The following is a 228,759-nucleotide window of genomic DNA, read 5'->3' as shown; positions in this document are numbered from 1 at the left end:
TTCCCGAATCCATTGTTCGTAGACCTTCCTCTCAGCCGTCGAGAGAGCGCCCAGTTTGGCTTCTGGTATGAAGTAATGCTGGAGCATGTACTTGGTGCTCCCTTTCATAAGCATCGCGCGCGCCGATGCAAGGTCACCGGATTTGGACAAGTCGACGCCGCCAATCGCGAACGCCCCTCTGAACTGCTCGATGTCGAAGGTTGCCTCGTTCTGGATGTCCTCCGGCATCAACCAAGCAGCCGCGTTGTTCTGCTTGAAGTTGAAGTCCTTCGAGAACATAAAAACCCGCTCGGCCTTGTCGTGTTGGGCCTTGCGGATCTGGTCTTTGATGTATTTTGCTTTCTTGATCGTGCCAAGCGACGGGTTTGACTTCATCCATGTCCGCTCGTCCTGCCAGACTTCGGCTTCACTATCTTGAGTGTACAGCCACATGAGAATCGTTTGGTCCTCGATCTCCTTCGCCAAAACAGCGCGACCGTACTTCAACTCCTGGTCGAGGTAGCCATCGTTGACGAATCCCTCGGTAGTGATGTTGATGAACCACGGCTCTTCTTTTGTCGACTGGGATTGGTCGATGGACTTCGCGATGACATTGTCTTTCATTTCGTGGGACTCGTCCAAGATCGCGCCGTCGATGTTTCGGCCTTCCTTGTTGCGCGTGCGCTCCGACAACTTGAAAATCTTGCTTTTGTTCCGGGTGTTATGGATGCCCTTGAGGTTCTTCCGGGTCCTTTTGTCGTCCGGGTCGAACTGCTCACGCATATTGGCAACCTCTTCAAAGATGATCGAGGCCTGCGCATCGTCGTTTGACGAACAGACGATGTCACTGCCGCCGTTGCCACACATCAGTTCTGTGAGGCAAAGAGCAGCGCACAAGGTTGATTTGCCGTTCTTGCGGGCAATCAGCATGATCGCTTTTTTGAAGCGTCGCAGATTGGATTTCATCGGCTCTTCGTCATAGTAGTTCCGGTAACCCTCGTCACTCCACTTGAACGAGTAAAAGGCTTCTATGAATGCTTTTTCCCAAAGCTCCAAAATAAACGGTTTGCCGTGGAACGGACTCTTGGTGTGTTTGCAGAAACGCTCGATGAACTGAATCCGAAAGTGAGCATCCCGCACGTCGTAGACGTAGAACGGGCTGTTCAGATCCTCGATCAGATTGTCGAGTTGCTGGATCAGCTCTCTGCCAGCGATGATCTCACCCTTCTTGATGAGGTCATGATACTCGACGAGGTAGCTATTCACCGTTACGTTGCTGCTTGACCCATTCGTCAAACTCATCTTCACCCTCGTTCATGTTCTTGTTCAGAATCCCGTTCAACGTCTTGATGACCACAGCATACGAGTTCAGGAGCTTTAGGTACTGCTTCGATACCTCTGGCGTCTTTTGGCGAGTCGGGTCCATCGGATTGATCTGCACGCTCCCGGTGGTTTTTATGATCTCGCGCAGATGTGACATCTCAGCGTACATAAACGCAGCGTCCTCAATCAGCCCCTCAACCAACTTGGCCTTTCCCGTATCGACACCTGTAAAGATCCCGGTCAATTTCGCATGCTCTTGCTGATACAGATCGATTTTCCCCACTTTTGAATTCACCTCCACCGAATTTCAAAATTTTGACCTTGCGTGAAAAAAGGGGTATCCGCACGGTTATCAAAGTCTCTACTGAAAACGGTGACCGGGGGGCTATACAGATGCTTCTTCGGTCACATCGATGAACATAACCGCATCTCGTCTTACCGTAGACTCCTTCGACTCGTTGACGAAGATCATGGTTGCCTTACCTTCCCCGTTCAACCAATGACGGATGTTCGCTACTCCATCTCCATCCACCTCATGAAGCGTTTTGACTACGCCGCCAACAAAGTAGATCTCCACCTTGAATCGCTTTTCCTTTTCCATGCCGTTTCCCCTCCTCTCTTTTACAGCCGCTTCTCCATCTCTCTATGCCGACGGATCTTCTCGTTCTCCCTCTTCATCCACTCGATCACCTGCTGCTTCTTCTTTACCATCTTGGATTCGAGTGTCACTCCCCGGCATCTCTCCCACCACCACAGATGCACATGCCAGATGTACAGCGGTGAGTTAGCCATGTATCTCTCACAGGATAGGACAGCGTGATGGTCATAGATCACGCTGACTTCAATCTCTTCTATTGCATACTCCATCGGGTTTGACCAAGTCTTCGGGATCGTCACACCTTTCTCACTTCACTCTTCAATGCCGTCTGCAGCATCTGCTCAAACACGAACGGGTTCGATGCGGTGCCCTCGACTTTGAGCTGCACATTTGTCACCGTCTCTTTCTTTCCCTTGTGCATCTTCCACAGCATGCAGATAAGCCCGATGTTGATCAGGCTCTGTGTTGCCCATAGCCATTCCATTTGTGTGTTCCCTCCTCTCTACCATTTCATTTCTTGAATATGTTCTTGCGCTCGCTTCTTCAACCTCTTTGCTTGAACACCAGTCATGATCGCCATGCCCACGCCGATGCCCGTCAATACTCCTGTGCCGTATGCAGCTACAACCCACCACGTCATATCCTCTTCCCTCCTCTCTATCCAGAGGTAACCATCCAGTCTATACTTACGGTATAAATAGAATTCAGAGGATGGTGTGTAATGGGTAAGGGTGTTAGATATCTGGCGCATCGTTTCGCACGAGACGTGACCCGTAACGTTGGAAAAGGTGGCTTGTCAAACCTGAAGATTCTTTGGAAGTTGCTTTTGTTCATCGGTGGATTTGCTCTTTTCGCATCGTTGCTACAGAGCCCAGAATTTATATTTTTCTTCAAGTTTTTCTTAATTTGCAACGTGCTCTTATTTGTGGCTTATTACAGTCTGGACTAACGAACTCTAAGGCTGATACTGCTCAAACCACTTGTCGATGTACCCCCGCCACTCGGCCCCTCGGTACCGCAACTGCTCACTGGTGGCGAGCCGTGCATAGCACTCCTCTTTGGTTGCCTCGCAGTAGACCAACTCAGCCCCGAGATCAGCGGCCAGCTTCTCTCTCTTGTACTTGTCAGCATACCCGCCGATGATCCATGCATTGCCCCACTTGCCAAGGCGTGTGCGGATGTGGTCGATCAGCAGGTTGTGTATGCCGATCACGTTGGTGTAGAGGTTGTCCGGCTTATTGAAGGCTGGCAGACAGGATACCGCTTCATACAAACGGTCCATGTCGACGACCAGGTCGCCGCGCTTCATTTGCTGGGCGACGTGCGTCTTCTTGCCGGCCATTGGTGGGCCGTAGATGATGTGGACGCTCTTTCGCAGGTCGTAGCCGAACCGTGCGTGCTCTTGGTTGTGGCAGTCGCTACAAATCAGCTCGACCTTATCAGGATTTAGGCTGATGCCGTGGTCGTGCACATTCTCCGGCGTCAGTTCGATCTTGTGGTGGCCGATGATCTCGACCGCCTTGGCAATGATGTTGTCGCACCTCTGGCAACGGTTGCCGCGCTCGGCGATCAGCGACTGCCGGAAGTTTCTCCACTTGCGCGATGCGTAAAAGGTCTGCAGGACGCTGTGCCGCGCTATCTTAACCGCCTCCTTTCGTGTTCTGGTAGAATCTCTGCTGCTCGATGATCTGCGCCATACGCGGATGCCCGGACACTTCCTGCATCGATTGCTCGAACGCTTCCGGGCTGTGCTTCTGGAAGATCGTCATGAACAAGCTCAGGTACTCGCCCATCAGCTCGAACTGATAGACGCGTTCCTTCAAGTCAACCATGAGCTTCATGTGCTCGCGTGTCTCTTTGGAGAGTGCCGTCATCTCGTAGACCTTGCGTTTCAGTTCCTGATGCATGTGGCCAGCCCACCGACCAAGATAATCAGGCAGGCTGTCCCCGCCCGATACGATCCGGTGCTCCAACTCCTGCATCCGCTCCTCGAACAAGTCGGGCAAGTTGTCGACCAGATCGAAGCGGGCCATGAGTCTGTTCGCCATCTTCAGGTTGGTCTGGATGACGTCGAAGTCCTGCTGGACCACGTTGACCAGGGCGCGCTCGTTGCTGACGATTACTTCCCTCTTGTTCTGGTTGAGCGTGTCGATGTAACGCTGCACGGCGGCATGCGAGATCTTTTCACCCGCCCAACCCGAGCATTCTTCCGCGATGTCGCGCACCGACTTCCCATTTCGTACTCCGGCGGCCACGATCTCTTGGCACCCATGTTGCTCGATCTTGGACTGTCTCGCCATGTAACGTTACACCTCCTTGCTGACAGACCCGAGACGTGACAAGGGATGGTCGTTTGTCGGGACATTAGATGTAGCTTTTATTCCGTTACACTGTAACGGTTCGGGTCGTTTTGTATCGTTACACCGTTCATCCAACCCACTTCCGGTGGTGATACTTCAACTTTTCCGCAAGAGCATTGCGATGTTGACGATTCTCTTCAAAAAAGCCAACTCGCTTGGCGATCGCCTCGTACCTCCCAAGCCTGCGGAGGTAAAGACCAGCCATAAAGCAGTGCCACCATTTCATGTCATTTCACCCACCTTATAGGAATTTGTATTTTCTCGTTGAATTCACCTAATATGGAAGGAGGTGAATTTATGAGAAACTATCAGCAGTTTATTGAATGGCTTGATGCAACGTACATCGGCAGACAATACTTATCGAGGCTTACCGCTGTTCTCCCGGATCCGAACTCCGTAACCTGTTTGGCAAATGATAGATACGGCGAAGATCTCGAGATCAAATTCGTCGCCTTTGATGCTTCAATGCTAGTAAAGGGATTCTTGAAATTCCCCAGGCCCACACCCGAGGAATGCATGATGCAACTCGAAGTCTTCTCTTTATCTCTTGTGAAGAGCAAGCTCTTGTCGTACGAAACTTATGATGCATACGGATCTCGAATGTTGGACGGTGAATTCAAGGAACTTGCCCTTACATTGACCTTCGACGGCAGAGAAATCACACTGCGTAAAACAGACTATCCGCATCAAACTAACCTCTTCGACCAAGCCGTGACAGCCCTGATGTCTAGTAGATAAACGTCGATTGCCGCCTTTTTGGCGGCATTTTTTTGAATACGACGATGTCTTCTACGCTGGCTGGACCGTCGAGCCCCGAGGCATATTCATGATCTCAGGTCCTTTGTCGCCGACGAGTTGAAGACCAGCAGTGGTGATCTTGCCGCCAGCGACATAACCTTCCGGTGATTCACCTGCCAGCTCGTAGAAGGCACGCTCCAACTCATTACGATTCGGGTGAGTCGTGATCGCGGTGGCCGTCAACTCTGCCAGTGCCTTGAATTTGTCAGTGCCAGTGATGTCGAGTTTCACTTTGATCTCTTGCATTGTTATCAACTCCTTCTTTGGGATATAAAAAGCCGCCTATCCAGTTGGATGGCGACTAATGTGCTTCGACGGTATGCACTGGGCCAAACTTCGCGAAGTCGGCACGGTGTTTTTCGATCAGACTCTTGATTTCAGCCAGGTTCTTCTTTACGAGGTCATCTGCCTTGTCTCGCAGCTTCTCCGCACGCTCCAGCGTTTTTTTATAGGCGGGACTGACGGGCGACGGAAACTTCATCTTGCCGATCTTGGAACGAATCTCGTTGATCTCCTTCGAACGGCGGGTGATGCTTTTGCTTAAGACAGCGATCGGATAAACAGTGCCGCATGCTTCGTGCGGGCACTTCTGGTAGCTGTAAGTCAGGTTCGCGATCTTCTGCTCATGCATGTTTTCGGTGAATGGTTCTTTGCACGCATCGCAGACGATGATTTTTTGGGTGTGCATGCCGCATCAACTCCTTTCCCTTATTCTAGCAGACAGCGTTCGGCTGTTGCACAATATAGAACTCATTCCAAGCCAGCCGATGATAGGTCACCACGTAGTAGAGATCTATCGGGTCCATCGGGTCGTTCTTGACGCGCACCACAGCTCGCCGACAACCGCTCCATGCTTTGGACTGCTTCCACTGACTGGACTTCACGCCAAGGGGTCGCTTTGCTTCATCGGCTCCATCCAGTAGCGCGACGATCTGACCACGCTTCGTGCTCCTCTGATGCCGCCACTCGACAATGTCACCGATCTTGATCGCATCCCAGTACATGTAGTAGTTCATGTTCGGTGCCGGCAACAGCAGTTGCGTTGTCATCGGGTCGGCCCGCGCCGGATCGCGTCTACCATGTCAGCCATCTCACCGCGCGGTTCGCGCTGCTGTGTCTTGTTGCTCATGTCCTTGCCCTCACTTTCTATCGTGATGTTGATCTATGGCACTGGTGACAGGACTCGAACCTGCGACCTACCGCTTAGGAGGCGGTTGCTCTTTCCTTCTGAGCTACACCAGTATGGGTAAAAGAAAAAGCACCGCGGCCGCGATGCTTACTTACCATTCATTTGCTTGTGCCGTGCATTTCTCTCCACTGGCTGATGATCAATTTGATAAACTCATGAAATGTCGTTGCCATTCTTTCAAGGTCATCAACACTAAAAGTAATGCAGTCTCCGTTTTTCTCGTCGACTTCCAGCCCTATGCTCTCTACTTTCTTTTTATCACTTTGGTTTCTAATGACGGTGCCGTTATGGACTAAACAATTCCTGAAGACGTTCCAGGCTTGTATCTCCTCCCACAAAGACCCAGTTAGATCCATTCCGATCACCTTTTGAAGGTATCTTACAGAGCGAAATACCGCCGAACCCTTCATATCGTCGAGTGTGATCTTCGTCTCCAGTGTGCCTTCGTACTCCAAGCAAACACTGTTCAGGCAGTTCTCGAACGAACTATAAAGAGATATTGCAACTCCAATGCTGAGTTGAGGGAGGTAATGGTAATGGGACATGTCAATACCTTGAATTATCTCACCGATATCACCATAGTCGTAGTTTTGATACACTTCATCAATGAAACGAACCATATTTTTGATTCCGTACATCTCCAACTCAGCGATATAGTGTGTCATCTCCACCGAACCGGAACCATTTAGTATTTCATGATAGCTGTTGAGTAACTCCTTCGGCAACATTTGATCATCACCCTCCTGAGATCGAAATTCGACATCAGGACTAATAACACCTACATGTGGAAGTGCACCAGATGCTCGTTCTTCCTTACCCTATCACTCGTTTCAGAAAATAAGCGATTACTTCCGCCCTCTTCTCTTCTGGAATCTGATTGGCCACCCACATGAGATCATCAAACTCCTTTGACTTGGGCGGGTATTCGATCCCTCTCCGCTGCGCGATCGTCTTAATGTCGTCTTCTGAGTAGTCGCGATAGCTATTGATACGCTTAAAGACGACTCCTTCGTCTTCCATCTTCGCTGTTTCATTCTTTACGTCGTTGGTCGTAATACCAAGCTTTTTTGCGACTTCACCGAGTTTCATCGAATCCACACCTCAATTAACGTTTATGAGATGATTATTCGGTGATTATCGCTGAACGCCTTTCGGTAAATTGCACCTGTGTTTCCATAATTATTAAGATTTGGAGCGGGCGGCGGGACTCGAACCCGACTTAGACGGCTTGGAAGGCCGTTGCCCTACCCTTGGGCCACGTCCGCATGTGAAAGGGCCGCCGAGGTGTCAGCGCGGCGGCCGGTGTATGTGCTTCTCTTTTACCTGTGTGGTGGATGTTGTTGGGGTCTTACGCTTATCTAGGTCCATGTCATCGTGTTGTCCTCCTTCTCTTGTGAAATAGAAAGACCGCCTGCAGCACTCCAGTGGCTGTAGACGGTCTATCCATCAGGTATGTGTCGAGTCCCCGAGCGGCTGTGTGCTGCTGTGGTTCTCTCGGGCGACTCGATCTCGACACTATCATAATAACTTGGAAATCTATCAAAAAACCGCCATCTTACCGTCAGAAAACCGTCACTCAACCGTCACCACCTCAATTCGCATTCGTGATGCCCATGAAGTGTGCGAGCATGCCGATGGCTTTCTTCTTGTAACGGTCGTGGGTCTTCTCCGAGATGTTCAGAGACTGCCGGGATGCTTCTACGCTTTCATCTTTCAGGTAGCGCATGCGGATCAGTCGTGCGTAGGGCTCGTTGTAGTAGGCCAGCGTCTCGATGGCCGCTTCGATCTCCTCCTGGTAGTGGCGAAGATTCTCCAGCTCTGCCTTTGCCTGCATCTGCCGGTGCGCACGTTCGATCGCCTTGTTTTCCGTGCCCATGATCACCTCAAAGCGGTCTCTGTGCATATCGACGTTTTCTGCCATGCCGATCGCATAGCCGTATCGCTCGTAGTTATTGCGGGAGGCCACAGCGGTGCCAATACGGCGGATCAATTCGTCGATCAACCGAAGATCCGCCGCCTCAAACTGGTCGTGGTTTTGGGCACGGAATTGCTTCAACGCCACGAGCTTGCTGCTGAGAGCGAGGATGTCCGTGTGGTCGGCCATGTAGGTACGCCAGATCTCGGCCAACTTCTGCTCATGCTCAGTGAGGTACTTTCGCTCTGACATGCGCTTCAGTTTGTCATGGACCAAGGAGAGCAGATCTTTGCCGCCGGCCATCGCGCTCTGCGTTGCATCGATGTGCATGCCGTGACCGATGCTGATCTTCTGCAGCACTTTGATGCGGCCTTCGTTCTGCTTGTAGAGTTCCAAGCGGCGCAAAACTTCCTGTTCGACCTGCTTGTAGCTGAGCTTAACTTCCATACCGCTGAATACCATTTGATCCGCTACTGCTGCCGTCTGTGCCATCTTCGATCTCCTCCTGGTTATGTGTTGGTGAAACGCTACTTGCCGGCCTTCTTGGCTGCGGCCGCTAAAATCTCTTCCGTCTCACATACTTGACAGATTTGCCTCTCATCCTCTGATCGTCCCATCGGGAACTCGCAGACCCAGCAGCGTGGTCTCTCTTCCATTTGCCCCCTCCTTGTGAAACGCCGAAAGAGAGCTCATAGGCTCTCGAAATTCGGCTTGTTGCTATGCGGTTTCCGGTCTGCACTCCCCGGCGCGGACGTACTTGACAGTGATCGCTTCTACGGACGACATATCAAGGTGCGCCAGCCCCGTGCGTCCGTCGATGTTCGCCCACGAGATCTTGCTTGCAATCGACGATCTGCTGAACTCAAAGTCTTTCAACGTGATCTCGATCTGGTTCCCGCTCTTCATGTACAAGGTGACATGTTGGTGATAGCGCGGTTCGGGTTCGCTCATCGTCTATTCCTCGCCTCCTGTTTGATGCTCTGCGCTTCCGGTACCACGATGCCAGTTGCCCATTCCGCAAAGTACGGAAGCGGCTCACCCTTCACCGTCTTCGTCATGCGCGGCGTCCGATACAACACGTAGATGCTCCGAAAGCCGATCACTGTGCGCTTATGACCTCGCTTGTTGTGGTACGTCACTCCGGCTACGATCTCATGTGCTTCCATCAACCTCTCCCCCTCTTCCGTCATTCTCCGTAGGACAGTTCGACGACTTCCGCTTCGCAGTCATCGTCCGTCATCGTGTCGAGCAGGGCTTCCTCATAGCCGATCTCTTGCAGCAGTTTGCGGTCCTTGTTCATTTAGTTCACTCCCCTCGGATTAGTAGCCGTTGAACTCGGGCATCGAGTTGTATTCCTCATCGGTCATCTCGCCGATCTCAATGGAGTAGTCCTCGTTGTCAGGGCAGTCAGCGGGCGGGTGCCACGTCTCGCCGGGCTTGTGTGCCTTGACCTGCTCCGTCCATTCGGCGACCAGTTCGTCTTTGCGGATGCCGCATTCGAAGTAGGCGGGGTGCAACTCGGCAAGATCTGCGACCAACTCGATTACCGCATCTGCCGGGTTTACAAAGGTCGGTCCAGTGCCGGCCGGGATCTCCGGTACGAACGTGGCGAATTTCTCGGTTTGGTTTGCGGATTGCGCGACCGGGAACGCGATTTCCGATTCCCACACAACGAACTTCCAATCGCGCTCGCAGCCCTCGGCGGTGGTGTTGAAGTAGTCGACTTTGCACCGGAACACCTGCCCGGCGTCGCCGTCCGGCAAGAAGTCGAATTTCAGTTCCCAGCAGTTGTTGCCATCCAAAAACTCGCCAGTGTCGTTCTCGCCTTCAACCAAAGTGCGAGGCTCATCAGGATCGGTTGACCGTGGTGGTCGTAGCCGATCAGGGCGTTGATAAAGGTCGCTGTCGGTGCGTCTTTGCTCGGTTGCTCAATCATGACGTTCAGCAGTTGTTCGGTCATCTTCATTTCCTCCAATGCCCTACAGGGCGAGTAATCTAGGCCAAGTATCTCTGATCGATCCGTAGCTCCCGATCCTTATACCGGGGGACGAACTTGCCTTCTTTTTGCAGTTGCCACGCTAACAGGATGTTCGGGTGATAAACGATGATGTATCCGTAGTCCTGACCGTGCATGTATTGGTCGTAGGAAGTGTCGCCATCTTCAATTTTCTTGTGGGCGATGTCTCCCTCTTCGTTCAGGAAGCAGAGAGTGCGAGGTGATGGTTTGTTCCCTCTTCGAACGGGCATTTTATATGCCGGCTCGTCATCATTATCAAAATCTTCGGCACCAACCTCGTCACTGATCTCCTCATCGATCTCTTCTTGCTGCTGTTCCGTTTCAAACAGTGAGATCTGAGCTGTCGTCCTCTTCCCCACCTTCTCCCTCCTCCTCAAACGGTCCGATGTCCTCACCGTAACTGCCCTTGTACATTTTCCGGTCATGGTTCCAGCAGTGCTCACACATTCGACCGCCATCTCGATCTCGATCAAACATGTGCGGCGGGCGCAGCTTCGGGCGTACCTCATCGCACCATGCACACTGACCGCCGTTCTGATACTCAGCCTCGATCTTCGCTAATGCCTCGTCAGTCAGCTCCACCGTGCCGATCACCGGCGCGGGTCCGAGGTCACAGATGTCGTACTTGTTCGGTACTCCGTCATAGCCGCGCACCGGCATGCCGATCAATTTCATATCCGGCTCGCTGTTCAGATCGATCACCAGTTTGCCGTCCACCAACTTCAACTCAAACTTGTTCATCGTCTCACCCCTTCAATCGAATCGTCGTAACTTCTTGCGTTCGGCAGGTGTACACCGTGATTCCCGTCGTCATCCGCACTGCCCGATCCAGGCTTTCATCATCCGAGTAGTAGAGCGGCAGTCGGTTCAGTCCCGCCTCCCCACCGCGCCGCCGCAGGGCTTTGCGGACGGCTACGGCGTTATGGCGGTCTTGTGTGATGGTCTCGTGCAGTTGTCTCGGGGTCATCTTCTTCTCCCTCCTCACAGTCTTCGCAGTGGTTCCGCTGACGGCGTTCTTCGTCGCCGTCGCGGAACTCGCCACAGGTTAGGCAGATGTATTTCATGAGGTCTCGTCTTTGCCTCCTTTGATGACCTGCAGGTTGAGTTGCGGCCTTGCTTCTTTCGTGATCTCGATGATCTCGTAGGTGATGTCGATCAGTACACCTTGCAGGCCTTTTTTATTTCTCCACCACTGGCACCCGTGATAAGTGAGCAGCTTTACCTTCACTTCCTCACCTGTCCTGGGGGTTTCCAACTCAAACTCTTCATTCGGAACGGGGAGTTCTGTGCCAAACGGCCACCGGATTTCATCCCGTCGAGTGTCCCTGTGTGCTTCTACCGAATACCGATCTCCTTCCCAGCGGATGAATAGATCGACGTCGCATGTTGCGCACTTCCCCCACATTTTCCAGTCTCGGACTTTTGACTCTTCCTGTGGATCACTATGGTTCTGCCCGCATGCCGGGCATACAACATTGTGTTTGGTAGGTGCGACGCTTGTGATATCAGGCGCAGAGGGAGGGCGGCGGCTGGGTTTGGGATTGGGCGAGCGTTTGGTATGTGCTTTGCAGCGGCACGTCTTGACCTCTTGGCCTGTCTGTCCGCACCGCTCCCGGCCCGCACCGTCGACGTATGTGGTCGACTTGCTCATGCGCCCACCTACACCGCAGCCGTCTCGGCCACCGCCAACTCCACGGCCTCGTTGAAGCGCTCTTGCAGCACATCAATCGCCTCTGCCATTGTCAGTCCACCCTCGACCAATCTGCCGATCAGACATTTGGTCAGGTCTACATAGACCTCCGTGAAGTCTCCTACTCCGTGCGCCACGCCTTCCAGTTGGTCGTCGACCGTCTCTTTGTTCACCGCGAACAGAGCGTGGTCACCACTTGCAACAATGTCCTCTTTACCTGGTTGGCTGACCGTGATCGTTACCTTATCCATCGTTGGTGCCTCCTCTCCACTCACTGTTTTCCACATATCGGGCGGCCGTTTGCGTCGAGCAGCGGCGTCAATCCGGTTCCCCCGGTCCCTGTCGGCATCAAATATTGGCATCCAGTATCTTGATCGGTGATGACCACGACTCTGTCCCATCCAGCAAAACGAGATGTTTGTTTTGCGCTAGTTTGCTCGGTGCATCCGACCACCGCTGTAATGGCGCCCAGACACATCAAGCAGATGATGGCGATGCGGTTCATGCGGACTCCTCCTCTACGCGCGGCCCCTTGTCGCGGCACTCGTCGCTGCAGTATGCCGGCTCGTCGTCGTCTTCGAACGGACCGAGCACGTAGACGTTCTCACAGTGCAGGCACTCTCTCGACGGGTCGAGGGCATCCAACTCGCCCTCCAGATCGAAGTTCTTCTGCTCGATATCCGTGCGGATCTCAGATCGGATAATCAGCGACTCACGCAGGCTGGCGATGACCGCGTCCTTCCGCTCGTTCTCCTCCTGCAGGCGAGTGATCTCGTCGGCCGCCATCTTCATCGCCGCGCCGAGCCCGCTGTGCTCGGTTCCTGAGAGGCAATCTGCCGTCCTCCGCAGGTGTTCGACGGCAAACGGTACGTAACTCATTCCTGTTCACCGCCGTTTTGTTCAAGGTGATCAGCGTAGATGCGAAGTAGCGATGCTTCGGCGATCGGTTCGAGGAAGTCGTACCGCTCTTGGTCGAGATCTTCCTTGGTCTCAATGGTGATGTAGTACTCACCGCCGTTCATCGGCGGGTACAAGGTGATCCGTCCGGACAGCAAGCCGAGGTCGAACCGCAGTTTTGTCGAGCTGTAAGAGTCGAGCCCTTTGGCCTTGACAAAGTCTATCCATGCCTTGTTGATCTTGGAGTTCTTCTTCGCGGTGTAATACCCAGTGCGATCCGGCTGCTTAGAGAATTGGTCGCGGTACTGCTCCGCCGGCTGTTTCATGTACAAGCGCTCGGTGTAGAGCGCGAGGTTCTTTTCCATCGGACAGCCGATCAGCGCCTCGATGGACTCTTTGTTGGCGATGTATGCGTCATCTTGGGTGTGGTAGCGGTGGAACTTCTCCCACGCCGGGGTTCCTTGCTTGATCCGAAAAGACTGTTTCATGTTTGGTTCTCCTCTCCTAATGGGTCAGTGCCGGCTCTTTGACCTCGATGTCTTGCGGGCGTACCCAGATCTCCTCCGCGCTCATCAGCCAGTCGTTTTGTTCCTGAGCCATCAACGTGAGCAGCATCGTCTCGGCGATTGCCTGAGCTGCTTGCGGCGGGACGGCATTGCCGATGCGTTCGCGCCAGCGAGCGTCGTTCTTTCCAACCAGTTGGAACGGGCGGCCGTCGACGAGCGTTTGCGGGAAGCCTTGCAACATCGCAAGTTCGAAAGTGGTCAGCGGGCGGTGCCATGCGCCGCCGTGCGGGGAGAGGATCACCCAAACCCCATTTTCCTTGTCACCCGGTACGTCGAAGGCATCAGCGGTCGTGCACTGTCCATCGCACTGATTGCGCGGGTCGGCGACCGCTGCGGCACCAGCGTGGATGTCGCCTGAGCCAATGATCGTCTTGCCCGGTTGGTTCCAGTCCTGGACACCGTATGTGCCGGCTCGCGGTGCGCATCCGATACGCGGGTCTTCAATTGCAGGTGCGCCGCTCCCGAACCGTGTGCCCGTTACGCACGGTCCCGGCTCGTTCCACTTCACCACTTGGTAGACGCCCGGGTGCTTGCCGCTGGTGGCGTTCAAGCGGGTGTCAGAGACGCAGATACGGCCGTTCGCTACGTGCGTGGCTCCGGTGACGGTGCCGCTCTGTCCTTCCCACTTCTCGACCCGGTAGTGCGAGATGTGGCGGTTTGCGCTGCAGTTGCCGCCGCGCGGGTCGGCTATTGCCTGTGCTCCGTTCGAGCGTCCCACGCCTTGGCTACCAGTGACGGCGTTTGCCGGGCGGTTCCAGTCCAGAACACCCCATGCGCCGTTGCGCGGGTGGTACGAGAGCTTGTACTGCGTGTGATCGATCTTCTCAAGGTCTCGCCAGTCGCCACCCGGTGGGATCATCGCCAGCCGCATCCAGACCTTCCATTGCAGGTTCGGGAGGCGGTGGAGCGGCCCGCAGGCTTCCGTGTCCCCCGGCATCGGGAGCGGCCCGAGCACTTCGCCGATAGTCTTGAGCGGGCGCTTCGGCGGCTTGTAGACAAAGTTGCTCAACTTCTTCTCGTTGCGGGCAATCAGCAGGAACCGCTTGCGGATCTGTGCCAGCCCGCCGATCTCGCCGCAATCATGCGATGCCTCGTGGAAAGCGTACCCATAGCGGCGAAGCAGCGTCTTGATCTGGTTCAGGAGCGATGCGCCCCGGGTTGCGATGCGGGGCACGTTCTCAAGGATGAACAGCGCGGGCAGATCGTCCTCGAAAGCGTCGAGGCAAAGTTTGATGCCCCGCACCGTGAGTTGATTCAGCGCTTGGTACTTGCTCGTCGATGCCGACGCTTCCGGCAGCAGGCCGCTGAATCCTTTGCAGGGCGGCGAGGTGAAAACGACGTCTGGGTACTCGCCGCCGCATGCGTCCCGCATATCTGCCCCGGTGACTTCTTGCCAGTCCTCCGGCGGCTCCTTGCCGTGGAAGGCGATGTATTGCTCTCGGCTGAACAGGTCCATGCACACGCCCGGTGCACCAGTGATGTTCTCAAAGTCTTCGCAAATCTCAGGCACTGCGTCGATGCCAGCGAGGGTGCGGAACTTGCCAACCACGCCCCGCCACTCTTGCGTCGCCCACTGAAAACCAAGTGCTCCGCCCCCAATGCCGCTGAACAGCGACAGGGTCTTGTACTCCGTTCTGATCTCTGTTGTGATCATGTTCAAGTTCACTCTCCTCTCCTAAAAAAGGCTGATCTGCCCAAATGCCTCTTCTTCGGTTTTGCTGGTCCGCCTGAGATGGCATATCCGCGCCAAGGCTTCTTGCAGCTTCGTCGACTTGACAGCAGTCCACTCGCCGTTTGCGCTCACTTCTGCATCGCACCAACGCCGATCGGAACCAGCGCCCTTATACAGCCACTTGACTCTGTACAGTTGACCGTCGAGATAGACGTGCATTGGCTCACTGAGAATTTCAATTGTGTAGCTCTTAGGTCGACCCGGTTGCGATTGGACCTCGTCTATGGTTCTCCTCTCCTTTCGGGTTGCCCTAAGCCGACTTTCGCGAACGGGCCGCCTTCTTCTTGCCGCGCGGTTTCAGCACCGCCGATGCAGCGCGTGGCTTTCTCCGCGTCGACTCCAGCACAATGGCCGCAGCACGGCGTTGTTCCATCGTCAAGTTCGTGTCTGCCACTTGGCGTCGCAGCTCGCGAGCTCCGAACAGCCACTGCCGTTGTTCCTCATCCTCTGCCCACTGCTTCCGAATCAGGTTCAGCTCCTTCAAGCTGATCAGCACGATTGGCTCCAGATCCTCTTGAGCACGTAATTCGTTGACTTCTTCTTGTGTCGCCAGCAGGCGATCCAGCATGTATTTTCGTGTCGGCAAGGACACACAGCCTTGGCCGTATCCCAACCGCTTTCTGTTCCGCATGAAGCCTGTGCGGTTTTGCGGGCTAACCTTGCTGTCCCAAAGTTTCTTCATCTCCGAGCGGAAGTTCGCCAGCGGCAGCATCCACGGATGGCTATCACTCATGTTATCCAGGCTCTTGTCTACCGTGATCGGTAAGCAGATCCAGCAACCGAACCGCGTTCCGCATGCGTGTCGGCCCTTGGTCGCTCCATATGGGTTGAGAATGCCGCACTCACCTGTTCCTTCACGGTAGATCATCCGTAGCTCTATGCTGCTTCCCCAGAGGAAGGGCGCTTGCAGGAACTCCCACAACTCGTCCGCATCCCAATCTCGAATCGGGGTGTAGAAGCGGATGCCTTTCTGATACGGCGAGTAGCCGAACCGACTGTCCCGTTCCTCTGCATACTTTTTGATGGTGCGCGCCCGGCGAGCGGACTCTTCATCGCGAGATCCAAGGAACAACAGCGATGGTTTCAGTTTTTGCAAGAATTTATTTTGCGGCTCAATTTTGAGCGAGTGGGTGCAGGTGCGGTCCTTCCCGTTCCCCGGCGGCGGATAGCCGCATCCAATGTGCTGGTACCAGAACGACCGTTTCGTCTCCCGGCTGACGATGTGCGATGTGAGCGGCGCGCCAATCGCGGCGGCCCACTCGTTCACCTTCTCGGATTGGCGGTGAGCGTAGATCGACATGATCGGGTTCTCGACCTTCGTGTCGCTCGTCACCACATGTACATGCCGCCACCAGTCGCCTTTATCGATCTCGGCCAGCGCCCAGGTCACGAGTGCCAGTACCGCGCTGCTGTCTTTCCCAAAACTGCAGGCTATGGACCAAGGCCCGGGGGTGGAGCGGTCGAGGTAGAGTTCTTTGATCTCATCGATGACCGCTCTCACTTTTTGTTCCAGCGGCACTCGCTCTTCGACGATCTGCAAAAGCGGTGCCGGCTCATCTTCGAAGAAGCTCAGTTGCTCAAACTGCATGGCGCTTGCTGCCATCTCTCACCCTCCTTTCCTGTACCGGATCACTTGACCTTCGGGGGTCTGTTCGATCTCGGGTTTGATCTCGTAGCCCTTGCTGATCAAGCGGCGTTTGTGACCTTTCACCAACGAGGCCGGCATGGCGACGCTGGCGATCCATCCACTGTCTACCGGCACCAACTCGGATATGTCGTGCTGGTTCTCATCAGACGGTCGCCAGATGATCTGTTCGGCGGTGCTGCTCATGGGCGCCCCACTTCCGGCATCTCGTTCCATTCCCGCCCATCGAGGAGGCGGCCCGCTGCCTTTTTACCGACGCGGTACATGAACGGTGCACCCTCTTCCAGACTACGACGGACCGTGCTGTACTTCGCCACGCCGTCGTGGTGATCGGCAGGCACCCATTCGCCCCACTGCTTGAAGAAGAACGGCACCCCCTTCGCATCGCACTGATCGCGCAGACTCCTTACCCACTCCGGATGTATCGGCCGCGCCCCTGATCCACTCTCGCCTCCAACGATGACCCAGTCGATCCCTCGACCCGTCGCCCATTGATCCGCCTCAGTGAATACGCACTGACCAAGTTGGTGGCGGATATCAACCGGTCCCAACAGCGGCTCGCAGCTCAGGAACCGCACCGCAGCCGGCGTCTGCAACAGCAGCGGGATTCGTTCGTCCGCGGCCTGCTGGTTCTCGACCGATACCCCGAGCCAGATGTTTTTAGGCGGTTGCCACGGTCCAAGGTCTTCGGTCAGTCCTGCATCCTCGTAGCTTTTGATCCACCACTTTACAAACTCCAGCATGCGCGCTGGCCGCTTGGTCAGGACTTGGAACTTGTGATCCCCGCATTGCCACATGATGTCAAACACTTGCCCGATAAACTCGAACGGCACCTGCTCGTGGAACAGATCGCTCATGCTGTTCACGAACACACGGCGCGGCTTCTTCCAGCTCAGCGGCTTCCCCAACCGTACGGGGTGCATCGTGACATTGTGCTCAGCGTTCACCGCCGTCCACGGCTTGTGACCGTTACCAAAACCGTCGAACCGCTTGTCGATCCCCTCGGCGTAGCAGTTCGCGCATCCAGCCGAGACCTTGCTGCATCCCGTTACCGGGTTCCAGGTCTCGTCTGTCCATTCGATTGCGGTGCTCATGCGCCCTCACCGTCCGTTTCCTTCGGCCCGTAGCCCTTTTTCTGCAACTGAATCGCGATGTAGGTCATCTGCTCTGCGGGTGTCAGGTCTTCGAATCCATCGGGCATTCTGATCAATGCCCGCGACAGGAGATGACAGGTCGCGAAACTTTCCGGCGGTGCTGGCCTTTCCTCCCGCACATCTATCACCCGATCGTCATAGTCAATTTCCAGATCGATCTTCATGCATACCGCCCTCCGTTCCGCTTGATGTTGAGCTTGCGTTTCCACAGCCGTAAGGTAGACCAGCCGATCAAAAGTTTCTCAGCCGCCACGAACTGGTTCGGCATAGCGTTCAGGGTCTTCACTAAGGCCGTGCGCAAATCCGTTTCACCAGCCTGCTCAAGGACGATTCGAACCGTCTGAGCATGTCGTGATTTACCGTGTGCGGTGCCGACCTCAATGGCTTTCTTCTTTCGCAGACAGCCGCAACTTTTTGTGTTGCCGTTCTTCATGCTCTTGCTTCGGACTTCTGCATATTCGCCGCAGTCACACTTTACTTGCCAGCGTTGATTGCCGAGGTATTTCAGGCACGTCAGTTTGCCGAACTTCTGACCGGTCAGATCGATCCACGCTGCCATCCGATCTCACCTCATCTTCCCGCCGAGGTCGTAGAGCCAGATGCCGACCGACCCGCCGATCCGAATACCTGCATCGTCCAGGAGGCGTTTCAAGGTGCGCTTGCTCATGCTGCGCCAGCCTCCTCCTGCTCGACTTGAGCAAACATGTCGCGGATGAACTCCATCGCCGTCTCATCCGTCCGAAAAACATCCGCACCGTTCATGACCGCCGAGAAGACCCATACCACCCAGCGCGACTTGTCGAGATAGAAAATCACTTGTGTCTCACCCTTGCGGATTTCGAGCGCCCAGTAACCCGGCATCGTGACCTCGTGATTTTGTCTCACCGTGTAGCCGCGCTCTGCCATCTCCCGGAACAACTCTTTCCACTCCTGCGAGAAGGTCGCCATCTGCGACTGAGTGAGGAAGACCCCACCGCGCCCCTTCGGCCAGTACAGGCAGCCGTGCTCATTCTCCAGCCATCGGATCGCTATGGCCCGGGCTTCGGCGTGAGTCTTTGCATAGTCCGCCTCACCCTTCCCAGACCAAACCAACCATCGGCCCATGCTCGGTGCCATGATGACCCGGGCTTCATCGTTTTCACGGATGATCACCGATCCGCCATCTACGTACACCCCGTACCCGCACTGTTCAAACGCATCCGCAAATTCAGACCATTCAGAGCCTAAGATCACCCGAAGTTCTTTCGTCAGTTTCATGATGCTGCTTCCTCCTCCCAGAAGATGCTGAGCTGTTTCGCCTTTATCAGGCGGTTCCGTTCCGTCAGCGCGTCGGCGATTGTCTGCGCGGCCCGCTCGTGCACCGCGATCAGATCCGCCAAACTCTTCGCGTCCGACCCGTTGACCATCTTGTTCAAAAGCTCCCTGCATGCCGCCGGCACGTTCGGGTGATATGCTCCGTGCTCGTCGTCGGCCCACGTTTCGCCGTCTCGACGCTGGATGACGATGTTGACCACTCCGTCTTTCGCCGTGTCGCTGATGATCCGCCAGTCGTCTCCGATCTGGATCATCACGACGCAGTCGCCTCCGAATCGATTCCGATATCCGTCAGCACTTTCCGCATCTCGTCGGCGGTCAGTCGAGACAGGAGCTTGTTCGTTCCGTCCGGGTTAAGGCCTACGGATTCTTTGATAACCGCTTGCCACTCTTTCGGGGTTTTCAACCCCATCGTCCGGAAAGCATGATTGAGTCGATGGAACAACGTGACTTGGGCAGGGTTCATTTGTCGCGCCATCTTGTCACGCCCCCTTCCGATCACGGCGGCGGTTGCGGCCACCGACTTCGTAAACCGAGACGAACGGCTCGATGCGCTCCATCAGACGCGCTGCCTTTTTCCAAGCGTCTCGGTCGTCCTTCGCGTTGGCGAAGTGACTTTCCAACTCCTGCGGACTGAGATTAGACGTGAAGATCGTCGGCAGCCGGTTCATGCGGTTTTGCAGGATCGAACCGATCACTTCGTCTCTCGTCCACTGCGTCAGCGGCTCGGCACCGATGTCGTCCAGGATGAGCACCGAGGCGTTGATCATGGCATCGATCTTCGCATCAACCTCGCCGGTTCGAATCGCGCTCTTGATCTCCTTCGTGAAGTCCGGCACGTATACCACGATGGTGTCGACGTTACGCACGGCCAGCTCATTCGCGATAGCGCCGACGATGCCGCTCTTCCCGACCCCAAAGTTTCCACGTAGGTAAATCCCCTGTGTCGTTTCCCCTCGCTTGAATCCGTCGCAGAACTCCATCGCGGCCGTGATCGCCTTCACTCGCAGAACATCGAACTCCAACTTGTCGAAGGTCATCGCCATCGCTTCGGGGTCCATGTTGTGACTCTTGATCAAACTCCGCACCGCCATGTGCTTGTCCGCTGCCGCCTGCTTCTGGCAAGGAGCGAAAGTAAAACCGTAGCGCGGATCTGTGTGCGGTTTCCGCCGATGCCCAGCCAATTGGTTGGGGCATGAAGCGAGGCCGGGGCAGTTGGAGCAGTTCTCGTACTCCTTCGAGAAGTCGGTCAATTCAATCACCGAAAAATTATGATCGGGGTACTTCTCCCGAAGTTCCCGGACACCGGGCATCGCGTTGTATTCGGCTTGCAGCTTCCAAGGGAACTTCTGCGCCAACAACTCCTTGAGCCCGCTAGACCCTCCGATTGCAGATCCGATGCTCTGCATGTGTTTGTCACCCTCTCTACGAGTTGTTCGTTCTCATCTTGCGCCTTAGTTCTTCGGCGGCTGCCAACTCTTCCGCGCTGAGCTCAGGGGCAACGTCTGGCGTGTTAGCCGGCCCGTCGATGCCTTTCATCTCCTGAGCGGCCCACTGTTGTTGCCGGCCCTGCTCGATCTGCTCCTGAGCCGCGTTGTACTGCACGAGCTGAGCGCTGAAGTAGCGAATCGTGTTGATCTTTTTGCCAACGTTCCGAGCGTGCTGATAGAGAATCTGCAAGCCATCGATGATCCGTTGCACCGGCATCCGGTCTTTGCCGAGCCAGTCGTTTATCGCTTGGATGTCGAAACTATCCAGAAACGGTTTTCCGAGCAGCATCTGCGCTGTCTCCGCTACTCGACCAAAATCGTCTGTGTCGAAGTCGTATACCCGCACGCGCTCATCATCATCAACATTCTCTGTAAGTAATCTCTGTGTATTCTCTGGTAACGCTCTGTTCAGATTGAGCAGGGGCTCTGTCCAAGTTGAGCAGGGAGCCTGTCCACTTTGATCACCCGCCTGTCGATTCTGACAGGCGGCCTGTTCATTTTGAGCAGGTGCTTTGACGAGCTTGTCGTAGTCAATCGTGTACCACTTCGTGTTGTCAGCCTTGCGCCGGTTGTACTTGTCTGTCGATATGACCAGCCCGGATTTCTCCAAGCCGTTGATCACTCTGCGTGTGGTCGAGACCGACCAGAACTTGAACTGATCTTGCCACCCCTCGTAGGTGTTGAACGCCCAGGGGCGGTTGTCGTATTCAGGTCCGTTGTGCTGACTCCGTCGCAACCAGTAGTGCAGTTGCTGGATAAAGATCGCTTCGTTCAAGCCGATCAGCGCAGCCAGTGAGGGTTGTATGACGAGCGGTACCTCGTCGAAGAGAAGTTTGTTCACTGTTGCTCCTCCCGTGGGGTGATGTATCCAAGTGCTCGAAGCCCGATTTCCAAAGCCTCGTTGACGATGATCTGCTGTTTGCCGCGCCCTTTGGGCAGGCTATCGATCACCTCCAAAATGTCTGACCGTATCTTTAATCCACGAGATTTGTATTGAGGTTCCGCTGACAGCTTCTGTTCTAGAGCGGTGCGGAGTGCACCGTTTGGTGCATCAATCGGTGCACTGTTTAATGCACTTTCTGGTGCACTAGTTGGTGCACTGTTTAATGCACTTTGTGAAGGGGCAACAGACGGGAGCATTCCCGCCCTCCCCAACTTTTCGAACCGGCTACCCTTCATACATCAAACGCCTCTTCAACTAGATCAAGATAAGCTCGAACCGAATGGTGTTTGGGGAACTCCAGAACGGCCGGTCTGCCTCGATCTGCTGCCTGACCGAACTTGATCGTCCGCTTGATCTTTGTATCGAAGACCTTCACGCCCATCTCGGTCAGCGACGATCTTGCGTCCTCCTCGATGTCACGGTGGAGGCTATTACGCTCTACCATCGTTAAAAAGATGCCTGCGATGTTCAGGTAGGGGTTTAGTACCCGAACCTTTGAAATCGTGTCTATGAGGCTTCCGAGGCCATCCACAGCATGCATCTCCGGTTGCAGAGGAATCATGACGTCTGTTGCGGCTACGAGCGCGTTCGCGGTCAAGGTCCCGAGGTTCGGCGGCGAGTCGATGATGATGTACTCGAAGAGGTCGCGCACCGGCTCAAGGGTCTTAGCCAATAGCAACCCGTAAGCCGGGTTGTCTTTCAGCAGCGCCTCCCCCTCAATGCCAGAGAGATCCCGCGAAGACGGCAACAGGTGGAAGCCGTGCTCCGTCTCCACGATCACGTTGTTCATCAACGCCTCGGCTGTCAGTTCATCTTCTCCGTACACCGTGTACAGATCGCCCTCCAGCTCTTTGCTGTAGCAAGCCGCTGTCGCGTTTGCCTGCGGATCACTGTCGACCAGCAGAACGCGCTTGCCTTTCAATGCCAGCGCGGCCGCGATGTTCACTGCGCTGGTGGTCTTGGCTACGCCGCCTTTCTCCATTGCCAAGGCTACGATCTTTGTCATTTACGCTCACTCGCTTTCCGTTCGATGTAGATGATCTGGCCGCGAACCACGCGACCAGCAGCAAGCATGCGCTTTTCGTTATTCATTTCCGACCGTCTCCATTCAAGGCCGGGCACGGACTAGGCCGTATCCGGCCATTCCGATTTGTCATACAACCGCTCCAGCTTAGCGATCAGCTCCTCTACAAGGTGCCGGTTCGTCTTCCGTCTGGAGTCGATTTTCCAGTGACACGTTCCTGTGTTCACGCTCGGGCCGCACAGATGTGCAATGTTCCAAGGGATGTCTCCTCGACCTAACTGACCAGCTTGGATCAAGTGCGCCAGCTCAAGCCTGTCGCGGAAGGTTCCGATCTGCGGCGCTAGACCGCACATCTCGCATACGCCACCAGCCCGCTCCGTGACTTCCACGATGACGCGCTTGGTAATCGTGGTGCGGTCACCGGCCTTTGCGCTACCGCGCTTGTGCTCGACTTTCTTGGCCGGATTCTTCGCCTTCTTCTGCTTCTTGCCACCGGATCGGAAAGAGGAGCGTTTCATCTCCTTGACCGCCTTCTCTGGCTTCGCAAAGGAGCGAACAGGCTGTTTGCTCAGGTCAGTGAGGATTTTTGCCATGGTGTACCTCCGAGCGGTCTAAAATGGGACAAGATGTGATATACTATCCGTAAGTAGTTTTTCTAAGGGCCTCTCTTAAACGAGTGCCACGAATGGGTCTGACGTTGCCGCGTCAGGCCCTTTTCCTGTTCATAACAATCTGTTCCGCCGTGATCAGTTGGTTGCGCTGAATCTCAGTCGGGCAGGTTACGCAACGGGTAAACTCTGCGAGGTAAGGGCATTGCTTGCATCGGCCATCCAACTCCGCGATCCGCGACAGATTGTTACGCGCTTGCATCTTCCGCGTACTCCTTTCGGATCATGTTCAAATCGGCCATCAAGTCGTCGCTGATCTGACCGAAGAATGCGGCGCGGTTCCGTTGCTCCAAGATGTCGCAGGCTTGCGGAATGCCGCACCGGTTCTGTGTGGCGATCATCTTGACGATCTCCAGACGACGCTTGAAGTGACGCTGCGCTTCCTTAGCCTGAATGCTGATACGAACTTCAGTACTGAGTTGCTTTTTCATGGTCTGTCCCTCCTTTTGGTTTGGGGCTTGTCCATAGCCGCAGGATCGCGGCAATGCTACTCTTGCGGTTCGGTGTCACGGTAGAAGTCGTAGTCATCGGTGTCCGGTACGAACACGCGATGAGCTTTCTCCGAGGTCCGCAACGCCTCTGTACTGGTCGAGCAAGGGGTACAGACAGTGTCGTTGTCGTTGACAATGTACTGGACCAACTCAAGTGGTTTGTAGTTTCGCAGACAGCACCCGCAATAGCTCTTGGTCGAATGCTTGACCTTCACCGGTTGAGTTGCGCCTTCGGTCAGATCGGCAATCGCGTCGCGCTCGATACGAATCTCATCTGCACGTTTATGAATCAGAGTACGCTTCTCCTGGCTAATCGGCGGGTGACTGCTTGCTTCGAGTGCGAGATGCATTTGCTCCGCCATCGCGTACATGTAACGGTGGTTCAGGGTCGTGGGCAAGAGATGCACTTTCGGCTGTTTCAGGCCGGGTTTTTGCATAGTCATTCCTCCTTGTTATTTGTTAGGTGTACGTTCTGTCTTACCGCTTGTCACCTTTCTTCCCGCTGCTGGCGGCGCTTTTCTGTTCGGTGTAAATCTGAATCTCCGAGATGTTCGGGTCGAGCACCATGTTCGCTACTCCTCCTTGTCCAATACCGGGAGGCTTACGCTCCCGTTGATGCTGCAGATTCGGATCTCGAACGCAGGATGTCCGCCACCGCGCGGTGGATCTCAAGATCGCGCCGGTCAATCTCCTCTTTGGTCAGCCCTTTCGGCGCGAAGATCTTGACCGTGGCGTTACCAAGTTGAAGGGTTTTATCCGGTTCCGTTCCGTACTGCACGTGTCCCACTGGTTCATCACCTCGTGGAATCATATGCGAGCTTCGCTGCGGGACAACCATTTGAACACCTCCCATTTACGGTACGAACACACTTTCGGTACAGTTTTCGAGCAAGAAATGCTAGAATAAAATGAACACAAATACTTATTTACAGTCGATACCAACTAAGCTGTGCATTGTTTATGTCCGTTCCGGACACAGTCCCGCATAAAATTACCCGCGTCTTCATCAAGCTCCTCGCAAATTTTACTAGCAAGGTCGAGTCGCGGGGTTCTTAAACCCATTTCGATTTTGTAGATGTGAGACCGAGTGGAGCCGACCATAACGGCTAACTGTTCACGGGAGAGTCCCTTCTTCTCACGAGCTGCAATCATCCAGTTTCTCATGTTATCAACTCCTTTCTTGGTTGTGTCCATTTTGAACACGACCTTTGAGTTGATTATATCGTGTCCAAAACGAACACGTCAACAATTTTGTGTTCATTTTGAACACAAAATTTTCAGGGAGGAGGAATCAGATTCGTGAACCAAGCTCATACGAATAGACTTCTGGAGATTCGTAACAATAGACAATGGACTGTACAAGAAGCTGCAGATTTTTACGGGCTATACAAAAGCACGTATGCGAACTACGAATACGGGCGCAGAAAAATTCCATCACACACATTGCTTGCTATGGCTGAAAAACTCAATGTTACTGCGGAGTACATCTTAGGCGAGGATGATGATCCCGCAACTAAAATACTGAAACTGCTAAAAGTTGCACAGATATCAATGGAGGATGAAGAAGAAATAGCAAAAATCCTTAATAAGTATAAAAAATAAAGCCCTTACCGCGTCTGAGCGGTAAGGGCTTTATTATGCCGGCTTTGTCCGGGTTTCTTCGGCACCATTTTGATACTTGCGAAGTATCGTCCGGATTCTTTCGGCATCTTCAGCAGAAAGATTCATTTCTTCAATCTCAACAAGAATTTGCGAGAAGATCTTATCATTACTCACAAAGAATGCCCCCGCATCTCGATAAGTTGTATTAAAACAATCTTATCGCATGATCAGAGGCATTTGAAGCATTTCAGACAACTGCGGTTTACACCGACAAGTTTCGACAAAATCGCGTTACATTCGGTTTACAATTGCTCGCCGCTGTAGTAGATGAGCGGATCTGGCGGATTTTGAGCTGCTATCTGGTTGGTATGATCGTGTTGACTTGCACCCACAACGACGATCCCCACCAGTACTGCAATTACTGCTAAAAACTTCTTCATCTTACCCCACCTCCACAGATCTATATGTTTTTGATGCACTTTTATAGTACTGTAACGCTTGCATGGTGTCACCCATTTTGTCGTACAACTCACCTAGGCTATGGTAAATATCCCCCTTCAATCTTAGCTCATCCGTGCCAAGCGCGTAATCTAGCGCGCATAGCAAATGATGTTCCTTCATAGCTTCATCATCGATGCAGTCACTTAATAAGAATCTTATTTTGGAGAGATTTACAGGGGATGCCTTCTGGCCAACCACAAGTACTGCCTCTTCCAAAAAGTGTAATGCTTCTTGGATATCGCCACCCATAGTGAGCGCCTTAGCCAAGTCGTACGACGTCTTACAAATCTCATCGTTGCTGAACAGTTCGAAAGATAATTTTCGGGCCTCTCGAAGATATTGTATAGCCGCGTCCAAGTCACCTAGTTTAGTCAAAATGTCACCGATGTTATGCAATGATTTTAGGACATATTTCCTCATGTCTAACTCTTCGTAGCACTTTAATAGATCCCGGTGTATGCGTAAGGCTTCTTGGAAATCGCCCTTTTCTGCATAGATGTTCGCCTGTAGTTGCATCACCTTTGGCCGTTGTGCCGGATCTTCACAAACGTCTAATGCTGACCAAGTCAATGACAACGCTTGACCGTAATCTTTCAAATTGAAATGTGAAATGGCAATGTTGAGAGTCGCCGTGAACTTAGAGTCGTTGTCCTTCGCCGAGATGGCCTCTGATAGCATATCCCACCATACGTTAATTGCAGATTTATACTTACCAAGTTTATGGTGCAGTCTGGCTTTCAGGTTATATGCCCACGCCTTACGGACACCTTGATGTGCCTGTTCAATCAATTTCTCAGCAAGCGCCAATGCCCCCTCCAAATCGTCGCCGTTTTCTAGGCTCCGCTCTATATTTTGTGTCATTTCATATTGGCTGGTGTCCTCAGAATATAGCGACTCATAGGGGATTTTTAACATTGCGCTTATCTCGCGCAAATTCGAAGGTGAAGTTGTGGATACACCTCGTTCAACCTTAGATAAGGTCATTGAACTAAAAGAGAGCTTCGACGCTAATTGTCTTTGGGAGAGACCGTTTGCCTCCCTCGCACGTTTTACATTGTCTCCAACAATCTTTCTTACTTTATCGAGATCATTATGGTGGTACAAGGGATATCACCTACTTCTTTGGCTTCTGCACTCATTCTACAACTAGTCCCAACAATCATCAATAAAGTGACAAACAAAAAACCCTTGATACACAAGGGTTTTCTAGAACAGATATAATATCGGAGCTATTTCATTGCCTTCCTTGTCCGTGCCGATGGGGTCGTGCAAAGACACATCCTTGCGCGTTTTTTTCAGCGACCGCAAATGCATCAAAATTTCATTTTCGATACAACGTGCCGCATAGGTCGCGAGCTTCGTCCCTTTGTCCACCGAAAAACTCTCAATCGCCTTGATCAGTCCGATCGTCCCGATTGAGATGAGGTCTTCACTGTCCTCGCCCGTGTTTTCGAACTTTTTCACGATGTGAGCGACCAAGCGAAGGTTGTGTTCCACCAACACATTGCGCGCATGTTCGTCCCCGTCTGCCAGCAAGCGCAGATACTTGATCTCGTCGCCTTCCGACAGCGGTTGCGGAAACGCATTGTTCTTGATGTAAGAGACGAACAGGGTGATCTCCTTGAGCAGCAACACCACCGCGGCCAGAAATCCAGGCATTCGTCGTTCACCTCCCACAGATTGAAACGATGTCCCGCCCGTTTTCCGGGCTAGCGTGTTTCAATATATGTGGGTAGGTTTGTCTCATGAGCCTGTACGCTGAAAATCACTACGGCAGCGCGTTCACGATCTGCAACGCCACCTGTTCGGTCGCCCGCGCTTTGCCGTCCGGCACGCTGTCGGCCATCACGACGATCACATATTTGGGCTTGTCAGCCGGGGCGTATCCCGCAAACCACTGATGGTGCAGAGTCGGGTCGCCCGTCTGCGCCGTGCCCGTTTTGCCGGCCACCGGCAGTTTGGCGCTGTGGAGCAGATGCGCCGTGCCTTTTTCGGCGGCGACCACTTGGCGCATCCACCCTTTCAGAGTACGCGTCGTCGCTTTTTCAAGCACCGTCCGTTTCTCCGCCGGCTCGATCTCCGAGTAGAGCAGTCCGTCCGGCGTGTGCAGTGATTGGACGAGGCGGGGTGCTCCGGCTTTGCCTTCATTGGCGATCGTCGCCATCAAGTGCGCCGCCTGCAACGGCGTCACCCGCACGTCCTCCTGTCCAATCCCCGTGTTGGCGAGGAAGCGGTCGGAACTGTATTCCTTCAAAAAGACGCTGCCGGTGTCCTCGCCGTAAAACGGGGAGCGATCCCCTTGCGACAGGCCGACCGTCTTTCCGAGCCCGAGCTTTTGCGAGTAGGTGTCGATCTGCTCGCGGCCCAGTTTCATCGCCATCTGGGCAAACGCCACGTTGCACGACTGCGCAAACGCCTCCTCCGCCGTCACCTTCCCGTGTGTCGTCCAACAGTTCAGCGTCCCGTCGCCGATCTCGATGTGTCCGGGGCATTCGTAGGTGTCGCTCGGGTTGACGACACCCGTCTCCAGCGCGGCCTCCGCGATCACCGATTTAAAGATCGAGCCGGGAAAATACGCTTTCAACGCTTTGTTGACCGGAAACGCTCCGCCGTCGATCACCGGCTGGTTCGGGTCAAAGTCCGGCCGTGACGCCATCGCCAGCACGTCCTCCGTCTCGGCGTCCATCACCACTACCGCGCCGGAGGAGACGTTGTAGCGGTTCAGCGCGCTTTCGACGGAGCGCTGGATGTCGGCGTTCAGCGTCGTCTTGACGTTGAGCGCGTGATTTTCCCCCGTCGACTCCCTGATACCAAGGCCGTTGAGCGGCTGCTTGTAGGCGTCGGTGTAGTACGCGATGGTGCGCGAGATGCCAAGGCCGCGCAGCACGTCTTGGTAGACATATTCCAGCCCCATCTTGCCGACCTTCTCATCGAGCGGATACTCGCCGCCCCATTGGTTCGCCACCAGATTCGGGTCCTCGCCGAGAAAGCCGATCACATGCCGCGCCACCGTCTGGTCGTCAAAACGCACCTTGACCTCTTTGGCATACAGCCCGTTCACCTGCAACGCTTCAACCTTTTTCAATTGCTCGTCTGTCAGTTCGACGACGCGCAGCTCGCCGCCCGCAGCCGGGAGACGCAGCAAAAACGGCTCTTTTTTCTCGCTCAACTGCCGGGTCAGCGTCTCCGTGTCGGTGCGCAGCATCAAGGCTAGATCGTTGAGCTTTTGATAGTCCGGGTTGACCTGCCAGACGGGCAACACGACCAGACCTTGCAGCTTGCTCCCGGTCAGCGAAGCGCCGGTGCGGTCGAGGATGTCGCCGCGGCCGGAGTCCAGTTCAAACTTTTCACGCCGCTGCTCGACCGCGGAGGCGACCAAATCGTGCCCTTGCATGTTGTGTGCCGAAAATTGGATATACGCCAGCCGCCCGAGCATCCCCACGATCCCGAGCGTGCACATCGTCAAGATCACCGCCGTGCGCCGTTGCACACGTCGTCTCGCTTGTCGTTCCTCATCAAACCTCATCACAGACCACACTCCCCGCCTGAAACAGTCGAATTTTCTTACCAGTGTGGTCTGAAAAAAAGCTCTCTAAACGAACAAAAAAAGGGCGGCACCCGCTGTGGAGGCACCAACCCTTTTTTCATTTAAAACAGCAAGAACCCAAGCGAGATGATCACCCCGCTGGCGATCAACGTCATGATGCAAAAGCCCATGATGTCCTTCGCCCGCAGGCCGGCAATCGCCAGCGCCGGAAGCGCCCAGAACGGCTGGATCAAGTTGGTCCAGGCATCGCCCCACGCCACTGCCATTGACATTTTCGCCGAGGAGACGCCCAGTTCCAGGCCTGCCGGGAGCATGACCGGTGCCTGCACCGCCCATTGGCCGCCGCCGGACGGGACGAAGATGTTGACGAGACCTGCGCTCCAGAAGGTGAAGAGCGGCAGCGTCGTCGCGTTCGAGATGGAGACAAACCACAACGACAGCTCTTTGGCGAGGCCGGAGGAGACCATCATGCCCATGATCCCCGCGTAGAACGGGAACTGCAACACGATACCGCCCGTGCCTTTGACCGCTTCTTCCATGCTATGCAGGAAGCGGCGAGGCGTTTTGTGCAGCAAGACACCGGCAAACAGGAAAGTGAAATTGACGATATCCAGATTGAGCTTAAAGCCGTTTTTCGCGAAATACGCGACGATAAACGAGAGCCCGAGCAGGCCGATCGCCATCGACACCCACATGCTGTTTTCCAAACGGTCGGCAGGCGTCATGTTCTCCTTCACTTCGACAGCGGCCGCCGATTCGTCCTGCAGCAGTTTCGGATCGACTTTAAACGTGCCGTCCGTGTAGTTCAGCATCAAACGATTGAGCAGCGGCAGCACGACGACGATCCCGATGACGATAAACAGGTTGAACGGAGCAAAGATCGTCTCCGTGGTCGGAATCACCCCGATCAGCTTTTCGGTAAAATGACCGGGCGTGGCGATGGTCAGCGGCACGGAGCCGGACAAACCGCCATGCCAGATGACAAAGCCGCTGTACGCACTGGCGATCAACAGCCGATAATCGACAGTCGGCACCACTTTGACCAACTGGCGGGCAAACACCGCGCCGATGACGAGGCCAAAGCCCCAGTTGATCCAGCTAGCCAGCGCGGAGATCAGCGTGACGAGGATGATCGCCTGTCCCGGCGTTTTCGCCAGTTTGGCGAGCGCGGTCAGCAGGCGGGTAAAGAGCGGCGTTTTGGCCAGCACAAACCCAGTGACGAGCACCAGCACCATCTGCATCGTAAAGCTGAGCAACTGCCAGAATCCGCCGCCCCAGTGTTGCACCATCTGGTACGGCGTCGTGTCGGTGACGGCGATGCCGGCCACAAAGACGACGAATGTCAGGACGATGGCGAACAGGTACGGGTCCGGCAAATAGCGCTGCACCAAGCGGTCAAAAAACAAGGTAAGCGTTTTCAAAGCGTGTGTCACATCCCTTCGAAATTGATGAAAAGTTCTCGTCTCTCTAAATGATGTACTATTTTGATTATTTATTCAAGATAAAAAAACAAAAAAGCAACCCTCGCACAGGGTTGCTCGCTTGTCTTTACACCAGTGACGAGACGATCTCGTTGACTTTTGCGACGAGGACGTCGATGGCCACTTGGTTTTTGCCGCCTTCCGGGATGATCAGATCGGCGTATTTTTTCGTCGGTTCGATGAACTGCATGTGCATCGGGCGGACGACGCCCATGTACTGCTCGACGACCGACTCGATGGAGCGACCGCGCTCTTTGATGTCGCGCAGGATGCGGCGGATGATCCGCACGTCCGCATCGGTGTCGACAAAGATCTTGATGTCCATCAGGTCGCGCAGTCGCTCGTCTTCCAGCACCATGATGCCTTCGAGGATGACGACTTGCTTCGGCTCGACGCGCTCCGTGTAGGTGGCGCGGGTGTGCTCTGCAAAGTTGTAAATCGGTTTTTCAATCGCCTGTCCGTCGAGCATCTGGTGCAGGTGCTCAAGCAACAGATCGTTATCAAACGCGTTCGGATGGTCATAGTTCGTGAGCACGCGCTGTGCCATCGTCAACTGCGACTGGTCTTTGTAATAGTTGTCTTGCTCGATCAACACGATGTTCTCCGGGTCGATGTTGCGAGTGATCTCGCGGGCCACCGACGTCTTCCCCGATCCGGTTCCTCCCGCGATCCCGATCAGCACCGGTCTACGCATGGCTGTCTTCCCCTTCCCTTTTGAAACTCACGCTTTCTTGACAGAGATCGCCAAGCCGTCGCCCAGCGGCAAAAAAGTCGTGACGTACGCCGGATGAGCGGCGATCAGTTGGTTGTATTCACGCAGGCGGTTGATCATCGTCCGCAGTTTGTGCTTGACCTCCGCCTCGCCGCTGACCATCCCTTGAAACAGGACGTTATCGGACAAGAGCACGCCGCCCTCGGTCAGATGCGGGGTGAGCAGTTCGAGAAAGCGCGGATACTGCCCTTTCGCAGCGTCCAGAAAGATCAGGTCGTACATCCCCAGACCCTCGATCATATCCAAGGCATCGCCTTCCAGCAGTTCGACGCGCTCGCCAAGGCCGGCCCGTTGCAGATTGACCCGAGCTTCTGCCGCCCGTTCCGGGTCGCGCTCCATCGTCGTGATCTGCGCCTCGCTGTGCCGCCCGAACCAGATCGTCGAGTAGCCGATCGCCGTCCCGACCTCGAGAATGCGCTGCGGTCGCGTCATCGCGAGCAACACGCGCAGAAAGCCGGCCGACTCCAGATCGAGGATCGGGATATACCCTTCCTCCGCCCGCTGCTCCAACTCCTGCAACAACGCATCCCGCTCCGGCACGAACCCGCGCAGATAGTCCACCAGTTGCGGATCGATCATCATACCAAGTCCCTTCTGTCATTCAAACAGAACTATGTTATCACAAAATGCTTTCATATACTAGAGAAATGCTGTGTTATACGCTAGTTTGCTCGAAATAGACAGGAAAGACCCGTAGCAGGTCTTTCCTGCCCGGGTCGTCTCCGTCACTTTTCTTCCAAAAGCCCTTGGTCCGGCTCGCAAGGTTGTCCTTGCACAGCGGGGGCTTGGAAACCGTGTTTCAATTTTTCGAGCTCGTATTCACCGATCAGATAATCGTGCACGATGTCTTCCGGCGTCAGATCTTTTGTCGGATCACTCATGCGCCATCCCTCCTTTGCAGGGATAGTGTGAGCGATTGGGAAGATGATTATTTTACAGCCCGCTCTTGGCGATGTTTTGCTCGTGCTCGGCGAACGTCTTGGCAAAATAATGTTCGCCGGTGCCGTCATTTTTGGTGACGTAGAACAAAAACTCGTGTTGAGTCGGGTACAACGCCGCCTTGATCGAATCGCGTCCCGGCGACGCGATGGGACCTGGCGGGAGGCCTTCGTATTTGTAGGTGTTGTACGGGCTCTCGATCTCCAGATCGGCATACAGCAGCGTCTCTTTCTGCTTGCCGAGCGCAAACTGGATCGTCGCGTCGATCTGCAGTTTCATCGGCGCTTTCAGGCGGTTGTCGATGACCCCGGCGATCATCGGGCGTTCCTTCGCCGCCTGCGCCTCACGCTCGATCAGCGACGCGACCGTCAGCGCTTGGTGCACCGACAGTCCGCGCGCCTTCATCTGTTCCCTCCACTCCGGGGTGAACACGGCAGCCGTCTGTTTGAGCATCGTGTCGATCAGCTGATGCGCGTCCGCCTCTTTGAACACTTCATACGTCTCAGGGAACAGATAACCCTCCAGACGGTGCTCCACCGCCTCGTTCTGCGGGATCTCTTTGACAAAGTCATAGTCGAACTGGCCGCTGTCCGCCTCTTTCAGGAAATCGTCCTTTTTTACCAGCCCCTGCTTGTCCAGTGCCTCGGCGATCTGCTCCAGCGTCAGCCCTTCCGGCACAGTGAACTGGACGGTGTTGTACGATGCGTCGCCTTCGACGAGCACGCGGGCGATCTCCTCCATCGTCATGCCTTGACGCAAGTAATACTTACCGGTCTTCAACAGGCCGCTCTGCCCTTCAAAGCGCAGGTAGAGCGAAAAGAATTTTGCATTTTTGATCAATTCTTTTTCTTTCAATTGAACACCGACATCCTCGGCCCCCGCGCCCTCCGGTACGGTGATCTCGACAGCCTGTCCGCTGTCAGACGGCGGCTGAAACTGGCTCTGCACATAAAAAAGTCCCCCGCCGAGCAGCAAGATGCCCGCCGCGAAGACATACCATCCGATCTTCATAAACTTGCTCTTCAAAATTACACCTCCAAAGTCATTCCCCATCATTATACAGGGTTCGACAGCAGGCGAAAAGCCCGCACCGAGAATCGGTACGGGCTTTGGAGAGGTCATTCCGACTGCTGGTTGACGTTCGCCTGCAAGGCATGCAGGTGTTCGGCCATCACCTGACCGACCTGCGCGGCCTGCTCGGAGCTCAGCGCGTCGTAGCCGCGTGCGGCCACGTCGTCAGCCAGTCCGAGCGACTGCAAGGCGCGCCCACGCACTTCGTCGAGGTTTTCATCCACCAGATTCGGATGGTATGCGTCCGGCACCTTGAATTGATCAGCCATGAGGCCCCACCTCCCTATCAGAAAGGTTGCCCCAAGACTCTCGGTCGGATGCTCTTGCATCCTCTTACAGGTCTTCGTCGTTGCCGCCTTGCTCTTCGAACAGCAGGGTATCGTACGTTTCTGCGACCTTTTCCCACTCTTCATCGTCCTCGATGGTCACGAGGATGTCGTTGCCGTCCTCGTCCTTTTCCAGACGAAGGATCGACGCTTCGCCGTCTTCCGAATCGGCCGGCATCAAGATCGCGTAGTTCTTTTCTTCGATCTCCAGCAGATCGAGCACTTCAAACTCATGCTCGCGGCCTTCGTCGTCGGTCAGGGTGATGATTTGGTTCGCTTCAACTTGTTGTTGGTTTTCGATTTCGCTCATGTCTGGCACCTGCTTTCAGCTAGGATTGGTTTGCTTGGCTGTCCAGATAGTTCTGCAGGATGATCGACGCCGCCATCTTGTCCACGACCTGTTTGCGCTTTTTGCGGGAAACGTCTGCTTGTACCAGCATACGCTCCGCTGCCATCGTCGATAACCTCTCGTCCCACAAAACCACTGGCAGTCCGAACTTTTCGCGCAGGATCTCGGCAAACTGCTGCGAGATCTCGCCGCGCGGGCCGATCGTGTTGTTCATGTTCTTGGGAAAGCCGAGCACGATCTTGCCGACCTCATACTGCCGGATCAGCTCGCCGATCCGCCCGAGGTCTTGCTCTTCCGTCTTGCGCGTGATCGTCTCCACGCCTTGCGCCGTCCAGCCCATCAGGTCGCTCACCGCGATCCCGATGCGCACGTCGCCGTAGTCGATGCCCATCGTGCGCTGTGTGTTCATCGTTCCACGCCCTTCATATAGGCACGCACCAGTTCTTCCAGCAGATCCTCACGCTCCAGCCGACGGATCGCGTTGCGCGCTCCGTTATGGTTGGTGATATAGGCCGGATCGCCGGAGATGATGTAGCCGGCCAACTGGGAGATCGGGTTGTAGCCTTTCTCCTTCAGAGCGTCCACCGTCAGGAGCAACGCGCGTCTGGCCGCGTTGTCATCTTCCGGTCGTGCGCCATATTTGATCGTGCTGTCAAAGGGAGCCGTCATTGAAACACCTCGTCACAGGCAATGTTTTCCGTTTCACTGGAATCGTCGTCCATTATACGTCAACGCTTGATGTAGTGCAACACCAGGTGCTGAAGAATCACTTTGCCGACCGCCGTCACCGGGATCGCGAGGATCAGCCCGACCACGCCGAACAACTCGCCGCCGAGGAGCAGCGCGAAGATGATCAGCATCGGATGCAGCTTGAGCGTGCGGCCGATGAGCAACGGCGAGAGCAGATTGCCTTCGAGCTGCTGGATGATCAGGTTGACCACCAGCACTTTGACCGCCAGCATCGGCGAATCGATCAACGCCAGCAGCACAGCCGGAGCAGCGCCGATGAACGGTCCGATGTAAGGCACGATGTTGAACACGGAGACGAGCAACGCCAGCAACAGGGCGTACGGCATATCGACGATCAGGTAGCCGATATACGCAAGTACACCGACGACAAACGAGACCAGCAGTTGGCCCCTGATGTAGTTGCCGAGCGCTTCGTCGACCGATCTCAGCAACCGCACCACCTCTTGGCGGTTTTGCTTGGGGAAAAACACGATCACCGTGCGCTCCATCACCTTCAGATCTTTGAGCATATAGAAGACGAGGAACGGGATCACAAACACGCCCGCCGCAATCTCCATCGCGTTGCCGATCCCTTCGAGGATCTCGGTGATCGTCGCGGTGGCCCTCGCTTCCAGACCGCTCAGATTCTGATCGATCGCCTTGACCACCGCGTCCGGGAACAGCCGCTTTTTGTCCTCATGAAAGCCTTTCAACCAGCCGTTGGCATCTTCGACGAGTTGCGGCAAATGTTCGCCCAGTTCCCGCAGTTGATCGATGATCAACGGGATCGCGTTGATCAACAGCGCGGTCATCAGCAGGAAAAACAGCGCGTAGATCACCATGATGCTCATACCGCGCGGCAACCCTTTTCGATGCAACATGTTCACCAGCGGATTGAGCAGATAGGCGATGATCACGGAGATCAAAAACGGAGTGAGCACCGCACTCAGGATCGTGCTGAAGATGCGGATCACCTCGCGCATCTCCCACAGCAAAAAGACACAGCCCAGCGTCACCAAGGTGACCGATCCGAGATAGAGCGCGCGGCCATGCCGCCAGGATTCCATGTCGTGTCGGTCCCTCCTTGTGTACAAGTTTGTTTCCCTAGTTTGTCCCAAAAAGAGAAAAAGCCCTCCTGTAGAGGAGGACTTTGTTAGGACAACCAGATCTGCAGACCGATGTCGGCAAAGGTGAAGACGAACGCCACCGACGCCACATAGGAGTTGACCGTAAAGAACGCGACGTCGATGCGGCTCATGTCATGCGGCGAGATGATGCGGTGTTCGTACCAGAGCAGACCCGCCACGGCGGCGACGCCGATCCAGTAGAGGATGCCGAGATCCACGAACAGCGGCACCAGCGCAAACAGCACGATCGTCAGGATGTGCATCAGGCGCGACAGGCGCAGACCGCCCGCGATGCCAAAGCGAGACGGGATCGAGTGCAGCCCGTTGGCCCGGTCAAACTCGACGTCTTGGCAGGCATAGATGATGTCAAAGGCGGCGATCCAGACAGCCACCGCACCCGCCAGAAGCAGAGCCGGGATGTCGAAGGAGCCGGTCACAGCGATCCAGCCGCCGAGCGGGGCAAACGCGTCGGCGAGGCCGAGCACGAGGTGGCACGCCCACGTGAATCGCTTGCAGTACGGGTAGAGCACCAGCACAAACACCGCCAGCGGCAGCAGTTTGAAGCAGAGCGGGTTGAGCATCCATGCGGAGACGGCGAGCAGAGCCAGCGAAGCGAGGATGAACAGCCACGCCTCCAGCGATTTGATTTTGCCGCTCGGGATCTCGCGGTTCGCCGTGCGCGGGTTGCGGGCGTCGATCGCCGCGTCGATGACGCGGTTGAGACCCATCGCGGCGCTGCGGGCACCGACCATCGCGAGCGTGACCCAGACGAACGTCATCCAGTCCGGCCAACCGCCTGTGGTGTAGTACGAAGCCATGACCATGCCGATATACGCATAAGGCAACGCAAAGATCGTGTGTTCAAATTTGATCATCTCCAGAAAGAGACGAATCTTGGACATGAGAAAACCCTCCAAACCATTCATGACATTCCTTCTTTATTAAGGAGTATCCTTTCTGGCTTGTCAACTCTTTGACAAAATCTGCTTGGATCGGCTTCCATTCACCCGCCCGTGGGCGTCTGCATATCGTGTGGAGAGTGTACATGTCGAAGGAGGGTGCGTACGATGCATCTGTATCACGTTCGCCCCGGTGACACCGTCCCCTCGATCTCACGCCGCTTCCGGGTGACCCCGGAGATGCTCCTGCGACGCAACAACCTGTCGCCTTCACCTTGTCTCCTCCCCGGTCAGTGCCTGCTCATCCCGAGCCGCCTCGAACTGTCCGGCAGCGATCACTATCTCACCTATCTCGCTCAGGAAGGCGACACGCCGCGCTCCTTAGCGGAGCGTTGGCGTCTGCCGCTCACCTGGCTGTCCTTTTGCAACGGCTGGACGGAGCCTGCGCTGTCACCGGGCGACGTCGTGCTCCTCCCCGCTCCCGAGCACCGCGAACTCTCGCCGCACGCGCAGCTCAAGCCGTGCCTGCGCCTCGCCTCCTTGCAGCGCGGACTGCGCACCGATGCGGCCGGGTGCCTGCACGAGCCGCACGCGTGGTCGACCGGCCTGATCACGCTGGAGCTCGACGGTGCGCCCGGCATCTTGCCCGACGTGGCCAAGGCGATCCTGCACAGCGAACAGGCCGGGCACCGGCTGCTCGACAGTCTCGCCGTGACGTTGCGGGAAAATGGCGGCGAAGGCGTGGTGTTCGACTGGCAAGCGCTGCCCCGCTCTCAGGTCGCGCTCTATCTGGATCTGGTGCGCGAGGCCGGGCGCAGACTGCGCCCGATGGGCGTGACCGTCGGTCTGTATCTGACGGCCGACTCTCCCGCCTGGAAGCGGCCGCAGGAGTTGCTGGCCGCTGTCGAACACCTCGACGCGGTGTTCTGCGATCCGGCGGTCGAGTCACCGGCAGAGACCGGTCTGTGCTGGCAGGACGAAGAGCCGCCCGCACCGCTGATCTCGCTCTCACGGGCGACACGCTGTCTGGAGGAGGCGCGCGAGGTGTTGCCGCCGGAGAAATGTTGGCTGGTCACGCACGCGGTCGCCGTGCGGCTGCGGCGCGGGCAGGCGAAGGAACTGTTCTGTGCACAGGACGCGCTGTCTCTGGCCCGCCAGACGGGATCCCCTCTTCAACGTGACGCACAGAGCGCGCTGGCGTGGTATCGTGAGCGCGGCGGAGAGGAGGGAGGCACCGTGTGGCTGGAAGATCTCTGGAGCATCGTCCGCAAAGCGCGGGAGTTGGAGTCGAGCCATTGGCAAGGGCTCGCCCTGTGGGAACTGGGTGCGCACTTGCCCGATGTGTGGGACTATATGCGCGATCAGTACGAGGTGAAGGATTGACGTCCGCAGCAAAGACGAACAAAAAAAGGCTCGGCCACGAGAGGTGGCTGAGCCTTTTTTGATGTGCAGATTATGCCTGATCTTGACCGAGAAGTTGTTCGATTTTCGGCTGGAGCTTTTCAAAGCCCTTGTCTCCCGCCGTGCGGAAGAAGAGCTTGCCGTCCGGACCGAACAGGAAGAACGCCGGTGCGTACTCGTTTTGGTACGCCTGCGCGATCTGGTGCATGTTGTCGACTGCGACCGGATGCGAAATGTCGTATTTCGCGATGTCTTCCTTGACTTTCTCCAGGTCGGTGTCCGCTTCAAAGCGCGGGAAATGCACCCCGACCATCTCGAGACCTTGCTCCTTGTACTGATCGCGGTACTTGATCAGGTCGGGCATCGTCTCATGGCAGATGTGGCAGGAAACAGCCCAGAAGTGAACGAGCAGCGGCTTGCCGGCCAGATCGGACGGCAATCGATCCTGTGCGAACCACTCGGTCGCCCCGGTCAGTTCCGGGCGGTCGGTACCTAAGCGCAGCGGCATCGATCCGTACCGACTAGAGGGTCGCTTGACCCGGTTTCCAGTTCGCCGGGCACAGACCGCCAGTTTGGCAAGCTTCCAGCACGCGCAGAGTTTCGTCTACGTTGCGGCCGACGTTCAGGGAGTTGATGGTCGCGTGTTGCACGATGCCTTCCGGGTCGATGATGAACAGGCCGCGCAGAGCGATGCCTTCTTCTTCAACCAGAACGCCGTAGTCGCGAGCGACCGTCTTGTTGATGTCGGAGCCGAGCGGGTAGTTCAGGTCGCCAAGGCCGTTTTGCTCGCGCGGGGTTTTGATCCATGCGCGGTGCGAATGCACGGAGTCGATGGAAACGCCGAGGATCTCAGCGTCGAGGTCTTTGAATTCTTGAGCGCGGTCAGACAGAGCGGTGATCTCGGTCGGGCACACGAAGGTGAAGTCGAGCGGGTAGAAGAAGAGAACCAGCCATTTGCCGCGGTATTCCTCGAGGGATACCTTTTCCTTCAGAGTTTCAAGGTTTTTCGTGCTGTCCATTACGAAATTCGGAGCGGGATTTCCAACCAATGCCATGTTCACTACCTCCTTGGATATGTATGGTACTTTTTAATTGTAGTCATACCCAACCGAATTATCAAGGCTTTTTACTAACTGAAAATGTTTTACATCCGTCAAAGGGTACCGCCCGGGAACCTCCGTTATTTTGGACGCCTCTTGCAAACACTATCCCCTGAGAAGGAGGGGTCCCAGTTGAAATTGCTGATCAAACTGCTCGCCGTCTTTTCGGTCGTCTACGCCGTCTCCGCCCTGATGAGCCGAGCGCGGGTCAAGCCCCCGTTCGCCTTTTTGAGCACCGCGCTGATCTCGCTGCTCGGCACGGTCGGCGACCGCGTCCTGATGCCCAAGATGAACCGGACGACAGCCGCCGCGACAGACAGCCTGCTGATCGCCGCCTCGCTGCTCGGGGCGAACAAACTCAGCGGGGGAGGCAGCCGCGTGCCGTGGCCGTACATAGGAGCGGTCTCGACGATTCTCGGCGGCTTTGAAGCGCTCTATCACGAGTGGATCTACAACCGCGGCCGCTATCAAGATGCCGCCAAACAAGATGAAGAAGGGAGAATCATCCATTGACCTCACCGCGCGTCACCTGCTACGTCAACACCTGCACGCACTTTGTCGCGGGCAATCTCTGCGGCGCCCGCAACATCGACATCATGCACGAAGAGGAAACGCGCATGGCCCAGATCGATGACCACACGATGTGCAAAACGTATCACGAAGCCAGCGGCGTGACCTCCTACCTCGGCTCGATGGACAACGTCAATTGGAGCGGCACCGCCGCCGAGATGGTGCTGCCGGGCCATCACCTCGACCCGTCGGTCTCCTGCACCGTCGCCTCTTGCAAATACTGGGCAGAAGGCCGCCTCTGCGTCGCACCCTCCATCGAAGTGACCGGCGCGCTTGCCAACGAGTGTCAAGACACCAACTGCCGGACGTTCGAATCGCGCGGGGAGGTGACTTTCGGATGAACGGACGCGACCTCGGGTATCAACTCACCGTCAAAGAGATCGACATGGACACCGAGTACCCGCCGCTCGTGCTCTGCGGGCTGTCGGGACTCGGCATCGACAAGATGCAGAAATTGATCCAATCCGGCGAGCTGCCGGCCACAAAGAAAGGCATCGCCGGCGCGGACTTCCTCAACTGGATCGACCGCAACGACCTGCCCGTCGCCCGTCAATAACGCCAAAAAACCGGCTCTCCCCAACAAGGGAGGCCGGTTTTCTTATTTCTTTTCCTTGCAGAGGTCAGGCACCGTATTGCACATCCTGGGTGCCCGGCGGCGGCAGGTCGGACAGAGAGACCAACGATCCGTCCTCTTCGACTTGGAACAGTTTGACTTCGTCACCCGAGACGCTGAACTCGACGAAGCACCCCCAGCAATAGTACTGGTTGGTGCCGATCTTGCCCATGTCGCGGCAGTTGCAGTGGGGACAGCGGTTCATTCAAGTCTCCTCCTCGATGGAGGGCTAAAATTCCTCAGCCAGCTCGGTGTCGTCCGGGACGAGCACCGCGTCCTGTCCAATCATGAACTCCGGGCGCGCACGCATCACCTTGCGCCCTTCCTTCAGATCCACGAGAAAGCCCTCTGATATCTCGTACCCCACTATTGTGTTCAAATTGTCATCCAAGTAAACATCTTCCACCGTGCCAAGCAGGTCGCCCGCCTCGGTCAGCACATCTTTTCCGACAAAATGGGCATGCGTCCCTTCGAGCAACGAACTCAAACTTTGCATCTCCTCGCGCAGCACTTCGATGCTGCTGCGGGCATCTGTGGTCACCGCGTCTTGACCGATTTTGTGGATGCTGGTTTTGGGCAGCACTTTCGCTGCGAACAGCAGGCCGCCACGCTCCAGCAACAGGGAATGAAACCGGCCCGTCGCAGCAAACAGCACATCACGCACCTCACCGAGTTGTTCACCGCCCGTGAGATCGACAACCGGCAGTCCGACCAGCTCTCGCGCTTTTCTCATCCAGGCACCTCCCCGCTCGTCTCCTGGCTACCGTTTCAAACGCCTTACAGCCGCCACGATCTTCTCAGCTGCGGTCGATACTTCATCGTGCGTATTGTGCCCCGAAAAGCTGAAACGTATGGCAGAGCGCACACGCTCCTCATCCAAAGCCATCGCTTCCAGCACATGCGACGGCTGCAGCGAACCGGACGTGCAGGCCGACCCGCTCGCCGCCATGATCCCGGCCATGTCGAGGTTCATCAGCAGCCGCTCGGCCGGCACCCCGAGAAACGAGACGTTTAAAATCGTCGGCAGGGCATCCGCCGGGGAATTGGTCACGACGGTGTCGCCCAGTTCCCTTTCAAACGCGGCGAGCATCTCATCGCGCAAAGAGCGAATCTTCGCCAGCTTGTCCGCCCGCTCCTCCACCGCACGTTCGATGGCGACGCCAAGCCCGACGATGCCCGGCAGATTTTCCGTGCCGCCGCGCAGTTTGCGCTCCTGCGAGCCGCCGTGCAGCAACGGCGCGAACTTGATCTGCGAGCGCACATAGAGCGCGCCGATCCCTTTCGGTCCATGCAGTTTGTGTCCGGACAAGGAGAGCAGATCGACTCCGAGCAGATCGACATCCAGTTCCAACGCACCGGCCGCCTGCACCGCGTCGCTGTGGAAATAGACACCGTGCTCCCTGGCCGCCTTTGCGATCTCTTGGATCGGCTGGATCGCGCCCGTCTCATTGTTGACCGTCATCACGGAGATCAGCACCGTATCCGGCCGGATCTCCGCTGCCACCGCTTCCGCCGACACCTTGCCGTCCGCCCCCGGCGACAGATAGGTCACCTCACAGCCGAGCTTTTCCAACCATTCGCAGGCGGTCAGCACCGCTTTATGCTCCATCGCCGTCGTGATCAGGTGCTTGCCTTTTTCCGGATTGCCCATCATCACGCCGATGATCGCCGCGTTGTCCGCCTCTGTGCCGCCGGAGGTGAACACGATCTCCGCCGGCTTGGCGTGAATCGCCTTCGCCACCTGCTCGCGGGCCCGCTCGATGGCGGCCCTTGCCGTCCTTCCCGCCTGATGAACACTGGACGGATTGCCATATACGTCATGCAAATAAGGCTCCATCGCCGCCCGCACTTCCGGTGCGACGGCGGTGGTCGCCGCATTGTCGAGGTAAATCACGTGCTGTGCCTCCTCCTGAGTATGCAAAAAATGGGCATGTCTGCACATACCCATTTTGCGCCGTTCCTTTAAATATAGAACATGATGTTCTCGCCGCCAAACTTTTTCTTTTCGACCAGGTCTTGCAGCGTGACGCTGTCCAGCACGTCGTTGATCGATTTGCGGACGCGCTCCCACAGCTCTTTCAGTTCTTCTTCCGGATCGTCGACGATGGTGATCGGGCCTTCGAGGACGCGGATGATGTCACCGACGGTGATCTCCTGCGGGTTTTTCGCCAGCACGTAGCCGCCGTATGCCCCCCGGATGCTACGCACGAGCCCTGCGTTGCGCAGCGGTGCGATCAGTTGCTCCAGATAATGTTCAGACAGGCTCTGACGTTCAGCGACCGACTTCAGCGAGACCGGCCCCTCCCCGTGGAACATGCCAAGGTCGATCATCAAGATCACGCCGTAACGGCCTTTAGTGGACAATTTCATGGCTTGCCTCTCTCCTCTCGACAAACGGGCGAAACACGCGAGTCGCCCACTTGATACCCCATTCGGTCGGATGGCCGACCGTCAGCGAGAACACGATGGTTCCCGCGCCGAGCGGCCCCCCGAGCAGATAGCCGGCCGCGACGGCCGACACTTCCAAGATCGTGCGCATCCAGCGGATTTTCATACCCGTTTTGGCATGCAACGTCAGCATCAGCCAGTCGCGCGGCCCTGCGCCGAGCTGGGCGGAGATATAGATACCCGCCCCGTAGCCGCAAAGCAACACGCCGACCGCAAACTCCATGATCCGCAGCACGAGCAGTTCCGGCTGTGGCACGACATCAAACATCAGATCGCTGTATAGGCCGACCATCAGAATATTGATCAAACAGCCGATCGTCGGCCAACTCCGCGCTTGCCAGCACGCAAAGAGCAGAATGACGAGGCCGACCACCTGCTGCGCCGTCCCGAACGACATCGCCGTGTGCAACGTCAGCCCGATGTGCAACACGTCCCACGGCGAAGCGCCGAGGTGAGCATGAACGACCGAGTTGATGCCCACCGCCATGATGAACAGCCCGAGATTCATCACGATCAGCCGACGCAAAAACAGCTTCCAGTCGGTGATCTGCCACGTATTTGGCGCGGGCGGTTTCGTATTGGTTTCCACTTGCACCGCTTATCCCCCGTTCCGTCTGCTGCGCCAGTGGTGCAGGCGCTCTGAGATGACTTGTTCATACCCGTTGCGGGTCGGCGCATAGAAAATGTGATCACCCAATCCTTCGGGCAGATATCGCTGTTCGACAAAATTCCCCGGGAAATCATGCGGGTACAAATACCCTTTCCCATGTCCCAATCGGGACGCTCCTTTGTAGTGCGCGTCGCGCAAATGCGGCGGCACTTCGGTTGAGGAGCCGTTTTGAATCATGGCCAGCGCTTGGTTGATGCCCATGTAGGCGGCGTTTGATTTCGGCGCGGTCGCGAGGTAGGTCGCAGCCTGTCCCAACACGATCCTTCCTTCCGGCATCCCGATCAACTCAATCGCTTGAAACGCCGACACGGCGATCTGCAGCGCGCGAGGATCGGCATTGCCAATGTCCTCGGAGGCGGAGATCACGAGGCGACGGGCGATAAATTTGGCGTCTTCGCCCGCGTCGATCATCTTCGCCAGCCAGTACAACGCACCGTCCGGGTCGGAACCGCGAATCGACTTGATAAACGCCGAGACGGTGTCGTAGTGCTGGTCGGCGTTTTTGTCGTAGCGCACGACGCGCCGCTGAATCGACTCGGCAGCGACGTCGAGCGTGAGGTGGATCACGCCGTTTGCGTCCGGACGCGTCGACAGCACCGACAGCTCCAGCGCGTTGTACATCCGCCGGGCATCCCCTTCCGCAAATCTGGCCAGGTGCTCCAGCGCTTCCTCGTCCGCGTCGACTCGGAAATGACCGAGCCCGCGGTCCGGCAGCTCCAACGCCCGTTTCGCCATTCGCACGAGGTCTTGCTCCGAATGCGGCTGCAGGCGGAAGATCTGCGAACGGGAGAGCAGGGCGGCGTTGACTTCGAAAAAGGGATTTTCAGTGGTGGCACCGATCAGGATGATCAGCCCTTCCTCGACGTGCGGGAGCAGAGCGTCCTGCTGCGATTTGTTGAAGCGATGGATCTCGTCGACGAACAGCACGGTGCGCTTTTGATACATCGAAAGAGCTTCCTTGGCCTCCTCGACCACCTTGCGGATGTCGGCGACACCGGCGGTGACGGCGTTGAGCGTGCGGAACGTCGACTCGGTGTGACCGGCGATGATCCGGGCGATCGTCGTCTTGCCGGTGCCGGGCGGACCGTAGAGAATCAGCGAGGTGAGCCGGTCCGTTTCGATGGCGCGGCGGAGCAGTTTGCCCGCACCGACCACTTCTTCCTGACCGATCAGCTCATCGAGCGACTGCGGGCGCATTCGGGCGGCAAGCGGAGCGTTTGCCCGTTGCTCTTCCTCCGCCTGCTGGCTGAACAGATCCACGATCAGGCGACCCCCTGCGCTCGACGCACGACGTTGGCGACTTTTTCAATCGCCGCCCGCACGTCCGCCTCCGACAGCATCATGTGCGTGACAAAGCGGATCAGACAGGGACCGAAGTCGGTCGCGATCACGCCTTCTTCCTTGAGAGCGGCCAAAAACTGCTCTTCATCAAGGCCGGTGCCTTTGATGTCAAAGATCACGATGTTCGTCTCCACCGTGTCGAGATCGATCTCGATGCCTTTGATCTCGGCGATGCCCTGAGCGAGAATTTTCGCATGGGCATGGTCTTCCGCCAGTCGCTCCACGTTTTCCGTCAGCGCGAGCAGACCCGGCGCCGCGATCACGCCGACTTGGCGCAGACCGCCGCCGAGGCGTTTGCGCCAGTGGCGGGCGACCTCGATAAACTCATGAGAGCCGGCAACCAGCGAGCCGATCGGTGCGCCAAGACCTTTGGACAAGCAGACCTGCACCGTGTCGACGTAGCGGGTAAAATCGGCGACCGGACGACCCGCAGCCACCGCCGCGTTGAACAGGCGCGCACCGTCGAGATGCACCGGCACCTGATGCGCCTGCGCGATCTCGTAGATCGCTTTCATATTTTCCACCGGGACGACCGTACCGCCCGCTTTGTTGTGCGTGTTTTCCAGGCAGATCAGGGACGTGCGCGGATGGTGGATGTTTTTCGTGCGGATCGCCTGACGCACCGCCTCCGGGTCCATCGCCCCTTTGCGCCCGTGGATCGTGTGCGTCTGCACACCGGCAAACGCCGCATGAGCGGCGGCTTCATAGAGGAAGATGTGCGAGGACGCTTCGAGGATCATCTCCTCGCCGGCCCGCGCTTGGGCGAGGATCGCCACTTGGTTGCCCTGCGTGCCCGAGGTCACAAACAGAGCCGCTTCTTTGCCGAGGATCGCCGCTGCCCGCTCTTCCAACTCGCGGACGGTCGGGTCCTCGCCATATACATCGTCGCCGACTGCCGCGTCAAACATCGCTTGACGCATCTTGTCGCTCGGCTTGGTCACAGTATCGCTGCGCAGATCAATGAACATATCGGGGTTCCTCATTTCCGAGAAAATTACTCTGCTTTTTATTATAAACGAATTTGATCAACAAAAAAAGACAGCGAGAACGTCCGCTGTCTTTTTTTGTATGTGCCTACAGCACCGTCAGGATCTGCGGGCCGTCTTTGGTGATGGCGATGGTGTGCTCATACTGGCAGGACAGCGAGCCGTCGACCGTGCGGGCCGTCCAACCGTCCGCGTCCACTTTGACGTGGTATTTGCCGATGTTGATCATCGGTTCGATGGTGAAGCACATGCCTTCGCGCAGGCGCGGACCACGGCCGGGCGGGCCGTAGTGCGGGACTTGCGGGTCTTCGTGCATCGAGCGGCCGATGCCGTGGCCGATGAAGTCGCGCACAACCGAGTAGCCGAGGCTCTCCGCGTACTTTTGGATCGCGTGGGAGCAGTCGCCGATGCGGTTGCCGACGATTGCCTGCTCGATGCCTTTGAACAGCGACTCGTGGGTGACTTCCATCAGTTTTTTCGCCTCGTCGGAGATCTGACCGACGCCGTAGCTCCAGGCGGAGTCGGCGTTGAGGCCGTCCAGCGTCGCGACCATGTCGATGGTGACGATGTCGCCTTCCTTCAGTTTGTATTTGGAAGGAAAGCCGTGGCAGACCACGTCGTTGACAGACGCGCATGTTGCGTATTCGTACCCGTGGTACCCGATCTGCGCCGGAATGGCGTTTTTGCTCTTCATATACTCGTGTACAAATTCGTTGATCTCCATCGTGGTGATGCCAGGCTTGATCATCTTGGCAATGCCTTCGTGGCACTGTGCGACGATTCGGCCCGCTTCACGCATGACGTCGATCTCAGATTGACTTTTGATTTCGATCAATAGGCTCACACTTTCCGTTTAAGATTTTTCTACAGACCACTATATCATATGTTTCTCCATGAAAAAACCGACTCTGAAGGATTTCAGAGCCGGTTTGTTGGTTGTGAGTCGAGAAACCCGCATGAGCCGTGTCACCTTGGTTTTGAACCTGCTCGCGCAGGTGGGTGGCTCGCTCCGGTCTCGCGGTTCCGCCTCGGCCTATAGCCGGCGGCATCCGCTCCTCCTAGAGACATCCGCCTCCCAAGGTACATAGTGTTGGATCAAAACACTAGAAGCGATCACGAACGTAGCAGATTTCTTGTTCCTATCCTAACACGTCAGACTTATGATTTGCAAGAAAATTCAGTTAGGTAGAAAGTCCTAATTCTTTGCCACCGCGTCGGACGCATCGACCGGCTCGGATTCTTCTGCCGTCGTCAGCGCTTTGCCGCTGAGACCGATGTGCAGTTGGTCGAGCTGCACGGCGGTCACCGGCGACGGAGCGGCGGTGAGCAGGTCGGACGCGGACGACGTTTTCGGGAAGGCGATGGTGTCGCGCAGCGACGAACGTCCGGTCATGATCATGATCATGCGGTCGAGGCCCAGCGCGATGCCGCCGTGCGGCGGGGTGCCGTATTCGAACGCGTCGAGCAGGAAGCCAAACTGCGCACGCGCTTCTTCCGCCGAGAAACCGAGCGTTTTAAACATCAGCTCTTGCACTTCGCGACGGAAGATCCGCATCGAGCCGCCGCCCAGTTCAAAGCCGTTGAGTGCAAGGTCATACGCTTTTGCACGGACGGCGCCCGGATCGGTCTCCATCAGATGCAGGTCTTCGTCCATCGGCGACGTGAACGGATGGTGCGCCGCCACGTAGCGGTTGGCCTCCTCGTCGAACTCCAGCAGCGGGAACTCGGTGACCCAGAGGAATTTAAACTCGCTTTCGTTGACGAGGCCGAGCTCTTTGGCGAGCTTTTGACGCAGTGCGCCCAAGGAATCCGCCACGACTTTCTTGCTGTCAGCGGCGAAGAGCAGCAGGTCGCCTTTTTGCGCGCCCGCCGTCTCGATGATGCGCGCCATCTCTTCTTCGGAGAAGAATTTGGCAATCGGTGACTTGACGCCTTCTTCCTGCACCGCGATCCATGCCATGCCTTTCGCACCGTATCGCTTGACGAACGCTTCCAGCTCGTCGATCTGCTTGCGAGAGTAGGTCGCGCAGCCCGGAGCGACGACGCATTTGACTTGACCGCCGTTTTCAATCGCCATGTTGAACACTTTGAAGCCGGAGCCGCGCACGACGTCGGTCAGGTCTTGCAGTTCAAGGCCAAAGCGGATGTCCGGTTTGTCAGAGCCGTAGCGGGCCATCGCTTCCGCATAGGTCATGCGCGGGAACGGACGCGGGATCTCGACGTTCAGCACCTTTTGGAACACGCCGGTGACCATCTCTTCCATCATCGTCAGGAACGTCTCCATCGACAGGAACGACTGCTCGATGTCGAGCTGGGTAAATTCCGGCTGACGGTCGGCGCGCAGGTCTTCGTCGCGGAAGCAGCGGGCGACTTGGTAGTATTTCTCAAAGCCGGACACCATCAGGAGCTGTTTGAACAGCTGCGGCGACTGCGGCAGCGCGTAGAACTCGCCCGGATGCACGCGAGACGGGACGAGATAGTCGCGCGCCCCTTCCGGCGTCGATTTGGTCAGCATCGGCGTTTCGACTTCGAGGAAGCCGTTGTCGTCGAGGTAGTCGCGCAGGAACTTGATCGCCTTGGAGCGCATGATGAAGATCTTTTGCATCTCCGGACGGCGCAGGTCGAGGTAGCGGTATTTCAGACGGAGGTTTTCATCGACGTCGACGTTGTCTTGGATGTAGAACGGCGTGTTTTTCGCCGCGTTGAGGATCTCGACTTTCGAGACTTTCACTTCGACTTCGCCGGTTTCGATCTTGGTGTTGACCGCTTTTTCGTCGCGGGCGTACACCTGACCTTCAACGGCGACAACAAACTCATTGCGCAGTTTGTTGCCCTGCTCCATCAGCGCTTCGTCAAATTCGCGGCCCATCGGTTCAAATACGACTTGGACATACCCGGAACGGTCGCGCAGATCGATGAAGATCAGCCCGCCGAGGTCGCGGCGGCGTTGCACCCACCCGGTCAAAATGACTTTCTGTCCGACATGCTCTTTGCGCAACTCGCCCGCTTGGTGCGTGCGGAAAAGCGTCTGCGCCTGATGCTGCTCGCTCATGATGTTGCCTCCTCTGAAAATGAGTGTTGTCTCTATTCCAACGTGCTCAGCAAGTGACTGGTCAACTCGTCGATCCCTACCGTCGATTGTTCGCCGGTCGCCATGTCTTTCACATTGGCGACGCCCTGCGCCAGTTCGTCATCGCCGAGGATGACGACGCGGCGGGCTTGCTGACGGTCGGCCGCTTTCATCTGCGCTTTCATGCTCTTGCCGAGATAGTCTTTGTCTGCCACGAGACCCGAGATACGGAACTCTTGCAGCAATGCCGACGTCGCCTTTTGCGCCGCTTCGCCGAGCGAGACGAGGAACACGTCAAGGCCGGTCGGGATATCAGGCGTCACCTGTTGCGTGTTCAACGCGATCAGGCAGCGCTCGACGCCAAACGCAAAGCCGATCCCCGGCGATTCCGGGCCGCCGACCTGCTCGACGAGGCCGTTGTAGCGGCCGCCGCCGCCGATGGTCGAGCCGGACTCGATGATCTCAAACGCGGTCTGCGTGTAGTAGTCGAGGCCGCGCACCATGCGCGGGTTGACTTTGTACTCGACGCCGAAGGAATCGAGATACTCGCACAGCGCCTTGAAGTGCTCCGCATCCGCTTCGACGAGGTGGTCGAGCATGTACGGCGCGTCTTGGGTCAGCCCTTTGCAGGTGTCGACTTTGCAGTCGAGGATGCGCATCGGGTTTTTGTCAAAGCGGGTCTGGCAGTCTTTGCACAGTTGCTCTTTGACCGGGGTCAGGTGTTCACGCAGGATGTCGCGGTAGTGCGTGCGGCTGTCCGGCGAGCCGACCGAGTTGATCTCCAAGGACAGATCTTGCAGGCCAATCTCGTGCAGGAACGTCATCGCCAGCGCGATCACTTCCGCGTCGACAGCCGGGTCGTTCACGCCGAGCACCTCGACGCCGAACTGGTGGAACTGGCGGTAGCGGCCGGACTGCGGACGCTCATAGCGGAACATCGGTCCGATGTAGAACAATTTTTGCGGAGCCGGTTGCGCGTACAGTTTGTTTTCCGTGTAGGCGCGGGTGACAGCCGCCGTGCCTTCCGGGCGCAACGTCAGCGAGCGTTCACCGCGGTCTTCAAACGTGTACATCTCTTTTTGGACGATGTCGGTCGTGTCGCCCACGCCGCGCTGGAACAACTCCGTGTGTTCAAAGATCGGCGTGCGAATCTCTTTTACGTTAAAGCGGCGGCAGACTTCTCTTGCCGTCTCTTCGACAAATTGCCACTTCTCGACGTCGCCTGGCAGAATGTCGTTGGTCCCGCGTGGTCGGTTGATCAACATGATTGGGTACGCCTCCTCGATATCATTCCAGAAAAAATACAAAAAGCTCCCGTCGCTAGCGAATGAATCTACGCTAGGGACGAGAGCTGTTGGTTCCCGTGGTGCCACCCTACTTGAAGCGGTGTATGTGCGATGCACAGACACAGCTTCCACTTTTGGCCGGTTAACGCCCGGTATACGCCGCCTCTTTTGCAGGCGGTCCTCCCGGGTGTCTCTTCGTCAAGGTGCGCTAGAGAGATGCTTGCAGCCACGGCATCTCCTCTCTGACTAGGCAGTGCTTCACTACTGGGCCCGTTCATCGGATGGAATCTTCGGTTGAAGTTACAGGTTATCTTACTCAGGCAAAGATCGTCTGTCAAGTCTATTTTGCCCATTTCCCCGCCATACAATCAGCGGCACCGCCCCGAGCAACAACAAAAGTCCGCCCGTGCCGGCAAATCCCATCGAAACGGCGACGCCCCCCAGCACCGCACCCGTCCACAGCGAGGACAGCGACTCGGAGCCAAACGACGCCGTCGCCCAGATGCTCTGGACGGCCGACATGCGGTGCATCGGCATCGTCTGCTGCAGGTAGGTCGTCACCGGGATGTCGGTCATAAAATGGGCAAACCCGGTCAGCAACACCAGCGCAAACGCCAGCCACAGCGGCGGCGCGGTCGCGAGCACGGCATACGACAATCCGTACACCGCCCACCCGACGGAGATCATCGCCACCAGCGGCAGTCGGGACAGTTTTTTCATCAGGGCGGCGGAGAGAAACATGCCGATGGAGTAAAAGGCCATGAGCAGTCCGTACACATCGCCTTCGCCGCCGAGCGTCTCCCCGGCGAGCAGCGGCAGGCCGATCTTGATCATCCCGGCCGAGACGAGCAGCCCGAGCGACGACAACAAAATGGCCGCCGTCGCCATGCGGTTTTTTCCGATCTCCCGCCCGGCAAGGCCGATATCCCGGAGGATGCTACCCGCCGTTTTTTCACTCGGCACGGACGCCTTCGTGCGCAGGAAATACACCGTCACCGCCGACAGAAAGAAACTCGCCCCGTTAATCCCGAGCACCAGATCGGGCCGCTCCGTCGCCATCAGCAGACCGCCGAGCGTCATGCCGCCGACTTTGCAGATGCGCTTCGCCGCTTCCGAGAGCGAATTGGCGAGCAGCAGGTCTTCGCGCGGCAGCATGTGCGGCAGGATCGCCCGCATCGACGGGTGGAAAAACGACCGCGCCACCGTCAGCACGACCGCCACCGCGCACACTTCCCACACCGACAGCCCGCCCGTCAAATAGCGGGCGAGCAGATACAGCACCGCCAGCCCCCGCACCACGTCGCTGACCAGCATCGTCAGCCTGCGGTCCAGCCGGTCGGCATACGCCCCTGCAAACAGCCCGCAGATCAGAAACGGCAAGCTCTGCGAGATCGCCAGCCATCCCAGCGCGGCGGGCGATCCCGTCATTCGATAGACCAGCCAGACGATGCCGACCTCATAGATCGCATCGCCGAGCTGGGAGAGCACCTGCCCGGAAAACAGCATCCGGTACTCGCGGTGCAACAACAGATCCCGGTATCTCATCCCGCTCCCCTCCCGTCAGCGAGCAAATCGTTTCAACACCGGCAGACGCTTCATCTCCTCGTTCGAGATCCCTTTCAGCAGGATCATCAAGGTCCCGAACACGACCGCGCCCACCGCTCCGCCGATCATCACCAGCACCAGCGAGTGAATGCGCGGCCACGGAATGATCACCTCGACCGGAATCCACGTCACCATCCAGACGACCACGCCCATCAAAAGCGACGCAAACATCGGCTTCAACAGCAGATCGCTGACCGGCAGCGGCGTGTCGCCCAAGCGACGCACCGAGAAGAAGTTCAAGAGCGACGACAAGATATAGCCGCAGACCGACGCGATCGCCGCGCCGAAGATGCCGTATTCCGGCACCAGCAGCAGGTTCAATACCAGCTTTGCCCCCAGCCCGATAAACATATTTCGCACCGGCAGATACATAAAGCCCATCGCCTGCAAGATATAGGTCGTGACCAATTCATATGACGAGAAGATCGCCATAAACGACACCATCGCGATGGTGTCGGCCCCCTTCAGATCTTCAAACAGCGCAATGTCGATCGGACCTGCCAGCACAAAGATGCCGACCGACGTCGGAAATGCAAAGAACGAAGTCAATCGAAACGCCGTCATCACCCGCGAGTTGCGCAGGGCCGTATTTTTCGCGGCAATCGCCTCGGCAATCGCCGGCATGATCGACAGCCCGACCCCGGTCGCCAGTGCCAACGGCAGCGCGATCAGCCGCAGCGCGCGGCCGGTAAAAACGCCGTACTCCGCCGTCGCCGCATCGTTGGTCATCTGAAATCCGCTCATGAGCAACTTCGTGATCGTAAAGCTGTCCACCGCTTGCGACAGCGGCAGGACGAGCGACGAGAGCGTGATCGGGATCGAATATTTCAAGATCGTCCGCATCACCGACTTGGTCGGCTCCGTCGCGTCGCGGATGTAGCGCTTTTTGTGCTCCCGGCGAATCTTCACCACGTGCCGGGCCAAGAACACCAAGCTCGCCACCGCACCCAGCACCGCCGAGAACGTCGCGACGGCAGCCGTCACGCGCTGCGAACCGTCGAGCAGCACCGCCGCCACCCAGACGCCGAACAAGATCGCCGTCGAACGCACCAGTTGTTCGACGACCTGTGAGTTGCCGGAGATCGCCATCATCTGATTGCCTTGAATGTAGCCGCGCATCGCTGCGAGCAGCGGCACGATCAAGAGCGAGAAGGACAGAGCGCGGATCGCCGTCGACGCGGCGTAGTTGCCCATCCAGATCGCCAGCCAGCCGCCCATCGCGAACATGATCACAAAGATGATCAGACCCGCGAGCGTCAGATACCGCGCCCCGACGCGGTAGATCTGATCCGCTCCGGCAAAATCATGTCTGGCCAGCCGCTCCGAGATCAGCTTGGACATCGCCAGCGGGAACCCCGCCGTCGCGACCTGCAGCATCACCACATAGATCGCATAGGCGTATTGGTACAAACCGAGCGTGCCGTCCCCCGCCATGTTCTGAAACGGCACCATGTAGATCACGCCGAGGATTTTGGCGACCAACCCCGCCATCGCCAATGAAAACGCCCCGGCGACCACTCCCTTTTTTGTTGCTGAAGACATATTTTGTTCCCCACTTATGTAGTTGATAGCGAGCCTTTACAGCCTAACCACCAGTTTACCACAAAAAAAACCCCCGTCCTAGACAGGACGGGGTGCGGCGTCTGAACTCGGTGTGAACACTTCGCGCAGAGCTTTGAGCTTTTTCTCGATCATCGCATCCACGTTGTCCACATAGGCTTTCGGTTCTTTGGCGTTGTAGACGTGCTTGAGGTGACCGCCGCCGTGGTACAGTTTGGTCGACGCGCCGCCGCCCAAACCGATGATCGTCTGACGCTCCTCCATGATGCAGACGTTGTAGACCGACTCTTTGCCCGGCATCGCGTACCCGATATTTTCCAAGTTGCCGAGGATGTCTTTGGAGCGGTAGACGTAGTACGGGTGATAGCCTAAGCCCCGCGCCCACTCGTTCGTCTCGCGCATCATCTGACGCACGACCGGCGTTGACGGAATGCCCGCCGTCTCGCGCTCTTTGTTGAGCACGGCGGTGCGTTTGAATTGGAGCGTGTGCACCGTGACCGAGTCGGGCATCAACGCTTCCAGCCGCTCGCGGGTGTAGCGCACATCCTCGACTGTTTCGTTCGGCAGGCCGATGATCATGTCCATGTTGATGTTTTCAAATCCGGCCTCGCGCACCATATGAAATCGCTTATCCACGATGTCCGGCGTATGACCGCGGCCGATCGTCTTCAGCGTTTCCGCTTTGAACGTCTGCGGGTTGACGGTGATCCGGTTGACCCCGTACTTACGCATCACCTCGACGCGCTCCGGCGTGATCGTGTCCGGGCGGCCCGCTTCGACGGTAAACTCACGCCATTTGTCCGAGTCCGGGATGTGGCGGTACAACGCCTCCATCACGCGGGTCAGTTCCGGCGCCATCAGCGACGTCGGCGTGCCGCCGCCGAGGTAAATGCTGGTGACCGGGATGTGATGCTCCTGCAGGAAGCCGCCGATCGCCACAAATTCCTTTTCCATCGCATCGAGGAACGACGGCGCATACGTCGCCTTGTCCTCCATCGAGTACGCCGGGAACGTGCAGTACGCGCAGTGCGTCGGGCAGAACGGGATGCCGATGTAGATGCTGACTTCCTTGTCGATCCGATACAGATCCGGCACCGTCTTGGCCTGCGCCGCTTCGATCTCCAGCAGCAGTTCCACGCGGTCCGGCGTGATCCGAAATTCATCGATCAGGCGATGGCCGATCTCGGCGTCGCTTTTGCCTTCCTCGCGCATCATGTGCACGAGCTTGAGCGGGCGCACGCCGGACAGAATGCCCCACGGCTGCCCTTCGCCCGTCGCGTCGGCCAGCACGTCATGAAGCACGCGCAGCACAGCCTGTCTGCCTCGGCGCACGCGCTCCGGCTCGTCCGCTCCTGCGAGGATCGGCTTGCGGTAGCGGCTCTGGTACCGCTGTCCGTTCCGCTTGTCGATCAGTTCCGCACAGGCGTCGATATAGTCATGACCTTGCTCCTCAATGCGGCAGCGAATATGTAAAGCGACCTCGTCTTGCTCCTCAAACGTAACTTCGTCCTCTTCGAAGAACAAATACACGAGCCGCTCGGTGTCACTCTGGTAATTCGGGTTGCCAGGGTCTAGAAACATCCGCATCTGGCCTTCACCTCCAGATTCCAGTGTACTGATTCGCTACCGGACCGTCCACCTTTTTTCACCGTGTCAGACTCTCAACGGCGCAGGCGGGCTTTCATCTCCTGCACCTCGCGCGACGTCAGCGAAAACTCCGTGCCGAGCTCCACATCTTCCAGGTAGGCCGACTTTTGCAGAAAGTCGTGAAAGTCGACGTTCAAAAGCCGTTTATTCGTAAACGAGGCGATCTGTTGCTCCAACGTTTTGCGCATTGAAAAACTCCTCCTCCGTGTCGCTTTTTGTACCCTTCTATCCTTCCCTGTCGAGCAGGAAAAAAACGGTGTCGAGGGGGAGGATTTTTAAAAAATCAGGGCGAATAGGAGCCCTCACAAAAACGTGGAGAACGATCCAGTTGCGGAGGTGGAACTGTGCGTTTTCGCAAGAGTTGGCTGAGTGTCCTCATCTGTTTGACCGTGCTGTTTTCTCTCGTCGCCTATGCGTTTGCCGCAGACGGCGAACGGTTTGTCCGCGTCACCGCCTACGATGTGAACATCCGGGCCGGCGCTTCGACCGAACATCCGGTGATCGGGCGGGCCGACTACGGCGACTCCCTGATCGCGATCACTTCGGAAAACGGGTGGTATCAAGTCCGATTTGGCAAAGAGCAGACCGGGTGGATTCACGCCTCGCTGGTCAAGGAAGGGAGCCGTTTTCAAACGGCCAATCCGAGCATCCAGATCGCCGTCGCCAACACCGCAGACGTCAACGTGCGCGGCGGAGCGAGCACCTCCTACGATGTGATCACCGTGATCGGTCCCGGCACCGCCTATCCGCTGCTTCAGACCAGCGGCGACTGGGTGCAGATCCGTTTGCCGGGCGAGCGCACCGGCTGGGTCTCCCGCGCGCTGGTCGACGTCACCGAGCAAAAGGCCCGGCCTGCCGCAGAAGAAGAGCAAAAGAAGGCGACCGTCACCGCCGATCTGCTGCACGTGCGCCAGACCGCCTCACTGGACGGCGCCATCGTCGGCAAATTGAGCCAAAACGCGCTCGTCAAAGTGACGGGCACGGCGGACGGCTGGTCGCAGATCGAATTTGCAGCCGCTTCGGAGCAGGTGATCAAAGGCTACGTCCGCACCGAATACCTCCGCCTCCCGAACATCCCGGCTCCGAACGCCTCGCAGCCACCGGGCGTTTCCGGCCCGCAGGTCAAACTGCTGGAGAACGCCAACATTCGCAGCGGTCCGGGGACTAACTACGTAATCCTGCAGACGGGCACCTCCGGCGCGACCTTCCCGCTGACCGGACGCAGCGGTCAGTGGCAGGAGATCGAGTTGACAGACGGTCGCCGGGCGTGGGTGGCCGGGTGGCTGACCGAAGCGTCGGGCGACCTGTCCGGGGTCCCGGAGCGCGGTCACACGCTGGACAGTGAACTGAGGGGGCGGACCATCGTGCTCGACGCCGGGCACGGCGGCATCGACGTCGGAGCCATCGGGCGCACGAGCGGCGTGCAGGAAAAGGACCTCAATCTGTCGCTGACCCGCATTCTCTACAACAAACTGCTCGCCACCGGGGCGAACGTGATCCTGACGCGTCCGGACGACCGCTTTCTCGGGTTGGACGAGCGGGTCGCCGTCTCCGAGCAACGGCAGGCGGACGCGTTTGTCTCCCTGCATTTCAACACGCATCAAGACGCGGCTCTGTCCGGTTCGATGACGTTCTACTACAACCAAGACGGCGAGGATCATCGGCTCGCCAAACTGATCCAAACGGAGCTGACCCAAACTCTCGGCCTTCCCGATCTCGGAGCGCGGTTTGGCGACTACTACGTCCTCCGGGAAAATTCGCAGCCTGCCGTCCTCGTCGAGGCGGCCTTCCTCACCCACCCCGGCGACGAACAGACCGCCCAAGACGCCGCCGCCCAAGAACGAGCAGCCGAGGGCATCTTCCGAGCTCTCGTGACCTTCCTGCAAACGCAAAAACCGTCCTGATTTCTCGCAGAGAGCCGGAATGTCCAGGTCTGCGCTCCGCCCTTGCATGCAAAAACGTCCTGACTCTCGCAGAGAGCCGGAATGTCCAGGTCTGCGTTCCGCCCTTGCATGCAAAAACGTCCTGACTCTCGCAGAGAGCCGGAATGTCCAGGTCTCCGTTCCGCCCTTGCATGCAAAAACGTCCTGACTCTCGAGAGAGCCAGGACGTTTTGTTTGTGGTTCCTTACTTGTCCATCGCTTCTAGCTGTTCGAGGAACAGCGGGTTGAGGACCTTGATGTAGGTGCCTTTCATCCCGAGCGAGCGGGACTCGATGACGCCTGCGGACTCCAGTTTGCGGATCGCGTTGACGATGACCGAACGGGTGATGCCGACGCGGTCTGCGATCTTCGATGCGACGAGCAGACCTTCGGAGCCTTCCAGCTCTTTGAAGATGTGCTGAATCGCCTCTTGCTCGGAGAACGACAGCGACTCCAGCGCCATCATCACCATCGCGCGCTGACGAGCCTTCTCGTGGATCTCCTCTTGCTCGGAGCGGATGATCTCCATCCCGACAACCGTCGCGCCGTACTCGGACAGGATCAAGTCCTCATCGGCAAACTGGTTGTTGAGACGCGCCAGCACCAACGTGCCAAGGCGCGTGCCGCCGCCGATGATCGGAACGATGGTGATATTTTTCTTCTTGAACACCTCGTTCTCTTCCGCCGAGAAGACGTAGAACGGTTCTTTGTTTTCCACGTTCTTCACCGTCTCGCTGTGCTTGAGCAGGCTCTCGTTGAACGTGCCCGGGAAGCGCTGATCCACCGTCATGATCTGGTTCCATTCCAGAGTCAGCTCATACTCGGCGAGACCGAAGCCGAGGATTTTGCCCGTTCTGCTGACCACGTAAACGTTCGAATCGACCATGTCGCTGAGCAACTTCGCCAACTCCATGAAATCCACGCCGTTCGCAGCCGACTTTTGTAACAATCTGTTAAAGCGCTGTATCTTCTCCAACAATACCATGGGTTCACCTGCTATCTATTCTTTGAATTGATTGATTCTAACCGCGTGACAACCATATATACATTATTCCAACTTGTGAGCCATTTCAAGCATGCCCATGTAAAACTACGCAAATATCACAGAAATGTAACATTTCGATAGTTTGCATGCAATGCTCGATTTATGCGAAAACTCAACATTCGCTAGGATTGCCCAAGGGCAAATGGTTTCATTCATCACGCCCCCAAAAAGTGGCACTTTTTCAACTGGAAACAATTCTGATAATTCCAGACTCCATTTACTATAACAGGAACCTACAGACTTTGCAATTCTCCGACATTAAAATTATGTAACATTTTTCACAGCGGCACCATGAAAAAAGCGATGTGCCAATGGCCATCGCTTTTTTAAAAGAATGAGATTCACATCTCATTGTACTATGTAGTTTTCATAGCAAAAATTAGTATACTAGCAACGATCTCCATTGTCAACAAATTGTTTCCTGATTTGTGCTACACTGGGGAGATGGGAGGGATCGTTCATGGAAACCCGCACTTCGAGACGAGCTCTGCGCCTCCTGCTTTTTTGGGGCAGCGCAGGCATCGGGCTGCTCGTCATCGACTTGATCTTCATACAGACAAACCTGTCTCTGCCGTCCGGTACGCCAGCCTCACCGCCGCCCTTTGCCCTCACAGTCGCCCAGACGCTCAACCTGCTCCTGCTGGCGTTCCCAGCCCTGGGCTTCTACACCCTCGCCAAAGGTCGCGTCACCACGAAGGCTCCTTTTGTGCTCGGCGGCGCGACACTCCTCGCCGCCTGGCTCTCCGGCGGCGGCTCCCTGCCCGCCCTGCTCCAAGGCGCCGTGTACGGCCTTGGAGTGCTCGGCATCGCACAACTCTTTTACGGAGGCCGTGCGCCGTCGACGGGTCAGGCTTATCGCAGTGATCTGTACACCACTGCGACACCTGCACAGCCCGATCTCAGTTCGGCGGTTGACGGACCGCTTCGCCTGCGGGCTCTGCTCGCTTCGCCTGTTCGGATCCTCGCAGGCTACGGGGCGTTTGGCGTGCACCTTGGCATTGGCTTGCTCTTTCTCTGGATCGCGACTTGGTTCGGTGCGACCGGCGACGACAGCACGCTGCGTGACCGGATCGCAGCCAGCCCTTGGCCGTGGTTGTTGCCGCTGGTGATCGGACTGACTGCCGCGATCTTCGAAGAACTGGTCTTTCGAAAATGGCTCAGCACCTTTCTTTGCCGCTTCACTCGCTCCACAGTCGTGATCGCCTTTCTGTCCTCGTCGCTCTGGTCGCTGACCCATTTGCAATACAGCGTGTCGCCGTGGTATCTGCGCATTGTCGAGATCGCTCTCTTCGCAGGTCCCGTCTCCTACTGGCTCTACAAACGATACGGTCTGACCGCCGCCATCCTCGGCCATTTTCTTTACAACGCCTTTTTGGTCTGCTGCGCCATCGTGCAAACGCAGGGCTTGCAGTCCGCCTGGGTCTTCCTGACGCTGCTGCTCCCTTTGCTGTTTCTCTTGCACCGGGACTTTCGACCTGCACCGCCAAAATAAAAACGCCTCCTGCCGTGCGCAGAGAGGCGTTTTTTCCTATTTGTTACTTCACCGCAATCCGGTTCGGATGCTCCGCCGTGATCTCGCCGATCACCGCAGCCGCCGCGATGCCGCGTTCGTGCAGCTTGGCCACGAGCGCGTCCGCTTCCGCAGCCGGAACGGACAGCAACAGGCCGCCGGCCGTCACCGCGTCGCAGAGGATGATCCGCATTTCTTGGTCGACATCGCCAAAGTCAACGTCGTTCTGCACCCATTCCAAATTGCGCAGCGTGCCGCCCGGATAGATCTTTTGATCTACATAGTCCCGGGTCTCCGGTAATACCGGAACGGCTGCGCTGTCCAGCACAAGACCTACGCCCGCACCCTTTGCCATCTCCAGCGCATGGCCGATCAGACCAAACCCGGTGACGTCCGTACAGGCGTTGACGGTAAATTCTTTCGCCGTCTCCGCCGGAATTTTGTTCAGCGCCGCCATCGTCTCTTCCGCGAGACGAGTCGCTTCTTGCGAAGCTTTCGCGCGCTTGATCGCCGTCGTGATGATGCCGACGCCGATCGGTTTGGTCAAGATCAGCTTGTCGCCAGGCTGAGCCCCCGCGTTCGTCCAGACCTTGTCCGGGTGAACGATGCCGGTGACCGCCATGCCAAATTTCGGGTCGGTGTCGTCGATGGAGTGCCCGCCGACGATCAACGCCCCTGCTTCCGCGACCTTGTCCGCCCCGCCGCGCAGGATGTCGGCGAGGATCTTTTTGTCCAGCTTCGAGATCGGGAAGCCGACGATGTTCAACACCGTCAGCGGCGTCCCGCCCATCGCATACACGTCAGACAGCGCGTTCGCCGCCGCAATCGCCCCGAACATATACGGGTCATCGACGATCGGGGTGAAATAGTCGACCGTCTGCACCAGCGCGGTCTCGTCGTTGATCTTATAGACACCCGCATCGTCAGACGTATCGATGCCAACGATTAAGTTGGCGTTGGGAACCTCAGATTTCGGTAGATGACGCAAAACTTGCGCCAGGTCGGCCGGGCCGATTTTGCAGCCTCAGCCCGCTTTTTCGCTCAACAGGGTCAGGCGGATCGCGTCGCTTGGCGTCAGCGCATCACCCGAGTCGGTCGCTGGCGTCACGGACGCTTTTGACGACTGCATCGATCTCTCTTGGGAAGATTGTTCGGACATCGAAATGCAGAGCCTCCTTTTTAAATGTCGTCATCACCGGCATCGGCACATGACGCAGTTGATGTTCGAGTTCGGTCAATGACAGATGGCGGCTCCTCACCGTCACATGCCACGTCGGCAGTTCCTCGGTCGGTAGCGAACCGCCGCCGACCTGCGACAGGCCGTGCTCGATCTCCACCACGGCCCGCTCGCCGAACACACCGGCAAGCCCCGCCGCCAGCCGCTCCGCTTCCGGACGCAGCTCCTCCGCCGTGCGCAGGAGCATCCAGACGGTCGGCACCTCGCGCTTGGCTTTCTCCTCGTCGAGGTAGAGGCGCAGCGTCGCTTCGAGGGCGGCGAGGGTGAGTTTGTCCACGCGTAAAGCGCGAGTCATCTGATTCTTCTTGAGACGCTTGATGTATTCCTGCTTTCCGACGATGATTCCGGCCTGTGCGCCTCCCAGTAGCTTGTCCCCGGAAAAGGAAACGATGTCCACTCCGGCACGCACGCTCTCCCCGACCGTCGGTTCATCGCCAATGCCGTGACGGCGCAGATCGACCAGCGAGCCGCTGCCGAGGTCTTCAAACACCGGCACGCCACGCGCGTGCGACAGTGCGACCAGTTCATGCAGCTCCGGCTGATGCGTAAACCCGACGATCCGGAAATTGCTCGTATGCACGCGCAGCACCAGGCCCGTCTCGTCGTCTATGGCGCGTTCGTAGTCGTAGTCGTGCGTCTTGTTCGTCGTCCCGACTTCGACCAGCGTCGCGCCGCTCGCCCGCATCACCTCCGAGACGCGGAACGACCCGCCGATCTCGACCAGTTGGCCGCGCGAGAGGATGACCTTTTTCCCCTTCGCCATCTCGGTGAGGATCAGCAGGACGGCAGCCGCGTTGTTATTGACGACCAGAGCGGCCTCCGCCCCTGTCAGCTCGCAGATCAGTTCCTCGACATGAGCATAGCGGGAGCCGCGTTCGCCGGTGGCGAGATTGAGTTCGAGGTTGGTGTAGCCTCTCGCCGTCTCCTCGATCGCCTTCACCGCCGCCTCGGCCAGCGGGGCGCGACCGAGATTGGTGTGCAGCACGACGCCGGTGGCGTTGATCACCGGGCGATAGTTCGCTGCAAACTGCCGCTTCACTCTCTCGGCCACCGCTTGCGCCAAGGCGTCGGGGGTGAGGTCGATCTGCATCTCGCCCGCGAGAATCCGCTCCCGAGCCGCTTGAATGACATCGCCCGCGACCTTGCTGATCCATTTATGAGAATACTGCCCTGCCAGCTCCAGGCACAGCGGATGATCCAACACCCGATGCACCGCCGGCAAGCTTCGCAACAATTCTGAGCGCAAATCTTTTGCCAACACCGACCACTCCTTTTTCTTCCACACCTCTCTATTCTAGCTAATTTGGGCGCGGCTTAACATGTTCTTGGCATATCTTTCAGAAAAAGGGCATAGAAAATGAGAGACTGCTAGATTTCAGAGAACGGAAAAAGATCGGAAAAGGAGTTGTGAGCATGATCTATTCCCTCAACTTCAACCTGACCAGCGAAAAGACCGACTACAAAGGTCTCTACCGCGCCCTGCGCAACCACTTCGACGCCTCCATGCGCCTCCTCGACGCGATGTGGATCATCCAGACGGACAAATCGGCCGACGACATCTACAAAGAACTCGGCAATTATTTTGACAACGGCGACTTCGTCATCTTCCAATTGCAAGGCGACTACGAGGGCTGGCTGGACAAGAAAAAATGGGACTTCATAAACGACCTCTTTCTGGAAAAAGTAAAATAGGAAAAGAGCACCCTGCGGCGAGGGTGCTCTTTTGACATATGTGCAGGCGGCGGGCCTGTATGGTGCAAATTAATAGAAACGATAAAGCGACGACTCGATTGATTCGTTCTATTCACTCGTTCGATTGATTTGATCCATTACTCGTCGTTTTTCTTGTCCTTGTCTTTTTCCTTGTCTTTTTCCTTCTTCTCTTTCTTATCATCGTCGTCATCATCTTTATCGTGCCCTTTGCCTTTTTCCCAGCCTTTGTGCTTGCCGTTGTCGTGGCGGCCTTCTGCTTTCGGGTTGTTGCCGTTGCCTTTGGACTCGATCTTGCGTCCGTCGGTGAGTTCGATCTTGACCTCTTCCAGCGCGGCGAGCACCGTCGGGTCGAGGCTGACCTGCCCGCCCTGCAAGGTGGCGGTCAGCGCTTGCTGCAGGTTGAGCGACGCCAGCACCTTCGTCAGGAACTGCTCCGCCACCGCGCCTTTGACCTCGATCTTGCGTCCGCCGATCTCGCCTTCGAGCTTGAGCCCGTCGCCATCGCGGGAGAACTCGATCTTCAGCTCCCCCTGCGTCGTGTTCGACTTCAGCTCAAACTTTTTCACCTGCGCCAAATCAAACTCATTCTTCTGCGCCGAAGCCGGTGCAGTCGGTACCGGAGCAATCGGTTGCTGCAAGACAAACGGATTCGCACTGTCCAGCACGCTCTGCGGCACACTGCCCTCCGGCTGGTTGCCAACCGCTGCCGGCTCCTCCACCGGAGCCGGTGCCGCGCTCGCCACCTCCTGCAACTCCGTCTCCGTCAACGGCTGCGAATCTACAATCGTATGTGACACCCCGCTCGTCGACTCCGCGCTCGCCGCCTCCTTCTCCGTCCCTTCCGCCGCAAACGCAAACACCGAACCGGCCACAAGCACCGGTGCCGCGATCAAAGCAATCTTCCACTGTTTCTTCATCATTCCCTCACTCCTCCGATATTCCTACGCCTTCTTACCTACAAATACGGACCCCGCCAAAAAAGAATGTCGGTCATCCCGTTTTTTGATACGATAAGAAAGTCATCAGGAAAGGTGGAGAACACACGTGAACCGTCAAACCTCAGAACGCTTGTACGAACAAGCCCAACAAGTCATCGTCGGCGGCGTCAATTCCCCGTCCCGCTCTTTCAAAGCGGTCGGCGGCGGCGCTCCGGTGTTTATGGAACGCGGCGAAGGTGCGTATTTCTACGACGTCGACGGCAACCGCTACATCGATTACCTCGCCGCATACGGCCCTCTCATCCACGGCCACGGCAACAAACACATCGCCGAAGCGATCTCCAAAGCCGCCCTCAACGGCACGCTCTACGGCACCCCGACCACCCTTGAAATCGACTTCGCGACGATGATCCGCGACGTGATCCCGTCGATGGAAAAAATTCGCTTCGTCAACTCCGGCACCGAAGCGGTCATGACCACCATCCGCGTCGCCCGCGCCTACACGGGCCGCAACAAGATCATCAAATTCGCCGGCTGCTACCACGGTCACTCCGACCTCGTGCTGGTCGCGGCAGGCTCCGGCCCGTCGACGCTCGGCATCCCGGACTCGGCAGGCATCCCGCAGTCGATTGCGGACGACGTGATCACCGTCCCGTTTAACGACCTCGACGCCTACCAAGCAGCGATGGACAAATGGGGCGACCAGATCGCCGCCGTCCTCGTCGAGCCGATCGTCGGCAACTTCGGCATCGTCATGCCGGAGCATGGCTTCCTGCAAGGCGTCAACGAGATCACCCATGCCCACGGCGCGCTGGTGATCTACGATGAAGTCATCACCGCCTTCCGCTTTATGTACGGCGGCGCTCAAAACCTGCTCGGCGTCACCCCGGACATGACCGCCCTCGGCAAGATCATCGGCGGCGGCCTGCCCATCGGCGCATACGGCGGCCGCGTGGACATCATGGAACAGGTCGCACCGCTCGGCCCGGCCTACCAAGCGGGCACCATGGCGGGCAACCCGGCCTCCATCGCCGCGGGCATCGCGTGCCTGGGGGAACTGCAAAAACCGGGAACCTATGAGCGCATGAACGACCTCGGCCGCCTGCTCGCCGAAGGACTCAAAGACCAAGCCCGCCGCCACGGCCACAAAGTCACCCTCAACCGCTGCGGCGGCGCGTTCGCCCTGTATTTCACCGACCGCCCCGTCAAAAACTACGAAGACGCCAAAGCGGTCGACGGCGACAAATTTGCCCGCTTCTTCAAGCTCCTCCTCGACGAAGGCATCCTCCTCGCCCCGTCCAAATACGAAGCTTGGTTCGTCTCCACCGCCCACACCCCGGAGGACATCTCCTTCACCTTGCAGGCGACGGAGCGCGTGTTTAAGGCGTTGTAATCAAAAAAAGCGCGACTGTCCCTCAGACAGCCGCGCTTTTTTGTTCCATTGTGACACTCCCCGGCAAGGCCCGGTTCAGCACCTCGATATTCTTCCTCACATCGCTCGACTCTCGCCACGCGATCACGCGCAGCCCCAGCCGGAACAGCAGAGATGGCGGTCTCGCCACGATCCGTGCCAGCAAGGCGATCTCCTCATCCTTCCATTGGATCGCCGCGACTTGCTCCACTTCCGTCAGCGGAGCCAGATGCTGAGCAAACTCCCACGCCGCATCCCTTGCTTTTTGCATGCTAAAATTGACGACAGCGTCGGCCACGCGCGGGTCGATCCGGTCCAGCAGCCCGATCCACGGAGACAGTTCGCTGACCTCCGCCTCCACCTCGTCGACCAGACTGCTGAGGATGTTGTTGATCCGCATAAAATCGCCATACAAAGACTTGATCTCTGCCCCTGGACACACCTGTGCAGCCGCGATGCCGAGGTCGAGATTGATATGCGCATTCATTCCGAGCAACAGATGCTGCATGATGATCGGTTGCTTGCGTCCCGCCTGTTCAAACGCAACCTCCCAGCTCTTGCTCGTCGGTCTCCCGTTCAAATAAGCACCCAGCGCCTCCAGATAGCGGTTGGCAAACACCACATCCAAACGCTCCATCCGAGGTCCATTTTCAAAATCACCGGTAAAAATGCCTTCCCGCACCTTCACCGTCACTTTACGATACAATGCCGCAAAATAACCGAGCCGGCTTTTTTCCGAGATTGACCACGCGATGATCTCATCCATCTGCTCAATCACTTCATCAATCGTTCGCGCCCCACCCAGTTGCAAGGAACTCATGCAACTTTCCTCCCTCTCTAAATCACAGTTATCCCAAACAAAATTATCGCTTACTTCACGAATTTATGCAAAAAGAAATCGCCCGGCTCCCGTGAGAGCCAAGGCGATTGATCTCGTTTTATTACAGGCTGTTGCTCGGAGAAACCACCGCTTCAACCGAACGCTTCGACTGGTTGCCCGCCGCGTCCACAGCCGAGATCGCGAAGGTATACGACCAGCCGTTGGTCAGCCCGGTCACCACGAAAGAGGTGTCGGTGATTGGCGTGCTGTTGATCTTCACACCGTCTTGCCAGATGTAGTAACCAGCCAGATCGGTCTCCCCATTGGCAGACCACGCCAGAGTGACCGAGCCGTTGCCCGCCGTCGCGGTCAGACCGGCCGGAGCAGCCGGAGCGGTCAAGTCACGCGGAGTTTCCGGAGCCGGAGACGACGCTTCCGATTCGTTGCCCGAAGTGTCGACAGCCGTTACCGTGTAGACATAGGTGGTGCCGTTGGTCAGCCCCGTCACCGAGTAGAACGCGTCGGTGATCAGCGCACCGTTCACTTTCACGCCGTCTTGGTACAGGTTGTACCCCGCCAGATCGCTATCGGTGTTGGCATCCCATTTCACATCCACTTGTCCATCCAAACCGGTCGTCACCACGCGCTGCGGTACATCCGGCGGCCAGGAGTCTTTCGGAGTCGCGTAGGCGACGTTGGAGTGCGGCGACTCATTGCCGTCCGCATCCACAGCGGTCACGGTGAACGAGTACGTCACACCGTTGGTCAGACCGAGCACCGAGTACGTCGTACCATTAACCAGCGACGTGTTGATCTTCACGCCATCCATGTACACGTTGTACCCGACGATGTTCGGTTCCGTATTGGCATCCCACGACAGGTTCGCTTTGCGGTCACCCGCCACTGCGACGAGGTGGGTAGGAGCGAGCGGGCCGTTGTTTACAGAAACGATTTCATGAAGACGTGAAGCCGTGTATGACTTGTTGCTGACTCGTACTTTTACCGCATTTACCGGCACCGGGAGAACTACTTTCGAAACGTTCGTTCCTACTGTTGCGAGATCATAAGACTTGATTAACGTTCCAGTACTGCTTTGGAAGTAGACTAGCATTTTGCCGTTCCGATCCGAAGAAGAGGGAATGTCATTGATCGCGGCAAAATAGACATGCACTTCTTTCTTGTTGTTGCCGATATTGTAGATTGCATAGCTGGTTGTACGAATCTCAGTAAATGTTTCGAGATCTTTGTCTACCTCATTGACACCGCCGCCATACTCGATGATCGGAGAACCCGGCAACAGGCGAGAAGCAGAGGTGATCACAGCAGTCTTACCCGATTCTTGACCAGCCAAATCTACGGCCGTCACTTGGTACGTGTGATCCTGACCATTCACCAAACCACTGACAACGAAATGCGGAACAGGCACCACTTCGGAATTCAATTTCACACCGTCTTGATATACATTGTACCCGGCGATGTCGCTGGTAGATTCTTGGTTCGCGTTCCATCCGATATATTGTTTCCCATCATACGGATAGACGGCGGTTCCTGTCGGCACGGCTGGTGGTTGGTCTACAAACGTGTCAGACACGTCTACCTCATGGATCGAGTAGTTCCCTGAGATTCGAATCGCAGCGACATTATTCAATTTCAGAGGAATAAAGTCTGTCGAAGCCGGGACTTCAATGCCCTGCAGGGACTTCAGTACATTCCCGCTGGCATCCAGAAATTCAAGTTTTGCATAGGTCATCGCTTTAAAATAGAAACCGGTGATCGTTCTCGGCGAACCGAGGTTCCATTTGGCATAACCCACACTGCCCAAACTAGACGTTGTATTGTCCAAACCATCCGTAAAGGCGCTGTTGACATACCCCTCATCCGGCAAGACATTGCGCAAAAGTCCGCCGGTGGTCGGCGGCGTTGCAGATGCAGACGGAGCCTGAATCGCGCAAAGAGAAAACATCAGGGCCAAACAGCAAAGCAATGATAACATGCGTTTGTACATTTGATTGTCACCTCTTAGAGTAGTGGAATATAAAAACAAGTTCATATTACCTCATTCCATATTTTTACACAAGAGTATTTATACCGAATTTTAAAAAGCGAAATTAAGAACCCCTTGCAACCCTGAATCTACAGGCTTACAAGGGGTCCTCCCTATCGCTTCCATCAAAATCACTTCGTAATCTTAAACTCATCCTCGCTGTACCACTTCCCCGCACCCCCGATGGCGGTCGGGTGCTCCTTCGTCAGCAGGACGGTCGCGGTCTTCGCGTCCCATTCGACGAGATAGCCCAGCGACTCGGCCACTTTGCGCACCGGCAGATACTGCGTGGTGCCTCCGAAATGGACAAAGTGTTTGCTGAAGTTTTGCCCTTTCGCCCCGAGACCGAGCAGCAGTTTCTCTGCCTCCACATAGGACGTGCCGTCCTGCAGCATCAGTTGTCCCAGTGAATAAGGCAACGACGCACCGTTGCGCTTCACTTTAAAAGGCAACTGCACCGTCGGCGTCGCAATCACCGGTGCTTGCGGCGCGGTCCAGTTGACACCGCCGTCGACGCCGAGCACCGCACCTTGACGGGTGTTGTCCGCACCGCCGTACATCTTGCCGGTCGTGTAGTCGAAGATCACGCCCTGCACGTTACCGATGTACGCCGCCTGCTCCTCGAAGGAGTGCCCTTTCGACGTCAACTCCAACCTCGCATCCTGCGTCAACCCTGGCTCCCAGCGCACCGTCGGGTACGCACTGGAATAGATCCCCGGCGCGAGGATCGCCTCTTGGATCGGCATCCGGAAGTCGATCACGTTCATCAGCGTCTGCGCCACGGACGCGATGATCGTCGGTCCCCCCGGCGAGCCGAGCGCCATGAACGGCTTGCCGTCCTGCAGCACCAGCGTCGGCGACATGCTGGACAGCGGGCGCTTGTACGGTTCCACTTGATTGACCCCGCCCGGCACCGCGTCAAAGTCGGTCATCTCGTTGTTCAGCATCACCCCATAGCCCGGCACCATGATCCCCGAACCAAAGACCTGCTCGATCGTCGTCGTGTACGCCACCAGATTGCCCGCTTTGTCCACCACGGAAAAATGGGTCGTCTGCCCGGTCGGATTTTCCGTCTGCGGCACAGCGGCCAACGGCTGCTTCCGCTCCTCGTACTTCCACGGATCACCCGGCTTCACCGCCGCGTTTGCGTAGTTGGGGTTGATCCCCTCCCGGCGTTGCGCGATGTAGCGGTCGTCGAGCAACCCCTTGCGCGGCACGGCCCGGAAGTCCTCGTCGGCCAAATAGGCCGCCCGGTCGGCGTAGCTCAGATGCATCGCCTCGATCAGCCGGTGCAGGTAGTCGGTCGAGTTGTTCCCCATCTTCGGCAGGTTGTAGCCTTCCATCAATTTGAGGATCTCCAACACCGTCAGCCCGCCGGAGCTCGGCGGTGACATCGAGACCACCTCATAGCCTCGATACGTGCCCCGTACCGCCTCCCGCTCTTTCACCTGATAACGTAGCAGATCGTCCTTGGTCATCATCCCGCCCGTCCGCTGCACCTCCGCCACGATAGCGTCGCCGAGCTCACCTTCATACAGCACGTCCGAGCCTTGCTCCGCGACCCGTTTCAACGTGTTCGCCAACTCCGGCTGTTTCAGCGTCTCGCCCTCTTTCAGCGGTTGACCGTTCGGGACAAAGACCGCACCCGCCGTGCCCCATTTTTGCAATTTGGCTGCGTTGTCGGCGATATACTTCGCCGTCGCCCAATTCACCGGCACACCCTCGTCGGCATAGCGGATCGCCGGTTGTGTGACCAGGCTCAGATTCATCGTGCCGTACTTCGCCAACGCTGTCTCCACGCCGAGCAGCGTGCCGGGCACCCCGACCGCATTGCCGTTGGTGTGACGTTCTGCAAACGGGATCGGCTTGCCGTCACGGCCAAGGAACAACTGCGGCGTCGATTTTCCCGGTGCCGTCTCGCGGGAGTCGAGGATCGCGACCTTGTTCTGCTCTTTCAAATAAATCATCAGAAATCCGCCGCCGCCGATCCCCGACATCATCGGCTCGACCACGTTCAACGCCATCTGCACCGCAGCGGCCGCATCTACCGCATTGCCGCCCTGCGAAAGGATCTGTCGTCCCGCTTCCGCTGCCAACGGGTGCGACGCCGAGACGAGCCCTTGCGTCGCTGCCGGTTGCCCGGTCGGAACGCCCGGCAGCCCTGTCTCTGCAGCCCATGCCGTTGCCGGGGCCACCACCAACGTCACAGCCAACGCGCTTGCCGTCCACACATTCCCTCTTCTTGTCATTCGAACCCTCCTCGACTCTTTTCTAACAAATTCACCACTGTTTATAAAATTACGAGACAAACAAAAAAAGACCTGCGCATTTCACGCAGGTCTTTCTCTTCATCCTAAATTACAGAACGTCAGCCAGTTTGTCGAGCATGTCTTTTTTGGACATGTAGCCGACAAGGGTCTTCACGACTTCGCCGTTTTTGAAGACGAGCAGGGTCGGGATGGACATGACGCCGTATTTTTGCGAGGTCGCCGGGTTTTCGTCGACGTTGAGCTTGCCGATCGTCAGCTTTTCGGACGTTTCAGCTGCGACATCGTCGAGAACCGGAGCGAGCATTTTGCACGGGCCGCACCAAGCTGCCCAGAAGTCCACGAGGACCGGCTTGTCGCTGGTCGAGATCGTGTCTTGGAAGTTAGCGTCGGTAACGGTAACGATGGATTCGTGTGCCATGAGAAAGTACCCTCCTGTGATCAGATCGTAACAGAATTAAACTGCGACGACTTCTTTGATTTCCGGTACTGCTGCGCGGATCGTGCGCTCGATGCCCATTTTCAGGGTCATCGTGCTCATCGGGCAACCGCCGCAAGCGCCGGTCATGCGGATCGATGCGATGCCGGTTTCGGCGTCTACATCGACGAGTTCAGCGTCGCCGCCGTCCGATTGCAGACCCGGGCGAACTTTGTCAAGAGCTTCCTGTACGCGTGCGCGAAGATCTTCCATGTTGTGTATGCCTCCATTCTGATGCGGTTTGATGTCAAGTAGTAGAAAGAACTAGCAAAAGCCTAGTCATACGTCACTAGTATAAGCGGAATGAATCATGATCATTCTGCCGTGACGATGGGTATCTTTTGCTTCAGTATAGAAAAACGTCTGAAACCAGTCTGTGAGGTTCGTTACATCTTCCCATCCCACTCGCCGTGCAAACGCGAGAGAAACTCCTCCATCACCCGATGCCGCTCCGCTGCCAACTTCTTGGCAAACTCCGTGTTCATGCGGTCTTTCAGCAACAGCAGCTTTTCATAGAAATGGTTGACCGCCGTGCTCTTGCCGTGCCGATACTCCTGTGCCGTCATCTCCTCACGCGGCTTTTGCTCCGGGTCGTGGATCAGTTGCCCCTTCCAGCCGGAGTACGCAAAACAGCGGGCGATGCCGACCGCGCCGATCGCGTCCAGCCGGTCGGCGTCCTGCACCACGCGGCCTTCCAGCGTGCGCATGCCCGCCCCGTTGCCGCCTTTGAACGACATCGTCGAGATGATCTCCATCACATGTGCCGACTCGTCCGTCTCCACCTCGTGCTCCCTAAGCCACGCCCGCACTTTTTCCAGCCCGGCCGCTTCGCTCTCATTGAGCTTTTCATCGGCGATGTCGTGCAGCAGCGCCGCCAGTTCACAGACGAACGGGTCTGCCCCCTCCTCGTGCGCGATGGTGCGCGCCAACTGCGTCACGCGATGGATGTGCCACCAGTCGTGACCGCTGCTGTCCTGCTCCAAAACGTCGCGGGCAAACGCTGTCGCCTGCGCCAAAATGCTCTCTTTGTCCATCTCGGTCCTCCGTCCTGATCCGATGCCTTCGAATGCTTCTTCTCTATTTTAGAGAAAGAAGCCTCACTTTGCATCTCCCTCTGCCGGGTTCAGGTCGGGCAGTTGCAAAGGCGGCAGGAGGTCGGTCGTGCCACCAGTGCCTTTGATCGTCTGCTGGCCTTGCGAGTTGAGCACCACTTGCGGCACGTCGCCCATCATCACGAGGTAGGCGATCGGCACTTTCGTCTTCAGTTCGGAGGGCTGGGTCGTGAACGGCACGACGACCGTCGTATGCACATCGATCTCCAGATAGAGGATATGCACCGTCTGGTTGACCCCTTTCTCGTGCGTCTCCCAACCGACTTCCGAACGCACATGGCCGCCCGGTCGGATCTTGATCGGGATCGCCGGACCGATGGAGGAGAGGATCGTCGAGTCGGCCGCCATCCCGGCCGGCAGATGGATCTCCTTTTCCTGCAGACCGTGGAGCACGTCCTGAATATCCTGCGTCACCGCGTATTGAATGCGCGACGCCTCTTGGAGATTGAAAAAACCGGCCGTCACTTTTCCGGACGAATTTTCCTTGAGATTGATCAACTTCTCATAATTCGTCTCCTGCGTGATCCGTTTGGCAATCGAATCGTTGATCGCTTCCGATGCCACTTCTTTGGAATACAACTCCGCGACTTTGATGAAGGCCGGACGCAGATTGTCCTCCAGATAATTCACCGTCTGGATCGTCGAGAACAGCAACAGGACGAGCAGCGCAAAGAGCACAAACCGCCAGTTCACTTTGCGGCGTCCCACGCGCATTCGCTTCCTCATCACAGGCAGCCCCCTCCTTCCCTACATCACACTATATGTGGCGGGGGTACAGGCGTAGAAGGCTCGTTGACAGAGTATTCGTAAGGTGTTACGATTACCAAGTAAGCCAATTCAATACGTTTCACTCTTATCCAGAGAGGTGGAGGGACTGGCCCTACGAAACCTCGGCAACCGATTGATCAGGTGCTAATTCCAGCAAAGCGTTTCCGATGCTTTGGCAGATAAGAGCGGCTCCCGCACCATACATCCGTATGTCACGTACAGCCCTCTTTCTTGTTTGCCAAGGAAAGAGGGCTTTTTATATCTCCGGAGGAGGCTGTGCGACCATGGGTTCAACACTTTTCCACGACCAATTGCGAAAGAAAATTCTCATCTTGGACGGCGCGATGGGCACGATGCTTCAGCAGGCACATCTGACCGCCGCAGACTTTGGCGGTGAAGATCTGGACGGCTGCAATGAAAACCTCGTGCTCACCCGCCCCGATGTGATCCTCAATATCCACGAGACCTATCTGGCGGCAGGCGCCGACATCATCGAGACCAACACGTTCGGCGCGACAGACATCGTCCTCGCCGAGTACGGCCTCGAACATCTCGTCGAAGAGATCAATGTCGCCGCTTCGAAAATTGCCAAAGAAGCGGCCGTCCGCTATTCCACGCCGGAATGGCCGCGCTTTGTCGCAGGGAGTATCGGCCCGACCACCAAAACGCTGTCCGTCACCGGCGGCGTCACCTTTGAAAGTCTCGTCGAGTCCTACTACGGCCAAGTCCGCGCCCTCTTGATCGGCGGCGTCGACGTGCTGCTCTTGGAAACGATCCAAGACACGCTCAACGTCAAAGCCGCGTCGATCGGCGTAAAAAAAGCGTTTGCCGAACTCGGCGTCGAAGTGCCGGTGATGATCTCCGGCACCATCGAGCCGATGGGCACCACGCTGGCCGGACAGAACATCGAATCGTTTTACGTCTCGCTGGAACATCTCAAGCCGGTCTCCATCGGCCTGAACTGCGCGACCGGCCCGGAGTTCATGCGCGACCACCTGCGCACCCTGTCCGATCTCGCCGGCTGCTCCGTCTCCTGCTACCCGAACGCAGGGCTCCCCGACGAGGACGGCCACTACCACGAGACGCCGGCCGGCCTGGCCAAGAAACTGGCCGGTTTTGCCGAAAAGGGCTGGTTAAACATCGCGGGCGGCTGTTGCGGCACCACGCCGGATCATATCCGCGCCATCCATGAAGCGTTGAAAGACTTCACCCCGCGTCCCCCGGCGACGCCGCATCTTCCGGCCGTGTCCGGCATCGAGACCGTGTTTGTCGAGCCGGACAACCGTCCGCTGATCGTCGGTGAGCGCACCAACGTCCTCGGCTCGAAAAAGTTCCGCACCCTGATCGTCGAAGGCAAATACGAGGAAGCGTCCGAGATCGCCCGTGCCCAAGTCAAAAAAGGCGCGCACGTCATCGACATCTGCCTCGCCGACCCGGACCGCGACGAGATCGCCGACATGAAACAATTCCTCGAGTTCGTCACCAAAAAAGTCAAAGTGCCGCTGATGATCGACTCGACCAACAAAGACGTGTTCGAATTTGCCCTCCGCTATTCGCAAGGCAAAGCGATCCTCAACTCCACCAACCTCGAAGACGGCGTGGAGAAACTGGTCTCCGTCGCGCCGATCATCAAAAAATACGGCGCGGCTGTCGTCGTCGGCACCATCGACGAACAAGGCATGGCCGTCACCCGCGAACGCAAACTGGAAGTGGCAAAACGCTCCTACGAGATCCTCGTCGGCGAGCACGGCATCGACCCGCGCGACCTGATCTTCGACCCGCTCGTCTTCCCGGTCGGCACCGGCGACGAGCAATACATCGGCTCCGCACGGGAGACGGTCGAAGGCATCCGCTTGATCAAAGAAGCGCTGCCGGAGGTCCAGATGATCCTCGGCGTCTCGAACATCTCGTTCGGTCTGCCGGGAGCGGGCCGCGAAGTGCTCAACGCCGTCTTCCTCTACCACTGCACCAAGGCGGGCCTCGACTACGCCATCGTCAACTCGGAGAAACTGGAGCGCTACGCTTCGATCCCGGAGGAAGAACGCCGTCTGGCGGAAGACCTGCTCTTCAACACCAACGACGAGACGCTGGCGACGTTCACCGCCTTCTACCGCGAGAAAAAAGTCACCCAAAAAGTCGACGTCTCCACCCTGACCCTCGAAGAGCGGCTGGCCGGCTACGTCGTCGAAGGCACCAAAGAAGGGCTGATCCCGGATCTGAACGAAGCCCTGAAGACCTACACCCCGCTCGAAGTGATCAACGGCCCGCTCATGCGCGGCATGGAAGAGGTCGGTCGCCTCTTCAACGCCAACGAACTGATCGTCGCCGAAGTGTTGCAGTCGGCCGAGGTCATGAAGGCGTCCGTCGCCCATCTGGAACAATTCATGGAAAAATCGGATGCGAGCCTCAAAGGCAAGATCCTGCTCGCCACCGTCAAAGGCGATGTCCATGACATCGGCAAAAACCTCGTCGAGATCATCCTCGGCAACAACGGCTACCAGATCGTTAACCTCGGCATCAAAGTCGCGCCGGAGCAACTGATCGCCGCCGTCCGTGCGGAAAAGCCGGACGCGATCGGCCTGTCCGGTCTGCTCGTCAAATCGGCGCAGCAGATGGTGATCACCGCCCAAGACTTGAAAGCGGCCGGGATCGACGTCCCGATCCTCGTCGGCGGCGCGGCTCTGACCCGCAAATTCACCTCCAACCGCATCGCGCCGGAGTACAGCGGCCTCGTGCTCTACGCCAAAGACGCGATGGACGGTCTCGACATCGCCAACCGCATCGGCCACCCGGAAGAGCGTGAACGTCTGCTCTTGGAGCAGCAGGCTCATCTGGACGCGCTCATCAGCGCCGACAGCGGCCTCGCACAGGCGGCGGCCGCCAAAGCGCCGGTGCCGGACCGCTCGCCGATCATCGACTCGGCAGACGTGTTGCTCCCGCCGGATCTGGAGCGTCACGTCCTGCGCGACTACCCGGTCGGGCATCTGCAGCCGTACCTCAACCTGCGGATGCTGCTCGGCAAGCACCTCGGACTGAAAGGCAACGTCGAAGCCCTGCTCAAAGAAGGCGATGAAAAAGCGAACGAACTGCTCGGCGTCGTCAACCAACTGCTCGACGAAGCCAAGACGCAAGGCACGATCAAACCGCAGGGCCTCTATCGCTGGTTCCCTGCACAGTCCAGCGGCAACCGCGTCGTGATCTACGACCCGCAGGATCACTCCCGCGTGCTGGAGACGTTCGATTTCCCTCGCCAGCAGGAAGAACCGTACCTGTGCCTGAGCGACTTCCTCAAGCCGGTGGAGAGCGGCGAGATGGACTATGTCGGCTTCCTGACCGTCACGGCAGGGGCGGGCATCTCCGCCCTTGCCAACCGCTGGAAAGACGAAGGTCAATATCTGCGCTCACACGTCCTGCAAGCATTGGCACTGGAGCTCGCCGAAGCGTTCGCCGAGCGCGTCCATCACATCATGCGCGACGCGTGGGGCTTCCCGGACCCGGCCGAACTGACGATGAACGAGCGATTTGGTGCCCGCTACCAAGGCATCCGCGTCTCCTTCGGCTACCCGGCCTGCCCGAACCTCGAAGATCAGTCGCAGTTGTTCCGCCTGCTCAGCCCGCAAGACATCGGGGTGGAGCTCACCGACGGCTTCATGATGGAGCCGGAAGCCAGCGTCTCGGCGATGGTGTTCGCCCATCCGCAAGCGCGTTATTTCAACGCGTAGCCCATGCAAAAAGCCCCTGCCGCATTCGACGCGGCAGGGGCTTTTTTTATTAGTAGCTGTACGACTCGATGATCGTGCGCATCGTGTGGTCGGCCAGTTGCGGCACTTGGTAGTAGCCGTTGTAGTTGAGGAATTGCCAGCACTCATACGCCATCTCTTGGCAAGTGTTCGCACCGGTCGCGTGGTACTGACGGATCTGCGGTTGCACGCACTCCAGCGCCCAGGTCATCGCCGTGCGCGCGCCCGCTTTGTGCAGATCGAGAGCCACCTGTGCGATCGTGCGGTCGGACAGCGTCGTCGTGCCCGGGTTCGGAGCCGGAGATTGCGGGTGGTTCAAGCCGATCTGCGTGCGCTCATAGACGTTCATCTGCGGCGTGTGCGGCAGATTCGTCTGCATGCCGTGGTTCATCAGCAGAGCCAGACCTTGGTTGTACCCTTGCACCATGCGGCGTTGCTGGTTGGTCAGGATGTCGCGCAGATGCGGATCTTGCGCCTGCGAGATCATCACGCCGTACAGTTCGATATGCGCCGCTTTCGTGCGCAGTGCCTCTTGCGTCTCCAAAAACTCATGCGCACCGAAACGCAGCCCGCTGCCGTTGTCATTTTGCATCCCCATGTTTTGCCCTTGCATCGTGTTTTGGGTGCGGTATGGTGTTTGATAACGGTTTTGAGTTTGCGTTTGAGTGCCGCCGTACTGATTTTGATTGCCATATTGATTTTGATTGGCAAATTGGTTTTGTTGCGTCCCATACTGATTCTGGTAGCGGTTCATGATCGTTCCTCCCTTGGCATTCAATCGGGTTTCTTCATGACGCTTTTAGAATGCAGTACGGGAACGCAATTTATGCGTGTTACTTCCCTTCCGTCAGACGCAGGAACTCCTCTACATCACCAAGCGCGATGTCGACCGCGCTCTGCCAGAATTCCGGCTGCGTCAGATCGACGCCGAGGTGCTTTTGCGCGAGATCTTCGACGGTCATCGAGCCGGTGTCGCGGAGCAGCGCCACATACTTTTTGGAGAACTCCGGGCCTTCTGCCAGCGCACGGGCGTAGACCCCGGTGGAGAACAGGAAGCCGAAAGTATACGGGAAGTTGTAGAACGGCACGCCCGTCGAGTAGAAATGCAGTTTCGACGCCCAGAAGTGCGGATGGTAGAGATCGAGCGCACCTTTGTACGACTTTTGCTGCGCTTCCACCATCAGCTCGTTGAGGCGGTCAACGCTGACGAGGCCGTTTTTGCGCTCCGCATAGAAATTGTTTTCAAACTGGAAACGGGCATGGATGTCCAAGAAGAACGCCACGCAGCGCTGCAGTTTGTCTTCCAACATCGCGATCCGCTCGTCATCCGACTGCGCCTGTTTCAACGCCGCATCAGACACGATCAACTCCGCAAACGTCGACGCCGTCTCCGCCACGTTCATCGCATAGGACTGGAGCATCGGCGGCAGGTCTTTCATTACTTCGTTGTGGTACGCGTGACCCAGTTCGTGCGCGAGGGTCGCCACGTTGGACATCGAACCGTCGTAGGTCATGAAAATGCGCGACTGCCCCTGTTGCGGGAACGACGTGCAGAATCCGCCCGGACGCTTGCCGGGGCGATCTTCCGCCTCGATCCAACGCTCGTCAAACGCGCGCTTGGCAAACGCCGCCATGTCCGGCGAGAACTTTTCAAAGTGTTCGAGGATAAAGGCCGCCCCTTGGTCATAGCTCAGCTTGGAGTTCGCTTCGCCCACCGGCGCGTATTGGTCAAAATAGGACAGCTTCTCCACGCCGAGCAGCTTGGCCTTGCGGTTCAGGTACTGGACGAGGACGTCTTTGTTGCGTTCGACCGTGTCCCACATCGCGTCGAGCGTCGCCTGCGACATGCGGTTGATGTCAAGCGGCTCCTTCAGCACCGACTCCCAGCCGCGATGCTTGTAGACCTGCACGCGGAATCCGGCGAGGTGGTTCAACGCCGTGGAGATCAAATCCGATTTTTCAGCAAACGCCTCTTCCCACGCGGCAAATGCTTTCACGCGCACGTCGCGGTCCGGGTGCGAGTACATGTTTTGCAGTTGACCCACCGACAGTTTGACCGGCTGCCCGTCTTTCTCAAACGGTACGGAGATCGAGCCGATCACCGTGTTGTACAGCGACTGCCACGCATGGTAGCCGTCGACCGACAGATCGCCGATCAAAGCTTCCTGCTCGGTCGGGAGCTTTTGGCTCGCGATCAGTCGACGCTCCGTGATCGGGAACGCGACCGCTGCCAGACGCTCGTCGGCGACAACAGCCGCCCACTCCACATCGCTCGCGGCGAGGGTGTGCTTATCCAGTTGCGTCATCGCCGACTGATAGGCAGCGTACAAGCTTTGCACGCGACCGTGGTGGATCTTCGCTTTCCCATCTTTGACGTTTTGCGCCATCAGGCAGGAGCAGAACGCCATCGCCTGTTTGATCAGACGCTGCGTGTCTTGGGCGCGGGTGAACAACCCCACCCACGTTTCTTGATCCGGCTTTTGCTGCTCGAGAGCGGCGACACCGGCTTGCAGAGCGTGGATCATCTCTTGCAACTCTTCCAGATGCGCGGTAAACTGCGGCGACTCGCTGCCGCCCGGGAACAGGACGTCGAGGTCCCAGTTTTGATCTAACGTTTGCACGGACAAACCCTCCGTTTCAGATACCAAAAATATGTAAGACTTCTCCTATGATCATACCACAATCCACGGTAAAACAGACCAATCGGTCTATTAAAAAAATGCCCCTGCGTAAATCATGCCATTCATAGACGCCCCCGCTCCGACCCATGCTACGGAAAAGACCCGTGTGTCAAAAAGGAGGTCGTTGCTTTCGTGATTCGTCGCTTCCCTGCATGTGCCCTCTCGTTCCTCCTGTTCTGCACCGCGCTGTTTCCGATGCCTGCCGTGGCACAGTCGGCAGATGAGATCGCTGCTTTGCGGCAGTACGCTCCGACCGATCTCGACAGCCACTGGGCAGCCGATACCCTGAACGACGCCATCCACGCCGACATCGTAAAAGGCTACCCGACCGGTGTCGCTCCCGGTGTGGTGGAGGTGCGTCCGAACGCCTCGATCACCCGCGCCGAGTTCGTCACCCTGCTCGTGCGGGCCACCGGTCTAACCAGCAACGCACCAGCGAAAACGTTTACCGACGTTCCGAGCGGCACCTGGTTCAGCGAGCCGATCCGGATCGCGTCGTCGCTTGGCATCGTCAACGGCTACGAATACAACCAGTTCCTGCCGACCAAACAGATCCGCCGCGACGAGATGGCCGCCTTGATCGTGCGGGCGTTTGAACACAACATCTCGTGGCAGCCGGTGACCGCGCCGCCCTTCCTCGACGTCCCCGCCTACTGGGCGGCCGACGCGATCAACCGGGCGACCGCCGTCAAGATCGTCAACGGCAAAGGAGACGGCAAATACTTCCCCGCCGACATCGCCACCCGCGCCGAGGCGGTCACCGTGCTCTCCCGCGCCTTGCATCTCGAATCAAGCGCGTTGCCGACCGACGACCGGCTCAACGCCGTCGTCCTCGCCGACCTGCGCGAACGGCAGACCGCCTTCAACGCCCGCAACTTCGCGGAGCTTGAAGCGATCAACTCCCGCTACTCCACCGGCGCGCAGCATGCGATGATGCGCTATGCATTCTCCACGTTGCAATCTCTGCTCACCGACCCGGAAGCCCCGGCCGGCCTGACGATGGAGATCCGCCGCACTGAGACCCCGTCCGCCCGCGTCCTGCAAAAATCCAATCGCTATGCCACCGTCGAACTGACCGGCGGCCGCTTCGACCTCCTCTTCACCGTCCCCGGCGCAGCACCGGAGGTCTCCCCCGACGACTCCAGCGGCCTCGTCTACCTCAAAAAAATGCCCGACGGCTCCTGGAAAATGTATTCGGCACACCCACCTGAAGCGGCGTGATGTAGAGAAAAGCCTCCGGTCAAATCATTTTGACCAGAGGCTCTCTTCTACTTCTGCGTGACTTTCATAAACTCACCAAAGCGAATATCATCGATCAACCAAACATCCTGCACTTTTATCACTTTCAACCCAAGACGAGACACATAGACTTCCCGCACGGGGTTATATTCGATTTGAACATTCACCAGATAGCCTGACTCATTGTCTCGTACCTGTTGGGTTTCAAAGATCTTTACATCGGTGACCTCGGGCAGACGTTGTCCTCCCTTCACCGACTCACGCAGACGATCAAGGTTTCCAAACCGCTCTTTTAAGATCTCTTGCACCTCTGGAGTCGCATGTTCCATCCCTCCGATATCGGTATCCGTCTCGCGATCTTTCATGGTCAGTACTTTCCTTGAAAAATCGATCGCTGTCTGCTCCGCCTGTTCTTTCTCCCTCTCTTCTCCCACCGAACACCCGGAAAGGAAGCATACAAATAAAAGTCCCGCCAACCGAGCAAGGCCTCGTTTCAAAGAAACACCACCTCTCATTGCATAAAAAGTAATATATAAAAAGCCTCCTGTCCATCACTTCGACAGGAGGCCTTCCCTTTTTGTTCTGCTACTTCTTCACTTGCACGCCATTCAAATAAAGATCCAAGATCAGGTCGATCTCCTTCTCTTCTTCCTCAAAGGAGAACACATCCCCGAGCGTTTCGCTCATCAGGACGTAGCCGAACACCATGCTCATGAACACGCGCATCGCCCGGGTCGGGTCGATGTCCTCTCGGAAGTTGCCGCGCTGTTGCTCTTCCCGCACAAAGGCGGTGGCGAGCTCGACGACTTTGGGGAGCACTTGTTTGATCGGTTCGAGCAGTTCCGGGTGGTAGGCCGCCTCGACCGCCATCGTCTTGACCAGCGGCAGGTTGTTGCGGATCAGTCGCGACCGATCCACCATCAGGTCCCGCAGCACATCGGCCAGTTCCCGGTCCTTGCTGCCATTCAACACCTTCTCGATGCCAGCCAGCACGAACGGGCGCAACACCCGTGCGGTCAGCGGCACGAGCAGGCCGCGCAGCAGATCTTTTTTCGTTTTAAAATAATTGAAGATCGTGCCTTCCGAAACGCCCGCTTCTTTAGCGACTTCACTCGTGCGGGACGCGCTGAATCCCTTTTCCGAAAACACGCGCACCGCCGCTTCGAGGATCTTCAGATGTTTTTCCGTCAAGATCTTCTCTTCGCCCAGATCGAGTTCGAGATCGGGCAACAGATCTTTTTTCTCTTCCTGTTCCGCCATCCGGTTCACTCCCAACCCGCTCGGTCTGAGTGGTTACTCACCTTACAGTCTAGCTGATCTTGTCCCGTTCTGCAAGCGGCGACCGCGCAACACCCACGGGTAGAACACGATGCCGACGACCAGCAGTCCCACGCCCAGCGAGAACGTCTTGAGATCGGCCGTGCCCGCTTTGATGACCCACAGCGAGTAGATCGCCGCTAAGGCCGCCACGATGCCGTCGGTGATGCGGCTGCGACCTTGTTCGCCTGCGAGGTAGGTCTCGCCGGAGACGACCAATTTGAGCTGATAGATCGACGCGATGATATAAGGAACCAGATACGCAAGCGTCGCGACGAAGATGACAAAGTCAAACGCCTTCGACACCGAGTTGGAGATCGTCGAGAAGATAAACAATTGCGAGCCGAGGTTGGACAGCCACAGAGCCACGACCGGCGCGCCTTTTTTGTTCTCTTTTTTGAAGACCGGGAGGAAGATGCCTTGCTTGGCTGCTTGGTACGGCACTTCCGAGGCCAGCATGATCCAGCCGACCGTCGTCCCGAGCAGCGAGATCAGACCAAGGCCGGCCATCAGGTAGGAGCCGGACGACCCGACCACGACAGACAGCGCATCGACGAGCGGCTTTTCCGACGCGATCAGTTGATCTTGGGTCAGAGTGCCCATGACGAGCACGGTGATGCCCATGTAAATGACCAGCGCGATCGACAGACCGATGATCGTCGCCTTTTTTACGTCCGATTGTTTGCGTGCGCGGTTCGAGAAGACGATCGCCGACTCGACGCCGACAAACGCCCACAGCGTCGCCACAGCCGCCGCGTTGATCTGGCCGAGCAGCGGCACGCTCGCGCCCGCTTCATCAAATCGCGGCGCATCCATCGGCAGCAGATTCGACGACTGGAAAGCGAACAGAGCCGCGATGATAAACAACGCAAAGCCGAGCACTTTCGCGGTCGTCGCCACAAAGTTTACTTTGCCCGCGCCTTCCATGCCGCGCAGGACCAGCGTGTGCATGCCCCACAGCAGCACGGAGCAGGTGAGGAACGTCAGCACGTTGCCGACGCGCAGGTCGGTGCCGAAAGCGGTAAACCAGACCGCTTCGCTGCTCAGGATCGGCAGGAAGGTGGAGAGGTACGAAGCAAACGTCGTGATGATCGCCACGTTTCCTGCGAAGTTTGCCACCCAATAGCCCCAGGCGACCAAATAGCCGGACAGAGTGGACGCGCCGGAGCCTTTTTTAAACAACGCCATCGCGTACATCTGCGGACCGCCGTTCAACTCCGGCTTGCGCATTGCCAGATTGCCAAAGACGAGCGCCGTCATCAAAACACCGGCGCCGGTGAGCAGCCACGCCAGCAGCACGCCCGACGGGGATGCGACCTCCGCCAGCGAGCGCGGGAGCATAAAGATCCCGGAGCCCACCATATTCCCGACGACAAGCGCCGTCAAGACCCATAAACCTAACTTGTTGTTTGACATGATGTGTGTCTTCCTCCTTAGTTCCATCCAAAGGAAGGAGAGGGCCCAGAAAATAGAAAAACACCGGAGTATCCTCGCGGTGTTTGTAGTCATTCTGAACACCCCGCACCTTAGCCTTCGTTGAAAGATAGCTCAACACGCACGAGTCGGCACCTCGTCCGTGACAGTTCCGCCCCTGTTCGGAAACGGACCCAGCCTGCGCACCCGTCAGCTGTGCACAAACTTCGGCGGTGCCCCCTTTCCCTCGCGATCCACGGTGTCTGCGCACCTCCCGCAAGCTACTCTTGAGCAACCGCAACCTCTACCTCACCATTTTGTCGATGAGGGTATTGCTTTAGTCTATTAAATTAGTACAACGTGTTACAGTATACAAACCGATTCGCAAACACGTCAATGGTAAATCCAGACAAAAAAAGAGTCAGGCAGACGCCCGACTCTTTTCCTTCCATCTAAAAAATTACTTTGCGTACACCGCGTTCGACAGCAGACGATACAGATACTCGGTGTGATCGCGGAAACCGGCTTCGAGGCCGATCAGCGTGACGTTTTGGTCCTGCTCCTGCACGATCACCGCCTTCCCGGCCGCAGCGGTATTGTTGCGCCAGTGGCCGGAGAGGAAGAAGTCCGGGGTGTTCGCATAGGTCGCGACCACGTCGGTGCCCGCCGTGTTGGTAAACCATGCCGGACGGTAGACAAAGCCGATGTCGGTCGACTTGTACCCGAGCGTCAGCGGCGACGCGCTGTAGTTCACCGAGACGATGCCGTTCGAGTTGGAGCTGCCCGCGTTGACGGTGATGTCGGTCAGCCCGAGTTGCTTGGCAGCCGTCGCCGAGCCGGTGCCGATCGCTACATAGTGGCCGCCCTCGTTGACAAAGTCGGTCACATTCGCCTTGAACGAGTCAAACTGCGCCTGCGACTGCAGCCCGAACTCTTGGTTCGCCGCGCTGTTCGTCCACGCGATCAGACGCTCCGAACCGTTGTAGAGGAACGCATCGTAGCCCTGCAGACCGTTCGTCGCCACCTGCACCGGCGTCACTTCCGTCACATCAAATCCGAGACGCTTCAACGCCAGATGCGTGCCCGCGTGCGCCTGCCCTTTGTTGTAGCCGCCGTCCTTGAGGATCGCGACTTTCTGCTTGGTCATCGCCGTCGCATCGGACGGAACGGCGGTCGTCTGCAGCGAGAGACCGGACGCTTTCACCAGCTCTTTGAGCGTGTGCCCCGACTGCGCCGCTACATAAAAATCGCCCGCAGCGTCGCGCTTGACTTCCACCCCTTTTGCCAGCAGGTCGTTGGCGAGACGCACCGCTTTCACGGAGGAGTTCGGGATCTTGTACGGCCCTTTGCCGATCAGTTCCCCCGTGCTCGCGACCGCGTTGACCTTTTGCGTCTGCACGGTCACATCGCTCTGCGTCGCCACCGCCGCAAAGCCCCACAGTTGCGGCAGGCTCCACGAGGAGATGTCGTACATCGCCGGCGTGTCGTTTGAAATGTCCTCGCCTTCCCACAGCAGCGTGTTGGCAAGGCCCGCTTTTGCCTGATCCATCGGCACCACGTACGTGCCGGCCGGGTAGGTCGTACCGTCGACGGTGAACGCCTTTTGCGCTTGTTCCACCGCGATGTCGTTGGTCAGCAGATGAGCGACCGCCTTTTCGGTCACCGTCGGGTCCTCGCCATCGACCGGCAGAATGTACGAAGTCGGGAAATGTCCGTCCTCATGGTACGGGTGGTCAAACTGAATGCCCCGACGGAACATCTCGATCTGATCTTTGATCATCTCCGCCTTGTTCTCCGCCGTATGCTTCAGCGCGCCCATCGTCGCGTCATAGTGCCACTGCACACCGTCCCAATCGTTGGTCGGCGCTTCCAGCGTGTACCCGTACGTGCCGTGGTACATCGCGTACATCGGCGTAAAGATCGGCGGATAGTCGTCCCAGCCCGCCGAGTCATCGCGCTGCGGGATGTAGGTGCCGGTCATGTTTTCATACCACGGGCCTTTGTACTGCGCCTGTTGCGACACGATCTCGCCTTCCATCGCCTCCGCCTGCGCCGTCATCCATTTGCTGAACAGGTCGTACTCGTAGTTCGGGTTGTGCGGCGGCGTGCACGGCTCGATCAGGCCCGGACGCCCCGGACCCGCATAGTTCTTCACATAGCCGTGCAGATCGAGCATCACCATCGGGTTCCATTCGGTGATCAGCCCGACCGTCTGCCGGGTCTCCGGCTGCGACTGCGTGATAAAATCGCGGTTCAGGTCGATGCCGGAAGAGTTGAAGCGAGTCGCGTTGACGCGCCCGTCCGGATTGGCAAGGTTGAAGATCAAGATCGTGTTGTCCAAAATGGTCTGCGTCTGTTCATCATTGTCCAACGCAAATCGCTTGATCAACTTCAACGCCGCGTCCGACCCGACAAACTCCGTGCCGTGAATCGAAGCGTTGACCAGCACCGGCACTTTAAAATCGGGATGCTTGGCGATAAAATCTTCCGCTTTCTCCGAAGATTTGAACATTTGTTTGCGCAGGCCTTGGTAGTAGCCAAACTTGCCGCCGTCAGACGGATTGGATATCGTGACCGTATACAGGTCGCGACCGGCCGCCGACTGCCCCGTCACTTCCACCTTCACGCGGTTGCTCTGTTTGACAATCGCTTGCAGTTCATTCATAAATTGCGAATATCGCACAAAATCATAGTTCTCCGTATTAAAAAGAGAGCCGTTCGACTCGTTCGTTTCGTAGGCATTGACATTCGTCCACGCTTGACCCGAAGGCGCCTCTGCCAATACGGCGTACGGCAGGCCCGCCATCAAGCTCAAGCTGAGCAGACCGGAAATCACTTGTTTTTTCATATCTTCTCAGTTCCCCCTCTTATATCAAACACATTTTTTTTCGTCGGAGTGTATTTTTATGCAACGATATGTACTATATCACAGATTAAATTGACGGACAAGACATTATAATGAAAGTATTTCACAAAATAGTACTCACCTGTACACGAGGGCATCCTACGGGTAAAGTGTCTGTTGGAGAGAGGAGAGATTCCATGAATCACCAGAGCTTATACAGAGAGAAACTCACTGCAGCAGACGCCGCCGTTCGCCTGATCGAGCCGGGCGATGACATCATCGTGCCCCTGTCTGCAGGCGAGCCCCCGGCGCTGATCGACGCGCTGCCGGGACATGACGGGCTGCGCGGCAACCGCCTGTTCCAGATGCTGTCCCTGCGTCCGGCCATCGAAGTGCCGCCGGAGCGGCTGCGCTTGGTCTCGTTGTTCCTCGGCGCAGGAGATCGGCCCGGCTTTCACGCCGGCCTGCTGGACCTGTTGCCCAACCATTTTTCAGACCTGCCCCGCTTGTTGACCGAGTTTACAAACAACCGCGTGATCATGGCCACCGTGTCGCCGATGGACGATGAGGGCTACTTCTCGCTCGGCACCAACTGCGACTACACCGCCGGGCTGGTCCCGTCGGCCAAACGCGTGCTGCTTGAAGTGAACGAACAGATGCCGCGCACGTTCGGTCAGCACCGCATCCATATCTCGCAGGTCGACGCCCTCATCGAAAACAACGTCCCGCTCCCGGAACTGGGAGACCCGATGATCACCGAGAACGACATCAAGATCGGCCGCTTCATCGCCGACATCATCCGCGACGGCGACACGCTGCAGATCGGCTTTGGAGCGATCCCCAACGCCGTGATGGATTTTCTGGGCCAGCACAAAAATCTCGGCGTCTACACCGAGATGCTGCCCGATAAAGTGGTCGACCTGTTCGAAGCAGGCGTGATCACCAACCAGAACAAGCCGGCGCACCTCTACCCGGGCCAGATGACCACCACCTTTGCCCTCGGCAGCCGCCGCTTATACGACTTCATGCATGAAAACAAAAACTTGCTCATGCTCCCCGTCGACCAAACAAACGACGTGCGCAACATCGCCGCCATCGACCAGATCGTCTCGATCAACGCCACCGTCGAAGTCGATTTCCTCGGCCAATGCAATTCCGAGACGGTGGGTGGCCGCTACTACTCGTCGAGCGGCGGTCAGTCCGACTTTGCCAAAGGGGTGCGGATGGCCAAGGAAGGGCGCGGCATCATCTGCCTGCACTCCACTGCCAAGCAAGGCACCGTCTCCAAGATCGTCCCCACCTTGCCCGCAGGCGCCGCCGTCACCACCTCGAAAAACGACGTCGACATGATCGTCACCGAGTGGGGCGTCGCCCAATTGAAAGGCAAACCGATCCGCGAACGCACCCGCGCTTTGATCGGGATCGCCCATCCCGCCTTCCGCGACGAACTGGAATTTGCGGCGAAAAAAATGGGTTACTTCATCTAATAAGGCAAAAAAAATGAAAAGACCGTGAGCCAAAAGGCCCACGGTTTTTTTTTTTTGAATTCCAAATATTTTTCATGTCTGATCAACAGGGAACTTGTCAGGGTATGTCGAAACACATAGATATACGTAAGGGACTGTTCTTTTATGGAGGTAGAATGATGGAAAAATCCAGTGTGATTGGTATCGTCCTTGGCCTCGTGGCTGTAGGCGTTGGCATGGTCTTGAAAGGCGCAAGCTTGGTCGCGCTGTTCAACCCGGCAGCTCTGATGATCATCTTTGCCGGCACGGCCGCTGCCATCTTCATCGCCTTCCCCATGGATGAGCTGAAAAAACTCCCGGCCTTGTTCAAGATCATCTTCAAGGAAACGCAGCTGATCGACAAGCGCGATCTGATCCGCCAACTCAGCGAATGGGCGTTGACCGCCCGTCGTGAAGGCCTGCTCACCTTGGAAGAAAAAGTGGTGGAGATCGACGATCCGTTCCTGAAAAAAGGCATGCAGATGATCGTCGACGGCGGGGAAGCCACCTACGTGCAGCAAGTCCTCGATGAAGAGATCGCCGCGATGGAAGATCGTCACCGCGCAGGTGCGTTGATCTTCTCGCAGGCCGGCACCTATGCGCCGACTCTCGGGGTTCTCGGTGCGGTTATCGGTCTGGTCGCCGCGCTCGGCAACTTGAAAGACATCGACGCGCTCGGCCACTCCATCGCCGCCGCGTTTATCGCGACCCTGTTCGGTATCTTCTCCGGGTACGTGCTCTGGCACCCCTTTGCAAACAAACTCAAACGCAAATCGCAGCAAGAAGTCGAACTCAAACGCATCATGATGGAAGGCATCCTCTCCATCCAGGCCGGCTTCCTGCCGAACGCGATCGAAGAGAAACTTTTGGTCTACCTCCCGATGAACCAGCGCAACCTCAAGCCGGAAGAAGCGGCGGAGGACAACGACAATGGCTAAGAAGCGCCATCATCACGAGGAGCATATCGACGAGACCTGGCTGATCCCGTATGCGGATCTGCTCACCTTGTTGCTCGCCTTGTTCATCGTTTTGTTCGCCTCTTCGACGGTCGATGCCAAGAAATTTGAGATGCTCTCTCAGTCGCTCAGTAACGCATTCAACGGCGGCACCGGCGTGTTGCAACAGCCGAGCCCGACGCCGACTCCGGTGCCGCGCTCCTCTGATAACTCGCCGTCCGACCCGTCTCAGACTGTCACGCCGCAACCGACGAAGGAACAGCAGGAAAAAGCCCAGCAAGAGCAGGAAGAACAAGAAGAACTGGAAAAACTCAAGAAAAACATGGACCAGTACATCCTCCAAAACGGACTCGAAGACCAATTCGAGACCCAACTGCTGCCCGAGGGGCTCAAGATCGTCATCCGCGATCTCGCCTTCTTCCAATCGGGCAGTGCCGACATCCGCCCGGAAGCGCGCAATCTCGGCGTGGCGATGTCGCACCTGCTCAGCGCCTATCCGCGCAAGGTGATCGTCTCCGGTCACACCGACAACGTGCCGATCTCTTCCGGTCAGTACTCGTCGAACTGGGACTTGAGCACCGAGCGTGCGGTCAATTTCCTGCACGTCCTGCTGTCAAACGGCAATCTCAACCCCGCCAACTTCAGCGCCACCGGCTATGGCGAGTTCCAACCGGTCGCACCGAACGACACGGTGGAGCATCGCGGCCAGAACCGCCGCATCGAGGTCTTTATTCAGAAAAAGACGTTCTGATAAAAAACACCCGCATCGACCCGGAGACTCCGGCGATGCGGGTGTTTTTTTATTTGCCGGGACTGATGTTGCCAATCCCTGCATCGGGCGTGGCCTGCCGCCTGTACGCCGCCCACAGGGAGAGGAACAACACAGCTCCCAGCAACCAGACAACGCCGGAAAAATAGAACGTCGCCTCGACGGTGAAATAGTCGACACACGCGCCGTTCGCCAGCGGACCGAGGATCATCCCGAGCGAGTTGGCCGTGCCGAGAAAGCCCATCGTGCTGCCCATGCCGATGGAGCGGCCCAGCACTGCCGACAGCGCGGCCGACGCGGACAGCGTCAACGCCGTTCCGACGCCGACCAGCAGCATCATTCCGGCGATCGCCCACACACCCTGTGCCAGCGGGAACAGGAGCAATGCGGCCGCCGTAAAAAAGGCCGCGCCGGTGATCAACTTCGACCGGTCGACCCGGTCGGCGAGCCTCCCGAACGGCACCTGCATCACGCCAATCGCCACGTAGTTCAGGGCGATCAGAAAGCCGGTCGCAAACGTCGAGATCCCTCGCTCTTGTGCAAACAGCGGGAAGAAGGAGATGAAATAGATCTCCAGCACCGCCAGCACCACAAAGATCCCGGCGACCGCCAACAGCCCTGGATGGCGAAACAGATCCCACGTCGACAGCGGCCTGCCGCCGTCCCCGCGCGTGCGGCGGTCGCCGACCGGCTCGACCTTGGGCAGGAAAAACACGATGGTGATCGCCACAAACGCGAGCCCCATCAGCGACCAAAACGCCGCCAACACGCCGTATACCTGCGCCACGAGCCCGCCGACCAAAGGGCCGAGTCCGCTGCCGATGTTGAACACCGTGTTGTAGATGCCCATATAGCGGCCTTCCTCGCCGCGCGGGGATACCTGCCCCATATAGGCCATCGCCATCGGCAACATCATCGCCGACGCCACCCCATGCAGGAGGCGCGCTCCGAGCAGTTGGGCAAAATGCTCGGCCGTGATGTAGGTCAGGGCGATAAACGGATAAAACAACAGCGAGATCGTCAGCATCATTTTGGGGCCTTTGCGGTCGCTCAGGCGTCCGACCGGGTTGCCGAGGATCAGCCGAACGAGCGAAAATCCGCTGTAGAGCATCGCCACCCAAAACCCCGTCGCGCCCAGATCCCGGGCCAGCGGAGCCAACAGCGGCGCCACGATGCCAGTGCCGAGCACCAACACAAAAACAGACAAACACAACAGGACGACAGCCCGACTCATGATCGACCCCACTCTTTCATCACACACACTCAACAACTTCGAGAGATGAATTCACCGCCCGCTTGATAAAGCCCTTCTCAGAACAGATCTTCACTGAAGTCCCTTCTCTGAAAGTCTCTTCTTTGAAAGCCCCTTCAAAGACAGCGCTTTCCTCCCTGTCAGCTCTTTGTCTTTATGCTTTTTCTCCGACCGCCAATTCACTTGCATTTCGCAGTTTGATCTCCTGCAGGATCTGGCGGTCGTGCTCCGGCCACCAAGCTCCGCAGTCGTCGCTGACGATGCAGACCGCGCATTTTTCCAGATCGTATACCTTCATGCCCGTGATCGGCGGCGAGTACACATGCACCGTCACCAGCGAGCCGTCCGAGTGATTGCCCATCGCGTGGATCATCTTCTCCCCGGCGTAGACGTGCGTCCCGGTCGCTTCGAGACGCGTCACCTTTTCCACCGGCACGCCGTCCTCGTCGAGATCGTACAGGATATGCGTCGACTCGCCTTCCAGCACCGATACCCAGCCCATCGACGAGCCGTGATCGTGCGGCGCGCAGTCCATGTGGTTGGACCAGTTCATCACCAGCATCTCGACATCATCCGATTTATAGATCATCTTGCGGCCGTACGGATACGGTCCAAAATCGGTGATATACGGGTGCAGATCTTCCATCGTCACATCCAAACGCTCAATCGCCTCACGCAGTTCCTTTGCATTCGGCTTGATCAAGTGACCAAAACTCTCTTCCATTCGGCGGGTGAAATCCATCTTTGTATTACCTCCTAGGTTTCTTCAGATCTTCTGTCTTTCCCTAGTAAGCAAATCGGTTTATGTGTAAATACAAGAACAACTAATATTAATTATGATAATATCATTAGAATGTATTTCGGTCAAACACATTTATAATTAAATACAACAACGCGGTGACGTGCCAAATTCAACCACGTGTATGTGTCCCCGCATTTTTCCGCACTCTATAGGTGATCCAAAGCAAGAGGAGGAACCTGTCATGTCTACCGAATCGCGACTGAACGAAGTGCTCGACAGCGGCCAGACGGTCAACGTCACCTTTTCCAACGAAAAACCGTACGCCGAACCGGACGACCTCGTCCAAACCCAGCGCGGCCGTCTCGTCTCCACCAACTCTCCCGACGTCGTCCAGTTCCAACCGGAACAAGGAGCCCCTGTCCCGGTGCCGAGATCGCGCATCCTGATCATCGAGTCATGATTTGAACATGAAAAAAGGACAACCCGGCGTTCTCCGAGTTGTCCTTTTCACGCTTTTGCTGCTACTTCTGCATCTATGCAACAACACCCCCGGACCAACTGGCCCGAGGGTGCGTAACGATCATGATTTAGTTGCCCATCATATAGCCCATCCAGGAACCCACGGTGCCCACGATCACCACGACGCCGACCACTGCGAAGGTGATCATTGCGTTTTTCGGCTTCATCATGTGTGTTTCACTCCTATCTTTGAATCGAGATCACAGACAATTGATAACCTCCTCATTATACTCCAATTGTTCGACTCCGCATAGTGGTGGGAGCGTTTGAGGAATACTCTTCCTGAAGCGAAAAGGACCGGGAGCATCTGCATGCTCTCGGTCCTTTTCCATGCACATTTAACTGAGCAACGCATAACTCCAGAACCCCACAATGGGAATCAGCCAAAGCAACGGAATGCAGTTGAGCCAATACGCCAGCTTATACTTTTGCTGAGCATAGCAGACCCAACTGGAGATGATGCCCCCGAGCAGCCCCACCGGGTAGATCAAGATCGCAAAAAAGATCGTCAGCGTCGTCGGGTCCTTCTCCGACCCTGGCGCATCGAACATCATCACCGACAACCCCAAAAACACCAACCAAACAAACACAAACATCCCATACAAAATCTGCGAAAATAACAATGTGTAAAATGCCGTCTTGTTTTTCAATTCTTTCCCCCCGCAATAGTCAAAAAAATCGAGCCCATTTTTCCCCAATCTCCTTCCAGCCATCCCATTTTATCAAACATCTCACTCGATTGTACGGCGTTCAGTACAGAGAACGAAAAAAACCCGCCCGATCAAACGAACACTTACAAAAAGTGACATAATCCTTTCTTGTGCTGATTACATTAATTTTGTAAACTAAAAGCAATTCCGAATTTCTCTGCAAACAACTCACGCAGAGGAATCCATTTTTACAGAAAAATGGGGGGAAGAATTCACGATGAAACATTGGAACCGAGCACTTCCGCTGCTGATCGGCGTGTTGTTTGCCACGACGTCGGTCGCTTCAGCCAGCGGCACGCAAGCGGTGCATCCGAGCTTTGCGACCAAACAGACGGTCACTCTCATCGAACTGACCAAAGAAGAAGCTCAGCACTATGAACTGCTTCAAGGCGGGCATGCGGACGCGTCCATCGCAGGCGGCACCGTCGCCTACTCCGGCAAACTGTCGGAAGCCGAAAAGAAAGCGTACAAAACTGACATGCTCAGCATGACCCGCACCGCAACACCGGTGCAGACCGACACTGTCACTCCGCAATGGTGCACCGGTCTCTTCCTGAAAAACGTCTCCTACCTCGGCAACAACTACTACTTCACCAACCAGCGCATCGGCGCTTCCGAAGGCGCTGGTCCGATCACGCTGTCGGTCACCGTATCGAAGAGCGTATCGGCTACGTTCTCGGCAAACGTCGGGGTCAGTGCGGAAGTGGTATCGGCAGGCGTAGGCTACAGCGTGACGGGAACTTATGGCGTCTCTTCCACCGGCACGTGGGCGGTTCCGTCCGGCACCTACGGCCGACTGGAAGCGTACGCGCTGCATGACAAACATTCGTGGGAAGTCTGGGAAGACGACTGCGGGACGCCTACCGACACCTACAAAGGCAACGGAAACTCCTGGAAACCGAACGGTTCTGTCTACTTCAAAAAAGTCACACTCTAAACCGCAATCGGGAGGTACTTCGAGATGACAAGAAGATCAGCAGGTGTAGCATTCATCGGATTTGCGATATGGCTGTTCGGCATCCGCTATGTGGCGGCCGCCATCTATGGGGCCGGGATCTCTGTGGATAACGAATACAGCAAGGAAACATTTGCGAGGTTCTTGTCCTACATCGGAGACCTCCCGCTCACACTCAGCATCGTCTCGCTCGTGATCGGCCTGCTTTATCTGCTCTGGGCAGAACGAGAAGCGAAATAAAACAAAGCCCTCGAATCTCCAAAGGATTCGAGGGCTTTTCTCATGCATCAACCGTACATATAGAACCAGAACACCGTCGCCAAAAGGATGCGATAGATCGCAAACGGAGTCAGTTTCACTTTCTCCAAGATCTTCAAGAACGAGAACACCGCCAGCAACGCCACGACAAACGCTGCCACAAAGCCGGTGGCAAACATCGGCAGGTCGCTCATCGAAAGCAGGTCGCGGCTCTTGAACAGGTCATAGCCGCTGGCAATCACCATGATCGGCACCGCCATCATGAAGGAAAACTCAGCCGCCGCTTTATGAGAGGTGCCGACGATCAGACCGCCGGAGATCGTCGAACCGGAGCGGGAAAATCCAGGCCACAGCGCCATGCACTGGAACAGGCCGATCGACAGTGCCTGCTTGTAGGTCAGGTCGTCGACAGTCGGGGACAGGATGCGGCGTTTTTTCGAGAAGAACTCCGCAAAGATCATCAACAGCGCCCCGAGGACCAGCGAAAAGACGACCCAGTACGCTTCGAACAAGTACTCTTTGATCAGATCGTGAAGCAAAAACGCGACCAACAACGCCGGGAACATGCCGAGCGTGATGTGCAGCAGGTTGAGCCCGGTCGGATTGCGAAACTCTTCCATCGAGATCTTTTTCGGGTTGAACATGCCGATCAGCTTTTTCCAGAACATCACGACGATGGCGAGGATCGAGCCGAGCTGCACGACGATTTCAAACGTTTTGGCTTTGTCACCGGTGAAGCCGATCAACTCCCCGGTCAAGATCATATGCCCGGTCGAGGACACAGGCAAAAATTCGGTCAGACCCTCGACGATGCCAAGGATCAACGCTTGCAAAGTGGGTTCCATATCTTCCTCCGCTGATGTGTTCAGTAGTGTGTTTGCCTCTGTGACCCGGTCTTATCGCTCGACCAGCAAGACGATCAGCGAGGTCAGCGAGAAACAGGTGCCGATCATATAGAGGATCGCGACAGTCTGCCGTTGCGAAAAACCGGCGTCGAGCAGTTTGTGGTGCGAATGGTTGCGGTCCGCTTTATGCGGCGGTTGGCCTTTGAGCATCCGCTCGATCACCACGCGCACCCCGTCGAGGATCGGCACGCCCAAGGCGAGCACCGGGACAAAAATGGAGACGGCCGTCACCGATTTGAACGCCCCGATCACCGAGATCGCCGCCAGCAAAAAGCCGCACAGCGTCGACCCGGCATCGCCCATGATGATCCGCGCCGGGTAGAAGTTGTGCCGCAGGAAGCCAAGCGCCGCGCCGGCCAGCGCGATGGCAAAGATCGCCGACGGCACCTGTCCTTGGAACAGCGCGACCAACGCCAGCGTCATCGCCGAGATCGCGGCGATGCCCCCGGCGAGTCCGTCGATGCCGTCGAGGAAGTTAAACACGTTGATCACGCCGACGATCCACAGGATCGTGACGATGTACGACAGCGTCTGCGGCAGCGCGACGTAGTGCGGCTCCGGGAACGGCATCGTAAAGCCCTGCACCGCGCCCCCGTACGCGATCACCGCCCACGCGGCGAGGATGTGAATCACAAAGCGGGGCGCGGCCGGGAAGTCCTTGCCCCGCGTCTTGAACCAGTCGTCGACCAAACCGATGGCAAAGAGCAGCGCGGCCCCGATCACAAGGCCCGTGTACGCCTGTGCCCCCTCTGCCCAGCGCTCCTGCACCAGCAGAGTCGCCAGCAAAAAGCCGCCGAAGATCGCCGCTCCTCCGAGCAAAGGCAGCGGTTCTTTATGCACTTTGCGCGGATTGGGCAGATCGACAAATTTGTATTGAAAAGCAAGTTTGCGAAGTGGCGGCACGAGCAGCCACGCAGTGAAAAAGGCGATCACGCCGACAATGAGCTCGATCACAACAAAATATCCTCCTCTTATCCATCCCCGTACCTCTTGTCAGTCGCATAAACACCGGGCTTGGTTACATCTCTCTCGACATTTTATCACGAGTTTCAACAAAAAAGCCCCCATCTTTGCAAGACGGGGACTTTTTTCCTAGTCTGTTTTAACGAACGGAGATCGAAACGACGCTGCTCTGTCGCACGACGACCACAGTCCGGGAGCTCGTGCGGACAAAGACGAACTGTCGGCTCACAACGACGACCCGCCCGCTAATGCTCCGGCCACGGCGCGTGCGAAACCGCACCCGATTGCCACGCAACGAGGAAAACGTGGTTCTGTCAAACATCAGGACTTGCACCTCCCTGCTCGGTGTTCCTTCTGCATCCTATGCTCGTCCGGAGCATTCGGGAAAGGCAGACGTGCAGGGAAAGTGCGGAGATTTGCCGGTATGCGCGTACTACGCGTGCAGTTCGAGCGAGCCGTCCCAGTCGGACGGTGCGCCCCGCTGCGAGTATTCATCGCAGACGTAGAAATACAGGCGCGCCGCTTCGTCCCGCTGATTTTCCTTCAGGAGCTGCACAAACGCAAACCGCGCATCACGGAACCGCGATTGCTGGTACATCCGCACCGCGTTTTCAAAGTCGTCCTTGGTCTTGTGCTTGAGACGGCGCAGTTCCGGGTCGTCCGTCTCATAGAGGTCGCACAGTTCCATCGGCTCGTCCATGCCGGGCAGCTTGATCCGGCCGAGGTCGCGCATGGCGAGGTCTGGCAGAGGCTCCACGCTGTTCAGCACCGCCTTCGGGATCAAGACCGACGAGCCAAGCTGCGTCGTCACCCGATCCAGCATGCCGCTGACATGCACGTCCTCGGAGATCGCCGTCCCTTCATAGCGGTAGTCATCGCCGATGATCCCGAGCATCAGATCGCCCGTCTGCAACCCGATGGAGATATCGACCGGCAACCGCCCTGCCCCCGCGCGGGTCTCGTTGTACGCGGCGATCTCGCGCCGCATCGCCACAGCCGCCGTCAAAGCCGACAAGGGGCTGTCCGGGAAGAGGGCGACGATCTGATGACCTTGATACGTATTGATCAGGCCGCCGTTCTCATGGAGCACATTGCTGACCCGCGCGATAAACGCGTTGATAAAGTCAAAGTTGTCATTCGGCGCATCTTTCATCGACTTGGACAGCTCGCTGAAGTTGCGGATGCGCATCGTCAGGATCGACATCGTCTTTCGCACTTGATCGCCGAGATCGATCTCGGTGATCTCCTCTTTGCCCAGATAGTCAAGATACTGTTTTGGCACAAATCGATAGGCTGCTTTGCGAAGGCGTTCGTTCTTCTCGATCTCATCCCGGATGTTCTGCGCCATCACGTTAAACTGCGTGCCGAACAGTCCCACTTCATCGCGGGTCGTCACCTCGACCTCGCAGATCTCTTTCTCCGCCGCCATCTCTTTGACTTTCAGCGAGAGACGGCGCAGCGGCGTCAGATTCCACATCGTGAAGGCGAGGAACAGCACGAGCACCACGCCTGTGAAGGCGGCGATCACGGTGAGGATCTTCCCGCGCATCTCCGCCAATCGCGCTTCAAAGCCGCGCAGATGGATGCCCGTCTCATAGATTCCGACCACCTGCTGTTTTTGCGAGTCGAACACAGGTCCCAACACAAACATCCACGACCCGTTCTCATCCTCCGAGACGCAGGACGCATACTGCCCGTCCTCCAGCACAAAGGAGTAGTCGTCTTTCAACTCCTGCCACTGCCCCTTCGCATCCCGATACTCGCAGACCGACTCTTGAAACACGTCGCTCGACAGCGGCTCGAACATGCGCAGGTCGTTGGCATCCTCCAGTACTTGGTAGACAACCCCGTCACGGCGCAAATAGGCAACCGAGTAAAATTTCCCAAAATCATCCTGGAACGTCAGCCGCTCTTTCAGCCGGTTGTACGGCTCTTCGCGGAAGTCTTTCGGCGATTGGATCTGAGCCAGCGTCTCGCCGTCGACCAGATTTTGCCCCATGTGCGCCATGTGGTAGAGTCCGCGGGCCGTCTCATGATACATGTCCTCTTGGAAATCAAGATACATCACCCCGGCCAGAAGCGACATTGCCACCACGATGGCCGGTCCGATGTAGAGCAGTTGCTTGGCGACGATGGAGCGCGGCACGAGATCGACGTATACGATCTTCGTCATCCAGCCCCAGATCGCGAGGAAGAGCAAACAGCCGATCCAGAACAGCACCTGATACACGTGCGTCTTGGTCGAGTGCCGGAGCGGCTCCAGCTCCCCTTCGATCAACGAGGTGATCCGGTCTTCGAGACCGAAGACCAGCGTCCCGTTGCTGTCGATCTCCATCGTCAGCAGTTTGCCGTCCTTCGGCGTATAGACGGTCTCCACCGCTTCCGGCCGCTCCAGCGGCAGTCGTTTGACCACCGCTCCGTAGTGATCGAGGAAATAGAGATTGTGGAGCACGTCAAAGTGGATCGAGTACGGATTGAGGAACGTGTCCCCTTCCTTGTTTCCTTGCAGCGGGTAGAGCAATTTGCCGTCAAGGGTATAGATCTCGCCTTTTTTCGTGGAATAAACGATCTCGCTCGGATCGGTGCCGATCACCTCGTCGAGGTAGGCACCTTCAGGCAAGGTCTTTTTCAACACTTCAATCGGCGTACCGCCACCGTCCAGCGCGGTCTTGTACAGAGTCAGCTCCCAGTGCCGGATCGTAAACCAGTAGAGAAAACCGTCCTTGATCTGCAAATTTTTCACACCGCCGTTGCGCAGGGACGCGTTCAGCTTGACATCGTACGGCACCGTGATCGTCTTCCAGAACGGGTCGATCTCCCCGTCTTTTGTATAGCGGACGATCTGATCCTCCCGGTTGCTCAGACCGTTGATGTCCATCATCGATTTGTGGACATAGAGGCGGTCGTGCGGATCGACGGCGAGGTCGGTGTAGTTGACCAAGATCCGCTCGTGATACAGGTCCTCCGGGTGCAGCACATATTCCAGTGTGCCAAAGTCATTGCGTTTGGTGATCGTCTGGCGGGAGTCGTCGATCACGTAGATCGAGTCATCCCGCCCGGTCTCGATGCGGTACGGATTGGTGTACAACACCTCATCGTCAAATTTTAGTTTCGTAGCGGCCAGATCGCTCAGGCTCGGGTCGATCTTGTTCTCGATCTGAAACTTCAACGGCACATACTCGCGGGTCGCCCATCCGATCCCGGCCAGCACGGCGAGCAGCACCAGCGCGAGCAACAACTGGAGCAGCGGTCGGCGGACTCCGGCAGTTTCTTTTACAAATCGCTCTGCTTTCACGGCAATATCCCCTCGATCTCCACCGTCTGCGTGCTGCCGTCCCAGTTCACGTCAAGTCCCAGTCCCTCGATCACAAACCGCAGCGGCACGAGAGTGCGCTGTTCGACGAGCTTCGGCGGCACGTCGATCTGCAAGGCTTGACCGTTCGCAAAAGCCTGCGGATCATCGATGGCGCAGAAGACCAGCCGGTTTTCGCGTGAGACGGTGACGCTCCGGTCGGCATCGCTCCAGACCACCACCGAGCCGAACGACTCGGCGACCGAGCGGATGTGCACCAGCGTGCGGCCGTCGATGATCACCGGCGGCATCGTCAGTTTGACGTCGATTTCCTCGGAAATAACGCTCTCCACAGGCAGGACGGCGGCGTTTGGGTGGTTGGCTTCGATCTGTTTTTTCAACTGTTCCAGTGCCGCCAGTTCGGCAGCGGAGTATTTCTGTTTTTCCAGCGCTTGGATTGCGACGGTCAGGTCTTTTCTTGCGGCTTCCAGCGCAGCGCTTTTGCCTGCCGCTGACAGCCGGGCTTCGACAGCCTGCTTCTCTGCAAATAAGGCTTTTTTCTCCGCCTGACGCAAGTCTTGGGAGACGCTGTCCAGCACCTCCTGCAAGACGGCCGGATCGACCCCTTTTGGCGGAGACGCGATCTGAGCTGCCAGTGTGGCTTGCGTCTCCTTCAGGTCGGCGATCTGGTCGGTCTGCCCCGATTCCAGCAAGTCCAGCCTGACCTGTGCCTTCACCAGCGGCACCTGCAATGCATCGGCGAGGGCCGCGTCTTGGCTCGCGACGGCCGCATCGAGTGCCGCTTGCGCAGTCGCCACTTCGGCGGAGAGCGCTTCGATTTGCGCCGCTTGCGTGGCGGCAAGCAGGTCTTCCGCCTTTGCCCCGTTGTCGACCAGTTTGGCGAGCAGCGGATCGGCGAGGGCCATCTCTTTTTTGTCCGCAGCCGTCTTGAACGCTTCCATCAATTGCTCGGATTCCGTTTGCAGGTACGATTTCATCTCTTCCGGGGTGAGCAGGTCGGCCAGTTTCGCATCGATGTTGATCAGCACGGCCAGTTGCACCAGTGCCGCGTCGGTCGCGCCTGCCTCTTCCCCAGCGATCTCGGCCGCTGCCACGACGGCAGCCAGTTGGCGACCCGCTTCCTGCAAGAGATCGTCTTTGCCGAGGGACTGGTCAAGGTCGGCGAGCTGCTTTTCCAGATCGGCGACCTTGGCCGCATCTCCCGCCGCTCGCGCCGCTTGCAGTTGTTCCTCCAGCATCGCTTTGGCCGCCGCCTGCGCCTCCGCTTGGGAAGCGGGCAGAGCGGCGACCCGACCGGCGTCGTTGCCGATCTTGGCAAGCTGCTTTTTCGCCGCTTTCGGGTCGGCGGCGAGCAGGGCGGTGAGAAAGTCGATCTCCGTCTTTTTGTCGTTGATCTTCAGCGTGATCTCAATCGACTCGTCGACTTTGTTGTCTGCGAGCAGTTCGTCGTTTTCTTCTTCGAGATCGGCCACGTCTTTTGTCAGACGGTCGATGTCTTTTTTGACGTCGGCCACAGACCGCAGATTTTTCGGATTCCCTTCCCGGTCGATCTCCACCGTCAGTTTCAGCCGGTCGATGTCCGCGTCGGGCACGACTTTGCAGGCTTGTGACGTGATGCCGGTCATGTCTCCCGCGTTCTCGATGTCGCACCATGCGCCGTCGGCAAACTCCGATTTGTAATACATCCCTTGGCTCGACGTCGTCATGCTCGCCTCCGCCGCCGGTGCGTTGGTCGCGTCGAGCCCGTCTTTGTGGATCAGGAACGTGCCGATGATCAGATGTCCCGGCTCGATCTGTTGCGCGGGCGGACGGTCGGCCTGCGCCTGTTGCCACGGCGACAGGGCGAGCAGGAGCGCGCCGCCGAGCAGCCCGATCACGAAGAGGCGTTTTCTTTTTTCGAGGGCTTGTTTCACGGTGTCGCACCTTCTTTCTGAGCGGGCAGGAGCAGCCCTTCTCCCATGCCTTCCAACTCCGCCTCCGCCAGCTTAGTCGAACCGTTCAGCAGGATCACCTTCAACTGTTGCAGATCGGCAAAGACGAGGTTCAAGTGGATCACCTTTTCTTTTACCGGCGCGGCTGCCCCGATCGATTTGCCGTCCTTGGTGACCAGTTGGAAATGCGTGACCCCCGGCACCGCATCCGGCTCCACGGAAAACTCGCTGCTCAGCGATTCAGCGCGCTCTTTGAGCTTCCATTTGCCGAGCGGCTTGACGGCAGCGGCGGCAGGCGGCTTCATCGGGCCGAGGCCGCTGTCCACGTTGTAGGGCGGGGGGATCTCACCCGGTCGGTACCGCTGCGAGATCGCGCCGCCGGAGAAGGCGTCGAGCTGCGAGAGCATCGACTGGTAGGCGACAAACGAGGAGAGCACCGTCTGCTCTTTTTTGATGTACGCTTCCCGCACTTTGAGCAGCTCCTCCTCTGTGATCTTGCCAAATTTGACTTTGCTCTCCGCCGCACGCAGTTGCTCCCGAGCGACGTCGCGCGCTTTCAGCGTCTGAATATACGCTTCCTCCGTCTGCTTGGCGTCGAGGTAGGACTTTTTGATTTTGTTGATCACGTTCTTGCGCGTGTCCGCCTCTTTGAGCTTGGCTTTGTCGAGGTCCATCATCGAGACGGGCAGCGAGTAGCGGATGTCTTCAAAAAATCTCAGACCGTCATACTCCCCTTGCAGCCAGGGCTTTGGGATCGGCAGGATGATGATCCAGGGAGCCGGGAAGAAGAAAAACCACTCCCATTTCTCCTTCACGTTTTGCAGCATCGCTTCATAGTCGCGCATGAACGCCGGATAGTCGGTCGAGCCGTCCGGTTTCGTGTACATGCCCGCCACCATCCGGGCTGTGCCCCAGCCGAATTTGCGCTGAAAGATCTGGTGGGTGGCGTTGACTTTGCCTTGGGCGAGCTTGCGGTCCTCGACCGCTTTGTAGAGATCGAGGTCGGTCTGCTCGGCGCGGTCGAGCAGCAGGAACAGCACGCCCTGATCGAGCGGTGCCCATTTTTTCCGGATGTCAAAGCGATAGTCCGCTTCCAGGTCGAGCCCGGTCTTGCCGCCGAGGTCGAGCCGCGAGCCTTTAAAGGCCAGTTCAGCCATCTTGACCTCCGAGTCGGCTTTTTCCATCGCTTCCTCCGCCGCTTTCACCTGATCGTCGGTGGCGAGGCCAAAGCGGTTTTTCGCGCGCACGTCGTCCCTCATCTTGCGCGTATCGGCCTGCATGCGCACGGCGTTGTCATACGCGACTTCGGCGAGGTACGCGTTCATGTACATCTTTTCGATGTCGAGGCGCACGCTCAACGTTTTCAACTTGATCTCCCGCTCCGTGCGGGAGAGCGCAGAGCAGGCCGTCGGGACTTTCATCTGGACGTCGATGTTTTTGGCAAGCGAATTGGGCTTGGCCCGCTTGACCTTTTGGGCCTGCTGGAGCTCGATTTTTTTCTGGTCGAGCGTCGCGGCGAGGTCCTGCAGGTCGGGGGAGTTTTTTTGTCCGATATCAAGGGCGCTCTGCATGTTAAGCAGCGGCCCGTTCGCTGCGTGGGCAACCGGGAGAGCGGCAGCCTGTACAGCCACGGACACGGCGAGGCAGATTGATAGTATTCGAGTGTATTTAACTGTCAAAAATTGTACGCCTCCCCATAAAAAATCGTTAATACCAGAATACTATAAGTTGAGCATTTTGGCTGGTAGATTTGCAGGATTTATAGTACTCTGAGAGGGACATTTATATCGGAAACGAGGGTGGGGAAATCATGGGGATATTGGTCTGCGGCGGTGCGATGATCTCGTGCAGTTTTGGCACGGCGCCCAGTACATTGACGGTGCTTCCGGCCAATCGGGTGATGACGAGCATGCCGATTGCGAATATCATGGACAACAAACCGATGGCCAACATCATGCCGTTTGCGATGTGCCAGTCGCCGGCCAATCCGCAGGTGGCAGCCGCGACCGCAGCCGCCATGGGCGTGCTGACGCCGATGCCCTGCGTACCGATGACGACCGCTCCGTGGGCACCGGGCTCGCCGACGGTGCTCGTGGCAAATTTTCCCGCGTTGAACAACTCTTCGAAACTGCTCTGCAACTGGGCGGGCGTGATCCAGATCACCAACCCTGGGCAGCAGACGATCCAGGTGCCGTAGGATGATCAACCAAACCGACCTGCAAAAAACGCAGCAGGCAGCCTTGCAAAACGCCAAAAAGGCGCAAAAAGCCTTGCTGCCCGCCCTGTTGGAAAAAGCAAAAGCCCGTCTGTCCACCCTCTCCCTCACCCCGGACTCCCCGACCCGCGAGGATTACCTCCAGATCGGGAAGCGGTTTGTTTTGAAACGATTGCTCTGGCTGATCGGCATCCTCTCGGTGACGCTGATCACCGCCCTGCTGTTTTTGCTGGTGATCACGCCGCCTGCGCCGATTGAGCAGTTTTTCGGACGGTACAGCGACTTTTACTCGCAAGGCACCAAAGCGCAGAGCTTCACCGGCAAGGTTCAGCTCTTCAACGAAAACGGCACGATGGTCTACCAAGGCGGTCTCGCCGAGGGCAAATACAGCGGCAAAGGCAAACTGTACGACCCGCTCGGCTCGATCCTCTACGAAGGCGAATTTGTCGACGGCCTCTACACCGGCAAGGGCAAACTGTACGGCGCGTCGGGCGAGTTGCTCTATGACGGCGACTTTGCCAAAGGCCAGATGACCGGCACCGGTTCGCGCTACGACGGGCAGATCACGCCGATCTACACGGGCGAGTTTACGGACGGCGTGTTCAATGGAAAAGGTACGCTCTTCTACTCGAACGGTGCGACGCGCTATGAAGGCGAGTTTAAAAACGGCGCGTACGGCGGTGCGGGGACGGAGTATTATCTCAGCAAAAAAGTCCGCTACAGTGGCGGCTTTTTGGACGGGCAGTATGACGGAGCCGGGAAGCTGCTCAACGCGAACGGCACGCTGATCTACGAGGGCCTGTTCACCGCGGGCGCGTACAACGGCAAAGGGATGCTGTACGACAACGGCGTGCCGCTCTACGACGGGCTGTTCGTCAACGGGCAGTACTCCGGCGAAGGCAAAGAACTGCACCCGAACGGGCAGGTCAAATACGCCGGTCTGTTTGCAGCCGGAGCGTACAACGGCGCAGGCGAGTTGAAAAACAAAGACGGCAAACCGGTCTACGTCGGCCACTTCGTCAACGGTCGCTATCACGGCGAAGGGGAGAAATACGACGCGACCGGCTCCCGCATCGTCTACAAAGGCACGTTCAAAGACGGCCGGGAAGACGGTCGCGGCACGCTGCTGGATGAAAAAGCGTCGGTGATCTACAACGGCTATTTCAAACAGGGCTACGTCTACTACCAAGGCTTTTTCGGCCTCTCCGCGAAAAAGCTGGAAGAGCTGATCGGCAAACCGAGCGATATCAAAACGGCGGGCACGCCGGAAGCGCCGAAGTTGGAACTGATCTACCAAGACCTGCAGGCGACGTTCTATCTGGAACTGTCGGCCGCCAATGAGAAAGACTCGCTGGTCTGCGCCATCGAGATCTGGGGGAGCAAGCCGCTTCAGCAGATCGGCGCGCTGGTGGAGAGTCCTCAAAAAGACAAGGAAGCACCGGAGATCAAGTTGGTCGGGGCAAACGGCAGCATGCTGACGTATCGGGACAGCACGTCCCAGATCGTGTATCAGCCGGGCCGATCGGCGACGATCACGCCGGTGCAGTAGATGAGAGCTGAAAATGGACGAAGAAAAAAGCCAAGACATCTGTCTTGGCTTTTTTATATGGGAGGGCTGAGAGGGTAGCCTTATCTCTTTTTATGCTGCGCGGCCTCGATGGGTGCCTCCAAGGAGGCGGCTTTGCGGCCGAGATCGTCCGCTTCCCGTTCGAGGCTCGGGTCGTCGTTGATCGGCAGGCCGTTCGCCTGCGCCGTCGCAGTCACGCGACCTTCGCGCTGCTGGACGACGTGGGCGAGCTCGTGCCCGAGCAACTCCTGCCCGGAGCGGGAGTTCGGGTCAAACTTGCCCTGGGCAAAGTGGATGTCGCTGCCCTGCGCATAGGCGATGGCGCCCACGTCAGTCGCCTGACTGCCCTCGTGGATGTTCACGTCGGAGAAATCGGTCTGGAAGGCCGACTCCATCTTTGCCTGCACCTCCTCCGGCATCTTGCCTTTGCGCTGCACCGGCGGCGCGGAGGTGTCGGCTTTCAATTGCAGTTCTTCTTCCTCCGGCATTGCCATGCGTTGAATCGCCGGGTCTGCCTTCATCTGCAGTTCTTCTTCCTCCGGCAATCCCATCCTCTGAATCGCCGGGTCAGCTTTCATTTGCAGTTCCTCTTCCTCCGGCATTTCCATCCTCTGAATCGCCGGGTCAGACTTCATCTGCAAGTCTTCTTCCTCCGGCATTGCCATGCGTTGAATCGCCGGGTCTGCCTTCCGTTGCATCTGTTTGATCCATTGACCCGCGGCTTTGTTGCCGAGAGCCTGTTGGAGTTGCAGGACGTGGCGTTGCACCGGCGGGAGCGGGGCTTTGTCCGGGCTGGCCGCCTGTTGTTGACTGACCGAAGGTGCGGGCGTTGCGCTGCGCAGTTTGTCGGTGCGCTGTTTCACGGGCTTCTCCTCCTACGATTCCGGTGTCACGGAATCCGTCTCGGCGATCTGTTTGTACGCGGTCTGCAACTGTGCAGCCCGCACCTCTCCATCCACCGTCTGATACGCCCACCACCGCAGGCGGATCGAGGTGCGGTCGGTGTGCTGGTTCAGCCGCAGCCCGACGCGGAACGTCCCCTTCTTCGGATACACGACCGCCCCCAGCGTCACATCCGGCGTGTCCGGGTCAAACTCGCTCTCCCGAAACACATCGGCCTCACCGCAGAACAGCCGGTCCCCTCGGTCGAGCATGTCGGCGACCGCGTTCTCGCTCGACTCCTCCACCCCGAGTTCGATCCGCACCGGACCCAGACCCAGCCCATGCTCGATCTCCGTCGAGTAGCTGTGCGACGACAGCCGCGCAAACGGATTGAGCCCGTGCCTGACTGGCGGTGTCAGCGGCAGGTCGACCGTGCCGGTCGTCACCTTCAGCCGCTCCTCCACCTTGGCCGGAGCCGGGACACCGAGCGCCATGTGCAACTGCTGCGTGCGGCGGTCAAACGAAGCCTCCAAACTCGGCTCCTCCCCCGCCTTCAGCCACGCGGCCTTTGCATGCACACCAAACGATGCCCCTTCCGTCACGCCGCCGACCCCGTTGCTACCGATCTTGCGCAACAGCGAACTGTTGCAGATATATTCGCCAAACGGAGCGGGCACGACCTCCTCGATGGTGTAGTTCACGTCGTCGACGCGCGTCAGCCGCACTTTCGCCAGATAGATGCAGTTTTTCGTGTGATCCATCGGCCGCATCACCTGATCAAATTTGCGCTCATAAAACGCCCGCTCGATCCGCGCCTCCACCGCGCCTTCGACCAGCTCGAACGCATGGCGAATGTCGTGATGCGGGATCTCGATGCGGCGGTCGCCGTACGTCAGCACCGCCGTGCCCGCCGGGATCAGCACCTGCCCGTTGATGCCCGGCTTGAGACCGGCTTTGAGCGTGTAACTGCCCGATTCAAATGTATCAAAGACCACCTTGCCCTGCGCGTTGCCCGGCAGATAGCACTCCTCGCCGTTCACTTCAAACAGCAGGGTGACATCCGGCGTCTTCACCGTCTTTTCCACGACGACGCGCCCTTCGAACGTCGTCCCGACCTGCACATAGCGGGGCACGATATGCAACACGCGCACCTGCTCGTCCTCATGCAGCACCGAGTAGGAGTGCGTCAGATTGAGATCGTCAAAATCATCCGGGTTTGGCGCCTGCTCCTTCACCTCGATGGCGTACTCCTCCAGCACGCGGCTGAATTTCATCTCCTTGTCATCGACGATGGCGGAATGCGTGACCGGGTTGACCCCTTCCTTGCCTTTTTCCACGTAGGAGAGCGTGACGTACACATCCTGCTCATAGTTGTTGTTGGAAAATCCCTTGATCGTGGAAAGCTGGAGTTTGCGGGGAGCCGGCACGACGATCTCCCGTCCGTAGCGGTCGATGGCGACCCCGGCTTCGACGGTGATCTGCTTGTCGTCGACGCGCACCACCTGCAGTCCCGTGACGATCCCGGAGCCAAACAGGAGCCGGTTCAGGAGACGCCGCTTGTCGTTCACATACTGCTGCTCCGATTCGAAGTCACGCACCGTCAGCAGCTTGCCGTAAAAATAACTGTTGCGCTCAAACGGGTATTTGATCGGATTGTTCATATCGCTTCTACTCCTTCTCCTTCATCTAGCTCCACGTCTCGTCCAGATCCAGGCGGGACAGCAGATCGATGCGGTTTTTCCAGTCTTCGTCGACTTTCAGCGCCGTGTGGAACGGCATCGATGATTTTTCATCCAGCGTCAGAAGACCCGGCTCCGACAGCACGGAGTTGATCTCCAGATAACTGTGCGCCTCCAGATAGATGCGCGGTTCGAGCAGGACCAATTTGGACTCGGCAAACGCCGGGGTCTCGATGTCGATGATGCGCTGCACCATCAGCAGATCGCGCTCGGAGCGGATCGCATCGGCGGAGAGCAGCACCGTGAACTGCCACGGATGATCCCCGTACAGGCGGTGCATCCGCTCGCGAAACTCCGGGTTGTTCAGCAGTTTGCGATAGTGGTGATACTCGATCAAGATCGGCTCATGTCCGGTAAAGAGACGGATCAGCCCCCGCAGCCCGGCCGGAGTGCCCCGTTGCTTAAACAGCACCGGCGCATAGCGGATCAACTCGCGCACGAGTTCCTCCGGCCAGCTCTCGTCGGTGGCGAGCCCGAGCCACGAGGAGAGCCAGTTGAGAAACTCCGGCGGCGCGGCATCCGCATCAAAATAGCGGGCGATGCCGTCGATCTTTGTCTCCATCTCCGCGAAAAACGTCTCAAACAGCGACAGATAGCGCTCCAGAAAGTCCCGGCTCTCCGCATGCTCTTGAAACACGGCGGGCAGATACTCCAGATACGACGAACGCGGGAACCACACCCTCAACCGCCGCAGGAGCGGCGTCCTCATATCACTGCCGCTCCACTCGATCCGCAGCCACAGATAGCGGCCTTTTGCGTGAAAGAGCAGCGCATCCCGCGGGTTGAGGATCGGCTCCGACCAGAGGTGGCGCACCCGGTCGAGCTTTTCCTTTTGGGAGATCGACGGGTCGCGCATGTACTCGTCCATGTCACGGGAGATGCCGCCGCCAACATAGACTTTTTTGCTGTCGGAGGAGTAGAACGACACGCGCAGCTGCGTCTCGTCGGACAGATCGAGCTCCAACTGGATCTTGTGCCAGATCGTCTCCGTCGTCGTGCTGTCCAGCGCGTGCGTGATGAACGCCCCTTGGTAGCCTTGGTACCCCTCCGCCGCACCGAGAGCGGGCAGCGGGCGTGGCCTTGGCTTTTGCACGAGTTTGGTGACGGTGTACGCGTCCTCGTTGGCGAGGTACAGATTGCCTTCTCCGTCGATCATCAGCTTGTCCACCTGCCCCCGGTAGCCGGAGACCGGATCGAGAAACTGACCCTGCGGCGAGAACTGCCGGACGAACGCGTCCCCCCGACTCCGATGGTCTTCGCTCAGACCGTCGCTCACATAGAGACGACCCTTTCCGTCGACGACCAGCCCGGTCGGATCTTGGATGTCCTTCAACGAAAAATACGACCGCAGCTCTCCGTCCAACGTCAGCCCGATCACCCGCTTTCGCACGCGGTCGAGCACCCACAGCGTCTCGCCGTCCGGCGAGACGGCGACCGCATAGCTCCGTCTGCCGCTCGTCAGCGTCAACAGGTCATGCTCCACCCGCCGCACCGTGCTGCCATTGCGGTCGAACTGTAAAAGGGCGAGTCGATCCGTCCCTTTTTGTGCCGTGAGCAGATAAACAGACTGCCGATCCGCGACCAGTCCCAACGGCTCCAGCGCGTGTCCGTCCGCCTCATCGAGCGTCCACATCACCTGGCTGTTGAGCAGCGAAAACGCGGTCAGGCGATGTGCCCCCCGACGGTCGGCCACGAGCAGAAGGTCGTCCTGCACGCAGAGATGAGCCCGGACGGTAAATTGCCCGTGTCCGGCGGTGAACAGATGCTCGACGTGCTGGTTGCGCGTGTCATACCGCCACACCGCCGCCTCTTGATCGAGCATCATCAGCCGACCGTCGCGGTCGAGCCAAAGATTTTTCACGGCGTCCGGCAGACCGATCGCGTCCAGCCGGATGTGGTGCTCATAGCCGTAGCGCGTCACTTGCTCCAGTTGCAGTCCTTCGTCGGCGATCTCGACGTTGTACGCCGTGCCCTTTTGCCAGTCCCGCCTTTTGTTCAGCGAGAAAAACAGCCCCTCTTGATACATGTCGTTCCACCTCCCCCCGTCTCCCCGCTCTAGCTCCTGCTGTCGAGCAAAATCCACTCGATCCGGTGCTCGCCGGAATACACCAATCCGTGCAACGGCAGCCGCACATCGCCGCTGGCATCTACGTAAGACCCCGGCCCCGATGCTTCGAGTCGCAGGTCTTGGATGTACTCCACCCCGGGCAGCCCATGGATGACGCTGTACACATCCGCCCGGTAGACCGGCTGACCAAACGCCCAGCCTGTCGAATGGTCCTCATCGTTTAGCGGATCGAGACAGCGGTGCAACGCCTCCTGGATCTGCGCCCTCGCTTGGGCCTGCCGCGCCGGATCGACGACCACCGACGCCTGCACCGTCACCGCCACATACACCGGCGGCACGACCTCCACCTCGGTGGTCAGCAACCGGTGACGGTCCACGTACTCCTGTACCGTCTGCAGAAATCCGGGGCTCGGCAGCGGTTTTTTCTCCTCGTTGTACGGCACGGCCACCACCGTCACCACGTTATCCGCAGCGGGCGATCCTTCACGCATGCCGACGCGATAGTGCGGGATCGCCTTCGCCCGCGCCACGCGCAGACCCGGCGTCCGTTTGGCGATCCGCTCAAAGTCGGCGTCGGCGACCGCGCGATGCGACTGTTTCAGGTCCCGTCTGATCCGCGCCTTCGCCTCTTCCAGCGTCTCGCGTTCCGCGCCGCCGTACGCGTGGTCGCGGTTGTGCACACCGAGCGTCGCGTACGGCGCGTCATCCGCTTCCACCGCCCGGATCAAGCCCTTCTGCACATTGCCCCGCACCCCGCCGCCGAGAGCCAACCGGATCAAGCGCAGGTTCGGCTCTTCGTCGCTTTCCGGGATCAATCCCGCCTCGTTGTCGCCGAACACGATCTCCCCCGTCTCGGGCAGATACAGAAAATGGCGATCCTCCGCTTCCGACCGGTCAAAGTCCTCGACGCACGTCCAGTCCTCCCACAGTTGTTCGCCTGTGAACGGGTCGCGCACCCCGACTTGCAACAGCATCGTCTCCGGCAACACCTGCTGGAACGGCAGCAAAAACCGCTGCTTGGGCAGTCCGTTGCTTCGTCCGATCCACCGATCTGCCGCAAACTCTCCGGTGAAGGCGATCACCCGCACCGTGTCGGCACCAGCGGGCGGCGTCTCCAGGCAGCGGATCTTGGTCACCGCCGCCTCTGCCTCGCGCTCCGCGTCAAACGCCCAGGACCGCCACGTGCCGTCCTCTCCGGCTCGCACCTGCACCTCGACCTCTTCAAAAAAGGCGAGGGCGTGCTCCACCGTGAACGTCTGCTCCGCCGTCCCTTCGCTGTCAAAGGAAAACGTCTCGCTCTGCGTGTCGCGATGCACCGCCGAGATCGTGTTCAGCTCGATCACCTCGACTTTGGGCGGCAGTTCGTACCCCGCCTGCTCCACCGTGCAGCGCAGCCAATACCGCGGGAGATCGGTCGCCGGATGCACCGTCGTTTCGCGCATCGCAGCGGGGAGCGTGAACGTGATCCGCCCGCTCCGGGACAGATGCGCCGTCTCGTCCTGCAAAGGCTCGATCTCCTGCCACCCCGCTTCCCCAAAGTAGCTCCACACCACGCGGGCGGACGGATGGCAGACATCCCCATGCTCCTCCGTGAGCGGCCCCATCGGAATCGGATAGCCCTCATACAACCTGACAGTCAGCGCAAACGGCCGGCCGCTCGGCAGTTCCTGATCAAACCCGACCAACAGCCGATTGCCTTTTCTCGCCTCCGCCCCGAACGCGAAGTACGTCACCTTTCCGTTTCCGTTCGCCGAGGTAAAATCATACGCATCCGCATCGGTCTGCACCAGCACGCGCTCGATCCGGGCCGGAAGCAGCCACAGCCCCTCCTCCGTCTCAAACGTGAGGTCATTCGCCTCCAGTTTCATCCCCGGCGGCAGACGCAGGTGCGACCCGATCCGGTCAAACGTCACATCGGTGCGGGCACAGGCCGCCGGACGCAGTTGCACGCCGAGCAGTTTGAGAAATTTCAACTCGTTTTTTCGCGTCACGCGGTTCAGATAATACTGCTGCATCTCCGCCAGCCACGAGAACAGTTCCATCATCGTGATGCCGGGGTCGTGGGCGTTTTCGTCTGTCCACTGCGGGAACAGCTTGGGGATCATCTTGCGGGCATCGCCGACGATCTCTTCAAACAGACGGTCATCCAGATTGGGTACGGGCAACATGCGGCCTCACCTCGCTTTCTTTCCTTCTTGTTGCAGTTCTACAGATCCACCGTCACCCGGTGCGCGCCGCTGACGACGATCCCGTGCGGCAGTTGGGCGACCTGCTCCACATGCAGTTCCGTGCGCGCGTCGCCCTCCACCTTGTGCACCGTCATCGCCAGCGATTTGACCTGCCTTATGCCGGTCACCGATTTGAGCAGCGCATAAAACGCGGAGACGTGGAGCGGTTGCCCGATCTCCCAGCCCTTGCCGTCGTGATTGCCTCGAATCGGATGGAGAAAACGGGTCAGTCGATCCAACGCCTCCTGCTCCGCCGGCACCACCTCGTCCATCGTGCGGGCGATCAGATGGGCATGAATCGAGATCTCCAGATAGCACGGCTCGATCACTTGCAGACGTCCCGTGCCTAGGATCGTGTTCGGGATGCGCGCTTCCAGATAGGAGAGCACCGCCCCCTTCATCTCGCGGAACGACCGCAGATGGCCGGGGCCGCTTTTGCTCAGCAGCACGAGCGCGATGTGGCCGGGCACTTTTTCCATCCGGGCGTTGTACCCTTTCAGGCATTTGACCTTGGCGAGATCCGGATAGGCCTGCCGGGCCAGCCATTCGAAGTCCTCGACCGTCACCCCTTTGCCCCGGTGGCGCACCAGTTGCGGGCCGCGGGCCATCGCCTGCTCCAGCGGCTCGCGATCCCCGCCGCCGATCGCCGGGATCGGGTTGCGGACATGGTCGATAAACGCGATCGACTTTTGCAACTCCGTGATCGCATTCGCCTCGACGTTGCCCCGGCGGCCGGCGATCACTTTGTAGTCGACGGTGATCCGCTCCGGCAGCGGCTTCGGCTTTTTGCCGTGCGTGCCGTCGCCAAACGCAAACCGTCCCGTCGTGCGGTTGATCAGATAATGGCGATCCTCCGGCCCCGATTCGTCAAACGTCTCGACCGGGCTCCAGCGCACATCGACGCGGATCACCTGCTCCTCCGAGTCGCGCACCACCCTGACGCCGCTCGCATCTTCCGCTTCCAGAGCGGCGACCTCCCGCTCGGAGATCTCGCCCGTCTCCTCGACCCAGATCTCCTCACCGAGCACCGGCGTGCGCGTCAGTACGTATTGTTCCGCTCCGTCACGCAGCACCAGCCCTGGCGTTTCGCCGCGCACGCTGTCCTGCTGGACGACCGATACGGTGTTGAGGTGCAGCCCTTCGATGAGCGGCAACGCCGTCAGCGGCCGACGCTCCACCGCATCGTCGCGATTGACCGCGCGCAACCAGTAGAGATCCTGCTGGAACAGCGTGCTGTGCGTCAGATCGGACGGCCCGACAAACTGTACCGTCCCGCTGCGGGAAAATCCGAGCGTCTCATCGATCACTTTCAGCCGCTCCCACTTGAAGGCCGCCCCGTCGCGGCGCAGATACTCCCAGTCCCACACCGGAGTCGCGCCGGTGAACTCTTGCGCCTCCAGCGACACGTACAGCCGGATCGGTCCTTTTTGCGGCGGCACGGCAAAGCCGAGATACAACGCCGGATGTTTGTGCCCCGGTCCGTAGAACGGCTGGAACAGCGCCTGCTCCCGTTTCGCGGGCATCGTTTGGTCGACCCACTCCATGTTGTTCTGCGTCAGAAGCGTCTCGACAGCCACGCCTTCGACCGAGCGGTACGCGAGACGCAGGTCTTGGATCTTCGGCGTCAGATAGATCGGATTGTTGGCATACAGATTGTCGATCTGATCCACGCGGGCGCGTATCCAGTGCTGGAACACCCCGTTGACAAACGTCTCCGCCAGATCTTCCGGGCAGATGAAGCGCACCGTCTGTTCCCGTGCCGACTCTTCACCCGGTTTGTAAAAGAGTTCTTCCGCCTCCGACTCGCCGGTGAGCCGCACCCACGCCGTCCCGTTCCAATACTCCCAATGCACCGTGCGGATCGACGCTTCCGGCACCTTTTTGCGTTCAAACTCCTCTTCCCGCATCACCCATTTGAAGCGGATCGGCGGTTCTTCTTCCTCGATCAGCCGCTTGCGTTCCGCTTGCAGGCGAAATGTGAGCTCCACCTCGGCCCCTTTTTTGCTCAGGGCTTCCCGGGAGGCGATGTAGAACACCCCGTACGGTGCGAAAAACTCCCCGAACGGGTAGCAGGACTTCGCCTCCACCTCCGTATCGTTGAAGAACAACACATCGGGAGCCGACCCGCCCCGTCCGTCGAGATCGAGGGAGGCCGCTTTTACGCGCACGCCGTTCAGCAACAGACTCTCATGGTCGGCCAACATCCTCGGGAGCTTGCCCGGTTTGACCCGGCCTTGCACCCAGCGGCGGGTCTGCCCGTCGATCTCGCGGAGGGCGAGCGGTGTCTGACCACGTTTGCGCAGCGTGAGACGATTTTCATCGCTGATCACCTGATCAAACGGCTCCCAGCCTTCGTCGGTGCTGTACAGCCATTCGATGTGCTCGGGATTGGCAAATACGGCTCCGAGACTGCGTTCCAGATAGCGGGCGGTCGTATGCCGCAGCACGATCTCAAACTCAGCCGGACCATCGACGAGGAACAGATCGTCATGCCCGATATAGAGGGCGTGTTCCTGACGGTTGGTCGCGGCGGCGAGGTCGAACAGGCGCACGGGGGTCGTCAGCGGGAGGCCCGGCATTTCCGTGATCACGTCGCGGGCCGGGGAGACCTGCCAGAGCGCGGAGATCGCCGCCGGGGTGACGAGCATCGACTGCTCCGTTTCAAATAAAATGTCGTCGTCGCCTCCGTCGGGATCAAGCGCCGCAATTCGCGTCCCGGCCGGGATCAACACCGCCCCTTTGGCGCCAACGCTTGGTGCGAACGTCACGTGGGAGCGGGCTGCCTTGGCGCCCTGCTGCGTGACATCGAGCAGGTTCAAGAAGGCGATCCTATTTTTCATCGGCACGCGGTTCAGTCGTTCCGCGTTTTGCAAAAACATCTCGGCGAACAGGAAAAAAAGCGCCGTGCCGGGGTCTGGTTCCTCCGGAGAAAACCGCCACTCCGGCGTGTAATGCGGCACCATCTCTTTCATCTGCTCGACGAGATCGCCGAGTGTGCGGTTGTCAATGCGGGGTGGCTGTTGCATCGGCAAACCTTCCTCTGTCGGTTAGTGGGTGGAGCGTTATTGTGCGCCTTCTTGGAGATAGAAGGGGTAGACTTGGTTAAACAGGTTGTTCGTCGTGCGCACGCGGTACGACACGGAGATCGCCAGCTTGCCCGGCGTGTTCAGGTCGCGGTGGATCTCGACTTCCGTTTCATGGACGCGGGGTTCCCATTGGAGGATGGCGTCCTCGATGGCCGATTCCATCAGGCGGAGGGTGGTCTCATCCGTATTGTCAAACACAAAGTCATGAATCCCGCAGCCAAACGTCGGGCGCATCACGCGCTCCCCTTTCGCCGTCCAGATCAACACTTTGATCGCCTCGGCGATGTCTTCCTCGCCTTCCGACATCCTGACACGTCCGGTCGTTTTATCCACCTGCACGGGAAACTTCCAGCCGCGCCCGAGAAAACTCTCACCCATAAGGCACCTCCTCCTGCGAAACTCTTACATCCAGCGCGTGGTCGAAGAATTGATCGACACGATGCCGTGCAACTAGATGTGAATTGATCTTGACCATGCTGCCATTGTTGGGCACGATGCCGTGCAACTTGATGTTAATTGATCTTGACCATGCTGCCCTTGATCGACACGATGCCGTCCGATTTGATGTTCAGCGAGCCGCTGGCCTTCAATTCCATCGAGGCGCTCGCTTCGATATTGACCTGCGTGGACTTGACCTTGATCTCTTTTACGCTGGACAGCTCGACCTCGCCTTTGGCGTTCATTTTCAGCGTGGACTCGCCGCTCTTGATCACGATCTCGTTTTTGCTGGCCGCTGTGATCGTGATCGAGTGCTGGCCGCCGGAGTCGGCGATTTTGATCTCGTCCGTCTTGTCGTTGATCTCGAGGATGTGCCCCTTTTTCGTCTTGACCGTGAGCTTGGGCTCTTCCGTGTTGTCGTCGAACGTCAGCTCGTGCCCTTGTCGTGACACGATGCGGCGCAGGTTGTTTTTGTCCTTGCCGTCGTCCTCCGGCGGTTTCGCCTCGGTGTGCCACAGCATCCCGATCACATACGGATACTTGTACTCCCCGAGCTGAAACGCCACCAACACCTCATCCCCCACCTCTGGGATAAAGCGGCTCCCCATCGCCACACCGCCCATCATCGTCGCGATGCGCACCCAGTCGGTCTCCTCCTCGCCCTGCCGCATCGGAAACTTCAGCTTGACGCGCCCGAGCTTTTCCGGGTCCTTGTTGTTGGTGACCACCGCGCTCATCACGCCGTTGATCTTCTCCGCCCCGTTGGCAAAACTGTCGGACGGCTGCGTGAACAGATTCATCATACGGCGTTCCCCCTGACGTTAAATTTCGTGATGTAGCCGCCGCTCGTGATCGAGTGCGTCACCGACTCCAGATAGAGCGGCTGGTTAAATTTCTTCCCCACACCCTCCAACTTCACAAACAGACCCGCCCGCATCTCCGGCAGTCCGATGCACTCCCCGTCGCCTTTGATCAACTCCATCGCACGGCGGTTGAGGATCGCGTCGGCGTACATCTGCGCTTCGTCCTTCGACGTCGCGTTCGTGTAGATGGTCTCGGTCTTTTCAAACACCGATTTGATGATATCCTTGCCCGTCTTGGAGTTGCTGCCGATCTTCGTGACCGACTCGGCTGTCGCTTCGATCAGCTCCGGCTTGTCCGGGAGCTGGCCGTGCACGATCACCTTGCTGACCTGTTCGGAGAGATCCATCGACGTGCTGAACGACCGCAGATGCTTGCCGAACATCAGCGTCACGACGGGCGCCTGGCTGTAGACTTTTTTGCGGAAATACATCTTTTTCCCAACCACAAAAAACTCATAGTGGATCTGCTGCGCCAACTCCCGCAAAAACGTAAAATCGTCTTTGCCAAAGCGCGGGATCTGCAGATGCGTGATCTTCGTGTCATCCGCCTCCACCGACAGCCCGTACTGACCGCCGATGTCTTTCGCGACGTCGCTGAATTTTTTATTTTTCAACTGCACGAACGTCGAGCCTTTTTGCATGAGAAAAGACAGGTCGGCTGCGGCGACGGTGATCGTCGGGTTGCCGTCGCTCGGGTATTTCAGGTCGACCTTGTGGATCACCCCGTAAAACACCGTCACAAACTTGTCCACATAGCCAAATTTGACCTCGACATATTTGCCGAGCACAAAGTACGAGTCGAGCCACTGGAAATCGCGCTTGACGAGATCGTACGCGTTGCTGACCGTGAAGGAACAGGTGTCGTACTTGCTCTGAGCCGTCGTGTTGACGGTGACGCTGGTGATCGCCACGCTCTGGCGGATGAGGTTGACGCCGTCGATCACCACCTCGTAGGCGGGAGCGAAGAAACTGCGGTATTTTTTCTCCAGATCGTCAAATTTGTAAGAGGTCTTGTCAAAAGGTACGTCTGCCATGCGGTTCCTCCTCCTACTCCAAACGCGGGATGGTGATCCGGCGGCCCGTCTCCAAGCGGCGCGGGTTGTCGATGCTGTTGGCGTCGGCGATGGAACGCCAGAGGCCGGGGTCTTCATATTCGTGTTCGGCGATCATCCAGAGTTGGTCGCCTTCGCTGAGCATCTTGTGTTTGGTGCGGTCGGCCGACTGGCGGGGGATCTCGCTCCATTGCTCTTTCATCGTCTTGTATTCGCGGAAGGTGATGTTCAAGGTCGCGCGGACGGGGATGCCCGATTCGAGGAACATGGTAAATTTCTGCGAGACTTTTTCGACGATGCCTTTAAAGGAGAGCGAGCCCCAGACAAAGACGACGACGGGCGGCGCATGCAGGTCTTTGTCGACGTTGAGCAGGCCGCTGACCTTTTTCGTGTAGGTGCGGACGTCCGACTTTTTCTCCGACGTGTCGAAAAACAGGTCCATCGTCAGTGTCGGAGTCTCCCCGATGATGTATTGGGCGATCGGCTGGTTCAGGCCGGGGACTTTGTGCCAGGCGTAGCTGTTGCCGGAGGAGAGCGAGTATTCGGTCGGATTGAAGAGGACCGGGATTTTCGTGTTTTTGCCGACGACGATGATCGTTGCTTTTTCCAAACCCATCGGTGAGCCTCCTTGTCAGGCAGTCTTGGCCAGGGCGGTTACAGGCCCCAGCGTTGCTGTTCGTCGCGAATGCGTCGTTCCATCTCCGAGTAGACGCGGTCGAGAAACCGGTCCATGTCGAAGTTCTGCTCCCCCGGTATCGGCGAAGGGAGCTGCCAAGGCGTTTGGTGCGACGGGGCGTTCGATGCGGCGGTGATCTGCGCCGCTTGAGCAGCCGACTCCGGCGGTGCGGCCGGTTGCGACGGCTTTTTGTGCGCGAGGACGGTGTCGTAGCGTTCGTCCGGGAAAGGCTGCTCCTGCGTCAGATCGGCCGAGCGGCGAGAGCGTTGGAGCAGGCGGCGGACGAGGTCGTCGGTGGAAGTGAGGGTGGCGGTCGGGTTGCGTTCGGCGGGGCTGTGCAGCCGATGTGCCGTGCGGGCATCTCGGCCGTCCGGACTGTGCTGTCCGTGGAGGACGCGCTGGCCGGGCTGGCCGTCGAGTCCGTTGCGCCCCTCTTGTCCACGCTGACCGGCAGCTCCATGTATCCCGTTCACTCCCTGCACTCTCAGGCCGATGCCGTCCGCGCCGTTCAGACCGCGGAGCCCCATTCCACCAGTCACTCGGAAGATCGTGCGCAGAGCGCCGGTCTCGGTCCAGCCGGGCAAACCGTTGTTGCCAGGCCGACCGTCGAGTCCATTGAATCCATCGCTTCCATCGAGTCCGTTCAAACCGGGCAGACTGCCGACGAATTCACGCAACACCGTCATCCCGATGCGACCGTTCCACCCGCGCAGACCACCGCTGCCGTTCAAACCGTTCCAAATGAGTCTTCCGTCGCTCCCGTTGGGCTCGTACCTCCCACTCAGCCCGGATCGCCCATTCAATCCAAGGAGCCCGGCCATACCATTCAGCCCGTTCAGGCCGGTTAATCCGGGTACTCTAGGTGATCCGATAAGTCCAAGCAGACTTGCGATTCCATTCAGCCCGTTCAGGCCGTTCCATCCACGCACTCCGGGTGATCCAATAAGTCCAAGCAGACTTGCGATTCCATTCAACCCGTTCGTGCCCGTTAATCCGGGTACTGCGGGTGATCCAATAAGTCCAGGCAGACTTGCGATTCCATTCAGCCCGTTCGTGCCATGTAAACCACGCACTCCGGGCGATCCAATAAGTCCAAACAGATTTGCTATTCCATTCAACCCGTTCGTGCCCGTTAATCCGCGCACTCCGGGTGATCCAATAAATCCAAACAGACTTGCGATTCCATTCAGCCCGTTCGTGCCATGTAAACCACGCACTCCGGGCGATCCAGTCAATCCAGCAATCCCGTTCAGCCCGTTCCCCCCCGGATTTCCACGGAGTGTACGAAGTATCTCGGTCACACGCTGGATCTCATTTCGGTTCCAACCATCGGCTCCACGGCTTCCATTCGCGCCGTTTACACCGTTCTCTCCACGCAATTGATCAACGAATTGCATCACATCGTCTCTTCCGAGACTGTTGACCGCTCGAAACACATTTATCGAACTGGACATGCTGTCCCACAGAAGCCCGTAGCTCCAGTTGAGTGCAGTTGCTCCAGAAGAACCTGCTATGCCATTGAAACCATTTCCTCCAGGGAGACCGATGCTCCCCGTGAGTCCATTCGATCCAAGAAGACCACTGAGTCCTCGCCATCCATTCCGTCCAGCGAGACCATTTACCCCGCTTTGACCAATAAGTCCAGCGAGTCCGTTTGAACCGTCGAGACCATTCGCCCCGACTTGTCCATTCTGTCCATCGGCTCCATCTCGTCCGTTCAAACCACGGAGCAATTGATCGCCGACAAGTCCTTCCAGCCCTCTCAAGCCACTGGCCCAGATTAACCTGTTGAGACCCTGTATCCCTTCGAATCCATCGAAACGATGGACACCGTTCCAACCACTCAGGCGTTGGAGGACAGTCATTCCTAGAAAACCGTTCAGACGATTGATCCCGTTGCTTCCAATCATCTTGCTCAGACCATCTAGCCCGTTACGTCCAATCAAACCTCTTACTCCAAAAAGTCCGTTCCATCCGTTGATCCCGCTTGCCCCAACAGATCCATCCAAGCCATTTGCTCCAGCGTATCCGTTTAAACCATCAAAGCCTCTTACCCCGGTAAATCCGTTCAGACCGTTGATGCCACTTACACTGGCGAATCCGTTCAAACCATCAAAGCCTCTTACCCCGGTAAATCCGTTCAGACCGTTGATGCCACTTGCACCGGCGAATCCATTCAGACCGTTGAAGCCGCTTGTTCCGGCGAATCCGTTCAAACCGTTGATGCCACTTGCTCTGATAAATCCGTTCAGACCGTTGATGCCACTTCCACCAGCAAATCCGTTCAGACCGTAGATGCCATTTATTCCTGCGAATCCATTCGAACCATTGGAGCCTTTTGCTTCCGCTAAGCCATTGAGACCGTTGAAGCCATTTGCTCCTGTGAAACCGATTAGACCGCTGATTGCCCTTGCTACAGCAGATCCATTCAATGCGTTGAATCTATTTGCTACAACAAGTTCATACAGCCCGTTGAATCCATCGACACCGCCAAATCCGTTTAGACCATCGATGCCATTCGTACCACCAAATCTATTCAGAACGTTGATGCCATTTGCACCAATAGATCCTCGCAAACCATTGATGCCATTTGCACCGATAAATCCGTTCAGACCGTTGATGCCATTCGCACCACTAAATCCGTTTAGACCATTTATGCCATTTGCAGCGATAATTCCGTTCAGACCGTTGATGCCATTTGCACCGATAAATCCGTTCAGACCGTTGATGCCATTCGCACCATTAAATCCGTTTAGACCATTGATGCCATTTGCAGCGATAAATCCGTTCAGACCGTTGATACCATTCGCACCAATAAATCCGTTTAGACCATTGATGCCATTTGCAGTGATAAATCCGTTCAAACCGTTGATGCCATTCGCACCGATAAATCCGTTCAGACCATTGATGCCATTTGCAGCGATAAATCCGTTCAGACCGTTGATACCATTCGCACCAATAAATCCGTTTAGACCATTGATGCCATTTGCAGTGATAAATCCGTTCAAACCGTTGATGCCATTTGCAGTGATAAATCCGTTCAGACCGCTGATGCCATTTGCACCGATAAATCCGCTTAGACCATTGATGCCATTCGCACCACTAAATCCACGCAGACCGTAGATGCCATTTGCACCGATAAATCCTCGCAGACTGTTGATGCCGCTTGCACCAAATCCGCTCAGAGCATTGATGCCATTTACACCAAATCCTCGCAGACCGTCGATGCTATTTGCACCATCAAATCCTCGCAGACCGTCGATGCTATTTGCACCATCAAATCCTCGCAGACCGTCGATGCCATTTACACCCAATCCACTCAGACCGTCGATGCCACTTGCACCACCAAGTCCTCGCAAACCGTCGATGCCACTTGCACCACCAAATCTACTCAGACCGTCGATGCCCTTCGCACCACCAAGTCCGCTCAGACCATGAAGCCCTCGCAGACCTCTTTCTCCTGTCGGTCCGTCGAGCCCGATCGCTCGCAGGATTCCATGCAGTCCGCTCAGTCCGCTGATCCCGTCAGAGCCGTTCCTTCCCTGCTCCCCGGCTTGTCCGTCGAGACTTCGGGAACCATCCTTTGCGCTCGCACCGACGATGCCCGCACGTCCCGTCAGCCCTTGCGCACCGCCTGGGCCGTTGCTTCCGGCGAGACCGTTCTCGCCATCCCTTCCCGTCCTCGCGCCGAACACCACATCCCGCCATACCTGCTGGACGGCCGTTCTGAGCCCTGCATCATTTGCCTGCCCCAAAGCCGGAAGCCTGTCCTGATAGACAACCTCTCCACCTCGCTGCCCGAGCATCTGCCGCACCAGCACGTCCAGCCTCTGTTGCGCCTCCGCTCGACCGACAGCCTGCGTCCAAGCCGGGACTTGCGCCCTCTGCACGAGCCCGCGCGACGCCGTCGGCGCACCCGCATTTCCTGCCGGTTGACGCTCGTCACCCCGGCCGTTGCCGGCACGATCCCGCATCCTGTCTGTGGCCATCGTCCGCTCCACGACTCGCTCCAGCCGCTCGACCACCCGCTGCTGCGCGATCACGGGCTGCAAATATCCTTTGCCCGCGCGTTCGAGACTCTCCACCTGTCCTTGCAACTGGACGATCCACTCACGCCATCGCTCCGCCTGCGAGACCTCGTCCTGCTCCGCTTCGCCGTCCCATCCGGCCTCGCGGAACACCAACCTCAACAACCCCAGATAATCCTCCACCGCATAGCCGTACTTCTCCAAAATCCCCAGCGCAAACGCGCCATCCAAAGTCCGGACCGGCTGCAAAGAGTTCTTCAAAGACGAGGGTTGCATGAGTTTGTGCGAGATCATTTCTTCTGCCCCTTCTTCCAGCCATCATGTACCAGTTCCAGCGTCTCAATCGCCACCGCGCTCTGCGACGCATTAAAGTCCGGCCCGTGCCATTTCACCGGATACGCCCCGGAAAAATCCCACCGGCGCAACTCATTGCCAGCCAGATCCACCATCGCGATCGCCCCGGTCTTGCGCACGATCTTGCCATTGATCACATCTTCATACCACTCCCACAGTTCCCAAGCGTCCGTCACCCCGCGCTTCAACACGAGCGGCGGATACTTCGTCCGCTTGGCAAACCGATGCGGGTGCGAATTGAGCCCGCCTTCAAAATACTCCTCATACTCGGTCTCTGCCTGCAGTCCCGACACTTCCGAGAACCCGGCGACCTCGATCCCGTCCAGCTCCACTCGAAAACGAAACGACCCGTTCGGCCGGCTCATCGTCGCCACGGCGCGTCACCTCTTTCCGAAGACGTCAAACGGATTTTCCGGCTCGTCGTTCAACTTGCGGTTGATGCGCGAGATCTCATCGCACCACCGCCGCCGCTCCCGATGTTCCATCTCCATGATGTCATCGTGCGGCCAGTGAAAATAGTAAGCGATGAACGACGCTTCCTCATAAATCTTTTCCACCGGATATCCTAAAAGCCCGTCCCCGTCGCCGTCAAAAAAGCCATGTCCACCTCGTGCTCATGCTCGCACTTCGGGCAGGTCACCTTCGCCATCGTCGAGTCCAACTCGTTGATCTGACGGTACAGATTTTGCAAAAACGCCAGGTCGGCCGTAAACAACTTTTCGATCACACGGGTATCGATCGCCCGCACATCGCCCAGTCGCGTCACCACGCGAGCGAGCAGGATGATCGTCAGGTAGCTCGGGTTTTGCTGCACCCGCTGATCGCGCATCGGCAAAATCTCGTCGGCCGCCGTCGCGAGGCGCATCACACCGCGCTTGTGCAGCGTGCCTTCCTCATCCACATAGCCGCGCGGCAGTTCAAATTCAAACTCTGTCTTAAAAGCCATCCCAGTTCCTCCTCAGATGTCAGAGGCAAGAGGAGGAGAACGGAAGCCATCTCCCGTCCTCCAAACCCAAAACCTCAAATGATGTCATGCTTCAGACCTTACTTCGTGCGTTTCATGCCTTCATGAGCCAGTTCCATCGACTCAATGCCGACTTCGGACGCGGTCGCGTTCCAGTCGGGGGCGGTGTATTTCATCGGCCATGCTTCGCTGACGGTCCACGTCGACACGTCTTCTTGCTTTTCATTGATCGCGATGATCGTCACCGTCTTGCGGGTGACGTTGCCGTTGATGCAGTCTTCCATCCACTTGTACAGGTCCATCGAATCGGTCACGCCCCATTTGAGCGTGATGTTCCCGTACTTGGCCAGACCCGGCATTTTGCGGGGGGTGATGCTCATATTGCCTTCGCGGTACTCGACCACGTCGAGCGATGCATCATAGCCGGACACTTCGCTGAAGCCCGCTTGCTGGATGCCTTCGATCTCCACGCGGAATCGAAACTTGCGGTAAGGATCTTTGCGGTCGCCTGCCATCTGTTACACTCCTCTCTCTTACTCTTCCGAAGTCTTCTGCGTGATGCGGAAGATCACAAACTCGGCCGGTTTGACCGGCGCGATCCCGATCACACAGATCAGACGCCCGTTGTCGATATCGTCCTGCGTCATCGTGTTGCGGCCGATGTTTACATAGAACGCCTCACCGGTCGACGACCCCTGCAACGCCCCGTCCCGCCATACGCGGGTGAGGAACGCGTCGATCGTCCGTTGCACGCGCGCCCACAGCGGTCCGTCGTTCGGTTCAAAGACGACCCAGTTCGTGCCGCGGCGGATCGACTCTTCCACAAAGATGAACAGTCGGCGCACGTTGACGTATTTCCACAGCCCGTTGGAAGACATCGTGCGAGCTCCCCAGACGCGGATGCCTTGGCCGGTAAACGCGCGGATCAGGTTGATGCCTTTCGGGTTGAGCACGTCCTGCTCGCCCTTGTTGTACTGCACCGACAGCCCGGTGCAGCCTTGCACCACTTCGTTCGCCGGCGCTTTGTGCACGCCGCGCTTCGTGTCGGAGCGGGAGTAGATCCCGGCCACCGAGCCGGACGGCGGGATGTAGGTGTTGCGCTTGTCCAGCGGATCGAACACCTGCAGCCACGGATGATAGACCGCACCGTAGGAAGTATCAAAATAATTGCGATGCTTTTGCAGCTCATCCGTCTTTTTCGCCTTGATCGGCATGTCGAGGATCGCAAAACGGTTCATCATGTTCTCGCAATGAGCCGTCAGATTCAACTGCACGTTCGCCGACGTCACGCCCGGGATCGCCATGATCGAGACCTCGTCGTTGTCTTTGAACGCTTGGATGCCGGTGCGTGCGCCCGGGCCGCCTTCTTCGGAGCCGATGTACAGGCCGTCGGCGACCGTCTCGCTCTCGATGGAGCCGTCCGAACCGCCGGACAGCGGGGAGAGCGCGACGTTTTTATTTTCATAGCCTTCTTCTTCCAGACCGGTCAACTGTGTGAACGGCGCGATGATCTCCGCGTCCGCACCAGCATCAGTCAGGTCTTGGAACAAGGCGATGTTCGACGTGTCGGTCACCTTGCCGATGTGGTTCGGTGCCAGATCGTTCAGCGAGACTTTCTCATACTGCTCGACCTCGCCCCCGTAGATCACGATCAGATCGAACTCGCAAGTCGCCAGCCATTTGGTCGGCACGAGCCCGGTGTCGGTCGGATCTTCCGGCAGCGCGTCGTTCAGCTCGATCACGTCGTCTTGCTTGCCCGTGATGCGGAAATACCCGAGGCGCATGCCGCCGTCAAAGTACGCCACGGTGTCGCCGACGTTAAATCCGGCAGCACCCTTGAGCTTGTATTTGTTTGCCCCTTCACCGACAACAGCGGTGATCGGCGATTTGGCCTTGCTGGCCGGGCCTACCTCAACGCGGATCTGGTCGCCCCACGCGCCTTCGTTCTTGGCGGTGATGAGCAGTTTGTCCGCTTCTTTGGTACCGGCGTTCGATGCGCTCTTGGCGTTTTCCGGCACGACGCGCATGACGTAGCAGCGCGAACCGCCGTTCAGGAAGAAATGCTCGACCGCGTACGCCAGATAGCGATAGTCGCCAAACGCCTTCTCCGACAGATAGCCGCCAAAGTTGCGGAAGAAGTCATGCATCCCGGTGATCAGCACCGGCAAGCCTGCTTTGTCCCCGCGTTGTGCGAGACCGATAAAGCCCGCCGTGCTCGTGCTGACGCCTTCCATCGGAACTGCGCCGCTGTCGAACTCTTCCACATACACTCCAGGCGATAAGTATTCAGCCATGTGTGCGATGCTCCTCTCTGCTTGGGAAAATAACTGCCATCCACTACAAACGGACCGCCCCGAGGGCTGTCCATCTCCCTTCCCCCACGCTCACCTCCTTGCGAGAATCGATCCCGCCGACCGTCACAAATCTCAGCTCCGCGACGAAGATTTTTTTATGTACATTGCGAAACGGCAGGACGAGCTCGCCCCGGTCGTCGCTGCGCCCCCGCATCGCGGGCAGCAGCAGCGATCCCTTTTCAAACCCCTTGCCCAGCGTCTCCACGCACAGGCAGGTGCGGGCCGGCTCGTCCGACTCATAGATCGTGCACAGCTCTTCCTTCCCGCCCTTGCTTCCGCGCAGCAGGTACGTTTCGCCTGCGCGGATCCGGGACACCTGCCGCACCAGCGCCAGTTCCCGCTCTCCGGCGGCGACCGCTTTGGCAAGCCTTGCTTTGACGCTGGCCTCGTCCGCGACGACGGCCGTCACCTCCACACCCGCGAGCGGCAGGTCCCTCTCATCGCGCAGGGCGGCCCGCACCAGCGTCGCGTCGTAGTCGAACGGATACGCAGGCGTCGGCAGCAGGGAGACTGGCACCACCGGATGCATCGGATCGAGACGCTCCGTGGAGACATCCAACACTTCGGAAAAATAGATCCCGGCCTGCACCCGCACCCGGTACGTCCCCGGCGGCACCTTCTGAAACACAAACATCCCGTTCGCCTTGCGAAGCGGCTGTTGCAACAGCCCGTCGACCGTCACGCTCACCCCGGCGCCCTGCGGCGGCCCGGACGTGAACGAGTCGATCAGCCATATCACGAGCAGCCCTGTCTCTTTGTCCATCCCGCTCACTCCATGTCTTCCAGTTTCGGCTCGGATGCGGTCACGCGGCGCATCGGACGGACGCGCTCCGAGTCGATGTAGACTGGCCCGACCGTAAACGAAAACGACAATTTATACGGCGAGTTGCTGGGAAACAGCGACACCATCGTGTCCATGCTGATCGGCTCAAACACCACGCGCAGCTCCTCATCGCTGTATCCGAGCGACCCTTGCAACACCGAGCCTTTCAGCGTCGCGTTGTCATAGAGCACCTGCACGGCACGCCCAAGGATGCTGTGTTCATCGAGCGCCCGCGTCGCGACCTCGGCGCTGGAATGCGCCGTGATCAGATAGTGCAGATCGACAGACAGCGGGGGATGCTGGAGCCCGTTGCTCCCGCGCGGCGTCATGAACGACTGGCGGTTGAGACCGTTTTCTTGAATGTTGTACAAAAACAAAGAGAGCACAAGGTCCCCCTTGTCGGCCGGCGATGCCAGACCGATCCGCTCCGGCTGCGACACCGGCTCCGGGACGAGATGATCCCGGAACAACTGGATCAACGTGCGGCTGACATCCGCGATCACCGTATAATCTGCCATGAGATCTCCCCCCGCCTATTCCTCGAAATACTCCGCCCAGTCGCCTTTGAGCAGGATCTTCCCCGCCTTTTGCAACTCGTGCCGGACGGCCGACAGCAAGTGCCGCATCCGCACGCTCGTTCCCGCATCCGCCGCTAAAAACGCGGCTGACAGCACGACGTTCTTGATATTCCCGCCCGCCATCTCAAACCGCTCGGCCAGCCAGGCAAAATCGACGTCCTCATCGAGCGGCGTCTCCTTCGGAAACATCCCCCGCCAGATCTGCTCGCGATAGGCGGCATCCGGAAAGGGAAATTTGACCACATAGTTGATCCGGCGCATAAACGCCTCGTCGATGTTTTGCTGAAAGTTGGTGGCGAGGATCGTGATCCCTTGATACTCCTCCATCTTTTGCAGCAGGTAGGCCGTCTCGACGTTGGCGTATTTGTCATGCGAATCGTTGACTTCCGACCGCTTGCCAAACAGGGCATCCGCTTCGTCAAAGAACAGGATCGCCGACGACAGCTGCGCCTCGGCAAAGATCTCATGGAGATTTTTCTCCGTCTCGCCGATGTACTTGGAGATCACCTGTGACAGGTCGATCTTATAGATCTCCAGATGCAGATCTTTCGCGATCACTTCGGCCGACATCGTCTTGCCTGTGCCTGGAGGTCCCGCAAACAGCATCGACAGCCCTTTGCCGTAGGAGAGCTTTTTGTCAAAGCCCCATTCACCGAACACTTGCGAGCGGTATTTCATCTGGTTGCAGGCGTTGATCAACTGCTCCTTTTGCTCTTGCGGCAGGATCAATCGCTCCCAGTCGTATTTCGGCGTGATCCGTGTCGCCTTTTTCTCCAGCCGGTGCGAGACCTGCCCGTAGCACGCTTCATGCAGCGTCGCAAGGTCGATCTCCGTCCGCTCTCGTCCTGCAGCCGACCGCCATGTCGACGCAAACGCCGCCCGTTCCAGCGACCGCTCGATCTGCCCGACCGAGTAGCGGAACTTTCCGGCCAGCGCGCCCCAGTCGACCTCCCCGCCGACGCCGTAGCGGGGAGCCAGCCGCTCCCACACCCCGCGTCGCACCGGGTCGGGCGGGACGGACAGCGGCACTTCGATGACCAGATGACGACCGTTTTCCGCCGCCATCCGCCACGGTCGCTCCGACAGCAAAAACACCGCGTCGTCCAGATCTGCCAGCGCCTCGGTCAACTGGCACATCGCCTTTTGCGGCACCCCGTCCTCCAGCAGTTCCTCGACATGCCGGAAGCACAGCACCGCCCGTTGCAAGATCGCCTCCCGCACGGTCTGCCGCAGCAGATCGGGCAGGGCAGCGTCCGTCTGTTTGGCCCGCCGCACATCGAACACCAGCAGGTTTCTGCCGAGATGGCGGCACAGATGCCGGACGTGCAGTTCCTTGCCTGCTCCCGGCTGCCCGTGCAGCAAAAACAGCACGCGCGACTCGCCCTCGCGCAGATGGCTTGCGGCGAGAAACTGCCGCATCTGCTCCTGCACCTCGGCCTCCCAGATCAGCTCCGGCAGTTCGTCCGCCGGACGGTGCCGCTCCGTCAGCCGGGCCAATGACTCGTCCGGCTCGCCGTCGCCAAACGCATAGCGCACGATCCGGTCGTCGAGCTTCAACGCCCGTGCGAGCAGCGTCTGCTGTTTTTCCGCACTCTCTTCTTTTTTCAAAAAATAGGTCGACAGCCGCCCGCCCGGTGCAAACGCAGCCCGCGCCCGTAACGACTCGTCCGGAGAGAGCCGCAGCAGTTTGAACACCAGATCGACCGTCGGTTGCTTCATCGTCACGTCATCGTGCAAAAACGCGAACAGCTTTTCATATTTGCGATCCGCTTCCACCGCGAGGCAGACGAGCAGACACTGTCGTTCCAGTTCGGTCAGGGCAAATCGTGCGCAGAGATCGAGCAGCGGCAAGGAAACGCCCTCCGCTCGGGAGACCTCGACTCGCTCGGCGATCACTCGCTCCATAGCGGCCAGTTCCCGCTGTGCCGTCTGCCACTCCGGGTCCCCCTCCCACGAGCAGTCCGGCTCGTCCAGCAGGCGTTGCACCTCCTGCTCCGAGACGACCAATCCGCGAAACGGATCGAGCGACGGGTCATCGGCTGCCGGTGCTTGTTGTTGGATCAGGTGCATCCGAATCATCAGATCGAGCCGTGCCCACTCATCTGCCAGATACGCCCATGTGCTCTCATACCCCGTTGTCACGTCCGTTTTCCTCCGTCCGACGCTTTTCTACAAGAAGCCCCAAAATTCTTTATATCCCTACTATATCAAATAACGAGATGCCCTACTAGACTTTTACTTAACGTCAACGACCATACGTTTTCATTGGAAAAATGGGGAATTTCCGATCTTAGCTATTCACGCGATTAATACTTATACGTGTAAATACATTTCACATCACTACTAGTCATGATCTTGGAAAAAAGCGGACAGGATACAAACGAGGTGACACAGATGAACGAACCGATCTACTGGGAAGTGACCCGGCGGCACCAAGGAGAAGACGGGATGCTGCTCGGTCTGGAACTGCAAGACCCGGACGGCTACTTTGACGCCAACGTGCGCCACGACGGACTGCTGGAACTCCACGTGTACCACAACGTCCCGAAAGGCGAAAAAAATCCCGCCGGTGACGGGCACATCGACACTCTGCATCTCGGCGATCTCGACGATTTCATCCGCCGCTTGCAGGAGTTGAAAAGCGTCTGCCGCGACATGATCGGCCCCGAGCCCTTCGGCGGCACAGCGGACGATCCTGAGGTCGGGGGCACCGAAGGCGGCGGTGCGCCTGAACAATAGGAAAGGACTCCCTGATCTGCAAGCAACCCCCTGCTGAAATCGTCTGACAACCATGCTATACTGCCCCTTGAACTTATCCCTGTGGGCAGAGGTGTACATTTTGGGAGAACAAACGAAACGACTCAATCCTTGGTTCTCGATCTGGCTCCAACCGCGCGCCACGATGCGCGAAGTCCTCGCCCATCCCCGCTCGCCGCAAATGATGTGGGGGCTGGCGGTGCTCGGCGGTTTTGTCACCGCCTATTCCTCAGCCAGATCGAACGCGATCGGTCTCGATGGACCGCTTTTCACCGTCTGGATGATCATCGCGCTGCACACCCTGCTGAATGCGATGATTTACATGTACATCTTGCCGCCGATCACCCGCTTTTTCTACCGCTTCAACGGCGGCATCGGCGATACGGAAGCGACTCGGCAAGCGATCCTCTGGGGGCAGATCCCCTGGATCTCTTGCATTCTGTTCTGGATTCCGGACCTGTTGATGCATGGAGAGGCTGTTTTTCAAACGGGCGCCGAGAATGTCCATCCGACACTTCTCGTATTGGAACTCATCGTGCAAACATGGGCGATGATCGTCGCCTTGAAATGCCTCGGCGAAGCGCATGGCCTGTCCTTCTGGCAGAGCCTGGTCGCGCAGATCATCCCGTTCCTTTTGCTGTTGTTCGTCGGTTTCTTCTTGGCGATGTTATTCGGCTTTCTTCTGGCGGCTCTTACGTTTTAAACGCAGAAAAACCACCTCTTCCGCACGCCGGAGAGGTGGTTTTTTTATCCAAAATCAGCGATAATCTGAGTATTATGAATAGGGGAGGCACCAACCAGTGAAAAAAGAGCAACGCAACGGCATCTGGATCGGCATCGGTCTAGTCCTGCTCTGTCATGCGATCTTGATCATCGCGATGCTGGAGATGTTCCCGATCTATCTCCTGATCGGCTTCGTGCAGGTCGTCTACGTCGTGCCGATCTGTCTGCTCGGCCTGAAAAACGTCGGCATCGCCCAAGGCGCATTGATCGCAGGCGGCGTGACATTCCTGTTGAATTCCGTCGCTTGCTTTGGCATGGGAGTGTTCTCATGACCTTCCCTTTCTACCTCCACCTCGGCCCCTTGACGATCCACCCGCATCTCCTGTTCGAATCGCTCGCCTACTTCATCGGATTTCGCGTCTACCTGTGGACCCGCAACAAAGAGCGCATTCCCATGCAACAAGGCATGTGGGTGATCGTCGGCGCGACGCTTGGTGCCGCCTTTGGCTCCAAACTTTTGGCCTGGCTGGAGTCGCCCGCTCTCACGCTCGCCCATTGGAACGACCCGTTTTATCTCATGGGCGGCAAGACCATCGTCGGCGGACTGCTCGGCGGTTTGATCGGCGTCGAATTGATGAAAAAAATCATCGGTTGGACGCGCTCGACCGGTGACGACTTTGCTCTGCCGTTGATCGTCGGCATGTCGCTCGGCCGGATCGGCTGCTTTCTGACCGGACTTGACGACCACACGCACGGCTCACCGACGACGTGGATCACCGGCATCGACTTTGGCGACGGCGTGCTGCGCCATCCGACCCAATTGTACGAGATCGCCTTTCTCTGGCTGCTGGCCGGGGGGCTGCTTCTGTTGCGGCACCGTCCTTTGCCGGAAGGGGCACGGTTTCAACTGTTCATGTTCGGCTACCTGCTGTTCCGCCTCTGCGCGGACTTCATCAAACCGACGCCGCACGAATACTGGATCTTCAACAACATACAGCTCGCCGCGCTGGCTGGCCTGCTATACTACGGCCGTCTGATCTCGCGCTGGCGGCGGCCGACCCCGGCGGAAAAGGAGACCGTGCATGCCTAAAAACAGACCCTATCTCTTCTATGAACTGACCAACTCGATCTGCTCCACCTGCCTGCGCAAAGTCGAGGCGAAAGTGATCATTCAGGACGACAACGTCTACCTGCACAAACATTGCTTCACGCACGGCCCGGAGAAAGTCCTGATCTCCACCGACGTCGAGTACTACAAGCGGTGCCGCGAGTTTATCAAGCCGTCGGAGATGCCCCTGCAATGGAACACGCCGATCAAGTACGGCTGCCCCTATGACTGCGGCCTCTGCCCCGACCATGAGCAGCACTCCTGCCTGACGCTGGTCGAGGTGATCGAGCGATGCAACCTCGCCTGCCCGATCTGCTATGCCGAATCATCGCCGCATCAAGAGATGATCCGCTCACTGGAGGAGATCGACCGGATGCTCGACGCCGTCGTCCGCAACGAAGGTGAGCCGGACATCGTGCAGATCTCCGGGGGAGAGCCGACGATCCACCCGCAGTTCTTCGAGATCCTCGACCTCGCCAAGTCCAAGCCGATCAAACACCTGATGCTAAACACCAACGGCATCCGCATCGCGCAGGACCGCGAGTTTGTGAAGCGATTGGCGACCTACATGCCGGGCTTTGAGATCTACCTGCAGTTCGACTCGTTTGAAGAGTCTGCCTTGCGCGAACTGCGCGGGGCAGACCTGCGCGAGATCCGCAAAAAAGCGATCGAGCACCTGAACGAATTTAACATCTCCACGACGCTGGTCGTCACCTTGAAAAAGGGACTCAACGACCACGAAGTCGGCGAGATCATCCAGTACGGCATGAAACAAAAAGCGGTGCGCGGCGTCACCTTCCAACCAATCCAAGCGGCGGGCCGCCTCGAAGAGTTCGACCCGGCGACCGACCGGCTGACCTTGAGCGAGGTGCGCCAGATGATCATCGACCAGTCGGGCGTGTTCAAACCGGAGGACATCATCCCCGTCCCCTGCCACCCGGACTGTCTGGCGATGGGCTACGCGCTGAAACTGGGCGACCAAGTGATGCCGCTGACCGGACTGATCGACCCGAACATCCTGCTCGAAGGCGGCCGAAACACCATCGTCTTCGAACGCGACGAGACGCTGAAAGACCGCATCTTCGAACTGTTCGCGACCAATCTGTCGCCGTCCTCGCAGGCGTTGTCGTTGCAGAGCCTGCTCTGCTGCCTGCCGATGGTCACCGTGCCGGAAGGGATCGGCTACGACAACGTCTTCCGCGTCCTGATCATGCAGTTCCTCGACCCGCACAACTTCGACGTCCGCTCGGTCAAAAAATCCTGCGTCCACATCGTCCACCCGGACGGCCGGATCATCCCGTTCGACACGTACAACATGTTCTACCGCGGCGACAAAGAAGCTCAGTTGGAAGCTCTGCGACGCGGGGAAGATATCACCGTTTTGTAAGGCAGGTAAAAAGAGCGCTCAGGCTGCATGCCCGGCGCTCTTTTTCTTGTTTGAAGTGGTGAAGAAGACAACTCCTACAGCTACACGAGCACCTACACCAATCCAGAGCGTACTTTCGAGCAAGTAACGATGAGAAGGTCAACCCGCGATCAAGGGTTGACCTATCTTTTCGTTCCTCTATCAAATGACCTTCGCACCGTACTCCCGAAGCAAGCCAGTCAACTTTTTCACCGAGATCACATTCCCTGTCGTCGCGGACAGGACCGTGCCCCGCTTCGTCTTGACGACCAGATGGACGAAAGTTCGGCCGCGATCAAAATAAAACCGCTCCGCATCCTCCCAGTTCACCTGAAACGAGTCGTCCGTGGCACGAATTCCCGACTCATCCAAAACAAAATACTCGCGACTTGCCACCAGATGTTTCCCATAGTAAACGAGCAACCCTAGACAGACCAGAACACCCGCTCCTCCTACTAGGAGACTGAAAAGGGCTGTATCTTGAAGACCCGAATCCAGCACAAACGCACTCATCGCCAATAATCCGATGACCACCACAAACTTTTTAAAAGCTTCCTTCTTATCGTTTCGAACCGTGATTTGTTTGCTGTTCATCTGCTTCACAAAACTTTCACTCCAAACGCTCGTAAAACAGCAGATAATTTCTTAATCGCGATCACTGAGTGGGTCGGAAAAGAAACCAACTCGCCTGTTTTCTTCTTTCCTACCAATCGGACAAACGCTCGCCCTCTGTCAAAATAAAAATGCTCGACTTCTTCCCATCTCACTAGCAGAGAACGATCTTCTGTCGAAACCCCGTCTTCATCGAGAACCAACAAAGGCTTTCTGACCACCACATACCTCGTGTAGTGATACAACGGATATAGGAAGAAAACACATGTAATAGCCCCGATCACCGTATAACGCAATCTATCTTCCGCGATCCCAAGATTAGTAAAATACGCGCCACCTACGACAAACAGCAACGACAAAAACCACTTCTTAAATGCCTCTACCCGATCATTATGCACAACGGTCTGTGCGTTCTTCATCCTGCTCTACCCTTCCATCAAGGCCGCAAGATCCCGATCCAGCGACTCCCGTGTCCCGAGTTCGACGGCGAATGCGTCATCCTCGGTGCCTTCGTCGCCTTCGCTCGGTCGCAGCAGCCAAAACCGCTCCTTGCCGCTCAGCAGCAGGAACCCGCGCTCCGCCTGCGGTTCGCGCTCTTCGGTATACTCCACGCGCAGCACCGTCCACCAGTCTTCCGACTCGGTCAGATCCTCGGCAAACCAGCCGTTTAACGGCTCCGGCATGCCGGAATCGGCGAGCAGCGTCTCCAGTTCCTCTGCTTCCTGTGCGGCGGTCTGTTCCAACTCCTGACGCACCGTCGTCTCAAAGGTCTCGTCCGAATGCTCCTGCCAGGTCAGCTCAAAGAACGACTGAACCGCACCCAAGATCTCTTCCGGCCCGGAGAGAACCTCCATGCGGTGATTAAAGCCTTTCTCCAATCGATGCACCGTCAGTTGCCCGTCCGACGCCACGTGGATGCCCATTGCGACCTCTTCCCCCTGCACCTGTTTGGTGAAGCGCAACGTGTACGCCGCCTCGCACAGCGGCAAGATGGCAGCGGTCAACCCCGCATCCAGTTCTTTCGTCCCCGCCTGCTCATCGACCGTCAGCCAGCCGCGAGCTGCCAGCGAATGCCCCGCCGTCACCAACCGGATCTCCAACTCCTGATCGGACATCGGATCAAAACTGAGTTGCAACAGCCCGGCCGCCGCTTCCTGACGACCGATCACGTACATCGCCAAAATCAACTCTTCCACCGACAACGAATAGTGACGCTCTTCTCTCATGCTGTCTTCTGCCTCCTACCCGAGCACTTTCGCGCCGTACTGTTCCAAACATTTTGTGGCCTTTGGGATCGACACGACCGAGGCGGTCGGAAACGCCACTTCTTCCTCACGCTTCGTCCAAGCCACCAGCTTGATCGACGATTTCGTGCGGTCAAAATAAAAATGTTCCACGTCTTCCCACCGGACGTGTATCGTCCCGTCCGCCGATGCAACGCCCTGCTCATCAAGCACCAAAAACAGGCGGGACGTGAGCACATAGCGCAGGTAATGGACGAAATAGTACAAAAAGAACGACAGCCCGATCACGCCGATCACCGTCCAGCGCATCTTGTCGTCGACGATGCCCAGATAGAGCGCAAACGCACTCGCTCCCACCATCCCCGCACATGCCGACCAGCGCTTCAACGCTTCGCCCTTGTCATTGTGTATGAGCGTCTGTTTCCTCGTCATCAGAACCCGAGGCTCCAGTCAAACCCTTTGATCTTGTCCTTCACGCTGTCATACGTATTGAGCGCCTTGGCGATACCGGCACCCGCCTTTTCGCCCGCTTTGCGCGCGATCCAGTCGGTCTGCTCGGCCACCCACTCGCCCGCTTTCTCCCCGAGCACGCTGCCGACCGCCCCGCCGACGATCGTGCCGGCCGGTGACGCGAGCGACCCTGCGGTCGCTCCGGCAGCCGTTCCGCCGATCGCACCCAGCGATTTGAAGAGAATGCGATTGACCGAACTCGCCGCATCTTGGCCGAAGTTTTTCCAAAACTCTTCTCGCGACTCCGCCGTCTTGGAGTTGTTCTTCCAAGATTCGGTGAGCGGTTTCACTTCGCTTGAGATGGTAAACACGATGCTCGCCGGACCGACAGCCCGCTTCGCCATATGCCACGGGATCTTGTTGATCCCGATGCGCGTGAGGTTGGCACTGATCCCGGTGAGGTCCTTCAGCGTGCGCGCCACCGTCTTCTCCGAACCTGGCACCTTGACCAAGACTTTATTAAATCCTTTGACCATCTTGTTCCACCATTGGAATCTCGACTGCCCGCGCATCCATTCGGCCGTGGAGATGATGACCACTTTGGGATTGCGAGGATCATGACGGAACTTGATGCCTTTGGAGATCATCAGCCCGGCGATCCCGGAAGGCAACAACAGATCACTCCACTCAAACTTGACTTGACTGCCCGGCTTGAGACGCTCCGGCACACCTGTCGAGTAGTGCAATTTGTCTGCCCGATGTCCAATCTCATCAAATTTGGCCTGTGCTCGCTTGTCCGCATACCGCTCCCGATTCTGCGCATCGGCGAGGATCGAATTTTGCCGGTAGCGCAATTGCGACAATTCGGTGCGAAGAGACGCCCGTCGGCTCGGATCTTCCGTATGCCGCAACTGCCGCTCCACCGACTCGATCTCATCCTCCACACGATCTGCTTGGACATGCAGTTGATTGACCGAGTCCAACTGCACCGCCAGCGCATTCAATTCCTGCGCCACCTGACCGAACGCCGTGCTCGCCTCGTTGCTGTCTTGCTGCAAATGGGTGGTCAATTCCTCAAAAGCGCGGGCACCCCGGCCCTTCCACGAAGTCTGCGTCAAAGAAGCAGCGATTTTCCCGATCTGCATCGCGTTCGCGCGCATCTCTTGGGAAGCTGCTTGGAAGCGCATCGCGCCTTGTTTGATCACCCCGGTATTAAACCTTGCTTGCATATCCCCTCACCCCTATTTCGATCCTTATTTAAGTAGAATATCAAATTGTTGTTATATTTTCCAGTAGCGAACAGCTGCCTGTTTTCTGACTCTTGGAAAATTGGTATGATCAAAGAAAGAAAGGGTGACTTGCAATGACTGTTTATCTCAAAGACTCCATCTTTGAATTGCTTTTTGAACTCCTGTTTGCCACCATCCCCCTGTTTGTGGCCGGTCTGTTCGGCGTCGAATTTGACAACTCCCGCTCGTATATCGGCTTCTCGGTCGTCTTCTATGCGGTGCTGTTGATCCTCATCGCCGCTGTCTTCTGGCTGATCGGACGCTTGCGAAAGTAACTTACTTTTGCACTCGCCAGTCAAAATCAGCTTCACCCGCGCATCCCGCTATGGTACGATAAAGCAAACAACTCATCTGGAGGCGACACCATGCGGTTTTTGCGCTTTAAAGAGCCTGTCAACACCTGGACACACTTGATCACCTGCCTGTTTGCTGTTGTCGGCATGATCGTGCTGCTCGTCGAATCGAGCGGCGTGGGCAAGACCGTCGCGATGGTCGTGTACGGCATTTCGATGATCGTGCTCTTCCTGGCCAGTTCCTTATATCACGCGGTCTACACCACTCCGAAAAAGGAGCTGTGGCTGCGCAAATTTGACCACGTCTCGATCTTCCTTTTGATCGCGGGCACCTACACGCCGGTCTTTGCTTTTGCCTTGGACGGTACGTGGCGCGTGACGATGCTGACCCTCGTCTGGTCGCTGGCTGCCGTCGGCATGATCCTCAAGCTGTTCTTCATGGGCATGCCGCGCTCCGTCTCGACGATCTTTTACGTCGGGCTCGGCTGGATCGCCGTCGTGCCGTTCGTCAAACTGATCGACACCATGCCGACCGGTGCGCTCGTTCTGATGGTGCTCGGCGGTGTGGCGTACACCATCGGCGCGATCATCTATGGCACCAAAAAGTTCGACTTCTTCCCCAACCGCTTCGGCCACCACGAGATCTTCCACCTCTGGGTCTCCGCCGGAGCCGTGCTCCACTTCTTCATGGTCGAGCAATACATCGCGTAGTCCTAAAAAAGGTCAACCCTCACGCACGAGGGTTGACCTTTCTTTCTTCCACACTCAGCAAGCAAACGGCTAACAAGTCGTCCCCCCCGGCTCCACCGACACATCCGCGCCAAATTTCAACGGGATCTTGACCATCAGATCCTGCGACACACGAAACGTGCACGATCTGTGCGAGGTCCTGCGGATCTTCGTACAGGGGCCTCGTCTTCCTTTGCGACGCTTGCGTTTGACGGGGCGACACGAGACGACCGCCCCTTTGACCAGACCGACCGTCGGTTTCACCGTCACCAGCGCCTCGACCCGAATCTTTTTGTGCACATACTGCACGCATCCGTTCGATACCGGCTCCACGACACGGGCTGACTCTTCCGTCGGCTCTTCCATCCGCGCTTCCTCATATGCGAGTGAAACAGATCGGCAGGGCAGACAGTCCTGCACCCACAGCCCCTTCCTCCTCTTCATACAGATTCCCCCTCGCAGGATCATGCTTCGATAGTATATGGACATCTGCACTCGTTTTCCATCACCCATTCGAAAGATGAGCAATCCGCCTACCTAAACGACGAAATAGATGAGCATGTGTCAATTTCCCTCGTCCACAGACGTGCATCTAATAAAGTAAGAACACGAGAAAGGAGATGCTTTCATGGCATCTGACAACCAAAACCCTTGCGGTTGCGGCGGCAGCGGCTCCACTCCGAGCGCTTCGTCGCCACGTGTCACGCCGCAACAAACCCCCGGCGAAGACATTGTCGCTTGTGAACAGACGGTAAGCGACCAAGTCTGCGTGGAGGCAGACGTCACCATCACTCCGTTTGTCACCCCCGGCACCCCGACGGTCACTTGTTTGGGTCCGATTTCGTTCGGCCCCTGCTCCGACTTCACAAAGAGTCCGACCAAGTCTTGCAAATTTACCGTCTCCCAAGTGCTCTGCGTCAACGTCCCGCTGTCCTTCGGCGCCGACGTGCATGCGGAGATCGGCAACGTCGCATGCGGCATCCCGACTCCGGGTCCCGACTGCCCGCCGCCGCTGCCCCCCTGCACCTGCGGCGCATTGATCGCTCCGAATTCGGCTCAAAACAACGTACAGGTCAACGGCGACCCTCGCCAAGGCGGCACCCTGTCTTCGGACGGCAGCATCTGCAGCGACACCTTGACTACCAGCGTTTACAACTTCGCCTATGCCGACGCGACCGATACCGACTTGAACTTCACGTTCAACGTCGCACCGGCGACGATCACGGGCACGACCTTCACGTCTGTCGTCTGCCGTCGCGAAGGCAACGGCGCCTGCGTGATCACCGTGACCGGCACCGGCCTCGTCACGCTGGCTGACAACACCACCAGCTTGGAAACGTTCGAACTCGTACTCCGCGATTCCCTGCCGACTTCCGCTCAGTTTGACCGCTACACCCTGATCATCGGCGGCACCAATCCCAGCAACGCGTTCTTCTCCACCACCGGTGAAGTCCAACTGCCAAACGGCACCATCACGGGCCTTGGCTGCAGCTGACAAAAAAACAGGAGTTCCCGCAGAGGGAACTCCTGTTTGTTATTTGCCTGCTTCCTGCTTCGCCACCGGCACCACGCGGTAATACTCTTCCAACGTGATCCCTTTCTCCGCGATCTCCTGCGCGACTTTCACGCCCACATAGCGCAGATGCCACGGCTCGTACTGATACCCGGTGATCGACTCTTTGCCGAGCGGGTAGCGGATGATAAAGCCGTACTTCGCCGCATGATCGACGATCCAGTTTGACTCCTTCGTCCCGCCAAAGCAATCCTCTGCCTGGCATCTCCCGTCCGCTCCCGACACGTCAACCGCAAGACCTGTCTCATGCTCGCTCGTGCCCGGCACGGCGCTGTAGGTCTTGGCCTTTTCCAGCCCGTCCCTTTGCACATAGCCGTTGAACAACGCCTCCTGCGTCGCATGAGAACGATACGCCGACACCCCGGCCAGCAAGATCCCGTCCTGTTTGGCAGCGGCAAACATCCGGCCCAGCGCCTGCGCCATCTCCTTGCGCATCATGCGCCGCTCCGCTTCTCCCGTAAACGTGAACGGAATCGTCGGGTCGCTGACCAGATCGGCCGGCACATATCCTTTCGGCAGCGAGTACTGCTTGTTCACCAAAACGGTATAGCTGTCCGGCTTTGTATCGACCGTTTGCGGCGTGTTTTGTTGCTGCCCTTGTTGCATAGCCGGGTCAGGAGTCGGCTTCGGCGATGTTGCCGGTTGATGTTCCTGCTCAGCAGGTTGTGTCGTCTTTGGAGTATCCTGGGTCGGAGCAAAAAACTTCTTCGTCTCGCATCCCGCCAACAGCGAGACGGAGAGCGTGCATATCAAAAGCGCGACTGCGGTTTTATTCATAAATGTGCCTCCTGCATCCAAAACGTCCTCTCCCCATCATACACGACTTGAGGCTATTTTTTTAGTATCGGCGTTCAGATAAAATTTCTTACGAGATATGTACAGTTACAACTACGACATCAAAGAAGATTATGTGTACGTCAACCAAAAAGAGCAGCGTTCCCTCACGGAACGCTGCTCTTCCTTCTTCTAGTACCCGTCCGTTCGACCGCCCATCCCTTTCGCGTCGTCGACCGCCCGGTCCGCCTCCGCTGTGCCGGTGTGCGCTTGGCCTGCTCGTTTCGCCAACTCGTCCTTGAGCCCTTCGCGCACGCGGCGGCCGTAGTCGGAGTCCGCCTCGGTGAAATAACCGATCATCCGCTCGCGGATGTCCTCTTTGCAGACGGACAGTGTCCCGACGAGATTTTGGATCAGCTCGTCGCGCTCCCAGTCTTCAAAGGCGCGGTACGTCTCGCCCGCTTGCTTGAAATCGTTGGTGCGGTCGATCTTCTGCCGCACCAATTTCGCGTGATACTCCGGCTCATGATCGTTTCCGCTCTGCGTCGCTTCCTTCAGTCCGCCCAGCGAAGACGGTTCATAGTCGACGCTGGGATTTTGACCGGGCGCGCGGTCGACTCGAAACTCCATCTGCCCGCCCCGCTGGTTGGTCGCCACGTGCTTTTTCGGCGCGTTGATCGGCAGTTGCAGATAGTTCGTCCCGACCCGGTACCGCTGCGTATCGGAGTACGAGAACGTGCGGCCCTGCAGCAGTTTGTCATCGGAGAAGTCCAGCCCGTCGACCAACACCCCCGTACCAAACGCCGCCTGTTCCACTTCATTAAAATAGTTCTCCGGGTTGCGGTTGAGCGTCATCTTGCCGACCGGCAGGAACGGGAAGAGCTCCTCCGGCCACAGTTTTGTCGGATCGAGCGGATCAAAATCGAGCTCCGGATGCTCGTCATCGCTCATGATCTGCACGCACAGTTCCCACTCCGGGTAGTCGCCACGCTTGATCGCCTCATACAGATCCTGCGTCGCATGGGAGTAGTTGTGCGCTTGGATCTCGCTGGCTTCCTTGGCGGTCAAGTTGCGCAGACCTTGCTTGAGCGGTTGCCAGTGGTATTTGACCAGCACCGCTTCGCCCGCTTGGTTGACCCATTTGTAGGTATTGACCCCCGATCCTTGCATCTGGCGGTAGTTCGCCGGGATGCCCCACGGCGAAAACACGAACGTCACCATGTGCGTCGCTTCCGGCGTCAAGGAGAGAAAATCAAACATCCGCTCCGGGTTGGAGATGTTGTTGACCGGGTCAGGCTTGAACGAATGCACCATATCCGGGAACTTCAACGGATCGCGGATAAAGAAGACCTTCAAATTATTTCCCACCAGATCCCAGTTGCCGTCCTCCGTGTAAAACTTCACGGCAAACCCGCGCGGGTCGCGCTCCGTCTCCGGTGACGCGTTGCCGTGCACCACCGTGGAAAACCGCACGAACACCGGCGTCTGCTTGCCTGTATCCTGGAACAGTTTTGCCCGCGTGTATTTCGAAATCGGCTCGTTACCGACCGTGCCGTACGCCTCGAACACGCCATGCGCCCCTGCCCCGCGGGCATGCACCACGCGCTCCGGGATGCGCTCGCGGTCAAAGTGGGTGATTTTCTCCAGATAGTCATAATTCTCCAGCGTCGACGGACCGCGACGGCCGACGGTACGGATGTTTTGGTTATCTGTGATCGGATGGCCCTGTCGGTTGGTCAATTCTTGTTGATCGTCTTTGTCCATGCCGCTACCTCCTAATGAAAACCTTCACTAGGAAATCTTGCCCAACTGCCTCCCCTTTACTCTCCGAGCACTTCGGCAATCGCTTCGAGAAACTTCTTGCCCACAAACTCTGTCTTTTGATACGCCCGCAAGGCTTCCGAGGTACAGGTCTCCACCACCCCTTTGTCCTCTTCTCCGTAAAAGTAGAGATCGGCCAAATCCAACAGCCTCGTCGTGTGCTGCTCCGCCCGCAAGACCGCGTCGATCAGGTTGCGCTGCACGTCCGGTGTAAAGTCTTTTGTGTGCAGCACCGCTTTCCGTCTCGTGAACGAAGAGAGAGCAAACTCGATCTGCGACTGCTTCACAAACGCCAGATACATCGCCGTGATGCTGTACAGCAAGGCATGCTCAAATTTAGTGACCAAAAATTCAAACTCCACCTCGGTCATCTCCGCGTTGAGTTCGTGCGCGCGGATGATCGTGCCGTTCTTTGTATAGAGATCCATCGTTTCCGTCACTCCCTCCCTCTTTTGATCCGTTACGCCAACAAGGTCTGTACCTCTCGTTCCAGGTCTTCCGCGCTCTTGATCTGCTCGACGCATTCCAAGAGCAGTTTCTGCCGTTCTTTTTGATCTTTCAACCGGTCCGTCCCCTCGACCTTGATCACGCTGTCGAGCTTTCCTTCGATATAGGAGATGACCTGCACGTATTGATCGAGCGTCCGCTTCTCCTCGATCCCGACCGTCAGTCGAATCCCCGGCTCGATATCGCCAAAGTTGGACAGCGGGAAGCCGAACGACTGCCGCATGTTGAGCGGCAGATTCAGTTTGGCGATCAGCGCGTTGAGCCCGTTCTCCAAAATATCGTGGGCAAACTTTTTGATCTCCGCATCCGCATCCCGACTCAAAGCGAACAGTTCAGCCGCAAACTCCTGATAGTGGAACGTCACGTAGCACGTTTGATCATCCCGATTCTCGAAGAGACCGATCACGTTTTTGTCGATCTTGAGCTTGGCGAACGTCTTCTGCAGCTCTTTGTAGACGTACTCGGTGTTGGTGCGCACTTTTTTCAGATACTGCTTTTGCTCGTCCTTCGTCTCTTGGAACAGCAGTTGAAAATACTTTTGGATCGTCGGATCCACGCGGTCCTTCTGGGCCGCTTCCTGCATGTATTGGTTGAACGCGGCCCATTTCTCCCCCTTGTTGTAATGGAACACCAGCCCGCCGCTGTGTTTGTCCATGCCGTACTGAGCAAACTTGGTGAGGCTTTGGCTGAACACGAGGTTGAGCTGACCCGACTCGATATACGGGGCGGCCGTCTCCTGCACCAGTTTGTGCACCTCTTCCTCATCAATGTGGTTGAGGGTCACGTCGACGAAGACCGTGCATTTGAAATCAGGATCGGCTCCCTCAAAAAGCCGTTTCATCAGGTCCTCGATGTCCTGCCGCGCCATCTCCTTGCGGGCTGCGTCGTTCGGGTGAATGTCGATGGCGATAAAGTTGCTCTGCGCGTGTTTGACCCGCATCGTCTGGAAGCTCTCAGACTGCAAAAACGACTGGACGTGTTGCGGTGCGTGGAGCGTGACGTTCTCACCGGATGCCCGCTGCGTGTAGACGAGTTGCTCCATCATCTCGAAGTAGATGTTGTAAAACGCCTCGATGTTCATCCCGTCCCGACCGTCCGCCTGATGCTGTTTGACGGCCGCGTTGTACGCCTGCGAATAGGCGGCCAAACCGTAGTGCGTCATATGCGGCGACTTGGCCCCGCCCTCCGGTCCGGCCGGAAAATCCGCTTTGAAATCGTCGCTGACCGCCGCCTCGTCTTTTTCCAAGGCGAGGATGATCATTTCGTGAATGTTCTGGATACTGCGAACAAACTGCACGATCTGCGTTTGGTTGTGGACCGCATCGGCCAGATGGGTGTGGAGTTGTTCTTTGGCGAGTGCCGGGAACTCGCTGTCCTCGTTCAACAGACCGAGTGTGTCGATCATCTTGACCACAGGCGTTGCCAACAGCCGAACATAGTCCTGCTCGACTTTGGCCAGACTGGCAAACTCCTCGAATTGCTCGTCCAGCGTCTTCATGTGATGAACGGCGCCGACGACCGACCGATACCCTTTTTCCGGGTCGTCGGGTGTAAAGGAGGCGATGTCTCCTTTGATTTTGTTCAGTTTTTGTTTCGTGGTCTCGGAGGCGGTGCCCCGCTCCGCCTGTTTCTGGATGATCTCCGACACGATCTTTTTCAGCGGCACGCCTTGCCCGAGCAGTTTGCGGGCTGCATAGGTCGGCGTCGGGACGCTGCCCGATTTGCCGAGAGCGGAGTTGATCTGCGCGGTCAGGACTTTGTCAGACACGAGCAGCGCCGGCTGGTCATACGTGTCTTTATTGAGACGAATCATCCCGCCGCTGACGATCAAGGCGGAGATTCGCTTCGATGCCTGGATCTCGCCCAACAGTTCGCTGAGTCCTTGCGCCGTCTGTTTCAGTTCCTCCGGATCTTGTTCCTTTTCAACATGGTGAGCGGCGAGCAAGTTGTGCAAAGTTTCAAATTCCGGCAGTTGGGTCGGCTCTTTCTTGCCTTTCTGCGCGACGGCAGCCAGATAGGCGCTGAACACGCGGAACAGCTCTTCCCGATCCAGTCCCGGATAGTTTTCTTCCGGACACTTGTCCTGCAGATACCAGCGGATCGTATCCTCTTTGACTCTTTCCCGCAGTGCGACCTTCGCTTTTTCGGCCAGTCCGCCTTCGCCAAACACGGTCTTGACGTCCGACTCTTGGCTCAGCACGTCGGTAAAATCCACGAAGGTCAAATCTTTGATCTGCGCATCGAGACCGTGCATCCACACGAATGGCGAGTCGATGCGCTTGCGTTCTTTGTTTTCCAAGTTCATCAGTTCACGGGCACCGTTGGAAAAGGCGGTGTCTTCGTCCAAGGCGAGGACCTGCTCATCAAACAGTTGTTTCAACGGCACCTTCCATGCGCCTGCTTTCAGATGCTGTCTGGCCCCTTCATCCTGAGCGATCACTCGGTTCGCGGCGGCCAGCAGGGCTTCCAGTTGGTTGACCTTCTCCTCGAATGCCGCCTCTTTCCTTCTCTCGATCCCGATCAAAAACTCGGGAGACACCGCCTTCTTCTTCGTCGAGGAAGGGGCACTCTTTTCTTCGGAGCCTGTGCTCTTGGTCACGGAGACACCGCTCTTCACCCCGGACTCTGTGCTTTGTTCTTCGGAGGTTGGCTCTTTTTCCAGTTGTTTTTGCAGCTCTTCGATTTTGATCTTCACGTTTTGCAGGTCCAGACGTGCCTTCTCCAGCACGGGGGCGATCCCGTCATAGGTGTCGATCTTCAGGTCGGACGCTAGGTTTCGCAGCCTATGCAGGTCTTGCACCCCTTGCTCCTTGACGGACAGCGTTCCGATCTCCACCTTTGGCAGTTGCTCGTGTAACTCCTTGACCCGTGCCGCCTCGACCAGTTCCTGATCGTAGAGGTCTTTCTCCGCCTTGCGCTGCTCCAGAAATTGGCGAATCTTGTCTGCCAGCGGCTGCATGTTCTTTTTCAGCGTTTCCTCATCCGGATCTTTCTCGATGATGATCTCGGAAAACACCTGATGCATCACCCGGCGAAAGCTCATATCCTGCGCAAGAAACGTCTTTTCCTCATCGTGGACTTTGTTCAGCTGATCCTGCAACACACGGACGATGTTGGTCGCAGCCGCCCGGATGTATGTGTTTTCCCCTTGGTAGTTCAACGGAGAGGCTTGGTAATCGAACCGGGCCACCTCCTCCGTGTTCAACAGCGCGTTGGTGAAAAACTGCTGGAGCAGATGCATCGACAGCGCGTCTTTCTCCTTGTTTTTCGGAGGCAGTTTATGCGTCGCGTGTTCGACCTCTTTGTACGTTTCCAGCCACGCGCCAAACTGTTTGTTGCCGAGATATTCGTCGACCGCAAACAACTCTTCGTCCGCGCACGTGACAGCGGTGTAGTAGTTTTCCTTCACTTTGTGCCAATAGATCGGCTGCAACATATCTTTCAGCCGATACTCGACGATGTCCTCATGTCCTGCCGGGAAGAAGGACGGATCTTCCCGGACCAGCTTCAAATCCGGCTTCTGATCATCATGAAAATGACGCGTGTCCTCGATCCGATCCGCCACCGGTTTGCGCTGGATAGGAATCCGGCGATGGCCGGCGACAGAGGACCGCGCCTTGAGAAACTGCATCACCGCGCGGTTGCCGTACGCTCGCTGCATCTGCATGACCTGATGATCGAGCGCCGTCGCGGGCCGCTCCGTCATACCGCCCCGTTCCCCGCGTGCCGTCGAGTCGCCCGGCTCCGGCGACCGCTTGTTTGACCTGCCCAGCATCTACTTCACCAACTTTGCCAGACTCTTCGGTGCGGTGCGCAGATACGCTTCATAGAGATACCCTTCCACCTCTGCCCAATCCGGCTCCCCGGCCGTCACCAGCGAAGTCCAGCCATGTTGTCCGATGTACGGCGTCTTAAAATACCCTTCCTGCTGCAACAACAACTCCTGCGTTGTCGGCAGCGTTTTGATCGCCAGCGACAGCCCGGACTCACCCTCGTTCTCCTGTTCGCCCATGATCACAAATGGCTTGTCCTTCACCCGAAACGACGTATGGCCAAATTTGTCCACCGCTTCCGCCACCTCCGGCAGTCGCATACAGATCTCCCGCACTTTTGCCAGCATGGCTTGGCCCCGCTCCGAAGTCACCCGTTTTTCGCCGCTCAATTTTGTGTCCTCCTTATTATGAATTGGAATTCGAGAACATCAGGTACTGATCTCTATCATATCATGATTTTTTATCACCAAGGGGAGGCATCCGGTGAGCAGTCGCTTGCGGTGAGCGTGTCAATCGTTCGGTTTTGCCACAGACTGTTTTTACGTCCTCATTTCCGTTATAATAGATAAAAATATGGAACCGGCGAGAGTTGAAACGGAGGAATTCCTTCAAGATGCGGAAAATGACTGATTTATATAAGAGATCGATGGCGATGTTGAAGGCCACCAGCCGTACCTTTTTTATCCCGATCTCACGCTTGTCGCCAGGATTGAAAGAAGCGGTCACATCGGCCTATCTGTGCATGCGGGCCATCGACGAGATCGAAGACCACCCGGATCTGCCGTCCACCGACAAAGTGCACCTGTTGCGCAGCGTGGCGGGGATCTTGAAACGACCGTTTTCCGGCACCGAGTTGAACTCTCTGTTCCATCCGTACAAATCGATTCTGCCGGACGTGACGTTGGAGTTGGACCAGTGGATCGAACTCAGCCCGCCGACGATCACCGCCAAGATCTTGCAATCGACCGCCGAGATGGCCGAGGGCATGGCCGACTGGGTGGCGAAGGAATGGCGCATTCAGACAGAGGCCGACCTGGACGATTACACCTACTATGTCGCAGGCTTGGTCGGGCTGATGCTCTCCGATCTCTGGAAGTGGTCGGACGATCTGGACACCGATCGTCAGCAGGCGGTCGCGTTCGGCCGGGGCTTGCAGGCGGTCAACATCATTCGCAACCGCGTGGAAGACCGCACCCGGGGCGTGAACTTCTTCCCGGAGAGCTGGGAGTTTGCCGAGATGTTCGCCTATGCGGAGCGCAATTTGGCGATGGCCGACCGCTACGTCGAGAGCCTCACACCCGGCACGACGATCCATACGTTTTGTAAGATCCCCCTCGTCCTCGCCCACGGGTCGCTCAAAGAGATCGCCGCCGGCAAGGAAAAGCTCAGCCGCCTGGAAGTGGTGCGGCTGGTCGGTCAAGTGATCGGCAGCGAGTGGAAACCCTCCTAGCGTTTGGATCAAGAGAAAAGACGACCTGTTCTCAGGTCGTCTTTTTTGTATGCACAGCCAAGGGAACCGAGTCGTTTCTCATAGATTGTTTGAAAGATTCGTATTATAATGAATATGATTACTAGAATATCAGTTTAGAATTTAGACACCGGGAGTGAACACAGCTTGAAGCCATTTCATGTCGATCTGACCCCTTTTCTGAACAATGCCGGCACCTGCACAGCCGCTGACCGGACGGGCGGATTTACTCCTGTCGGGTCTTGCTATCCGGCTGAGCACTTGCCCGCCTACGGCTCGGCTGTCGTCTTTGAGGACAAGTCCTTTGTGTTTCCCGTCAAAACAGCAGAAGGCTATGACAACATGGAACTGGAAGCCCAAGAGATCGGCGTGCCCCGTGCCGCCTATCATCAGATCGATCTGCTCGGCGCTTGTTTCAACGGCAGCTATTTTGAAACGTTTGAACTGCTCCTCGACGGACAGGTCGTCCATCGCTTCCAAGTCAAACTGTCGAACTTCGGCAACAACGAAGGCTGGTTCGGGGAGCCGACCGTCATCCGCTGCCCGTTGATTCGCGCGAAAAATATGGATTTGACCAACGTGACCGCTTCGATCTACGGTCATTTTGAAACTCTTGCCGAACCGATCCTCTTTGACACGATCCGCGCGGGGGACAACCCGTTTATGCACATCTTTGCCATCACGCTGCGAGGTGACTTCTAGATGACTCAATCACAAGCGCAAGCCCAAGATCTGCATCCTTATCACGATTGTCTGACCGGTTTGGTCAACCAGATCGTCGCACCGCATGCGCCCACCGAACTGCTGTGGTCGGAGTGCAAGCTCTACGCGTTTAAAAATCCGAAAGATCTGGTTTTTTACCAGCCGAAGATCCTCTCGATGAGCGACGAGATCTCCCGCTTCTCCGGCATCAAAGCCAGCCACAGCGAATTTTCGACCGAGCCGGAGTTGAAAGCGTATCTGCACGCCCACTTGGACGCGGGCCGGTCGATCATCTGCCTCGTCGACACGTTCAACCTGCCGTTCTGCCGCACCTTCCAGACGCAGCACGCGGCTCATTGGCTGTCGGTGACCGGGTATCGCGAGGGCCATTATCAGCTCTTCGATCACTATTACCAGTTCCAAGGCGAGATGGAAGAAGGTCAATTTCATGAATGCATGCTCGTCGTGACGACCAACATGGAGTTTGAAAAAGCGCATTGCTATACGATTGACGCGCAAGGCTTTTCCAGACCGTCTGTCGATCAGTACAAACAGGCGATCGCCGACAATCTGACGGCGCTGACGGGTGACTCGGCGGTCGGTCAGCCGATCGACGATCCGATCATCACCGAAGAGTTGATCATCGTCGCACAAGGTCTGTCGGTGTTTGACGTGGCACTGGAGAAACTGGCTGCCGTGGAAGAATCGGCGGAGCATCAGGTGATCCTGAACATCATGTCGAACAACTTCAAAGGCATGGCTTCGTCCCGCTTCCTGTTCTCCGAGTTTTTGGAGGCGGTCGATGCCGGCGCGTTGGAGCAGCGCACGGAGCTGTCCGCGCATCTCAAACAACTGGCGCAAGACTATCTGATCTACTCCAACCTCTGCCTGAAGGCGATGTTCGACCGGGTCAAGTCGCTCAAATCACTGCGCCCGCGCCTCGAACGGTTGAAAGAGCAGGAAGTCACGCTGATCCTCCTGCTGGACGAGTATCACCGAGCGATCACGGCGTAAAAAAAGTACCTCGCTACTGCAGCGAGGTACTTTCTGTATGCTTGGCCCGTTTCAGCTCGATGCGCTCGGCGATTTTGCGGATCGTCGAGAAATTTTCCTGCAACATGTCGTCATCGTCAAACTCGATGTCGTACGATTGCTCCAACTCCACGATCAATTGCATGATCAACACCGAGTCAAACCCCGACTGTTTCAGCTCCGCATCCGCTTCCACTTCGCGATCCGTCTCCAAAAGCACTTTCACTTTCGCAGACAGTTCCTGCAACAAGATCTCCATGCTGTATCCCCCGCTCTCGTACACGCTGTTTCCCTTCATGCGGCCGGCGAGCCAGACTCGTTCGGCCGGCACATCGGATAAAGAGTGACCGTACTGGACGATCACCTGCACTTGCCGGTCGCGCAATTGACTCCGGTAGAGCTTCACCGCGTCCGCCTTGTGCCAGTCCCGGTCTGTTCCGCTTCGCAGCAACCGCGATCGCAAGGTGAGCCCCTGCTGGGTCAGTTTGGCGCGTGCTGTCTCGGCAGCTCTCCGGTCGGTGCAGTACGGCAGATCTTCGTAAAAGAGCAGACGCGTGTCCGCAGGCGCGTGCGTCTGCCACACGACCACCGCCATCCGGGCGGCGAGCAGATGATCCACATGCTGGACCCCGAGCGGCGCGAGCAGCCACGCCGGTTGCAGACTCGCCAGCCGCTCCCGGATCAGGGCGAGACCCTTTTCAAAGAAAGGTTGCTCCTGCGGGAGCGTCCACGGCTCGGCCGTGCCACCGATCATGTCGCGCAGCCGCTTGTATCCGCGCAGACCCGCTTCCGGCAATCCGGCGTTGTCCGCGTGAAAGCCGAGCGTGCGGGCCGCCTGCTCCTCTTCCGCCAAGATGCGCCGTTTCGCCGCCTCTCCCGATTCGCCGAGCACGGAGTACTCCTGCTCGGAAAAAAGATTGAGCACATGGACGTCGCGCGCGCTGCTCCGGCTCTGCAAAGCGGCTCCCAAGGAGTAGGCCGCATCGTCCGGATGCGGGCTGATGAGCAAGACCGGACCCTTACGCATGGAACGCCTCCGCCAGTCTGCGCAACGCCGCGCCGTTGATCTGCAAGTGCTCCGTGTACGGCCGCTTGTCCGACGCAAACAATTCGGCGATCAGCGGGCCGTTGTAGCCGATCTTGCGCAGTCCGGCCAGCGTGGCGGTCCAATCGACATCGCCTGCGCCCACGTCGGTAAATTCGGCATGCAGCGGAGAATGAACTTTCAGATCGGTCGCATGCACTTTGCGAATGCGGGAGCCGAGCACGTCGATCCACTGCTCAGGATACCCCTGCAGCCGGGCATTGCCGGTGTCGAGGCAGAACCCCAGAGCCGGCGAGCCGACAGCATCGAAAAACTGCGCCGCTTCCAGCGGACTGAGCAAAAACCGGTTGACCACGTTTTCGATGCAAAGGGTCACGCCCAGCTCTTCCGCACGTCGGCTCAATTGTCCCACCTGCTCCAACGCCCGCCGGTAGCAGTCGGCGTAGGAGTCGGTCTCATTGACATGTCCCGGCGAAAGGGCTGCCGTCGGCGCCTCCAGAGCGGCGGCCGCCTCCAGCATCGCCGTCCCGATGCGCATCGCCGTCTGCGCCCGCTCCGGGTCGCCGCTGGTCAGCGGGAAGTCGTGCAGCAACAGCGTGGACACGCTCTGGATGCACGACCCGGCCTCGCTCACCTTTTGTCGCAGGTCGTTCCACTGCGCCGGTTTGGAGCGCAGGGACACATCGCCCACTTGGGTCAAGCTCACGTCCAGACCGTCAAAACCGGCTGCCAGCGCTTCTCCCGCCGCTTTGTCCACCCGCGTGCGGCCGAGCAGCCCGCCGGGAAACGCCCAGATCGTCACACCTGTTTTCATCCTCACACCGTCCTCTGAGGCTTTTCTTTATGATAGCGGGCCTTGACGCCCTTCATCGCTTCGACCAGTTCATCGATCTCCGCCGGTTCGGCCAGCAACACGGCATGGTGCAGCCAGAAGCCGCTGGTGCACAACTGCTCCGCGTTCGGGCAACGCTCCGCCCACTCGACCGCGTCAAACTCGGCAAACACGTCGTTGTGATAGATCGGACGGCCGTATCCGGTCAACACCGGCAGGCCCGCCGCACGCAGCGCCATGTACATCCGCTTGTGAGAAAGGCCGCCGAACTGGTCTTTTTCATAGCGGAAACAGAACAGGTGGCGTCCATGCACCCCGTCCTCGCCCGGTTCCGTCTGCACCGAGATCCCCGGGACCTCGGCCAGTCCTGCCGCCAGACGACGGGCATTGGCTTCCCGACGCTGTTGCTGATCGGGGAAGCGTTGCAGTTGGACCAGACCGATCGCCGCTTGGAACTCGGTCATGCGGCCGTTCCAGCCGAGGCGTTCGTGGTCGTACCACGCGCCGCCGATCACGCGCCCCGCCATGTGCAGGGAGCGGCAGCGGGTGGCCAGCGTCTCGTCGTTGGTGACGATGGCGCCGCCTTCGCCGGTGGTGAGATTTTTCGAGCCTTGGAACGAGAAGCAGCCGATGTGCCCGATGGCGCCGACTTTGCGACCGCGCCATTCTGCGCCGAACGCATGGGCCGCGTCTTCGATCACGTACAGATCGTGCTCTTTCGCGATCTCGAGCAAGGCATCCATGTCGACCGGAAGACCGGCGAAATGCACGAGGATGATCGCCCGCGTCTTTTGCGTGATCGCACGGCGCACCGCGCCCGGATCGAGGTTCCACGTATCGGGATTGAGATCGGCAAACACCGGCGTCGCGCCGCTTTGCAGGATGCAGGTGGCGGTGGCCACGTAGCTGTACGCGGTGGTGATCACCTCGTCGCCCGGCCCGATGCCAAGGGCCCGGACGGCGATGTCCAGCGCCATCGTGCCGCTGCTCACCGCCAGTCCGTACGCGGCGCCGTGCAGGTCGGCGACCGCCCGCTCGAACTGTTGCACCGCGCCTGTTTCCCCGGTCGGATTGCCCTCCGGGGAGTCGTAAGCACCGCGCCACCAGTTGCCGCTGCGAACGACCGCTGCGACCGCTTCCGCTTCCGTCTCATCAAACTGGGGCCAGTTCGGAATGTGTTTCATCGCGCATCCTCCAGATGAATCAGATCGGTCGGCTCCGGCGGGACGATGCCCTTTTCCAACGCTTTGACGCAGGTCGGGTCGGAGCGCATGATCGTACCGTAGTATTTGTACGCAGTGGCCGGGCAACCTCCGCGGCACATCTGCCAATGCTCACAGCCTTTGCACGGCTCCTGCGTCTTCAAGAACTGTTCACGTTCGCGCAGTCGGTCGCGCTGTTCCGACCAAGAAGCCAGCGACTCCTCCATCGTCATCTCTTTCGCATTGCCCGTGTAGAACGGCTGTTGCGTGATGAACGCCGTGCAACCGGTCACCTCGCCCGTCGAGGACACGATCACCGAGTTGCCAAACGCCGGACAGCCGCGGATCGGGTCAAACTCCACTTTCAACGAGATCCCGTCCGGCCAGTTGCGCCGCTTGGGGCTTTTCCGATACGCCTCGTAAAATCCGCCGGGGAACACCATCGTGATCTCCATCGGCTCTTTTTGCCCGGAGTCCGCATACGCTTCCAGCCACTCCAGCGCATCGAGGTACGAACGATCCATGCCTCGGCCGTCCGCGTTGTCCTCCTGCGTGGTGCCGTCCTGCTTGACGTCGATCAGACGAAGCAGGTTGACGTAGCGAAATCCTTGCGCATGGGCGAACGTCAACGCTTCTTTGACGCGATGCTGGTTTTGCCGCATCACGACCATGTTGGTGCCGAGCCGGTCAAAGCCTGTCGCCTGCACCGCTTTCATCCCGGCCAGCGACTCTTCCAGAGCGCGGGCGTTGCCCCGAATCTTGTTGTGCTCCTCGGCGACCGGCGAGTCGATGGAGATGTACATGCGGTCGATCAGGTCGAGGTGTTTTTCCAACTCCGGCATCACGGCGCGCAGACGCGTGCCGTTGTTGACCACGAGCAGTTTCGTGTCCGGGTAGCTTTTGATCATCCGAAACAGGGCAAAGATGTCTTTGGAGAGAAACGGTTCGCCGCCGGAGATGTCGAACGTGCGGACCCCGATGTCGTACAACTGCGGGATGATGCGCTCATAGTCGGCGAGCGTCATCTCCTCTTTGGCCCGCTCGCGGCTCTGGTGACTGCCCGAATAGCACATCTCGCAATGCAGGTTGCACAGCAGCGTCGGGTAGAGATAAGCGGTGTGCGGCCGTTCTTGCACCCAAGGCTGGACCATCGCTTATTCGCCCCCTTTGAGAGCCGCGCCTTTTTTGGTGACGACATAGTGGGAGAGGATCAGCGTGTCCATGTTCGTGCCGGAGAAGCAGCGCATCGCGTCGTGCGGCGTCTCGACGATCGGCTCGCCTTTGACGTTGAACGACGTGTTCAGCACGACCGGCACGCCGGTGATCGCGCCCAGTTTGTCGATCAACTCGTAAAACTCCGGCGCTCCGTGCTTGGTGACCGTCTGCACGCGGGCGGTGCCGTCGACGTGCGTGATCGCCGGCAGCGTGGCGCGATGTTCCGGCACGACGTCACAGACGATCAGCATGAACGGAGAGACTTGGTCCAGATCAAAATAGGTGCTCTGCGCCTCTTCCAGCACAGCCGGAGCGAACGGGCGGAACCCTTCGCGGAATTTGACCCGGTGATTGATCTCGTCCTTCATGTGCGGCAGGGTCGGATTGGCGAGGATCGAACGGTGTCCGAGCGCGCGCGGGCCAAACTCCGAACCGCCCTGGAACCAGCCGATGATCTGTCCGGCCGCGATGCGTTCGGCAGCCGCTTGGGCAGGCGATTCGACCACTTCAAACTCCAGATCCGGGAACTGCGTCAACGCTTCTTCGATCTCCGCATCGGAGTAGCTGCGCCCGAGGTAGGCGTGATCCATCCGCAGACGGTCGTTCGGCGTGCGCGGCATGCCTTTGAGCATGTAATAGCCCCACATCGCGCAGCCGATCGACGTGCCGTTGTCACCGGCCGCCGGTTGCACGAAGATGTTTTCAAACGGCGTCTGTTTCAGGATCTTGCCGTTGGCGACGCTGTTCAAGCCGGAGCCGCCCGCGATGCAGAGGTTTTTCAAGCCGGTCTTTTCATACAGGCTGTTGGCGAAGTGGATCATCACGTCTTCCTGGCACTTCTGCCCCGCCCACGCGATGTCCGCTTTGCGGCGGTATTCGTCCTCGCCGGTCAACTCTTCGCGGGTCAGGTCTTCCAGCAGGCTCTGCAGCTCGCCGGTGTGCAGATCGATGCGCAGTCCGCCGTCCGGCAGCAGGTGGATGAACGGGCGGATCTGATCATAGTACCGGTCGGTGCCGTACGGAGCCAGCCCCATCGTCTTGCCGTCTTCGGTGAAGTAGAAATTCTCATTGTTCAGGAAATCGAACCCGCAATAGTGCGAGATTATTTTATAGAAATGACCGAGTGAGTTGTTCGGGTCTCCGAGTTGATATGCTTTGCCGGCGGTCGACACGTCTGCCTCGCCGTACTGATCGCCGATCACTTTGTCGAGCACGGTGATCTCATTGCCTTTGCCCACCGCGTACGTGACCGTCTCGATGCCCGTCTTGCCGTTGAACGACACGAGCCCGCCCGCGTTGTCGACGACGAGGATCGCCGCCTCTTCAAACGGCGACGGATAAAAGGCGCTGGCCGCATGCGCCAGATGGTGGTTCAACACGTGCATGCGGTGGCGAACGGCGTGGGAAGCGGTCGGTGCCAAAATCGCGTCGGCGACGACCAACTCCACGTCGTCCAATTGAATGCCCGCGTTTTGCAAGCAATAGTTGCGGCTGTGTCCAAACAGGAGATTGGAATAAAACCCGTATTTTTTGCGGGTGACCCGCTCTTCTTCTATCGCGATCAAGATCTGATCGTCCTTCAACAAGCAGGACGACACATCGTGGTCAGACCCGCCCAGACCGAGAATATACATGATGCACCTCCGAGTAGATGTCGCTCTTATGCGTTGTTTGCTCTGACAGTGTCCTGGATGCGAAGGTGTTCCAACAGGCCGCGCAGCCCGAGTGAATAACTGCCGCCGCCAAAGCCGACGACCTGCCCCACGCACACCGGCACGATCATCGATTTGCTGTGCCAGGCTTCACGGGCGTAGATGTTCGACATGTGCACTTCGACAGCCGGGACCTGAATGCCGGTGATCGCTTCGGCGATGGGGTAGGATTGGGACAGCGAGGCCGGGTTGATCACGATGCCGTCGCACGTTTGCCCCGTCTCATGCAAAAAGTCGATGATCGCCCCTTCGCTGTTCGACTGGAAGGGGATCAATTCCGCTCCGAGCTCCGCCGCCAGCGCTTGCAACTTCCGGTTCAATTGCTCCAATGTTTCGGTGCCGTACACGCCCACTTCCCGCTTGCCCAGCAGGTTCATGTTCGGACCGTTGACGAGTGCGATACGGTACATAGATTTCTCTCCCTTACTGCTCGCTCTGACGCAAAAGATCTTCCAGCGTGATCTCCCGCAGCAAAAATTGACGGACGAGCGCGATGTGTTCCCGCTCGGGATGACGGTCGGCCAACTCGGCAAACGATCTGCGCACCTGCTCGTCAAAATCGCTGCGCAGGTGGTCCATGTGATAGACGGCCGCTCCCTCCACCTGCCGGATCTCATGGCCGGATCGCAGCAAGCGAATGCCCAGGTCGAGATCTTCCGCCCCCCAGTTCAGCCCGAACGACACATCGAACGGATGATGCTCCATCAAGGAGCGGGGCAGCGACAGATTGGCCCCGGCGCAGGCGACCCACGCCAGATCTCGATGAGCGGCCGAAGCCAGCACGCTGTCGGTCAGCCGCTCCAACGCGTTGACTTTCCGGTTCTCCGCCACGATGCGGTCAAAAGACGAGCGGATCATCTCTTCGGTGACGCATTGCTCCGCCAGTGACGACCGACGCCGCGGGGGGAGTTCGGGAAACAGCGTGCCAAGCGCTGGATCGAGGAAAAATTTCAGATACGGCATGTTGTAAATACGACCGTGCCCGACGACATCGTCCGGCAGCGCACCGTGTGCGTCCGTGATCGTCGGCACGACCAGACAGTCGTCATCGAGAAAGAGAATGCGGTCGCCGGTGCTGACGGCAGCTCCGGCGTTTCTCGCTCCTGACCGCCCGAGCGGTTGCGCGTGCTGCACCACGTGCAACGGATACGGGGCGGCATAGTCGGTCAGCCCCTTTGCCGTCTCGTCGGTGCTGCCGTCGTTGACGATCACCACTTCAAACGGGATCTCGCCCTGCACCGCTTCCAATGAAATCAAGGTCAGGCGCAGACGCGGCCATTTGTTGTGCGTCGGAATGACAAGGCTGAGCATCATCGCGCTCACCGGACCTGCGACACGTGGCACGGGGGAGCTGTCGTGTGATCGAGCAGCACTTGCAACAGTTCTTCCATCGACTCGACCAAGAGATCGGGTCGGCTGTTGCGAAGTGTCTCCTCCGAGGTGAAGCCCCACGTGACGCCGATCGTCTTGGCTCCGGCCTTCCGTCCGCAGATGACATCGTAGGGAGCATCCCCGACCATGATCATCTGCTCCGGGCGCAGTTTCATCTTTTCCCCGACGGCGTGCAGGCTTTCCGGGTCGGGCTTGGCATGGACCACATCGTCGGACGTGATCACGCACTGGATATACGGCGCGATGCCGAGCCGCTCCAAGATGCGCAACGTGCGAAACCGGTCTTTGCCCGTGCAGATCGCCAGCGGCACGCCCGCTTTTTGCAAGCGGTCGAGCAAGGAGATCACACCGGGAAAGATCTCGACCATCTTTTCGTTTTGCAGACAAAACTTTTTATAGAGGACGGCCATCTCCACCGGCAGACCCATCAGCCGCAAAATGTCTTCCAACCGTTGCCCCATATGTGTGCAGTATTCGGCAAAAGGCGGCTCGCCCTCGCCGACCCACTCTTTGTAGCTGTGTTGAAACGCTGCTTCCATCAGCGGAATGGAGTTGATCAGGACACCGTCCAAGTCAAAGGCAATGCCGCGAACCGTCAATTGCCACTCCATTGTTCCTGCACCTCAACGAGGAAGTTGACCAGCGCTTCTTGTTGCTCCAGCGTGCCCAGCATGACGCGGTGGTGCAGCCAGATCATGTCTTTTGCCGCCGCTTCCGTGACCGGGCACGCCATGGCGCGCCCGCCGTGCTCTTTCCACACATCGGTGTGGTGGATCGCCGAGTAGCCGATGTAGGCCGGCACGCCCGCCGCTTTCAGATGATCGACCAGCTCTTCCCGCGTGCGGCCGCCAAACTCGGACGCATCGTAGCGCAGCATGTACATGTAGTACGGGTGGATCGTGGAGTCGACGCGGTGCAGCAGCGGCTCCAGACCGGAGACGTCTGCCAGCAGGCGGTCCAGCTCTTGCGCGCCGTTGAAGCGGGTGGCGTTTTGTTCGGTCAGCCGCTCCAGTTGAGCCAGCAGAACGGCCGCTTGGAACTCCGAGATGCGGTAGTTGGAACCGAGTACGCTGTGCACGTAGGAACGGTCGTTTTTCGGGCGTCCGACGTTGTGATAGAGCCACAGTTTATCCATCAACTCGTCATCGTTGGTGATCAACGCGCCGCCTTCGCCGCAGGACATCAATTTCAAATACTGGAAGCTGTAGCAGGCGATATCGCCGAACGAACCGAGCGGTTTGCCCATATACGCGCCGCCGTGCGCGTGCGCCGCGTCCTCGATCACGCGCAGGTTGTGTTTGCGGGCGATCTCCATGATGCGCCCCATGTCGCAGGCTTGGCCGGCAAAGTGAACCGGGATGATCGCCTTGGTCTTCTCCGTGATCGCCTGTTCAATCGCCGCCGGATCGATACACAGCGTGCGCGGATCGACATCGACCGCGACCGGGGTCGCCCCTTGGCGGAACACCGGCGTCGCCGTGGAGATAAACGTGTAGGCCGGCACGATGACTTCATCGCCCGCACCGATCTCCAGCGCCATCAGCGCCAGTTCGATCGCGTGCGTGCCGTTGGTGACGGCAAGGCCGTGCTTGACGCCGTGCAGCTCGGCAAACTTCCGCTCAAACTCTTCCACCGCCGTACCGGTCATGCGCCACCAGTTGCGGCTGGTCAGCACACTGCTCAGATTGTCTTGTTCACGCTGATCAAACATCGGCCATTCCGGGAACGTCAGCACCGTCGTATTCATCGTAGTCATCTCACCGATTCCTCCATTTATCTTCAAAGTGTAATGAAAAAGCCCCATACAGACCGGCGTCATCTCCCAGGCTCGACAGGACCACCTCAACGTTGTTGGCCGGGTGTGCACCCAGTTCCTGACGGACAGCCGCTTGCAGGTTCTCCGCAAAAGCAGGAATCGACTGCGCGACCCCGCCGCCGATCACGACGATCACCGGATCGAGCAGACGGACCACATTGGCGATCCCAATCGCCAACCAGCCGACCGCTTGATCGACCGCCGCTCTCGTCCAAGGCTCCCGCTCCCGAATCGCTGCGAAGATCGCATCGGGCGACAGTCGCGCGGCTTCCGCGCTCTCTTGTGCCGCTCGCAGCAGGGCCGGACCGGACGCCCACGCTTGCAGACAGCCGATGCGTCCGCACGAGCAGCGCGGCCCGGTCGTCGTCATCCGCAGATGGCCAAAATCTCCCGCCCATCCGTGCGCCCCTCGCAACAATCGTCCGCCGGATACCAGTCCGCCGCCGATGCCCGTGCCCACCGTCACCATGAAAACGTCCGTTCTCCCTTGCGCCGCTCCTGCCACACATTCGCCGAGCACGGCGGCGACCGCATCATCTTCCAGCCGCACCGGCGCACCGACGAGCCGTTTCAGGCGGTCGGCCAGATCGACATCCTGCCACCACGGGCGGTTCGGCCACGAGACGACCCGGCTCTGATCGGGCGAGAGCATCGCCGCAATCGAGATGCCAACCGCCTGCGGCGGCCCCCACTCGGTCAGACATTCGGACAGCATCGCTTCCAGATCCTGCAGATCGGACTCCGCCGTCCGCCCGGACCACGCGGCCTTTTTGACCGGGATCACACGGGGCACGGAGCCGTCCTTCGTGGACGCAGCGGCGGGAAACCACCCGGCCCGCAGATGGGTGCCGCCGATATCAAACGCCCAGACGGCCTTCATCGCTTGATCGCTCCCGCCTTGTAGATCGCGTCTGTCGCAACCGCCACGCGCAGGCCTTGCTCCAGCCCGCAGGGGTGCGGCTCACCGTTCTCGATGCAGCGAAGAAACGCATCGTGCAGAGCGGCAAACGCCTGCAGCGGCTCGGGGACGCAGGGACCGTACGGCAACCGTTCCGTCACCGTGCCATCCTGTGCCGTATGGAGAATCTGCGGGTACTCCCAATGTCGTCTCGAAGAGAATCCGAACAGAGTTCTCAGTTCCGCACGCCCGTGGCTGCCCTCCAGCAGAACCTGCGTCCGGTCGTCCTGCGGGCTGTCATCCCAAGAGACATGCAGGCGGATCTCCCGTCCGTCCGCCCCGTGGATCGTGGCGACGGCCGCTTGCTCCACATCGACCCGTCCCGCCGTCCAGTCCGCGTCAAACCACGACGCTCCGCTCGACGCCGACCCGGCCCCGTCGTTCAACACCGCTTCGACCGACTGCACCTCCAGCGGGCAAAACATCAGCCCGAGGTCCAGCATGTGCGACCCGAGATCGAGCAGCACGCCGCCGCCCGACAACTCCCGCTGCGTGATCCAACTGCCCGGACGCGGCACGCCTTGCTGGCGACGCCAGACCACCGTGCAACGCCTGATGTCTCCGAGCGGCAGGTCCCGCAGCGCCGTCACATCCTCGCGATGGCGATTGACATAGCCGACGGCGAGTCGCTCGCGATGCGGATGTTCTCGCAGCCGGGACAGATCGTGCTCCGACAGCCCCAGCGGCTTTTCGCACATCACGTGCAACCCGCGGTCGAGACACGCCTCGACCACCTGCGCATGCGTATTCGTCGGGGTCGCGACGATCACACCGCCCAGAGAGAGTTCAAACAATTCTGTGATATCATCCGTCGCCGCAGGGATCGCAAACTGAGCGGCCACCCGTTGCGCCAGCTCCAACTGCGTGTCGCACACCGCGACCACCGTCACACCCTCCCGCTGCGTCAACAAAGGCAGATGAGCCGTCTGCGAGATCCAACCGGCCCCTATGATCGCCAACCGGATCATGACAACGCACCTCCCGACAGACTCCGCACCGCCGCGAGCAGTTCCCCCCGCAGCAGTTTGCCGTTTGCCGAGCGCGGCAGTTCCTCGACGAAGATCACTTCATCGGGCGACGCATGACGGCCCGCCGTTTCAAAGCAGTGCATCCGCACGGCAGGCGCATCCAACGTCGCCCCCGACGCTTGCACCACGACCGCATAGATGCGGTCATCCTGCGCCTCGCCGCTGCGAACGCCCACGACGGCCGCTTCGAGGATTTCTTCATGGCGTAACAAGGCGCTTTCCAGATACTCCGCGCTGATCTTCTTGCCGTTTCGTTGCAACACGTTGCTGATCCGCCCCGTGACATGCAGACGGCCCTCCTCGTCCAGGTACCCGAGGTCGCCCATCTTCCACCAACCGCCGACTGCGGATGCTGTCGGCGCAGGCATCCCGAGATAGCCGGAAAACAGCCCCGCCGTCTCGACCAGCACCTGACCGGTCACTCCGGTCGGCACCGGCTGACCCGCTTCATCGGCGATCAGCAGATTCACACCGCTCATCGCACGGCCGGTCGCACCTCGGGCTTGCTCCATGCTCTCCAGCCGGGAGACGAGTCCGCCCGTCTCCGAGCTGCCGTAGTTGCCGGACAGCGACAGGCCGAGCTTTTCCTGAAACTTGGCGGCAAGCTCCGGCGTCGTCTGTCCGGTGCCGACCATCGCATAGCGCAAAGACGGCAAGGCGACCTGCTCGTCGAGCGAATCGACCAGCAGGCGGACCAAGGACGGCACCAGCGGCAGAAACGTCACATCATACCGTCTGATCCACTGCACGACCTTGGGCGGATAAAACATCGGCGGGATCACCAGACAGCCGCCGCATTCCAAGGCAGCGAGCAACGCACAGCCAAACGCATACGAGTGAAACAGCGGCAGTCCGGCATAAAAAACGTCCCGCTCCGTCAGATCCAGCGTCTGTACATAAGAACGACCTTCCGCCCGCAACGCCGGGACAAACCGTTCCACAAACTTGGGCTGACCGGTGGAGCCGGAGGTGAGAAACAGCAGACTGCCTCTTCCTTCCGCTTCTTCGGCGGACGGCTCCTCGTTCTGAGCTTCTGCCAGCGTGTCGGCGACAGATCGTCCGGGAGCGGTCACAGACAGTCGGTTCAACACCGCTGCGCTGCCCAGCACCTGTTCCGGTTGCAACGCCTGCTCCGTGCGCTCCCACTCCGACGCAGACATTCGCGGGTCGAGCAACGCGATCTGATCCCCTTTGCCAAGAGCGGCCAACAAGATCAAGACCGAATCGACATTTTGTTCCAAGAACAACGCGACCCTCTGCCCGGACCGTTCGCCTGCACGTTGCCACAGCGCGAGGACTTGCCGGATGCGGCGTTCCGCCTCCTGCCAGGTCACGAGCTGCCCGGCATCGCGAAACGCCGGTCGATCCGCATGGCGGACGCTGTTCTTCGCAAAGAGTGTGAGCATGGATCAGCCCTCCGTCGCCATGACTTCCATCCGCTGCGCTTTCGCCTCTTGCAGCCGCTGGAACGTGACCGGTCTGTTGTACAGTTGGATACGGGCAATGTCCATATCATCGATATACCCGTTGATATAGAGATTGACCACATCGAAAGAGGTATAGCATTGACGGCAGAACGGCAGGCGCGGTTTCGGCCATTGGAACACCGTGTAGATGCGATCCTTGCCCATCCGGTCAAACACTTCGACCGGGTCCGTCTCTTCGACGTTGCCCAGTTGCGTCGCCCAGCAGTTCGGGCAAGGGCTGATCACGCCGTCATCGAACGACTGCACCATGACGCTCGGCACGTGGCACCGCATGCGGCGATACCCTTCCCGCAGCAGGAAGCACAGCTCTTCCAAAAACGGCTTCGGTGCCAAGATACCTTGATAGTGGTCGTATCGATCCAACACATTCTTAATGAAGGAATCGATCGCCGCATCGTCCGGCCACATGCCTTTTTTGACCTCGCCGCGCACCGGGAACGGGAAGATCATCACCTGTCCTTCATACTGCATCATGTAGTCGAGGAACGTGTGATAGTTCGCGATGTTGCGGTCGGTCAGGACAGAGCCGACCTCGGTCGGGATGCCCGCTTTGATCGTGCGGTCGAGGTTTTCCAGCAGCCGGTCCTGCACCTTCTGGTTTTTCACCCGGTAGCCGTTCAGCTCCATCGTGTGACCGTCCAGCGACATGTGCACCTGCACGTTGCCAAGGCTTTTCAGATCGTCGACCATCGGTTGCGTCAGGTGAAATCCGTTCGTCAGGACGGAGATCGTCTCGTACAGCGGCGACTTTTTGCGGAAGAAATCGATGATGCGGTTGATCTGCAAGATCTCGCCGCCGCTCACCCGCAGGATCGCCGCCTCGGCAGCCGACTCAAATTTGTCGACCACGCGGTCCAGACGCTCCTTGAGCACGAAGCCTTCTTTATAGACCAGCGGTTCCCGCTTGACGGTCACGTACTGCTTGAAATCGTCTTCCTCGTGTTCTTTCAGATCGCTTTCATACGAGAGACAATAGGTACAGCGAAAATTGCAGGTGTCTTCACGCACCACCAGATCGTTGTACAACAACTTTTTCTTTTCCTGTTGCAGGACCAGTGTTGCCACCTCCTCTATTTCACGACTGCAAATTCTTCAAACGCGATCTCGCCCACGTATTGATGCTCCCGGCTCAGACGCGCTTCCAAAGAGCTGTCGAAGCATTTCCGTTCAAACTCCTCGATCATCCGCTCAAACACGTCATGATAGACGGACGGCGTGTTCGGATCGGCCGGGTCGAGCTCGCCCGCCAGTTTCACGCAGGTCTTCAGCAGGTCGAGCGACAGATCGCCCATCCCTTTGCGCCAGCGGCGCAGCTGTTGCACGAACAGCAGATACGAGTCTTTGTTGGCCGCCTTCTCCTCGCGCGACATCTCCGGCGACACGAGGCTGGTGCGCCATTCGCGCAGAACACCCGGAATGACTTCATCGACCAGATAGGACAGGCGGTCGGTGTGCTGAATCAGCGCATCCCACATCACCGCGATCTGCTGTGACTTGATCTTGTACGGACGGGAGGAGACACGGCGAATGTGCTCATACAGACCGTTGTCATCTTCCAGGTCGTGTGCGATCTCAAACGGATCGAGGTATTCGATCACGCCGTTCGCCATCAGTTCAAACTCGATGGGCGCGCCGGGGAAGACGACCAGACGGTTGAACAGATACATCGGGAAGCCTTTTTTGTGCAGTTCCGCCTCTTCAATAAACTGAACGGTGTCGGAGAACTCCTCCAGCGTCGTGTACGCGTCGACCAGGATCATCGCCGGTTCCACGTCAAAGCCCATGTCGGTCAGCAGTTTGGTCGCCGCCAAGTTGCCGTTGACCGTCGTGCCTTTGCGCCAGCGGTTCAGCGTCGTCTGCGAGCCGGACTCCAAGCCCAGCAGCACGTCTTTAAAGCCCGCTTTTTTCATCAGTTCGAGAAACTCGGTGTCGAGGAACGACTTGGTATCGACGCGGCACTCGCCGTGGAAATGGACCTTGATCCCGCGGTCGACGATCCCTTGAGCCAGTTCGGTCAGACGGCGCTTGGCCTCCGCTCCGTAGCCCATGAAGTTGTCGTCGTTGAAATAGAGGTACTCGACGCCGTACTCGTTGACCAGATACTCGATCTCGTTGAGCACGTTGATCGCCGGACGATACCGCCATTTTTTCGCATCGACCATCTCAGCGGTGGCCGGCGCGTGGCAATAGGTGCAACGGCCGAAGCAACCGCGGCTGGAGTACAGCGACGCGACACGGGGCGCGATCCCCGCTTTGCGCAGCGCATCGAGCGCGTCGCGGGACGGGTTCGGGAGATTGTCGAGCGACTCGACCTCGCCTGCCGGGTTCATCTTGATGTTGCGCGGTTCTTTCAGATAGGAGACGCCGCGGATGTCTCGCCACGACTCGCCGTTCTTCAACGCGCTGACCAGTTCATACAGCGGTTTCTCCCCTTCGCCGCGCACGACCGAGTCGAGCGCGTCCGGGAACATCGCCAGAAAATACTGATAAGTGAAGGCGCCAAACGGTCCGCCGAGCGTGATGTGGCCCTGATACCCGGCACGGCGCAGATCGCGGATGATCAACGCCGCCTGATACGCGTGCAGATCGTACAGGCAGCTCACCCCGACCAGCAGCGGGTTTTGCTTGATCACTTCGTCAACGATCTCCTGCGTGGACATGCGCTGAATGTTCGCGTTGAACAACATCACATCCATGCCTTTTTCACGCAGATAAGCGGCCAGACAAGACACGCCGAGATTTTCACGGTATCGGCGGACAAACACTTGATTCATCGGTCCCGAAGTCAAGGAGTCCACGTCGTCCTTCACGTTGTTCTCACGGAACGTGCGGGGACTCTGTCGGAGCGAGACTTCCATCGGAGAAATTAAGATAGCATCCACACTTTATACCTCCACACGCAATTTTCTGAATTAACTTCTTAAGCTTGAAGGGACGTCGAATGTTTGACCACGTACTCCGCGAGCGAGTTGACCGATTTGAGCAGATCTGCGTTCAGATCTTCGTCCAGCACTTCGATGTCAAACTTGCGCTCGACGTGCAGCAGCAGTTCCAGCGCGTCCACCGAGTTGAAACCGAACTTTTCCAAGAAGCCCTCTTCCGCCGCGTCGATCTCCGCCGGGGTGATCGACATCTCCAACACTTCAATCGCGATTTCCTTGATCGTTTGCGCTACGTTTTCCAACATGGTAAAAACCTCCTAAGTGGTGTAAGTGTTTTGTTTTGATGAGGAGGCCAGCAGCGGATCAGCTGCTGGCACTCGTGTAATTGGCGATGGCTCGCTTCCAGACCCATTGGCACGCCACGAACAGGATCGTCGTCGCCAGCAGGCCCCACAGCACTTCCGACAGGTCCAATTTGCCCATCAGCGCCCGAGCCGGGAAACTGACCAACATCATCGCCGGCAGGAAGTAGGTGAGGATAAACCGCACGCTGCCACGGTAGATCACGTCCGGCTTCATCGCAAACTCGTAAAACCATTCGATCAGGTCCCAAGCAAATTTAAACTTGGTCTGCCAAAACGCGATGCAGTTGATCATCAAGAACGTCGAGTAGAACAGCATCACGCCGTTGGCGAGCAGGAACAGATAGGTCAACAGCGAGACCACCGTCACGTCGTACCCGGCGATGTAGATGCCGTACACGATCAGACCGATGCCGATCAAAGAGTTAAACCCGGACTCCAGATTGATCCGCTCACAGGTGACCAAAAACTGCGTGTTCAACGGCTTGGTCAAAAGCAGGTCAAACTTGCCTGAGTTGATCTTTTCCGGCATGCCCAGCATGTTGAAGAAGAAGAAGGTCATCCATACCACGTCGATCAAATAGGTGGTGCCGACAAAGATGAACATGTCGCCCGCATTCCAATCGCCAAACATGGACAACCGCAAAAACACGACGAGGAACAAACCCAAACCGGTCAACAGATAGAGAATGCCGCTGAAGAACCCCATGATGAAGTTCGTTCGATGCGTCATCTCGCCAATAAAGTTCGATCGGATGATCGCTCGGTACACTCGCAAATATCGCATCATCTCATCAGCCTCCAAAAGCCCCGAACCGCTTCAGGCCTCGCGACCAGAAGATGCGGACCAGCACGTAAAAGATCACGATCCATACCGTTTCGATCAAGAGACCGTTCCGAATCGTCTCCGGCGTTTCCGCTCCGATGAAGATCCGGATCGGGAAGTAGAAGATGTATTGGAACGGCAGATACCAAGAGACTTCTTGAATCACAGTCGGAAGCAAACTGAGCGGAAACCGGCTGCCGTCGATCAGCGAGATCAAGGCGGTGGCAAACATCATGATCTGATTGGCACGCCCAAACCAAAAGCCCAGCAGTCCGAGCGCGTAGTAGATGAGGAAGTTCAGCGCAATCGACAGGAGCAACGCAAGGGCGAAGAGCGCCGCGTTGACCACCGTCGGCGTGACGATGTTCTCCCGGAACACCAGCAGCAGCACGGCGGCCGGCACGAGCAGGTAGGTAAACTGCGAAAATTTCTCCGCTGCATTTCGGGTGTAGTGGAAGCCGAGATGGCTCAACGGCTGTACCATAAAACGATTCAGATCTCCTTGAATGATCTGATGATTCAGCAAACGATGAATCTGCACCCCGACCAACCGCTGACACATCAACGTGAGCACGAAGTAAGTGATCATCTGCGGCAAGGTGTAACCGAGTTGGCTGCCCGCGTTGCCGTTGATGTCGTACACGGCCTGCCAGAGGAAGATGTGCAGCAAGATCGGCACCCAGAGGAAGAAGAATCCGATGATGACGTCGACTTTTCGAACGGCTTGCTGCTGCAGTTCGGTCGTGAAGATCCGGCGGATCGTGCTTACGCCCATCATTGGTTCACCCGCACCTTTCCTTCCGCCAACGTCCGCTCGATCACGCGATCGATCGGGATCTCCGAGATGTTGACGTCAACCACCGGCAGGGAGCCCAGTTTGGCGATCGCCTGCGGGATCTCGTTGCGGGGCACTTGCAGCGTCACCTTCAACACATCCCGTCCGACCACTTCGCCGATGCTGGCCAGCACCGCGTCCTCGACGTCGCGCTCCAGATCGATGGAGATCAGTTTCACGTCGGAGAAGTCTTCCGCCACGTGGCTCAGCTGACCGTCGTACAGCTTGGTTCCTTTGTTGACGATGATCACGCGCTTGCACAGCTCTTGGATGTCGGCCATGTAGTGGCTGGTCAGGATGATCGTGACTTTGCGCTGGCTGTTCATCGTGCGGATAAAATCGCGGATCGCATACTGCGAGGTCAGGTCCAAACCGATGGTCGGCTCGTCCAAAAAGACGACTTTCGGCTGATGCAAAAATCCGGCGATGATCTCCATCTTCATCCGTTCACCGAGCGACAGGTTGCGCACCGGCGTGGTCAGCAAGCGTTTCACATCCAGGATCTCCACCATGTGGTTCAGGGTCTCGTGATAGTCCTTGTCCGGTATGTCGTAGATCTCTTTATTCAAGAGGAACGAGTCGGCAGCAGGCAGATCCCACCAGAGCGAGTTTTTCTGGCCCATGATCATCGCGATGCTCTTTTGGAACTCCTGCTTCCTTTCCCAAGGGGTGTAGCCAAGCACGGAGCAAGTGCCGCTCGTCGGGTGCAGAATGCCGGACAGCATCTTCATCATCGTCGTCTTGCCGGCGCCGTTCGAACCGAGCAGGCCGACGATCTCGCCCGCTTCGATCTGGAAGCTCATCTGCTCGACCGCGTGCTTTTCTTCATATTCCTGGGAGAACAAGGATTTCACTGATGCCAGCAACCCTGGTTGTTTGATCGGTACTTTGTAGTGTTTTGTCAAATTGCGAACATCAATGGCTGTCAATCCGCGCACCTCCGTAAATAATAAAACGAACGATGTAACCCCAGTTCTCTTAATGGATCTCGAATATTATTCTACAAGACTTTGCAAATTACATCAACCTGCCAACATTATACAAGGTAACTTATACTGAAATGTATTCATTAACCCACTTGTTTCACAGTCGCAGGAACTTCTGTTGCCGTTATCGAAATAGTAGCACTATCACGACATCTAGGAGGACTTCCCTTGAATTTAGAAAGCCTTGGTTGGAACTCATCGTATCAGTCCCATTTCGAACCGTTTGCCAAGGACGGATATGCCGTCGGCCGCATCGCGTTGGAACACAAACATATTTATACCATCTATACCGAATCCGGCGATGTGCTCGGTGAAGTATCCGGCAAAATGCGTCACCAAGCGGTCGGCCGCGCCGACTTCCCGGCTGTCGGCGATTGGGTGGTCGTCTCCGTGCGCGAAGAAGAGAAGCGGGCGACCATCCATGCGGTGCTGCCCCGTCAGAGCAAGTTTTCCCGCAAAGCGGCGGGCGGCGCGACAGAAGAGCAGATCGTCGCCACCAACGTCAACACGATCTTCCTCGTGATGGCGCTGAACCAAGACTTCAACCTGCGCCGGATGGAACGCTATCTGGTGTTGGCTTGGGAAAGCGGCGCGACCCCGGTCGTCATCTTGAGCAAAGCGGACCTGTGCGACAACGTCGCCGCCAAAGTCGCTGAAGTCGAAGGCGTGGCGTACGGCGTGCCGATCCACGTGACCTCCTCGTTGCAAAACGAAGGCCTAGGCGAGTTGAGCCGCTATCTGTCCCAAGGTCAGACGGTCGCCTTGCTCGGCTCCTCCGGCGTCGGCAAGTCGACGCTGATCAACCGCCTCTACGGTAACGACATCCAGCACGTCAGCGCGATCCGCGAAGTGGACGGCCGCGGCCGCCACACCACCACGCACCGCGAACTGATCCTGCTGCCTGAAGGCGGGCTGTTGATCGACACGCCGGGGATGAGAGAGCTGCACATGTGGGACGCGGAAGAAGGGCTGAACGACAGCTTCCAAGACATCGACGCGCTGGCGGCCGATTGCTACTACCGCGACTGCCAGCATCGCAACGAGCCGGGCTGCATGGTCATCCAGTCGCTGAACGACGGCACGCTGGACAGCGAGCGTTACAACAGCTACAAAAAGCTGCAAAAAGAGATCGCCTACATGGAGCGCAAAGACAACAAGCAACTGCAACTGGCCGAAAAAGAGAAGTGGAAGAAAATCCATCTCTCCCAGCGCAACCGCCCGTAGCCTCTCAGACGATATGAATGAGATCCCTCCTGCTGACAAGAGGGATCTTTTTATGCTGCCGTTCGAATCCCCTGCGCGATCCCTGCCACAGCCCCCGCGATCTTGCGCAGTCGGTCAGCCATGCGCGTCAACAGTTCCGCAGGCGCCGCTTTGGAAAAGCCCGCTTTGAAGAACAGATTGGAGAGGATCTCCCACTCCTGCTTGATCTCGCGCGCCTGCACCGCAAGCTCTGCATACACCGGCACCTCCAGCACGAGAGCCGCCTCGTCGAGCAGATGCGCGAGTTGGTCAAACACATACCCGGCATCCGCTTTGATCGTCAGCATGTCGAGGAAGAGCTGTTTGCATCGCTCATACGGCTGGACGCGCTCCGGCCACCGGGGCAGCTCGTCCGCCATGTCGAGCAACGCCTGCACGCCAAACGACTGCGGGTGCAGCCACGTAAAGCATCTCGCCGTCAGATCCCCCTGACCGAGCAGTCCGTCGGCGACCGTATCGAGCGCACGGCGACAGAGCCCGGCGCGGTCGATCTCCCCCGGCTGCGCTCCCCACCACACGACGGTCGCCTCCGGGAACAGTCGGGCCGTGTGACACCAAGTCGAGGCCAGATCGGTCAAGGACACAGGGAAACGCACCGTGTCCGGTACGCCCGCCATCCACAGCTCGACCTGGTCGGTCGCCGGATCGAAGGCGACCGGGATGACGATGTGAAAATTGGACGCGAGATCGACTTTGGCGCGGCTTCTGGTCAACTCCTCGCGCACCGACGCCGTCATCTCTTCCTCATCGAGCACCAGCGCGCACAGTTCCCCTTTGCCGAGCCACTCCAAGATACGGGACTTTGCCTCGGCTGCGTCGACCGGCGCCGCTGCGACCTCCAGATCAAGCCCGAGTCGCGCGCTCGCCCGCTGCAAAAACCCTTCCCCCGCAAATCCGGCCAGATGCGGCCGCGCACCTTTGCCGTCCTCCTTGCGGTTTTCCCCGTAGGCCAACAGCAGCCCGTCTCCGGCTGCGACCAGCGCATGCTCCGGGATCTGCGCTTCTTTATAGTAAGAGAAAACTGCGTCGAGCGTTTTCACCATGCAGTTTTCCGCCGTCGAATCCATTCGCAAGTGCATCTCAGACCCTCCATACTGATCCAGATAGTGAAACGGCTTCTTACCTACAGCAATACCTGCAGATAAGAAGCCGTTTCTTAATAAATAAAAATTAGAAAGCTACCGGGGATGCTGCGTCCAAGGTCATTTGTTTTCACCTCCAACAATATATGCCCTTATCTTATCATTTATTCTGATAATAGACAATACTTTTAATATATTTTCTTCAATCCCCTGTAATTCTTCTCCCGAATCCACTTACCTATTGCGTGATAAAATAAGAAAACTCCTCACCGAACATCGAGAGGAGTTGATCGAATTTTTTACTTGTATCGATTGAAAATTATTCACGCTTATCGAACAGATCAGCCCTGCGCCTCCAGATTTCGTGCTGTCTCGCTGCGCTCCACCGACTTTTCCGGCGGGAACGTGCCGAGCAGAACATCGAGCAGCGGATTGGTCACGCCGAACCAGTAGTGCTCGCTCTTGTAGTGATGCCAGAGGTGGATCTTCTTCATCCACTTGCCAAACCGCGTCCACGGCGTGATCGGGCGGTGCGCCACATAGTGCGTCCACTCATAGACCAGCAGCGTCAACAGATTGCCCGCAAAAAACGCAGCAGCCAGCGGCACCGTGCCTGCCAGCCAGTAGCTGACGAGTGCCGCCGCGATCATCTGCGGCAGACTGTACCACACCGGCAGGAACAGCAGATGCAGGTCGTTCGGCACCACATGATGGTCATAATGCAGGCGCTTCACCATCTTGAGCAGAAACGCGTTTTTCGGCGGCTTCATATGAAAGAAAAAGCGATGCGTAAAATACTCGCTCATCAGATACAGAACCGCACCCGCGAGCAACCACAACCACGCCGCCCCCTGCGCCCACGCTGGCCCCGCAACCGCCAGCGCGACAAAGGCCAACACACTCATCACCACAATATCAAACTGCCCGAAAAACTCACGGTAGTAGATCTTCAACCGGATTCCTCCTCTTCCCGAAAACGGGTTCCTGTTTCCATCTTACTGGGCACTGCTCGTTAACACAATCAGAATCTTTGAGCTATTCTTATTCAAAAAAATGACCCGTTCACATACCGTGAACAGGTCATCCTCTCTCTCCCGTATCATTTCATGATGTTGCGGATCACAGTCCGTTCACCTGCCGTGAACAGGCTTAACTTCTTGCATCACACCATAATCTTGCACATTTTATTCGTGAACTCAACCGGGTCTTCAATCGGCAGGCCTTCGATCAGCAGTGCTTGATGGTACAGCAGTTCCGTATACAGATTGAGTTTCTCCTGATCCTGCTCCATCGCCGCTTTCAACGATTGGAACACCTCATGCTGCGTGTTGATCTCCAGTACCTTGTTCGCTTTCACCCCTTGGCCGTTCGGCATCGCGTTCAGGACCTTCTCCATCTCGATGGTCACGTCGCCCTCCGTCGACAGGCAGACCGGGTGCGTCTTCAACCGCTTCGACGCCCGCACGTTGCTCACTTTTCCGGCCAGTTGCCCTTTCATGTGCGCAAACAGCTCTTGGTGTTCCTGTTGCTCCGCTTCCGATTCTGTTTCGTCCGCCTCGATGCCCAGATCGCCGCTGGACACGTTTTTAAACTCCTTGTCCTTGTACGTCATCAGCATCTTGATCGCAAACTCGTCGATGTCGTCGGTGAAATAGAGCAGTTCATACCCCTTGTCGGTCACCAACTCCGTCTGCGGCAGCTTTTCGATGCGCTCGATCGAATCGCCAGTCGCATAGTAGATGTATTTCTGCTCCTCCGGCATTCTCGACACATACTCATCCAGCGTGACCCATTTCTTCTCCTTGGACGAGTGGAACATCACCAGATCCTGCAACGCCTCTTTATGCGTGCCGAAGTCGCTGTACAGCCCGTATTTCAACTGTCGCCCGAACGATTCGTAGAACTTCTCATACTGCTCCCGCTCGTCCTTCAACAAACTCAACAACTGGCTCTTGATCTTGCTCGCGATGTTTTTGGCGATCAACTTCAACTGCCGGTCATGCTGCAACATCTCCCGGGAAATGTTCAACGACAGGCTGTCCGAATCGACCATCCCTTTCACAAACGAGAAGTGATCCGGCAACAGATCGGCGCACCGGTTCATGATCAAAACGCCGTTCGCATACAGCTCCAGCCCTTTTTCAAATTCCTTCGTGTAGTAGTCGAACGGAATCGTCTCCGGGATATACAGGATCGACTGATACGTGACCGCCCCTTCGACGTTGATATGAATGTGTTTCAGCGGCTTGTCAAAGCGATAATGCTTCTCCGCATAAAACTTCTCATAGTCTTCAGCCGTCAACTCGTTCTTGTTTTTGCGCCAGATCGGCACCATCGAGTTGATCGTCTGTTCCTCACCGGCCACGTCCATACGGATCGGATAACGGATGAAATCGGAGTACTTTTTGATGATCGCCTTCAAGCGATACGCGTCCAAATACTCGTCATAGCTCTCGTCTTCCGTATTTTCCTTGATCTGTAACGTGATCTCCGTGCCGACGTCCGCCTTCTCCCACGGCTCGATCGTGTACCCGTCCGCTCCGGTCGATTCCCACTTGTACGCCTGCTCGCTGCCGAGCGCCCGTGAGATCACCGTCACCCGGTCTGCCACCATAAAGGCGGAATAAAACCCGACGCCAAACTGCCCGATCAGATCATGCCCTTCCTTCGCCTCGTGTTCCTTCTTAAACGCCAACGAACCGCTCTTGGCGATCACGCCGAGGTGATTCTCCAGGTCCTCCTCCGTCATGCCGATGCCCGTATCCACGATGGTCAGCGTGCGCCGCTCTTTGTCGGCCGCCACCTTGATCCAGTAGTTGGTCGAATCAAACTCCAGCGCGGAGTCGGTCAGCGCCTTGTAATAGATCTTGTCAATCGCATCGCTGGCGTTCGAGATCAACTCCCGGAGAAAGATCTCTTTTTGCGTGTAGATGGAGTGGATCATCATGTCAAGAAGTCGTTTCGACTCCGCTTGAAACTGCTTTTTTTCCATGCCTGTTCGCTCCTTGCGTTCCCGATTATTAGCACTCGAACACAACGAGTGCCAGTATTTTTTATATATCAGACCCGCGTTTTGATGTCAATATCGGGAAAAACTGCCCTTTCCCTTCTCTCCGAGGATGCCGCACACGAAGCGCACTTTACATATCGCTTAATATTATAGAAAAAATTGTAAAACTGTTTCTTCCCGTTTCACTCTCAGTTTGTGCCTGTCAGCCTGCGATTTTTGAACGAATAAAATTTAATTTAGCCACGAACTACATATTCGCTTTATGCATATTAATATTTTATTATAAAACTATTGAATTTTCAAACCAAAAACGCTATATTATATACGCGGCATGATTTACATGAAAAATCACATTAAGCATTACCATTACTACACTTCAACTTCTTATTTAGTTGAAAGTACAAGGAGGTTCGCTCACGCATGAAGAAAGCAATGCTCGCCACTTCACTCACCGTCCTGATGACCGCCACGCTGGCTCTCAGCCCGGCACAAGCCGCGCCTGGACTGGACAAAAAACGGGACAAAGGAACCACCGCTCCTGTCATCGTAGACCGCTACGAAGCACCGGAATCGGCCACCGCATCGGTCACCACCCAGTCCAATGCGCTCGCCGCATCCTGTGTGGCCGACCCGATCACCGACCCGAACATGCGAACGACGTCCTGCTACAACGGCGCGACGTACACGGCCGTCAGCAGCAAACTCGTCCAGTACGATGCCAAGCCGATGACCAACCAGACCTTCCTGATCTCGGTGGCAAAAGGACAGACGATGACGCTCTCGAATGAAGTCACCGTCTCCGAAACGGTCGAAGTCTCGACCACCGTGGAGAGCGGCATCCTCGACGTGATCAACTTCAAACTGACCACAACCTACACCGGTACGGTCAGCCGCAAATACAACACGACAACGCAATACAGCGGGCCGGACTCCTCCTCCCCGTACAACTCCCGCAGTTTCTTCAGCGGCGCGATCTTCGACCTGTATGATGTGACGGTCAACAAAAAAGGCCATTACACCAAGTACGTTGACGTCTACAACAACGGCGTGTACTCGTATTCCTACAACTACAACTACGATCAAGACTTGGGCAACACCGTGCACAAAGCGTACAAACCGATCATCGTGACCTACTCCATCGACTCGCTCTACTACTAATACCTGCACCGCAAAAAACACCACTTTCACTCAGAAAGAGAGGCTCTCTCCATGAAAAAACGATTTCACCTGCGCGCCCTGATCACGGTAGCCCTTGCATTCGCTCTCTCGGCTGCCGGTGCCCTCACCCCGAATGCCGCTTCCGCCTCGTACAACTGCACGGTCGAGCAATCGGGCGACGTCACCTACCAAGCAGAAGTCACCACCTGCGAAGAGATCACGTACAACTTCGTGAGCAAGCAGATGTTGCAATACGACTACACCCCGGTCGAGGAGCAAGTTCATCTGATCTCCGTCGCGAAAGGGCAAAAACTCACCCTCTCCGAATCGCAAACCGTCTCCCGCACCGTGAAGGTCAGCGCGTCCGTCTCGGCCAACGATAAGCTGTTTGGCACGATCGGCTTCTCGATGACCGGCTCCTACACTGGCACCACCTCCAAAACGTACGGCACCTCCACCGTCTACGATGGCCCGGATGCATCGTCTGCGTACAACTCCCGCAACTACTACTCGGGCACCGTGTATGACCTGTACAACGTCACCGTGCGCGAAGTCAGAAACTACACGCAAACGGTCGATTACTACGAATACGGCACCCGCACTCGCTCCAACACCAACACCTGGCAGGAGTACGGCGGTCTGATCACCGAGCAAGTGCAGTCGCCGCGCATCATCACCTACTCCAAAGACTCTTACTACAACTAAGCACAGGAAACAGGACCCCGACCATTGCGGCCGGGGTCCTTTTTCATGATAATAAAAGATAGAAGCTCATTCGGTTGTCCCAAGGAGGATTCGCATGGGAGATCGTCGTTCCACAACACGGAAGTCTGCACAAGAGACCCTCATACCGCAAGCAAAAATGCCCCCGGCAGCCACACGACCGTCACAACCGGGTCCGACGGCACAACAGATGCAGGCTTTGCAAAAGATGGTCGGCAACCGGGCGGTGTTGCAAATGCTGCGGCAGAGACAACAGACCCAGTCCCCCAGCCCGGCCGGCGTTGTGCAGATGAAGCATGAACTGTACACCGACGGTGACTATGAAGACACGATCTTGAAAACGTTGGACGAGGAATTCACTTCGATCCTGTCCACAGCGGGGGAAAACATCGGGTACAACGTCACAACTTCGAACAAGCCGGTGCATCTCTCTGCACTCAGCCAATCGGCCGACGGACAGATGTGCCGTCCGGATCAGGCCAGCGCGGTGATCGACAAGACGGTGAAAGAAGACCGCGACAACGACATCATCGACCAGTACGGACAACTCGGCGCGATGGAACGGGCAGTATTTGGCCGCACCCGCGATCAGACCTATGACGGCGGGCATCTGATCGGCCATCAGTTTTTTGGCAAAAAGGCGGATGTGCACGGCAACCTTTTGCCGCAGATCAATGAATTCAACCAGCGCTCCTATCGCTTTTTCGAGGACCTGGTCACCAAATACATCGACCCGCTCAACCCGACGAAAAAGCAAGAAGTCGAGTTTGTCGTCGATGTCGATTACGAGCGCGACACCTTTACACGCACCGTCGAAGATCTGAAAAACGCGGCTGTGATCACAGTGCCCCAGTACAACGCGATCCTCAAATCGGGCGAGTACAAGGCGAACGATCCGATTGAGTTCAACTCGTTTGTCCCGAATTACTGGGAGCCAAGGCTCACCGGGCTCAATCCGAATGCCAAAGCGATGGCGTCACTTAGCAAGAGTGAGGGTTACTTCTACAACTATGTGAAAGATCAAGACGAGATGGACCCGCACCTCTTTTCAAACGACGATGTCATCTATGCCAATCGGGAAGATGCGTTCGGTTACATCGAAGGCGGGATGGACACTACCGGAGACATTGCCATCAACAGCAACTTCGTGAAAGGTTTGTTCTTCCAAGCGGTGCCCCACCCGTTGGATGAACAGGACGAATCGCCTGACGACGAACGGTTCATCTACAACAAAAATCGTCAGGGCCTGTCGTCCGGCTCCAAAAAGATCAAAAAGAAAAGCGCGGTCACCCTCTCATTGAGCGGAGATGTCAGACTGTCCGATTTTCAAGGCATGCTGGTCAGCGACATCGACACACAAAATACAAACACCAGCGTCGTCAATTTGTATAAGACGTTCAAAAATCTCGGCCTGATCAAATCGCTGGTCAGAAGATTGCAATACACACCCCTGCCGACCAAACGCGAGGAAGTCAAAAAACTGCTCGAAGCAGCCGCCCGCGATACCAAAGGGTGCAACGGCACGCTGAAAGCAGCTTTTCAAAATCTGTACAACGACGACAAGCTAAAATATTAGCGGTGTCATCGAAAAGGGGATCGCGATGCAAAAAACAAAGCGCACTACACCCTCCAAAGACTCGGCTTCATCGACCAAACCCATTTCCAGACAGACGGCACACCCTGCCGGTGCCGGGAGGATCTTGCAATTGCAACAGACATACGGCAACCGGGCCGTCGGTCAACTTCTGCGAGCAAAAGGACAGGCAACCGACGGCGTCGCCCAGATGGTACGAAAGGACTACAGTTCCACAGGGGCACCGAGAAACGGGGCAGCGTTCAACATGAAGAACGATCCTACGTATGGGCCCTGGCACTTTCACTTCATTAAAGATGCACGAAGTAACACCGTGGAAAACTTCTTTGTGACGCTGGAAAACTACAAGGGACAGAAACGGCATGTGTTGTTCGACGGCCTCACCCAAACAGCGGCCAACCGTTTGAAAGGCGATCTCAGCAAGGAAGAAGCCGGCGAGATCATGGAGTGGGCGACCGGTCTGCTGCAAACTCAACTGGCGGACGCAACCGATGTCAGCGAGGAAGAATATCTGCAACAGGTACAAGCCTACAACGAGGAACGGCAGAGACAGGCGGAAGAAGCCTTAAAGATTCAAGAAGAACGCAGGGCAAAAGAACGCGAGGAAGTCCGCCAGTCCGGTTCGGAGTTGGCCAACTATCTGCTGGATCAGCAGATCAAGTACAAAGAAGCGTACATCCGCAGCGCGTTCAAGTTTAATAAAGAACAACAATGGATGGCCGATCTGAAGCCTGAGCAGATCGAAGCGTTGCGCAAACTGTTATAAGCCGCGCTTCCAGCCAACGATAAACAAGGACGCGGGGATGACCCGCGTCCTTGTTTATCTTGCTGGTGAAAAGACTACTGCTGTTGGTTCTCTTCGTTCCGATTTCTGGCCCCGTTTTGAGCTTCTGCACGCTCCCCAAGTTGGTTGCCCAGCGCACCGCCAGCGATGCCGCCAGCCACGGTGCCGAGCGGTCCGGCAACAGACCCCACAGCAGCACCGGCCACGCCGCCGCCTACGGTTCCGACCGCCTCACCCATGCCGTCTGCATTCATGATCCCTGCCTCGTTGCCAGCCGCGTTGGTTGCGTTGGCTTCCGTGCGACCTTCGTTGTTGCGGTTGCGGTTGTTGTTTTCAGCCATGAATATCACTCCTCATGTTGTGGTGTGTGTTCGGGAATCACGTCCCCGGCATATCTTGCCCAAGACGTACACAAATACAACACGCGTGAGTTTGACAGCATCATTCAGGAAATCTTCCCATGATGACGGTGTGATAGAACTGACCGTCAGACAGCACCTTGTCATTTTTCAAGACTCCCTCCACTTCAAAACCAAGAGAGTGGTAGAGCCGGATCGCCTTTTCGTTTGTCTCTAAAACATGGAGCGACATTTTCTTGATACCGGTCGAGTCCGCCCAAGAAATGGACTCTTGTAAAAGATGCTTTCCGATCCCGTATCCCCAAAACTCCTTCAGTACGCCCACTCCAAATTCGACTTTGTGAGCGAATCGTTTCAGATGATTGCCCTCACATCTGGAAAACGCGACGATTCGACCTTGCACGACCGCCACTAAAAATATGTTTTTGCGACTCTCCGTATCGGCTCGAATCAACCGTTCAAAGCCAGACGCATCGATGAACCCCTCGCCTTGCTCTCGATCCAAATTTTCCGTCTCGCCATCGATCTGGAGTCGCAAGGCTGACAGTTCTTTTGCGTCTGCTTCACGTGCAGATCGAATCGTGTATGTAAGGCCGCGGACCTGATATTCCTGCTCGTTGATGATCATATGGGTCTCCTTTTTGACGACGATGAAAATGCCACCTCCCCCCGGGAGATGGCCTCTGCTGATTATACCGCGTTTTCAGATGAAGCAGAAGATTTTGCGGAAGAGATTTCGTCTATCTTGTATTGCACAACGGAAAAGGTTATTGATATCTCAGTCTTCCAATGAAGTCCAACTCGTTTTCAAAGAGAAATACACAGTTCCCAATAGACCTGTCGAATCTTTCCGTTCCATCGAGTTCTTATAACAAAATTGACAAATCAAATATTTTGTTATATATTTAAATATAAAGTATGGAGTTACGAAATGGAGGCTCTTCTGTGAAAAAAATTCTGGGAGTTTTGACAGTGGCAGCCGTATTGACGTCATCAGGTGGTATTACATCAGCAAAGCAAGACCTGAGTGTTCGTGAAGTGGAGCCTGGTGTATTTGTAGGAACAGCAACGGAATAACAAATTGATGAGTACTATGAAAAATTGGGTGTGAATCGCCCTGTAAAAGTGAATAAAACAGACGTAGGCAAGATTGTCACAGGTTATCATCAAGTCCGAGAAGAGAGAGCCTATGACATGTTTGGTCAACAACATGTATTTACTTATTACAAGGCCGTGTACCGAGATACGCAGGAAGCACAACGGATAAAAGATAAGATCAACTCAGAAAAAGCGAAATTAAACGGATCGAACGAACCAAAGTTCTCGACCGAATTTATTCCGAATGAAGAAGGCGATGTGCGAATCCATCGCGTATATGAACAATTGACTGATGGAACGAAGTTTGATTACAGCACCAAAAACTATCTGAGCGCTTTTAATGCAGAGTATTACCGAAAGGCACTAGACTTAATTGCTGGCAATGTTATATCAAATCCAATCGCTGGTTTTTTCACTGGTTTGGTCTTGGATGATCTGAACAAGGCATTGCAAGGGAAGGGGGACGCTTTCTCTTATCAGCGGCTCGTGTACCAATACGGGCAGGTCTATCATTTCGGTTCTTTCCGTGATTATTATGAAACGTATCAACGTGAGTGGTACTGGAAGCACGAACAGATTTCCTATTATGGAGATAACACGATTAAAAGTGCTACGACCGCTTACTATCTCCCTGATTCTGCTGGCTACATGCCGTTTGATTGGATTTACACAGGTGACTTCTACAACGATACAGCGATCATGGATGTGGCACTGATCCAGTATCAAAATAACCCAAATGCGACGTCTCCTGCGCGTGACTACTTCCGCCACGAGGGATATCGCGCGAATTGGAAGACGTTGGGCTCCATCAGCTACTAATTGGAAAGCAGGATGTTATGAAACGAAAACTTTACCTTGCATTGTCGGTTCTACTCGTCATCTTGTCGGCCGCTTATTTTGTGTATCGGTCTTCGCCTACTCAGGTCGTCGCCCACACGATTGATCACGCAATGGCTCAAGACCTGAACGCCATCAAGCTACCGGCTCACAATATCCAAAAAATCGAGTCATTTCTCCTTTATGCGGAAGAACACAACCTCGATAAACCTCACGTATCGATTCAAGAGGCGGCCCGTACTTCGGAACAGTCGCAGGTCGTGGTGTTCTTCGAGATGGTCGAGTACAGCGGAGAGAACCAAGTCAAAAAGCCGCACACGGGCAGTTTGATTTTTACTTTGCAAAAAACCAACTGGTTCAACTGGTATATTACGGATGTGTTACAGACCACACCCGCGATGAAATAGTTGAACCCATCCAACCTGCCACAAGCCGCACTCGGTTCGAGTTACCCAACGATCTCCATCGAGTAGTAGCAGTCATTTACCATCCTGCCATCGATTTCGAGCCCGACCTCACAGCCGCCAGTAAAAGCACCTCTTCGAGCAGATGACTCGAAGGGGTGTTTTCACTAGTTTTCAAACGTGTTCTGGTCATGCACGAGTAGCCAGTTGCCATTTTGCAGTTGAAAAACGAGGGAGAGGTAGTACCGCTTTTCATATGGCTCGCCTTGGGGATCAATGTCTTTGTACAGTATTTTAAGCAAAGCCATGCCCATGTCGGCCGAGACCACAGTTTTTAACACCTCATAACTCATGGACCAGTCCGGGTCGGAAAACCAATTTTTGTGGAACGTTTCGAAGTCTTGACGTTCATTGATAAACTTCCCATTCGGCAGGATCAAGGAGATCGTAGACGGGTGTACGGTGGAGAGAAAGGCGGTTAGGTTTTTCTCGGTGATCTTATTCAGGTGGTGGTGCAAGGCATTGTTAAAATCCATGTTTAAATCCTCCGCAAAATAGAATAACCCCATTATACAATAGTTTGTGAAGAGATCGTTCAAATGATCGAACTGTGCCAGTTGATTCCGCAGTTTTTGGAAAGTGGACTCGTGGAGACGTTTACAACTGAGTTTTCCAAACTTTGTGCCCAGCAAACATTTCGCAGGTCGATCCAGCAATGAACTCCAGTGAATCTTGGAGCATCCAGCGCTTGTTGCCAATTCATCACCGGGTCTGGAAGAGTCTGTGAATAATCAAAGCCCTCACCCGAAGACGGATGAGGGCTTTGCACATTTCTTACTTAAAGTTCGCGAACTGATCAGCAGTTGCCGGTACTTGGATCTCGCCTGCGGCGATTTTCTGTTTGTAATCGTCCATCAGTTTGATCACATCAGCCGGGGTGTTGGTACTTGTAGACGGAGCATAGCCGACACCGTCTTCTTTCAACCCCAACACGACTTCATTTCCGGCGTTGAATTTGCCATTTTTCAAGTCTTGCACGACGGTGAACACGGCGTTGTCTACGCGCTTGACCATCGAGGACAACGTGTTTTGCGGAGCCAATGCGGATTGGTCGCGATCGACGCCGATCACCCAATGACCCGGGCCACGCTCGGTCGCTTCCTTGAAAATGCCGTCACCCGTTCCCGCAGCCGCGTGGAAGATGACATCAGCACCTTGCTGGTACAGTTGAGACGCCAGCAGCTTGCCTTTGTCCGGCTTGTCGAATGCGTCTGCGTACGCAGCGGTCACTTGTGCGTTCGGGTTGACCGCCTTCACGCCCGCCTTAAAGCCATACTCGAATTTTTCGATCAGCGCAAACTTCATCCCGCCGATAAATCCGACCTTGTTCGATTTGGTCATCTTTCCTGCGAGCACCCCCATCAGGAAAGACCCTTCCTCTTCTTTGAACGTTACCGCTGTGACGTTTTTCGGAATGTCGCCGTTCAAGTTGGAGTCGATGATGGCCATCTTGTTGTTCGGATTTTCCAACGCCACTTTTTTCAAGTCGTCCCCCATCAGGAAGCCGATGGCCCATGTCAGATCTGAATTCGATTTGGCGAATGAGGTCAGGTTTGGCAAGTAGTCTTCCGCACGTTTCGATTCTTGTACTTTCACTTCGACCCCCAACTGTTCCTTCGCACGGCTCAAACCTTCCCAAGCCGCTTGGTTAAAAGAGTTGTCGTGAAGACCGCCGATGTCCGTCACCATCGCGACGGTTGTTTTCCCTCCGTCGGCCCCCTTTTTTTCGTCTGCCGTTCCGCAACCGGCCATCAAGGTCGTCACAAGAATGCCCGTTAGAGCGATGCTCATCAATTTGGATGCTTTTGTTTTCATTGTGCTGTTCCCTCACTTTTCAAAGTCAACTGGTCTGCAAGAGTAGTGTTTCCGATTCCCAGCCTTGTATAAAGCTGTTCACGAAGTACCCATCTGATGTCTGACAACCCCATTCATTCTACAATTTTCGACAAGATTCGACCAGATGAAATTTGCAATTTTTATGGAGAGGGGCACGAAAAGTCTCTCCTTTCAGCATGTTCAAACGCCCAGACTGGACTGGGGGCTCTACCAAAAAGCGAGACTGTGTGCGGATGATGTACGAACATATGGGTTATCGAATTGCAGAATTTGCAACTTTTATTAGTTGCCGGCTCGATGTAACGTGTTTCGATTTCGAACTGGCCCAGACCTTATACACGAGATCTCTTTTACGAAAATGCAGTTGATGAAAACCTGGATGGCTCACTCTGTAATAGGCTTTCGTCCCATCTTGTAGCTCAACGGTTTCATGATATTCCGAAGGCCGTAACCGCTCCTCTCGAGCAAGTACCAGTACAAGCAGCGTCTCGGCTTGATGTGTATATTCCAATTCAAGCTTCGCTTCGTTGTCAAAAACCCGACCGCGTTGACGTGTGTAATTGGTTGGGAGATCCGTTGGGGCTTTTATTTTACGTCCGTATTTTTCTTCAAACTGTTTTACAGCCTGAGAGACCGTCGTGTATCCCTGATCGACCGCGGCACTGGCCGTTCGATCTGCTGAGAAATCTTCGAACTCCCTCGCTTCTACTTCTGCCGTAGAAGATATCAGTACAGCTACAAGAACAAAGCCGATCACCCGTTTCAGGAAATCTCCCCCTCTACTAGGAATGATTTATTTTGTCTCTTGCATAAGAAAAAAACTCACTACTTTTGTAGAGAGTCGAAACGTCTTGGTTCGGGAATTTTCGTGTGCAGGAGTAAAACGTCTGCCACCCTGCTCCCCCTAAAAAGAGTCTGCTTTTGATTGCCTCTCTTTCAAGTCAGCGAGACGGTTCGTTGCCCCTACCCGCATGAAGCTGTAGGGATCGCAAGCTTCCAACTCTAGAACTTGGTTCAGCATCTCAATGGCGAGATCGTTGTGTTCAGGCCTGAGCGAGTATTGTATGCGAAATAGGAATTCTGCCATGTTCAATTTTTTTTTGTCAAAGCTCTTTCCCACCACACCCGAGAACATTTCATCCGTCTCCTGCAGAATGAAAGTCTCAAACGTGGTTGCATCAGGGATGCGTTGCTCCCCATTTGCAAATCCCTGAAATAACAATCTCGCTGTGATCGGAGTCTTTTCCTGAAAGATGAACGGGAATACCGCCTCCGAGTCTTCGTGATCCAGCACGTACCGTACAGACTCCGCAAGCAGCGGTTGTTCCGATTCATACAGACCCTTGATGAGCGAGTACATCTCACGTATGCTGTTGACTTCCTCCTCAGTAGGAGGTACCTTCTTGAACCCTTTGTCGAGATATTCGGTCATGGAAAAGTACGCCTCCGCTCTCGCCGTGTACACCATGCTCAGCAACACCTGCGCCCTGTACGTGTCAGGCGAGTCGCCTGCTGTACGGAGGATCTCATCCAAAAGGAGTTCAATGCCTGTCAGATCACCGTTTTGCAATTGTTCAAACACTTGTTGATACAGGATGCCGGTCGGTGACTGGTCCGCAGTCTCGACCTGTTGATTTGCGCTCACGGGTAATTCGTCTGCGAATTTCACGAGCGCATCTGAACTGCATCCGCTGAGAAACACCGCAAAGACTGTCGTTGCGGCTATTGATGTTTTGAATCTGTTCATTTGCTTGCGAGTTCCCCTCTTGGTGTCATGGGTCAAGTATACCGAGCCTTTTACCATGCCATCAACAGGATGCTGTTGCCAGGTGGGCAGGGTTCTACGCCTATCGGGTGACACTGTCGATTCAATCGGTGAAGAGGCAAGGTTAGGATATAGACTCTACTAAAAAGGGAAGTCCGTTTTAAATGGACTTCCCTTTTATCTTTGTTTCTTGTTTTGGCGGGAGTGCGTGGGAATCGAACCCACCCAGCCTGCCACAGGCCGCACTCGGTTCGCGCCAAAGAAAAACAAGCCTTTTAAAGGGCTGGTTTCGTTCCTTCTAGTTCCGAATCCGAGACATTTTCTGTAAATATATATTTAAGAGCGTTGTTGCGAGCCCTTTGTCTGCATTCGTGATCTCTGCGTTCCCGAAGAAAAAAGGCTGGGAATCGTGGCTCTCAACTGCAACCCCGTTTGTTTCATAATCGGACGTATTTTGGATGGAATAGGCGACAGTGTGTTCATCAATCCGAACGGCATTCAGGCCATCCACAACCTGTGTCCCCTCTGAGAGCGGGAACGTTTCATTTGCCCACTCATTCAAATCAGGAAAGTATGATCCGATCGATGTGACTGCACATCCAAAGCAAGAGCCATCCGTTCGATAAGATATACTTTGTGGCTGTTCCGACGAAAGATCTGAGACCAACGTGAATCCTGTTGATCCATTAGCCCCAACTCCTGCTCTTTTTGCCTTCCATCCATGAGGCCCGAAGTAAATTAAACCTTTGCTGTTGTCACCCTCACCCGCGTTTACCCAATAGACGGCGAGTTGATCCGCGTATTTTGCGGGCAGATCAAAATGCAGATCCGGAATACTTCTTGATGGGAGAATGGAAGGCTCTGTGTCTCCCGAGATTCCATAAATCGCTGAGACTCCGATGAAAGGCAGTTCAAACGTACCCGCTTCTCCAATCACCTTCACCGTTCCGCCATTCTTCATCACCGGCACCGGGTCCGACACGGGCGCCGGTGCTGGTGCTGTGTTGGGCTTCCTTGGTTCGGACACAGCGGGTTTTGCGGATTCATTCGTGCGGCCTACAGCGGCTCCCCCACTTTCGAAAGACTGTAACGGAATAAAATTATGAAACAGTCCAATTATTTTCATTTCATCTGAGCCAGGCAGATCTGTCGTGAAAACTGAAAAAAACACATAGTTGTTACTGGTGGTCGAGGAATCAAACACCGGGTCGCCAAACAAGGAGATCGCACCCGTCTCCAAAAATCCATCACTTTTCGCCAATGCCTGTTCTTTGATCCAACTCACATACTCCGTTTTCGCCGGATTCGTACTTGCCATCAATATCAAGACGAAAAACAAAAATAGCAGCCAACCGTTTCTCTTTCTACGAAACATTCCCTCACCTCCATATTCTACCAACACATGGTAACATGATTATGGTTTCATAACCATTACATTTCTTGCTGCGATCCTCAAAATAAAAAATGCACCCAAAAGATTCGGATGCATTTCCAAATACCTATCCACCCTGGAAGAGGGCTGTGAGAATCCACTAGATTTTCTTGCAATCTAAATATTACTCACATCAGGAGCAACAACTTCCCTGCAACAATTACAAAAAGGAATAGATGGCCCCTGGGATCTGACAGCTCTGGTCGTCTATTTCAGTTGGACATGAAGGTCACCCTAACCTGTATCAGTTGTGTCACAGGACTAAGAGTCCAGCCTCGGCTTCGTCTCCAAAGCTTTTCCTCGATGCGCCTTATTTACGGTGCTGTTTGTCCTCCCTGATTGACTTCGTCCATCGTAGATTTAAGTATTTCGTATACCTTATCGAGTTCCTTTGATCGTTGCTCTGCGGTTTTTCCTTCTTTGTTTTCCTTGATTTTGTTGATAATATCACGAGCAGGCTTCAGTTTTTCGTTCAGATGCTTGTACTTGCCATTTGCATTCAAATATTGCTCTTGCATAGCCACATCCACTTCAGCACCCTTGATTCTATCCTCAAGGTCATTCAGTGCTACGTCGCGTTGCAAATCACCAATCTCGATCCCTTTCTTTTTCATCTCTTCCCCCAACGCAATCTTTTTGCTGATATCTTTTTCATTTTCCATTTGCTGTTCTTTTGCACGAAAATCTTGTTTCAACTTGCTGATCTTCTCGGTCAAAGAATCACCTTCAGCGAAAGCACTGACCCCTGCAAAAGTCACCGTAGCTGCAAACAGGCTTCCCACTAAAAAGAGGTTTTTCATTTTCATATTCAACAGAATGCCCCTCCTCATAATTAGGATTAAGAAGTCGCTTTAATCCGGTAGGTCACAAACCAGCCCTTATCACCGATGTCCAGTCTTGACTTAATTCTCCCTTTAAGGCTCAAGTCCTTTGCGTTATATGTGTGTTGGGCAACAAACAAATTGCCGTACTCATCGTAACGGTGAACGACTTGACCATGCCAAGTATCACCATTGTCATTTACGTATTGAACAATATCCCCCGGCCACAAGTCACTGTAAATTTGTGAAAAATTATCATACGCCTGTTGGTAGGTGTAGACAGTATATTTGTACGCCCGGTTTTTCCCAATGTTATTTACGTTTGCCCAATGAAATCTAAAGTCATGGGCACCTGTCCAAGAAGTAGAGCGGTTCGGGATGTCTTTCCCATCATAAAACCAGTTGTCCCACCAATAGGGGTCCACTTGACCGATTGTTCCATTTATCACTTTTTGTTCAGGTAAACCACCGTGGAACAAGACTTGAGAGATAAAGTTTGTACAATCCCCACCATAATCTGTGTAGTTAAAATAGCCTGAGTTATTCGCAGTTAGGGCGTATTGTTCAGCATACGCTTTCGCTTTTACACGATCATACTGCGAGTTGGCATAGACGTTAGAGCTGGTGTAGCTACCCGCATAAGCATGAGTAGTTAACAAAGACGTAGTAATGACTGTTGTCAAAACAACTTTGCTCTTCAAAGATGAAACCCCTCTCTCTATTGAGTATATTGCATTCTTAGTAAGCTCAGATACGCGAAATAACAACTCGTAGAAATATGCTGTAACGCCTCCCTATTGATATTTCTCGAATAAATCTCCACCTATAAAAAATTACATACCAGCAGAATAAATGTTTTTCCATATAAATACAACCATTACTTTTAGTATACGTTGATCCTCGCCTTCCGGACGTTTGACTTACAATATTATTGAAAGCATCATAACAGGTGCTGAATTGAAAGGCTGCCTCAATGATCAACTGGAAGAACCAACGATAAAATTCGGCCTACTCATCAATCGCGGACATACTTCTCTTTTCGTATGACAGCCAATGACTCGTTCGGTTTTGAGGACCGAAGGACACGACCACACGAAACGCCCCCACTGAATCCTTGCAATGACTCTTGTAGCGACTGTCAGAAAAAACGCGGGACAGACGGCGCGCGGTGAATATAAAAAGAGACCGCAAGAGGCGATCTCTGCGAAACCCTTACCACTCGGGAGCGGGCATTCTTTCCTCACGCCCACGCATCCGCCGGAACAACAGATACAGCAAGTGACTTTACTATAAACCATGCTAACACCTAACATTTTTGCGTTTGAAACCAAGTAGCCCTCGATCTACATCCTTTTGAATTTTTTCGTAAGCGAGCGAGACACCGCTTTTTTTCTTGCCCCGAGTGACTTCGACTTGGCCTACTGCCTTTGCGGTTTCAATTGCCTTCTCATGGAGCGGGACATATGAAATCCCGACTGTGTAGATGAAATTATTCATAGCCAATTTCGTTCGATCAGGAGAGTCGTGAATCGTTTTTTCCACCTGATCAAGCATGCCGGCAATCTTACTTGCGGTAAATTCACCATCTTGGCGATTGCCCAAAAGCCAGCAGTAACAGCTCCAGCCCGCGGACATTCTAAGGCCTTCACCGCTTGCGATCCATTTATCGGCAACCACTTGCGCAATATCGGCTTCTGCCAAAGTGACTGCAACCACAAAATCGGACAGCATATAAAAATACGCCGCATCCATCCAACGCTCAAAATCCGCATCCGTCATTGCCTCTGGGTCCGCAATGACGCCAGCAAAATACATGGCATCGTAGTTCCCGGTAAAGCTGTTCGGCCAAAGGTTGATTTTTCTTGATTTTCTTTGCGAGCGGCTTCATTTCGCCTGTAGCCACGCCAAAAAGCGGCTCGTGTGCACCATTGCTTACATACGTTTTTTTAATTCGTTCCTTGCCGAGCGCTTCCAGTTCCTGCATGACCATTTCAAGATCCATCAATTTCCACTTCCTTCCTTTATCATCATACCCAATGCAAATCTATTTCACCAACACAGATATATGAGGCAGTCGGATGCTGAAGATAAACAAAAAACCCCCTACAAATACTTGTAGAGAGTTGCTCATTTTTGGCGGGAGTGCGTGGGAATCGAACCCACCCAGCCTGCTCCACAGGCCGCACTCGGTTTTGAAGACCGGGAAGGACACCAGTACCCCATCCACCCCCATGAAAGTAACAAGACTCATTATAGCCCAATCCGGGACGAGTTGAAACGTATATTTCCCGGGAATTTTCGGTTCCGTAGGCTGTGTCACAAAAAAAGAGAGACCGCAGCGGTCTCTCTTTTTCATCAAAACCCGTACACGCTCATCCCGCCATCGACCATCAGCACTTGCCCGGTCACATACGCGCTTGCTTCCGATGCCAGGAACACCGTCGGCCCTACAAGGTCCGGCAGTTCGCCGACGCGTTTCATCGGGGTGCGGTCGAGGATCTCGCCGAGGTACTCTTCGTTGTCGAGGAGTTTTTCCGTCAGCGGGGTGCGGAAGTACCACGGACCGACTGCATTGACGCGGATGCCGTGCTTCGCCCATTCGAGCGACAGGACGCGGGTCATGTGCATCAGCGCGGCCTTGCTCGCTCCGTAGACGACGCCGGTGCGGAGGGCGACTGCGCCTGCGACGGAGGCGATGTTGATGATGCGGCCGCCGCCGGAGTCCTTCATATGACGCGCCGCTGCCTGTGACATGAGAAACGCCGATTTCAAGTTGGTCTGCATGATCGTCTCCCACTCGTCGTCTGTCACGTCGAGGGCTTGGGAGCGGATGTTCATGCCGGCGTTGTTGACGAGGATATCGATCCGGCCTGCTTGCTCGGCGACGGTTTGGACGGCGCGTTCGACGTCTTCGCGGTTGGTGAGGTCTGCGCGGACGATGTAGGCGGTGCGGCCGAGTTTGCGGATCTCGGCGGCGGTGATCTCGAGGTCGGCGGCGGTGCGTGCCAGGATCGCGACGTCTGCGCCCGCTTCGGCGAGGCCGATGGCGAGGGCGCGGCCGATACCGCGGCCGGCACCGGTGACGAGTGCGATCTGGTTGTCTAGGCGAAAGTTGGGCAAGTACATGGCTTCATTCGCTCCTATTCCTGTCGGGGTTGGGATTTCTTTCTTCTACTTTACTATATCTGGCCGCAAAAAAAGAGAGGCGACCGCGCGCCCCTCTTTATTTTCCGCCTTGTTGTTTGTTTTTCGGTTCGAAGTGTGGCGTGAGGTCCGGTCGGACGGCGTTGACCATGTTGTCCCAGAGCGTGGTGTCTTCTTCGCCGGCTACGTTTTGGTCGTAGGGGACGTTGACGTCTTGGCCGAGCATGACGTTTTCTTTCAGGTCTTCCCGTGCATTCTGTTGTTTGTCCGCCATTTTAGCATCATCTCCTTCTCCTCTATAGTTCCCGAGGGTTTTCGGGTATAATCGTCGGTGGAGAGAAATACTGTACTCAGGAACATGCCTGTACATAAGAGGAGGAACACCGATGAAGAAAAAGGGCATGCTGTCCCTCGCGCTTTCGTTCGTGCTGGCTGCGACGCTGGCCGGTTGCGGCGGTGCGAAGAATGAACAGCAAGGCGCGGGTACCGATACGCCGAAGCAGGAAGAGACTCAGGAATTTACGGTCGGCTTGATTCCGGCGGAGACGAAGATCGCGGCTCCGACGGTGGAGAAGTTCCGCACGTATCTGGAGCAGGAGACCGGGCTGACGATCAAAATGGCCGAGTACCCGGACTACAACGGCGTCGTGGAGGCGCTCAATTATGGAAAACTGGACATGGCCTACCTCGGGCCGCTGACCTACGTGATCGCGCATCACAAGAGCGGTGCGAAGGCCATCGTGGCCAAGACGGCGAAGGGTGTCCCCTACTACCACTCGTATATCCTCGTCCATAAGGACGCGCCGTACACCAAGCTCGAAGATCTGATCGCGGACAAGAAAAATGTGACGTTTGCGTTTGGCGATCCGAGTTCGACGTCGGGGTCGCTGATCCCGGGGATGGAGTTGAAAAACCGCGGGGTGTATCGCGGCAAGACGGATTCTGATTTTAAAGAAGTGGTGTTCACCGGTGCGCATGATGTGACGGCGCTGAACATTGAAAATAAAAAGGTGACCGCCGGTGCGATCGACAGCGCGTATTATAACAAGCTGATCGAGAAAGGCACGGTCAAGGCGGAGAGCTTCAAGAAGATCTGGGAGTCCGACAAGCTGTTCCAATACCCGTTCACGGTGCATAAGGACACGGATGCGGCAACGGTTGAAAAGTTGCAACATGCGTTCTTGAACCTCAAGGACAAGGAGATTCTCGACGCGTTTGCAGCAGACGGCTTTGTAAAGGCGGAACACAAGGATTATGAAGCGATTGAAAAAGCGGCTGAGGCTGACGGGCGCTTGAAATAGCGACCCGTGATGACAGAACGTATTGGAAGCTCGTTTGAAGGTGCTGGCCGTTTGAAGTAGAGACCCGTGATGACAATACGTATCGGAAGCTCGGTTGACGGTGCAGGCCGTTTGAAGTAGAGATCCGTGATGACATTACGTATTGGAAGCTCGGTTGAGGTGCTGGCCGTTTGAACGTGAGGCTGGGTGCCAACAGGGTATTTGATGGACGGTGATGGAGTGAGGACGTATCGTTTGGCGCGGTGGCGGCGGGGGTTGTTGTACACGGGTCTGGTCGCGCTGCTGATCTGGAGCATGAGGAGCACCGGGTTTGAGTTAGGACAACTGCTCGAGATGGGCACGACCGTGGAATTTATCCGCGAGCATTGGTTGCCGCCTGCGTGGGAGGTCTGGAACGAGGCGCTCACCAACTCGGTGATCACGCTGCAGATCGCGTTTGTCGGGGTGACGTTCGGTTTGCTGTTTGCCCTGCCCTTCGCGTTTGTGGCAGCGCGTACGACGCCGTTGCCCCGCTGGATGCACGCTCTGGTGCGGGTGGTGCTCAGTTTTGTCCGCTCGGTGCCGGAGATCGTGTGGGGGCTGCTGTTCGTGCCCACGCTCGGTCTCGGTCCGTTCGGCGGGGTGATCGCGATCCTGCTGCACAACATCGGCGTTTTGGGCAAACTGATCGCGGAGCTGATCGAGGCGTCCGACAAGGAGCCGCAGCTCGCCGTGGTCGCCACCGGCGGCCATCGGCTGCATGTGCTGGCGATGGCGGTGCTCCCCGACATCGTGCCGCATATCTGGTCGCAGTATTTCTACCGTCTGGAAGTGGCGGTGCGCACGTCGCTCGTGCTGGGCTTCATCGGCGCGGGAGGCCTTGGCAATCAGTTGTTTATCGACTTCAAGGTGTTCGATTACCAAGCGGTCGCCGTCGAGGTACTCGTGATCATGGTCTTGGTGATCCTGATCGACACGGTCGGCGGCATGGTCCGCAAACGGGTGATGTGAGGAGGTGATCCCCTTGGAAAAACGGTATTTCACGCTGGCAGAGGCCAACTCTCTTTTGCCGCAGGTGGCGGGGATGATCCTCTCGTTGCAGGAGCTGAAGCGGGAGATCGATGCAAAGTTTCTGCACCTGCAGGAGCAAAAGCAACAATCTACGGAAATACCGTCCGATGCGTTTTTTGCTCAAGAGGCGGAGTTGGAGTTTCTGGTGATGAACGCGAACAGCCTGCTCGGGCAACTGGCCGGGCTCGGAGCCGATCTGAAAGACATCGAATCCGGGCTGGTCGATTTTTTGACGCTGGTGGACGGGCAGGAAGCGCTGCTGTGCTGGCACCTCGGCGAGACGGAGATCACACACTGGCACGGGCTGTATGAAGGATTTCAAGGTCGCAAACCGATCTACTAAAAAAACCGGGACTCCGCTCAGGAATCCCGGTTTTTCTATTGCCCGGACAGTCGCACCTTGACTTTGGCGATGCGGCCGACCGGTATTTTCAGGTGACTGATCTTCAATCCTTCATGGCGAAGATCCTCGACCACGAGATGGCGGAAATAGACTTGGTGGAGCTCCAAGGTGTCGCGCGTGCCGTCGAGGACTTCCTGCAGACAAACGAGCAGGTCTTCATCGACGTACAGTTCGACCTTCAGTTCTTTGACTCGTGTCTTGCCCGTGCCGTCTCCCACGCAAAAACCCCCTCCCTTTAGTAAGGCTACGAAGGAAGAGGGCATTTCTTGCCTTAAAAATCGCGCTTGGAGTCGAGGAGCAGCGTGACCGGTCCGTCATTGACCAGGGCGACGTCCATCATCGCGCCAAAGACGCCTGTTTCGACGGTCACGCCCTGCGAGCGGGCCTTGTCATTGAAGTATTCGTACAGCGCCTTGGCCTCGTCCGGACGGGCGGCCGCCATGAAGTTGGGACGGCGGCCTTTGCGGCAGTCCCCGTAGAGGGTGAACTGCGAGACGGACAGCAACGAGCCGCCGACGTCGAGCAAGGAATGATTCATCTTGCCCGCCTCGTCTTCGAAGACGCGCAGGTTCAGCACTTTGTCGACCAGCCAGTCCGCGTCCTCCGTCGTGTCTTCGTGGGTGACGCCGACGAGCAGGACAAATCCTTTGCCGATCTCGCCGGTGACCGCCCCGTCGACGGTCACGGAGCCTTTGGAGCAACGTTGGACTACGATTCTCATGAGCAATACCTCTTATTGCATAATGCGGCGGACGGTGTAGATGTCCTTGACCCGCTTGATCCGCTCGACGACCGTGTGCAGGTGGTCGACGTTGCGGATGTTGATCGTCAGGTTCATCGTCGCGATCTTGCGCTTGTCGGCGCGTCCGGTGACGGCGGTGATGTCCGTCTTGGTCTCCGCGACGGCGAGCATCACTTCGTTGATCAAACCGCGTCGGTCGAGGCCGGTCACTTCGATCTCCACCGAGTATTGGGTGGACAGGCCGGTCTCCCACTCGACTTCGATGATGCGATTTTCCTCGTTTTCCTCGATGTTCTCCAAGTTCAGACAGTTGGAGCGGTGGATCGAGACGCCGCGGCCGCGGGTGATGAAGCCGGTGATCTCGTCACCCGGCACCGGATTGCAGCAGCGGGAGAAGCGGATCAAGAGGTTGTCGATGCCTTTGACGCGGACGCCGAGAGAGCCTTTTTTCGAACGCTTCTGCGGCTCGGTCTTGACCTCGGGGATCTTGACCGCTTCCGGCGGGGCTTCTTTCTTGATCTTTTCGACGATCCGGGTGATGACCTGATGCGCCGAGAAGCCGCCGTATCCGACCGCTGCCAGCATGTCGTCGAGCTTGGCAAAATTAAATTTGCCGCCGATCTCTTCGAGGTTTTTGTCGGTCAGCCAGTCGGTGTCCACGTTGTGTTTCTTGGCCTCTTTGTCGATCAGCTCGCGGCCTTTCGAGACGTTTTCTTCCCGTTTTTCCCGCTTGAACCACTGACGGATCTTCGACTTGGCCTGCGAAGATTTGACGACTTTGATCCAGTCGAAGCTCGGGCCGTAGCTGTGCTTCGAGGTGAGGACTTCGACGATGTCGCCCGTCTTCAATTTGTAATCGAGCGGGACGATCTTGCCGTTGATCTTGGCACCGATCGTGCGGTTGCCGATGTCGGTGTGGATGCGGTAGGCAAAGTCGATCGGCACAGACCCGGCCGGGAGCTGGATGACATCGCCCTTGGGCGTAAAGACGAACACTTCGTCGGCGAAGAGGTCGAATTTGAGCGTCTCCATAAACTCCTGCGCGTCTTTGAAGTCCTGTTGCCACTCCAAGATCTCGCGGAACCACGCCAGTTTTTGCGTGAACGTGGCTTCCTTGGCATCCCCGTTGTTGCCTTGTTGCTGCGCGCTCTGGCTCTCTTTGTACAGCCAGTGAGCGGCGATGCCGTACTCGGCGGTGCGGTGCATCTCCCAGGTGCGGATCTGGATCTCCAGCGGTTCGCCGCGCGGACCGATAACCGTCGTATGCAGCGACTGGTACATGTTGGCCTTGGGCATGGCGATATAGTCTTTGAAGCGTCCCGGCATCGGCTTCCACATCGTATGGACGACGCCGAGCACCGCGTAGCAATCCTTGACGTTTTCCACGACGACGCGCACGGCGAGCAGATCGTAGATCTCGTTGAACTGCTTGTTGTAGTTGGCCATCTTCCGGTAGATCGAGTAGAGATGCTTCGCCCGGCCGGAGATGTCCGATTTGATGCTCAGTTCGTCAAATTTGCGCTTGAGGCCGTCGATGACTTCCTGCACGTACGCTTCCCGTTCACGGCGTTTTTGCGCCATCAGGTTGACGATGCGGTAGTACTGCTGCGGGTTGAGATAGCGCAGCGAGATATCCTCCAGCTCCCACTTGATTGTGGAGATGCCGAGTCGATGAGCCAGCGGGGCGTAGATCTCCAGCGTCTCCGTCGCGATGCGCACCTGTTTTTCGGTCGGTTGGTGCTTGAGCGTGCGCATGTTGTGCAGGCGGTCTGCCAGCTTGATCAGGATGACGCGGATGTCTTTGGCCATCGCCATGAACATCTTGCGCAAGTTTTCGGCCTGCGCCTCTTCTTTGGAGTTGAATTTGATGCGCTCGAGCTTGGTCACACCGTCGACCAGCGCGGCCACTTCCGCGCCGAACTCGGTGGTCAACGTCTCATCGGTGACGCCGGTGTCCTCGACGACGTCATGCAAGAGAGCGGCCGAGAGCGTTACCGCATCCAGTTCGAGATCCGCGAGGATCTCGGCGACAGCAACCGGGTGCATGATATAGGGTTCGCCCGACCTGCGGGTCTGCCCTTGATGGGCGGCATCTGCCACTTCAAAGGCGTGGCGGAGCATCGCCACGTCTTCGCGGCCTGCGTACTTGCCGACCTTTTCCAACAGGCGTTCAATACCCACCGGGTCAGCCACCCCCGTTTTCGCAGGATCAGTACTGGACGAGCGAGAAGACGTCATACCCTTTCAATTTCTCCCGTCCATTCAGATACGACAACTCGATCAAGAAGCAGACGCCCACAACTTCTGCGCCGAGTTTCTCGAAAAGTTGGATCGTCGAGCCGATCGTTCCCCCCGTCGCGAGAAGATCGTCGGCGATGATGACTTTCTGACCCGGTTTGACCGAGTCTTTGTGGATTTCCAGCGAGTCTTTGCCATACTCCAAGGAGTATTCCTGGGAGATCGTCTCACCCGGCAGCTTGCCCGGTTTGCGAACCGGAACAAAGCCTTTGCCAAGCGCATACGCCATCGGCGCTGCCAGCAGGAAGCCGCGGGACTCCGGGCCTGCGATGATGTCCGCATCATGTTTGCGGGCAAAATCATTCAAGGTGTTGATCGCCGCTTGGAACGCTTCGCCGTCTTGGAGCAGAGTCGTGATGTCTTTGAAGCGGATCCCCGGCTTCGGGAAATCGGGGATGACGCGGATTTTTTCTTTGAAGTCCATGATGTAGTTCCTCCTATGCTCGTCCACCGGTGTGGTCGGCGAGCCATTCCTTTAATGTATCGGTTGTCGCATGCAGCAGCCTGTTCCCGATGCGGTGCAAGGCGTGCACGCGCTGTTCCTGTGTTCGGTAATACTCGGATTCGGTCAGGTCGCGCTTTGGAGCGTCCTGTACCACATGATACGTCAAATGTTCCTGATTGGCGAATCCTAATTGGGCAAACACTTGCAAAATCGTTTCGGTGCCTGCGAGGCCCGAAGGCATTTGCAAGCGGGTTTGCAACATCTCCGCTGTCACGCTGCCCAATTTGCGCATGGCAATGTAGATCTGTTTGAACTGGGTGCGGTCCGGCAGCCATTCGGCGGCGGTGCGTCCCAGCCACAGATCGTCCGCCCGGCCTTGGATGAACGTCAGCCGCTGCGACGGTGTCAGCGGGGCGAGCGAAGCGAGGAAGATCGCTTCTGATGTCGGCAGGTCGTAAAAGACGACGTGGTCGGTCGGCTCATCCTCGCCTGCCCGGTGTACCCAGGCTCCCGTCTCATCGACGAGGTACAGGCGGTATTTGCCCTCATTCCAAGGATACCCAAACAGCCGGGATTCGATCTCTCGAATGTTGCTCTCTTGGTAGCAGAGCACCGTCAGTTGCTCCTTGCTCGTCTCCAGCCACACCGTCTTGTCGCGCACGCCGCGTCGGTCGAAGAGCTGGAAGGAGTTGGGCCGCCAGTCGCCGAGCACCATCTGCACGTCGCGCTTGCCCCGCCACTCGTTGATCGACAGTTCACCGACGATGTCGATGGCGGCCAGTTCTTCGAGCAGGCTCTGGTCTTCGCTGCGGCGGAAGGCGATGCAGTCCAATTTGCGCGTCTCGCGGCGCACGCGCACCTGCAGGTGAGCGGCATCCTTGCCGACGACGCGGGTCTGCTCGATCCCAAGCCCCTGCAGAGAAAATCTCGGGGCCGGATTGCCAAAACCGCACGGTGCGAGCGCCTCGATCTGCTCGACGAGATGCAGGTCGATCTCATCGAGTGCGAGCACGGCGTCGACGTCGATCTTTGGCACCATCTGCTCGTCCGTGAGCGCTTCCTGGGCGATCTCGTTCAGGCGTTGACGCAGGAGCGGGATGTTGTCCTCCAGAATCGACAGGCCGGCCGCCATTTTGTGCCCGCCGAAGTGCAGGAGCAGATCGGCGCAAGAGGTCAGCGCGGCGTAGAGGTCAAAGCCGTGGATGGAGCGGGCCGAGCATTTGCCTTTGCCCTCTTTGAGCGAGATCATCAGCGTCGGGCGGTAGTACTTCTCGACGATGCGGGAGGCGACAATCCCGATCACGCCTTCGTTCCAGCCTTCCAGCGGCACGACCAGCACCCGGCCTTCCAACCACTCCGGGTGACGTTCGATCAGAGCAACCGCTTGCTCAAAGATCTCTTCGCCGATCTCTTGCCGCTCTTTGTTACGATCTTCGAGGAAGCGGGCCAGTTCCCCCGCCTCCAGCGGGTCGTCGCTGGTCAGCAGCCGGACGGCGTAGGTCGCCGAGTCCAGACGGCCGCTGGCGTTAATCCGCGGCCCAAAGGAAAATCCGATGTGACCGGCGGTGATCTGTTTGCCTTGCAAGCCCGCGACGTCGATCAGCGCGCGGATGCCGGGACGCGGCGACCGGCTCATCAGGTCGAGCCCGTAGCGCGTGATCAGCCGGTTTTCGTCCATCAGCGGCGCAAGGTCGGCGACGGTGCCCAGTGCGGCAAGGTCGAGAAACTCCTCCGGCAGACGTTCATAGAGCGCCTGCACGAGCTTGAACACGACGCCGACACCGGCCAGCATCTTGTCCGGATAGGTGCAGCCGGGCTGCTTGGGATTGAGGATCGCAAAGGCGTCCGGCAGGATCTCCGGCGGTGTGTGATGGTCGGTGACGATCAGGTCAAGACCGACCTCGCTCGCCAGACGGATCTCTTCGACGGCGGAGATCCCGTTGTCGACGGTGATCACGAGATCGAAGCCCTGCTCTTTGGCGGCGAGGATCGCCGGACCGTTCAGGCCGTAGCCTTCGGAAAAGCGGTCCGGGATGTAGTACTCGACATGGGCGCGCAACTCCGTCAAGGCCAGATAGAGCAGCGAGGTGGAGGTCGCACCGTCCGCGTCGTAGTCGCCGTAGATCATGATCTTCTCTCCGGCGTCGATTGCGCGGCGGATCCGGGCCACCGCCTTGTCCATGTCTTTCATCAGAAACGGATCATAAAAACCATTGCGTTCAGGATGTAGAAAACGCCGAGCCTCGTCGGCCGACGTGATGCCGCGCCGCCAAAGCAAGCGGGCCAAAATCGGCGAGATGCCGGCCTCTGCTGCCAAGGCATGCACTTGCGTCTCATCAGCTTCGATGACGACCCAGCGCTTGGGTGTTTGCATAGCGGAAAATCCTCTCTACTGCTGTAGATTCTCTTGTATTTATTATACGCTAGAAAAAGAGCCGCGGACAAGGTTCCGCGGCTCTTTCTGTCGGTTGGCATCAGGATTACGCCGATTTCGGCTTTTTCAGCTCGCGGCTCTTCCAGGAAACCCAGAGCTGAGCGGCGATGAAGATCGACGAGTACGCGCCGGTGACAAGACCGATGACGAGCGCCAGCGAGAAGTGCTTGATCGGCGAGCCGCCGAACAGGTACAGGGCACCCGCCGAGAAGACGACGGTCAGGACGGTGTTGATCGAGCGGGTCATCGTCTGCCAGACGGAGTCGTTGACCAATTGCTCCAGATCGGCAGTCGTTTTGACCTTGTAGTGCTTGAGGTTTTCACGGATGCGGTCAAAGATGACGATCGTATCGTGAATCGAGTAGCCGACGATGGTCAGCACGGCTGCGATGAAGGTGATGTCGATCTCAAAGCGGAACAGGGCGAAGATCGACACGACGACCAGCACGACCTGCAGCATCGAGATGACGCCGGAGATGGCAAACTTGTATTCGAAGCGGAATGCCATGTAGAGGATGATCCCGACCGACGCGAGGATGATCGCGTAGATCGCTTTCTCGGCCAGCTCGCGGGCGACGACCGGGTCGACCGACGAGATCTGCGGCATCGCGTTCGGGTACTTTTCGGTCAGGTACTTGTTGACCGACGCTTCTTCATCGGCGGTGATCTTTTTATCGATCCGCACGACGGCGCCGTTGTTCTCAATCGCTTGAACAGCCGCGACGTCGAGTTTGAGGTCGGTTTCGATGGCCTTCTCGATGTCGGCCGGGTCGAACGCCTGTCCCACCGTGAACTGCACGCGGGAACCGGCTTTGAAGTCGGTGCCGAGGTTCAGGCCCATGGTGAGCATCAAGATGATCCCGATGATCGAGATCAAGACGGAGAAGCCGAAGTACCATTTGCGGTTTTTGACGATGTCAAATTTCATTTCGAGGCTCCTCCCTTCTTAGATGCGCCGTACCACCACGGGTTTTTGATCAGGTTGGAGCGAACGAGCAGTTGCAGCATCAGACGGGAGATCAGCACGGCGGTGATGAACGTCGCGAGCACGGAGATGATGTGTGCGACTGCAAAGCTCTTGATCGCGCCGGTGCCAAACCAGTACATCAGGACACCTGCGATGATCGAGGTGATGTTGGCGTCGATGATCGTCGGCATCGAGCGCTTTTGGCCCATGATGACGGCGGAGAGCAACGATTTGCCGTTGCGGAACTCGTCCTTCATCCGTTCGATGGCGATGATGTTGACGTCGACCGCCATCCCGACGCCGAGGATCAGCGCAGCAAGGCCCGGAAGCGTCAGGGTGATGCCCATGAAGGAGACGACGGAGAACAGCAGGTAGGTGTACATGACGAGCGCGATCATCCCGATCAGGCCCGGCAGACGGTAGTAGACCACCATGAAGATAAAGATCAGCACAAACGCGATGCCGCCCGCATAGAGCGTATCGTGCAGCGCTTCTTCACCGAGCGACGGAGAGACGCCAAAGGAGGAGATCTCCTCCAGCGGGAACGGCAGTGCGCCTGCGTTGAGGTAGTTCGCGATCTCGCGCGCCTCTTTCAGGTCGGCTTGTCCGTTGATGACCGCGCTGCCGGTCAAGATCGGTTCGTTGATGACCGGGTTTTGAATCATCTCGCCGTCCAGCCAGATCGAGACTTGCTGGCCGACGTACTTGGTCGTGATATCCGCGAACAACTTCGGATCTTTAAATTCGACTGCGACCTGCGGCGCACCGGTCTGTTGGTCGGTTTGCGCGCGTGCGTTCGATTTCAGATCGCGGCCGGATGCGAGCTTTTCGCCCGTCGGACTCTTAAACTCCAGCTCGGCCGATTGCACGAGCAGTTTTTTCGCTTCTTCTTGATTGAAGACGCCCGCCAACTGGACACGGATGCGGTTGTCACCTTCGATGGCGAGGTTCGGCTCCGAGATGCCGGCGGAATCGATCCGCTTTTCGATCGCGTTCTTTGTCGCGATCACGCCTTCCATCGTTACTTTTTCTTCAGGCGCGTCCTTGACTTCGTACAGTACGTCGAAGCCACCCTTGAGATCGAGTCCGAGTTGAATGTTGTTCCAGATGCTCTGATACGTAGGAATCGCGAGCGCAAAGAACAGGACCACGATCATCAGGAAGCCCAAAAACCGACTCCACTTGATCATGACAATCCTCCTATTGTAAACGTGAATGTTTCCAGTATATCTCGTATTCAATTAAGCGGTCAATGAAAGGAACTTCCCAATTGACGACAGCCTCGCAAAACAGGCCATAAAAAAGGAGCCCTACAAGATGCGGGCTCCGTTGATTTTCAGTCCAAACCTGCTGTTCAGCATCTTCGCAGCACGCTGACACATCATCATCCGTTGCATGAAAATTTCGAAATACTCCATCACCGAGGAGATCGCATCGTCGATCTTCAACTCCAGCGTGCACACCCGCGACTCCTCATCGACGTTGAGGAACGACTCGGTGACCGCATAGTTGACGCGGTCGTGGATGTCGAAGCAGGAGACGTCACGCCGTCTGACGCGGGTGCGGTGCACGTCCGATTTGTCGGCGAGGATCAGAGCGGCGGCGACGGTGTTGACCGCTTCACCGTAGTGCTCCTCGTGGTTGCCGACCGCGCCGACGATGCAGGCGACCTCGTCATACGGCATCCCGATGTCTTCGAGGATGCGCAAGGCCATCACCGCGCCCGCCTTTCCATGGTCATGGCGGCCGGTGATGTTGCCGATGTCGTGGATGTAGCCCGCGATGGCGGCCAGTTGCGCCTCACGCTCCGAAAATCCGAGCCGCTCCATCACGTTTTCGGCGATGTGCGAGACCAGCGTGACGTGGCGAAATCCGTGCTCCGTAAAGCCCATCGCCTTGAGGTGTTGATCGGCCGAGACGATGTATTGCTTGATCTGCGGCAGTTCTTTGACCTCGGAGATGGTGATGATCCGGGTGCGCTCCACTGTTTGCGGCATATGAAAATCCCCCTCCCCTGTTCGCTCCCTACAAAGAGTAGTGTGCGCCGAGGGGAGGGGGCTATGACAGCCTGTTTTTGGCTTATTGACCTTTGTACATTTGAATCATCAACCAATTGGTGAAGGCGTGCGACTTTAGCGTGAGGATGTCGTTGATCAGCTGGTGCAGCGGGGGCAAGCCCTTTTTATACTTGGCAGACACGCACTCCCAGACGTCATAACCGCTCACTCGCTCGATGCCGAGCATGCGCAGTTCGTCTGCCTTGCTCTTGCAGATGTCCTCGATGATCTGGTTCATCTCCGCGCTGGTGATCGGTGCCACCTGTTCTTCTTCCGGCTGTACGTGCTCCTCGCTCATCCTCAAAGCCTCCTCTTGACCCTCATAAACTCTCGTATCGTATCGTCTCATTTCGTGCTCACTCCCCCATTCTCCTGCAACTTTTGTCGGAACCTGTCTGGAAAAATGGGACTACTCCACGCTCGTCCCGCATACAAGTAGCATGAAGGTCCATGAGTTCGGAGATAGGAGCGGAGCCGATATGAACAAACAATCCTTTCTCAAAGGAGCTGTCATCCTTGTCGCTGCCAGCTTGATCACCCGCGTGCTGGGATTTGTCTATAAGATTTTCCTCTCCCGGTTGATCGGCGCGGAGGGCATCGGGCTGTTTTACACCGTCTTTCCGATCTTGATGTTTGTGTTGACGGTGACGACAGCCGGACTGCCGACCGCCGTCGCCAAACTCGTCGCCGAAGCGTTGGTTGAAGAGGACGTCCGCCGTGTCAAACGGATCGTCCGCGTGTCGATGGGCACGGTACTCGGCCTGTCGGTGCTCTGCACAGCCGCGATGCTCGCGCTGGCCCCGTGGCTGACGACGCATGTGCTGACCGACCCTCGCGCCTATTGGACGCTGATCGCGATGGCGCCGATCATCTCGATCATCGCCGTCTCGTCGATCCTGCGCGGTTATTTTCAAGGCATGCAAAATATGGCCCCCGGTGCTGTGGCATCCATCGTGGAGCAGACGGTACGGATCGGCACGGTGCTCGCCTTTGCCACCTACCTGCTGCCGTACGGTCTGGAATACGCCTCGGCCGGTGCGATGATCGGCATGGTGCTGGGCGAACTGGCCGGCCTCTTGTACATGGTGTACAAGTACTACACGCGCTTCCGGATCAACCATCTGGTAGCTTCCACGCCGAAAAAAGAATTGACGAGCGGACAACTGTTCTCGCAAGTCCTGGAGATCGCCGTCCCCGTCACGATGTCGCGGATCGTCGGCTCGATCACGTACGCGCTGGAGCCGATCCTCGTCACCCGCTGCCTCGTGTCGCTGGGGCTGACGGCCGGGATGGCGACGACGCTGTACGGCCAATACCAAGGCATGGCGATCGCGCTGTTGATCCTGCCGACGGTGTTCACCTACGCGCTGTCCACCACGCTGGTACCGTCCGTCTCGGAGGCGGTCGCCGCCAAGGAGCATCTGCTTGTGCAGCGGCGGCTCTACCAAGCGTTCCGCCTCACCGCCCTGATCGGCTTTCCGACGTCGGCGATCCTCACGCTGTACGCCACCGAGCTGTCGAGCGCCGTCTTTGGCGATCCGGCGGTCGGGCCGATACTGGCGATCATGGCACCGGCCGGATTTCTCATCTACCTGCAGGCGCCGCTGACCGGGATCTTGCAAGGCATCAACCGGGCCGGGGAAGCGATGCGCAACTCGATCATCGGCAGCGTGCTCAAACTCGGCGTCATCTGGTATCTCGTGCCCAATCCGCACTTTGGCATCGACGGTGTGGCATGGGCGGTGGTGGTGACGGCGGCGGTGACGACCGGGATGCATTTTCTCTCCGTCACCCGCCACTTGGGCTTCTATGTGAACCTGATCGAAACGATGAAGATCCTGATCGGCACCGCCCTGCTCAGCACGTTCCTCGTCGAGTTTCGCAACCTGTCGCCCGGCACGTCCGACGTGTGGCTGGTCACGCTCGGCACGCTGTTTGGACTCCTGATCTACTTCTTGTTCCTGAACTACTTCCGCGTCCTCACGCTGCACACGATCTCCCGCATCCCCCGCGTCGGCAAACCGCTGGCCGGCCTGCTGCGTGTCGTGCCGTTCCTGCGCTGATGAGGCACGAGACGCAAACAACCGCCCCCGGACTCTCCCGGGCGGCGGTTTTTGCGTTCAGTCCTTCAAGTCGAAAAACAGATTGCCCTCGTTGTCGATGGAACAATAGAAGATCTTGGTGAAATCGTACTGGCCGTGCTTTTTTAACTCCTGCCGCAGCCAGTAGCGGGTCTTGCCGATCTTCTCCAGATTTTCATCCATCACCGCACCGTCGACGATCAACGCCAGCGGCAGTCCGGTCCTTCCCACGACAAGACCGATGTCTTTGGGCGTGAGCGGCTGCCGGTCCGCCTTCGGAAACACGCTGAGTTTGCCGGTCGTCTCCAACACGGCAAATTCCACATCGTTGACCGTCGCGATGTTTTTTTCCCGCAGTTGCGTCATCAGATCGCTCATCGAATAACGCGTGCGGCGCATCTCCGAATCTCGGATCTCGCCGTTGGCGATCAACAGTGTCGGCCGTCCTTCGATCAGATAGCGCAACGTCACCGATTTGAGCGTCAGATACGACATCACGATCTGCAAAATGACCAGCAACGCGATGATCGCAATGCCCCGCATCATCGGGACTTCCGGGTCTTCCAGCGACATGGCTGCCAATTCGGCGATCATGATCGAGACGACGAGATCAAAGATCGACAGTTGGCCGATCTCCCGCTTCCCCATCAGCCGCATCGACAGCAAGATCACAAAGTACATCGCCACCACCCGAAACATCAACATTCCCACTCCGTCCACCGCGCAGCTCCTCCTTTCCGCCTGTCGCTATGTCTAGGGGTAGTATCAACTCGAAAGGAAATAAAAAAACACATGGTTGCTGTGTGGCGATACAACGCGCTCTTCCAACCACTCCGCGCATACTTGCCTGACAAATAAAAAAACGTGTGGTTCCCCGTGCAGTGGAACAACGCGTTTTTCTAACCACTCACGCATACTCGCCAGACAATAAAACGCGTCGTTCCCCGTGTGGCGGAACGACGCGTTTTTCTCCTTACACCTGCACGTATTTCCCGGACAGTTGCAAAAACGTATCCGGGATCTGAGCGAGCAGACCTTGCGTATCGGCCACATCGACCGGATGGACGACGATGTCGGCCCTGACCCGCACGCGCACGATCACGTTGTCACGGACGCGGAACGGGTGCTGGGAGATCGCTTTGACCAGCCGCTCGCTGATCCGCTCCGCCTCGATCCGCTCGATGCCGGGGATGAACAGCAAGAACTGGTCACCGCCGTAGCGGGTGGCGATCTCGGCGTGGCGGACGTGCTGTTTGAGGATCATCGAGATCTCGCGCAGCACGTGGTTGCCCGCTTCAAAGTCGAAGTTGCGGTTGATGCTCTCAAATCCGACGACGTTGAAGAACAGCAGCGCATACGGGCTCTCCTCCCCCATGCGGGCCGAGTACTCTTCCAGCAGTTTGATCCGCAGGTAGTGGTGCGTGTACAGCCCGGTCAGTTGGTCGACGAACAGATGCGCATCAAAGTCGGGGGTGTACACGGCGATCTTGTTACGCCCGCGCTGCTTGGCTCCCCAGTACATCGCCTGGTCCGCCTTTTCCAGCAGCTCTTTCTCATTTTGGTCGTGCTCCGGGTAGCTCGCCAAACCTGCGGAGATCGTCACGCCCTGCACCACATAGCCTTGATACTCAAAGCGGTTGTGCGCGACGGCGCGGCGGATGTGCTCCACCGTCTGTTTGGCCTGCTCCAGCGGCAGGTCGAGCAGGATGGCAAACTCCTCGCCGCCGTAGCGGGCCACCACGCCGCGGTCGCCGACGGTGCGCAAAATGACTTGGCCGGTCTGGCGCAACACTTCATCGCCGACCACATGGCCGTACGTGTCGTTGTATTTTTTGAAATGATCGATATCGAGCACGACGATCGACAGCGGCTTCCCCGCCGCTTTCACATGAGCAAAGCGGCGCGAAAGTTCTTCATAGAAAAATCTGTAGTTATAAAGTCCCGTCCCCGGATCGCGCAACGTGGCTTCTTGCAGTTCGCTGTAGAGATTGGCGTTCTCGATGATCACGCCCACTTGACCTGCCATCATCGTCACCATCTCGCGCTGATCGGGGGAAAAGGCGAACGGGCGCAGACCGTAGCAAGTGATGATGCCAAGCACCCGGTCGCGCGCTCGCAGCGGCACGACCATCACCGAGTGGAAGCGGTCGTTGACCTTGATCGACCTTCCCCGCTTGTCCTTGGACACGTCATGGATCGTCTGCACCGCCTGGGTGTGTATCGCGTTGGCGACGATGCCCGATTCGTCGAGCAACAGGCCGTCCCACGGCACCCGGTCGGTCAAGGAGTCGTCACTGAGCGTCACCGGGAAGAGGCGATCTTCGCGCAACACCCACAGCACCGCGGCGCTGCAGCCGGTCAGCCGCTCGGCAGACGCGGTGATCGTCTGATACACCGTCGGCAGGTCGAACACGCTCTGCAAGGTGTGCACCGTCTCATGCACCTGATTGATCAGCGTGATCCGTCGGTACAATTTGAGCACCTGCCCGAGTAGCAGCAGCGGAGCAAAGATCACAAACAGCACCGACATGTCGGCGGCAAACAACAGCATAAAGAGAGCAAACGGCGCCGTGACCAGATAGTTCAGCGCGTCGTTGGTGATCAGTTTCATCACATCGGAGCGCTCCAGTCTGTCGCCCCGAATGATGAACAAAGTAAAGACCTGAATATGATTCATCGCCAGGTACGTGATGGTCACGGGGATCATCACCAACAGGTTGCCCGGCGTCAGCACCTCATTTGGATCGCTCGAACCACCCAGCCAGTGATACACCTCAGCCGCCGCATACACGCACAAGGTAAACTGCGAGGAGTTAAACAACGTCACGATAAAGTCCCGCTTGACCCGCTTGACCCGGTCGGCGACGACACCGGCCGTAAAGACGAGCAGAGCGGCTGTGTGCGCCCCGTACAAGATCAAAGTGCCGAGCACGACACCGTACGTCAGCGTGCCATAGGCGCGATGCAGGGGGATGTGAATCGTTTCGACGAGGATACCGAGCAAAAGAAGCGGGATGATCTGAGCGGCAAACAACGTATCGCGTTGCCAAAACCCGTTTGCCAAGCAAAACAGCGCCAGCAGTATGATCGTGTATTGGTACGCTTTGGTACTCGTCCATTTCACAGTTGCTCATCTCCCCGAATTCGATCAGTCTCTGTTAATTCTACTAAACAGGACTTTTTTCCTGCTCTTTAGGTAGGATGAATTTTCAAAACACACTGAAAGAAAAAATAAATAAAAAAAACCTCCCCGCCTTGAGGCGAAGAGGTGACCGAATGCTGCATGTCCGGGTGCGTATCAACTGCATATCCTGTCAGAGTTCGGCACTTTCCATCATGTCCAGAGGTACAAGCGAATATACATGAAGCGAAGAAAAATCCAGTTATATTTGGAGGTGGATGCCTTGAAAAACAAATCGTTCAGTGAATACGCCCCATCCTTGAACGGCGCTCCCATCATCTACGGGCTGGTCGCGTCTTTTGTTACCGCACTTGTCTCGATCTTGATCACGACGCTCGTCATGGGCTGGACGTCTGTCGCGGAAGCCAAACTGTCGACGATCACTTATGTGCTGAACATGGTGGCGGTCGTCGTCGGCTCGATGATGGCCGCCCGGCAAGCGGGCAACAAAGGGTGGTACTACGGCGGGATCACCGGCCTCGCGTACGCGATCCTGATCACCGCACTGGGACTTTTGATGGTGGCAGGTCCCGTCTTCAACGCAAACAATCTGTTCCAGACGGTGCTGATGGGACTGATCGGCGCGTTCGGCGGCATGATCGGAGTCAATTTGAAGAAGTAAAAAACAGCGGTCTCTCCACAGGAGGGCCGCTGTTTCTTTGGATCGGCTATGTAACGGTCAACTAGTCTTTCTTGACGGTGTTGATCGCCGAACGTTCGAAGGTGAGCTTGGTGCCTTCGTTGACGCGCAGGGTGATGGTGGTGTCATCCAGAGCGTCGACCGTGCCGTGCAGACCGCCGATGGTGACGACTTTGTCGCCTTTTTGTACCGCGTTCAGCATCGCAGCGCGCTCTTTTTGGCGCTTTTGCTGCGGACGGATCAGCAGGAAGTAAAACACGACGAAGATCAGCAGGAACGGCAGGATTTGAGTCAGCATTGCGTTCATTCTACAAATAACCCCCTTGAAAACTATCTACTTACACATTATAGCCGTAAGACTCATAAAATGCATGCTTATACTCCAAAAAGCGGTCTTCTTCAATCGCTTTTCGGATTTCAGACATGGTTTTGACTAAAAAATACAGATTATGGATGGTCGTCAAGCGGATGCCGAACACTTCGTCGCATTTGATCAAGTGGCGAATGTAGGCGCGGGAATAATTTTTACAGGTGTAGCAGTCGCAGTTCGGATCGAGCGGTTCGTAGTCCCGTGCATAAGACGCGTTGCGCACGACCACTTTGCCGACCGAGGTCAGGCAGGTGCCGTTGCGGGCAATGCGGGTCGGCAGCACGCAGTCGAACATGTCGACGCCGCGCTCGACGCCTTCGAACAGATCGTCCGGCGAGCCGACGCCCATCAGGTAGCGCGGCTTGTCGACCGGCATCAGCGGCGTGGTGAACTCCAGCACCTCGTTCATGATCGGCTTCGGTTCGCCGACAGACAGACCGCCGATCGCATAGCCGGGGAAATCGAGCTCCAGCAGCTCTTCCGCGCTCTGTTTGCGCAGCTCTTTGTCCATGCCGCCTTGGATGATGCCGAACAGTGCTTGGTCATGCGGACGCTGATGGGCCGCGATGCAACGCTTGGCCCAGCGCGTGGTGCGCTCCAGCGAGTCTTTCAGATACTGGCGGTCGGCCGGGTACGGCGGGCACTCGTCGAACGCCATGATGATGTCCGCGCCGAGGTCGTTCTCGATCTCGATGGCCTTTTCCGGGGAGAGGAACAGCTTTTCCCCGCTGAGGTGGTTGCGGAACTGCACGCCTTCCTCGGTGATCTTGCGCAGGTCGGACAAGGAAAACACTTGGAAGCCGCCGGAGTCGGTCAAGATCGGGCGGTCCCAGTTCATGAATTTGTGCAGGCCGCCCGCTTCCTTGACGATGTCATGGCCGGGACGGAGCCAGAGGTGGTACGTGTTGCTCAAAATGATCTGCGCCCCGAGGTCTTTCAGCTCTTCCGGGCTCATCGTCTTGACGGTGGCGAGCGTGCCGACCGGCATGAAGATCGGCGTTTCGATCACGCCGTGCGGAGTGTGCAGGCGACCGCGGCGGGCACCTGTCTTTTTATCGGTATGAAGCAGTTCGTAGCGAATGGCTGCCATCTGTGTTCTGTTTCCTCCTCAAGTGCTTCCCTAATAAATAAACATCGCGTCGCCAAAGGAGAAGAAGCGGTAGCGTTCCTTGACTGCTTCTTCATAGGCGTTCAGGATCTGCTCCCGTCCGGCGAGGGCGGAGACCAACATCACCAGCGTCGATTTGGGCAGGTGGAAATTGGTCACCAGCGCATCGACGACGGTGAACCGGTAGCCCGGATGGATGAAGATGTCGGTCCACCCGCTGGCCGCCCGGATCTCCCCGGTCATGCCGACCGTCTCCAGCGTCCGGCACGCGGTGGTGCCGACGGCAACCACACGGCCGCCGCGCGCTTTGGTGCGGGCGATCAGATCGGCCGTCTCCTGCGGCATGTCGTACCACTCGGCGTGCATTTTATGCTCCTCGGTGGTCTCCGCCGACATCGGACGGAATGTACCCAGGCCGACGTGCAGCGTGACAAAGCCTGTGTCGATGCCTTTGGCGCGGATCTGATCGAGAAACTCGCGGGTAAAATGCAGACCGGCCGTCGGAGCCGCAGCCGATCCGGCATGGCGGTTGAAGACGGTCTGGTAGCGCTCCGCATCGTCCAGTTGTTCGGTTATGTACGGCGGCAACGGCATTTCGCCCAGTTTTTCCAAGATCTCCAAGAAGATGCCGTCATAGGAAAAGCGGACGATACGTCCGCCTTCCTCGGTCATGTCCAGCACTTCTGCCGTCAACAGCCCGTCACCGAAGGAGACGGTCATGCCCGGGCGGACTTTCTTGCCCGGCTTGACGAGGATCTCCCAGGTGTCCTTTTCCTTTTCGGTCAAAAGCAAAAACTCGACCTTTGCGCCCGTGTCCGGCTTCACTCCGAACAGGCGGGCCGGGATGACCCGCGTGTCGTTCAAGATCAGCGTGTCCCCCGGTCGCAAAAATTCGATCAGATCAGAGAATCTATGATGGGCGATCTCGCCCGTCTGCTTGTTCAACGCCATCAATCGCGACGAAGTGCGCTCTTGGAGCGGCGATTGGGCGATCAGTTCTTTGGGCAATTCAAAATCAAATTCATCCACGCGCATATAAAGTCAGGTCCTCTCTTACTGTTTCGGCGTCAAGGTGACCCCTTGGTAGTAGTGTGCCAGTATCCGGTCATAGGTATACCCATTTTTCGCCATTCCATGCGCGCCCCATTGGGACATGCCAAGGCCGTGGCCCCAGCCAAAACCGTGCAGGACGTAGGATTGGTTTTTCTTGGCGACGCGGTTCTTTCCTTGTCCGTTGACGAGGACAAACTCCTCGTTGGTCCCGTTCACCGCCGAGGTCACGCCGCTCGCGGACGCGACGTGCAGCGTCTGACCTTTCAACTTGGCGCTCGGGTACTCGCTTTTCGTGCCGTTTGCACCGAGCACGGTGTACGTGCCCTGTTGCTCGATCGTCACGCGGGTGCTCCACATGTCGTCGAAGAGCGCACGGTAGTAGTCGGGGGACGGCGCGGTGATCGCTTTGCCGTCGGCGGTGATCTGCATCATGCGGCCGCCCTGTCCCCATTTGGAAACGCGCAGGTCATAGACCGGCCCGCCGACTGTCGGATAGCCGCCCGCTTGGTTGCCGTTGATCATCCGCTGGATGTCGGACGGCGAGTACGGGCCGCGCTGCCAGTTGTACGTGTTGTACTCGCGCTCCTCGCCGAGGATGACGACGCGCCAGCCTTTCACGGCGGAGACAGCCACCGGCGCATAGAGGTCGGGCACCGGGCGGACCGGCTGTCCGTCAGTGTTGATGGTGCCCGTTTCAAAGCCCGCGGCGTTTTTGCCGCTTTTGCTGACTTTGTCGGCGCGGATCCAGCCGACTTTGCCGCTGGGCAGAGCGACGCGGTAGTAGAGCGGTTCTCGCTCGGACGGGTAGGCGTCGAGCGGCGTTTGCACAGCGGTCAGGTAGTCGACCGAAGAGCCCCACATCTCGCGGGCATCGCCGTTCCAGCCGCCGTTGTTCGAGGAGAAGACCGCCTCGATCATGGCGCCGTTTTTGGTCAACACTTGGCCTTTCGTTTCGTTGACCGCCTGCGTGGTGTCGGCCGCCTCGATGGAGTACCCTTTGTACGCCTGATCCCAGACGTCGTCGGTGCGGTCGGCGACGCCCCATTTGTTGGAGCCGTTGCCTCTCGCCGCATAGGTGCGGGCAGCGACCGCCTGTGCTTTGAGCGCTTCCAGCGGCCAGCCGGTCGACATCTCCTGCGGCAGGACGCCGTACAGGTATTGATCGAGCGGGATGTAGTTGATCAGGTTGGGCATTTCGTTGTAGCCTTGGATCAACATCGCGCCCCGATATTCGAGACCGGCCTTTTCGTAGACCTTGGTGACAGCCGGGCTGCCTTTCGGGACGAAGGCGATTTCTTCTTTGGACGAGCAGATGATCACGTGCGGTACCTGCTGGCCGTTAAAGGTGCCCGTTTTGACGATGACATAGTCGGCCGGATTGTAGTCGGCGTTGCCGAGCGTCATCCCGGTTTTCGACTGCACGCTCGCTTTGAGCGCGTCGCGGGCGGCGGCAGTGGCTTCGTTGCCGACCCAGACTTCGTAGGAACCGTCGCGGCGAGCCAGCGGATAAGCGTCAAACCCGGCAGCGCGCAGGTCGTTCGCTTTCGCCTCCGCCGCCTGCTGGCCGCTCAGTTTGCCGGTCGTCAGGCGGTGATAGCCTTTGAGCGTGGCCGTGCCAAAGGAGGAGCGGATCTTGGCGAGGACGGCGTCTGCCTGTGTTTGGCGTTCATAGTAGCCGTTGACGAGCTGATAGACTTTTTTGCCGGCCCGCGTCTCGACGTAGATGTCGGCGGAGAGGCCGATGTTGTCCAGTTGGTCCGCTTTGGCGAGCGCATCGTTGTAGGTTGCGTACTCCCCGACGGCGATGAAATAGTTGTCCAGTGAAGTCTGGACGGCACTGCTCGCTTCGTAGAGGGAGCGAAACGCGCCATTGCTATAGAAACCGACGCTTAAACCGGCCCGCCCCTGCAGGGTGACCGTGTCGGTCGTTTTGTTATAGGAACCGGACTTGACCATCAATCCGACGCGAAGCGGCGTAGAGCCGCTGACGCTGATGGCCGCTTCTGCGCTGTGCAGAGCTGTCCAAGGGCTGGGAACGATCCCGGCGAGCAAGGTGACGGCTGCGATCCCGACGGTGCTTTTCCACCGAACACTCCATGAGCTGCTCTTCATCGTTGTCTCCTTCACGCATGACTGATTTTCTTCTTTCGATCCCTCCCTTTTCGACACGTTTCGCTGGAATCCTTCCCATAAAAACCCAAGATTCTTGTTAAGTCGACATTTAAGAAAATTAGCTATTTTATAGTGTCTGACGATAGACACTGATTCCGAAGTCGGACTATAATAGAAGTATCAATTCTGCAATTTTCGGGAGACGAAACTACATGAGATTAGCTCCAGTATCCCTCAGTCTGGTCAACTCCGTGCTCGCACGCCCTATCTTGGATGAAAAAGGAACTGTGTTGATCGGTTCGGGCGTCAGACTGTCGGAGCGCATGATCACTCGCTTAAAACAACTTGGTGTCTCCAGCCTATATATTGAAGATGAGCGGACCGACGATCTGGTGATCGTCGACGCCGTATCGGATGAGACAAGACGCGGTGCAGTCAATGCCGTGTACAACTCGATGGTTCAACTGGCTGAGAATGACAAAGGGTTGCGACGTGCGTCCCGCCCGCAGATCGGCCGGGATCTGTCGCAGGTGTTTCAGAATATCCTCGGCGATCTGAAGGCAAACAAAAGCGGGTTGATCTCGCTGGCCAGCATTTACACGATGGATGGGTATCTGTTTCATAAGTCAGTCAATGTGGCGATCCTTGCGACAGCCATCGGGCTGGCAAAAGGGTATGCGGCCAAAGAGTTGACCGAGCTTGGGATGGGCGCGTTGCTGCATGATATCGGAAATACGAAGGTGCCGGCGGAGTTGTTGAACAAGCCGGGGATTTATTCGGAGATTGAGTTTCAGACGGTGAAAAAGCACACCGAGTGGGGATTTGATATTCTGCGCGAACAGGATGGGATCTCGCTTTTGTCTGCGCATGTGGCGTTGCAGCATCATGAGCGGGTGGATGGGAGCGGGTATCCAAGAGGGTTGCGCGGGAAAGAGATTCATGAGTATGCGCAGATCGTCGGCATCTGTGATGTGTACGAGGCGTTGATTTCGCGGCGTTTCCATCGGGAGGCGCATCTGCCGCATGAAGCGTTGGAGTTTGTGATGGCGACCGGCGGGACTTTGTTTGATCACAATCTGGTGACGCTGTTTGCGAAGAATGTGGCGATCTATCCGATTGGGATGACGGTGCGTTTGAATACGAACGAGACGGCCGTTGTGGTGTCGTTAAATCCGGAGTATCCGCAGCGGCCGGTGGTTCGGTTGCTGACCGATGATTCGGGGCGGCAGTTGGATATGCCGTATGATATTGATTTGACGAAGCAGTTGACGATGATGATTGTGGCTTATAGTGAGTGATGAGGGGACCTCGAGAGATCGGGGTCTTTTTTGTGGGGAGGTGAGGGTTGGGTGGCGGAGGGCGGGAGGAAATAGAAAAAGGACCCGCCAAGTGGGGGCCCGTTGCAGGGGGACCGTGGGGTTAGTCGCGGTCCTTGTCCTTTTTTTCTTTGCCGTGACCGGAGTCACGGCTGTTTTTGTTGTCGTTGCGGTTGTTTTGCTTGTTGTTCTTGTCGTTGTCTTGCTTGTTGTGCTTCCAGTTGTTCCAGAACATCCAGCCGTTATTGTTGTCGTAGGCACGGTCGGATTTGCCGTCTTTGCCTTTGTCGTCCTGCTTGGACGGCGAACTCTTGCCGTTGTTCGACTCGCGGCCGGATGATTGGGTGTCGTTCGATTGGGTGGACGGTTGCTTGGAATCGTTCGACTGGGTCGCATTGTCTTGCTTCTTTTGCTGGCCCGGCGGCAGTTTTTGGTCTTCACGCTCCGGAGTCTTGTTGTTCGGGAGGACGCCCGAAGCTTTGACGCCTTGTTTCAGACCTTCTTTGCCGTCTTGTTTCAGCGCGTTCAAAAGTTTGTCGAGTTGTTCACCGCTCTTGATCTCGTCGATGGCACCAGCCAGCTCCGGGCCGCGCTTTTCGACGACTTTGGAGATCGGCGCGTTTTTCAACTCGTCGATTTCTACGTCGACGCCTTGGGACAGAGCGGACAGATAGACCGCATACTTGCCCGGTGAGACGCCTGCGTCTTTGGCCGCGTTGCGCACCTCTTCGGAGACGCGCACACCTTCTACGTCGATCTCAGCCCCATAGGTAGTGGCCAACGTCTGTACTTTGGCGACCAGTTCTTCTTCGATCTGGTCCAAATTCAAGTCCTCTGCAACGAGTTTTTGTTCGTCGACAGCCGGAGATGCAGTGATGATCACTTCACTTTTGTCATGCAGATACCCGTGCTCGCGCGCATAGTCAGCCATTTTGCCGACAGCCTCATCGACTTGGATGCCGGTCACTTTCAACTCGGTCAGGAGTTTCTCCGCGTCTTCGTTGAGCGGCGTCGCCGTGACCACCTTTTTGTGGTTGTCAATCGACAGCTCGATGCTCGGGTTGATGTCCACCGAGACGTACGCGTACGCTTTCGGACCTGTGAACAGCGTGTTGCTGAACAGCCCGACGGCGAGCAGGATGGAAGCGGCAACGACACCCGACTTCATCCATTTGGTTTGGTACCAGGCCCGCTTGCTTTTGGACGAGGTCAGCGGAACAACAGTCTCCGCCGGCACATCCACCTCAAGACCTACAACCATGCCTTCGAGCAACGGGATCTTGCGGAATTCCATTTCTTTGGTCATCACGACAGCATATCCGTCAGACAGCTGCATGACAACCCCCTTTTTCTGCATCAACGGCCCCCCCTTTCCTTGGAAACTTGGCGTGATCGCTTTTGCGTACAGCGTTTCTTTACACGATATAGTCTTGCAGCATCTCGAAATCGCCGATCAAAATCAGCGACACGGCAATGATATATTTCCGCTGACGTTCGATCGTTTTGCGGCTGACTGAAACGTGTTTCATCAACGCTTTCAGCGGCAGCGATTTTTTGGTGACCAAATGCTCGCACAGTTCTTTTTGCGCGGCGATCACCTTTGCCACTTCAATCGCGTTTTCGCGTGCGTCTTGGTGCTTCGGCGAGATATCCACCAGTTCTTCCATCGAGATCTCAAACTCGCTGAGCATCATCGTGAAGCGCATGATCTCTTCTCGTCTCGCATCGGACTCCACCGTCACTTGGTGAGCCTCGATCGATTTTTGCACCTCAACATAGTTGATCACGTTCTCTTCGTCGTCTTGGACTTCAAAATCGGAGAACGGCAGATCTCGCTGCTTGGCTTGTTTCGAGCGAAAATAGTCGATCAGCCGGCGCTTGATGACCGTGTCGGCAAAGCCCAAAAAACTCGTGCCGCGGTCCAGATCATACCGCTCAATCGCTTCGTTGAACGCAGCCAATGCGATGCTAAATTCGTCGTCCTGCCCACGGCGAATGTATCTTCCCGTCGCTTGGGAAGCGCTTTTGGCCACAAAGGGGATGTAGTCTTTCAATAATTGATTACGTGCGGTTTCATCCCCGCCTCGCGCTCGGTTCAACAGGCTATTGAGATCGGTCGTTTCCTCCGATTTCTTGCGTCGGAACGATAAAATCCCCACCCTTTCCACCTCGCTTGTTATAGGGTTTCGCACATGATCATGCGTTTTTTGGGGTATGAAAAACAGAAATCCGACAAAATTGTTTTTTCGTCGGACCCTGCACCCCTATACGTCTCTTCTATCCGTTTCCAAACCGAAATGACGGTAGCCGTGCGGTGTCACGACGCGACCTCGCGGCGTGCGTTGCAAAAAGCCGATCTGCATCAAATACGGTTCGTACACGTCTTCAATCGTGTCCGGTTCTTCCCCAATCGTCGCGGAGATCGTGTCGAGACCGACCGGCCCGCCGCCAAACTTTTCGATGATTGTCAGCAGCAGTTTGTGGTCGACCTCATCGAGTCCCAGCGCATCGACCTGGATCAGCCGAAGCGCATGATCGGCCAACTCCTTGGTGATCACGCCGTCGCCCTGCACCATCGCAAAGTCTCGAACCCGCTTGAGCAGCCGGTTCGCAATGCGCGGCGTACCTCTGGATCGGGTCGCCAGTTCCATCGCCCCGGCCGGGACGATCGGCACACCAAAAATCTCCGCCGTGCGAACGATGATCTTTTGTAAATCATCCGTGTCATAGTATTCCAGATGGCTGACGACCCCAAATCGGTCGCGAAGCGGCAACGACAGCATCCCCGCCCGCGTCGTCGCGCCGATCAACGTGAACGGCGGCAGATCGAGTCGGACCGAACGGGCAGACGGCCCTTTGCCGATGATGATATCCAGCGCATAGTCTTCCATCGCCGGATACAGCACTTCCTCGACGCTTTTGTTGATCCGATGGATCTCGTCGATAAACAGCACGTCGCCTTCTTGCAGGTTGGTCAGCAGAGCGGCCAAATCGCCCGGACGTTCGATCGCCGGACCGGATGTGGTGCGAATGTTCACCCCAAGTTCATTGGCGATCACGTTCGAGAGCGTCGTCTTGCCCAGACCCGGCGGGCCGTAGAGCAAGACATGGTCCAGCGCTTCCCGGCGCATCTTGGCCGCTTCGATATAGACTTTCATGTTGTCGCGCACTTTGCGCTGCCCGATCATCTCGTGCAGAAAGCGAGGGCGCAACGTCTCTTGGTTTTGGTCTTCGTTCATATATTCAGATGAGATGATTCGCTCTTCCAAGGCTGTCCACTCCTTACTGGCGCATCAACTGCTTCAGAGCGAGCTTGATCAGTTGTTCCAATGACAACTCTCCGCCCGTCAGCTCCTCCGCAAGTCCCCGGACAGCACCTTGAGCTTCTTTTTCATTATATCCGAGGGCTAACAGGGCTTCGAGTAACTCTGAGCCTAGGCCTGCAGTCTTAGACGGGCGTACTTCGACACTTTGCGAGTACGGCGTCGCCGGAAATGTCGACGCCAGATCGTCCAATTTGTCTTTCAAATCAAGAATCAACCGCTGCGCCGTCTTGACACCGATACCGGGCAGCTTTTTTAAGAAATTCACATCTTCGGCGCGAATCGCAAACACCACCTGATCGGGAGAACCCGCGCCGAGGATCGCCAGCGCAACCTTCGGACCAATGCCGGAGACGTTGTTGAGCCGTCCGAACAGTTCACGCTCCTCCCGGGTGCGAAACCCGTAGAGGAGGTGGGCGTCCTCCCGCACATGATACTGTGTATACAGGCGGGTCTTCTCTCCCTCTTGCAGGGAATAAGCGGTCGTGCCGGTGACAAACACGCGGTAACCGACACCGCCCACGTCGATCACCACATGGTCCAGTTCTGTATAAGCCACCAAGCCTTCGAGGTACGCGATCATCGGGTCAACTTCCTTTCCACGCGGTTCAAGAACGGAGCGGTATGCGCGTGGGTGATCGCGACGGCCAACGCGTCGGCCGCGTCGTCAGGCTTTGGGATCTGTGTAAGCCCAAGGAGCATGCGCACCATTTCCTGCATCTGTTTCTTATCCGCTTTTCCATATCCGGCGACCGATTGCTTGACTTGCATCGGTTTATATTCTGAAATGGTCAGATTCGCCTCCCGACCCGCGAGCAGAACGATGCCGCGAGCTTGGGCGACGTCCAGACCTGTCGTCACGTTTTTCGCAAAAAACAGTTCTTCCACAGCCATCGCTTCCGGCTGGTGACGCACGATCAACTCGGTCACGGCACTGTAGATTTCCAGCAGCCGGTCCGGCATCGGCGTGCGGGGTTTGGTCTCAATGCAACCGTACTCGACCGGCTTCATGCGGTTGCCGATCACGTCGATCACACCAAATCCGGTTCGCCCGTAACCCGGGTCGATCCCTATGATACGCATCAGAGCCTGATTCCTCCTCCGGACATCTACCTTTTTAACATAATCTCGACCAATAAGCCATGTCAGGAACAGGCACCCGAGCCATTTATATACCGCGGTGCGTAAACGATTTCCAATTTTAATCGGTACGGATCTTCAAAGAAAACCGCGTAATACTCGATGTCAGCGGCGTATGTTCCCGGTCCGTCATAGAGTACCGGGATGCCGCGCGGTACCAGATATTCTCTATAGAAGCGATCCACCGCCTCCCGCGAATCGACCGAAAAAGCCAGATGGTTCAGACCGGGACGCTTGCGGTGAAACCCCGCCTCGCGGTACTCCGGCTCCACCTGCACGAGGCAAAGTTTAAACGAATCGTTTCCATAGAGAACATGGTCGCCGCCCCCGCCCTCCACGGCCCATCCGAACTCCTCCGCCAGCGGGTCGTAAAACTCGCGGGCGAGGAGCAGATCGGCGACGTTGTAGTCGAGGTGCGAAAAGCGGACTTGCGGACGACTCATCCGCGCGGTCCTTTGTCGAGGCATCGGTCCAGCTCGGCCAACAGAGCTTCGCGATCCAGCCCTTTGCCGATCAGCACCAGCATCGACTGGCGCATTTTCTCCCCCCACGGCTCGCCGAGCGTCGCGGTGCTGCGGTCGCCGACGAGGTGGAAGATCAACTGCTCCTCATAGCTGTCGATCCAGAGAATGCCTTTGCCACGGAAGATGTTGCGCGGCAGACTTTCAAGAAACTCGCTCAATTTCTCATAATCAAACGGATGCTCGGCCGCAAACGAGATCGACGAGATCTCCTCCCGCTCCAGATGGGACGCGGTCAACTGATCGAAGGAGACAAAGTCGCCTTTGGGCGCGTCTGCAGACGGTTCGGCGGCGATCTTGTTCTGATGCAGGTCGATGTCGAGCAACAGGCGCAGATCGACCTCACCTGACACCGACTCCAACACGCGGGCTGCTGGATTGATATCTTCCAGTTCCTCCAAGATCTCCTTGCGCATCTTTTCCTCGACGAGATCGATCTTGTTCAGCAAGATCAGGTCGCCTGCGAGGATCTGGTCGAGCGTGGTCGAGGAATGGAGCAGATTTTCATGGAAATTGGCCGCGTCCACCACGGTGATGATGCTGTCGAGGCGAACGTGATCGTACAAATCTTCATGCAAAAATGTCTGTGCCACAGGGCGCGGATCGGCCAGACCGGTCGTTTCCACCACCAGGTAGTCGATTTTTTCCGGCCGCAGCAACATGCGCGTCACCGCCCAGAGCAAGTCGTCGCGCACCGAGCAGCAAACGCAGCCGTTGGACAGCTCGACGACCTCCTCATCGGTGTTCATCACCAGATGATGGTCGATCGACAGCTCGCCAAACTCGTTGACGATCACGCCGATTTTCAATCCGTGCTGTTCTTTTAAAATCCGGTTCAAAAGCGTGGTCTTCCCGCTGCCGAGCGCTCCGGTCAGGAGCGTGGCCGGGACACGCCGGTCGATGTTCTCGATCACAAAACATCCCTCCTATGGGAAAGGTCGAGTTCAGTATACGATATTTTCCCCCAACCTGCATTCATAATGGACGAGTGCCAGTCGATATTCTATGAAGGAAGAGCACAAAGCAAAGAGGTGATCAGGCTGAAAAAAAGCGCCCTCCTCGCCGTCGCCACGTACTGCGCCGGCGTGGTCCTTTACTCCGTCCATTCCCATCCTCTCTACCCGTTTCTTGGCGGATGGTTCTCTGGATTGATCTTCATGAGCGGTCTCAGCCGTCACGGTCTGCGAAACACGGCTTGAAACTTTCTTCGCATACCCCCTTACTATACCTGTTCCTGATCGGAAGCACAAGAACAAACGTTCGACAAAATTTCTTATCAGAATTTTGCAATCTCGTGAAACGAAATGCCGAATCCTTTCGTCTATATGTATGAAAGCATTATTAGACAAGGATGGTGAGCGGCATGGCTTCCGTTGTAGCCTTTGTGATCATCGTCGGGATGATCGGGATGGGCCTGACATGGATTGCGCGTTGCGAGACTGAACATCTGGAAAACTCAGCTACCGACAGAGGCGAATCGGTCACCCAGCCGCTTCTGTCTTCGGAAGGTTGACAAAAAAGGCACATCCCGTCATGGCGATGTGCCTTTTTTTGTTTCCCGCTCCCGTCTGTCCTCTTGGGTGACCGCCCATTGCAAGCGCGGCCAGAAGGCGCGTCGGTCGTTTGCTTTGCCAAAGTCATACCATTCTCGCACGACCAGCGCCGGGTATTTCATCAGCGCGTCGATCACGCGGCGATTGTCTTGGCACAACGGATAGACGCGGTCATACGCCTCGATCATCTCCGAGAAAAGCCCGGGTTGCCAGCCGTTCAGATAAAGCGCGTGGTTCATCAACTGATACAGATCGTGCGCCCGCACATCCAGTCCGGCCAGATCGAAGTCGATCAAGGCGCTTCTGCCCCCCTGCCAGATCAGATTGTGCGGGGCCGGGTCGCGGTGACAAAGTGAGCCGTGGCGCATATCTGTCTCCAGAGCCCGCTGGTTGACACCGCGCAGCAGCAAAAGGGACTGACGAGCCTGTTCCGCGTACGGACGCCAGAGATCGCGCAACGTCGTGGCCCGCAGCGATGCCTCCTGTGCGCGTTCCAGTCGATAGCGGTATTTCTCCCAGAGGGGCGGCACCTGCAACAGGGCGCTCCTGCCGCCGCGCCCGACCGGCACCGCATGCAACCGGGCCAACGCCTCGGCAGCCGCGATGCGCTCTTCCTTCACCGTCATCGCCGTGTGCCGTCCTGGCAACCACGGCTGCAGCGTCCAAAGCCCCTCTTCCGCCTCCACAAAATATCCGTTGTCCCGCGTCTGCAAATACGGCGCCACCTCGGCGCCCGCCTGCACCGCCCGGTCCAACGCCTCGCCGAGCGCGCCAAGCCGACGCCGCATGCCGGTGCCTTTGTAACGCTTGATCATCATCGCCCCGCCGCTCGTCTTGACACCGACGACGGTACGCAGCCGCACGGTCCCGCGAAAAGACAGTCCGTACGCCCGCTCCAGACGGGTCAACAGGTCGTCCGAGAGATTCAGTGTCCCATCAGGCTCCCTCCCCCTCTCGCCATGATATAAAAAGAGGAGCCTTACTCTAGGAAGGCTCCCCGTCCTTGCTCAGTCCTCTTCGCGGTAGAACGTTTTCGGATACAGGCTCATCTGCGTCATCTTTTGCTGCATGTGCAGGTGCAGATCCGGAGCGGCCATGTGGTGGTGGTGGTGTTTGTGTTGACAACCGCAGCCGTGGCTCTTCATTTTCATCGCTTTCAGTTTCGGACGGCCGCATTTGTGTTTTTTCTTGCCGCAGCCTTTTTTCTTCATCTTGACCGGCAGATACATCATCATCATCGGCATGTGATGCGGGTTGTGGTGCATCTCGTGGTGCATGTGGTGTTGGTGCTGTTCATGATGATGGTGTTCTTCATGATGGTGGTGTTCCTGTTGTTGCGGCGCGGACATCTGCACTTGTTGCACCTGGGTTTGCGGGGCATAGACGATGTTTTCATGCGGCGCGTATTGGATGTTTGCGTTGATTTCGACAGGCGAGACCTGAGCGGGAGCCGTCGGCATGGGCATCGGCGGCATCGGCATCGGCATCGGTTTTTCCATCGTTACCATCTCCTTGGGGCTTAGGATCGGGGCGGTCATCTCTTCTTTCGTCATCGGAGCTTGCTGGATCGGCGCGGTCATCTGTTCCTTGGTCATCGGCATTTGCTGCATCGGTGCGGTCATCTGCTCCTTGGTCATCGGCATCGGCGGCATCATGCTCGGCATTTGCGGCATGCTCGGCATCGGGGCTGTGATCGGGGCTTGTTGGATCGGCGCGGCCGCTTCGTCCTCTTTGTGCGCAGACGCCGTTTTGAGTTTCATGCCGGACGACGGCACGTTGAGCACTTGGCCCGGATAGATCTTGTCAGCGTCCGGCACCTGCGGGTTGGCCGCTTTCAGATGATCGAGCGTCACGCCGACTTGCTTGGCGATCTTAAACATCGAGTCGCCGTTTTTCACCACGTATTTCCACAGGCCATCCCACTTCGGCACCGAAGGGTACGCCTGTTGGGGAGCGGGAATCTGCGCAGGCAGCGTTTCAGCTGCGGCAGGGGTCGGTTGAACAGACGGCGTTTCATCGATGATGTCATCCATGTCGGTCATACCGGGTGCCATCCCCGGTGCCATGTCGGGTGACGGTTGGCTGGCTGTGTCTTCGCCCGGCACCATGCCGACCGGCGTGGGAATGGGAGCTTGCACCCCGCTCGGTGCGGACGGCGCACCCGGCGAAGTCGGCATGCTGCCGGCGGTCGGGATCATGATCTGTTGTCCGACCGCGATCTTATCGGGATTGGCAATCTGCGGATTCGCAGCGATCAGCGACTCGAGCGAAACGCCGTGCGTTTTCGAGATCTTCCAAAGGGAATCACCCTTTTGGACGGTATATGCTTTCAACCCGGTCAACCTCCTTAGGTCAAATATCACTGGCAGTATATGCGCCCGCACTCCATGTGCCATTGAATCGACAAAATTGGGCGGAGGATTGTATACTGGTCACATACAAATTACGCAGTCATACGTCTCATTCCGAAAGAAGGTCATGTGTTGATAAACAAACTGCTCGCCTTTTACCACCGCTATGATCGTCTGATCTGGCTACGCGTCCTGGGCACCGTACTGTCCACTGTCGGCGGATTTATGATCCGCCCGTTTCTCGCTCTTTATCTGTACGACCGCCTGGGCGAAAACTTGGTCATCGCCGCGCTGATTGTCGGCCTTCAACCGTTGACCGGCCTTGTCGCAGGGATCTACGCAGGGGGTGTCGCCGACCGGTATGGCCGCAAACCGATCATGGTCGCCGGCTTGATGCTGGAAGCGGTCGCGATCTTCGGTTACGCGTTTGTCGATTCGCTCCCCGCTTTTGCCGCGCTGACGGTCATCGGCGGCATTGGCGGCGCTCTGTTCTTCCCGGCTGCCAATGCGCAGATCACCGACGTCGTTCCGGAAAACATCCGGCACGAAGTGTTCGCCCTGATGCACGCCGCCCTCAATGTCGGAGCCGCCTGCGGTCCGCTGGTCGGCGTCATCATCTACCGGATCAATCCCGGCATCGCCTTCATCACCTGCTCCGTTCTGTTCCTGCTCTACAGCCTCCTGATCCTCTTCAAAATCCCGGAGACGCTGCCAAAGGAACAGCGCGTCCGCTTCGGCATGTCAAAGGCAGACCGTCCACCCGCTCCGGCCCGCTTCCGGCTCCGGGACCATCGCTTGCTGCTCGGGATGACGCTGGCGATGCTTCCGTTTACCCTGCTCTACTCGCAGGTGGAGACGATCTTGCCCCAGCATCTCAAAGCCAATTTTGACGACTATCTGACCACGTTTGCCACCTTGATGACGATCAACGGCATCCTCGTCGTAACCACCCAATTACTGATCGCCCGCTATGCCGACCGCTTCCCCGTACGCCGGGTCGTGTTGCTCGCCTACTTACTTCTGACGGGCACAGCGATCGGCTACGGGTGGTCCACCACGTTCGTGTGGTTGCTCTTCGCGGAGATCCTGTTCACGCTCGGGGAGATGCTCAACGGCCCGCAGATCAACAAAGTCGTCTCGATCATGGCCCCGGCCGACCAGCGCGGCCGCTACTTTGCAATCTTCAACTCCGCCTGGCCGCTGACCGGCACGTTCGCCCCGGTGATTGGTGCGTTTGCTTTTGGCAGCATCGGCGGGGCATATTGGTTTACCATCGTCGCCGGCTTGCTCTTTGTGGCCGGATTTGCTCAACATCGACTGATCGCCCGCGCGTTGAAGCCGTCGAATCAGCCACTCGACTCATCGATTCCCGCATAAAAAAACCGAGTCCTGCGAAAAAGGACTCGGTTTTTTTCTATACACTTACAACGCCCGCACCATACCGCCGTCTACCAATACCGCCGACCCGGTGACGTACGAATTGGCCCCGGAGCCCATGAAGACGACCATCCGGGCAAACTCCTCCGGCGTTCCATAGCGGCCGAGCGGGATGTTTTTCTCATGCCCCTCGCGCACCGCTTCCAGGGTGCTACCGATCGCCCCCGCCCGCTGCTCGTCGAGTTCGCGCACGCGATCGGTGGCGATGCGACCCGGCGCAATCGTATTGATCAAAATGTTGTCCGGTGCCAGTTCTGTCGCCAAGCTCTTCGCCAATCCCAAAATGCCCGCCCGGAACGTATTGGACAGCAACAGTCCTTCAATCGGTTGTTTCACCGACGTCGACGCGATATTCAAGATGCGTCCGCCTCCGTTTGCCCGCAGCAGCGGCAACGCCCCGCGGATCGTGCGCACGACGCTGAGCAGGTTGCTATGGAACGCCTGCTCCCATTGCTCGTCAGACAGATCGTCAAATTTGCCCACCGGCGGGCCGCCTGCGTTTGTGACCAGCACATCGAGCCCGCCAAACCGTTCTTTCAATCGTTCAAAGAGCAGGACGAGATCTTCTTTCTTAGACACATCGGCTGCGCAGACCTCCACCTCTCCGCCGGTCAGCGACCGAATCTCTGCCGCCGTTTGTTCCAGCCGCTCGCTGCTGCGCGAGGCGATCATCACCCGCGCTCCTTCCCGGGAAAATTCGGTCGCCACCGCGCGACCAAGCCCTTTGCTCGCCGCCATCACCAGCACGGCCTTGCCTTGCAATTGCAGATCCATATCGTTCGCCTCCATCCTCTTTTCCTTCTATTGTAAAAAGAAAAAGGTTCCCTGTCACGGGAACCTTTTTGCGTGTTGCAACATTCAATTAGAACGCCGGAACGACAGAGCCTTTGTATTGCTCTTCGATGTATTTCTTCACTTCCGGAGAGTTCAGCGCTTTTGCCAGCTTTTGCAGAGCTGCGTTGTCTTTGTCCTTGGTGCGAACCGCGAGGACGTTGACGTACGGGGACTCTTTGTCTTCGATGAACAGAGCGTCTTTGGTCGGGACGAGCTTTGCTTCCAGCGCGTAGTTGGTGTTGATCAGCGCGAGGTCGACATCGCCGAGGACGCGCGGCATCATCGCAGCTTCCATCTCTTTGAAGACCAGGTTTTTCTTATTCTCGGTGATGTCTTTTACCGTGCCTTTGACGCCGACGCCGTCTTTGAGCTTGATCAGCTCTTGCTTCGCGAGCAGTGCCAGGACGCGGCCTGCATCTGCCGGGTTGTTCGGGATCGCGACGGTTGCACCGTCCGGAAGATCTTCTTTCTTTTTATGTTTTTGCGAGTACGCGCCGATCGGCTCGATGTGTACTTTTGCGATCTGGGTCAGGTCGAGTTTGTGCTCGGCGGAGAAGCTCTCCAGGTACGGGATGTGTTGGAAATAGTTTGCGTGCAGTTGACCGTCGTTCAGTTGGATGTTCGGTTGCACATAGTCGTTGAACGGAATGATCTCCAACTTGACGCCGTCTTTCTCCAAGGTCGGAGCGATAAATTTGAGTACTTCTTCATGCGGGACCGGAGTCGCGCCGACTTTCAGGGTCACAACTTCGCCGTTTGCGCCGGTCGGAGTTGCCGTTTCCGTTTTGGAACCGCATGCAACGAGGGAGGTGGACAGCAGGAGCGCCATCGCGCCGATGAGCAATTTTTTCATGAGTTCATACTTCCTTTCCTAGTGAGGAGATTTGGGTAATTTTTATTATTTGCGAGTGAAGTGCAGGACCAGTCGGTCACCGACCATCTGAATGACTTGCACAAGCCCGACGATGATGACGACTGTGACGATCATCACGTCCGTTTGGAAGCGCTGGTACCCGTAGCGGATCGCCAGGTCCCCGAGGCCGCCGGCACCCAAGATACCGGCCATCGCCGAGTAGCCGACCAGACCGACTGTGGTGATCGTGATCCCGGCAATGATCGCCGGACGTGCTTCCGGCAATAAGACGCGGGTGATGATCTGCCACGTGGAAGCTCCCATCGATTGCGACATCTCGATCACGCCGCGGTCCACTTCCCGCAGTGCCACTTCGACGAGGCGGGCCAAGAAGGGCGCGGAGCCGATCACCAGCGGCGGAATGGCCGCTTCGACGCCAAGCGAGGTGCCGACGAGGAATTTCGTGAACGGGAGGATCATGATCATCAAGATCACGAACGGGAGCGAGCGGAAGATATTGATGATGACACTGAGCACCTGATAGACCGGTCTGTTTTGCAACAGGTGACCCGGCGAAGTGAGGACGACGAGGATGCCGAGCGGCAACCCCAGCAGGGCTGTGAACAGCGTAGAGAAGCCGACCATGTAGATCGTCTCGCCAAATGTGCGCCACAGTTCCTTCGGATCGACGTTTACAAGCAGTTCGCTGAGCATCTTACAACATCACCTCCACATCGAGTCCGCGCTCGCGGAACAGTTCCACCGAGCGGTCGAGTACCGCCTTGTCCCCTTGCAGTTCGATCACGAGTCGGCCGTACGGTGTGTCTTTCATCCGGGAGATCGTGCCATGCAGGATGTTGAAGGTGAGGTCTTCGCTGTGCAGCACCTCAAACATCAGCGGCTGGAACGTGGTGTCGCCGAGGAAGGAGACTTGCACGACGCGGTGGTTCGCGCGTTCATCCGTCGCCATGCGACCATAGGAGGCGAGCAGTTCGGCCGGGATCTCAAAGTCGCTGACCTGAGCCACAAACTCCTTGGTGATCGGCTGCTGCGGGCTGAGGAACACTTCCGCCACCGGGCCGTCCTCGACGATATAGCCGCCGTCGATGACTGCGACCCGGTCGCAGATGTCACGGATAACCTGCATCTCATGGGTGATCAGGACGATGGTCAGTCCGAGTTTCTTGTTGATGTCGGCCAGCAGTTTGAGGATCGACTGGGTGGTCATCGGATCGAGCGCCGATGTCGCTTCGTCACAGAGCAAAACTTTCGGATCGTTCGCAAGGGCGCGGGCGATGCCGACGCGCTGCTTTTGACCGCCGGAGAGCTGAGCCGGGTATTTGTTGCGGTGTTCGGTGAGGCCGACCAGTTCGAGCAATTCGGTCACTTTGCGGTCGATCTCCCCTTTGTCTTTCTTAGCCAGCCGCAGCGGGAAGGCGATGTTTTCAAAGATCGTCGCGGACGACAGCAGGTTGAAGTGTTGGAAGATCATGCCGATGTGGCGACGCTCTTCTTGCAACGCCTTTTTGCTGAGTCGGGTCAGGTCGACGCCGTCGACGATCACAGAACCTTGCGTTGGTTCTTCTAGCAGGTTGATACAGCGGATCAATGTCGATTTGCCAGCGCCGCTGTGGCCGATGATGCCGAAGATTTGGCCTTTTTCTATGGTCAAGTCGATCTGCTTGAGAGCAGGAACCGACTTTTTGTTGACAATGTATTCTTTTTGCAAGTTTTGCAAGTGGATCATGTGGCGGATCTCCCTCCTTCTTGGAAAATAAAAAAGTGTCCTTCGACATAGAAGGACACATCACGGTTACCGTTCATGTCTCTCATCTGTCGAAACAAGATCGTTTCGCAGGAATTGGCACCATTTCACGGTTTCTTAACGCCGTGACGGTTGCCGGGTTTCATAGGGCCAGACCCTCCACCTCTCTGGATAAGAGAAAATATGAAGTTGTGTTTACAACTTGGAGTATACACGCTGTTGACAAGGATCGTCAATCCCTAAAATATACGGCAATTTTTGTATGCGATTGCAGACAACCAAAGATTGCCCGGTGTAGCACCCTGATCCCCCGGTGACACTAACAGCGGGTTGATCGTATTCTCAATCCAAATTTACCTTGCTGAGGAGGCTGACGCATGAAACATTTGTCCGCACTTGCTGGGGTTCTCTTGCTGTCTTCTTCTCTGCTGGCCGGCTGCACGCCGAACGCTTCGCCGGCTCCTGACAACCGGGCTGACACGTACGACACGACGCAGGGCGGTCGTGTACAGGGCGGCAACATCGGGATCAACACGGTTGACCGCGACCGACTTGGCGTGGCGGACGACATCGGGCCGGACCGCGGTGCTGCGTACGACGAAGACCGTCTCGGTGTGATCGACCGAATCGGCCCGGACCGCCGACCGGGCGTGATGGGCAACGGCAACACCCGCGACAAGGACCGTCTCGGGGTTCGCGACAACATCGGCCCGGACACGAACGGCCGCAATCTGCGCAACGACACCGCGCTCGAGTCGAAGGTCGAAGCGATCCCGGGCGTTCGCGATGCGAAGGTGCTGGTGGTTGGCAACACGGCGTACGTCGGAATCAACACTCGCTTTGACGACACGACTCGCGACACCACGCCGGGTCCGAACGTCAATGCGACCGGTAACGACCGTCCGCGCATGAACACCACCAACGGCAACAACCGTCCGAACGTGACGCTGCGCAACGCGGTGGGCGGCGCGATGAACGGGGCGACCGGTTCGCCGACCGGCAATGCGAACGTACAAGGGTACTCGTACGGCTCGCCGGGCACGACCGGCACTGGCAATACTGCCGGTTCTTACGGCTCGACGTCCGGTACTTCGGGCACAACGCCGGGCGCTACGACGAACAATCGCAACTACGCAAACTCCATGACTACGCCGGGGAACAACATCTCGACTCCGGTGATCCCGAACAACATCGGAATCAATGGTCTGGCCGGGGGTGCGAACGCAGGCCGTCAAGGGACGGTCAACCGCTACACGGGCGGTGCTGGCAACCAGTATTCGACCGCTGGGCAAAACACCTCGAACAACAACGCCGGTATTTTCAATGCGAACATGGACCATGCTGTCTCCGGCGGCATGAAGACGCGTGTTGCGACGGCGATCCGTCAAGCCAACCCGTCGATCCAAAATGTTTATGTGTCGGCCAACCCGCAGTTGTTTGATCGGATGGGCGCTTATACGAACGACTCGGTGCAAGGTCGTGCGACCGGTGCGGGGAATGACTTGATGGATGCGTTGCGTCGAGTGTTCCCGGCTGCTCGTTAGATTGTGTTTGGGACCCCGCCTTGTGGCGGGGTTTTTCTTTGTGTGTTTAAAAAAACCCTTCCGCTTGGGAAGGGTCTAGGATGAGGCTTAGTAGAGATCTTGATGTTCCATGTGCATGTCTCCGATATGCTGGTCTTCATAATTCATGGTGAAGCTCAGTTTCGGCGAATCGTTGAAAGTCCGTGCCAACATGCGTGCGACGTCGCTGGTCTCATCTTCGCTCGGCTCTTTCCAAAACTCCACACGGCCCGAGACGTTGTTGCCGATCTCGTCTACCGCGACTACGCCGATTGTTGCGTGGTCTGCGTCATGGAGGTGGTATTTGGTGTGCTCACCGTTTTCGTAGACGACGGAGAGGTGGTGTTCGTCTTCCCCGTATACGTCGTCATCGGTGACGTACGCCGCCGCGTAGCCGCCTTCGAAGTCTTCCTCCACATCGTACGCTTCGAAGTCGTCTTCTTCCTCCATGTAGATCGTCTCGTCTTCGTCCGCCATCAGCAGGTCCTCTTCTTCGATCTCCACAGAGGCATCAAACGGCTCCATTTCGACGACGCTGCTGATGTCGCCGTACATCATGACGACGGAGCTGTCTTGGACGCCCAATGCGGAGTTGAGGTGTTCGATGTAGGTGCGGACTTCTTCTTCCACGACGTCGAGTTGGTTTTCGGAGACCTTCTGGGTGTCGATCTGGATGGTGCCTGTCAGGATCTCTCCTTCGCGGTACACCAGGTACAGATCACCGGCCCAATCTTCGTTGAGATAAATGCTGACCGTTTCGCCACCCTGAGTACGCAGTTCGGGTTTGAGCACGACTTTGTTCATCAGATCTCCCCCTTTTTGTGAAGAGTCCTTAGTAGTATGTGATAGGAAGGGGGGATCAATCCTAAAAAAAGACCCGATCCGCGATGGATCGGGTCTTTCTTCCGAAATAACAAAACGCCCCGCGACGACCTACTCTCCCAGGACCCTGCGGTCCAAGTACCATCGGCGCTGGAGAGCTTAACTTCCGTGTTCGGGATGGGAACGGGTGTGACCTCTCCGCCATT

239 protein-coding genes, 3 tRNA genes, 1 rRNA gene, 1 other RNA gene, 2 pseudogenes, 3 riboswitches and 1 other annotated feature (1 of these 250 only partly in view) are annotated in these 228,759 nt (G+C 57.1%); of the genes and pseudogenes, 49 read left to right on the top strand and 197 right to left on the bottom strand.

The genetic code is table 11. The features are described 5' to 3' along the window. The 6 genes from OS242_RS10550 to OS242_RS10525 all read right to left on the bottom strand — a co-directional run. On the bottom strand, nt 1-1,281 hold the 5' portion of the coding sequence (locus tag OS242_RS10550; protein ID WP_267151647.1) for a terminase large subunit. The gene continues 444 nt to the left of window position 1, outside the view; only the first 1,281 of its 1,725 coding nucleotides appear in the window; its start codon is at nt 1,279-1,281; its stop codon lies beyond the left edge, outside the window. After that, the gene (locus OS242_RS10545) at nt 1,238-1,585 is read right to left on the bottom strand and encodes a hypothetical protein (RefSeq protein ID WP_267151646.1); all 348 of its coding nucleotides are present in this window, start codon (nt 1,583-1,585) and stop codon (nt 1,238-1,240) included. The genes OS242_RS10550 and OS242_RS10545 overlap by 44 nt, the downstream gene beginning before the upstream one ends. Before the next feature lie 102 nt (nt 1,586-1,687). Continuing rightward, nucleotides 1,688-1,903 (bottom strand): hypothetical protein, encoded by a 216-nt coding sequence (locus OS242_RS10540; protein ID WP_267151645.1) that lies wholly within the window; start codon nt 1,901-1,903, stop codon nt 1,688-1,690. Between the two features lie 292 nt (nt 1,904-2,195). Continuing rightward, entirely contained in the window at nt 2,196-2,384 is a 189-nt protein-coding gene (locus tag OS242_RS10535; protein ID WP_267151644.1) for a hypothetical protein, read from the bottom strand. Nucleotides 2,385-2,402: 18 nt separating this feature from the next. Further along, nucleotides 2,403-2,540, bottom strand: coding sequence for a hypothetical protein (locus OS242_RS10530; protein ID WP_267151643.1), 138 nt, complete (start codon nt 2,538-2,540; stop codon nt 2,403-2,405). 315 nt (nt 2,541-2,855) lie between these two features. Further along, the gene (locus tag OS242_RS10525; RefSeq protein WP_407702112.1) at nt 2,856-3,392 is read right to left on the bottom strand and encodes an ATP-binding protein; all 537 of its coding nucleotides are present in this window, start codon (nt 3,390-3,392) and stop codon (nt 2,856-2,858) included. On the opposite strand from OS242_RS10525, the gene OS242_RS10520 reads away from it, so the two are divergent. Next, complete coding sequence (locus tag OS242_RS10520; RefSeq protein ID WP_267151641.1) at nt 3,355-3,510, top strand: hypothetical protein; 156 nt, start codon at nt 3,355-3,357, stop codon at nt 3,508-3,510. The two genes, OS242_RS10525 and OS242_RS10520, sit on opposite strands and share 38 nt — an antisense overlap. Nucleotides 3,511-3,540: 30 nt before the next feature. Here OS242_RS10520 and OS242_RS10515 read toward each other — a convergent pair whose 3' ends face one another. Beyond that, entirely contained in the window at nt 3,541-4,200 is a 660-nt protein-coding gene (locus tag OS242_RS10515) for a hypothetical protein (protein ID WP_267151640.1), read from the bottom strand. 357 nt (nt 4,201-4,557) lie between these two features. On the opposite strand from OS242_RS10515, the gene OS242_RS10510 reads away from it, so the two are divergent. After that, entirely contained in the window at nt 4,558-4,998 is a 441-nt protein-coding gene (locus OS242_RS10510; protein WP_267151639.1) for a hypothetical protein, read from the top strand. 51 nt (nt 4,999-5,049) lie between these two features. On the opposite strand, the gene OS242_RS10505 is transcribed toward OS242_RS10510, so the two are convergent. The 38 genes from OS242_RS10505 to OS242_RS21395 all read right to left on the bottom strand — a co-directional run bounded on the left by OS242_RS10505 (nt 5,050) and on the right by OS242_RS21395 (nt 24,945). Then, nucleotides 5,050-5,304 carry a hypothetical protein gene (locus tag OS242_RS10505; RefSeq protein WP_267151638.1) on the bottom strand — a complete coding sequence of 85 codons (255 nt, stop codon included), beginning with the start codon at nt 5,302-5,304 and terminating at the stop codon, nt 5,050-5,052. A 55-nt stretch (nt 5,305-5,359) separates the two neighbouring features. Next, nucleotides 5,360-5,746 carry a hypothetical protein gene (locus OS242_RS10500; RefSeq protein WP_267151637.1) on the bottom strand — a complete coding sequence of 129 codons (387 nt, stop codon included), beginning with the start codon at nt 5,744-5,746 and terminating at the stop codon, nt 5,360-5,362. 25 nt (nt 5,747-5,771) lie between these two features. Further along, nucleotides 5,772-6,107: a hypothetical protein gene (locus OS242_RS10495; protein ID WP_267151636.1), complete on the bottom strand. Its 336-nt coding sequence runs from the start codon at nt 6,105-6,107 to the stop codon at nt 5,772-5,774. Between the two features lie 116 nt (nt 6,108-6,223). After that, nucleotides 6,224-6,300 (bottom strand) — tRNA-Arg (locus OS242_RS10490). A 45-nt stretch (nt 6,301-6,345) separates the two neighbouring features. Then, nucleotides 6,346-6,975, bottom strand: a complete 630-nt coding sequence (locus OS242_RS10485) for a hypothetical protein (RefSeq protein ID WP_267151635.1) — start codon at nt 6,973-6,975, stop codon at nt 6,346-6,348. 85 nt (nt 6,976-7,060) lie between these two features. Next, nucleotides 7,061-7,336 (bottom strand): MerR family transcriptional regulator, encoded by a 276-nt coding sequence (locus OS242_RS10480; RefSeq protein ID WP_267151634.1) that lies wholly within the window; start codon nt 7,334-7,336, stop codon nt 7,061-7,063. 101 nt (nt 7,337-7,437) lie between these two features. Continuing rightward, nucleotides 7,438-7,512: transfer RNA gene (locus OS242_RS10475), tRNA-Gly, on the bottom strand. Between the two features lie 326 nt (nt 7,513-7,838). Continuing rightward, nucleotides 7,839-8,654, bottom strand: a complete 816-nt coding sequence (locus OS242_RS10470; RefSeq protein WP_267151633.1) for a hypothetical protein — start codon at nt 8,652-8,654, stop codon at nt 7,839-7,841. Nucleotides 8,655-8,879: 225 nt separating this feature from the next. Next, on the bottom strand, nt 8,880-9,113 hold the full coding sequence (locus OS242_RS10465) for a hypothetical protein (RefSeq protein WP_267151632.1): 234 nt from the start codon (nt 9,111-9,113) through the stop codon (nt 8,880-8,882). Then, complete coding sequence (locus OS242_RS10460; RefSeq protein WP_267151631.1) at nt 9,110-9,328, bottom strand: hypothetical protein; 219 nt, start codon at nt 9,326-9,328, stop codon at nt 9,110-9,112. The genes OS242_RS10465 and OS242_RS10460 overlap by 4 nt, the downstream gene beginning before the upstream one ends. Before the next feature lie 153 nt (nt 9,329-9,481). Further along, nucleotides 9,482-9,997 carry a hypothetical protein gene (locus OS242_RS10455; RefSeq protein WP_267151630.1) on the bottom strand — a complete coding sequence of 172 codons (516 nt, stop codon included), beginning with the start codon at nt 9,995-9,997 and terminating at the stop codon, nt 9,482-9,484. Beyond that, entirely contained in the window at nt 9,937-10,122 is a 186-nt protein-coding gene (locus OS242_RS10450) for a hypothetical protein (protein ID WP_267151629.1), read from the bottom strand. Before OS242_RS10450 ends, OS242_RS10455 begins: the two co-directional genes overlap by 61 nt. Nucleotides 10,123-10,157: 35 nt before the next feature. Further along, nucleotides 10,158-10,538: a hypothetical protein gene (locus OS242_RS10445; RefSeq protein ID WP_267151628.1), complete on the bottom strand. Its 381-nt coding sequence runs from the start codon at nt 10,536-10,538 to the stop codon at nt 10,158-10,160. Beyond that, nucleotides 10,501-10,920 carry a hypothetical protein gene (locus tag OS242_RS10440; RefSeq protein ID WP_267151627.1) on the bottom strand — a complete coding sequence of 140 codons (420 nt, stop codon included), beginning with the start codon at nt 10,918-10,920 and terminating at the stop codon, nt 10,501-10,503. The genes OS242_RS10445 and OS242_RS10440 overlap by 38 nt, the downstream gene beginning before the upstream one ends. 4 nt (nt 10,921-10,924) lie before the next feature. Further along, nucleotides 10,925-11,146 carry a hypothetical protein gene (locus OS242_RS10435; protein WP_267151626.1) on the bottom strand — a complete coding sequence of 74 codons (222 nt, stop codon included), beginning with the start codon at nt 11,144-11,146 and terminating at the stop codon, nt 10,925-10,927. 93 nt (nt 11,147-11,239) lie between these two features. Beyond that, the gene (locus OS242_RS10430; protein ID WP_267151625.1) at nt 11,240-11,407 is read right to left on the bottom strand and encodes a hypothetical protein; all 168 of its coding nucleotides are present in this window, start codon (nt 11,405-11,407) and stop codon (nt 11,240-11,242) included. Between the two features lie 431 nt (nt 11,408-11,838). Further along, nucleotides 11,839-12,120: a hypothetical protein gene (locus OS242_RS10425; protein WP_267151624.1), complete on the bottom strand. Its 282-nt coding sequence runs from the start codon at nt 12,118-12,120 to the stop codon at nt 11,839-11,841. A 20-nt stretch (nt 12,121-12,140) separates the two neighbouring features. Further along, nucleotides 12,141-12,374 carry a DUF6440 family protein gene (locus OS242_RS10420; protein WP_267151623.1) on the bottom strand — a complete coding sequence of 78 codons (234 nt, stop codon included), beginning with the start codon at nt 12,372-12,374 and terminating at the stop codon, nt 12,141-12,143. Further along, nucleotides 12,371-12,748 (bottom strand): hypothetical protein, encoded by a 378-nt coding sequence (locus tag OS242_RS10415; RefSeq protein ID WP_267151622.1) that lies wholly within the window; start codon nt 12,746-12,748, stop codon nt 12,371-12,373. Before OS242_RS10415 ends, OS242_RS10420 begins: the two co-directional genes overlap by 4 nt. Next, nucleotides 12,745-13,254 carry a hypothetical protein gene (locus OS242_RS10410; RefSeq protein ID WP_267151621.1) on the bottom strand — a complete coding sequence of 170 codons (510 nt, stop codon included), beginning with the start codon at nt 13,252-13,254 and terminating at the stop codon, nt 12,745-12,747. Before OS242_RS10410 ends, OS242_RS10415 begins: the two co-directional genes overlap by 4 nt. A gap of 16 nt (nt 13,255-13,270) precedes the next feature. Continuing rightward, nucleotides 13,271-14,986 carry a DNA cytosine methyltransferase gene (locus OS242_RS10405; protein ID WP_267151620.1) on the bottom strand — a complete coding sequence of 572 codons (1,716 nt, stop codon included), beginning with the start codon at nt 14,984-14,986 and terminating at the stop codon, nt 13,271-13,273. Nucleotides 14,987-15,314: 328 nt separating this feature from the next. Then, nucleotides 15,315-16,667, bottom strand: a complete 1,353-nt coding sequence (locus OS242_RS10400; RefSeq protein ID WP_267151619.1) for a phosphoadenosine phosphosulfate reductase domain-containing protein — start codon at nt 16,665-16,667, stop codon at nt 15,315-15,317. A gap of 3 nt (nt 16,668-16,670) precedes the next feature. Beyond that, a complete protein-coding gene (locus OS242_RS10395) occupies nt 16,671-16,895 on the bottom strand; it encodes a hypothetical protein (RefSeq protein WP_267151618.1) in 225 nt (74 codons plus the stop codon). Next, entirely contained in the window at nt 16,892-17,803 is a 912-nt protein-coding gene (locus OS242_RS10390) for a DUF5131 family protein (RefSeq protein ID WP_267151617.1), read from the bottom strand. The genes OS242_RS10395 and OS242_RS10390 overlap by 4 nt, the downstream gene beginning before the upstream one ends. Next, nucleotides 17,800-18,027 carry a hypothetical protein gene (locus OS242_RS10385; RefSeq protein WP_267151616.1) on the bottom strand — a complete coding sequence of 76 codons (228 nt, stop codon included), beginning with the start codon at nt 18,025-18,027 and terminating at the stop codon, nt 17,800-17,802. Before OS242_RS10385 ends, OS242_RS10390 begins: the two co-directional genes overlap by 4 nt. Beyond that, nucleotides 18,024-18,422 carry a hypothetical protein gene (locus tag OS242_RS10380; RefSeq protein WP_267151615.1) on the bottom strand — a complete coding sequence of 133 codons (399 nt, stop codon included), beginning with the start codon at nt 18,420-18,422 and terminating at the stop codon, nt 18,024-18,026. The genes OS242_RS10385 and OS242_RS10380 overlap by 4 nt, the downstream gene beginning before the upstream one ends. 104 nt (nt 18,423-18,526) lie before the next feature. Beyond that, nucleotides 18,527-19,120: a hypothetical protein gene (locus OS242_RS10375; RefSeq protein ID WP_267151614.1), complete on the bottom strand. Its 594-nt coding sequence runs from the start codon at nt 19,118-19,120 to the stop codon at nt 18,527-18,529. After that, nucleotides 19,117-19,431: a hypothetical protein gene (locus OS242_RS10370; RefSeq protein ID WP_267151613.1), complete on the bottom strand. Its 315-nt coding sequence runs from the start codon at nt 19,429-19,431 to the stop codon at nt 19,117-19,119. Before OS242_RS10370 ends, OS242_RS10375 begins: the two co-directional genes overlap by 4 nt. Then, nucleotides 19,431-19,655, bottom strand: coding sequence for a hypothetical protein (locus OS242_RS10365; protein ID WP_267151612.1), 225 nt, complete (start codon nt 19,653-19,655; stop codon nt 19,431-19,433). Before OS242_RS10365 ends, OS242_RS10370 begins: the two co-directional genes overlap by 1 nt. A 4-nt stretch (nt 19,656-19,659) precedes the next feature. After that, nucleotides 19,660-20,490 (bottom strand): primosomal protein DnaI, encoded by an 831-nt coding sequence (dnaI, locus tag OS242_RS10360; protein WP_267151751.1) that lies wholly within the window; start codon nt 20,488-20,490, stop codon nt 19,660-19,662. Nucleotides 20,491-20,602: 112 nt separating this feature from the next. After that, a complete protein-coding gene (locus OS242_RS10355; protein WP_267151611.1) occupies nt 20,603-21,508 on the bottom strand; it encodes a hypothetical protein in 906 nt (301 codons plus the stop codon). Then, on the bottom strand, nt 21,505-21,807 hold the full coding sequence (locus tag OS242_RS10350) for a hypothetical protein (RefSeq protein ID WP_267151610.1): 303 nt from the start codon (nt 21,805-21,807) through the stop codon (nt 21,505-21,507). The genes OS242_RS10355 and OS242_RS10350 overlap by 4 nt, the downstream gene beginning before the upstream one ends. Before the next feature lie 35 nt (nt 21,808-21,842). After that, a complete protein-coding gene (locus tag OS242_RS10345) occupies nt 21,843-22,616 on the bottom strand; it encodes a ParA family protein (RefSeq protein WP_323372931.1) in 774 nt (257 codons plus the stop codon). 119 nt (nt 22,617-22,735) lie between these two features. Beyond that, on the bottom strand, nt 22,736-23,227 hold the full coding sequence (locus OS242_RS10340; protein ID WP_267151609.1) for a hypothetical protein: 492 nt from the start codon (nt 23,225-23,227) through the stop codon (nt 22,736-22,738). A 263-nt stretch (nt 23,228-23,490) separates the two neighbouring features. Beyond that, nucleotides 23,491-23,733: a hypothetical protein gene (locus tag OS242_RS10335; protein ID WP_267151608.1), complete on the bottom strand. Its 243-nt coding sequence runs from the start codon at nt 23,731-23,733 to the stop codon at nt 23,491-23,493. A 56-nt stretch (nt 23,734-23,789) separates the two neighbouring features. Further along, on the bottom strand, nt 23,790-24,230 hold the full coding sequence (locus OS242_RS10330) for a hypothetical protein (protein ID WP_267151607.1): 441 nt from the start codon (nt 24,228-24,230) through the stop codon (nt 23,790-23,792). 164 nt (nt 24,231-24,394) lie between these two features. Beyond that, on the bottom strand, nt 24,395-24,631 hold the full coding sequence (locus OS242_RS10325; protein ID WP_267151606.1) for a hypothetical protein: 237 nt from the start codon (nt 24,629-24,631) through the stop codon (nt 24,395-24,397). Nucleotides 24,632-24,735: 104 nt separating this feature from the next. Continuing rightward, the gene (locus OS242_RS21395) at nt 24,736-24,945 is read right to left on the bottom strand and encodes a helix-turn-helix transcriptional regulator (RefSeq protein ID WP_407702111.1); all 210 of its coding nucleotides are present in this window, start codon (nt 24,943-24,945) and stop codon (nt 24,736-24,738) included. A 147-nt stretch (nt 24,946-25,092) separates the two neighbouring features. Between OS242_RS21395 and OS242_RS10320 the strand changes: the two genes are divergently transcribed. After that, complete coding sequence (locus OS242_RS10320; RefSeq protein WP_267151605.1) at nt 25,093-25,395, top strand: helix-turn-helix domain-containing protein; 303 nt, start codon at nt 25,093-25,095, stop codon at nt 25,393-25,395. A gap of 33 nt (nt 25,396-25,428) precedes the next feature. Here OS242_RS10320 and OS242_RS10315 read toward each other — a convergent pair whose 3' ends face one another. The 16 genes and pseudogenes from OS242_RS10315 to OS242_RS10240 all read right to left on the bottom strand — a co-directional run bounded on the left by OS242_RS10315 (nt 25,429) and on the right by OS242_RS10240 (nt 37,139). Beyond that, nucleotides 25,429-25,569 carry a hypothetical protein gene (locus OS242_RS10315; RefSeq protein ID WP_267151604.1) on the bottom strand — a complete coding sequence of 47 codons (141 nt, stop codon included), beginning with the start codon at nt 25,567-25,569 and terminating at the stop codon, nt 25,429-25,431. A gap of 128 nt (nt 25,570-25,697) precedes the next feature. Beyond that, nucleotides 25,698-25,835 carry a hypothetical protein gene (locus OS242_RS10310; protein ID WP_267151603.1) on the bottom strand — a complete coding sequence of 46 codons (138 nt, stop codon included), beginning with the start codon at nt 25,833-25,835 and terminating at the stop codon, nt 25,698-25,700. Nucleotide 25,836: 1 nt separating this feature from the next. Then, nucleotides 25,837-27,000, bottom strand: coding sequence for a helix-turn-helix domain-containing protein (locus OS242_RS10305; protein WP_267151602.1), 1,164 nt, complete (start codon nt 26,998-27,000; stop codon nt 25,837-25,839). Between the two features lie 117 nt (nt 27,001-27,117). Beyond that, nucleotides 27,118-27,555, bottom strand: a pseudogene (gene sigK, locus OS242_RS10300) (RNA polymerase sporulation sigma factor SigK); the annotation flags it as partial. 109 nt (nt 27,556-27,664) lie between these two features. Further along, on the bottom strand, nt 27,665-29,422 hold the full coding sequence (locus OS242_RS10295; protein WP_267151600.1) for a peptidoglycan D,D-transpeptidase FtsI family protein: 1,758 nt from the start codon (nt 29,420-29,422) through the stop codon (nt 27,665-27,667). Nucleotides 29,423-29,544: 122 nt separating this feature from the next. After that, the gene (locus OS242_RS10290) at nt 29,545-30,864 is read right to left on the bottom strand and encodes a short-chain fatty acid transporter (protein WP_267151599.1); all 1,320 of its coding nucleotides are present in this window, start codon (nt 30,862-30,864) and stop codon (nt 29,545-29,547) included. A gap of 127 nt (nt 30,865-30,991) precedes the next feature. Beyond that, the gene (gene udk / locus OS242_RS10285; protein WP_267151598.1) at nt 30,992-31,618 is read right to left on the bottom strand and encodes a uridine kinase; all 627 of its coding nucleotides are present in this window, start codon (nt 31,616-31,618) and stop codon (nt 30,992-30,994) included. Nucleotides 31,619-31,645: 27 nt separating this feature from the next. Further along, nucleotides 31,646-32,278 carry an O-methyltransferase gene (locus OS242_RS10280; RefSeq protein WP_267151597.1) on the bottom strand — a complete coding sequence of 211 codons (633 nt, stop codon included), beginning with the start codon at nt 32,276-32,278 and terminating at the stop codon, nt 31,646-31,648. A 143-nt stretch (nt 32,279-32,421) separates the two neighbouring features. Continuing rightward, complete coding sequence (locus OS242_RS10275; RefSeq protein ID WP_267151596.1) at nt 32,422-32,577, bottom strand: hypothetical protein; 156 nt, start codon at nt 32,575-32,577, stop codon at nt 32,422-32,424. A 52-nt stretch (nt 32,578-32,629) separates the two neighbouring features. Continuing rightward, nucleotides 32,630-33,661, bottom strand: coding sequence for an endolytic transglycosylase MltG (gene mltG, locus OS242_RS10270; protein WP_267151595.1), 1,032 nt, complete (start codon nt 33,659-33,661; stop codon nt 32,630-32,632). A 92-nt stretch (nt 33,662-33,753) separates the two neighbouring features. After that, entirely contained in the window at nt 33,754-33,975 is a 222-nt protein-coding gene (locus OS242_RS10265; protein ID WP_267151594.1) for a hypothetical protein, read from the bottom strand. Nucleotides 33,976-34,039: 64 nt separating this feature from the next. Then, nucleotides 34,040-34,342, bottom strand: coding sequence for a DUF1292 domain-containing protein (locus tag OS242_RS10260; RefSeq protein ID WP_267151593.1), 303 nt, complete (start codon nt 34,340-34,342; stop codon nt 34,040-34,042). A gap of 19 nt (nt 34,343-34,361) precedes the next feature. Further along, nucleotides 34,362-34,790 carry a Holliday junction resolvase RuvX gene (ruvX, locus tag OS242_RS10255; protein WP_267151592.1) on the bottom strand — a complete coding sequence of 143 codons (429 nt, stop codon included), beginning with the start codon at nt 34,788-34,790 and terminating at the stop codon, nt 34,362-34,364. After that, the gene (locus OS242_RS10250; protein ID WP_267151591.1) at nt 34,787-35,050 is read right to left on the bottom strand and encodes an IreB family regulatory phosphoprotein; all 264 of its coding nucleotides are present in this window, start codon (nt 35,048-35,050) and stop codon (nt 34,787-34,789) included. Before OS242_RS10250 ends, ruvX begins: the two co-directional genes overlap by 4 nt. A 59-nt stretch (nt 35,051-35,109) precedes the next feature. Continuing rightward, nucleotides 35,110-36,177, bottom strand: coding sequence for an AI-2E family transporter (locus OS242_RS10245; RefSeq protein WP_267151590.1), 1,068 nt, complete (start codon nt 36,175-36,177; stop codon nt 35,110-35,112). Between the two features lie 86 nt (nt 36,178-36,263). After that, entirely contained in the window at nt 36,264-37,139 is an 876-nt protein-coding gene (locus OS242_RS10240) for a UbiA-like polyprenyltransferase (protein ID WP_267151589.1), read from the bottom strand. A gap of 165 nt (nt 37,140-37,304) precedes the next feature. Here OS242_RS10240 and OS242_RS10235 point away from each other — a divergent pair, with 165 nt between their 5' ends. After that, nucleotides 37,305-38,519: a LysM peptidoglycan-binding domain-containing protein gene (locus tag OS242_RS10235; RefSeq protein ID WP_267151588.1), complete on the top strand. Its 1,215-nt coding sequence runs from the start codon at nt 37,305-37,307 to the stop codon at nt 38,517-38,519. Between the two features lie 70 nt (nt 38,520-38,589). On the opposite strand, the gene OS242_RS10230 is transcribed toward OS242_RS10235, so the two are convergent. Together OS242_RS10230 and OS242_RS10225 are read right to left on the bottom strand one after the other, a co-directional pair. Further along, nucleotides 38,590-39,045 carry a redoxin domain-containing protein gene (locus tag OS242_RS10230; protein WP_267151587.1) on the bottom strand — a complete coding sequence of 152 codons (456 nt, stop codon included), beginning with the start codon at nt 39,043-39,045 and terminating at the stop codon, nt 38,590-38,592. Between the two features lie 13 nt (nt 39,046-39,058). Further along, nucleotides 39,059-39,592: a peroxiredoxin gene (locus tag OS242_RS10225; RefSeq protein WP_267151586.1), complete on the bottom strand. Its 534-nt coding sequence runs from the start codon at nt 39,590-39,592 to the stop codon at nt 39,059-39,061. 177 nt (nt 39,593-39,769) lie between these two features. Between OS242_RS10225 and OS242_RS10220 the strand changes: the two genes are divergently transcribed. The 3 genes from OS242_RS10220 to OS242_RS10210 are packed head-to-tail and all read left to right on the top strand — an operon-like array spanning nt 39,770 to nt 40,763. Further along, on the top strand, nt 39,770-40,150 hold the full coding sequence (locus OS242_RS10220; RefSeq protein ID WP_267151585.1) for a DUF2512 family protein: 381 nt from the start codon (nt 39,770-39,772) through the stop codon (nt 40,148-40,150). Then, nucleotides 40,147-40,548, top strand: coding sequence for a DUF1540 domain-containing protein (locus OS242_RS10215; protein ID WP_267151584.1), 402 nt, complete (start codon nt 40,147-40,149; stop codon nt 40,546-40,548). The genes OS242_RS10220 and OS242_RS10215 overlap by 4 nt, the downstream gene beginning before the upstream one ends. Continuing rightward, nucleotides 40,545-40,763, top strand: a complete 219-nt coding sequence (locus tag OS242_RS10210) for a MerR family transcriptional regulator (RefSeq protein ID WP_267151583.1) — start codon at nt 40,545-40,547, stop codon at nt 40,761-40,763. Before OS242_RS10215 ends, OS242_RS10210 begins: the two co-directional genes overlap by 4 nt. Before the next feature lie 64 nt (nt 40,764-40,827). Here OS242_RS10210 and OS242_RS10205 read toward each other — a convergent pair whose 3' ends face one another. The 15 genes from OS242_RS10205 to OS242_RS10135 all read right to left on the bottom strand — a co-directional run bounded on the left by OS242_RS10205 (nt 40,828) and on the right by OS242_RS10135 (nt 55,621). Next, nucleotides 40,828-41,025 carry a hypothetical protein gene (locus OS242_RS10205; RefSeq protein ID WP_267151582.1) on the bottom strand — a complete coding sequence of 66 codons (198 nt, stop codon included), beginning with the start codon at nt 41,023-41,025 and terminating at the stop codon, nt 40,828-40,830. 24 nt (nt 41,026-41,049) lie between these two features. Next, nucleotides 41,050-41,553 (bottom strand): PRC-barrel domain-containing protein, encoded by a 504-nt coding sequence (locus tag OS242_RS10200; protein ID WP_267151581.1) that lies wholly within the window; start codon nt 41,551-41,553, stop codon nt 41,050-41,052. A 27-nt stretch (nt 41,554-41,580) separates the two neighbouring features. Continuing rightward, complete coding sequence (locus tag OS242_RS10195) at nt 41,581-42,762, bottom strand: cysteine desulfurase family protein (protein WP_323372936.1); 1,182 nt, start codon at nt 42,760-42,762, stop codon at nt 41,581-41,583. A 20-nt stretch (nt 42,763-42,782) separates the two neighbouring features. Continuing rightward, nucleotides 42,783-43,190, bottom strand: a complete 408-nt coding sequence (gene cymR, locus OS242_RS10190) for a cysteine metabolism transcriptional regulator CymR (RefSeq protein WP_267151579.1) — start codon at nt 43,188-43,190, stop codon at nt 42,783-42,785. Beyond that, nucleotides 43,174-43,863 (bottom strand): YczE/YyaS/YitT family protein, encoded by a 690-nt coding sequence (locus tag OS242_RS10185; RefSeq protein WP_267151578.1) that lies wholly within the window; start codon nt 43,861-43,863, stop codon nt 43,174-43,176. The genes cymR and OS242_RS10185 overlap by 17 nt, the downstream gene beginning before the upstream one ends. A gap of 3 nt (nt 43,864-43,866) precedes the next feature. Further along, on the bottom strand, nt 43,867-45,198 hold the full coding sequence (locus OS242_RS10180) for a replication-associated recombination protein A (protein WP_267151577.1): 1,332 nt from the start codon (nt 45,196-45,198) through the stop codon (nt 43,867-43,869). A gap of 2 nt (nt 45,199-45,200) precedes the next feature. After that, nucleotides 45,201-46,247, bottom strand: a complete 1,047-nt coding sequence (locus OS242_RS10175; RefSeq protein WP_267151576.1) for a threonine aldolase family protein — start codon at nt 46,245-46,247, stop codon at nt 45,201-45,203. A 106-nt stretch (nt 46,248-46,353) separates the two neighbouring features. Beyond that, nucleotides 46,354-47,100: a type I methionyl aminopeptidase gene (map, locus tag OS242_RS10170; protein WP_267151575.1), complete on the bottom strand. Its 747-nt coding sequence runs from the start codon at nt 47,098-47,100 to the stop codon at nt 46,354-46,356. A 110-nt stretch (nt 47,101-47,210) separates the two neighbouring features. Then, a non-coding RNA gene (gene ssrS, locus OS242_RS10165) (6S RNA) lies at nt 47,211-47,399 on the bottom strand. Nucleotides 47,400-47,460: 61 nt separating this feature from the next. Beyond that, entirely contained in the window at nt 47,461-49,317 is a 1,857-nt protein-coding gene (gene aspS, locus OS242_RS10160) for an aspartate--tRNA ligase (RefSeq protein WP_267151574.1), read from the bottom strand. Nucleotides 49,318-49,349: 32 nt separating this feature from the next. Further along, entirely contained in the window at nt 49,350-50,600 is a 1,251-nt protein-coding gene (gene hisS / locus OS242_RS10155; protein WP_267151573.1) for a histidine--tRNA ligase, read from the bottom strand. Nucleotides 50,601-50,672: 72 nt separating this feature from the next. Beyond that, nucleotides 50,673-50,908 (bottom strand) — a binding site (T-box leader). Nucleotides 50,909-50,933: 25 nt separating this feature from the next. Further along, the gene (locus OS242_RS10150; RefSeq protein ID WP_267151572.1) at nt 50,934-52,166 is read right to left on the bottom strand and encodes an MFS transporter; all 1,233 of its coding nucleotides are present in this window, start codon (nt 52,164-52,166) and stop codon (nt 50,934-50,936) included. 15 nt (nt 52,167-52,181) lie between these two features. Beyond that, the gene (locus OS242_RS10145; protein ID WP_267151571.1) at nt 52,182-53,768 is read right to left on the bottom strand and encodes a putative polysaccharide biosynthesis protein; all 1,587 of its coding nucleotides are present in this window, start codon (nt 53,766-53,768) and stop codon (nt 52,182-52,184) included. 78 nt (nt 53,769-53,846) lie between these two features. Further along, nucleotides 53,847-55,373 carry a coproporphyrinogen dehydrogenase HemZ gene (gene hemZ / locus OS242_RS10140; protein WP_267151570.1) on the bottom strand — a complete coding sequence of 509 codons (1,527 nt, stop codon included), beginning with the start codon at nt 55,371-55,373 and terminating at the stop codon, nt 53,847-53,849. Nucleotides 55,374-55,447: 74 nt separating this feature from the next. Continuing rightward, on the bottom strand, nt 55,448-55,621 hold the full coding sequence (locus OS242_RS10135) for a hypothetical protein (RefSeq protein WP_267151569.1): 174 nt from the start codon (nt 55,619-55,621) through the stop codon (nt 55,448-55,450). Nucleotides 55,622-55,777: 156 nt separating this feature from the next. Between OS242_RS10135 and OS242_RS10130 the strand changes: the two genes are divergently transcribed. Continuing rightward, a complete protein-coding gene (locus OS242_RS10130; RefSeq protein WP_267151568.1) occupies nt 55,778-57,337 on the top strand; it encodes an N-acetylmuramoyl-L-alanine amidase in 1,560 nt (519 codons plus the stop codon). 223 nt (nt 57,338-57,560) lie between these two features. On the opposite strand, the gene codY is transcribed toward OS242_RS10130, so the two are convergent. Next, a complete protein-coding gene (codY, locus tag OS242_RS10125; protein WP_267151567.1) occupies nt 57,561-58,340 on the bottom strand; it encodes a GTP-sensing pleiotropic transcriptional regulator CodY in 780 nt (259 codons plus the stop codon). A 520-nt stretch (nt 58,341-58,860) separates the two neighbouring features. On the opposite strand from codY, the gene OS242_RS10120 reads away from it, so the two are divergent. After that, nucleotides 58,861-59,892 carry a CPBP family intramembrane glutamic endopeptidase gene (locus OS242_RS10120; RefSeq protein ID WP_267151566.1) on the top strand — a complete coding sequence of 344 codons (1,032 nt, stop codon included), beginning with the start codon at nt 58,861-58,863 and terminating at the stop codon, nt 59,890-59,892. Between the two features lie 43 nt (nt 59,893-59,935). On the opposite strand, the gene selD is transcribed toward OS242_RS10120, so the two are convergent. Together selD and selA are read right to left on the bottom strand one after the other, a co-directional pair. Then, a complete protein-coding gene (gene selD, locus OS242_RS10115; RefSeq protein WP_267151749.1) occupies nt 59,936-60,988 on the bottom strand; it encodes a selenide, water dikinase SelD in 1,053 nt (350 codons plus the stop codon). Nucleotides 60,989-60,992: 4 nt separating this feature from the next. Further along, nucleotides 60,993-62,405, bottom strand: coding sequence for an L-seryl-tRNA(Sec) selenium transferase (selA, locus tag OS242_RS10110; protein WP_407702110.1), 1,413 nt, complete (start codon nt 62,403-62,405; stop codon nt 60,993-60,995). 155 nt (nt 62,406-62,560) lie between these two features. On the opposite strand from selA, the gene OS242_RS10105 reads away from it, so the two are divergent. Continuing rightward, nucleotides 62,561-62,839 (top strand): hypothetical protein, encoded by a 279-nt coding sequence (locus OS242_RS10105; RefSeq protein WP_267151564.1) that lies wholly within the window; start codon nt 62,561-62,563, stop codon nt 62,837-62,839. A 137-nt stretch (nt 62,840-62,976) separates the two neighbouring features. Here OS242_RS10105 and OS242_RS10100 read toward each other — a convergent pair whose 3' ends face one another. Further along, entirely contained in the window at nt 62,977-63,777 is an 801-nt protein-coding gene (locus OS242_RS10100) for a hypothetical protein (protein ID WP_267151563.1), read from the bottom strand. A gap of 127 nt (nt 63,778-63,904) precedes the next feature. On the opposite strand from OS242_RS10100, the gene OS242_RS10095 reads away from it, so the two are divergent. Next, a complete protein-coding gene (locus OS242_RS10095; protein ID WP_267151562.1) occupies nt 63,905-65,191 on the top strand; it encodes a glutamate-1-semialdehyde 2,1-aminomutase in 1,287 nt (428 codons plus the stop codon). A gap of 22 nt (nt 65,192-65,213) precedes the next feature. On the opposite strand, the gene OS242_RS10090 is transcribed toward OS242_RS10095, so the two are convergent. The 7 genes from OS242_RS10090 to yunB form a co-directional block, all read right to left on the bottom strand. Next, nucleotides 65,214-66,029: a DUF5995 family protein gene (locus tag OS242_RS10090; protein ID WP_267151561.1), complete on the bottom strand. Its 816-nt coding sequence runs from the start codon at nt 66,027-66,029 to the stop codon at nt 65,214-65,216. A 121-nt stretch (nt 66,030-66,150) separates the two neighbouring features. Next, nucleotides 66,151-68,034, bottom strand: coding sequence for a fibronectin type III domain-containing protein (locus OS242_RS10085; RefSeq protein ID WP_267151560.1), 1,884 nt, complete (start codon nt 68,032-68,034; stop codon nt 66,151-66,153). A 170-nt stretch (nt 68,035-68,204) separates the two neighbouring features. Further along, nucleotides 68,205-70,322 carry a gamma-glutamyltransferase gene (gene ggt / locus OS242_RS10080; protein ID WP_267151559.1) on the bottom strand — a complete coding sequence of 706 codons (2,118 nt, stop codon included), beginning with the start codon at nt 70,320-70,322 and terminating at the stop codon, nt 68,205-68,207. Between the two features lie 109 nt (nt 70,323-70,431). Then, nucleotides 70,432-70,761: a thioredoxin gene (trxA, locus tag OS242_RS10075; protein WP_267151558.1), complete on the bottom strand. Its 330-nt coding sequence runs from the start codon at nt 70,759-70,761 to the stop codon at nt 70,432-70,434. A gap of 36 nt (nt 70,762-70,797) precedes the next feature. After that, nucleotides 70,798-71,031: a NifU family protein gene (locus tag OS242_RS10070; RefSeq protein ID WP_267151557.1), complete on the bottom strand. Its 234-nt coding sequence runs from the start codon at nt 71,029-71,031 to the stop codon at nt 70,798-70,800. Nucleotides 71,032-71,204: 173 nt separating this feature from the next. Beyond that, nucleotides 71,205-71,852: an HD domain-containing protein gene (locus OS242_RS10065; protein ID WP_267151556.1), complete on the bottom strand. Its 648-nt coding sequence runs from the start codon at nt 71,850-71,852 to the stop codon at nt 71,205-71,207. 63 nt (nt 71,853-71,915) lie between these two features. Beyond that, complete coding sequence (gene yunB / locus OS242_RS10060; RefSeq protein WP_267151555.1) at nt 71,916-72,656, bottom strand: sporulation protein YunB; 741 nt, start codon at nt 72,654-72,656, stop codon at nt 71,916-71,918. 124 nt (nt 72,657-72,780) lie between these two features. Further along, nucleotides 72,781-72,884: riboswitch (SAM riboswitch) on the top strand. A 98-nt stretch (nt 72,885-72,982) separates the two neighbouring features. Between yunB and metH the strand changes: the two genes are divergently transcribed. Next, on the top strand, nt 72,983-76,420 hold the full coding sequence (gene metH, locus OS242_RS10055; RefSeq protein WP_267151554.1) for a methionine synthase: 3,438 nt from the start codon (nt 72,983-72,985) through the stop codon (nt 76,418-76,420). A 49-nt stretch (nt 76,421-76,469) separates the two neighbouring features. On the opposite strand, the gene OS242_RS10050 is transcribed toward metH, so the two are convergent. Both OS242_RS10050 and OS242_RS10045 read right to left on the bottom strand, forming a co-directional pair. Continuing rightward, nucleotides 76,470-77,192 (bottom strand): spore coat protein, encoded by a 723-nt coding sequence (locus OS242_RS10050; RefSeq protein WP_267151553.1) that lies wholly within the window; start codon nt 77,190-77,192, stop codon nt 76,470-76,472. Nucleotides 77,193-77,271: 79 nt separating this feature from the next. After that, nucleotides 77,272-79,059, bottom strand: coding sequence for a M3 family oligoendopeptidase (locus tag OS242_RS10045; RefSeq protein ID WP_267151552.1), 1,788 nt, complete (start codon nt 79,057-79,059; stop codon nt 77,272-77,274). A gap of 192 nt (nt 79,060-79,251) precedes the next feature. On the opposite strand from OS242_RS10045, the gene OS242_RS10040 reads away from it, so the two are divergent. Next, a complete protein-coding gene (locus OS242_RS10040) occupies nt 79,252-80,340 on the top strand; it encodes an S-layer homology domain-containing protein (protein WP_267151551.1) in 1,089 nt (362 codons plus the stop codon). 47 nt (nt 80,341-80,387) lie between these two features. Here OS242_RS10040 and OS242_RS10035 read toward each other — a convergent pair whose 3' ends face one another. From OS242_RS10035 to OS242_RS10020, 4 genes are all read right to left on the bottom strand, one after another. After that, nucleotides 80,388-80,855, bottom strand: coding sequence for a hypothetical protein (locus OS242_RS10035; protein WP_267151550.1), 468 nt, complete (start codon nt 80,853-80,855; stop codon nt 80,388-80,390). A gap of 88 nt (nt 80,856-80,943) precedes the next feature. Beyond that, on the bottom strand, nt 80,944-81,618 hold the full coding sequence (locus OS242_RS10030; RefSeq protein WP_267151549.1) for a TetR/AcrR family transcriptional regulator: 675 nt from the start codon (nt 81,616-81,618) through the stop codon (nt 80,944-80,946). Between the two features lie 42 nt (nt 81,619-81,660). After that, the gene (locus OS242_RS10025; RefSeq protein WP_267151548.1) at nt 81,661-83,091 is read right to left on the bottom strand and encodes an amino acid permease; all 1,431 of its coding nucleotides are present in this window, start codon (nt 83,089-83,091) and stop codon (nt 81,661-81,663) included. Nucleotides 83,092-83,211: 120 nt separating this feature from the next. Next, a riboswitch (Lysine riboswitch) is annotated at nt 83,212-83,403 on the bottom strand. A 145-nt stretch (nt 83,404-83,548) separates the two neighbouring features. Next, nucleotides 83,549-85,936 (bottom strand): M14 family zinc carboxypeptidase, encoded by a 2,388-nt coding sequence (locus tag OS242_RS10020; protein WP_267151547.1) that lies wholly within the window; start codon nt 85,934-85,936, stop codon nt 83,549-83,551. Nucleotides 85,937-86,130: 194 nt separating this feature from the next. Here OS242_RS10020 and OS242_RS10015 point away from each other — a divergent pair, with 194 nt between their 5' ends. The 3 genes from OS242_RS10015 to motB all read left to right on the top strand — a co-directional run bounded on the left by OS242_RS10015 (nt 86,131) and on the right by motB (nt 89,145). Then, nucleotides 86,131-87,420, top strand: coding sequence for an acetyl-CoA hydrolase/transferase family protein (locus OS242_RS10015; RefSeq protein ID WP_267151546.1), 1,290 nt, complete (start codon nt 86,131-86,133; stop codon nt 87,418-87,420). Between the two features lie 158 nt (nt 87,421-87,578). Continuing rightward, nucleotides 87,579-88,376 carry a flagellar motor stator protein MotA gene (gene motA, locus OS242_RS10010; protein WP_267151545.1) on the top strand — a complete coding sequence of 266 codons (798 nt, stop codon included), beginning with the start codon at nt 87,579-87,581 and terminating at the stop codon, nt 88,374-88,376. Then, nucleotides 88,369-89,145, top strand: coding sequence for a flagellar motor protein MotB (motB, locus tag OS242_RS10005; protein ID WP_267151544.1), 777 nt, complete (start codon nt 88,369-88,371; stop codon nt 89,143-89,145). Before motA ends, motB begins: the two co-directional genes overlap by 8 nt. Nucleotides 89,146-89,194: 49 nt before the next feature. Here motB and OS242_RS10000 read toward each other — a convergent pair whose 3' ends face one another. Together OS242_RS10000 and OS242_RS09995 are read right to left on the bottom strand one after the other, a co-directional pair. Next, nucleotides 89,195-90,397 (bottom strand): MFS transporter, encoded by a 1,203-nt coding sequence (locus OS242_RS10000; RefSeq protein WP_267151543.1) that lies wholly within the window; start codon nt 90,395-90,397, stop codon nt 89,195-89,197. Nucleotides 90,398-90,569: 172 nt separating this feature from the next. Then, nucleotides 90,570-91,157 (bottom strand): cysteine dioxygenase, encoded by a 588-nt coding sequence (locus tag OS242_RS09995; protein ID WP_267151542.1) that lies wholly within the window; start codon nt 91,155-91,157, stop codon nt 90,570-90,572. A gap of 241 nt (nt 91,158-91,398) precedes the next feature. Between OS242_RS09995 and OS242_RS09990 the strand changes: the two genes are divergently transcribed. Next, entirely contained in the window at nt 91,399-91,617 is a 219-nt protein-coding gene (locus OS242_RS09990; RefSeq protein ID WP_267151541.1) for a hypothetical protein, read from the top strand. A 397-nt stretch (nt 91,618-92,014) separates the two neighbouring features. Here OS242_RS09990 and OS242_RS09985 read toward each other — a convergent pair whose 3' ends face one another. Then, nucleotides 92,015-92,326, bottom strand: a complete 312-nt coding sequence (locus OS242_RS09985) for a hypothetical protein (RefSeq protein ID WP_267151540.1) — start codon at nt 92,324-92,326, stop codon at nt 92,015-92,017. A 277-nt stretch (nt 92,327-92,603) separates the two neighbouring features. Between OS242_RS09985 and OS242_RS09980 the strand changes: the two genes are divergently transcribed. Beyond that, nucleotides 92,604-93,323, top strand: coding sequence for a hypothetical protein (locus OS242_RS09980; protein ID WP_267151539.1), 720 nt, complete (start codon nt 92,604-92,606; stop codon nt 93,321-93,323). A gap of 24 nt (nt 93,324-93,347) precedes the next feature. After that, nucleotides 93,348-93,581: a hypothetical protein gene (locus OS242_RS09975; RefSeq protein WP_267151538.1), complete on the top strand. Its 234-nt coding sequence runs from the start codon at nt 93,348-93,350 to the stop codon at nt 93,579-93,581. A gap of 47 nt (nt 93,582-93,628) precedes the next feature. Here the strand turns inward: OS242_RS09975 and bacA are convergent, their stop codons facing one another. The 6 genes from bacA to OS242_RS09945 all read right to left on the bottom strand — a co-directional run bounded on the left by bacA (nt 93,629) and on the right by OS242_RS09945 (nt 102,390). Beyond that, entirely contained in the window at nt 93,629-94,444 is an 816-nt protein-coding gene (gene bacA, locus OS242_RS09970; protein ID WP_267151537.1) for an undecaprenyl-diphosphate phosphatase, read from the bottom strand. Between the two features lie 51 nt (nt 94,445-94,495). Further along, on the bottom strand, nt 94,496-95,458 hold the full coding sequence (locus OS242_RS09965; RefSeq protein ID WP_267151536.1) for an MraY family glycosyltransferase: 963 nt from the start codon (nt 95,456-95,458) through the stop codon (nt 94,496-94,498). Between the two features lie 148 nt (nt 95,459-95,606). Continuing rightward, nucleotides 95,607-95,789, bottom strand: coding sequence for a hypothetical protein (locus OS242_RS09960; RefSeq protein WP_267151535.1), 183 nt, complete (start codon nt 95,787-95,789; stop codon nt 95,607-95,609). Nucleotides 95,790-95,900: 111 nt separating this feature from the next. After that, a complete protein-coding gene (locus tag OS242_RS09955; protein WP_267151534.1) occupies nt 95,901-98,762 on the bottom strand; it encodes an adenylate/guanylate cyclase domain-containing protein in 2,862 nt (953 codons plus the stop codon). Continuing rightward, complete coding sequence (locus OS242_RS09950; protein ID WP_267151533.1) at nt 98,759-100,693, bottom strand: copper amine oxidase N-terminal domain-containing protein; 1,935 nt, start codon at nt 100,691-100,693, stop codon at nt 98,759-98,761. The genes OS242_RS09955 and OS242_RS09950 overlap by 4 nt, the downstream gene beginning before the upstream one ends. Then, a complete protein-coding gene (locus OS242_RS09945; protein WP_267151532.1) occupies nt 100,690-102,390 on the bottom strand; it encodes a TolC family protein in 1,701 nt (566 codons plus the stop codon). Before OS242_RS09945 ends, OS242_RS09950 begins: the two co-directional genes overlap by 4 nt. Before the next feature lie 131 nt (nt 102,391-102,521). On the opposite strand from OS242_RS09945, the gene OS242_RS09940 reads away from it, so the two are divergent. Further along, the gene (locus OS242_RS09940; protein WP_267151531.1) at nt 102,522-102,908 is read left to right on the top strand and encodes a DUF4280 domain-containing protein; all 387 of its coding nucleotides are present in this window, start codon (nt 102,522-102,524) and stop codon (nt 102,906-102,908) included. Between the two features lies 1 nt (nt 102,909). After that, on the top strand, nt 102,910-104,475 hold the full coding sequence (locus OS242_RS09935) for an MORN repeat-containing protein (protein ID WP_267151530.1): 1,566 nt from the start codon (nt 102,910-102,912) through the stop codon (nt 104,473-104,475). Between the two features lie 80 nt (nt 104,476-104,555). Here the strand turns inward: OS242_RS09935 and OS242_RS09930 are convergent, their stop codons facing one another. From OS242_RS09930 to OS242_RS09845, 18 genes are all read right to left on the bottom strand, one after another. Then, entirely contained in the window at nt 104,556-105,356 is an 801-nt protein-coding gene (locus OS242_RS09930; protein WP_267151529.1) for an eCIS core domain-containing protein, read from the bottom strand. Nucleotides 105,357-105,368: 12 nt separating this feature from the next. Next, entirely contained in the window at nt 105,369-107,036 is a 1,668-nt protein-coding gene (locus tag OS242_RS09925; RefSeq protein ID WP_267151528.1) for a hypothetical protein, read from the bottom strand. A 25-nt stretch (nt 107,037-107,061) separates the two neighbouring features. After that, a complete protein-coding gene (locus tag OS242_RS09920) occupies nt 107,062-109,140 on the bottom strand; it encodes a phage tail protein (RefSeq protein WP_267151527.1) in 2,079 nt (692 codons plus the stop codon). A gap of 29 nt (nt 109,141-109,169) precedes the next feature. Then, nucleotides 109,170-111,350, bottom strand: a complete 2,181-nt coding sequence (locus tag OS242_RS09915) for a putative baseplate assembly protein (RefSeq protein ID WP_267151526.1) — start codon at nt 111,348-111,350, stop codon at nt 109,170-109,172. A gap of 38 nt (nt 111,351-111,388) precedes the next feature. Next, on the bottom strand, nt 111,389-114,436 hold the full coding sequence (locus OS242_RS09910) for a putative baseplate assembly protein (RefSeq protein WP_267151525.1): 3,048 nt from the start codon (nt 114,434-114,436) through the stop codon (nt 111,389-111,391). A 36-nt stretch (nt 114,437-114,472) separates the two neighbouring features. Next, on the bottom strand, nt 114,473-114,874 hold the full coding sequence (locus OS242_RS09905; protein ID WP_267151524.1) for a GPW/gp25 family protein: 402 nt from the start codon (nt 114,872-114,874) through the stop codon (nt 114,473-114,475). 134 nt (nt 114,875-115,008) lie between these two features. Then, nucleotides 115,009-115,737: a phage baseplate assembly protein V gene (locus tag OS242_RS09900; RefSeq protein ID WP_267151523.1), complete on the bottom strand. Its 729-nt coding sequence runs from the start codon at nt 115,735-115,737 to the stop codon at nt 115,009-115,011. After that, nucleotides 115,734-116,831 (bottom strand): phage late control D family protein, encoded by a 1,098-nt coding sequence (locus tag OS242_RS09895; protein ID WP_267151522.1) that lies wholly within the window; start codon nt 116,829-116,831, stop codon nt 115,734-115,736. Before OS242_RS09895 ends, OS242_RS09900 begins: the two co-directional genes overlap by 4 nt. Before the next feature lie 13 nt (nt 116,832-116,844). After that, nucleotides 116,845-117,465, bottom strand: coding sequence for a CIS tube protein (locus OS242_RS09890; protein ID WP_267151521.1), 621 nt, complete (start codon nt 117,463-117,465; stop codon nt 116,845-116,847). A 38-nt stretch (nt 117,466-117,503) separates the two neighbouring features. Next, nucleotides 117,504-121,847 (bottom strand): beta strand repeat-containing protein, encoded by a 4,344-nt coding sequence (locus OS242_RS09885; RefSeq protein ID WP_267151520.1) that lies wholly within the window; start codon nt 121,845-121,847, stop codon nt 117,504-117,506. Then, nucleotides 121,844-122,272, bottom strand: a complete 429-nt coding sequence (locus OS242_RS09880; protein WP_267151748.1) for a phage tail protein — start codon at nt 122,270-122,272, stop codon at nt 121,844-121,846. The genes OS242_RS09885 and OS242_RS09880 overlap by 4 nt, the downstream gene beginning before the upstream one ends. Before the next feature lie 15 nt (nt 122,273-122,287). Further along, complete coding sequence (locus OS242_RS09875; RefSeq protein ID WP_267151519.1) at nt 122,288-122,464, bottom strand: DUF6760 family protein; 177 nt, start codon at nt 122,462-122,464, stop codon at nt 122,288-122,290. Between the two features lie 8 nt (nt 122,465-122,472). Next, complete coding sequence (locus tag OS242_RS09870) at nt 122,473-122,853, bottom strand: phage tail assembly protein (protein WP_267151518.1); 381 nt, start codon at nt 122,851-122,853, stop codon at nt 122,473-122,475. A 98-nt stretch (nt 122,854-122,951) separates the two neighbouring features. Further along, entirely contained in the window at nt 122,952-123,386 is a 435-nt protein-coding gene (locus OS242_RS09865) for a phage tail protein (RefSeq protein WP_267151517.1), read from the bottom strand. An 18-nt stretch (nt 123,387-123,404) separates the two neighbouring features. Then, nucleotides 123,405-125,165 carry a phage tail sheath family protein gene (locus OS242_RS09860; protein ID WP_267151516.1) on the bottom strand — a complete coding sequence of 587 codons (1,761 nt, stop codon included), beginning with the start codon at nt 125,163-125,165 and terminating at the stop codon, nt 123,405-123,407. Between the two features lie 43 nt (nt 125,166-125,208). Next, nucleotides 125,209-125,988, bottom strand: coding sequence for a hypothetical protein (locus tag OS242_RS09855; protein ID WP_267151515.1), 780 nt, complete (start codon nt 125,986-125,988; stop codon nt 125,209-125,211). Nucleotides 125,989-125,993: 5 nt separating this feature from the next. Continuing rightward, entirely contained in the window at nt 125,994-126,566 is a 573-nt protein-coding gene (locus tag OS242_RS09850) for a DUF4255 domain-containing protein (protein ID WP_267151514.1), read from the bottom strand. Between the two features lie 15 nt (nt 126,567-126,581). Beyond that, a complete protein-coding gene (locus OS242_RS09845) occupies nt 126,582-128,768 on the bottom strand; it encodes an AAA family ATPase (protein WP_267151513.1) in 2,187 nt (728 codons plus the stop codon). A gap of 252 nt (nt 128,769-129,020) precedes the next feature. On the opposite strand from OS242_RS09845, the gene OS242_RS09840 reads away from it, so the two are divergent. The 5 genes from OS242_RS09840 to OS242_RS09820 all read left to right on the top strand — a co-directional run bounded on the left by OS242_RS09840 (nt 129,021) and on the right by OS242_RS09820 (nt 132,601). Next, the gene (locus OS242_RS09840; RefSeq protein WP_267151512.1) at nt 129,021-129,365 is read left to right on the top strand and encodes a hypothetical protein; all 345 of its coding nucleotides are present in this window, start codon (nt 129,021-129,023) and stop codon (nt 129,363-129,365) included. Nucleotides 129,366-129,465: 100 nt separating this feature from the next. Continuing rightward, on the top strand, nt 129,466-130,086 hold the full coding sequence (locus tag OS242_RS09835; RefSeq protein WP_267151511.1) for a YIP1 family protein: 621 nt from the start codon (nt 129,466-129,468) through the stop codon (nt 130,084-130,086). Nucleotides 130,087-130,183: 97 nt separating this feature from the next. Further along, complete coding sequence (locus tag OS242_RS09830) at nt 130,184-130,438, top strand: hypothetical protein (protein WP_267151510.1); 255 nt, start codon at nt 130,184-130,186, stop codon at nt 130,436-130,438. Beyond that, nucleotides 130,435-131,196, top strand: a complete 762-nt coding sequence (locus OS242_RS09825) for a prolipoprotein diacylglyceryl transferase (RefSeq protein WP_267151509.1) — start codon at nt 130,435-130,437, stop codon at nt 131,194-131,196. The genes OS242_RS09830 and OS242_RS09825 overlap by 4 nt, the downstream gene beginning before the upstream one ends. Next, nucleotides 131,189-132,601 (top strand): radical SAM protein, encoded by a 1,413-nt coding sequence (locus tag OS242_RS09820; protein ID WP_267151508.1) that lies wholly within the window; start codon nt 131,189-131,191, stop codon nt 132,599-132,601. Before OS242_RS09825 ends, OS242_RS09820 begins: the two co-directional genes overlap by 8 nt. Before the next feature lie 180 nt (nt 132,602-132,781). Here OS242_RS09820 and OS242_RS09815 read toward each other — a convergent pair whose 3' ends face one another. Genes OS242_RS09815 through OS242_RS09795 form a run of 5 tightly spaced genes read right to left on the bottom strand, consistent with a single transcriptional unit; the run spans nt 132,782 to nt 136,154 of the window. Beyond that, nucleotides 132,782-133,222 (bottom strand): hypothetical protein, encoded by a 441-nt coding sequence (locus OS242_RS09815; RefSeq protein WP_267151507.1) that lies wholly within the window; start codon nt 133,220-133,222, stop codon nt 132,782-132,784. After that, a complete protein-coding gene (locus OS242_RS09810) occupies nt 133,219-133,650 on the bottom strand; it encodes a hypothetical protein (protein ID WP_267151506.1) in 432 nt (143 codons plus the stop codon). The genes OS242_RS09815 and OS242_RS09810 overlap by 4 nt, the downstream gene beginning before the upstream one ends. 6 nt (nt 133,651-133,656) lie before the next feature. Continuing rightward, the gene (locus OS242_RS09805) at nt 133,657-134,457 is read right to left on the bottom strand and encodes a hypothetical protein (protein WP_267151505.1); all 801 of its coding nucleotides are present in this window, start codon (nt 134,455-134,457) and stop codon (nt 133,657-133,659) included. Between the two features lie 15 nt (nt 134,458-134,472). Further along, nucleotides 134,473-134,907, bottom strand: coding sequence for a hypothetical protein (locus OS242_RS09800; protein WP_267151504.1), 435 nt, complete (start codon nt 134,905-134,907; stop codon nt 134,473-134,475). Then, on the bottom strand, nt 134,907-136,154 hold the full coding sequence (locus OS242_RS09795; protein ID WP_267151503.1) for a WXG100 family type VII secretion target: 1,248 nt from the start codon (nt 136,152-136,154) through the stop codon (nt 134,907-134,909). Before OS242_RS09795 ends, OS242_RS09800 begins: the two co-directional genes overlap by 1 nt. Before the next feature lie 134 nt (nt 136,155-136,288). On the opposite strand from OS242_RS09795, the gene OS242_RS09790 reads away from it, so the two are divergent. Then, complete coding sequence (locus OS242_RS09790; RefSeq protein ID WP_267151502.1) at nt 136,289-136,489, top strand: hypothetical protein; 201 nt, start codon at nt 136,289-136,291, stop codon at nt 136,487-136,489. 90 nt (nt 136,490-136,579) lie between these two features. After that, nucleotides 136,580-137,218 carry a PAQR family membrane homeostasis protein TrhA gene (trhA, locus tag OS242_RS09785; protein ID WP_267151501.1) on the top strand — a complete coding sequence of 213 codons (639 nt, stop codon included), beginning with the start codon at nt 136,580-136,582 and terminating at the stop codon, nt 137,216-137,218. Nucleotides 137,219-137,287: 69 nt separating this feature from the next. On the opposite strand, the gene OS242_RS09780 is transcribed toward trhA, so the two are convergent. Then, the gene (locus OS242_RS09780; protein ID WP_267151500.1) at nt 137,288-137,680 is read right to left on the bottom strand and encodes a hypothetical protein; all 393 of its coding nucleotides are present in this window, start codon (nt 137,678-137,680) and stop codon (nt 137,288-137,290) included. Nucleotides 137,681-137,864: 184 nt separating this feature from the next. Between OS242_RS09780 and OS242_RS09775 the strand changes: the two genes are divergently transcribed. Beyond that, nucleotides 137,865-138,731 carry a hypothetical protein gene (locus tag OS242_RS09775; protein ID WP_267151499.1) on the top strand — a complete coding sequence of 289 codons (867 nt, stop codon included), beginning with the start codon at nt 137,865-137,867 and terminating at the stop codon, nt 138,729-138,731. A 39-nt stretch (nt 138,732-138,770) separates the two neighbouring features. Here OS242_RS09775 and OS242_RS09770 read toward each other — a convergent pair whose 3' ends face one another. The 5 genes from OS242_RS09770 to OS242_RS09750 form a co-directional block, all read right to left on the bottom strand. Next, nucleotides 138,771-139,586 (bottom strand): M15 family metallopeptidase, encoded by an 816-nt coding sequence (locus OS242_RS09770; protein ID WP_267151498.1) that lies wholly within the window; start codon nt 139,584-139,586, stop codon nt 138,771-138,773. Between the two features lie 189 nt (nt 139,587-139,775). Then, on the bottom strand, nt 139,776-141,347 hold the full coding sequence (locus OS242_RS09765) for a catalase (protein ID WP_267151497.1): 1,572 nt from the start codon (nt 141,345-141,347) through the stop codon (nt 139,776-139,778). A gap of 56 nt (nt 141,348-141,403) precedes the next feature. Beyond that, nucleotides 141,404-141,832, bottom strand: coding sequence for a hypothetical protein (locus OS242_RS09760; RefSeq protein WP_267151496.1), 429 nt, complete (start codon nt 141,830-141,832; stop codon nt 141,404-141,406). 32 nt (nt 141,833-141,864) lie between these two features. Further along, nucleotides 141,865-145,686, bottom strand: a complete 3,822-nt coding sequence (locus tag OS242_RS09755; RefSeq protein WP_267151495.1) for a hypothetical protein — start codon at nt 145,684-145,686, stop codon at nt 141,865-141,867. Continuing rightward, nucleotides 145,687-146,031 carry an MmcQ/YjbR family DNA-binding protein gene (locus OS242_RS09750; protein ID WP_267151747.1) on the bottom strand — a complete coding sequence of 115 codons (345 nt, stop codon included), beginning with the start codon at nt 146,029-146,031 and terminating at the stop codon, nt 145,687-145,689. It lies immediately after the preceding gene. Nucleotides 146,032-146,297: 266 nt separating this feature from the next. On the opposite strand from OS242_RS09750, the gene OS242_RS09745 reads away from it, so the two are divergent. The 3 genes from OS242_RS09745 to OS242_RS09735 all read left to right on the top strand — a co-directional run bounded on the left by OS242_RS09745 (nt 146,298) and on the right by OS242_RS09735 (nt 148,868). Further along, the gene (locus tag OS242_RS09745; RefSeq protein WP_407702109.1) at nt 146,298-147,134 is read left to right on the top strand and encodes a squalene/phytoene synthase family protein; all 837 of its coding nucleotides are present in this window, start codon (nt 146,298-146,300) and stop codon (nt 147,132-147,134) included. A gap of 165 nt (nt 147,135-147,299) precedes the next feature. Beyond that, the gene (locus OS242_RS09740) at nt 147,300-147,854 is read left to right on the top strand and encodes a hypothetical protein (RefSeq protein ID WP_267151493.1); all 555 of its coding nucleotides are present in this window, start codon (nt 147,300-147,302) and stop codon (nt 147,852-147,854) included. Further along, nucleotides 147,855-148,868, top strand: a complete 1,014-nt coding sequence (locus OS242_RS09735) for a BtrH N-terminal domain-containing protein (protein WP_267151492.1) — start codon at nt 147,855-147,857, stop codon at nt 148,866-148,868. It abuts the gene before it with no gap. A 13-nt stretch (nt 148,869-148,881) separates the two neighbouring features. On the opposite strand, the gene OS242_RS09730 is transcribed toward OS242_RS09735, so the two are convergent. The 18 genes from OS242_RS09730 to OS242_RS09645 are packed head-to-tail and all read right to left on the bottom strand — an operon-like array spanning nt 148,882 to nt 167,407. After that, complete coding sequence (locus OS242_RS09730) at nt 148,882-149,913, bottom strand: phosphopantetheine-binding protein (protein WP_267151491.1); 1,032 nt, start codon at nt 149,911-149,913, stop codon at nt 148,882-148,884. After that, nucleotides 149,906-150,745: a sugar phosphate isomerase/epimerase family protein gene (locus OS242_RS09725; protein WP_267151490.1), complete on the bottom strand. Its 840-nt coding sequence runs from the start codon at nt 150,743-150,745 to the stop codon at nt 149,906-149,908. The genes OS242_RS09730 and OS242_RS09725 overlap by 8 nt, the downstream gene beginning before the upstream one ends. Nucleotides 150,746-150,747: 2 nt before the next feature. Continuing rightward, nucleotides 150,748-151,947, bottom strand: a complete 1,200-nt coding sequence (locus OS242_RS09720; protein WP_267151489.1) for a DegT/DnrJ/EryC1/StrS family aminotransferase — start codon at nt 151,945-151,947, stop codon at nt 150,748-150,750. Continuing rightward, nucleotides 151,944-153,116, bottom strand: a complete 1,173-nt coding sequence (locus OS242_RS09715; RefSeq protein ID WP_267151488.1) for a radical SAM/SPASM domain-containing protein — start codon at nt 153,114-153,116, stop codon at nt 151,944-151,946. The genes OS242_RS09720 and OS242_RS09715 overlap by 4 nt, the downstream gene beginning before the upstream one ends. Nucleotides 153,117-153,119: 3 nt before the next feature. After that, nucleotides 153,120-154,814, bottom strand: coding sequence for a carbamoyltransferase family protein (locus tag OS242_RS09710; RefSeq protein WP_267151487.1), 1,695 nt, complete (start codon nt 154,812-154,814; stop codon nt 153,120-153,122). A gap of 26 nt (nt 154,815-154,840) precedes the next feature. Further along, nucleotides 154,841-155,302, bottom strand: a complete 462-nt coding sequence (locus OS242_RS09705; RefSeq protein ID WP_267151486.1) for a type II 3-dehydroquinate dehydratase — start codon at nt 155,300-155,302, stop codon at nt 154,841-154,843. Between the two features lie 13 nt (nt 155,303-155,315). Then, nucleotides 155,316-156,206, bottom strand: coding sequence for a glycosyltransferase family 2 protein (locus OS242_RS09700; protein WP_267151746.1), 891 nt, complete (start codon nt 156,204-156,206; stop codon nt 155,316-155,318). A 5-nt stretch (nt 156,207-156,211) separates the two neighbouring features. Then, nucleotides 156,212-156,895 carry an HAD family hydrolase gene (locus tag OS242_RS09695; protein ID WP_267151485.1) on the bottom strand — a complete coding sequence of 228 codons (684 nt, stop codon included), beginning with the start codon at nt 156,893-156,895 and terminating at the stop codon, nt 156,212-156,214. Beyond that, nucleotides 156,880-158,040 (bottom strand): DegT/DnrJ/EryC1/StrS family aminotransferase, encoded by a 1,161-nt coding sequence (locus OS242_RS09690; RefSeq protein WP_267151484.1) that lies wholly within the window; start codon nt 158,038-158,040, stop codon nt 156,880-156,882. The genes OS242_RS09695 and OS242_RS09690 overlap by 16 nt, the downstream gene beginning before the upstream one ends. 1 nt (nt 158,041) lies before the next feature. Further along, a complete protein-coding gene (locus OS242_RS09685) occupies nt 158,042-158,980 on the bottom strand; it encodes an ROK family protein (RefSeq protein ID WP_267151483.1) in 939 nt (312 codons plus the stop codon). Then, entirely contained in the window at nt 158,977-160,026 is a 1,050-nt protein-coding gene (locus tag OS242_RS09680; protein ID WP_267151482.1) for a Gfo/Idh/MocA family protein, read from the bottom strand. Before OS242_RS09680 ends, OS242_RS09685 begins: the two co-directional genes overlap by 4 nt. Then, nucleotides 160,023-161,492: a class I adenylate-forming enzyme family protein gene (locus tag OS242_RS09675; protein WP_267151481.1), complete on the bottom strand. Its 1,470-nt coding sequence runs from the start codon at nt 161,490-161,492 to the stop codon at nt 160,023-160,025. The genes OS242_RS09680 and OS242_RS09675 overlap by 4 nt, the downstream gene beginning before the upstream one ends. 3 nt (nt 161,493-161,495) lie before the next feature. Continuing rightward, entirely contained in the window at nt 161,496-162,638 is a 1,143-nt protein-coding gene (locus tag OS242_RS09670) for a radical SAM protein (RefSeq protein ID WP_267151480.1), read from the bottom strand. A 5-nt stretch (nt 162,639-162,643) separates the two neighbouring features. Beyond that, nucleotides 162,644-164,455, bottom strand: a complete 1,812-nt coding sequence (locus OS242_RS09665; RefSeq protein WP_267151479.1) for a B12-binding domain-containing radical SAM protein — start codon at nt 164,453-164,455, stop codon at nt 162,644-162,646. Between the two features lie 38 nt (nt 164,456-164,493). Then, the gene (locus tag OS242_RS09660; protein ID WP_267151478.1) at nt 164,494-164,760 is read right to left on the bottom strand and encodes an acyl carrier protein; all 267 of its coding nucleotides are present in this window, start codon (nt 164,758-164,760) and stop codon (nt 164,494-164,496) included. Nucleotides 164,761-164,818: 58 nt separating this feature from the next. Continuing rightward, nucleotides 164,819-165,607: an ABC transporter permease gene (locus OS242_RS09655; RefSeq protein WP_267151477.1), complete on the bottom strand. Its 789-nt coding sequence runs from the start codon at nt 165,605-165,607 to the stop codon at nt 164,819-164,821. 4 nt (nt 165,608-165,611) lie between these two features. Then, nucleotides 165,612-166,421 carry an ABC transporter permease gene (locus OS242_RS09650; protein WP_267151476.1) on the bottom strand — a complete coding sequence of 270 codons (810 nt, stop codon included), beginning with the start codon at nt 166,419-166,421 and terminating at the stop codon, nt 165,612-165,614. Further along, a complete protein-coding gene (locus OS242_RS09645; RefSeq protein WP_267151475.1) occupies nt 166,418-167,407 on the bottom strand; it encodes an ABC transporter ATP-binding protein in 990 nt (329 codons plus the stop codon). Before OS242_RS09645 ends, OS242_RS09650 begins: the two co-directional genes overlap by 4 nt. A gap of 225 nt (nt 167,408-167,632) precedes the next feature. Between OS242_RS09645 and rsgA the strand changes: the two genes are divergently transcribed. Further along, a complete protein-coding gene (gene rsgA, locus OS242_RS09640) occupies nt 167,633-168,688 on the top strand; it encodes a ribosome small subunit-dependent GTPase A (protein ID WP_267151474.1) in 1,056 nt (351 codons plus the stop codon). Between the two features lie 50 nt (nt 168,689-168,738). Here the strand turns inward: rsgA and OS242_RS09635 are convergent, their stop codons facing one another. The 3 genes from OS242_RS09635 to htpG form a co-directional block, all read right to left on the bottom strand. Further along, a complete protein-coding gene (locus tag OS242_RS09635; RefSeq protein WP_267151473.1) occupies nt 168,739-169,806 on the bottom strand; it encodes a hypothetical protein in 1,068 nt (355 codons plus the stop codon). A 344-nt stretch (nt 169,807-170,150) separates the two neighbouring features. Then, nucleotides 170,151-170,768 carry a sterol desaturase family protein gene (locus OS242_RS09630; protein ID WP_267151745.1) on the bottom strand — a complete coding sequence of 206 codons (618 nt, stop codon included), beginning with the start codon at nt 170,766-170,768 and terminating at the stop codon, nt 170,151-170,153. 203 nt (nt 170,769-170,971) lie between these two features. Then, entirely contained in the window at nt 170,972-172,801 is a 1,830-nt protein-coding gene (htpG, locus tag OS242_RS09625; protein WP_267151472.1) for a molecular chaperone HtpG, read from the bottom strand. Nucleotides 172,802-173,239: 438 nt separating this feature from the next. Here htpG and OS242_RS09620 point away from each other — a divergent pair, with 438 nt between their 5' ends. From OS242_RS09620 to OS242_RS09605, 4 genes are all read left to right on the top strand, one after another. Next, complete coding sequence (locus OS242_RS09620; RefSeq protein ID WP_267151471.1) at nt 173,240-173,977, top strand: hypothetical protein; 738 nt, start codon at nt 173,240-173,242, stop codon at nt 173,975-173,977. Between the two features lie 51 nt (nt 173,978-174,028). Next, nucleotides 174,029-174,682 carry a hypothetical protein gene (locus OS242_RS09615; protein WP_267151470.1) on the top strand — a complete coding sequence of 218 codons (654 nt, stop codon included), beginning with the start codon at nt 174,029-174,031 and terminating at the stop codon, nt 174,680-174,682. Nucleotides 174,683-174,776: 94 nt separating this feature from the next. Beyond that, entirely contained in the window at nt 174,777-176,276 is a 1,500-nt protein-coding gene (locus tag OS242_RS09610; RefSeq protein WP_267151469.1) for a DNA/RNA non-specific endonuclease, read from the top strand. A gap of 130 nt (nt 176,277-176,406) precedes the next feature. After that, nucleotides 176,407-177,060 carry a hypothetical protein gene (locus OS242_RS09605; RefSeq protein ID WP_267151468.1) on the top strand — a complete coding sequence of 218 codons (654 nt, stop codon included), beginning with the start codon at nt 176,407-176,409 and terminating at the stop codon, nt 177,058-177,060. A gap of 74 nt (nt 177,061-177,134) precedes the next feature. Here OS242_RS09605 and OS242_RS09600 read toward each other — a convergent pair whose 3' ends face one another. Both OS242_RS09600 and OS242_RS09595 read right to left on the bottom strand, forming a co-directional pair. After that, entirely contained in the window at nt 177,135-177,419 is a 285-nt protein-coding gene (locus OS242_RS09600; RefSeq protein ID WP_267151467.1) for a glycine zipper domain-containing protein, read from the bottom strand. A 100-nt stretch (nt 177,420-177,519) separates the two neighbouring features. Further along, on the bottom strand, nt 177,520-178,065 hold the full coding sequence (locus tag OS242_RS09595; RefSeq protein ID WP_267151466.1) for a GNAT family N-acetyltransferase: 546 nt from the start codon (nt 178,063-178,065) through the stop codon (nt 177,520-177,522). A gap of 317 nt (nt 178,066-178,382) precedes the next feature. Here OS242_RS09595 and OS242_RS09590 point away from each other — a divergent pair, with 317 nt between their 5' ends. From OS242_RS09590 to OS242_RS09580, 3 genes are read left to right on the top strand one after another with little or no spacing between them, the layout of a single operon-like run. Then, nucleotides 178,383-178,514 carry a hypothetical protein gene (locus OS242_RS09590; RefSeq protein ID WP_267151465.1) on the top strand — a complete coding sequence of 44 codons (132 nt, stop codon included), beginning with the start codon at nt 178,383-178,385 and terminating at the stop codon, nt 178,512-178,514. Nucleotides 178,515-178,538: 24 nt separating this feature from the next. Beyond that, a complete protein-coding gene (locus tag OS242_RS09585) occupies nt 178,539-179,354 on the top strand; it encodes a hypothetical protein (protein ID WP_267151464.1) in 816 nt (271 codons plus the stop codon). A 17-nt stretch (nt 179,355-179,371) separates the two neighbouring features. Further along, on the top strand, nt 179,372-179,779 hold the full coding sequence (locus tag OS242_RS09580; RefSeq protein WP_267151463.1) for a hypothetical protein: 408 nt from the start codon (nt 179,372-179,374) through the stop codon (nt 179,777-179,779). A 164-nt stretch (nt 179,780-179,943) separates the two neighbouring features. Here the strand turns inward: OS242_RS09580 and OS242_RS09575 are convergent, their stop codons facing one another. From OS242_RS09575 to OS242_RS09525, 11 genes and pseudogenes are all read right to left on the bottom strand, one after another. Next, the gene (locus OS242_RS09575) at nt 179,944-180,312 is read right to left on the bottom strand and encodes a YybH family protein (RefSeq protein WP_267151462.1); all 369 of its coding nucleotides are present in this window, start codon (nt 180,310-180,312) and stop codon (nt 179,944-179,946) included. A 298-nt stretch (nt 180,313-180,610) separates the two neighbouring features. Then, nucleotides 180,611-181,651, bottom strand: a complete 1,041-nt coding sequence (locus OS242_RS09570) for a BMP family lipoprotein (protein WP_267151461.1) — start codon at nt 181,649-181,651, stop codon at nt 180,611-180,613. Nucleotides 181,652-181,925: 274 nt separating this feature from the next. Next, nucleotides 181,926-182,429 (bottom strand): hypothetical protein, encoded by a 504-nt coding sequence (locus OS242_RS09565; protein WP_267151460.1) that lies wholly within the window; start codon nt 182,427-182,429, stop codon nt 181,926-181,928. A 147-nt stretch (nt 182,430-182,576) separates the two neighbouring features. Then, nucleotides 182,577-183,419, bottom strand: coding sequence for a hypothetical protein (locus OS242_RS09560; protein ID WP_267151459.1), 843 nt, complete (start codon nt 183,417-183,419; stop codon nt 182,577-182,579). A 316-nt stretch (nt 183,420-183,735) separates the two neighbouring features. Further along, nucleotides 183,736-184,812 carry a DUF4850 domain-containing protein gene (locus OS242_RS09555; RefSeq protein WP_267151458.1) on the bottom strand — a complete coding sequence of 359 codons (1,077 nt, stop codon included), beginning with the start codon at nt 184,810-184,812 and terminating at the stop codon, nt 183,736-183,738. Nucleotides 184,813-185,183: 371 nt separating this feature from the next. Further along, the gene (locus tag OS242_RS09550) at nt 185,184-185,681 is read right to left on the bottom strand and encodes a hypothetical protein (RefSeq protein WP_267151457.1); all 498 of its coding nucleotides are present in this window, start codon (nt 185,679-185,681) and stop codon (nt 185,184-185,186) included. A gap of 26 nt (nt 185,682-185,707) precedes the next feature. Then, nucleotides 185,708-186,391 (bottom strand): amidase domain-containing protein, encoded by a 684-nt coding sequence (locus OS242_RS09545; protein WP_267151456.1) that lies wholly within the window; start codon nt 186,389-186,391, stop codon nt 185,708-185,710. Nucleotides 186,392-186,989: 598 nt separating this feature from the next. Then, nucleotides 186,990-187,692: pseudogene (locus tag OS242_RS09540) on the bottom strand (DNA alkylation repair protein). Nucleotides 187,693-187,824: 132 nt separating this feature from the next. After that, nucleotides 187,825-187,921, bottom strand: a tRNA-Sec gene (locus OS242_RS09535). 124 nt (nt 187,922-188,045) lie between these two features. Beyond that, nucleotides 188,046-188,816, bottom strand: a complete 771-nt coding sequence (locus OS242_RS09530) for an SDR family NAD(P)-dependent oxidoreductase (protein WP_267151455.1) — start codon at nt 188,814-188,816, stop codon at nt 188,046-188,048. A 97-nt stretch (nt 188,817-188,913) separates the two neighbouring features. Further along, nucleotides 188,914-189,108: a hypothetical protein gene (locus OS242_RS09525; protein ID WP_267151454.1), complete on the bottom strand. Its 195-nt coding sequence runs from the start codon at nt 189,106-189,108 to the stop codon at nt 188,914-188,916. Between the two features lie 112 nt (nt 189,109-189,220). Between OS242_RS09525 and phnD the strand changes: the two genes are divergently transcribed. The 3 genes from phnD to OS242_RS09510 all read left to right on the top strand — a co-directional run bounded on the left by phnD (nt 189,221) and on the right by OS242_RS09510 (nt 191,528). Further along, nucleotides 189,221-190,135, top strand: a complete 915-nt coding sequence (gene phnD / locus OS242_RS09520; RefSeq protein WP_267151453.1) for a phosphate/phosphite/phosphonate ABC transporter substrate-binding protein — start codon at nt 189,221-189,223, stop codon at nt 190,133-190,135. Between the two features lie 219 nt (nt 190,136-190,354). After that, a complete protein-coding gene (gene phnE, locus OS242_RS09515) occupies nt 190,355-191,125 on the top strand; it encodes a phosphonate ABC transporter, permease protein PhnE (protein ID WP_267151452.1) in 771 nt (256 codons plus the stop codon). Nucleotides 191,126-191,138: 13 nt separating this feature from the next. Then, complete coding sequence (locus tag OS242_RS09510; protein WP_267151451.1) at nt 191,139-191,528, top strand: DUF2203 domain-containing protein; 390 nt, start codon at nt 191,139-191,141, stop codon at nt 191,526-191,528. Between the two features lie 35 nt (nt 191,529-191,563). Here the strand turns inward: OS242_RS09510 and OS242_RS09505 are convergent, their stop codons facing one another. The 9 genes from OS242_RS09505 to OS242_RS09465 all read right to left on the bottom strand — a co-directional run bounded on the left by OS242_RS09505 (nt 191,564) and on the right by OS242_RS09465 (nt 200,829). Next, nucleotides 191,564-191,806 carry a hypothetical protein gene (locus OS242_RS09505; protein ID WP_267151450.1) on the bottom strand — a complete coding sequence of 81 codons (243 nt, stop codon included), beginning with the start codon at nt 191,804-191,806 and terminating at the stop codon, nt 191,564-191,566. Nucleotides 191,807-191,859: 53 nt separating this feature from the next. Then, nucleotides 191,860-192,309, bottom strand: coding sequence for a D-aminoacyl-tRNA deacylase (gene dtd, locus OS242_RS09500; RefSeq protein WP_267151449.1), 450 nt, complete (start codon nt 192,307-192,309; stop codon nt 191,860-191,862). 12 nt (nt 192,310-192,321) lie between these two features. After that, nucleotides 192,322-194,511 (bottom strand): RelA/SpoT family protein, encoded by a 2,190-nt coding sequence (locus OS242_RS09495; protein WP_323372929.1) that lies wholly within the window; start codon nt 194,509-194,511, stop codon nt 192,322-192,324. A gap of 28 nt (nt 194,512-194,539) precedes the next feature. Beyond that, nucleotides 194,540-195,052 carry an adenine phosphoribosyltransferase gene (locus OS242_RS09490; RefSeq protein ID WP_267151448.1) on the bottom strand — a complete coding sequence of 171 codons (513 nt, stop codon included), beginning with the start codon at nt 195,050-195,052 and terminating at the stop codon, nt 194,540-194,542. A 13-nt stretch (nt 195,053-195,065) separates the two neighbouring features. Further along, complete coding sequence (recJ, locus tag OS242_RS09485; protein WP_267151447.1) at nt 195,066-197,447, bottom strand: single-stranded-DNA-specific exonuclease RecJ; 2,382 nt, start codon at nt 197,445-197,447, stop codon at nt 195,066-195,068. Nucleotides 197,448-197,553: 106 nt separating this feature from the next. Then, entirely contained in the window at nt 197,554-198,435 is an 882-nt protein-coding gene (secF, locus tag OS242_RS09480) for a protein translocase subunit SecF (RefSeq protein WP_267151446.1), read from the bottom strand. Beyond that, complete coding sequence (gene secD, locus OS242_RS09475; protein ID WP_267151445.1) at nt 198,432-199,664, bottom strand: protein translocase subunit SecD; 1,233 nt, start codon at nt 199,662-199,664, stop codon at nt 198,432-198,434. Before secD ends, secF begins: the two co-directional genes overlap by 4 nt. 120 nt (nt 199,665-199,784) lie before the next feature. Then, entirely contained in the window at nt 199,785-200,471 is a 687-nt protein-coding gene (locus OS242_RS09470; RefSeq protein WP_267151444.1) for an HD domain-containing protein, read from the bottom strand. An 82-nt stretch (nt 200,472-200,553) separates the two neighbouring features. Further along, a complete protein-coding gene (locus tag OS242_RS09465; protein ID WP_267151443.1) occupies nt 200,554-200,829 on the bottom strand; it encodes a post-transcriptional regulator in 276 nt (91 codons plus the stop codon). 181 nt (nt 200,830-201,010) lie between these two features. Between OS242_RS09465 and spoVB the strand changes: the two genes are divergently transcribed. Beyond that, nucleotides 201,011-202,594, top strand: a complete 1,584-nt coding sequence (gene spoVB, locus OS242_RS09460) for a stage V sporulation protein B (protein ID WP_267151442.1) — start codon at nt 201,011-201,013, stop codon at nt 202,592-202,594. Between the two features lie 57 nt (nt 202,595-202,651). On the opposite strand, the gene OS242_RS09455 is transcribed toward spoVB, so the two are convergent. Continuing rightward, complete coding sequence (locus OS242_RS09455) at nt 202,652-203,332, bottom strand: DUF421 domain-containing protein (protein ID WP_267151441.1); 681 nt, start codon at nt 203,330-203,332, stop codon at nt 202,652-202,654. Nucleotides 203,333-203,585: 253 nt separating this feature from the next. Then, complete coding sequence (locus OS242_RS09450) at nt 203,586-205,736, bottom strand: sensor domain-containing diguanylate cyclase (RefSeq protein ID WP_267151440.1); 2,151 nt, start codon at nt 205,734-205,736, stop codon at nt 203,586-203,588. Nucleotides 205,737-206,016: 280 nt separating this feature from the next. Here OS242_RS09450 and OS242_RS09445 point away from each other — a divergent pair, with 280 nt between their 5' ends. Beyond that, nucleotides 206,017-206,415, top strand: a complete 399-nt coding sequence (locus tag OS242_RS09445) for a TIGR04086 family membrane protein (protein WP_267151439.1) — start codon at nt 206,017-206,019, stop codon at nt 206,413-206,415. A 61-nt stretch (nt 206,416-206,476) separates the two neighbouring features. On the opposite strand, the gene yajC is transcribed toward OS242_RS09445, so the two are convergent. The 4 genes from yajC to OS242_RS09425 are packed head-to-tail and all read right to left on the bottom strand — an operon-like array spanning nt 206,477 to nt 211,076. Beyond that, entirely contained in the window at nt 206,477-206,740 is a 264-nt protein-coding gene (gene yajC, locus OS242_RS09440) for a preprotein translocase subunit YajC (RefSeq protein WP_267151438.1), read from the bottom strand. Nucleotides 206,741-206,771: 31 nt separating this feature from the next. Continuing rightward, complete coding sequence (tgt, locus tag OS242_RS09435; protein ID WP_267151437.1) at nt 206,772-207,893, bottom strand: tRNA guanosine(34) transglycosylase Tgt; 1,122 nt, start codon at nt 207,891-207,893, stop codon at nt 206,772-206,774. Between the two features lie 30 nt (nt 207,894-207,923). After that, complete coding sequence (gene queA, locus OS242_RS09430; RefSeq protein ID WP_267151436.1) at nt 207,924-208,946, bottom strand: tRNA preQ1(34) S-adenosylmethionine ribosyltransferase-isomerase QueA; 1,023 nt, start codon at nt 208,944-208,946, stop codon at nt 207,924-207,926. Between the two features lie 18 nt (nt 208,947-208,964). Then, entirely contained in the window at nt 208,965-211,076 is a 2,112-nt protein-coding gene (locus OS242_RS09425) for a SpoIID/LytB domain-containing protein (RefSeq protein ID WP_267151435.1), read from the bottom strand. Between the two features lie 212 nt (nt 211,077-211,288). On the opposite strand from OS242_RS09425, the gene OS242_RS09420 reads away from it, so the two are divergent. After that, a complete protein-coding gene (locus OS242_RS09420) occupies nt 211,289-212,374 on the top strand; it encodes an HD-GYP domain-containing protein (RefSeq protein ID WP_267151434.1) in 1,086 nt (361 codons plus the stop codon). 121 nt (nt 212,375-212,495) lie between these two features. Here the strand turns inward: OS242_RS09420 and OS242_RS09415 are convergent, their stop codons facing one another. From OS242_RS09415 to OS242_RS09385, 7 genes are all read right to left on the bottom strand, one after another. After that, nucleotides 212,496-213,749 carry an anti-sigma factor domain-containing protein gene (locus tag OS242_RS09415; protein ID WP_267151433.1) on the bottom strand — a complete coding sequence of 418 codons (1,254 nt, stop codon included), beginning with the start codon at nt 213,747-213,749 and terminating at the stop codon, nt 212,496-212,498. A 58-nt stretch (nt 213,750-213,807) separates the two neighbouring features. After that, complete coding sequence (gene sigI, locus OS242_RS09410) at nt 213,808-214,551, bottom strand: RNA polymerase sigma factor SigI (protein ID WP_267151432.1); 744 nt, start codon at nt 214,549-214,551, stop codon at nt 213,808-213,810. Nucleotides 214,552-214,656: 105 nt separating this feature from the next. Next, the gene (gene ruvB, locus OS242_RS09405) at nt 214,657-215,661 is read right to left on the bottom strand and encodes a Holliday junction branch migration DNA helicase RuvB (protein ID WP_267151431.1); all 1,005 of its coding nucleotides are present in this window, start codon (nt 215,659-215,661) and stop codon (nt 214,657-214,659) included. Between the two features lie 13 nt (nt 215,662-215,674). Beyond that, nucleotides 215,675-216,298 (bottom strand): Holliday junction branch migration protein RuvA, encoded by a 624-nt coding sequence (gene ruvA, locus OS242_RS09400; RefSeq protein ID WP_267151430.1) that lies wholly within the window; start codon nt 216,296-216,298, stop codon nt 215,675-215,677. Next, on the bottom strand, nt 216,295-216,798 hold the full coding sequence (gene ruvC, locus OS242_RS09395) for a crossover junction endodeoxyribonuclease RuvC (RefSeq protein ID WP_267151429.1): 504 nt from the start codon (nt 216,796-216,798) through the stop codon (nt 216,295-216,297). The genes ruvA and ruvC overlap by 4 nt, the downstream gene beginning before the upstream one ends. 62 nt (nt 216,799-216,860) lie before the next feature. Continuing rightward, nucleotides 216,861-217,298, bottom strand: a complete 438-nt coding sequence (locus OS242_RS09390) for a VOC family protein (RefSeq protein WP_267151428.1) — start codon at nt 217,296-217,298, stop codon at nt 216,861-216,863. Then, nucleotides 217,295-218,290: a CobW family GTP-binding protein gene (locus OS242_RS09385; RefSeq protein WP_267151427.1), complete on the bottom strand. Its 996-nt coding sequence runs from the start codon at nt 218,288-218,290 to the stop codon at nt 217,295-217,297. The genes OS242_RS09390 and OS242_RS09385 overlap by 4 nt, the downstream gene beginning before the upstream one ends. A gap of 449 nt (nt 218,291-218,739) precedes the next feature. On the opposite strand from OS242_RS09385, the gene OS242_RS09380 reads away from it, so the two are divergent. Further along, nucleotides 218,740-218,889, top strand: a complete 150-nt coding sequence (locus OS242_RS09380) for a hypothetical protein (RefSeq protein ID WP_267151426.1) — start codon at nt 218,740-218,742, stop codon at nt 218,887-218,889. An 18-nt stretch (nt 218,890-218,907) separates the two neighbouring features. On the opposite strand, the gene OS242_RS09375 is transcribed toward OS242_RS09380, so the two are convergent. After that, nucleotides 218,908-219,837: a phosphotransferase gene (locus OS242_RS09375; RefSeq protein ID WP_267151425.1), complete on the bottom strand. Its 930-nt coding sequence runs from the start codon at nt 219,835-219,837 to the stop codon at nt 218,908-218,910. A 99-nt stretch (nt 219,838-219,936) separates the two neighbouring features. Continuing rightward, nucleotides 219,937-221,262 (bottom strand): muramidase family protein, encoded by a 1,326-nt coding sequence (locus tag OS242_RS09370; protein WP_267151424.1) that lies wholly within the window; start codon nt 221,260-221,262, stop codon nt 219,937-219,939. 150 nt (nt 221,263-221,412) lie between these two features. On the opposite strand from OS242_RS09370, the gene OS242_RS09365 reads away from it, so the two are divergent. After that, nucleotides 221,413-222,657, top strand: a complete 1,245-nt coding sequence (locus OS242_RS09365) for an MDR family MFS transporter (protein WP_407702108.1) — start codon at nt 221,413-221,415, stop codon at nt 222,655-222,657. A gap of 45 nt (nt 222,658-222,702) precedes the next feature. On the opposite strand, the gene OS242_RS09360 is transcribed toward OS242_RS09365, so the two are convergent. The 4 genes from OS242_RS09360 to OS242_RS09345 all read right to left on the bottom strand — a co-directional run bounded on the left by OS242_RS09360 (nt 222,703) and on the right by OS242_RS09345 (nt 226,151). Next, the gene (locus OS242_RS09360) at nt 222,703-223,491 is read right to left on the bottom strand and encodes an SDR family oxidoreductase (RefSeq protein ID WP_267151422.1); all 789 of its coding nucleotides are present in this window, start codon (nt 223,489-223,491) and stop codon (nt 222,703-222,705) included. Between the two features lie 88 nt (nt 223,492-223,579). Continuing rightward, a complete protein-coding gene (locus tag OS242_RS09355) occupies nt 223,580-224,404 on the bottom strand; it encodes a MetQ/NlpA family ABC transporter substrate-binding protein (protein WP_267151421.1) in 825 nt (274 codons plus the stop codon). Between the two features lie 45 nt (nt 224,405-224,449). After that, nucleotides 224,450-225,118: a methionine ABC transporter permease gene (locus OS242_RS09350; RefSeq protein ID WP_267151420.1), complete on the bottom strand. Its 669-nt coding sequence runs from the start codon at nt 225,116-225,118 to the stop codon at nt 224,450-224,452. Between the two features lies 1 nt (nt 225,119). Beyond that, complete coding sequence (locus tag OS242_RS09345; protein WP_267151419.1) at nt 225,120-226,151, bottom strand: methionine ABC transporter ATP-binding protein; 1,032 nt, start codon at nt 226,149-226,151, stop codon at nt 225,120-225,122. A 79-nt stretch (nt 226,152-226,230) separates the two neighbouring features. Beyond that, nucleotides 226,231-226,347: riboswitch (SAM riboswitch) on the bottom strand. 199 nt (nt 226,348-226,546) lie between these two features. On the opposite strand from OS242_RS09345, the gene OS242_RS09340 reads away from it, so the two are divergent. Continuing rightward, complete coding sequence (locus OS242_RS09340; protein ID WP_267151418.1) at nt 226,547-227,713, top strand: YhcN/YlaJ family sporulation lipoprotein; 1,167 nt, start codon at nt 226,547-226,549, stop codon at nt 227,711-227,713. Between the two features lie 87 nt (nt 227,714-227,800). Here OS242_RS09340 and OS242_RS09335 read toward each other — a convergent pair whose 3' ends face one another. Both OS242_RS09335 and rrf read right to left on the bottom strand, forming a co-directional pair. Further along, nucleotides 227,801-228,535 (bottom strand): hypothetical protein, encoded by a 735-nt coding sequence (locus OS242_RS09335; protein WP_267151417.1) that lies wholly within the window; start codon nt 228,533-228,535, stop codon nt 227,801-227,803. 116 nt (nt 228,536-228,651) lie between these two features. Continuing rightward, a 5S ribosomal RNA gene (rrf, locus tag OS242_RS09330) occupies nt 228,652-228,759 on the bottom strand; the annotation flags it as partial.

Origin of the sequence: Tumebacillus lacus (assembly GCF_026410385.1) — a bacterium.
Lineage (GTDB): Bacteria > Bacillota > Bacilli > Tumebacillales > Tumebacillaceae > Tumebacillus > Tumebacillus lacus.
The sequence above is the reverse complement of the archived record's forward strand: the minus strand, read 5'-3'. Positions and strand labels throughout refer to the sequence as shown.

Bases quoted from the DNA above. Each gene is read 5' to 3' on its own strand.
- OS242_RS10540 (WP_267151645.1), bottom strand. From the start codon at position 1,903: ATGGAAAAGGAAAAGCGATTCAAGGTGGAGATCTACTTTGTTGGCGGC.
- OS242_RS10535 (WP_267151644.1), bottom strand. From the start codon at position 2,384: ATGGAATGGCTATGGGCAACACAGAGCCTGATCAACATCGGGCTTATC.
- OS242_RS10530 (WP_267151643.1), bottom strand. From the start codon at position 2,540: ATGACGTGGTGGGTTGTAGCTGCATACGGCACAGGAGTATTGACGGGC.
- OS242_RS10520 (WP_267151641.1), top strand. From the start codon at position 3,355: ATGCCGTGGTCGTGCACATTCTCCGGCGTCAGTTCGATCTTGTGGTGG.
- OS242_RS10515 (WP_267151640.1), bottom strand. From the start codon at position 4,200: ATGGCGAGACAGTCCAAGATCGAGCAACATGGGTGCCAAGAGATCGTG.
- OS242_RS10510 (WP_267151639.1), top strand. From the start codon at position 4,558: ATGAGAAACTATCAGCAGTTTATTGAATGGCTTGATGCAACGTACATC.
- OS242_RS10505 (WP_267151638.1), bottom strand. From the start codon at position 5,304: ATGCAAGAGATCAAAGTGAAACTCGACATCACTGGCACTGACAAATTC.
- OS242_RS10500 (WP_267151637.1), bottom strand. From the start codon at position 5,746: ATGCACACCCAAAAAATCATCGTCTGCGATGCGTGCAAAGAACCATTC.
- OS242_RS10495 (WP_267151636.1), bottom strand. From the start codon at position 6,107: ATGACAACGCAACTGCTGTTGCCGGCACCGAACATGAACTACTACATG.
- OS242_RS10485 (WP_267151635.1), bottom strand. From the start codon at position 6,975: ATGTTGCCGAAGGAGTTACTCAACAGCTATCATGAAATACTAAATGGT.
- OS242_RS10480 (WP_267151634.1), bottom strand. From the start codon at position 7,336: ATGAAACTCGGTGAAGTCGCAAAAAAGCTTGGTATTACGACCAACGAC.
- OS242_RS10470 (WP_267151633.1), bottom strand. From the start codon at position 8,654: ATGGCACAGACGGCAGCAGTAGCGGATCAAATGGTATTCAGCGGTATG.
- OS242_RS10465 (WP_267151632.1), bottom strand. From the start codon at position 9,113: ATGAGCGAACCCGAACCGCGCTATCACCAACATGTCACCTTGTACATG.
- OS242_RS10460 (WP_267151631.1), bottom strand. From the start codon at position 9,328: ATGGAAGCACATGAGATCGTAGCCGGAGTGACGTACCACAACAAGCGA.
- OS242_RS10450 (WP_267151629.1), bottom strand. From the start codon at position 10,122: ATGACCGAACAACTGCTGAACGTCATGATTGAGCAACCGAGCAAAGAC.
- OS242_RS10440 (WP_267151627.1), bottom strand. From the start codon at position 10,920: ATGAACAAGTTTGAGTTGAAGTTGGTGGACGGCAAACTGGTGATCGAT.
- OS242_RS10435 (WP_267151626.1), bottom strand. From the start codon at position 11,146: ATGACCCCGAGACAACTGCACGAGACCATCACACAAGACCGCCATAAC.
- OS242_RS10425 (WP_267151624.1), bottom strand. From the start codon at position 12,120: ATGGATAAGGTAACGATCACGGTCAGCCAACCAGGTAAAGAGGACATT.
- OS242_RS10420 (WP_267151623.1), bottom strand. From the start codon at position 12,374: ATGAACCGCATCGCCATCATCTGCTTGATGTGTCTGGGCGCCATTACA.
- OS242_RS10415 (WP_267151622.1), bottom strand. From the start codon at position 12,748: ATGAGTTACGTACCGTTTGCCGTCGAACACCTGCGGAGGACGGCAGAT.
- OS242_RS10410 (WP_267151621.1), bottom strand. From the start codon at position 13,254: ATGAAACAGTCTTTTCGGATCAAGCAAGGAACCCCGGCGTGGGAGAAG.
- OS242_RS10405 (WP_267151620.1), bottom strand. From the start codon at position 14,986: ATGATCACAACAGAGATCAGAACGGAGTACAAGACCCTGTCGCTGTTC.
- OS242_RS10400 (WP_267151619.1), bottom strand. From the start codon at position 16,667: ATGGCAGCAAGCGCCATGCAGTTTGAGCAACTGAGCTTCTTCGAAGAT.
- OS242_RS10395 (WP_267151618.1), bottom strand. From the start codon at position 16,895: ATGAGCAGCACCGCCGAACAGATCATCTGGCGACCGTCTGATGAGAAC.
- OS242_RS10390 (WP_267151617.1), bottom strand. From the start codon at position 17,803: ATGAGCACCGCAATCGAATGGACAGACGAGACCTGGAACCCGGTAACG.
- OS242_RS10385 (WP_267151616.1), bottom strand. From the start codon at position 18,027: ATGAAGATCGATCTGGAAATTGACTATGACGATCGGGTGATAGATGTG.
- OS242_RS10380 (WP_267151615.1), bottom strand. From the start codon at position 18,422: ATGGCAGCGTGGATCGATCTGACCGGTCAGAAGTTCGGCAAACTGACG.
- OS242_RS10375 (WP_267151614.1), bottom strand. From the start codon at position 19,120: ATGAAACTGACGAAAGAACTTCGGGTGATCTTAGGCTCTGAATGGTCT.
- OS242_RS10370 (WP_267151613.1), bottom strand. From the start codon at position 19,431: ATGATCCAGATCGGAGACGACTGGCGGATCATCAGCGACACGGCGAAA.
- OS242_RS10365 (WP_267151612.1), bottom strand. From the start codon at position 19,655: ATGGCGCGACAAATGAACCCTGCCCAAGTCACGTTGTTCCATCGACTC.
- dnaI (WP_267151751.1), bottom strand. From the start codon at position 20,490: ATGCCCGGTGTCCGGGAACTTCGGGAGAAGTACCCCGATCATAATTTT.
- OS242_RS10350 (WP_267151610.1), bottom strand. From the start codon at position 21,807: ATGCTCCCGTCTGTTGCCCCTTCACAAAGTGCATTAAACAGTGCACCA.
- OS242_RS10345 (WP_323372931.1), bottom strand. From the start codon at position 22,616: ATGACAAAGATCGTAGCCTTGGCAATGGAGAAAGGCGGCGTAGCCAAG.
- OS242_RS10340 (WP_267151609.1), bottom strand. From the start codon at position 23,227: ATGGCAAAAATCCTCACTGACCTGAGCAAACAGCCTGTTCGCTCCTTT.
- OS242_RS10335 (WP_267151608.1), bottom strand. From the start codon at position 23,733: ATGAAAAAGCAACTCAGTACTGAAGTTCGTATCAGCATTCAGGCTAAG.
- OS242_RS10330 (WP_267151607.1), bottom strand. From the start codon at position 24,230: ATGCAAAAACCCGGCCTGAAACAGCCGAAAGTGCATCTCTTGCCCACG.
- OS242_RS10325 (WP_267151606.1), bottom strand. From the start codon at position 24,631: ATGGTTGTCCCGCAGCGAAGCTCGCATATGATTCCACGAGGTGATGAA.
- OS242_RS21395 (WP_407702111.1), bottom strand. From the start codon at position 24,945: ATGATTGCAGCTCGTGAGAAGAAGGGACTCTCCCGTGAACAGTTAGCC.
- OS242_RS10310 (WP_267151603.1), bottom strand. From the start codon at position 25,835: ATGAAGAAGTTTTTAGCAGTAATTGCAGTACTGGTGGGGATCGTCGTT.
- OS242_RS10295 (WP_267151600.1), bottom strand. From the start codon at position 29,422: ATGAGGTTTGATGAGGAACGACAAGCGAGACGACGTGTGCAACGGCGC.
- udk (WP_267151598.1), bottom strand. From the start codon at position 31,618: ATGCGTAGACCGGTGCTGATCGGGATCGCGGGAGGAACCGGATCGGGG.
- OS242_RS10280 (WP_267151597.1), bottom strand. From the start codon at position 32,278: ATGATGATCGATCCGCAACTGGTGGACTATCTGCGCGGGTTCGTGCCG.
- OS242_RS10275 (WP_267151596.1), bottom strand. From the start codon at position 32,577: ATGAGTGATCCGACAAAAGATCTGACGCCGGAAGACATCGTGCACGAT.
- OS242_RS10265 (WP_267151594.1), bottom strand. From the start codon at position 33,975: ATGGCTGATCAATTCAAGGTGCCGGACGCATACCATCCGAATCTGGTG.
- OS242_RS10260 (WP_267151593.1), bottom strand. From the start codon at position 34,342: ATGAGCGAAATCGAAAACCAACAACAAGTTGAAGCGAACCAAATCATC.
- ruvX (WP_267151592.1), bottom strand. From the start codon at position 34,790: ATGAACACACAGCGCACGATGGGCATCGACTACGGCGACGTGCGCATC.
- OS242_RS10250 (WP_267151591.1), bottom strand. From the start codon at position 35,050: ATGACGGCTCCCTTTGACAGCACGATCAAATATGGCGCACGACCGGAA.
- OS242_RS10245 (WP_267151590.1), bottom strand. From the start codon at position 36,177: ATGGAATCCTGGCGGCATGGCCGCGCGCTCTATCTCGGATCGGTCACC.
- OS242_RS10240 (WP_267151589.1), bottom strand. From the start codon at position 37,139: ATGTCCAAGATTCGTCTCTTTCTGGAGATGATCAAATTTGAACACACG.
- OS242_RS10235 (WP_267151588.1), top strand. From the start codon at position 37,305: ATGCATCTGTATCACGTTCGCCCCGGTGACACCGTCCCCTCGATCTCA.
- OS242_RS10230 (WP_267151587.1), bottom strand. From the start codon at position 39,045: ATGCCGCTGCGCTTAGGTACCGACCGCCCGGAACTGACCGGGGCGACC.
- OS242_RS10225 (WP_267151586.1), bottom strand. From the start codon at position 39,592: ATGGCATTGGTTGGAAATCCCGCTCCGAATTTCGTAATGGACAGCACG.
- OS242_RS10210 (WP_267151583.1), top strand. From the start codon at position 40,545: ATGAACGGACGCGACCTCGGGTATCAACTCACCGTCAAAGAGATCGAC.
- OS242_RS10205 (WP_267151582.1), bottom strand. From the start codon at position 41,025: ATGAACCGCTGTCCCCACTGCAACTGCCGCGACATGGGCAAGATCGGC.
- OS242_RS10200 (WP_267151581.1), bottom strand. From the start codon at position 41,553: ATGAGAAAAGCGCGAGAGCTGGTCGGACTGCCGGTTGTCGATCTCACG.
- OS242_RS10195 (WP_323372936.1), bottom strand. From the start codon at position 42,762: ATGTGCAGACATGCCCATTTTTTGCATACTCAGGAGGAGGCACAGCAC.
- cymR (WP_267151579.1), bottom strand. From the start codon at position 43,190: ATGAAATTGTCCACTAAAGGCCGTTACGGCGTGATCTTGATGATCGAC.
- OS242_RS10175 (WP_267151576.1), bottom strand. From the start codon at position 46,247: ATGTTCATTGATCTGCGCAGCGATACTGTGACCAAGCCGAGCGACAAG.
- aspS (WP_267151574.1), bottom strand. From the start codon at position 49,317: ATGAGCGAGCAGCATCAGGCGCAGACGCTTTTCCGCACGCACCAAGCG.
- hisS (WP_267151573.1), bottom strand. From the start codon at position 50,600: ATGTTGATCAACCGACCACGCGGGACCAACGACATTCTGCCAGGCGAC.
- OS242_RS10150 (WP_267151572.1), bottom strand. From the start codon at position 52,166: ATGAGATACCGGGATCTGTTGTTGCACCGCGAGTACCGGATGCTGTTT.
- OS242_RS10145 (WP_267151571.1), bottom strand. From the start codon at position 53,768: ATGTCTTCAGCAACAAAAAAGGGAGTGGTCGCCGGGGCGTTTTCATTG.
- hemZ (WP_267151570.1), bottom strand. From the start codon at position 55,373: ATGCGGATGTTTCTAGACCCTGGCAACCCGAATTACCAGAGTGACACC.
- OS242_RS10135 (WP_267151569.1), bottom strand. From the start codon at position 55,621: ATGCGCAAAACGTTGGAGCAACAGATCGCCTCGTTTACGAATAAACGG.
- codY (WP_267151567.1), bottom strand. From the start codon at position 58,340: ATGGTATTGTTGGAGAAGATACAGCGCTTTAACAGATTGTTACAAAAG.
- OS242_RS10120 (WP_267151566.1), top strand. From the start codon at position 58,861: ATGGAAACCCGCACTTCGAGACGAGCTCTGCGCCTCCTGCTTTTTTGG.
- OS242_RS10105 (WP_267151564.1), top strand. From the start codon at position 62,561: ATGATCTATTCCCTCAACTTCAACCTGACCAGCGAAAAGACCGACTAC.
- OS242_RS10100 (WP_267151563.1), bottom strand. From the start codon at position 63,777: ATGAAGAAACAGTGGAAGATTGCTTTGATCGCGGCACCGGTGCTTGTG.
- OS242_RS10090 (WP_267151561.1), bottom strand. From the start codon at position 66,029: ATGAGTTCCTTGCAACTGGGTGGGGCGCGAACGATTGATGAAGTGATT.
- OS242_RS10085 (WP_267151560.1), bottom strand. From the start codon at position 68,034: ATGTACAAACGCATGTTATCATTGCTTTGCTGTTTGGCCCTGATGTTT.
- ggt (WP_267151559.1), bottom strand. From the start codon at position 70,322: ATGACAAGAAGAGGGAATGTGTGGACGGCAAGCGCGTTGGCTGTGACG.
- trxA (WP_267151558.1), bottom strand. From the start codon at position 70,761: ATGGCACACGAATCCATCGTTACCGTTACCGACGCTAACTTCCAAGAC.
- OS242_RS10070 (WP_267151557.1), bottom strand. From the start codon at position 71,031: ATGGAAGATCTTCGCGCACGCGTACAGGAAGCTCTTGACAAAGTTCGC.
- OS242_RS10065 (WP_267151556.1), bottom strand. From the start codon at position 71,852: ATGGACAAAGAGAGCATTTTGGCGCAGGCGACAGCGTTTGCCCGCGAC.
- yunB (WP_267151555.1), bottom strand. From the start codon at position 72,656: ATGAGGAAGCGAATGCGCGTGGGACGCCGCAAAGTGAACTGGCGGTTT.
- metH (WP_267151554.1), top strand. From the start codon at position 72,983: ATGGGTTCAACACTTTTCCACGACCAATTGCGAAAGAAAATTCTCATC.
- OS242_RS10050 (WP_267151553.1), bottom strand. From the start codon at position 77,192: ATGAACCGCTACCAGAATCAGTATGGGACGCAACAAAACCAATTTGCC.
- OS242_RS10030 (WP_267151549.1), bottom strand. From the start codon at position 81,618: ATGGCGGAACAGGAAGAGAAAAAAGATCTGTTGCCCGATCTCGAACTC.
- OS242_RS10025 (WP_267151548.1), bottom strand. From the start codon at position 83,091: ATGTCAAACAACAAGTTAGGTTTATGGGTCTTGACGGCGCTTGTCGTC.
- OS242_RS10020 (WP_267151547.1), bottom strand. From the start codon at position 85,936: ATGAAAAAACAAGTGATTTCCGGTCTGCTCAGCTTGAGCTTGATGGCG.
- OS242_RS10015 (WP_267151546.1), top strand. From the start codon at position 86,131: ATGAATCACCAGAGCTTATACAGAGAGAAACTCACTGCAGCAGACGCC.
- motA (WP_267151545.1), top strand. From the start codon at position 87,579: ATGGAAAAATCCAGTGTGATTGGTATCGTCCTTGGCCTCGTGGCTGTA.
- motB (WP_267151544.1), top strand. From the start codon at position 88,369: ATGGCTAAGAAGCGCCATCATCACGAGGAGCATATCGACGAGACCTGG.
- OS242_RS10000 (WP_267151543.1), bottom strand. From the start codon at position 90,397: ATGAGTCGGGCTGTCGTCCTGTTGTGTTTGTCTGTTTTTGTGTTGGTG.
- OS242_RS09995 (WP_267151542.1), bottom strand. From the start codon at position 91,157: ATGGATTTCACCCGCCGAATGGAAGAGAGTTTTGGTCACTTGATCAAG.
- OS242_RS09990 (WP_267151541.1), top strand. From the start codon at position 91,399: ATGTCTACCGAATCGCGACTGAACGAAGTGCTCGACAGCGGCCAGACG.
- OS242_RS09980 (WP_267151539.1), top strand. From the start codon at position 92,604: ATGAAACATTGGAACCGAGCACTTCCGCTGCTGATCGGCGTGTTGTTT.
- OS242_RS09975 (WP_267151538.1), top strand. From the start codon at position 93,348: ATGACAAGAAGATCAGCAGGTGTAGCATTCATCGGATTTGCGATATGG.
- bacA (WP_267151537.1), bottom strand. From the start codon at position 94,444: ATGGAACCCACTTTGCAAGCGTTGATCCTTGGCATCGTCGAGGGTCTG.
- OS242_RS09960 (WP_267151535.1), bottom strand. From the start codon at position 95,789: ATGTTTGACAGAACCACGTTTTCCTCGTTGCGTGGCAATCGGGTGCGG.
- OS242_RS09940 (WP_267151531.1), top strand. From the start codon at position 102,522: ATGGGGATATTGGTCTGCGGCGGTGCGATGATCTCGTGCAGTTTTGGC.
- OS242_RS09935 (WP_267151530.1), top strand. From the start codon at position 102,910: ATGATCAACCAAACCGACCTGCAAAAAACGCAGCAGGCAGCCTTGCAA.
- OS242_RS09925 (WP_267151528.1), bottom strand. From the start codon at position 107,036: ATGAACAATCCGATCAAATACCCGTTTGAGCGCAACAGTTATTTTTAC.
- OS242_RS09920 (WP_267151527.1), bottom strand. From the start codon at position 109,140: ATGTATCAAGAGGGGCTGTTTTTCTCGCTGAACAAAAGGCGGGACTGG.
- OS242_RS09915 (WP_267151526.1), bottom strand. From the start codon at position 111,350: ATGTTGCCCGTACCCAATCTGGATGACCGTCTGTTTGAAGAGATCGTC.
- OS242_RS09910 (WP_267151525.1), bottom strand. From the start codon at position 114,436: ATGCAACAGCCACCCCGCATTGACAACCGCACACTCGGCGATCTCGTC.
- OS242_RS09905 (WP_267151524.1), bottom strand. From the start codon at position 114,874: ATGGGTGAGAGTTTTCTCGGGCGCGGCTGGAAGTTTCCCGTGCAGGTG.
- OS242_RS09900 (WP_267151523.1), bottom strand. From the start codon at position 115,737: ATGATGAATCTGTTCACGCAGCCGTCCGACAGTTTTGCCAACGGGGCG.
- OS242_RS09895 (WP_267151522.1), bottom strand. From the start codon at position 116,831: ATGGCAGACGTACCTTTTGACAAGACCTCTTACAAATTTGACGATCTG.
- OS242_RS09890 (WP_267151521.1), bottom strand. From the start codon at position 117,465: ATGGGTTTGGAAAAAGCAACGATCATCGTCGTCGGCAAAAACACGAAA.
- OS242_RS09885 (WP_267151520.1), bottom strand. From the start codon at position 121,847: ATGATCTCGCACAAACTCATGCAACCCTCGTCTTTGAAGAACTCTTTG.
- OS242_RS09880 (WP_267151748.1), bottom strand. From the start codon at position 122,272: ATGAGCCGGCCGAACGGGTCGTTTCGTTTTCGAGTGGAGCTGGACGGG.
- OS242_RS09870 (WP_267151518.1), bottom strand. From the start codon at position 122,853: ATGGCTTTTAAGACAGAGTTTGAATTTGAACTGCCGCGCGGCTATGTG.
- OS242_RS09865 (WP_267151517.1), bottom strand. From the start codon at position 123,386: ATGGCAGGCGACCGCAAAGATCCTTACCGCAAGTTTCGATTCCGCGTG.
- OS242_RS09860 (WP_267151516.1), bottom strand. From the start codon at position 125,165: ATGGCTGAATACTTATCGCCTGGAGTGTATGTGGAAGAGTTCGACAGC.
- OS242_RS09855 (WP_267151515.1), bottom strand. From the start codon at position 125,988: ATGGACAAAGAGACAGGGCTGCTCGTGATATGGCTGATCGACTCGTTC.
- OS242_RS09850 (WP_267151514.1), bottom strand. From the start codon at position 126,566: ATGGCAGATTATACGGTGATCGCGGATGTCAGCCGCACGTTGATCCAG.
- OS242_RS09840 (WP_267151512.1), top strand. From the start codon at position 129,021: ATGAACGAACCGATCTACTGGGAAGTGACCCGGCGGCACCAAGGAGAA.
- OS242_RS09825 (WP_267151509.1), top strand. From the start codon at position 130,435: ATGACCTTCCCTTTCTACCTCCACCTCGGCCCCTTGACGATCCACCCG.
- OS242_RS09820 (WP_267151508.1), top strand. From the start codon at position 131,189: ATGCCTAAAAACAGACCCTATCTCTTCTATGAACTGACCAACTCGATC.
- OS242_RS09810 (WP_267151506.1), bottom strand. From the start codon at position 133,650: ATGAAGAACGCACAGACCGTTGTGCATAATGATCGGGTAGAGGCATTT.
- OS242_RS09805 (WP_267151505.1), bottom strand. From the start codon at position 134,457: ATGAGAGAAGAGCGTCACTATTCGTTGTCGGTGGAAGAGTTGATTTTG.
- OS242_RS09800 (WP_267151504.1), bottom strand. From the start codon at position 134,907: ATGACGAGGAAACAGACGCTCATACACAATGACAAGGGCGAAGCGTTG.
- OS242_RS09795 (WP_267151503.1), bottom strand. From the start codon at position 136,154: ATGCAAGCAAGGTTTAATACCGGGGTGATCAAACAAGGCGCGATGCGC.
- OS242_RS09790 (WP_267151502.1), top strand. From the start codon at position 136,289: ATGACTGTTTATCTCAAAGACTCCATCTTTGAATTGCTTTTTGAACTC.
- trhA (WP_267151501.1), top strand. From the start codon at position 136,580: ATGCGGTTTTTGCGCTTTAAAGAGCCTGTCAACACCTGGACACACTTG.
- OS242_RS09780 (WP_267151500.1), bottom strand. From the start codon at position 137,680: ATGAAGAGGAGGAAGGGGCTGTGGGTGCAGGACTGTCTGCCCTGCCGA.
- OS242_RS09775 (WP_267151499.1), top strand. From the start codon at position 137,865: ATGGCATCTGACAACCAAAACCCTTGCGGTTGCGGCGGCAGCGGCTCC.
- OS242_RS09770 (WP_267151498.1), bottom strand. From the start codon at position 139,586: ATGAATAAAACCGCAGTCGCGCTTTTGATATGCACGCTCTCCGTCTCG.
- OS242_RS09765 (WP_267151497.1), bottom strand. From the start codon at position 141,347: ATGGACAAAGACGATCAACAAGAATTGACCAACCGACAGGGCCATCCG.
- OS242_RS09760 (WP_267151496.1), bottom strand. From the start codon at position 141,832: ATGGATCTCTATACAAAGAACGGCACGATCATCCGCGCGCACGAACTC.
- OS242_RS09755 (WP_267151495.1), bottom strand. From the start codon at position 145,686: ATGCTGGGCAGGTCAAACAAGCGGTCGCCGGAGCCGGGCGACTCGACG.
- OS242_RS09750 (WP_267151747.1), bottom strand. From the start codon at position 146,031: ATGCTGGCAAAAGTGCGGGAGATCTGTATGCGACTGCCGGAGGTGGCG.
- OS242_RS09745 (WP_407702109.1), top strand. From the start codon at position 146,298: ATGCGGAAAATGACTGATTTATATAAGAGATCGATGGCGATGTTGAAG.
- OS242_RS09735 (WP_267151492.1), top strand. From the start codon at position 147,855: ATGACTCAATCACAAGCGCAAGCCCAAGATCTGCATCCTTATCACGAT.
- OS242_RS09730 (WP_267151491.1), bottom strand. From the start codon at position 149,913: ATGCGTAAGGGTCCGGTCTTGCTCATCAGCCCGCATCCGGACGATGCG.
- OS242_RS09725 (WP_267151490.1), bottom strand. From the start codon at position 150,745: ATGAAAACAGGTGTGACGATCTGGGCGTTTCCCGGCGGGCTGCTCGGC.
- OS242_RS09720 (WP_267151489.1), bottom strand. From the start codon at position 151,947: ATGAAACACATTCCGAACTGGCCCCAGTTTGATGAGACGGAAGCGGAA.
- OS242_RS09715 (WP_267151488.1), bottom strand. From the start codon at position 153,116: ATGGTCCAGCCTTGGGTGCAAGAACGGCCGCACACCGCTTATCTCTAC.
- OS242_RS09710 (WP_267151487.1), bottom strand. From the start codon at position 154,814: ATGTATATTCTCGGTCTGGGCGGGTCTGACCACGATGTGTCGTCCTGC.
- OS242_RS09705 (WP_267151486.1), bottom strand. From the start codon at position 155,302: ATGTACCGTATCGCACTCGTCAACGGTCCGAACATGAACCTGCTGGGC.
- OS242_RS09700 (WP_267151746.1), bottom strand. From the start codon at position 156,206: ATGATGCTCAGCCTTGTCATTCCGACGCACAACAAATGGCCGCGTCTG.
- OS242_RS09695 (WP_267151485.1), bottom strand. From the start codon at position 156,895: ATGGAGTGGCAATTGACGGTTCGCGGCATTGCCTTTGACTTGGACGGT.
- OS242_RS09690 (WP_267151484.1), bottom strand. From the start codon at position 158,040: ATGACTACGATGAATACGACGGTGCTGACGTTCCCGGAATGGCCGATG.
- OS242_RS09685 (WP_267151483.1), bottom strand. From the start codon at position 158,980: ATGAAGGCCGTCTGGGCGTTTGATATCGGCGGCACCCATCTGCGGGCC.
- OS242_RS09680 (WP_267151482.1), bottom strand. From the start codon at position 160,026: ATGATCCGGTTGGCGATCATAGGGGCCGGTTGGATCTCGCAGACGGCT.
- OS242_RS09675 (WP_267151481.1), bottom strand. From the start codon at position 161,492: ATGCTCACACTCTTTGCGAAGAACAGCGTCCGCCATGCGGATCGACCG.
- OS242_RS09660 (WP_267151478.1), bottom strand. From the start codon at position 164,760: ATGTTGGAAAACGTAGCGCAAACGATCAAGGAAATCGCGATTGAAGTG.
- OS242_RS09655 (WP_267151477.1), bottom strand. From the start codon at position 165,607: ATGATGCGATATTTGCGAGTGTACCGAGCGATCATCCGATCGAACTTT.
- OS242_RS09650 (WP_267151476.1), bottom strand. From the start codon at position 166,421: ATGATGGGCGTAAGCACGATCCGCCGGATCTTCACGACCGAACTGCAG.
- OS242_RS09635 (WP_267151473.1), bottom strand. From the start codon at position 169,806: ATGCACTTGCGAATGGATTCGACGGCGGAAAACTGCATGGTGAAAACG.
- htpG (WP_267151472.1), bottom strand. From the start codon at position 172,801: ATGGAAAAAAAGCAGTTTCAAGCGGAGTCGAAACGACTTCTTGACATG.
- OS242_RS09620 (WP_267151471.1), top strand. From the start codon at position 173,240: ATGAAGAAAGCAATGCTCGCCACTTCACTCACCGTCCTGATGACCGCC.
- OS242_RS09615 (WP_267151470.1), top strand. From the start codon at position 174,029: ATGAAAAAACGATTTCACCTGCGCGCCCTGATCACGGTAGCCCTTGCA.
- OS242_RS09610 (WP_267151469.1), top strand. From the start codon at position 174,777: ATGGGAGATCGTCGTTCCACAACACGGAAGTCTGCACAAGAGACCCTC.
- OS242_RS09600 (WP_267151467.1), bottom strand. From the start codon at position 177,419: ATGGCTGAAAACAACAACCGCAACCGCAACAACGAAGGTCGCACGGAA.
- OS242_RS09595 (WP_267151466.1), bottom strand. From the start codon at position 178,065: ATGATCATCAACGAGCAGGAATATCAGGTCCGCGGCCTTACATACACG.
- OS242_RS09580 (WP_267151463.1), top strand. From the start codon at position 179,372: ATGAAACGAAAACTTTACCTTGCATTGTCGGTTCTACTCGTCATCTTG.
- OS242_RS09575 (WP_267151462.1), bottom strand. From the start codon at position 180,312: ATGGATTTTAACAATGCCTTGCACCACCACCTGAATAAGATCACCGAG.
- OS242_RS09570 (WP_267151461.1), bottom strand. From the start codon at position 181,651: ATGAAAACAAAAGCATCCAAATTGATGAGCATCGCTCTAACGGGCATT.
- OS242_RS09560 (WP_267151459.1), bottom strand. From the start codon at position 183,419: ATGAACAGATTCAAAACATCAATAGCCGCAACGACAGTCTTTGCGGTG.
- OS242_RS09555 (WP_267151458.1), bottom strand. From the start codon at position 184,812: ATGTTTCGTAGAAAGAGAAACGGTTGGCTGCTATTTTTGTTTTTCGTC.
- OS242_RS09530 (WP_267151455.1), bottom strand. From the start codon at position 188,816: ATGTACTTGCCCAACTTTCGCCTAGACAACCAGATCGCACTCGTCACC.
- OS242_RS09525 (WP_267151454.1), bottom strand. From the start codon at position 189,108: ATGGCGGACAAACAACAGAATGCACGGGAAGACCTGAAAGAAAACGTC.
- phnD (WP_267151453.1), top strand. From the start codon at position 189,221: ATGAAGAAAAAGGGCATGCTGTCCCTCGCGCTTTCGTTCGTGCTGGCT.
- dtd (WP_267151449.1), bottom strand. From the start codon at position 192,309: ATGAGAATCGTAGTCCAACGTTGCTCCAAAGGCTCCGTGACCGTCGAC.
- OS242_RS09490 (WP_267151448.1), bottom strand. From the start codon at position 195,052: ATGGACTTCAAAGAAAAAATCCGCGTCATCCCCGATTTCCCGAAGCCG.
- recJ (WP_267151447.1), bottom strand. From the start codon at position 197,447: ATGCAAACACCCAAGCGCTGGGTCGTCATCGAAGCTGATGAGACGCAA.
- secF (WP_267151446.1), bottom strand. From the start codon at position 198,435: ATGAAATTTGACATCGTCAAAAACCGCAAATGGTACTTCGGCTTCTCC.
- secD (WP_267151445.1), bottom strand. From the start codon at position 199,664: ATGATCAAGTGGAGTCGGTTTTTGGGCTTCCTGATGATCGTGGTCCTG.
- OS242_RS09470 (WP_267151444.1), bottom strand. From the start codon at position 200,471: ATGCCGCAAACAGTGGAGCGCACCCGGATCATCACCATCTCCGAGGTC.
- OS242_RS09465 (WP_267151443.1), bottom strand. From the start codon at position 200,829: ATGAGCGAGGAGCACGTACAGCCGGAAGAAGAACAGGTGGCACCGATC.
- spoVB (WP_267151442.1), top strand. From the start codon at position 201,011: ATGAACAAACAATCCTTTCTCAAAGGAGCTGTCATCCTTGTCGCTGCC.
- yajC (WP_267151438.1), bottom strand. From the start codon at position 206,740: ATGAACGCAATGCTGACTCAAATCCTGCCGTTCCTGCTGATCTTCGTC.
- tgt (WP_267151437.1), bottom strand. From the start codon at position 207,893: ATGGCAGCCATTCGCTACGAACTGCTTCATACCGATAAAAAGACAGGT.
- queA (WP_267151436.1), bottom strand. From the start codon at position 208,946: ATGCGCGTGGATGAATTTGATTTTGAATTGCCCAAAGAACTGATCGCC.
- OS242_RS09425 (WP_267151435.1), bottom strand. From the start codon at position 211,076: ATGAAGAGCAGCTCATGGAGTGTTCGGTGGAAAAGCACCGTCGGGATC.
- OS242_RS09420 (WP_267151434.1), top strand. From the start codon at position 211,289: ATGAGATTAGCTCCAGTATCCCTCAGTCTGGTCAACTCCGTGCTCGCA.
- OS242_RS09415 (WP_267151433.1), bottom strand. From the start codon at position 213,749: ATGCAGAAAAAGGGGGTTGTCATGCAGCTGTCTGACGGATATGCTGTC.
- ruvA (WP_267151430.1), bottom strand. From the start codon at position 216,298: ATGATCGCGTACCTCGAAGGCTTGGTGGCTTATACAGAACTGGACCAT.
- ruvC (WP_267151429.1), bottom strand. From the start codon at position 216,798: ATGCGTATCATAGGGATCGACCCGGGTTACGGGCGAACCGGATTTGGT.
- OS242_RS09390 (WP_267151428.1), bottom strand. From the start codon at position 217,298: ATGAGTCGTCCGCAAGTCCGCTTTTCGCACCTCGACTACAACGTCGCC.
- OS242_RS09380 (WP_267151426.1), top strand. From the start codon at position 218,740: ATGGCTTCCGTTGTAGCCTTTGTGATCATCGTCGGGATGATCGGGATG.
- OS242_RS09360 (WP_267151422.1), bottom strand. From the start codon at position 223,491: ATGGATCTGCAATTGCAAGGCAAGGCCGTGCTGGTGATGGCGGCGAGC.
- OS242_RS09355 (WP_267151421.1), bottom strand. From the start codon at position 224,404: ATGAAAAAATTGCTCATCGGCGCGATGGCGCTCCTGCTGTCCACCTCC.
- OS242_RS09350 (WP_267151420.1), bottom strand. From the start codon at position 225,118: ATGCTCAGCGAACTGCTTGTAAACGTCGATCCGAAGGAACTGTGGCGC.
- OS242_RS09345 (WP_267151419.1), bottom strand. From the start codon at position 226,151: ATGATCCACTTGCAAAACTTGCAAAAAGAATACATTGTCAACAAAAAG.
- OS242_RS09340 (WP_267151418.1), top strand. From the start codon at position 226,547: ATGAAACATTTGTCCGCACTTGCTGGGGTTCTCTTGCTGTCTTCTTCT.
- OS242_RS09335 (WP_267151417.1), bottom strand. From the start codon at position 228,535: ATGAACAAAGTCGTGCTCAAACCCGAACTGCGTACTCAGGGTGGCGAA.